Source organism: Mesorhizobium sp. B2-5-3, from assembly GCF_006441005.1.
Lineage (GTDB): Bacteria > Pseudomonadota > Alphaproteobacteria > Rhizobiales > Rhizobiaceae > Mesorhizobium.
Genome location: NZ_VFUS01000004.1, coordinates 1 through 226,680 on the forward strand (window position 1 = coordinate 1; position 226,680 = coordinate 226,680).

Consider the following 226,680-nt stretch of genomic DNA (forward strand, 5'->3'; position numbering starts at 1 on the left):
CGCACCAGCACCCAGGCGACCAGCGTGCCGAACACGACATTGACGGCGGCCGCGACAAAGGCGGTGCCGAAGCTGATGCGGAGCGCGTTGATGGTGCGCCGGTCGGTGGCGATCGCCCAGAAATCGGTCCAGCCGAGCGCCGCGGAGCGCCAGACCAGCCCCGACAGCGGAATGAGGATGATGAGGGTAAGGTAGGCAAGCGAGAAGCCGAGCGTCAATCCGAAACCCGGAATGACGCTCGGCTGTCGAAACCGCCAACCCGCCCGAGCGGGTGCTGTGATCATATCGTCCTGAATATCGACTGCTTACTGGGGCTTGTAGATCTGGTCGAATATACCACCATCGCCGAAATGGTAAGGCTGTGCTTTCTTCCAGCCGCCGAATTGTGGGTCGTCGATGGTGACCAGCTTGATCGGCGGTAGCTTGGCCAGGTCCTCTGCCGACACCAGATCGGGCTTGGCCGGACGATAGTGGTTCTTGGCGATGATCGTCTGCGCTTCCTTGGAATAGAGCCAGCCCAGATAGGCTTCGGCGACCTTGCGCGTGCCCTTGGCATCGACATTGGCGTCGACCAAAGCGACCGGCGGCTCGGCTAGGATCGAGGTCGGGGGATAGACGATATCGAAATTTTCGGCACCGAACTCGTCGAGCGCTAGATAGGCCTCGTTTTCCCAGGCAATCAGCACGTCGCCCAGGCCCTTTTGCGCGAAGGTCACCGTCGAGCCGCGCGCACCGGTATCGAGCACCGGAGCGTTGGCATAGAGCTTGCCGACGAACTCCTTCGTCTTGGCCTCGTCGCCACCGTCATTGGCGTTGGCATAAGCCCAGGCGGCGAGATAGTTCCAGCGTGCGCCGCCCGATGTCTTCGGGTTGGGCGTAATCACCTGGACGCCGTCCTTGACCAGGTCGTTCCAGTCGTGGATGCCCTTGGGGTTTCCTTTGCGGACGAGGAAGATGATGGTCGAGGTGTAGGGTGCCGAATTGTTCTCGAATTTCGTGCGCCAGTCCGGATTGATCTTTTTCGACTTGGAGACGATGGCGTTGATATCGCCTTCGAGCGCCAGCGTCACCACGTCGGCGTCGAGGCCGTCGATCACGGCCCGGGCCTGTGCGCCCGATCCACCGTGCGACTGCTGTATGGTGACCGTTTCCCCTGTCTCGGCTTTCCAGTGAGCGGCGAAGGCCTCGTCATAAGCCTTGTAGAGCTCGCGTGTCGGATCGTACGACACGTTGAGAATGGTGGTATCGGCGAACGCGAAACCGAGCGTGCCGAACTGGACAGACGTGGCGACCAGTGCGCCGAGCAGTCTCCTGAAACGAGGTTTGGTCATTTCTGCCTCCGTTGAACCCACGTCAAATCTACCGAATTGGTAGAATTTAGATGCATTAAATGTTGCCTTTTTTGTCGTTTTGGAGAAAATCTTGGACCTGATTTCGCGGTGCGGAGAAACATTTTCCCTCAAACGTCCCCTTGGCGAATCCCCATCGACCTATCTAGGAACAAGCGGTGCCGAAGCAAGGCTGTGGCATTTGGTCGGCACGCTATCCGGCTGGACTGGGAAATCGAAGCGCTGCTTGGCGGAGGGATCGTGGTTCAGCGTGAAGGTGCCGCCATTCGCGTGCATAGTTCTTGAATCCGGCCGAGTGCATCGCGCCGAGCAGCAGCTTGCGGTTTGCCGTCGCTTCGCTTGCGGTACAGGAAAATTGTCCGTTCCGGCGTAACGGATATCCTGGCGGATCGAGGGGCCGGCAACGCGGACGAAGTCGGCGGGCAGGGCGTCGGCGCGGGCTGGGAGGAGATTGCGGGTAAAGGAACTGGCGTCGCGAGTATTGTCGCGAGGCGCCGTACCTCAGGCGAAGAAGCGCAATCCCCTGAATCGCTTGCGCAATCTTATTCAACAAACACCTTCACACTTGCCGCGCGTCCCGCCGCATCGATTACGGTCAAGGTCGAGTAGCCGGTGCCGTCCGGTTGCCATGTCGCGGTGCGCCGGCGGTCGATGCCGGTCAGCGGCTTGCCGTTGGCCAGCCAGCGGAACGGCGCGCGCCCGCCTTGCAGCTTCAGTACCAGCGGCGAGGCGTCGGCCGAGTTGGTGGCGAGATCGACGCGGGCGCCGTCGGGCGGAAAGATAATGGTCGGCGCGGGCTCTGTGGGGGTCGAGGCCTGAACCAGGCCGTCGGACCCGGCGCCGAAGCGGGCAAGCGTCACAGGCAGGTCGTTACGTCGAGGAGTGAAGGCGCCGGGGGGCTTGCCCGGCAGCGGCACGGTGGCGAGACCCGAGCGGACAAAGCCCTCGAACAGAATTGGGGCTGCCGACACATAGCCGGACAGGCCAGGCACCGCGCCTGCATCGGCCCGGCCGACCCAGACGCCCAGCACGTAACGGCCGTCGAAGCCGACCGACCAGGCATCGCGGTAGCCATAGGAGGTGCCGGTCTTGTAGGCGATGCCGCGCTGCAATGCACCCTCGGGCGGCTTGACGCCCGACAGAATGTCCATGATTTGCCAGCTCGCCTGGTCATCGAGGATGGTCGCGGTGGTGCGCTCGGCATCGGCCGGCTCGGTGCCATCATGCAGCGTGTGCGTCTTGCCGCCATTGGCGAGCCCTGTATAGAGCTGGACGAGATCGCGCAGCGTAATCCCAACGCCGCCAAGGCCGATGGCCAGGCCCGGCGCCTCGTTGACCGGCAGGATCGGGTTTACCCCAGCCTGGCGGAATCGGGCCGTCAGCCGCGCGGGACCGACTGCGTCGAGCACGCGGATCGCCGGCACGTTGAGCGACAGTTGCAGCGCCTCGCGGATGCTGACGTCGCCCTGGTAGCCCATATCGAAATTCTTCGGCCGGTAGCCGCCGAAATCGGCCGGGCTGTCCTCGATCAGCATTTCCTGCGCCACCAGTCCCTGTTCGAAGGCAAGACCGTAGATGAACGGCTTCAGCGTCGAGCCGGGCGAACGCACGACCTTGGTCATGTCGATCCAGCCGGAGCGGCTGGCGTCGAAGAAATTGGCCGAGCCGACTTCGCCTAGAATATCGCCGGTGCGGGAATCGGCCAGCACCATGGCGACGGAGAGACGCGCCCCAAGCTTGGCGGCGGCGTCGCGCGCTACCTGTTCCAGCCCTTCCTGGACGCTCTTGCGGATCGTCAGCTTGAGCGGCTGGCCGGGAACCGCCTTGGGCAGCATCGCATAGGCGGCGTGCGCGGCGAGCGCCGGCAAGCTACGGCGCAGGCCAGACACATCGTCGAGCGCGGCGCGCGCGGCCTCGCGTTCGCCAAGCAGGCCAGCCGAGGCCATGCGGGACAGCACGCGGTCGCGGGCGGCGTGCGCGATCGCGAGATTGCGGTCGGGCCGGCGCTTTTCCGGCAGTTGCGGCAGGGCGACGAGAAGCGCGGCTTCCGAGACGGTGAGCCGCTTCGGCTCCTTACCGAAATAGGCGAGCGAAGCGGCGCGCACGCCTTCGAGATTGCCGCCATAGGGCGCCAGCGTCAGATAGCGTTCGAGGATCCCGCGCTTGGACAGCCGCCGCTCGATCTGGATGGCGCGCAGCATCTGCTTGAGCTTGGAGCCGAGGCTGCGGCTGTCGCGCGGCTCGATCAGGCGGGCAAGCTGCATCGACAGCGTCGAGCCGCCGGACACGATGTGGCCGCTGGTGGCGAACTGGCCGGCGGCGCGGGCAAGCGCCAGCACATCGACGCCTTCATGGTTCCAGAAGCGCTTGTCCTCATAGGTGACCAACATGTCGACGAACTGCTTGTCGACCTGGTTGAGGCGGGTTTCGAGCCGCCAATAGCCATCAGGCGTGGCGAAGGCGCGCAAAAGCTGGCCGTCGCGGTCCTGGACTTCCGTCGAGACGGTAAGCTTTTCAGGAAGCGGAGGCGGGAAGGCGCGGTCGAGCTGCCACAGGGTAGCGGCGGAAACAGCAATAACAGCCACCAAGGAGGTGCTAGCGATAGCCGCGCGGCGCAGGAATTTTCTTGAGGGCATGGCGCTGCCCCTCATCCGCCTGCCGGCACCTTCTCCCCGCATAGTGGCGGGGAGAAGGGAGCTGTCGCAATCGTCGGCGCCTTTTCTGTAATGTTGAAAATTGGCGAAAGCCTTGGTGCAGGGCCATTTCTCCCCGTCATTATACGGGGAGAAATGCCCGGCAGGGCAATGAGGGGCAGCGCAAACTTCACGTTCATGTCCGCCTCGACACCTTACGGCGCCTTGACCTCCATCATGCCGGTGGCGGTACGGGCCGAATATTGCGGCCGGTACATATCCTCCACCGTTGCGGCCGGATGGGCGTAGATGCCCGGCGTCACGGCGCGCACGACATAGGCGAGCGTCAGATTGTGGTCGTGGTCGCCGTCGCTGGGGTTGAAGGCGGCGACGAAACGGTCGTCGCGGAATTCCAGATGCGCGGCGTCGGTCTGCGCCAGCCAGGAGAAGTTCGACAATTGCGCGCTGGAGACCAGGCCGGGATTGTCGATCTCGAAGCCGGCCGGCAAAAGGTCGGTAATCAAAAGGCGCGAAGGCCAGTTGTTCTGTTCGTTGACCTTGAGCACGACGACATAGCGTTCGTTCTGGGTTGCCTCCGTCACATTGGCTTCGGTGCCGTCGAGCTTGTAGTAGGTGCGCTCGATAGTGAAGCCGTCACCTCCCGCCGGCAAGGGCTGTACCGGCGACGCCACGGTGGTGACGACGGCCTGCAGCGGGGTCTTGCCGGTGTTGGCGATGGTGAGCGGGCTGTCGGCCAGATCGCTGCCGTTGACCTGGCTGGAATAGCCGCCGGAATGCGGCGCGCCATTGACGGAAAGCGTGATCGAATCATTGCCTTCCTTCAGTGCCCGGGCCGCCAGCAGCATCCAGGATTCATCCTGGGTGCTGGTCCAGCGGACCTCGGCGCGTTGTTTGGTCACCAGCTTGATCAATTCCGGCACGATCGTCGGCGCCGGTTTTGATTCCGCCGCCAGCGCCAGCATCGCGGCGCCGTCCCGCAGCGCCGAGCCATAGTCCGACCGGTAATAGTCATAGTCCGTGCTCGACTTGGCGAGCCGCAGCGCCGTCTGGAAGGTCGCTTCCGAACGCTGGGCGTCGCCATAGAGCGCCAGGCTCGCCGCCAGCTGGGCGACAGCCATCGGGCTGGTGAAGGCCTCGAGCTGGGTGTCCGCGTAATAGCGCAGATCGCCGATCGAGGCCTTCTTGTTGCGGGCGAGCACATAGAGCGCGTAGGCGATCTCGCTGCCGCGGTCCTGGACGTCCTGATCGTACCCAAGCGAGTTCTGAAGATTGCCCAGTGCCTGGTTCATGGCGAGCGCCGGCACGTCGTATTTCTGCTCGCGCGCCCTGGTCAGGAAGTCGGTGACATAGGCGTCGAGCCACAGATCGCCGGAGCCCGGGCCCCACAGGCCGAAGCTGCCGCCCGAAGCCTGGTAGCTCAGCACCTTGTAGATCGCGTCCTGGATGCGGCCACGCAGCTCGGGATCGCTCTCCATGCCGACGCCCGAGGCCATTTCGTTGACATAGAGCAGGGGCATCGCCCGGCTGGTGGTCTGCTCGGCGCAGCCATAGGGATAGCGGTCGAGCGTCATCAGGAGCGAGGGCACATCGAAGGCCGCCGCCTGCGAAACGCCGACACTGACCGAAGCGCCGTCGAGCAGGCTTGCCGCCAAAAGCTCCTTGTCGACGCGCAGCGCGCCGCCATCGCCCTTGAGGTCGACCACCATGCGGGTGGTGACCGGCAGTTGTGCTGGACGGACCGGCACGTAGAGCGTCTGCTCGACCTTGATGCCATCGGCGTGCGCCAGCTTGATGGTGAGCGAGGCATTGCCTGCCGTCTGTGCGATCAGCGGCACGGTCAGGGTCTGGCGCTTGCCCTGCGCCAGCGTCAGTTTCTGGGGCAGGGGCTTGTCGCCCGTCGAGAGGTCCCTCGTCGTGTCGATCGACAGCGCGTAGTCGCCGGCCGGGCCGTCGGTGTCCGCAATGTCGAGCCGCATGACGGCGGCGTCGCCGGGCGCCAGGAAGCGCGGCAGGCCGGCGGTGATCACCACCGGATCGCGCACGATCACGTCCGACTGGGCGTGGCCGACCGCTTCCTTGGTCCAGGCGACGGCCATGACGCGAACCGTGCCGTTGAACTGCGGAATATCGAAGTCTACGCGTGCCTTGCCGTCGGCATCGAGCTGCACCGGGCCGGAGAAGAAGGCGACCAGCTTTTCGGTCGGCGGACTGCCCTGCGCCTGCATGTTGGCGCCGTCGCCGCCGGTCCTGAGCTTGCCCATAGTACCGAGAGAGCCGTCGATCAGGCGGCCGTAGAGATCACGGATTTCCATGCCCAGCATGCGCTGGCCGAAAAACCAGTTCTCAGGATCCGGCGCCTTGTAGTTGGTCAGGTTGAGGATGCCGACATCGACGGCGGCGACAGTGACATAGGCGTTGCTGCCGGGCTCTACGCCGGCGACCGCGACCGGGATCGACAGCTGCTGGCGCGGCATGGTCTTGTCCGGCGGGGTAAGGGTGACGGCGAGCTTCTTCGAGCCCGGATCGACCTTCAGCCATTTCACGCCGATGGCGCGGGCCGGCATGCGGCTTTCCTGCGCGTCGCCAGGCCGGAACAGGGTTGCCGTGACATAGGCGCCGGCGCCCCAGTCGTCGCCGACCGGGATGTCGACCGTGCCGCCGCCGGCCGGCACCGACGCCGTGACGGTCTTCAACAGCTTGTCGGAACCGATGTTGACCAGAAGTTCGCCGGCAAAATGCGGCGAGACCTTGAGCCTGGCCACTTCGCCGGCGGCATAATTGCCCTTGTCGAGGGCGATCTCGAGACCATCAGGCGTTTCGGTGGTGGTGGAGGAGACATACCAGCCGCCATCGAACTCATAGCTGGTCGCGGGTCCTTCCGGATCCGCCGTCTCGACCTCGAGCCGGTAGCGGCCCCAGTCGACCGGGATCGACACTGTCGCCTCGCCGTCGGCGCCAAGGTCGACCTGGCCATTGGCGATCGATTTGGTGAAGGTGACGGGTTCGTAATTCCATGAGTTGTTGGAGCGGTACCACTGGTAATTGCGCTCGACCTTGACCAGCGACCATTGCGCACCTTTCAGCGCCTCGCGCTGGCCGTCGGGGTCGACGGCGATCAGGCTGAATTTCGCCGTGCCGCCCTGCGGCACTTCATCATCGGCAAAGTTCGGCCGGATGCCGATCATGTGGCCTTGCGGGCGGATGCCGATATTAAGCGAGCGCTCGATTGCGCGGCCGCCGGTCTCACGCATACGGACCGTCACCTTGGCGTCGATGAGCTTCGTGGTCGACGGCAGTTGCTCGACGGAGACCGGGAAGGTCGCCTTGCCATCCTCGCCGACCACCGGAAGATCGGTGAACGGGGTGACGGTCGGTTCCGACGACTGCTCGTCGGCAAGGCCAAAGGAATAGCCGTTGAAGCGGTCCCAGTCACGCGCGGTCGACAGGGTCAGTTCGCCTTCGAGCGCGAGGCCAGCAGCCGGTGCGCCATAGAGAAAGCGGCCGTCGACGGTGATGTTGGCGGTTTCGCCCTGCGCGATCTCCTGCTTGTCGGCCTTCATGTCGAATTCGATGCGGTCCGGCACGAAATCCTCGACCAGGAACATCTGGCTGGCGACGGCCGGTTGCTTGGGATCGGTATAGATCGATACCGACCAGGTGCCGCGCATGGCGTTTGGCTGGAGCGGCAGATCGACGGCGTGCCCGCCGGCTGACGCGCCATCGCTGACGACGCGGCGATCCTCGACGCCGTCCGGGCGCGAGAAGATGAAGGTCAGCGGCAGGTTCTCGACCGCCTTGGCGGCGCCGTCACGGGCAAGAGCCGCAACATGCACCTCCTCGCCGGCGCGGTAGATGCCGCGCTCGGTCCAGGCGTAGACATCGAGCGCGCCCGGCGCTGCGCGTCCAGTGACGCCGCGGTCAGACAGGTCGAAACCGGCGCGGGCCATGTCGAGGAAGACAAAGTCGTTATCGCCCTGCCTGGCCATCAGCACGGCCGGCACCATGCCGCCGTCGCCGCGTGTTAGGCCGGGATTGAACACGGCATGACCATCGGCATCCGAAGTCGCGGTGCCGAGGATCTCGTTGTTGCGGGCAACCAGCGTCAGTTCGGCGCCCGCTATCGGCTTGGCGCTGCCCAGCGAACGGGCATAGACATTGAGCCCGTCCTGACCGGTATAGGTCGAGAGGCCGATGTCGGAAACGACGAACCATTGCGTGGCCATCGAGTTGTAGTCGTCGCTCTTCTCGCTGACAGCCTGGGCAGTCAGCACATAGACGCCGGGCTTGCGCCGCGGCAGCGCCTCGTCGACCGGGAAGGAGGTGGTGACCTCCTTGTTCAGGTCGTTGGCGATGTCGAGCTGGCCTTCCCAGACCGGCTCGCCCATCTGCTCGGAAATGTTTGAGATGTCGTAGCTGTCGAGCTGATGCAGGAACTGGTAGCCGGACAGAAGCTGGGCCAGCGAGCGGTCGCCGATGCGATAGAGCTTCATCTCGGCGGCGTTCATGTTGACGGTGACGACGGGGATGCCGCGGCGCGCACCGGCCGGCAGCACGAAGCTGTCGCCGGTGAAGCGGGCCGAAGGCGCACGGTCCTGCACGTAGATCGACAGCACGACGGGCGCGGCGGTCACTTCGCCGATGGCGGCCGGCAGGCCGGCGCGGAAGGTCACGTCATAATGCTGGCCGTGTTCCAGTCCTTCGACGCAAATCTGCTTGTCCTTGGCTTCAACGCCTTTGGGCGGCTGGTTGTCGACGGTGACGAATTGTGCGTAATCGACGCCGGTCTTGACCAATTCCTCGGAGAATTGGGCGCAGATGCGCGGGGCGCTGGTGTCGGCATCGACGGTGTGGTCGATGACGCGGAAACCCTTGCGAGCCTTGAGATCAGAATAGTCGGCCTGGACCGCAGGCGAAGGTACCAGGGCAAGGCTGGCTTCATAGGCCTGCAGGGCGGGGCGATAGAGGTCGCGCTTGTCGAGGCCGGAGCCGATGAGCGCCAGCGTCTCCGCCCGCGTCCTGGCTGTACGCAGGAGCTTGTAGGCATTGAAGGCGGCCGACGTACCGTTTGCCGGCAAGGTGGAGGCCTCGGATGTGTTGGCCGCCGGCTGCACGGCAAGCGTTTCGCGCGCCAGGTTGAGCCAGAGCTGGCCATCGTCGGGCATGACAGAGACCGCGGCCTCGTATTTCTGCATGGCAGTGCGATGATCGCCGGTGAGCACCGCCTGCTCGGCCGCCGTGGTCAGCGCGGCCATGCCCTCGGTCGGCCTGTCATAGGCCGGGCCGAGCAGCCTGTTGCGGTATTGCTGGGCCTGGTCGGCCATCCAGTTGGGGAAGAAGGCGAGTTCCGGCGGCGCGCCGATGTCGGGATCGCCGTCGATATTGACGACCTTGCCCGCGACCGCGCCGTTGAAGGGCTTCAACTGGTTATAATCGGATTTGAGGAAACACCATTTGGCCTTGGTGTTATAGGTGAAGGCGCGGCAGGCGGGATCGCCCAGGCAGGTGGTCTTGCATTGATCGAGCGTGACATTCTGGTCCGACCGGAGGTCGAAACCGAAATAGTCGGAATTGTCGGTCGTTGCGACTCGCCGTACTTCGGCCGCTTGCGCGACGCTACCCCAGGGCAAGACATTGGCCCAGGCGAAGAAGAGAAGGACCAGGAAAGACAGACCACGAGCCGCGCGCATTGCCATAACACCCTCCAGACAATTTGCAGACGTCCGGGCATGTTCAAGCTTCACTCAGGCTTGTCAACATGAGGACGCGGCAGGGTTCCGCCTGCCAACGGTTTCCTTTCCGGCCAACAGCCGGTAGTACCTCCATAGGACAGGGGATCACGCATTCTTGCGGCAACGCAAAAGGTGTGAATTCCAAGCCCGTCCTATTTCAGACAATTGGATTGTGGCCCCTTTACGAGCGCTTCAGAACTTCATTCCAATTTTAGGTTTGTAAAGTAGGTTGTCTTAATGCCGGCGTATGAAAGGCAGATGTCAGGGGGTACCGAGCCAAAGCGCGTGCTTTCGCGCGCGCTGCTTCTGGCCGTGATCTGCTGCTCGCTGATCGCCGGACTGGGACCGGCGGCCGCCTTCGAAATCTTCGGCATCAAGCTGTGGGGCTCATCGAGCGACGAGGATGCCGACATCGTCGATCCGATGCGCTACGCCGTGACCATCTCCGCGCCCGACGCCGACAAGGACCTGGTGAAAAAGCTCGAAAACGCCTCGTCGCTGAAGAGCGACGAAGACCATCCCGTCTCCGGCTCGCTCGGTCTGATGGCCAAGGCGCGTAGCGATCGAGAACAGCTTGTGGCGGCGCTCTACGCCGATGCCCGCTACGAAGGCGTCGTCACCATCACCATCGAGGGCAAGCCGCTGGACGAATTGCCGCCGGACGCCGAATTCAAGGGTCCGCAGCCCATTCCCGTGGCCGTCAACATCGCCGCGGGTCCCAAATTTACCCTCGGCGATATCCGGCTGGAGGGTGACGCCGCTGGATTGATGGGCGCCGACTACGGCCTGATATCAGGCGGCGACGCTGGGTCTGGCGCGGTGCTCAAGGCCGAGGCGCTGATCGTGCGCACGCTGAAGGAGCAGGGCAGGCCGCTGGCCGAGGTGACCAGCAGGCACATCGTCGCCGACCATGACACGTCGACCCTCGACGTGACGCTGACGGTTGCTGCCGGGCCAGTCGCCGGCTACGGCGCGACCACGGTGGAAGGCACCGAGAAGGTCGACCGCGACTTCACCGAATACATGACCGGGCTGAAACGTGGCCGGCAATACTCGCCTCAGGAGATCGACGATGCGCGCGACAGGCTGCTGGCGCTCGAGGTCTTCAACAGCGTGACTTTCAAGGAGGCCGACAAGCTCGATGCCGAGGGCAACATTCCGATCGGTGTCCAGGTCAGCGAGCGCAAGCCGCGTTATTTCGGGCTGGGCGGCACCTTCTCGAATACGGAAGGGCTGGGGCTGGAGGGGTATTGGGGCCATCGCAACCTGTTCGGCCGGGCCGAGAAGCTGCGCATCGACGGAGCCATCAGCGGCATCGGCAGCAATGACCTGTCCGAATTGAACTACAATGCCGGCATCATGTTCGAGAAACCCGGCGTGATCGGGCCGGCATCTAAATTCTTCGCCGGCATCAAGACCGTGCTCGAACATCCCGACGCCTACGACCATTTCTCGGTCAAGGGCAACACCGGCCTGTCCTATGAACTGACCAAGAACCAAACCGTGTCGGCCGAGGTCGCGCTCGACTATTCACGCATCCACGATTCCTTTGGCAAACATAAATACCTGATCGCCAGCATCCCGCTGCAATATGTCTATGACAACAGGGACGTCAGGCTGAACCCGACCAAGGGTTTCAGGTTGCTGGCCTATGCCGAGCCGAGCTACGACATATTGAGCGGTGCCGCCTTCCTCAAGCTGAAGGGCGAGGGATCGGCCTATCAGTCGCTGGATACCGCTTCGAAATTCGTGCTGGCGGAACGTGTCGCACTTGGCTCGATCGTCGGCACCAGCCTGCAGAACGTGCCTGCCGACCGGCGTTTCTATTCCGGCGGCGGCGGCTCGGTGCGCGGCTATGCCTATCAGGGCATCGGCCCCAAGGATTTCACCGGCCAGCCGATCGGCGGCCTGTCCTTCTTCGAGACCTCGGTTGAAATGCGTATCGCCATCACCGACACGATCGGCATCGTGCCGTTCGTCGATGCCGGCACGGTATCGACCAAGTCGTTCCCCGATTTTTCCGACGTCAAGGTGGGCGCCGGCGTCGGCTTGCGCTATGTGACGCCATTCGGGCCGCTGCGTATCGACGCCGCCGTGCCGCTCAACCGCGACCCAGGCGACCCTCATTTCGGCATCTATGCCGGCATTGGTCAAGCGTTTTGAACATGAAGACGGTCTGGCGCATCCTTCGCATTTTTCTCTACACGCTGCTGATCGTGGTAGCAGGCGCCATCGGCGCGCTTTTCGTGCTGACCAAGACCGAGCGTGGACGCGACAATCTCGCCGGCATCATTTCGCGCCTGGCCTCGAGCGACGAGCGTAAGGTCACCGTCAGCGGCATCGACGGTATCTGGTCGGGCGCGCTCAGTGTCGACCATGTCGTGCTGGAGGACCGCGAGGGCGCCTGGCTGGTGGCGCGCAAGGTGGCCATCGACTGGTCGCCGCTGGCACTGTTGTCCAAAAACTTCAGAGCCGACCGCATCGCGGCGGAGCGCATCGAACTTGCGCGTCTGCCGGTGGCCGGCACGCAGCAGCCGGCGCAAGGCGGCGCGACGACGCTGCCGGTTTCCATTGATATCAAGCAGATCGACTTGCCGGAAGTCGCGCTTGGCCAACAACTGGCCGGCAGCGGCATCGCCGAACTCGCCGCCAAGGCCTCGGTGAAGGCCGACGCCGCACCGCTGTCGGTCGAGACGGTGCTCAACATTACCCGCCATGACGGCAAACAGGGCAATGTCGACGCGCAGATCCATTTCGCGCCAGCGGACAACAAGCTCGACCTCAACCTCAAGGCGTCGGAACCGGCCGGCGGCATCATCGCCAATCTGCTCAATCTGCCGGATACGCCGCCGGTCGACATCGTCGTCTCGGGCACCGGCCCGCTGGCCAACTGGAGTGGCGTCGGTACCTTCCTTGTCGATCATCGGATCGTAACCCAGCTCACCGGCCGCCATCAGCTCACCGACAAGGGTAACTATCTCGAAGCCAAGGGCGACGGCGATTTCGCCCGCTTCCTGCCGGAGAACCTGAAACCATTGTTTGCCGGTAAGACCAGCTTCGATATGGCGGGCACCGCCACGACGGCGGGCGGGATCAGTGTCGACCGGGCCAACATCGACAGCGATGCCGTGCACGGCACCGCGACCGGTATCGTCGATCCCGCCGGAGCCAGCGATCTTTCGGTCGAACTCGCCGCCAAGGGGCCACCCGTGGTGGTTAGCGTCGGCAGCAAGGCGCAGCCGATCACGCTGGCGATCAAGAATGCCACCGCCCGGGCGTTCGGCGACGGCAAGGCGCCGGTCGTCGATATCGGCGCCTCCTTCGTTTCGATCGTCGTCGGCGGCACGCGGCTAGACGACCTGGCGGCGCAGATACACTCCGACGGTTTCGACATCCAGAACCGCACCGGGCCGGTTACCGTCAAGCTTGGGGCCGGTGGCCTGAAAACCGACGTCGCGACGCTGGCGCCGCTGGTCACTGGCAAGGTCGATGTCGGCCTGGCTGGTTCCCTCAGCAAGGACGCCATTGTCATCGATCAGGGCACGCTCCGGTCCGATGCGCTCAATGCCTCGCTGACGGCGACCGTGGCGCTCGCCGACCTGTCGATGCAGCTCAAGATGAATGCCGATGCCGTGGCGACCGCCTTCCCGCAGCAGATCGCCTCGGTGCTCGGCGGGCGGGTGAAGTTCTCGGCCACAGCGTCGCGCGATCCGCAGGGCTCGTTCGCCGCCAACTCGATCGAACTCACGTCCGGTTCGCTCAGCGCCAGCGGTACCGCCAGCATGCAAGGTACCGACATCCTGGCCGATATCAAAGGCAGGCTGGGGGATGTTTCGGTGCTGTCGCCGACGGTCGGCGTCCCGGTCGAGGGCGGTGTCGATTTCGCCCTGTCGGCAAGCGGCGCCATGACCGCGCCGGATTTCACGGTTTCCGCCAACAGCGATAGCCTGACGGCCTCGGGCCGCACGGTGAAGTCGATCAAGCTGACCGCGAGCGGCAAGGCCGACATTGCTAGCCCTTCCGCCAATGTTTCGCTGACCGGCGCCGTCAACGACCAGCCGCTCGACATCAAGGCGGCGCTGGTGACGAGCGAAGGCAAGCGCTCGATCAATGGCTTTGCGGTGTCGCTGGGTGACAACAAGGTGTCGGGCGATCTGGCACTGGATGACAAGTTCATGCCGCTGGGCACGCTCATTCTTTCTGCGCCTGCAATCGATCAGCTTGCGGCGCTGGCCGGCCAGGCGGTGACCGGCGACATCAACGGCACCATTCGCTTTGCCAAGAGTGGCGACGTGCCCTCCGTTGCCATTGACGCGAAGAGCACGTCGATCGCGCGCGGCGAGGTGACGGCCAGCACAATCGCCGTCAATGCCTTGATTGCCAACTATCTCAAGGCGCCGGCGATTTCAGGCTCGATCAAGGCCGATGCTGTGACGTCGGGGACCACCCAAGTCGGCGGCATCATCGTCGATCTGAAGCGCGACGGAGACTGGACGAATTTTTCCGGCGGCGCCACCGTATCCGGCATTCCAGCGAAGGCGGCGGGGCGCGTGAAGATCGCCGATGGCGTCACCAGCGTCGAGATCGCCTCGGGCGAGGCTACGATTCGCGGCATCAAGGCGGCAATTGCCGAGCCATCTATGCTCAGTATCGCCGATGGCACCACCAGCATCGAAAAATTAGCGCTCGATGTCGGCGGCGGCTCGGTGGCGCTGTCCGGTACCGCCGGCCAGACGCTCGATCTCGCGGCAAAGGTCTCCGCCTTGCCGGCTGCCCTTGCCAACGGCTTTTCGCCCGGCCTCGATGCCGCTGGAACGCTTGATGGCAGCGCTGAGGTAACGGGCTCGCCGTCGGCTCCGGACGTCCGGTTCAATGTGCAACTGGCCGGTGTCGAAACAAGCCAAACCCGCCAGACTGGGCTTGGGCAGCTCGCAGTCGACGCGGCCGGCCGCTACACCATGGCCGGCGGCGTCGTCCTCGATCACGCGACGCTCTCCGGTGACAAGGTTTCCGGTCAAGCCGCCGGCACGATCAATCCGAACGGCGCCAGCGATTTCGCCCTTGACCTCGTCTCATCCGGTCCAAGTCTGCCGCTCACGGTCGGAAGCGCCGAGAGTCCCATCAAGATCGAGGTCCGGTCGCTGTCGGCAAAGGTGGCGGGCGAGAGCACGCGGGCCCGATTGGATATGTCCGCGATCCTGCCCTCGATCGCGACGAGACCGGCGAAGGTGGACGGACTGAGCCTGGCATTGCACTCGGATGCGTTCGATCTGAAGAACCGCGCCGGGCCGGTTTCGGGCACAGTTTCGGTGGATAGGGTTGGGCTCGACAATCCCACCATCGCGCCGCTGATCGCCGGCAAGGTCACGGCCGCGCTCAGCGGGCGCCTGTCAGCCGACGCTGTCGCCATCGACAGCGGCTCGCTCAAAAGCGACGCGCTCAACAGCCAGGTCGCCGGCCTGGTGTCGCTGCGTGACGGCGCCATCGACCTCAAGCTGAAGGCGGATGCTCCATCGTCGGCCCTGCCGGCCGCAGCACGCGGCATGCTTGGCGAACGGGCGCAGTTGAGCGCCACGCTGAAGCGCGAGCCCAACGGTAATATCGCCATAGGCGGATTGACGCTGGCCTCCGGCGCGCTGACCGCACAGGGGCAGGCGAGCCTTGCCGACAATACGCTGGCCGCCGACATCAAGGGCGTGCTGGGCGATGTTTCGCTGCTGTCGAAGGATGCCAAAGGCGCCATCGCCTTTGCGCTGAATGCGCAGGGCCCGGCGACCGCGCCGGATCTGTCGCTGACCGTCGACAGCGACAAGCTTTCGGTGGCGTCGCGCGAGATCACCGGGCTCAGACTAACCGCCACCGGCAAAGCCGACGCGGCCAAGCCGGCGGCCAATGTGCAGCTGACAGGCAATGTCGCGGGCCAACCCTTGCAAGGCAGTGCGGTGCTGGCGACCGCGGACGGCAAGAGCGCCATCAATGGCCTGCTTTTGTCGCTGGGCCAAAACAGGATTTCCGGCGACCTGGCGCTGGACGACAAGTTCATACCCGAAGGCACGATCTCTCTCGACCTGCCCGATATAGGACCGCTTGCCGCATTGGCGCTGGAAAAAGCGGAAGGCGATGTGCGCGGCACGATTGCGTTCTCGAAGAACGGTGCCGCACCGCAGGTCGCCATCAAGGCTACGACCGCCTCGGTCACGCGCGGCGATCTTCAGGCGAAGGCCGTGTCGATCGACGCATTGATCGCCAATTACCTCGCCGCTCCGGTCATCTCCGGAAAAATCCATGCCGACACCGTCACGTCGGGCGGCACGGTGATCGGCGGCATCGATGTCGACCTGAAGCGTGACGGCGACTGGACCGGCTTTTCCGGCGGCGCGACGGTGAAAGGAATTCCGGCGAGGGCCGCGGGCCGCGTGAAGGCGGCAAACGGCACGACGACCATAGAGCTTGCTTCCGGCGAGGCGACCGTCCAAGGCATAAAGGCTGCCATCGCGCAGGCTTCGACCGTCACCATCGCCAATGGCACGACGACGCTGGACAGGCTGGTGCTCAACCTGGGCGGCGGCACGGCGACGGTGACCGGCAAGATCGGGCAGGCGCTCGACATCAACGCGGCGCTGGCGCGGGTGCCGATCTCGCTTGCCAACAGTTTTTCGCGGGGTCTCGATGCCGCCGGTTCGATTTCGGGCACGGTGAAGGTCACCGGGGCACCAGCCAGCCCCAGTGCGGCGTTCAACCTCGATGCTGCCGGCGTCCAGACCTCCCAGACCCGCGGCGCGGGGGTCGGTGCGGTGAGTGTCTCTTCCTCCGGCACCTTTGCCGGCAACAAGCTGACCTTCAACGCCAATGTCAGCGATGGGGCCGGCCTTGGTCTCAAGGGCGGCGGCACGGTGACGACATCAGGCACGCCGGCGCTCGCGCTCGACTTCAATGGCGCCGTGCCGTTCGGAATCCTCAGTCAGAAGCTCGCCGCGCAAGGCCTGTCGCTGACGGGGACCGCGAGTGTCAATGTGCAGGTACGCGGCCCCGCGACATCGCCGGTCATCGGCGGCAGCATCAGCACGTCGGGCGCCCGCCTGCTCGACGCGCGTTCCGGGCTTGCGGTCAACGACATCGCAGCCGAAATTTCCATCGGCAATGGCGTCGCCAGGATCAACCGGCTGACCGGGACGCTGTCGACGCGCGGCAGCCTGTCGGCCAGCGGCACGGTCGGTATCAATCCGGCGCAGGGGTTCCCGGCCGACCTGTCGATCAAGCTCACCGACGGCCGCTACACCGATGGGCGGGTGGTCACCGCCAACCTTGGCGGCGACCTGACGATCAAAGGACCGCTGACGTCGGCACCGGTGATTGCCGGCACCGTCAACCTTGCCAAAACCGTGATCACCGTTCCGGACAAATTGCCAGGTTCGCTTTCGGCGCTCGATGTCAAACACAAGAACGCGCCCGGCGCGGTCAGGGCGCAGGACAAGGCATTGCGCCCGGCCACGACCAGCGGCAAGACGGGTGGCAGCGGCCTTGTGCTGGATGTCACCGTCAACGCGCCGAACCAGATCTTCATCCAGGGCAGGGGCGTGGACGCCGAACTCGGCGGCTCGCTCAGGCTGACCGGTCCGGCCTCATCGCCGCAAGCGGTCGGCACTTTCACGCTGCAACGCGGGCGGCTGTCGATTCTCGGCAAGCGGCTGACCTTCACCGAGGGCACGGTCGGCTTTTCTGGCTCGCTGGTGCCCTATCTCAACCTGACCGCGACAACGACCACGAGCAGCGCAACCGTCACCATCGTGGTGTCGGGCGAGGCGACCAATCCGAAATTCACCTTCACCTCGGTGCCGGCGCTGCCCGAGGACGAGGTGCTGGCGCAACTGATCTTCGGGCGGTCCATGTCGAACCTGTCGCCGCTGCAGATCGCGCAACTGGCCGAAGCCGCCGGGCAACTCGCCGGTGTCGGCGGCTCGACGTCGCTGCTGGAAAACCTGCGCAGCGCGATCGGCGTCGACGATCTCGATGTCACCACCGACGAAAAGGGCGGCACGGCGGTTTCTGCCGGCAAGTACCTCAACGACCGCACCTATGTGACGATCCAGAAAGGCGACAAGCCGGGCTCGGGCAAGGCCACGATCGACCTCAACGTGGGACGTGGCGTCAAACTGCGCGGCGAGGCGACGGACGCCGGCGAAGCCAAGGGCGGCATCTTCTACGAGAAGGAATATTGAAGCGGAGACTTGGGCTGGCCCTCATCCTGGCGAGGGCTGGTCCTGTCGCAAACCGCGCCAATGTCTCAGTTTAATCGCCTGAAGAGATTTAGTGGAAATCCGTCGCGCACTAGCAATTTTGCGCCAAGACTGTCGCTATCACGCGAACCGCTCCCCCTCCAAAGTTGCACATTCGTCAATATGTTCCCAACCATGCCGTCTTTGACATCATGGCCTGGATGCGGAATGTTAATCGGCGGAAAGCCAACAATGGGAGTTAGTCATGACAATCTACAAGAGTAATGGCGATAGCGTTCCGGATCACATCCTGGCCATGGCCGAAGAGGCCAAGTCGGGTAAGGTCGATCGCCGCGAATTCCTCGCGCTCGCCAGCGTCTTCGGCGCTTCGACGGCCATGGCCTATGGCCTTCTGGGGCTCGCCGCCCCGACGCCGGCCAAGGCCGAGGACGTGCAGGGTAAGAAAGGCGGCGTGCTCAAGGTGGCAATGTCGGTCAAGGATCCCAAGGATCCGCGCACGGCCGACTGGTCGGAAATCTCCAATGCCGAGAGGCAGGCGCTCGAGCCGCTGGTGAAATACACCCACCAGTACACATTCGCGCCCTATCTCCTGGAAAGCTGGGACATCAATGACGACGCCACCGAGTACACGCTGCATGTGCGGCCGGGCGTCGAATGGAACAATGGTGACAAGTTCACCGCCGACGACGTGATCTACAATTTCACCCGCTGGGCCGACAAGGCCGCGGAAGGCAACTCCATGCCGGGCCGTCTCGGCAGCCTCGTCGATGACAAGACCAAGAAATTGCGCGAAGGGTCGGTCATCAAGGTCGACGACATGACCGTCAAGCTGAAGCTCACCAAACCCGATATCGCCATCATCCCCAACCTGACCGATTATCCGGCACTGGTGGTGCACAAGAGCTTCGACGAGAAGGGCGCCAACTTCAAGAACTGCCCGATCGGTACGGGTCCGTTCGAGCTCGTCTCCTACGACGTCGGCCAGAAGGTCGTCTACAAGCGCCGCGAGACCGGCAAGTGGTGGCAGGGCGAAGCCTTCCTCGATGGCGTCGAGTTCATCGATTACGGCACCGATCCGGCCGCAACGGTTTCGGCCTTCGAATCGGGCGAAGTTCAGACCAACCATGAGACGACCGCCGACTACGTCAAGATCATCGCAGACGTCGGCGCGCCGCCTTCCGAGGTCGTGACCGCCGCCACCGTGGTGTCGCGCTTCAACGTCAACGCCAAGCCTTATGGCGACCAGAAAGTGCGTCAGGCGATGTGTCTGGCCGTCGACAACTCGGTGGTGCTGCAGCTCGGCTACGGCAATGCCGGCACGCCGGCCGAGAACCACCATGTCGCGCCGATCCATCCCGAATATGTCGAGCTGCCCAAAATCAAGCGCGACATCGCCAAGGCCAAGCAGATGCTGACGGAAGCCGGCGTGATCGATTTCGAACACGAGCTGATCAGCAACGACGAGGACTACCACAAGAACACCACGGACGCGATCGCGGCCCAACTGCGCGAGGCTGGCATCAAGGTGAAGCGCACCGTGCTGCCGAGCTCGACCTTCTGGAACGACTGGACGAAATATCCGTTCTCGGAAACCAACTGGAACATGCGTCCACTTGGCATCCAGGTCATCGCCATCGCCTACCGCTCGGGTGAAGCCTGGAACGAGACGGCCTACGCCAATCCGGACTTCGACAAGAAGGTCAACGAGGCGCTCGGGATCGCCGACGCGGAGAAGCGCAAGGTGGTGATGAAGGACATCGAGCAGATGCTGCAGGATTCCGGCATCATCATCCAGCCTTACTGGCGCAAGCTCTACATCAACATCAAGCCCGAGGTGAAGAACCACTCGATGCACCCCACCTACGAGCACGACTTCGGCAAGGTCTGGCTCGATCAGGCGTGACCCACAGCCTGTCGGGAGCGGGGCGCCAGCGCCTTTCGCTCCCGCGGCATCGCCGCCGTTGCATTGGATGCAGCGGCGGCGTGACGTCACAAGGTTTTTGATACAGGGTTGAACCTATCTGACCCCAACCCGGCCGGCAGGGGGGTACAATGTTCTCATTCATCGCCAGACGCATCGGCACGATACTGCTCACGATGCTGTGCCTGACGCTGGTCGTCTTCTTCCTCGTCAATCTGGAACCCAACCTGAAGAAGCTGGCGATCAGCCAGACCGAGATGCACACCTCGGCCGAACAGCTGGAAAGCTGGCTGGTCAATCACGGCTACCGGCAGAACTTTTTCGTGCGCTACGGCCAGTGGCTCGGCGTCGTGCCCAAGCAGCCGGTAACCGATCCGGCGACCGGTAAGCCGGCGCAGCGCTTCTCTTTCTGCAATGATCCGGCCGAGCCGAAGTTCTCCGGCGTGCTCCAGGGTGATTTCGGCTGCTCGACCAAATTCAAGACCACGGTGGGGGCCAAGCTATTCCCTGCGCTCGGCGCCACGGGCATCCTGATGTTCTGTGTGCTGGCGGTGATGGTGCCGGTCTCGCTGCTGATCGGCATCCTGGCCGGCATGCGCGAGGGGTCGCGCACCGACCGGGTGCTGTCGGTCGCCTCGATCGCCTCGACGGCGACGCCCGAATATGTATCGGGCGTCATCTTTACCGTCATCTTCGCCTCCTGGCTTGGCTGGCTGAACGGATCCGCCGCATCGGCAAGCCAGGGCATCACCTTCTATAACTTCACGCTGCCGGTGATCACGCTGGCCATCTACGGCATCGGCTACATCGCGCGCATGACGCGTGCCTCGATGGTCGAGGTGATGACGCAGCAATATATCCGCACCGCCCGGCTGAAGGGTCTTTCCTTCAAAAGCGTGGTGGTCAGGCACGCGCTGCGCAACGCTCTGATCGCGCCCTTCACCGTGATCATGCTGCAGTTTCCGTGGCTGCTCACCGGCGTCGTCATCGTCGAGGTGATGTTCCGATATCAGGGCTTCGGCTACACACTGGTCGAGGCCGCCGGCAACAACGACATCGACCTTTTGCTCGGCTGCTCGCTGGTCTCGGTGTTCATCGTCCTGATCACGCAGCTCATTTCCGATGTCGGCTACGCGTTCCTCAATCCGCGCATTCGGGTCCAGTAGGGGAGACGGCGCATGCAAGCCCAATATATCGGTGCCTCCACCGTCGTCCTCGAAGTGCTCTGGCGCTTCTGGCCGGTCTGGCTCGCGCTTCTCATCGTCATGGGCGCGAGCTTCCTCTACAAGAAGAAGCTGGCTCTCTACGGCCAACTGTTCGACAGCGGCGTCGGCATAGCGGGGGTGGCCATCTGCCTGTTCTGGCTGTTCACGGCGATCTTCGCCTCGACCATCTCGCCTTTCGATCCGCTCGGCCAGATTCCCATCATGAAGGATACACTGCCCGGAGCCATCGAACCGCAATCGGGCCTCGCCTATCTGTTCGGTGGCGACAAGCTCGCCCGCGATGTCTTTTCACGCATGGTCTATGGCAGCCAGATCGTCCTGATCATCGCGCCGGCGGCGACCGGCTTCGCGCTTATGGTCGGCATCACGCTCGGCCTGCCGGCCGGCTATTACGGCGGCAAGATCGATACCGTTTTGTCGTTCCTGGCCAATCTCGTGCTGGCCTTCCCGGTTATCCTGCTGTTCTACCTCCTGGTGACGCCGGGCATCATGGACACGCCGATCCCCTACGCGCTGGCCGGCGTTTTCTTCCTGTTCCCGATTATTTTCTTCTGCGTGCTGTTCTGGACGCGCTACAAGAACCGTTCCGACCGGATCTACATCCTGCTCGGACTGACGCTGGTGGTCGGCGGCTGGATCTATGCCGGCCTGGTGTTCGATGCCGACCCGCTGAAGATCGTGCATATCGATCCCAACCAGCTCAACATCTTCGTGGCGGTGGTGTTCGCCTCCAGCCCGGGCGTGTTCCGCATCGTGCGTGGCCTGACCATGGATATCAAGACGCGGGACTATGTGGCGGCGGCCCAGACGCGCGGTGAATCGCCATGGTACATCATGCTGTGGGAGATCCTGCCCAATGCGCGCGGACCGCTGATCGTCGATGCCTGCCTGCGCATCGGCTACACCACCATCCTGCTCGGCACGCTGGGCTATTTCGGCCTCGGGTTGGCGCCGGAAAGTCCCGACTGGGGCACGGCGATCAAGGATGCCAGCCGGCTGCTGCGTTCCTTCATCCACCCGGCACTGCCGCCGACGATCGCGCTGATGTCGTTCGTGCTGGGGCTAAACCTGCTCGCCGACTCCCTGCGCGAGCAATCGATGAAGGATTGATGGCGGGGTCCTCGACCCTACTTGCCCGGAAAAACCAAGGATTGGAGCGACCCATGAACGAGGCAGTTCGAAATCCGGCCAGGCCGAACAATGGGCCGATCATCGAGATCGAGAACCTGTCGATCTCCTTCTTCACCCGCAAGGGCGAGATACCGGCCGTGATGGATTTTTCCTGCACGGTCATGCCCGGCGAGGCGATGGGCATTGTCGGCGAATCCGGCTGCGGCAAGTCGACCGTGTCGCTCGGCATCATGCGTGATCTCTCCAACATCGGGAAGATCGTCGGCGGCAAGATCAAGTTCCAGGGCAAGGACATGGGCGAGCTCTCCGAGGAGGAGCTGCGCAGCATCCGCGGCAACAAGATCGCCATGATTTATCAGGAGCCGATGGCGAGCCTGAACCCGGCGATGAAGATCGGCCAGCAGCTAATGGAAGTGCCGTTGATCCACGACAAGGTGTCGAAGGAAGAGGCCTATAAACGTGCGCTCGAAATGGTGCGCTCAGTGAAGCTTCCCGATCCGGAACGCATGATGCGCTCCTATCCGCACCAGCTTTCCGGCGGCCAGCAGCAGCGCATCGTCATCGCCATGGCGCTGCTGTCGAAGCCGGCGTTGCTTCTCCTCGACGAGCCGACGACGGCGCTCGACGTGACGGTGGAGGCGGGTATCGTCGAACTGGTCAAGGGGCTGGGCGAGAAGTTCGGCACCTCGATGATCTTCGTGTCGCACAATCTTGGCCTGATCCTGGAGACCTGCGACCGCATCACGGTGATGTATTCGGGCGAGGCCGTCGAGACCGGCAAGATCAAGGACGTGTTCGACCGGATGCGCCATCCCTATACGCAGGGCCTTTTCCGCTCGATTCCACTGCCGGGCGCCGATAAGAACTCGCGGCCGCTGATCTCGATCCCCGGCCAGCTGCCCCTGCCGCATGAAAGGCCGAAGGGCTGTAATTTCGGTCCGCGCTGCCACCATTTCGTCGAGGGCGTCTGCAACGCCGCCGAAATCCCGATGATCGAAGTCGCGGGACATGAAGGTCATTTCTCGCGCTGCGTGCGCTTCAACGAAATTGATTGGGACGCCCTGCCGCCCGGCGCCAAAAAGGTCAATGAGAAGGTCGTGCCTGGCGCACCGGTACTCAAGATCGAGGACTTGAGAAAATACTACAAGGTTGGCGGCAGCGAGGTGTTCGGCTCAAGCGAGGGACGCGTCGTCAAGGCCAACGAGACGATTTCGTTTACGGCGCGCGAATCCGAAACCGTCGCCATTGTCGGCGAATCCGGGTGCGGAAAATCGACGCTGGCCAAAGTACTGCTCGGGCTCGAGACGGCGAGCTCCGGCAAGGTCACGCTCGCCAACAAGGAAATCCAGTCGACCGGCATCGAGAGCCGCAGCGTCGACACGGTGTCGTCGATCCAGATGGTGTTCCAGAACCCGTTCGATACGCTCAACCCCAGCCATTCGGTCGGCTCGCAGATCATCCGCACACTGGAAAAATTCAACGTCGGCAAGACCGTCGCCGACCGGCGCAAGCGCATGCTGGAATTGCTTGACCTGGTGAAGCTGCCGCGCGCCTTCGAGAGCCGCAAGCCGCGCCAGCTTTCGGGTGGCCAGAAGCAGCGCATCGGCGTGGCGCGCGCCTTTGCCGGCGATGCCAAGGTGGTGGTGGCCGACGAGCCGGTCTCGGCGCTCGACGTGTCGGTGCAGGCGGCGGTGACCGAGCTGCTGATGGACATCCAGCGCAAGAACAAGACGACGATGCTGTTCATCAGCCACGATTTGTCGGTCGTGCGCTATATCGCCGACCGGGTCGTCGTCATGTATCTCGGCTATATCGTCGAGCAAGGTACGACCGACCAGATCTTCGCGCCGCCCTATCATCCCTACACCGAGGCACTGCTTTCGGCGATCCCGATCGCCGACACCAGCGTGGTCAAGAAGCACATCGTGCTGGAGGGCGACATACCCTCGGCAATGAACCCGCCGACAGGCTGTCCATTCCAGACGCGCTGCGGCTACAAGAGACTGGTGCCGGATAATCTCTGCGAAACCAAGGTGCCGCCGGTAAAGAACCTGGGCGGCGGGCACATGAGCCTGTGCTGGCTCTCGGACGACGTTCTGGCGACGATGGAGCCAGTGATCAAGTTCGACAAGCAGCATGCCGACCATGAGGGCGTGCCGGACGACGCGCCGCATGGGGCCGGCCCGGGCTTTGCCGGTCAGCCACCCAACCGACCACATGGCAAGACCGCCAGTGCGGAAGCCAGCGCGGTGGGAGAGGACGCCGAGGAGACAGAAGCCGTGTGGCGAGCCCGCCGCCACGAGGTGCGCGACGAGGTCTCCGAAACAGGTGCACCGGCGACCGATGCCAACGCGACCTCCGCGCCTTTCACGCCGAGAACGCTCGGCGAGGGCCGCCAGGCAGAGAATGCGCGTGTCGCACCAATTAGCGGCCGTGCGGCCAGACCAGGCGCGGCGCGTGATGGCGCGGCCGACAGGAACCGACCCGCCGGCATCTCCAAGCCTGCCAAGCCGGACGACTTGAAATTGATATCCGGCGTGGGTCCGAAGACGGAAGCCATCCTCAATGGCCTCGGTATCTTCACCTACGCTCAAATTGCCTCGTGGAAGAAGGCCGAACGGGAGTGGGTCGACGACCATTTGAGATTCCAGGGCCGCATCGAGCGCGAGGACTGGGTCAAGCAGGCGAAGGCGCTCGCCAAGGGCGGCGAGGCGGAATACATCAAGGTGTTCGGCAGGAAGCCGCGCTGACAGGCGCTGTCGTTGTAGCGGGAGCCCTTTAGCTGCCGCACTGCCTTAGCTGTTCGGCATAGTCGCGGGCCATCTTGTCGGTGGCCCGGGCATAGCTCTGGGCGCCGGAATCGCCACGATTGCCGCGGCCATAGGCGGTCCAGCCGAGATAGTAGGCAAGGTAGAGATTGTAGGTGTCGTTGCGGGCGACGCCGTAGGTATCCGCTGTCTTGGAATGGTACCAGCCGACGAAATCGACGGCGTCGGCGAATTTGGTCCGGCGCGCCGCCCAGTTGCCGGTTTCGCTCTGATATTGCGACCAGGTGCCGTCCAGCGCCTGCGAGAAGCCGGTGGCCGACGAGACGTGCTTCCATGGGATGAAACCGAGCAGTTTGGTGCGTGGCGGCCGGGCGTTGCTCTTGAATCCCGATTCCTTGCGCACGGTCGCCATCAGCACGGGGACGGGCACGCCGTATTTCTGCTCGGCGCGTTCGGCGGCCGACTGCCAATTGTCGAACCAGCCGTCATTCTGGTCGAAGACGGCGCAGACATTGTTGATGTGGCTGGGGGCCGTCGCACAGGCCGAAAGTGCCAGCAGCATACCAACCGCTACAATTTTACTAAAACTCGACCTACGCATCGGCAGAGCAATAGGCTCAAATCATAAAGGGAATCTTGCTGCCCTCGTTAACGGGCCGCCGATGCGGGCGCTTCAGAAAAATGCCATATTGATCACCCGACATATCTTGTCGCTTTTCATAAATCGATGTTTCGAAAATGCCGCCTCGGTTAAAATCGCGCCCGCAAACGGCGTATTTCTGACAGCTGGCGCGGTTTGCCGAGGCTTTGATGCCTGGCATGAACGAACCAAGACGCAAGCGCGGCGCCGAGCGCACCAGCAACCGGGGACCAGGGCCTATCCCGCAGCTGCCGGCGAGGCGGGTGACCAATCCTTATCCGCCGATGGCCTTGCTGTCGCCCGACCAGATCGAGGCGATCCACCAGGCGTCGATCCACATATTGGAGAATTTCGGCATCGAGGTGATGAGCCCGCGGGCGCTCTCGCTGTTCGAGCAGGCCGGTGCCAGCGTGGACCACGCGTCCGCGAACGTGCGCATTGACCGCGGCATGGTCGACGAGGCGCTGAAGACGACGCGGTCCAATTATTCCCTTACACCGCGCAATCCGGCCAACGCCGTTCATCTCGGCGGCAACACAATCAATTTCACGCTCGTTGCGGGGCCGCCCAACGTGCACGACATGGCGCGGGGCCGCCGCCCCGGCAATTTGCGCGACTATGCGGACCTGACCCGGCTGGCACAGCATTTCAACTGCGTGCACATGCTCGGCAACCAGGTCTGCGCGCCGGTCGAATTGCCGGCCAATTCGCGCCATCTCGACACCTATTTCACCAATCTGACGCTGACCGACAAAAGCTTCCATGTCTCGGCGATCGGCCGGGGCAGGGCGCTGGACGGGATCGAGATGATGGCGATCGCGCGCGGGCTGACGCTGGACCAGTTGCGCGACGATCCCGGCATCGCCACCATCATCTCGGTCAACTCGCCGCGCCGTTTCGACGAGATGATGGCCGAGGGGCTGATGACGATGGCCGAATTCGGCCAGTCTGTGGCAGTGACGCCGTTCACGCTGATGGGCGCGATGAGCCCGGTGACGCTGGCGGGTGCGCTCGCGCAGCAGAATGCGGAAGCACTGTTCGGCGTAGTCCTGACGCAACTTGTGCGTCCGGGCGCGCCGGTCATGTATGGCGCCTTTACCTCCAATGTCGACATGAAGTCGGGCGCGCCGGCCTTCGGCACGCCTGAAAACACCAAGGCCAACATCGCGTCGGGGCAATTGGCACGGCGTTACGGGCTGCCCTACCGGACAACACCGGGCTCGGCCTCCAACGCCGCCGATGCGCAAGGCGCTTACGAGACGTTGATGGCGCTGTGGGGCGCTGTGCTCGGCCACGGCAACCTCGTCTATCACGCCGCCGGCTGGCAGGAGGGCGGGCTGACGGCGTCGTTCGAGAAATTCATCATCGACGTCGAAATGATCCAGCACATGATGGAGTTTTTGCGCCCGATCGTGGTCGACGAGGCCGAGCTTGCCGTCGAGGCGCTGGGCGCGGTGCCGACCGGCGGCCATTTCTTCGGCGAGCCGCACACGCTGGAACGTTATGCGACGGCCTTCTATCAGCCGATGCTTTCGAACTGGCAGAATTTTGAAGCCTGGCAGGAAGCCGGCGGCCTCGACGCAACCGCGCGCGCCACGCGGTTGTGGAAGAAGGCGCTCGAAGACTATATCGAGCCGCCGATGGACGTCACCGTGCGCGAAGCGCTGGAGGCCTACGTGACCAAGCGCAAGGAAGAGATTGGGGCGGGCGAGCCGTGATGCGCCACGAACGTCCCGTTTTGAATCATCTAGCCCATCCAACTCACTGATATCAGAGAAGAACCCATGAAATCGCATGCAAAGGTCGTGGTCATTGGCGGCGGGGTTGTCGGGTGTTCCGTGCTGTTCCATCTCGCCCGCCATGGCTGGACCGACGTCGTGCTTCTGGAGCGAGACGAGCTGACTTCAGGCTCGACGTGGCACGCAGCCGGCGGCATGCACACGATCAATGGCGATCCCAACGTCGCCAAGCTGCAGAAATACACGATCAACCTCTACAAGGAGATCGAGGAGCTTTCCGGCCAGGCGACCGGCGTGCATCTGACCGGCGGCGTGCTGCTGGCGGCGACCGAGGCACGGCTCGACTGGCTGCGTGGCGTCGTCGCCAAGGGTCGCTATCTCGGCATCGATCTCGAAGAAATCTCGCCGAAAGAAGCGGCCGAACTGATGCCTCTGCTCGACCCCAAGCAGTTCGTCGGCGCTGTCCGCAACAAGGAGGACGGCCATCTCGATCCCTCCGGCGTCACCCATGCCTATGCCAAGGCTGCGCGTAAGCTGGGCGCCGAGGTCGAGCGCTTCACCAAGGTCGAGGACATCGTGCGGCGTCCCGACGGGCTGTGGCGCGTCATCACCAACAAGGGCGAGGTCGTGGCCGAGCATGTCGTCAACGCCGGTGGCCTTTGGGCGCGCGAGGTCGGCCGCATGGTCGGGCTCGAACTGCCGGTGCTGGCCATGGAGCACATGTATCTGATCACCGAGGACATGCCGGAGGTCGCCGCCTGGAACGCCAAGACCGGCACCGAGATCATCCACGCCGTCGATTTCGACGGCGAGCTCTATTTGCGCCAGGAGCGCGGCGGCATGCTGATGGGCACCTATGAGAAGGCCAACAAGGCATGGTCCGAGCACCAGACGCCGTGGAATTTCGGCCATGAATTGCTGGAGCCGGACATCGACCGCATCGCGCCGTCGCTGGAAGTCGGCTTCCGGCATTTCCCGGCCTTTCAGAACACCGGCATCAAGCAGATCATCAACGGACCCTTCACCTTCGCGCCTGACGGCAACCCGCTGGTCGGGCCGGTGCGCGGTTTGCCGGGCTTCTGGGTGGCCTGCGGCGTCATGGCCGGTTTCAGCCAGGGCGGCGGCGTTGGGCTCGCGCTGTCCAACTGGATGATCGAGGGCGATCCCGGCGCCGACATCTGGGCCATGGACGTGTCGCGCTATGGCGACTGGGCGACGATGGCCTACACCAACGCTAAGGTGCGCGAGAACTATTCCAGGCGCTTTTCGATACGCTTCCCCAATGAGGAATTGCCCGCCGGACGGCCGCTGAAGACCACGCCGGTCTATGACCTGCTGTCGGCCAAGGGCGCGCAATGGGGCGTGTCCTATGGGCTGGAAGTGCCGCTCTGGTACGCGCCCGAAGGCGTCAAGGACGAGTTCTCGTGGCGTCGCTCGAGCGATTTCGCGCATGTCGGCAGGGAGGTTGCAAACGTTCGCGGGGGCGTCGGCATCGCCGAGATTTCGAATTTCGCCAAATACGGCGTGACAGGCGAGGGGGCTGCTGCATGGCTCGACCGGCTGCTCGCCTGCAAGCTGCCGAGGCCAGGCCGCATGACGCTGGCGCCTATGCTGAAGGAGGACGGCAAGCTCATCGGCGATTTCACGCTGGCCAATCTCGGCGGCGAGGAGTGGTTCATCGCCGGTTCCGGCATTGCCGAGCAGTACCATATGCGCTGGTTCGAAAAGCATCTGCCCGCGGATGGTTCTGTCCGCATCGAGGCTTCGGGCGCGAAACTCACCGGCCTTGCCGTCGCCGGGCCGAAGGCGCGGGACGTGCTGGCCAAGGTTACGCGGACGGACGTCTCGAACGCCGCCTTTCCCTTCATCGCCATCGGCAAGATGGATATCGGCATGGCGCCGTGCCTGGTAGGCCGCGTCAGCTACACCGGTGATCTCGGCTATGAAATCTGGGTGGCGCCGGAATATCAGCGCGCGGCGTTCCAGGCGCTGATGGCGGCGGGCGAGGAGTTCGGCATTGGCCTGTTCGGCTCCCGTGCGCTGAACGCACTGCGGCTGGAAAAGAACTATGGCTCGTGGGCGCGCGAATACCGGCCGATCTACGGACCGCTGGAGGCAGGGCTCGATCGCTTTGTCGCCTATGGCAAGGAAGCCGATTTCATAGGCAAGACCGCGGCGTTGGCTGAGCGCAAGCAGGGCGGCAGGCTCAGGCTGCGCGCCTTCATCGTCGAGGCTGCCGACGCCGATGTCATCGGCGACGAGCCGATCTGGTTCGGCGGCACGGTGCGTGGCTGGGTGACGTCAGGCGGCTATGCGCATCATTCAAGGAAATCGGTGGCCATGGGCTACGTGCCGAAGGAGATCGCCGAGGAGAGCGAAGGCTTCGAGATCGAAATCCTCGGCAAGCGCCATGCCGCACGCATGCAGCCGGTGCCGCTGTTCGACGCCAATTTGGAGCGGATGCGGGCGTGAAAAATCCGCATCCGGCTCGCATCAGGCAGCGCGGCGATTGTCGAGCGCAAAGGCGCCAGGGCCGGCGAAGAACAGATAGAGGAAGATGAAGCAGAACGAGATCGCCAAATCGCCGCCATTGTTGACCGGGAAGAAGCCGCGCGGCATGTGCGCCATGAAATAGGCGATCGCCATCTCGCCCGCCAGAAGGAAGGCGACTGGGCGGGTAAACAGCCCCAGCGCGAGCAGGATGCCGCCGGCGAACTCGAGAATGCCGGCTGTCAGCGTCAACCCGCTGAGGGCGTGGGGTTCGGCGCTTGCCGGGAAATTGAACAGCTTCTGGCTGCCATGCTCGATGAATTGCAGCGCGGTTATGATGCGCAGAACGCCGAGCGCCTGTGGCTGGTATCGGGCCAAGCCTTCAAAAAGCGCCATCTGAAACTCCGTTTTCACCCCCCAGGTCCGGCCTAGATTATCGCCCCGAGATGGACCATTCACTTCCCGCTACCGGACATCAACAATCGGTGATGCGAGATGTTCCGCAACGCGTCGATATTTTCTCCCTAAGGTTGCATTATTATCCCTCTGGTTGTATCGATCTGTAGATAGTTGAAATCGTTTGGGGGTCTCTCGCTATGAAAAAAGTCGTCATCAGCTTTTTCGCAATCCTTGCCGGTACCAGCTTCGCGATGGCCGAGGATGCCGGCTGCGAGGCTTTCAAATGGCCGGTAACGCGCGAGCAGGCGCTGTTCGCCGCGCCTCCTTCTGCTGCGTCGGGGACGACGCTGGCGGTCGGCGCTGCCGCCGATCTGGTTCTGGTGCCGGCCGAGACAGCGGAATTCGCCCTCCCGCCGGAACGTGCCCCGGCGCCTGGCACGTTCGGCGCTGTCGCCAGCATGGTTGTGCCGCCGGAAGGGGGCATCCAGATAAGCCTGTCGGGCGAAGCCTGGATCGATGTCATTCAAGACGGCCATACCGTGAAATTGGCCGGCTACAGCGGGGTCAAGACCTGTCCGGACATTCGCAAAAGCGTTCGGTTCAAGCTTGCGCCCGGCCCGGCCACCGTCCAGTTCAGCGGTGCAAAAAAGGCAGGCCTGAAAGTCGCGGTGCTGACGCCGGAATAGCTCGGCGCCAAGCGAGGACACGGCCCTCAATCTTACGATCAAAGGCCGTCCTCCTGTGCGACGTTGAGCCCCTTACCGTCCGGGCGCCATCAAGGCGAAATGGGCGCCTTGCGGATCCTGGCACTGCACGATCCAGCTGCCGCCGGGGACCTCCATCGGGCCCATTAGGATCTTGCCGCCATTGTCGGTCACCTGTTTTGCCGCCGCGTCGATGGCGGTTACGTTGAAATAGAACTGCCAGACCGGCACCGGGATCTGTTCGGGTTTGTTCATGATGCCGCCACCGGATTCGGGGCCGGCCGCGAAGGTTTGATAGGTTCCCATCGGCCCCATGTCGAAATCGCCGGCATTGGTCCATCCGAACTGGCTGGAATAGAAGTCGAACGCGGCCTTCCAGTCGGTTGTGTAAAGCTCGTGCCAGCCGATATGGCCCGGCGTGCTGGCCGGCACGACCGGCTGGTCAGGCCCGTTCGGCTGCAGGAACATGAAGGTCGCGCCTTGCGGATCGGCGACGACGGCGAAGCGGCCGACGCCCGGAATGTCGTCGGGCTGGCGATGAACGGCGCCGCCGGCCTTCTGCAGCGACGCCGCGGCAGCATCGACATCCCTGGTGTGGATGTAGCCAAGCCAGGCGGGAGGCATGCCCATCTTGGCGGCATCCTCAGGCATCGTCATCAGCCCGCCGACGCCACGCTCGCCGACATTCATGACGATGTAGCGCGGCATGCCGGGAGCCTTGTCGAAGGCTTGCGCGGTCCAGCCGACCACCTTGGTATAGAACGCCTCGGCGGCGTCGAGGTCTGATGTCATCAATTCGTACCAGAAGAAGGGCATTGGGGATTTCGGCATCGTCGGTCTCCTCACCTTTTGCGTCGATCGTCCTTCGATCCATCATAGGACGATCTTCGAGACGGAAATCCGACAGCGGAGGAAAAATTGCGGCTCGACAGGCATGCCATGATTACGGCCTGCCGCTTAGCGGACCGTCCTTCCTCGAAGGTTCGACATTCGCGCATTACGATATTAAACGTGAACTAAATTATCATGTTTTATTCGAGCCTTTTCAGAGGCTTATGTAGAAAATTGACCAATTGATAAAAAAATAAAACGTGCTAGCCTTCCCTAAAACGAAAACAAGGGGAACTGACGATGGCAGAAGGCCAGTTCAGGGAAGGCATTGCAGGCGGCCGGCTGCCTGCCGATCAGTATGCGGACAATTTTTCCGACCTGCATCCGCCGCTCGACCACCACGAGGCGCTGGTCGAAGCCGACCGCTGCTATTTCTGCTACGACGCGCCGTGCATGAACGCATGCCCGACCTCGATCGACATTCCACTGTTCATCCGCCAGATCTCCACGGGCAATCCGATCGGCTCGGCCAAGACCATTTTCGACCAGAACATTCTGGGCGGCATGTGCGCCCGCGTGTGCCCGACCGAAACGCTGTGCGAGGAGGTCTGCGTGCGCGAAGTGGCGGAAGGCAAGCCGGTGCAGATCGGTCGGCTGCAGCGCTATGCCACCGATATCGCGATGAGCGAGAACAGGCAATTTTATCCACGTGCCGCACCGACAGGCAAGGCGGTCGCCGTGGTGGGCGCCGGGCCGGCCGGCCTTGCCGCCGCACATCGGCTCGCCCGCCATGGCCACGACGTCACAATCCTGGAAGCGCGCGCGAAGGCGGGCGGGCTCAACGAATACGGCATCGCCGCTTATAAGAGCGTCGACAATTTCGCCCAAGCCGAGGTCGAGTACGTCACCTCGATTGGCGGGATTGATATCCAGAACGGTAAGGCGCTCGGCCGCGACTATCAGCTCTCCGACCTGATCCGCAATTATGACGCGGTGTTTCTGGGCATGGGGCTCGGCGGCGTCAATGCGCTGCGCGCCGATGGCGAGGCCGCCGTGGGCGTCACCAACGCCGTCGAGTTCATCTCCGAGCTGCGCCAAGCCAGCGATCTCTCCGGCCTGCCGGTCGGCCGCCGCGTCGTCGTCATCGGCGGCGGCATGACGGCGATCGATGCCGCGGTGCAGTCGAAGCTGCTTGGCGCCGAGGAGGTGACGATCTGCTACCGGCGCGGCCAGGAACATATGAATGCTTCCGAATTCGAGCAGGACCTGGCGGCCGCCAACGGCGTCGTCATCCGACACTGGCTACAGCCGAAGCGGGTGATTGCCGAAGGCGGCAAGGTCAATGCCATCGAGCTTGAATACACCGCCATGAACGGCGACAGTCTTGCCGGCACCGGCGAGACGCTGACCCTCGTTGCCGACCAGGTGTTCAAGGCGATCGGACAGAGTTTCGTCCCCGCTGCGCTCAACGGCAGCGGTGCTGCGATCGAGCTCGAGGCCGGGCGCATCAAGGTCGATGCGGAAGGGCGCACCTCGCTGGCCAAGGTCTGGGCCGGCGGCGACTGCATATTCGGTGGCGACGACCTGACCGTCTCGGCCGTGGCGCAAGGGCGTGATGCGGCGGAATCCATTCACCGGGCACTGACCTCGAACGGGAGGGCATGAGCATGGCAGATATCAGGAATAATTTCGTCGGCATCAAATCGCCCAATCCGTTCTGGCTGGCCTCGGCGCCGCCGACCGACAAGGCCTACAATGTCGTGCGCGCCTTCAAGGCCGGTTGGGGCGGTGTCGTCTGGAAGACGCTGGGCGAAGAGGGCCCGCCGGTGGTCAACGTCAATGGCCCACGCTACGGCGCGATCTGGGGCGCCGACCGCCGTCTGCTCGGCCTCAACAACATCGAGCTGATCACCGACCGCGACTTGCAGACCAATCTGCGTGAGATGAAGCAGGTCAAGATGGAGTGGCCCGACCGGGCGCTGATCGCCTCGATCATGGTGCCTTGCGTCGAGGAAAGCTGGAAGGCGATCCTGCCGCTTGTCGAGGAAACCGGCGCCGACGGCATCGAGCTCAATTTCGGCTGCCCGCACGGCATGTCGGAGCGCGGCATGGGCGCCGCCGTCGGCCAGGTGCCGGAATATATCGAAATGGTTGTGCGCTGGTGCAAGCAGTACACGCGCATGCCCGTCATCACCAAGCTGACGCCCAACGTCACCGATATCCGCAAGCCGGCGCGAGCAGCACATGCCGGCGGCACCGACGCGGTGTCGCTGATCAACACCATCAACTCGATCACCGGCGTCGATCTCGACAGCTTCGCGCCGATGCCGACCATCGACGGCAAGGGCTCGCATGGCGGTTATTGCGGCCCTGCGGTGAAGCCGATCGCCATGAACATGGTGGCCGAGATCGCGCGCGACCCCGAAACGCAGGGGCTGCCGATCTCCGGCATTGGCGGTATCACCACCTGGCGCGACGCTGCCGAGTTCATGGCGCTCGGCGCCGGAAACGTGCAGGTGTGCACGGCCGCGATGACCTACGGTTTCAAGATCGTGCAGGAGATGATCGCCGGTCTCGAAAACTGGATGGACGAGAAGGGCCATCGCTCGCTCGACGACATCATCAGCCGTGCCACGCCCAATGTCACGGACTGGCAGTATCTCAACCTCAACTATGTCGCCAAGGCGCATATCGACCAGGATGCCTGCATCAAATGCGGCCGCTGCCACATCGCCTGCGAGGACACCTCGCATCAGGCGATCACCAGCATGGTCGACGGCGTCAGGCATTTCGAGGTGATCGAGGCCGAATGCGTCGGCTGCAATCTTTGCGTCAATGTCTGCCCGGTTGACAACTGCATCACCATGGAGCCGCTGGCCGCCGGGGTGATGGACCAGCGCACCGGCATGCCTGTGTCGCCGGTCTACGCCAACTGGACCACGCACCCGAACAACCCAATGGCCAAGGTGGCGGCGGAGTAGGGCGGAACAATCAAGGAAAAAGCGGCGTCCTCGGGCGCCGTTTTCATTTTGCTATTGCAGATACAAAATATCCAGGATATAAGTTATCCATGTATTGGAGATTGGTATCATGAAACTCGGCGATGGCGTCGAAGCGGCCATCCACTGCGCGGCGACGCTGGCTGGCGTCGATGGCGACAGCACCATGCCAGGTGCGGCCCTGGCGGAGGCGTTTGGCCTGTCGCCGAGCTATCTCCTGAAACATCTCAACATGCTCACCGCTGCGCGCATCCTGGAATCCGTTCCTGGGCCGGCGGGCGGCTACCGGTTGGCGAAACCGGCCGAACGCATCACGCTGCTGGACATCGTGCTGGCGGTCGAAGGGCGCGAGCCGGCTTTCCGATGCGGCGAAATCCGCCAGCGCGGCCCGACGAAACTCGATGCATCGGCCTATGTCAGGCCGTGCGGCATCAATGCTGCGATGCTGAAGGCGGAGCGCGCCTATCGCGCGGCGCTGGCCGAGGTCAGGCTGTCCGACATCGTGTCGGACTTCATGAAAGGCGCCGATCCGCGGTCGGTCGCGGCAAGCTGCGCTTTCACCGAGCGCCACCAGCGGCAGCAGAAATCCAGTTCAACCAAGCAAGCATGAAAGGAAAGATGATGAGACAGAGGCTCCAGTTCTTCGCCAAGGCGCCCGAGATCATGAAAGCGGTGTCGGCGCTCAATAAGGCGGTCGACGAATGCGGGCTCGAGGAAAGCCTGCTGCACCTGATCAAGCTCAGGGCCTCACAGATCAATGGCTGCTCCTTCTGTGTCGAGATGCACAGCCGTGAGGCGAGGCGCGACGGCGAGACCGAACAGCGGCTTTATCTGGTTTCGGCCTGGAAGGAATCGCCGCTGTTTTCGGAGCGCGAGCGCGCCGCTTTGGCCTGGACCGAGGCCGTGACGCTGATCGCCAACAATGGTGTTTCGGACGAACTCTATGCCCGCACGCTGGAACATTTCTCGGAAGAGGAGTTGGTCAAGCTCTCCGTGGCGCTGGGCATGATCAATACCTGGAACCGGCTTTGCATTCCGTTCCACGCCATTCATCCGATGCCTGCCGCCAAGGCCGCCTGATTGTTCGATCACGATCGGAGCGCCGCCAAGGGAGGCGGCGCTCCCATTATTTCAAAGGGAGAGCGTTTGATGCTTGCCGATTTACCCGCCGCCTTGTTGGTTCTCGGCCGGCTGTTGCTTGGCGGCGGGTTTGTCTTCGCCGGCTTGCGCAACATCCAGAACGCGGGCTTCTTGACGGGGCTGATGGTCGCGCGCGGTGTGCCGCAGGCGCGGCTGGCACTTTGGGCCGGCATCGTGTTGCAGATCGTCGCCGGCGTGCTGGTGGTGACGGGCTTCTGGACCGCCACTGCCTGTGCGGTGCTGGTGCTGTTCCTGATCGTCGCCACGCCGATGTTCCACAATTTCTGGGATCATCAGGGACAGGAGCGTGCGTCGCGTATCAATGGTTTTGTTGGCAATGTCGCGCTGAGCGGCGGCTTCCTGACACTGATCGCCCAGTCGCTTTGACAGTTGCAGCTAGGCCGCGAACCGCAAACCACCATCGCAGGTTAATACCTGGCCGGTCATGAAGCCGTTGGAGACGAGGAAGGCTATCGCCGAGGCGACGTCCTCGGCGCGGCCGATGCGGCCGACCGGTGTCTTGCCGGCATAGTCGGCAAAGATCGCCTGCCGCTGCTCGTCCGGCAGAAAGTCCCACCAGGGCGTGTCGATGACGCCGGGCGCCACGACGTTGACGCGCAGTGGCTTCAGCTCGACGGCCAGGATCGGTGCCACCGTCAGGAGCATGCCATTGACGGCGCCGATGCCGGCGACGCCCGGCGTGGCGAGCTGGGCGGATACCGCCGAGATGAAGGTGACCGATCCTGATTTGTCCAGCGTTGGCAAGGCCGCCTGCAAGCAGGATAATTGCGGCCGCACCTTTTCGTCGACGCCGCCAGCGATATCGGCAAGGTCGAGTGTTTCGAACGGGCCAAGGCCCTTGCCGCCGCTCGCCGCCAAAACGAGATGGTTGAACGGGCCGATGCGCTCGAAGAATTGGCGCACCTCGTCGGGCTTGGCGGCATCGAACGCCGCCTTGTCGACGGCGCCACCGAGACTTTTCCATGCGCTGACGAGCTTGTCCTGATTGCGCCCGGTGATGGTCACCTTCATGCCGGGGCCGAGCAGTTTGCGCGCGGTCGCCAGGCCGATCCCGGACGAGCCACCGATGACGACTGTATGTTCGATCTTGCTGGTCATGAACGCTCTTCCTTCTTCACTGTAGCCTGCCCGACTAGGTCGAGGCTCAAGTCGCGCAATTGTTGTCTTGCTCTGGCGTCGTAAGCCTGGGCGTCGGCGCGGGATTCGCGCAGGCCGTCGAAATAGAGGCCGCTGCGCGCTTCGAGCGCGGGGGAGGTGGCGAGATTGACAATGGCCTCGGCGCCGGTCTCCACCGAGCTCCATGGCGTGACGCCTGCCTGGCGGACCATCGTGGTGTTCATGTAGCTCGCCGGGTGCAGGGCGTTCACAGTAACCCCGCTGCCCTTGAGCTGCTCGGCGAGATCGATGGTGAACAGGATCTGCGCCAGCTTGCTCTGGCAGTAGGCGCGCACGCTGCTGTAGCCATGGGTAAGCATGACGTCGCTAAAGTCGATGGCCTGCTGGCCCGCCGAGGCGACGTTGACGATACGCGCCGGCGCGCTGGCCTTCAGCAGGGGCAGCAATTCCTCCGTAAGCAGGAAGCCGGCGAGATAGTTGACGGCGAAGCGCAGTTCATAGCCGTCGGCGCTGACCTGCCTTTTGGCGTTTTGGCCAGCCGTGCCGACGCCGGCATTGTTGATGAGGATGTCGAGCCGAGCAGTTTTTTCACGCACGGCCTCGGCGAGCCGGCGCACCTCGGCCAGCGAGGCGAGGTCGGCTGCGAAGAACTCGGCCTTGCCGCCGGCCGCCTCGATGTCCGCGACCGTGGCCTTGCCGCGCGCCGCGTCGCGTCCGTGCACCAGCACCCGGGCGCCACCTGCGCCCAGCCGTTGCGCGACGACCCGGCCGACACCGTCGGTCGAGCCGGTGATCAGGATTGTCTTGTCTTTCAGGTCCATGTTTGAGCCTCCATTCGTTGCTCTCGACAGAAGATGGGGCAGCGGGTGCGCGCCAAACAGTTCAAACTTTATCCTGGTATCGGTACTGCTATAATAGGGTCATGGATGCTCCTTCTCATTCCGCTGAAGACAGCCGCCGGCGCGAGCTCGGCGCCTTCCTGCGCTCGCGCCGCGAGAGGCTTTCGCCACAGGCCGCCGGCATTGCCTGCGGCGCGCGGCGGCGCACGCCGGGCCTGCGGCGCGAGGAGGTGGCGATGATCGCCGGTGTCGGCACCACCTGGTACACCTGGCTGGAACAAGGCAGGGATGTCAGGCCCTCCGTAGAGGTGCTGGCGGCGCTCTGCGAGGCGCTGCGCCTCGACGCTGTCGAGAAGCGGCATTTGTTCATCCTCGCCGGCCGCCAGCAGCCGGAGCGTCGTGGGGCAACGCCCGAAAAGGTCGACGGGCCGTTGCTGCACATGCTGCAAAGCCTTGTGCTGCAGCCTGCCTATGTGGTTGGCCGGCGCTGGGACGTGCTCGCCTGGAACCCGGCAGCCGCCGCGGTGTTCGGCGATTATGGCTTGCTGGAAGGCGACGCCCGCAACATGGTCCACATGGTATTTACCAACCCGCACCATCGCCGCCTGCTTGTCGACTGGGAAGAGCTTGCTCGCGTGGTGCTCGCTTCGTTTCGCGCCGAAAGCGCCAAATATGTCGGTGATCCCGATTTCGACCGGCTGATCGCGCTGATGATGCGCTCGAGCCCCGAGTTCCGCGATTGGTGGCCCCGACGTGACGTAGCGCGAAAGCTGACGGGTCTGAAGCACGTCCGCCATCCGACGGCCGGCGCCATGGCCTTCGAGCATATGAGCCTGTCGATTGACGATGGATCCGACATGCGGCTGGTCGTCTACACGCCGCTGGCCGAGCAGAACTCGATCGCCAAGCTGCAGAGCTTGCTTGATGCACTGCCGGCCGAGCGGCGCAGCGCCTGAGCCTTCAGCGCAGGGTCAGGCCTTCGGCTTCAACCCGTCGAGAAATAATTGCTCCAGGAATCTCGCTGCGTCCTCGAAGCGGCCGTCGCCGCCGCGGTTCGGGCCGAGCACGGCGCGGACCTGGACGTCGAAATCGGCATAGTGCTGGGTCGTCGCCCAGATCGAGAAGATCAGGTGCCAAGGATCCGTCCTGGCGATCTTGCCAGCGCGCATCCAGCCCTTGATGACGGTTGCCTTCTCGTCGACCAGCGTCTTCAGTTCGCCGGTCAGCAAGGGCATGATGCGTGGTGCGCCCTGCAGAATCTCGTTGGCGAACAGCCGGCTCTCGCGCGGAAAATCGCGCGCCATTTCAAGCTTGCGCCTGATGTAGCTCCTGAGCTCGGTCAGGGGATCGCCGATGTCGTCGAGTTCCCTGAGCGGCGCCAGCCATGTGTCGAGCAGGCGCTGCATCAGCGTCTCGTGAATGTCTTCCTTGCGGCGAAAGTAATAGAGCAGGTTGGGCTTCGACATCCCAGCGGCTTCGGCGATCTGGTCGATGGTCGAGCCGCGGAAGCCATTGGTGGAGAACACCTCGAGCGCGGCTTCGAGAATGAGTTCGCGCTTCTCCTGCTGGATGCGGGTACGGCGAGGGGCTTCCGTGCTGGTGTTCACCGTTGCGCGCCCTCGTGTTGAAAGCGGTCTGGCCCAATTCTCTGGACCAGTTTTTCCCCGGCCTGTGGAACGCACTTCAGGAGCCGCATTTCCGCTAGTAATCCCTTGACCGCCGACAGGGCGGTGCTAACGTTTGTCCAATCGGTCAAAAATTTGCGTAGCACGAAAGCGCGGCAAAGACCAAGCGTTGGACGTACCGAAACAGGTTACAAGGGGAAGTCTTGGTCATGTCCAACCGGCTGAAAGTCACGCCGAACGATCTCAGTGCATTCTGGATGCCGTTCACGGCAAACCGGCAGTTCAAGCAGGCGCCGCGCATGTTCGTGTCCGCCAAGGACATGCACTACACGACCAGCGACGGCCGCAAGGTGCTGGACGGCACCGCCGGCCTCTGGTGCGTCAATGCCGGCCATTGCCGGCCCAAGATCACCGAGGCGATCCAGCAGCAGGCCGCCGAGCTCGACTACGCTCCGGCCTTCCAGATGGGCCACCCGATCGTGTTCGAACTGGCCAACCGCCTGGTCGACGTCGCGCCGAGGGGCATGGATCACGTGTTCTTCACCAATTCCGGTTCGGAATCGGTCGAGACCGCGTTGAAGATGGCGATCGCCTATCACCGCGTGAAGGGCGAGGGCTCGCGCACCCGTCTGATCGGACGCGAGCGCGGCTATCACGGCGTCAATTTCGGCGGCATCTCGGTCGGCGGCATCGTCACCAACCGCAAGATGTTCGGCACGCTGCTCGGCGGCGTCGACCATATGCCGCACACACACCTGCCGGAGAAGAACGCCTTCTCCAAGGGCGTGCCGGAACATGGCGCGGAGCTGGCCAACGAGCTGGAGCGCATCGTTGCGCTCCATGACGCCTCGACCATCGCGGCCGTTATCGTCGAGCCGGTCGCCGGCTCCACCGGCGTCATCCTGCCGCCCAAGGGCTATTTGCAGAAGCTGCGCGAAATCTGCACCAAGCACGGCATCCTGTTGATCTTCGACGAGGTCATCACCGGTTTCGGCCGTCTTGGCGCGCCGTTCGCGGCCGATTATTTCGGCGTCACGCCTGATATCATGACCACCGCCAAGGGCGTCTCCAACGGCGTCATCCCGATGGGCGCGGTGTTCGTGAAGAAGGAAATCCACGACGCCTTCATGACCGGCCCCGAGCACATGATCGAGTTCTTCCACGGCTACACCTATTCCGGCAATCCGATCGCCTGCGCCGCGGCGCTCGGCACGCTCGACACCTACAAGGAAGAGGGCCTGCTCACACGCGGCGAGGAACTGGCGCCCTATTGGGAAGACGCGCTGCATTCGCTGAAGGGCGAGCCGCATGTCATCGATATCAGGAACATCGGCCTGATCGGTGCGATCGAGCTGGCGCCGATCGCCGGGCAGCCGACCAAGCGTGCCTTCTCGGCCTTCGTCAAGGCGTTCGAGCGCGGCGCGCTGATCCGCACTACCGGCGACATCATCGCGCTGTCGCCGCCGCTGATCATCACCAAGGGCCAGATCAACGAACTGATCGATCATGTGCGTGAGGTACTGAGGTCGATCGATTGAAGAACTGGGCGCGGATATCCCTCCCCCTCGAGGGGAGGGTGGCCGCGAAGCGGTCGGGTGGGGTCGGTGCGACGGGGTGCCGACCTGATCTGTTGCCGCGAGGCTGCCGTTGATGCCCCGCACTCGCGTGAGCTACGAAATGCGCCAAAAGGCGCGCGCGCTTCGAGTTCACGCAACCAGGGGTGAATCCTTGCTCTGGTATGAACTGCGCGAGCTGAAATCGGCCGGCATCAAGTTTCGTCGTCAGTGTCCGATCGGGCCTTATATCGTTGACTTTGCCTGCCTCGCCGTGAAGCTGATCGTTGAAGTTGATGGCGATCTGCACGAACACGAGAAGGGCAAGCGGCATGATGCCGTTCGTGATGCCTATCTGCGCTCGCTCGGCTTTGATGTCTTTCGCGTCGATGAGCCCGATGTCATAAACAACCCTTGGCATGTTGCGCAGGTGGTCAAAGGGAAGGTCGAGCGCATGTCCGGCGACCCCACCCGACCGCTTCGCGGCCACCCTCCCCTCGAGGGGGAGGGGAACGCCACGCAATTGGAGAGGTTTTGAATGGCCGCACCCGGCGAGAATCTGCGAATCAATTCAGACCGTTTGTGGGATTCCATCATGGAGATGGCGAAGATCGGCCCCGGCATTGCCGGTGGCAACAATCGCCAGACCGTGACCGACGAGGACGGCGAGGGCCGGCATCTGTTCAAGCGCTGGTGCGACGCGGCCGGGCTCGAAATGGGCGTCGACGAGATGGGCACCATGTTTGCCAGGCGCGAAGGCGCCGATCCCAGCCTGCCGCCGGTCTATGTCGGCAGCCATCTCGACACGCAGCCGACCGGCGGCAAGTATGACGGCGTGCTCGGCGTGCTCGGCGGCCTGGAGATCGTCCGCTCGCTCAATGATCTCGGCATCAAGACCAAACATCCGATCGTGGTCACGAACTGGACCAACGAGGAGGGCTCGCGTTTTGCCCCGGCGATGATGGCGTCCGGCGTGTTCGCCGGTGTGCTCGACCAGACCGACGTCTACGAGCATACGGACAAGAACGGCAAGAAATTCGGCGAGGAACTGGAGCGTATCGGCTGGAAGGGCACGGAGAAGGTCGGCGATCGCAAGATCCACGCCTTTTTCGAACTGCATATCGAGCAAGGGCCTATCCTCGAGGACGAAGGCATCGACATCGGCGTCGTCACCCATGGACAGGGGCTGAAATGGCTGCAGGTGACGCTGACCGGCAAGGAGGCGCATACCGGCTCGACGCCGATGCCCAAGCGCCGCAATGCCGGGCTCGGCATGGCGCGCGTGATCGAACTGGTGCACGAGATTGCCATGGACTACCAGCCGGACGCCGTCGGCGCGGTCGGCCACATGGAAGTCTATCCGAACTCGCGCAACATCATCGCCGGGCGCACGGTCTTCACCATCGACATCCGCTCGCCGGAGAAGGAAGTGCTCGACGCCATGGATGGGCGCATCCGCGAAGGCATCGACACGATATGCGAGGCGCTCGACATCCAGTACAAGATCGAGCAGGTCGGCCATTTCGATCCGGTCACCTTTGACAAGGGCTGCGTCAAGGCGATCCGTGATGCCGCCGACCGGCTCGGCTACACGCACCGCAACATCGTCTCGGGCGCGGGCCACGACGCCTGCTGGATCAACCGCGTCGCGCCGACCGCCATGGTGATGTGCCCCTGCGTCGACGGTCTCAGCCACAACGAGGCCGAGGAGATCTCCAAGGAATGGGCGGCGGCAGGAGCCGACGTGCTGTTCCATGCCGTGGTGGAGACAGCGGTCATCGTGGAGTAAGCTGGAAAGCTGGATTTCCAAACGCTGCTCGCAAGAAGCGCGAAGGAACAAGGGAACGAGAAAAATGACCAAAGTCATCAGAAACGGCACCATCGTTACCGCCGACCGCACATGGAAGGCCGACGTGCTGATGCAGCACGGCAAGATCGTCGCCATTGGCTCCGACCTACACGGCGACCATGAGTTCGACGCCACCGGCTGTTATGTCATGCCAGGCGGTATCGATCCGCATACCCATCTCGAAATGCCGTTCATGGGCACCTATTCGGCCGACGATTTCGAGTCCGGCACGCGCGCGGCACTAGCCGGCGGCACGACGATGGTGGTCGATTTCTGCCTGCCGTCGCCGCAGCAGTCGCTGCTCGAGGCCTTGCAGATGTGGGACAACAAGACCTCGAAGGCGTCCTGCGATTATTCCTTCCACATGGCGATCACCTGGTGGGGCAAGCAGGTGTTCGACGAGATGGCCACCGTCGTCGACAAGGGCATCACCTCGTTCAAGCATTTCATGGCCTACAAGGGCGCGCTGATGGTGGACGACGACGAGATGTATGCGTCGTTCCAGCGCTGCGCCGAGCTCGGCGCGCTGCCGCTGGTGCATGCCGAGAATGGCGACGTGGTTGCGGCGCTCTCGCAGAAGTTGCTTGCCGCCGGCAACAATGGCCCGGAGGGGCACGCCTATTCGCGCCCGCCGGAAGTGGAAGGCGAGGCGACCAACCGCGCCATCATGATTGCCGACATGGCCGGCGTGCCGCTCTACGTCGTGCATGTTTCCTGCGAGCAGGCGCACGAGGCCATCCGCCGGGCGCGTCAGAAAGGCATGCGGGTGTTCGGCGAGCCACTGATCCAGCACCTGACGCTGGACGAGAGCGAGTATTTCGACAAGGACTGGGACCATGCGGCGCGCCGCGTGATGAGCCCGCCCTTCCGCAACAAATTACACCAGGATTCGCTGTGGGCCGGCCTGCAGGCGGGATCGTTGCAGGTGGTGGCGACCGACCACTGCGCCTTCACCACGGACCAGAAGCGCTTCGGCGTCGGCAATTTCACCAAGATCCCGAACGGCACGGGCGGCCTCGAGGATCGCATGCCGGTGCTGTGGACCAGGGGCGTCAACACCGGGCGGCTGACGATGAACGAATTCGTCGCCGTAACCTCGACCAACATTGCCAAGATCCTCAACATGTACCCGAAAAAGGGCGCCATTGTCGAAGGCGCGGATGCCGACATCATCGTGTGGGACCCCAAGCGCAAGAAGACGATTTCTTCGAAGAAGCAGCAGTCGGTCATCGACTACAATGTCTTCGAAGGCGTCGAAGTGACAGGCCTGCCGCGCTATGTCTTCTCGCGTGGCGAATTGTCGATCGAGGAGACCGAGGTGAAGGCCAAGCCTGGCCATGGCCAGTTCGTTGGCCGCGAGCCGAACGCGGCGGTTAACCGGGCACTGTCGACCTGGAAGGAGATCACCGCGCCGCGCAAGGTGGAGCGGACAGGCATTCCGGCGACTGGGGTTTGAGTTTGCGCAGCTCGAAAAGCGCCAAGAAACTGATGATCGCCGACAAGGACGGCACCGTCTGCGGGGAAGTTTCCCGGTGCCGATGATTGCCGAAGTTGGTGCTGCCCCTCATCCGCCTGCCGGCGCCTTCTCCCCGTATAGGGACGGGGAGAAGGGAACTGAACGCAATCTTGGCGCCCTTTCCGGCAACGCTGGAAATTGGCGAAATCCTTCGCGAAATCGTCCTTCTCCCCGTCCCGATACGTGGAGAAGTGCCCGGCAGGGCGATGAGGGGCAGCGCAAACCTCAAGCAATTGGCCGATGGGCGCCTAGCCCCGCAAGGCCGGCTTCAGGCGACCAATGCATCCAGTTCCGGCAGCAGGACGACGCTTTCCTGCTCTTTGGGATCGGTGCGGGCAATGACGGCCGAAGACGGGGCCCCACTCAGATTGGCGGGCAGATGCGGCACGCCGGCCGGAATGTAGAAGAGGTCGCCGGCTTTGGCGACGATGTGGTTCTCAAGCCGGTCGCCGTACCAGGTATGGACCTCGCCGGAGAGCACGTAGATCGCCGTTTCATGGTTCTCATGCAGATGCGCCTTAGCGCGGGCGCCGGGCGGCATGGTGAGCACATGCATGCAGATACCAGATGAGCCGACCGACTCGGTGGCGATACCGGCGAAATAGGTCAATCCCTGCTTGCCTTCATAAGAGCTTTCAGGGCGGATAAGATGGCAAGTGGGTTGAGGCGACATCGGGGAAACTCCGGGCGTCGAATGAGTGGAACAAGACCAATGGGACTGGGCGAGTGGAAAACAACATCGCGATAAAAGCAATCGGAATCGGGCCGGCACTAAAGGGGCAGGAACAGGCAGGCCGCGGCCGATGACGGGGATTTCGCCAGCCGTCGTCGCGGCAAGCAAGCTTGGCCTGACCTTCCAGACCAATGACGGGCCGGTACAGGCGCTGTCCAATGTCGACCTGACCATCGGCAAGGGTGAGTTCGTTTCCTTCATCGGGCCGTCGGGCTGCGGCAAGACGACCTTGCTGCGGGTCATCGCCGATCTTGAGAAGCCGACCTCGGGGACCATTTCGGTCAACGGCATGACAGCAGAACAGGCGCGCGAGAAACGCGCCTACGGCTATGTCTTCCAGGCCGCCGCCCTGTTTCCCTGGCGCACCATCGAGCGCAACGTCGCGCTGCCGCTGGAGATCATGGGTCTGTCCGGGGCGGAGCAGGGAGAGCGGATCAGGCGCACGCTCGATCTCGTCAACCTTTCCGGCTTCGAGAAGAAGTATCCTTGGCAGCTTTCCGGCGGCATGCAGCAGCGCGCCTCGATCGCTCGCGCGCTCGCCTTCGATGCCGACCTTCTGTTGATGGACGAGCCGTTCGGCGCGCTGGACGAGATCGTGCGCGACCATCTCAACGAGCAATTGCTGCAATTGTGGGCGCGCACCAACAAGACCATCTGCTTCGTCACGCACTCCATTCCCGAGGCGGTGTATTTATCGACGCGCATCGTCGTCATGTCGCCGCGCCCGGGCCGCGTCAGCGACGTCATCGAATCGACGCTGCCGAAGGAGCGGCCACTCGACATCCGCGAGACGCCGGAGTTCCTGGCGATCGCCGCACGGGTGCGAGACGGCTTAAGGGCAGGGCACAGCTATGATGATTGAGCGGGGGCAGGATGGACTCGCGGCAGCGCCCCGAAAGGCGCCTCCACCTCACGAAGGAGCGGCCACCTACGCCTTCGTCATTCTAGGGCGGAGTAGCCGCGAAGCGGCATACGTAGACCCTAGGATCCATGCCGTGACGCCTGCCGAAAGGCGCAAACAGTCGAGAATATTCGGCAGGCTAAGCGGCGCGGAGGGAGCCATATTCCGAATGGTCGCGGAGCGGAGAGGTAACGGCATGGATTCTAGGGTCTGCGCCGCGTCGCTTCGCTCCTTGCTTCGCCCTAGGATGACGAAGGCAAGGGCCCCCGACCTCCGCTTCGCTCCGGCCACCCTCTCCCCGGTGGGGAGAGGAGAAGGGCGGCGCTAGATGGACACCTTCCGCTCAAAGGTCATCCCGGTAACCTCCATCCTCGCCGGCGTGGTCGTACTCTGGTACGTCTTCGCCGTCATACTCAACACGCCGTTCCAGCGCGATCTCGACCAACGTGCCAACGAAACGCCCGGCACCGTCGAGTTCATCGGCAAGACGCTCTCGCAGCCGAAGCCGACGCTGCCGGCGCCGCACCAGGTGGCGGTGAACTTTTTCGAGAACACGTTCCTGCGCAACGTCACTTCGAACCGCAGCCTGGTCTACAATGCCTGGGTGACGCTGTCCTCGACGCTGCTGGGCTTTGCCTTCGGCACGGCGCTCGGCATCATCATCGCGGTGGGCATCGTACATGTGGCGACGCTCGACCGCAGCCTGATGCCATGGATCATCGCCTCGCAGACCATCCCGATCCTGGCGGTGGCGCCGATGATCATCGTGGTGCTGGCGGCGATCGGCATCACCGGCCTGATCCCGAAGGCGATGATTTCGACCTATCTGTCGTTCTTCCCGGTGACGGTTGGCATGGTGAAAGGCCTGCGCTCGCCCGAGATTATGCATCTCGACCTGATGCACACCTACAATGCCAGCCGTGCGCAGACCTTCTGGAAGCTGCGCGTGCCGGCCTCGGTGCCGTTCCTGTTCACCTCGATGAAGGTGGCGGTGGCGGCCAGTCTGGTCGGCGCCATTGTCGGCGAACTGCCGACGGGCGCCGTCGCCGGCATCGGCGCCAAGCTGCTCGCTGGCGCCTATTACAGCCAGTCCATCGACATCTGGTCGGCGCTTGTCGCGGGCTCGATCGTGGCCGCGCTGCTGGTCATGGTGGTCGGCATTGCCGGGCGCCTCGTCGACCGCGCCATGGGCGGGAGGCCGGCATGAACCGGCTGAAGCCTTCCTGGCAGGCTGTGCTGGCCATCGTGCTGTGCCTGATGGCGGTCGCACTCGGCGCCATGTCGAAGCCGGAAGCGGCGGCGCTAGCGGACCCGACAACCAGCGCCAACTATCCCTATCTCGGAACGAAGGGCCTGATGTTTGGCCTTGCCATGCTGACGGCCCTGGTCTCGATGATCAGGATTTCGCCCTTTGTGGAAGCGGTCGTACTGTTTGTCGGCGCCCACCTCGTCGCCTGGCTGCTGATCTCAGGTATCGCTGGTTTCGAAGGCACGGCACTGGCGCCGTATTTCGTGCTGCTCACGGCCGCCTGGCTGCTTGGCTGGCGCTGCGTCGCGGCGCTATCGGGACTGCACCCCACCGCAAGCTGGATGCGCACGGCGCTGCGCCTGATCATCCCCGCCATCTTCGGCGCCTGGATCCTGATCATCTGGGAAGCGGTGACGCGTGGCGCCGGCATCCCGTTCATCCTGTTGCCGCCGCCGAGCGCCATCGGCGCGCGCATCGCCAGTTCGCTGCCGATCCTTGGCGCCGATGTCCGGCAGACCATCTTCAAGGCTGTTATCTTCGGCTATATCGTGGGCAGCGGCGCCGGCTTTGTCACGGCCATTCTCGCCGACCGGGTGCCGTTCCTGCGGCGCGGCCTGCTGCCCATCGGCAACATGGTCTCGGCGCTGCCGATCATCGGCGTGGCGCCGATCATGGTGATGTGGTTCGGCTTCGACTGGCAGTCCAAGGCGGCTGTCGTCATCATCATGACCTTCTTCCCGATGCTGGTGAACACCGTCGCCGGTCTGGCCGCGTCCGGCCATATGGAGCGCGACCTGATGCGCACCTATGCGTCGGGCTACTGGCCGACGCTTATCAAGCTCAGGCTGCCGGCCGCCGCTCCCTTCATCTTCAACGCGCTGAAGATCAACTCGACGCTGGCGCTGATCGGCGCCATCGTCGCCGAGTTCTTCGGCACGCCCGTCGTCGGCATGGGCTTCCGCATCTCGACCGAAGTCGGACGGATGAACATCGACATGGTCTGGGCCGAAATCGCAGTTGCAGCCCTTGCGGGTTCGGTCTTTTATGGGGTGGTCGCTCTTGTCGAAAGAGCCGTCACGTTTTGGCATCCCTCTGTCCGTGGTGGATAGGGGCGGTGGGTTTGGGCACTAACTCCAGAGGGAAAAAAATGAAAAGACTGATTATTCCTGTACTGGCCGGCGCGATGTCGCTGGCCGCGTTCCAGGCAATGGCTGCCGACAAGGTGACGTTGCAGCTGAAATGGGTCACGCAGGCCCAGTTTGCCGGTTATTACGTCGCCAAGGCGAAGGGCTTCTACGAGGCCGAGGGTCTCGACGTCGACATCAAGCCGGGCGGTCCCGACATTGCGCCCGAGCAGGTGATCGCCGGCGGCGGCGCCGATGTCATCGTCGACTGGATGGGCGGCGCGCTGGCAGCCCGCGAAAAGGGCGTGCCGCTGGTCAACATCGCCCAGCCGTTCAAGAAGGCCGGCATGGAACTGGTCTGCCCGAAAGACGGCCCGATCAAGACCGAAGCCGACTTCAAGGGCCACACGCTCGGCGTCTGGTTCTTCGGCAACGAATATCCGTTCTACGCCTGGATGAACAAGCTTGGCCTCAAGACCGATGGCGGCCCGGATGGTGTCACCGTTCTCAAGCAGAGCTTTGACGTGCAGCCGCTGATTCAGAAGCAGGCGGATTGCATCTCGGTCATGACCTACAATGAATTTTGGCAGCTGATCGACGCCGGCTACAAGCCGGAGCAGCTCACCGTGTTCAACTACTCGGCGATGGGCAACGACCTGCTCGAGGACGGGCTTTATGCCTCGGAGGATAAGCTCAAGGATCCGGCCTTCGAGGACAAGATGGTGCGTTTCGTGCGCGCCTCGATGAAGGGTTGGAAATACGCCGTCGACAACAATGACGAAGCGGCCGAGATCGTCATGGACGGTGGCGGCCAGGACGAGAGCCACCAGAAGCGTATGATGAGCGAAGTCGCCAAGCTCATCGACAATGCCGACGGCAAGCTCGACCCAGCGACCTATGAGCGTACCGCCAAGGCGTTGCTCGACCAGAAGATCATCACCAAGGAGCCGAAGGGCGCCTATACCACCGCGATCACCGACAAGGCGATCAAGTAGGCCTCAAAGCGGCCTCGTGACGGGGCTTGATGGACGATGTTGGAGGGGCGGGCGACCGCCCCTTTTTCATGCGGCCAAATCACAAAAGCGTGTGCCTGGATACATTGGGGCGGCCGAGCGTTGCGTCGGAGGCATGCGCGTGCGGGGAGCCACGGCGGATGCTACAGCCAATCGGAGGTTCTTCATGCGCACACAGACCGTCTTGCCGACGCTTTCGGCGCTGGCCATTTCGACCGCTTTCCTGTTCGCGTCGCCGGCCCTGGCCGACATGATGAAGTTCAAGGCGACGCTCGATGGCAGCCAGCAGAGCCCACCCGTCACTACCAAGGGCAAGGGAACCGCCACATTCACCTTTGACACCGCCAAGAAGAAACTCAGTTGGAACGTCAAATACTCCGGCCTCAGCGGGCCGGCGACGGCCGCACATATTCATGGCCCGGCCGCGAAGGGGGAAAATGCGGACCCCGTAATCCCGTTCAAAAAACTCAAGAGCCCGATCAAGGGATCGGCGACATTGACCGATACGCAGGTGACCGATCTGGAGGCCGGCAAATATTACGTCAACATACACACCGCGGCCAACAAGGACGGCGAGATCCGCGGTCAGATCGAAAAGGCGGCGGCGGCGATGTAACGCGACGTCGCTCGGGGCGCGCGCCCGTATTTGCTTGCGAAAGCTTTGCGGGACAGCGCCGCCCTTTCTCCTGCCGGAAACCGACTTTCAGGCCTTGTCTCTTATCTGCGTCATCGTTCGGGTCGGGGTGATTGCCTCCGGATCGAGCCGGATCTCGACGATTGCCGGCTTGCCGCTGGCGCGAGCACGCTCGAAGGCAGGGGCGAAGTCGGCGGTTTTCTCCACCGTTTCGCCATGGCCACCATAGGCACGCGCCAGGGCGGCGAAGTCCGGATTCTTGAGGTCCGTGGCCACCACCCGCCCGGGGTATTCACGCTCCTGGTGCATGCGGATGGTGCCGTAGATGCCATTATTGACGACGATGACGATGATCGGCAACCCGTATTGCACGGCGGTGGCGAATTCCTGCCCGTTCATCAGGAAGCAGCCGTCGCCGGCGAAAGCGACTACGGTGCGATCCGGATAAAGCGCCTTGGCCGCTACCGCCGCCGGCGTTCCGTAACCCATCGAGCCTGAGGTCGGCGCGCCCTGTGTGGCAAAGCGGCGGAAGCGATGGAAGCGGTGCACCCACGTGGCGTAGTTGCCGGCGCCGTTCGTCAGGATGGCATCGTCGGGCAGCACCGTTTCGAGATAGGTCATGATCGGCCCCATCTGGACGGCGCCCGGACCGCTTTCCGGCGGCGTCGACCAGTCGAGATAGGCGGCATGCAGCTTTGCCGTCTCCGCCGCCCAGCCCGGCGATGCCGGTCCCTTCCGTTTGGCGAAGGCGCGCACGAAGGCGGCGGGCGAGGCATTTATCGCCAGCGTTGGACGGTAGACGCGGCCTAGTTCGCCGGCATCGGGGTGGACATGGACCAGCGTCTGGTCAGGGTAGGGGCTCTTCAGCAGCGTATAGTCCGAGGACGGCATCTCGCCCATGCGGCCGCCGATCAGCAGCACCAGATCGGCCTGCTTGATTGCTGTCGCCAGCTTCGGGTTGATGCCGATGCCGACATCGCCGGCATAGTTCGGGTGCAGATGATCGAACAGCATCTGGCGGCGGAAGGAGCAGCCGACCGGTAGCGACCACGCCTCGGCGATGCGGGTGATTTCCTGAACAGCCTGGAAATCCCAACGTGTGCCGCCCAGGATCGCGATCGGTCGTTTGGCGGCATTGAGCAGCGCCTCGAGCCGGTCGAGTTCGGCTTCGGCGGGGCTGGTCTCGACCGGGGTGTAGGCGATCGCGGCCGGTGCATCGACGACACTGGTCAGCATGTCTTCCGGCAGCGAGATGACGACGGGACCTGGGCGTCCGGAGGTCGCCACGGCAAAGGCGCGGGTGACGAATTCGGGAATACGCGACGCATCGTCGATCTCTACCACCCATTTTGCGATGTCGCCAAAGAACCTGACATAGTCCACTTCCTGGAAGGCCTCGCGCTGCTTGGCGTGGCTGGCGACCTGGCCGATGAACAGGATCACGGGAACTGAATCCTGCATGGCGATATGGATGCCGGCGGAGGCATTGGTGGCGCCGGGGCCGCGGGTGACGAAGCAGATACCGGGTTTGCCGGTCAGGCGGCCTTGGCAGTCGGCCATCATGGCGGCGCCACCCTCCTGGCGGCAGACGATGGTGCGGATCGCCGAATCGTGCAGCGCGTCGAGCACCGCGAGGTAGGATTCGCCTGGCACGCAGAAGATACGGTCGGTGCCGTTGGCCTCGAGCGCGTCGACGATCAATTGTCCGCCGGTTTTCATTTTGCTCTCTCCAGTTCGGCAAGGATTTCGTCAGTATGTTCGCCCAGGCGGGGCGAGGGGCGCTCATAGACGAGCGGTGTTTCGGACATGATCATCGGTGCGCGAACCGAGGGCAGAAGATTGCCATGGCCGTCGTCGAGATCGAGCCGCATGCCGCGCGCGATCGCCTGCGGGTCGGCGAACATCTGTCCGATCGTGTTGATCGGGCTCGCCGGCACGCTGGCCGCTTCCAGCTTGGCCAGCAGCGGGTCGCGATCCTTGGTCTTCAGCGCCTCGACGATCCGCTCGCGTAGCGCCGCCCGGTTGGCGACGCGGGCCGGATTGGTGGCGAAATCGGGATTGCCGGGCAATTCGTCCAGCCCGACCACCGCGCAGAACCTGGCGAACTGGCCGTCATTGCCGACCGCCAGGATGATGTGACCGTCCCGGACCGGCAGCACCTCGTAGGGCGCGATGTTCATATGCGCGTTGCCCATCTGCACAGGCGACTTGCCGGAGACGAGATAGTTGAGGTTCTGGTTGCCGAGCGCCGAGATTTGGGTGTCGAACAATGCCATGTCGATGTGCTGGCCTTCGCCGGTTTTTTCGGCGTGGCGAAGTGCCGCCTGGATGGCGATGACGGAATAGAGGCCAGTGAAGATGTCGGAGATGGCGACGCCGGCCTTCTGCGGCTCGCGTCCCGCCTCGCCGGTGATCGACATCATGCCGGCCATGCCCTGGATGATGAAATCGTAGCCGGCGCGCGGCGCGTACGGACCGTCCTGGCCGAATCCGGTGATCGAGCAATAAACGAGGCGCGGATTGATCTTGCGCAGGCTGTCATAGTCGAGTCCGTATTTCTTCAAACCGCCAAGCTTGAAGTTTTCGATCAGCACGTCAGACGTTGCCACCAGCCGGCGCACGGTTTCGGCGCCCTCCGGTGTCGAAAAATCGATGGCGATGGAGCGCTTGCCGCGATTGCAGGAATGGTAATAGGCGGCCGACAGGTTCTCGCCATCCTTGCCCATGACGAAGGGCGGGCCCCATTTGCGGGTGTCGTCGCCGCCGTCCGGGCTTTCGACCTTGATGACGTCGGCGCCGAGATCGGCAAGCAACTGCCCGGCCCAGGGCCCGGCAAGGATGCGGGCGAGTTCGACGACGCGGACGCCTTTCAGCGGGGGCTCAGCCATAAATCACCAGAATTGGTCGGAACCGAAGCCTCTATCAACAGAGATTGCCGCTGTCACGGCTCTTGCAATGGGCCAACGCTTCATCGCGTCAGGATCGTCTCGGCCCATGCCGCGAAATCGTCCATGACGATGTCGCGATTCACCTCGTTCAGGCTTTCGTGGCGGGTCTCGCTGTAAACCTTTGAAACGAGATTCGAAAAGCCCATTTTGCGCATGCGTCCGGCAAGCTGGATGATCCCTTTGCCATAATCCGAGGCAGGGTCTTTTTCGCCCCCCACGACGCTGACGGGGAGGTCGCGCCGAACGCCGACGAAACCGGCGTCCCTGCCGCCATTGAGCGCCATCTGCACGACATCGCGCCACATCGACACCGAGGCGTCCCAGCCGCATAGCGGGTCGGCGATGTATTTGTCGACCTCGGCGGGATCGCGTGACAGCCCGTCGAACAAGGTGCGGTGGTTGGGCACCGCCTTACCCCAGGCCTGGAAGGTGAGTTTCGGCAGCAGGCGCGATGGGACGTCCGAGCCGAGCCGCATCCTTTCCCATGCAAGGATGCCGAGCGCCACCTGCCCGAGCAGGCCAGCTGAAAAATTGCCATTCCAGATGGCGGCGGCGTGAACGCGGTTCGAATGGGCCAGGAGAAAGTTCAGCGCCACGGACGCGCCCATCGAATGGCCGAACAGGATGACGGGCAGGCCCGGCTGCTCCCTGGCGATGAGATCATGGATGGCGCCGACATCGGCGATGACCTTGGCGGGGCCGTCCTCATGCGCGAACCTGCCCAGCGGTGCGTCGGGCGCCTTCGTTGCGCCATGGCCGCGATGATCGTGAACATAGACGCTAAAGCCGCGCGCGCCCAGGAAATCGGCAAAACGATCATAGCGCGCCGCATGTTCTGCCAGACCGTGATTGATCTGGATGACGGCGCGCGGATGGCCGTCGGCCTGCCGGACCAGAAGATTGAGGTCGGCGCCGGTCGGCGAACGGACCATGCGCTGCTGGCTGAATGACATTCAGTGATTTCCACCCTGGCCCGCCTCGGTGGCGCCGGCCTTGTTTGCGCCGGGGCCGGTTCAGCGTCAATCCGCCATTCCGGATTTCTCGCGATGATGTTTCTTGCGTCTGGCCGGTGGAATATCGCAATTCTGACATGGAGACAGCTTCAGTCTGTCGCCCACCTTTTTCATCCAGGGATTCCCATGCGCATTGCTGTTGTTTTCGGATTGGCCATGTTGGCGGCATCGTTAACGGGTGCGGCCCATGCCGACGTCAGGATGAGTGGCACCTTCGTTGCCGACGCCTCCTGTCCAGCGACGCAAGCCATCAAGAACGGCAAGAATCCCGGCAATGTCTCGACTGATGCCGGACAGAGCTATCAGCTGCTGGCGGGCAACAAGGATGCGCCGACGCACTATCTCATCCTGGTGCCGAGCGCAGATCCGGATCGGCGCTGGGTGAAGGTCAGTTGCGGACATCTCTCCGGCAGCAGCGCAGCAACGCTGCCGGCGACCCCCGGCGGGCAGGGCAAGCCTGCGGCGTCAGGAAAACCCGAATATGTCTTCGCGCTGAGCTGGCAGCCGGCTTTTTGCGAGACCAAGTCCAGCAAGAGCGAATGCAAGGCACAAAACCCGAATGAATTCGATGCCAGCAACTTCACCTTGCACGGCCTGTGGCCGCAGCCGAACGGGAACTTCTATTGCCAGGTACCGGCCAGCGACAAGGCCAACGACAGTCCGGCGCACTGGAAGGATCTTCCGCCTGTCAATTTGGACGCCGGCACGCGCACGGAACTCGACAAGGTGATGCCGGGCACTGCTTCGCAGTTGGAGCGGCATGAATGGATCAAGCACGGCACCTGCTACGGCAAGAACCAGCAGGAGTACTTTTCCGACGCACTCAGCCTGATGCGTGCGGTGAACGGCTCAGCGGTGCGCGATCTCTTCGCCAAGAACATCGGCGGCAAGCTGACGGCGGATCAGATCCGCGGCGCCTTCGACCAGGCCTTTGGCGCCGGCGCCGGCGATCGCGTGCGCGTCTCCTGCGTCATCGATCCGTCGAGCGGCCGGCGGCTGATCGGAGAGTTGACGCTTGGCCTTGCCGGTCCGATCGGCCCAAACAGCTCGCTCAAGGACCTGCTGCTGGCCTCGGTGCCGACCAACAAGGCCGGTTGCCCGACCGGAACCGTCGACGCAATCGGGTTCCAGTAGGTCCTGAGCTTCATTCCAGCCGGCAGGCAGGCCGGGGCGCCAACGCCCGTTGTTGTGCGGCCTGTGATCGGTTCGATGCGGCGAAAGCGATTGCCGTTCGGCTCCGCATCGCCTACATAGCGGCCAACCTCCATTCAGATCGACAAATCAGTCAGTTTTTCAGGGAAAGCGCGCGTGGCACGCCAGTTCATCTATCACATGTCAGGCCTGTCAAAGGCCTACGGCACCAAGAAGGTGCTCGATAACGTTCATCTGTCCTTCTACCCGGACGCCAAGATCGGCATTCTCGGTCCTAACGGTTCGGGTAAGTCGACCATCCTGCGCATCATGGCCGGGCTCGACAAGGAGTTCCAGGGCGAGGCGTGGCTGGCCGAAGGCGCCACGGTCGGCTACCTGGCGCAGGAGCCGCAGCTCGACAACAGCAAGACCGTGCGTGAAAACGTCATGGACGGCGTCGGCAGGAAGACCGCCATCATCGAGCGCTACAACGAATTGATGATGAACTATTCCGACGAGACGGCAGACGAGTCGGCCAAGCTCCAGGACGAGATGGATCGGCTCAACCTTTGGGACCTCGAGCAGCAGGTCGAGATGGCGATGGACGCGCTGCAGTGCCCGCCGGCCGATTCCGAGGTGACCAATCTGTCGGGCGGCGAGCGCCGCCGCGTGGCGCTGTGCCGGCTGCTCCTGGAACAGCCCGACCTGCTTTTGCTCGACGAGCCGACCAACCATCTCGACGCCGAGACCACGGCGTGGCTGGAAAAGCACCTGCGCGACTATCCGGGCTCGGTGCTGATCATCACCCACGACCGCTACTTCCTCGACAACGTCACGGGATGGATCCTCGAGCTCGATCGCGGCCGTGGCATCCCTTACGAGGGCAACTACACCAAATATCTCGACGCCAAGGCCAAACGCCTGATCCAGGAAGGCCGCGAGGACGACGCCCGCCAGAAGTCGATCTGGCGCGAGCGTGAGTGGATCCAATCCTCGCCGAAGGCGCGCCAGACCAAGTCCAAGGCCCGTATCAAGGCCTATGAGGAACTGGTCGAGCAGTCGCAGAATCGCAAGCCGACCGACACGCAGATCGTCATTCCGTCGGGCGAGCGCCTCGGCAATGTCGTCATCGAGGTTGAAGGGCTCACCAAGGGCTTCGGCGATGAGCTTTTGATCGAGGACCTGTCGTTCAGGCTGCCGCCGGGCGGCATTGTCGGCGTCATCGGCCCGAACGGCGCCGGCAAGACGACGCTGTTCAAGACCTTCACTGGCCAGGAAAAGCCTGATGCGGGGTCGATCCGCATCGGCGAGACGGTCAAGCTCGGCTATGTCGACCAGAGCCGTGACGCGCTGGACTCGAACAAGACGGTGTGGGAAGAAATCTCCGGTGGCGCCGAAGTCATCAAGCTTGGCAAGCACGAGGTCAACAGCCGCGCCTATTGCTCGTCCTTCAACTTCCGTGGCGGCGATCAGCAGCAGAAGGTCGGCAACCTTTCGGGCGGCCAACGCAACCGCGTGCATCTGGCCAAGATGCTCAAAGGCGGCGGCAATGTGCTTTTGCTCGACGAACCGACCAACGACCTCGACACCGAGACGCTGAGCGCGCTCGAAGACGCGCTGGAAGCCTATGCCGGCTGCGCTGTCATCATCAGCCACGACCGCATGTTCCTCGATCGCATGGCGACCCACATGCTCGCCTTCGAGGGCGACGCGCATGTCGAATGGTTCGAAGGCAATTTCGAGGAGTATGAGAAGGACAAGCTTCGCCGCCTGGGCGCGGAGGCGGCGGCCCCGCACCGCATGACGCATAAGAGGCTGACGCGGTAAGGGCCGTTATTGCGGTGGCGGTTCCGGGTCGGCGACGACGGGATCGTCACCCAATTGGGATAGCCGGCTTGTCGCGCCGGTCATGGAAGGTGGCAACCGCCGCGAGGTGTACCGTTGAACAGCCCAGCAAAGCCCGATTGGTCCGCCGCCCAATATTTGAAGTTCGAGGACGAGCGCACGCGTCCGGCGCGAGACCTGGTGGCTCAGGTGCCCGTCGATTTTCCACACAGGGTTGTCGACATAGGCTGCGGGCCGGGCAACTCGACCGAGCTTCTGGTCGAGCGCTGGCCGGATGCGCAGGTGAGCGGCTTCGACACGTCTCCCGACATGATCGAGAAGGCTAGGGCACGCCTGCCCAATGTCAGCTTCGACCTTGCCGATGCCTCGACATGGGCGCCGGCTCAACCGGTCCATGTGATCTTCGCCAATGCCGTGTTCCAGTGGCTGCCGGAACATCCTGATGTCTTCCAGCGGCTGATGGGGTTTCTTGCGCCCGGCGGCGCGCTCGCCGTGCAGATGCCAGACAATATGGGCGAGGATTCCCACAGGCTGATGCGCGAGACCGCCGCCGAAATGCCGTTTGCCGCGAAGATGAAGGGCGCGGCGCGCGCGCCGCTGCCGCCGGTGTCGTTCTATTATGATCTGTTGTCGCCGCTCTCGGACCGGCTCGACATCTGGCACACGGTCTATAACCATCCGCTGGCCGACGCCGGGGCGATCGTGGAATGGGTGAAGTCGACGGGCTTGAAGCCTTTTGTCGACCCGCTCGATGCGGACGAGAAGATGCTGTTCCTCGAAAGCTACACGGCCAAGATCGCCAAGGCCTATGAGAAGACCGCAAATGGCAAGGTGCTGTTGCGTTTCCCGCGCATTTTCATTGTCGCCAAGCGGGCTTGAACGACCAACGTCGATGAGGAGCCGGGGCAGTTCGTGTGCAGCCGCGACGACGGCGCATGCTGGAACAACTCACAGACTAACACCAAACTGTGCGCATGGTGGGGGGACGTGGGAACCGGTTTAAGCTGGCATAAACCGGCTCAATGCGACAAGGGTTGCGCCGGGCCTCCCTTACGCCCACATCAAAGCCCCTGAACGCCTGCGGATGGGACGGACTGGACATGCATCGCGTCATCATCAGCGGTATCGGCGTCGAAATCCCCGAGCCAGAGATCAGCAATGAGGAACTGGTCGCCAGTTTCAACAGCTGGGTCGACACGGAAAACGCGCGCCGGTCGGGCACGGACCAGCCGCTGCTGCAGAAATCGGACAGCGACTTCATCGTCCACGCCTCGGGCGTGCGCAGCCGTCATGTGATCGAGCGCGAAGGCATACTCGACCCGACCCGTATGGCGCCGCGCATTCCCGCACGGCCGGACGATGCGCTGTCGCTGGAGGCCGAGTTCGGCATCGCTTCGGCCCGCAAGGCGCTTGACCATGCCGGGTTGCTGCCCTCCGATATCGACCTAGTGATCTGCTCGGCCTCGCACCACCAGCGGCCCTATCCTGCGATCGCCATCGAGATGCAGCAGGCCCTGGGCACCAGGGGGGCGGGCTTCGACATGGGGCTCGGCTGTTCCTCTGCCGCGGCAGCATTGCACATGGCGGTCAATCTCGTGCGTGCGGGCGCCCACAAGCGCATCCTGGTGACGACGCCCGAGATCATCACCGGCCATCTCAATTTCCGCGACCGGCAGACGCATTTCATCTTCGGCGACGCCTCGGTGTCGATGGTGGTCGAAGGGCTGGCACTCGGCGAGAAACGGCCGGGACGTTTCGAAGTGCTCGACACGCGCATCTGGACGCAGATGTCGAACAACATCCGCACCAATCTCGGCTACCACACCCGCACCGCACAGGACGATCCCTACAGGATCGATCTGGAGGGCAATCTGATCAAGCAGGTCGGCAACAAGGTGTTCAAGGAAGTCACCGTCGCCGGGCACAAATTCATCGTGGAGTTCCTGGCCGAGCACGGCCTGACGCCGCAGGCGGTGCGACGCTTCTGGCTGCACCAGGCCAATGCGCGCATGAACGCCATGATCCTGAAACTCTCATTCGGCCACGAGGTCGATCATGACCGCGCGCCCATGGTGCTGGAGCGTCTCGGCAACACGGCGGGCGCCGGCGCCATCGTCGCGCTGTCGGAGAACCATGCCGACATGAAGGCGGGCGACTTCGGGCTGATCTGCGCTTTCGGCGCGGGGTATTCGATCGGCGGCGCGCTGCTGCGGATGCTGTAGGACGCGCTTGCCGCTTCAGGCCGGCGAAAAGGGAACGAGCATCGGCACGCGGCGCGCGTAATCGTCATAGGCGGGCCCAAGCTCGCCGCGCAGGAAACTTTCCTCCAGCCTCGCCTTGATGACGATCCCGACAAGCAGCAGGGCGGCGCCCGCGACGCCCCATACCGTGCCCTTGACGGCCATGGTGGCGAGGACCGAAAGCAGCAGGCCGGTATAGATCGGATGACGGACAAGCGCGTAAGGGCCGGTGTCGATGATGCGATGATCGGCCTTGGCCGTTACCGTGCTGGACCACAGCCGGCCGAGATGCAGGCGGGCCCACCATGCAAAGCCGATGCCGATGGCGATCAAGGCGATGCAAATCCAGGCTTGGGTGAGCGTCAGTGTCCAGAGCCGAAGCCGACCCACATAGCCGTGCGCCGGGACGAACAGCAGGACGGTACCGGCGAGCCAGAGAACCCGATATCGCGCCTCCGCCCTGAAATCCGCCCGCTTGCGCACGGGATCGGCCCATGATGCGGCAAGGATCCACGATACCAGCCAGAACAACCAGAGCGCGGCAACGGCGTGTCCCACCTGCATGACCCGAACCTCCTCCCGATCTGGCGCCATCGTCTATGCCCGCGGCGCGGCGGCAATGCGGTGCGCTGAGGACGGCAACGGCGTTTCCGGTAAGAAAGTCGTGATCGGCATCAAACGGCGTGATCGGATCATCAGCGCTTTCGACTGGACCGCATTGCGGAGGGCCTCTAGACGAGACTGATGCAGGAAACCAACCTCGACCTTTTTCCGGCGGACCTGACGGTCGACATCGTGCCGGGCCGCAAGCTGGCGGCAAGAGCGGCGGCGCTCTATGCCGCTCCGTTCGACCATTTCGAAACCAAGGCGGTCGAGGAATTGCAGTTGGGCTTCGACGGCATAGCGGGCGATTTTCATGCCGGGATAACGCGACGCTCCGGCGGGCGCGAACCCTGGTATCAGCGCGGCACCGAGATGCGCAACGAGAGACAATTGTCGCTGGTGTCGGCGGACGAACTCGCGCTGGTCGCCGAACGCATGGGCCTCAAGGAGATCAAGCCTGAGTGGATCGGCGCCAATTTGCTGATCGAAGGGATACCGCATCTTTCGATGCTGCCATCCGGCTCGCTGCTGTTCTTCAAGGGCGGCGTGACGGTCAAGATCGATGCCCAGAACAAGCCATGCCGCGTCGCCGGACAGTCGATCTCCGAGCATGTCCGGGCGGCGGACCGCGACGCCACCGCGCTGCTCTTCCCGAAAGTCGCCAAGCGGCTGCGGGGCCTTGTCGCCTGGGTCGAGAAGTCCGGAATCGTCAGGTCCGGCGAGGAAATCTCCGTGCGGGTGCCCGAGCAGTGGATTTATCGCGCCTGACGAGGCAGCCTCGCCGCCGCTCGAAACGGCGTGGGCTGAGTGATCTGACTAGGCCTTGCGGTTCTTGTTGGCGCCTTGCGCCATGACGGAGACATGGTCCCACTTTTCCCAGGTGGCGATGCGGTTGGCGTATTCCTGTTTGATCATCGGCAGCCCGCCGTCGCCGAAGAATACCCTGAGAGGCGGCTCGGCCGCGTCGACGATGGCCAGCATCGCCGGTCCGGTGGCCTCGGGATCGCCGGCCACCGCGCGGCTGCGGCGCTCCGCCATGGCGGCGCGGACGGGCGCATAGGCGTCAAGCGCTTTCGAGACCTTTGCAGACGGACCGGCCCAGTCGGTGGAGAAGCCGCCGGGCTCGACCAGCGTGACATGGATGCCGAACTCGGCGACCTCGAGGCTCAGCGACTGGCTGAAAGCTTCCAGCGCCCATTTCGAGGCGTGGTAGAGGCCAAGCGAGGCGAAGGCATTGACGCCGCCGATCGAAGAGATCTGGATGATGTGGCCGGAGCGCTGCGCACGCATGATCGGCAAGGCGGCCTGGGTGACCCACAGCGCGCCGAACACATTGGTTTCGATCTGGTCGCGGGCTTCCTGCTCGCTGACCTCCTCGATGGCGCCGAAATGGCCATAGCCGGCATTGTTGACGACGACGTCGAGCCGGCCAAAGCGCTTGTGCGCCCCGGTGATTGCGGCATCGACGGCTTTCTTGTCGGTGACGTCGAGCTTTATCGCCGCGATGTTGTCGCCATACTTCTCGACGAGATCGGCGAGTGTGCCGGCATCGCGGGCGGTTGCCGCGACGCGGTCGCCGCGAGCGAGCGCGGCCTCGGCCCAGACCCGGCCAAAACCTTTCGACGATCCGGTGATGAACCAAACCTTGTTTGTCATGATGAAGTCCTTGCCCGTGCAAGCTGGAATTTTTTCAGAGATAAGTGGAGGCCTCTCCGCTTTGTGCCATATACGGTGCGTCCCGCGACTTTCCAGAGGCGGTGGCGGAATTATTTGGACGGGAGCGGCGACCGGTCAGGGGTAGCGTACAGCGCTCGACCAGGCCGGATCCTTATGCTTGTCCCAATAGAGCGCCATCAGTCGGCCGGTAATCGCGCCGGGCCTGCCGTCCGCGACTGGGCTGCCGTCGATCATCGTGACCGGCATGATGCCGCCGGCGGTAGAGGTGATGAAGACCTCGTCGGCCTCGCGCAATGCCGCGACACTGACGTCCGCCGGGGTGGCGAAGAGGCCTTCCAGCGCACAGAGATCGAAGACAGTGCGGCGGGTTATGCCGGGTAGCACGCCGATCGCCGGCGTCGAGAGCTTGTTGTCCTTGATACAGAAGACGTTGAAGCCCGGACCTTCGGCGACATTGCCGTTGAAGTCGAGAATGAGCGCTGTCTCGGCGCCGCGGTCATAGGCATCGTAAAGGCCGCGCACCAGGTCGAGCCAGTGGTAGTTCTTGATCGCCGAGTCGATCGAGGCCGGCGGAATGCGCACCTTGTCGCTGATGGCGACATTGAGGCCGCGCTGTAACTGCTCGGGATTGGCGACCGAGCCGAACGGCACGGCAAACGCCATGAAGCGGTTGATCGCCTGGCGCGGATCGCGGCTGAAAGTAGGGGAAGCGCCGCGCGTGCACAGCATTTCGACATAGGCGGCGCTGTGTCCCGACAGTGCCACGCAATTGTGCAGGATCTCCGTCACGCCATCGCGGTCGAACGGGATCGTCATGCGCAATTTCTCCAGTCCGCCGAAGAAGCGGTCGAGATGCAGGTCAAGCCGGAAGAAGCAGCCGTTCCAGACATGCACCGTGTCGTAAGTGGCATCGGAATGCAGGAATCCCCAATCCAGCACCGAGATCTTGGCCTGCGACATCGGCAGGTACTGGCCGTCGAGGAAGGCGATGCCGTGGGGATAAGCATGCGGGTCGACGTGGCGGTCGCTCACCACAGGCAGCGGCCGTGTATCCTGTGCGGTCTGGCTCATCGGCACCTCCTTGCATCACAGGCTATCGGTGTCAGGCAGAGGGCATAGAGCCAGTCATCCGGCGTCGTTCGTCCTCGAAGTGAAAAGCTGCCAGCCATGCTACCGAGCGCCGTGCCGGACCGGCAACAGCTTCAATCATCCTCGTCGTCGGCGTCGAGCAGGCGGGTGGCGCGCCAGCGGGTAAGTACGACATTGGTCTGCTCGATGACGAAGAAACGCGCCGAGTCGCGGTCATAACCTTCGGCGAGCAGCTTTTCGTAGTCGGTATGGGCGTGGCGGATATGGGCAACCGTCGCCAGCCACACGGCAATGGTCGGCGGCAAGGTCTTCATGTGGACGGAGCCGGCATCCGCTCGGATCTTCTCCATATCGGCATAGGGCGCCAGCGGCAGAAGCGCGGTCAACGCCTTGGCGACGGCGCGCCGACGGCCGGTCGGCGCCTTCATCATTCGTCGCGCCCTTCGATGGTCGCCTCGGCGAAGGCATCGGTCGATGCGAAATAGGGTTTTATGTCGACCACCGGGGTGCCGTCGAGCACGTCGATGGCGTCGATCTCGATGCGCCCGGTGGCGAGGTCGAGCGCAACCAGTTTCGCCACATGCAGGCCGATCGGGTTCGGTCGGGCAGGGGAGCGCAGGCCGAATACGCCTTTTGCTTCAGCCGCATGGCGCGGTTTCTGCACGATCAGAGTCCGCGGCGCGTGGTGGAGCCACGACAGGATGACGAGATGGCTGGTGCGCTCCAGCCCTTGCAGGCCGGCGCGGTAGGGCGGGTCGATCGTCAGTGCTGCCGGCTGCCCGGTCTCGCGCGCCGCGCGCATGTTCTTGGGGCAGGTTTCGCGCGTCGTCCATGGTGAGGCGATACGGCCGATGAAGACGACGCCGCCATCCGCCGGCATCAGCGCCGGATCGATCTCGAGCCTTTTTTCACCCTCCCGCACCTCAAACATCTCACGCCGCCCGGTCATTTTATCCATCTTTTTGTTGACGCATGTCTTGCCCTGAAACCGCTACACATTTTTAGGCGCGACATGCACCGAGAAATCACGCCTGCGGCATTTTCTTGTCCGGAAGCGACATAGCGCTTGCAAGGCTGTGAAAATCGACATAAACATATGTTTATATCTTTTTCAAAGAGAATACGCTGATGCATGTCGCGCTCGACACCATGGTGGACACATTGAAGGCGGCGGCCGAATCGAGCCGCTTGCGCATACTGGCGCTGCTGTCGCGCGGTGATCTCACCGTGTCCGATCTTACCGAGATTCTCGGCCAGTCGCAGCCGCGCGTGTCGCGGCACCTGAAGCTGCTCCTGGAGGCCGGGCTGATCGGCCGTTACCAGGAGGGGTCGTGGGCTTTCTTCCGGCTGTCGGATACGGATTCCGCGCGCGACTTCGTGCTGCGGCTGGTCGCCGGCATTCGCGGCGCCGATCCGCAGGTCGAGCGCGATCTCGAGCGGCTGGCCTCGGTCAAGCGCAAGCGGCAGGACCGCGCGGCGGAGTATTTTTCGCAGAACGCGGCAAGCTGGGACCATATCCGCTCCCTGCACGTGCCTGACCGTGCGGTCGAGGCAGCCCTCATGAAGCTCGTCGGCAAGCGGCCGTTCCAGTCGATGCTCGATCTCGGCACCGGCACCGGACGCCTCTTGGAGATATTCTCGCCGCTCTACCGGCGCGGCATCGGCATCGACATGTCGCGCGAGATGCTGACCGTCGCGCGCGCCAACCTCGACAAGGCCGGCGTCTCCAATGCTCAGGTGCGGCAGGGCGACATCTTCTCGCCGCCGGTCGAGCGCGACGCCTTCGATCTCGTCACCATCCATCAGGTGCTGCATTATCTCGATGATCCTGCGCGCGCCATCCATGAGGCGGCGCGGCTGCTGCGCCCTTCCGGACGGCTGGTGATCGTCGATTTCGCGCCGCATACCCTGGAATTCCTGCGCGACGAGCACGCGCATATGCGCCTCGGCTTTTCCGACCGGCAGATCGGCGAGTGGTTCTCCGAAGCGGGCCTTGATCTCGAAGATGCCCAGGAGTTCGAGCCGCGCGGCGGCACCGAGGCCAGGCTCACGGTCAAGCTCTGGCTTGGCCGCGACCGGCGCCTGCTGATCGCCGATCCTGCCAATGACAGCCAGCAGACCAAAGTGAGTTCGATAGGGGAAATCGCCTGATGAACCAGTTCCGCTTTTCCCGCCGCCCCGACATTGGCGACAAGGTCAGGGTTTCCTTCGAATTCTTCCCGCCAAAGTCGGACGAGATGGAAGCGAGGCTGTGGGACACGGTCACCCGACTGGAACCGCTGAAGCCGAAATTCGTCTCGGTGACCTATGGCGCCGGCGGTTCGACTCGGGAGCGCACGGCACGCACCGTAGGCCGCATCCTGAAGGAGACCAGCCTGACGCCGGCAGCGCACATGACCTGCGTCGACGCCCCGCGCCCTCAGGTCGATGCGGTGATCCAGGAATTCGCCGACATGGGTGTGAAGCGGTTCGTCGCCCTGCGCGGTGATCCGGCCGCGGGCGTCGGCACCGCCTATCGTCCGCACCCGGACGGCTATGCCAATGGCGCCGAGCTGGTCGGTGCGCTGAAGAGCGCCGGCGATTTCGACATCTCGGTCTCGGCCTATCCGGAAAAGCATCCGGAAAGCCCCGACTTCGCCACCGACATCGACATGCTGAAGCGCAAGGTCGATAATGGCGCGACGCGGGCGATCACCCAGTTCTTCTTCGACAACGATCTCTACGAGCGCTATGTCGAGCGCGCGCGTCGAGCCGGCATCTACATTCCGATCGTGCCGGGCATCCTGCCGGTGCACAATTTCACCCAGGTCGCCAATTTCTCGGCACGTTGCGGCGCGCTGGTGCCGGCATGGCTGGCCGAACGTTTCGACGGCCTGCAGAATGATCCGCAGACGCATGCGTTGGTCGCGTCGGCGGTGGCGGCCGAGCAGGTGCTGGACCTGGTCGAGCGGGGCGTGGGCGATTTCCACTTCTATACGATGAACCGGGCCGACCTCGTCTTTGCCGTCTGCCACATGATCGGCATCCGCTCGCATGAGGCGGAAGTGGCTGGCTCCGCAGCCGCCTGAACCGGGCTTGAGTTGCAGAAAGGCCGGGTAAAAACCCGGCCTTTCAAACTGGTTGATTATTGGGTGCTGGTCTTCCCCGTTTTTGGCGGGTTCAGGGAAGAACGCCTATAATGAGGGCGCCGATGAATGCAAACGCAGCACAGATCATCAATGCGTTGATTGGCCTCGTAAGTCCCATGACATAGCCTCCTCTTAAAGAGCTATGGCCGGAGTCTAGGGTCATTTGTGCCACAGGCAAGCGGAAAATGTGCTGCATTGCGACGCGATTGTGGAGCTTGCGACCTCGTTTTCGCCGTTAGGCGTTGAAACTTCTAGGCAAAAACCAGATACGAACCTGTGAATAAATTATGGCGGCTTCGTGTCGTTGGCATGTCATGGCAGCGCTACCCTGCGGATGAACAGGCGCCCGTCTATGGTCACCAGGCCGAGACCGATCAGCATCATGCCGCCGATTTCGAACAATTCCAGCCGCTCGCCGAGGAACAGGAAACCGAGCAGCATGGCACTCACCGGCACGATCAGCGTCACCAGGGAGGCGTTGGTGGCGCCGGCCGAGGCGACGAGGTTGAAATAGAGGATATAGGCGAAGGCGGTGGACAGCAGCGCCAGCGCCAGCACCGCCGCCCAGACCGGCGGCGAGGCCGAGAACAGGCCCGCGGGACCGTGCGCAAGCAGCACCACCGGGATCATGATGATGGTCGAGGCGGTCAGCTGCCCGGTGGCAATGACCGGCGAGGGCACGCCCTTGAAGCGACGGGCGACCATCAGTGCGACGCCGTAGGACAACGATGCTCCGATCAGCGCGAATTTGGCCCAGACCGGGCCGCCGAGGCCGGCAACCAGGCCGGGGCCGATCATCACAGCCGTGCCGGCGACGCCAAGCGCAATGCCGGCCAGCTTGTTCCAGGAGAGCTTCTCGTCCGATGTCAGGGCGTTGGCGAGGATCAGCGTCCAGAACGGCGTGGTCGCATTGAGCACCGAGGCGACGCCGGCGCCAAGCTCGGTCTGGCCGGCGAAGATCAGCGAAAAAGGCACGACGTTGTTGGTGAAGGCCAGCAGGAAGAACAGTCCTGCATGAGGAAGGGCAAGGCGGAAGGATGGGCCGCGCAGGAAGAGATAGAGCTGTAAAGCGAGTGCCGCGATGGCGACGCGAAACAATACCAGCACCAGCGGGTGAAGCTCCGCCACGGCAATGCGGGCGAAGAGAAAGGAGCCGCCCCAGATCGCGCCGAGCAGCAGAAGCTGCGCCCAGTCCTTGAGCGCCATCGGTCCGCGCGGTGCTGATGTCGCGGCTATTGCCATGTGATGCGTCCTCCCCGGACGGCCGAATGCAGGCAGCCAGACAGAGGCCATATCGGGTTCGCAGGCAAGAACCACCCGAAACCTGCCCGATGGCATGTCTCCCCTGACAAGCCTAGCGCCCTGCCGCCAGGCGCAAGAGACACAGAATTGTTTTCATTGGCCGCTAGCTTGGATTAATTGTGCGCAGGCTAGGTCAAGGATTCGTCCATGCAGCGATTCGAGAATGCCCGCGAGGCGGCACTGGCGCTTCGCCCGGACGATCCGGTCTACTGCTTCCGCCCGCAGGTGCTGAAGGCCGATGCCTTGCAGTTCATGGGCATGTTCCCCGGCAAGACGGCCTATGCGGTCAAGACCAATGGCGAGCAGATCGTGCTGAAGACGCTGGTCGAGGCCGGCGTCTCCGCCTTCGACGTGGCCTCGCCCGGCGAGTTCGCCGCCGTGCGCGCGGTCTCGGCCGATGCCGAGATGCTCTACATGCATCCCGTCAAGGCGCAGTCGGACATCAAGCTGGCGCTGGAGAAATACGGCATCCGCGTCATTGCGCTCGACCACGAAGACGAGATCACCAAACTGACGCGGGTGGTCAGGGCACTCGACATTGACCCGGGCGCAATCAGCGTGTTCGTTCGAGTGCAGACCAAGGGCCATGCGGCTTACGAGCTGTCGAAGAAGTTCGGCGCCGGGCCGGCCTATGCGGTCGAGCTCGCCGAGCGGCTGAACCGTACCGGCTACAAGGTCGGCCTGTGCTTCCATGTCGGCAGCCAGATCGAGGACCCCGACACCTACGAAAGGGCATTGGCTTCCGCCGATTGGGTGCGCAACCGGCTGACCTTCGACCTGGCCGGTCTCGATGTCGGCGGCGGTTTTCCGGCCGAATACGGGCATGATCCCAACCGCAAGCAAGTCGCGATGCCGTCGCTCGGCCAGATCATGTCGCGGCTTTCTGGAGACCTCAAGGAATACCAGTTCGACCAGATGCCGCTGGTGGCCGAGCCCGGCCGGGTGATCGTGGCGCGCTGCCTGTCGCTGATCGTGCGGGTGCTTTTGCGCAAGGGCAAGCGGCTCTACATCAATGACGGCATCTGGGCGTCGCTGTCGGATTCATGGACCGGCAAGATCACGCTGCCGGCGCGCTTCATTCCCGATCCGGCGATCCGCACGCGCAATGGCGACGAGAAAACCATCGTGCCGTTCAAGGTCTGCGGCGCGACCTGCGATTCCGTCGACATATTGTCGCGGCCGTTCTGGCTGCCGGAAACCGTCGACACCGGCGACTGGATCGAGATCGGCCATATCGGCGCCTATTCGCTGTCGCTGAGAACCCGTTTCAACGGCTTCTATCCCGACACTTTCGTCGAGGTGGCGACGTCCTTCGACGAAGGCGACGCGCCGGTGGGATTGGCGAGTCTGGAGACGATGGCGGATTAAGTAGGGAGTAGGGAGTAGGGAAATGGCTCCGTCACTACTTACTACTCACAGCTTCGCTAAAAGCTCCGGCGTCGGCCAGCCGTCCACGGGCAATCCCAGCCGCGTCTGCTCCTTGCGGATCGCTTCGCGGGTGTTGGTGCCCAGGATCCCGTCGACCGTGCCAACATCATAGCCCTTGGCCTCCAGTTTGGTCTGCAAAGCCTTCATCTGCTCGTTGTTGAGGCCTGGTTCAGGATTGCGCGGGTCGATCGGTGGCGCGCCGGCAAGCCGCGCGGCAAGATTGGCCGCGGTCAGCGCGTAGGTGAAGGACTGGTTCCATTCGAGATAGACGTCGAAATTTTCGTAAGTGAGGAAGGCCGGCCCCTTGCGGCCCATGGGCAGCGCCAGCCCGGCCTTCAGGCCCTTGTCGACCAGCGGCGAGCCGTCGGGATTGGTAACACCCCACTGCGTCCACTGTGTCAGCGGCAATTTGTTTGTGCGCCCGGTCTGTTCCCATGGCATCTCGTCGGGCACGCGCACTTCCTGGATCCAGGGCTCGTCGCGTTTCCAGCCGCGCGACAGCACCTTGTTGGCCGTCGTCATGATCACGTCCGGCACGCTGCCCCGCAGGTCGATCTTGCCGTCGCCGTCGCCGTCGACGCCACGGGCAAGATAATCCGAAGGCAGGATCTGCGTCTGGCCGATCTCTCCAGCCCAGGCGCCGTTGACGTCGGCCGGCAGCACGCCATGGTCGATCAATTCCAGCAGTGGCACCAACTGCTGCCGGAACAGCTGCGGGCGGCGGCAGTCATGGGAAAGCGTCACCAGCGCGCTGAGCGTATGGAAATCGCCCTGCACGGCGCCGAAATCGGTCTCCAGCGCCCAGAAAGCGGTGATGACCGGCGCCTGGACGCCGAACTGCTGGTCGGCGCGGGCGAAGATATCGGCATATTTCTTCATGTTCGCCGCGCCCTGCTTCAGCCGGTAGGCCGAGATCATCCGGTTGGAGAACTCGATGAAGGTCTGGGTGAAGACGCCCTGCGCACGGTCGCGCGCCAGGGCCCTCTCGTCGAAGCTGGCATCCTCGAGCGCTTCGAGGCCGACAGGGCCGACACCCGCCGCCTTGGCTTCCGCTGCCACGCCCTGCTTCCAGGTTTCGAAGTCGCCGCCACATTCCTGCGCCATCGCCGGCAAGGCCGTGGCGCACAGGAACAGCACCGCGAGGGCTTGGGGACGCAGTCGCATAGACTTCCTTTCGACATTCAGGATTCCCGGGCGGCCTTGCTGTCCATCTGGATGCGCGTCGCCCCGGAATACCGGCGGTTGCACTCTTGGCCGCCGGCCGTGTCGAAAGCAGGCGGCAGGCCCGGTGTCAACGGGTGTTCTGCAGCAACCCTTCCTCCGGGCGGCTTGGCACCCGTTGACACGGTGTCAACGGGTGTTCTGCCTCAACCATTTGTCCCAGGCGGCTTGGCTGCCGTTGAAGACGTTTATATCGGACTTGCCGATCATGCCGGGAACGATGCCGGTTCCCGTATACTGCCAGAAGGTGAAGGGGTGGCTGCCATATTTCTGACGCGGGTGGCCGGCGACGGAGCGTAGCCAGTAGGGATAACCGCGGAAGGTCGACAGCTCGTTGTCTTCAAAGAAGTCTACCGACGTGTAGATGATCGGCTTCTTGCCGTAATGCCGCTCGACGATTTCGAGGAAGGTGGTCATCTCCGCGCGCACGGTGGCCGGGTCGGGGCGCAGCCTGCAGGTCGGCGATTTCGGGTTCCATTCCATGTCCAGCACCGGCGGCATGGCCGAACGGTCGACGGGGACGTTGCGGATGAACCAGCGCGCCTGTACCGCCGCCGGAGTGCAGAAATAGAAGAAATGATAGGCGGCACGAGGAACGCCGGCGGCTTTGGTGCGCGCCCAATGCTCGTTGAAATAATCATCGAAACGGTCGCCGCCCTCCGTCGCCTTGATGAAAGCGAAGGAAATACCGCTGGCCTTGGCGGTCGGCCAGTCGACCGAGGTCTGGTATTTTGAGACGTCGGTGCCGTGAACTGCGTAATTCCAGGGCGCGCCGCTGTCCCATTCATGCGGCTTGGAATCGGCGAAGCGGGGCGCGCGCACCGCAACCGAAGGGGTGCTGGATGGCGACAGTGGCGACAGATCCTCCACGGTCGAGCAGGCGCCCAGCAGCGTCAGCATGAAAAGGGCCGCGAGACGGCGCATTGCAACTCCCGAGCCGGTTGCAGCCGGTTGCTGATGGGTCTGTGCACTGATGGCCGGCGCTTGGTCTGGCCCCCGCCGGACGATCGCCCCACAGCATCGCCCGGTATATCGCCAAAACGCGCATTTTTTCGGCGCGCTTTGATTTTGTTTCCTGCCGTGATCCCAAAAACGCGGCGCGCTGTTGGGCGACATGCACCTGTGATCGCCGATCATGGTTGATATCTGGTTGACGACGCTCGACAAGGCCCATGATTTTGCGGAAGCAATGGCGGCAAATCGATGACATGGATCGAGCCTGGATTCGGGGGCGGGAAAGATGCGGATCATTGCCAAGATCGTCAAACGGCTGCTCGGCCTGGTGGTGCTGGCGGTCGTGGCGCTGTTTGGGTGGCTCTATTTCGCGCCGCCCGAACTGATCCGGGTCGGCTCGGGCTATTCGGCAAAGATCGTCTGCTCGAACGTTTTCGTCGCCGGGCGCGATGCCAACGAGGTGCTTGCCGTCGATGTGCAGGCGCCCGGTCATCCCTTGCTCAAACTGATGCGGGTCTCGGTCGACAAGAACCGGGGCACAGTTTCCGCCGGCCTGCTTGGCTTCCTCGGCAAGAGCATCGCGGTTTCTCGCGACGGGCTGGGCTGCGCCTCGGTTCCGGATGGCGATGTCGGCAAGGCGCGGCGCACGGCGATCCATGTCGAACCCTCGGCGGCAAGACAGGATGCGCTGTGGCCGGAAGGCGAGCGGGTCGAAGCCTCGCAGAACTCGGAGGTGGCGAAGATCGTCGACGATGCCGCCATGACCGGCGCCGGCATGCGCGCCGTGGTGGTGGTCAAGAACGGCCGCGTCGTGGCGGAACGCTATGGCGAGGGCTTTTCCGCCCGAACGCCGTTGCTCGGCTGGTCGATGACCAAGACGGTCAATGCCGCCATAGTCGGCACGCTGGTCAAGAACGGCAAGATGGCGATGACCAACCAGGGCCTTTTCGCGCCGTGGAAGGCCGATGGCCGCGCCGCGATCAGCCTTGCCGACATGATGGCGATGTCGAGCGGGCTGGAATTCAACGAAGACTATGGCGACGTCGCCGACGTGACGCGCATGCTCTATCTCGAACCCGACATGGCGGGCTTTGCCGAAGCCAAGCCGCTCACGGGCGAGGTGGGCAAGGTGTTCTCCTATTCGAGCGGAACGGCGGTGATGCTGTCGCGGCTCTGGCAGGATGCGGTCGGCGACAAGGCCAAGGCGTTGACGTGGCCGCGCACCGCGCTGTTCGAGCCGCTGGGCATGCACAGCGCCGTGCTCGAGACCGACGAACAGGGCACGTTCGTCGGCTCATCCTATTTCTACGCCACCGCCCATGACTGGGCCCGCTTCGGCCAGTTCCTGCTGCAGGGCGGGGTCTGGAACGGCAACCAGATACTGCCGGCCGGTTTCGTCGACTGGATGCGCGAACCTGCGTCGGCCTCGAAAGTCTACAGCAAGGGGCAATTGTGGATCGAGGCGCCGGGCGACGAGGAAAACCCCGGTGCCGGCGTGGCGGCGGGCCTGCCCAAGGACACCTATTGGATGGAGGGGCATGATGGGCAGACCGTCGCCATCATTCCATCCGAGCAATTAGTGGTGGTGCGGCTCGGCCTGACGCCGGCCAAGCTGGGCTACAGGCCGCAGACCATGGTCGGGGCATTGGTGAAGGCGCTGCGCTAGCCAATCAGCTGCTCGGCCGGACCACCGCCAGCCAGGCGTAGCCGCGATAAAGTGTGCGGAAACGGAAGGTTGCGCCGATTTTTCGCGATTCCGATTCCAGCACCTCGCGCAACATTTCACGGGGCGTGACGTGGAATTTTCTGAGCCAGCCGCGAAGCAGGGTCCGAAACCAGTCCGGCAGGCCTTCCTGCTGGCCGAAGTCGACGATGTGCAGGGAACCGCCCGGAGCGAGCGTTGCCAGCGCGGCGGAGACCGTCTTTTCCCAGCCTGGGATCATCGACAATGAATAGGAGACGAAGACACGGTCGAAGCTGTCGCGGCCGAACAGCGCCTTTACGTCGAACTCCGTGGCGTCGCCCCTTGCCAGCATGACCCGATCGGACAGGCCTTCGCGGGCAATCGCGGTGCCCGCGGTCTCCAGCATCTCTGCCGAAATGTCGAGGCCATAGAAGCGCGCGCCGGGAAAGCTGCGGGCGGCGAGGATGATGTTTCGCCCGGTGCCGCAGCCGAGCTCCAGCACCGTGCCGCCCGGCGGAACGTCCAGCCCTGATATCAGCCGGTCGCGGCCGAGCAGATAATATTTGCGGGTCAGGTCGTAGATGTGACGCTGCCAGCGGTAGACACCGTCCATCAGTTCGGCGTGATTGGCCGGCAGCTCGGTAGTGCTCATGAGGCGCGCTTCACGTACAGATGAAAGCCGCCATAGATTGCCGAGCGGTCGCGGGTGGAGAATTCGCGCGAGGCATCGCTCTCGTAGCTCCACTGGTCGAGCAGGGAAGCGGAGACGCGGCCCGGCAGCAGACTTGGCTCGGCCGCAGTGCGGAAGATGACACGCGCGCCGGCGGAGGCGGTGCGGGTGATTTCCGACCACAGCGCATTGAGCTGGTCGTCGGTCATCCAGTCCTGCGCGTCGAGCAGGATGAAACGGTCGACGGAACCCGCGTCCTTGCCTGCCAGGAATTCGATCAGATTGGCATGATGAATGGCGACGCGGTCTACATTGCCGCGAATGGCCTCATAGTTCTGCCTTTCAAGATAGGCGGGCAGGGCGGCTTCGCCGGGTTGGGGGTAGCGCCTGGCAAAGGCTTGCCAAGCGAAATAGTTGTTTTTCAATGGAAAGTCGCAGGCGAGCTTTTCCAGCCGGGCTTTCAGCACACTGGCCATGGTGCCGTCGCCGGACGTGATGAGAGAGTCATATTGCGCCGGCGGGATGCCGAGGCCGAACAGCGAGGCCTTGCGCGAGGTCGCCCATTTCAAAAGCGGCTTTTCGAACACCGGGGCCAGCTCCTGGTGGAAGAAGCGGCGCTGCTCGTCAATGTTCCTGGCCTGCATGATGCCGGCGGGGTCGACGCCGAAGAATTTAGCCGTGCGGTGGCCCATGGCGATGAACAGGCCAAGCAGGCCGGTCTGGTAGAAATTGCGGTCGAAGACGGCGATGCGCCTGATGCCGCGCCAGTTGCGGCGCTCCCAATAGTGGCGGCTGACCGGATCGAGATGCGGCGCGATGAAGCGGTCGTAAGCCTGAGAATTGTGGTCGTTGCCGGCGGCACCGAAGAAGCGAAACAGGTCGCCCTGCGAAGGCAGGTGGCGCACCGCCTCCAGCTTCATGCAGTTCAGGGCTATGTGAGCGGCATTGAGATCGACGGCGTCGATCCTGGCCGGCGACCGGGTGAGATAGGCCAGGATATTGCAACCGCCGGAGGCAATAGTGACGACGCGGTGGCCTTCGCCAAGCTGCATTGCGTCCATGTCGACATCGGGATCTTCCCAGATCTGCGGATAGACCAGGCCCGAAAACAGGAAGGCGAACAGCCGTTCGGAAATTCCTGCCTTCGACAGGGGGCGGTTCTGGTAGACGGCTTTTCCAACTTCCTTGCCACGGCGAAAGATCAGATCTGCGGAAACGTCCGTCATGGCAAGGTGATTCCCCATTTGCTTTGCCGCAAGCGGGTAACGCCCGGCTATGACAGGTGGATGACAGCGATCCGCACAGGGGAGCGCAAAGCTGTTTCACCCCCGGGGAGGCGCAAGGGGAGGATGCGAGCGATGTTACATGCGGAAACGCATCGTTACGAAACCCATGGCTGAGTGATGCATTTCCTTCTCGACCGTTCACTGCAACGTGAGCGTGTGTTGAAGGAGAGATATCATGAAAAAACTCATTCTTGCGTCGGTGTCCGCGCTTGCGCTGCTCGGCGTCGCTGCATGCAGCGACAGCGGCACGGGGACGGATAACACCACCACCCAGAGCACCAATCCGCCGGCCGAGCAGCCAATGAAACCTGCGGCGCCCGCGGATAATTCGACCAAGCCTGCCGAGCCGGCTCCGGCAACGCCCGCTCCTGCGCCCGCGCAGTAGTCCATTAGTACCTGTGTTCTGGCGAAGGGCCGGCGTCATGCCGGCCCTTCGCCCAGGCGGGTAGTGGTTCCGACACGAGATCGATTGTCGTCGGAGGTATGATGCCGGCCGTTATTGGCTTGATAGCGGGGACCGGTTGGCTCTAAGAAGCGGCCATGTCGATTTGGGACCGCCTCGGCGACTTCATCACGCGGATTTCGTCCTCAGCCTCGTCGGGCGTCGCCGACGTGGTCGAGGCTGTACGCACCGTTTTTTCCGGCGATGCGGATTTGCGCCGTCGCGTCGCTTTCTCGGTGGCGATGATTGCGCTCTCGGCCAAGATGGCCAAGGCCGACGGGGTCGTCACCCAGGATGAGATACGCGCCTTCCAGGAAATATTCGAGGTGCCGCCAAAGGAGACGCGCAACGTGGCGCGGCTCTATGATCTGGCCAAACGTGACGTTGCCGGCTTCGAGACCTATGCCGAGCGCATGGCGCAGCTTTGTGGCTCCGGCCATTCGAACTGCATGATGCTGGAGGATATACTCGATGGCCTGTTCCACATCGCCAAGGCCGACGGGCTGATCCATGAGCGTGAAGGCCAGTTCCTGCACCGCATCGCCGAAATCTTCCGCATAGACGAGGTGCACTACGAGGCGATCCTTGCCAGGCACGTCAATCTTGGTGCGGCCGACCCCTATGTCGTGCTCGGCATCGAGCGCGGCAAGCCGTTCGAGGAGGTCAGGAAACGCTACCGCAAGCTGGTTTCCGACAATCATCCGGACCGGCTGATCGCGCGTGGCCTGCCGCAGGAATTCATCAAGATCGCGACGACGAGGCTCGCGGCGATCAACACCGCCTATGAGATGATCGAGCGGGGCCTGCGGCACGCATGAGCGGCTTCCTGCCCGACGAGCCGAGCGCCGAGGTCAGGGTATCGCCGAATTTCGGGCCACGGCGCGAGACGCTGAAGCCCGACATGATCGTGCTGCACTATACCGGCATGCCGACAGGCGCCGGGGCCGAGGCGTGGCTGTGCGACCCGGCCAGCGAAGTCTCCTCGCACTATCTGGTGCATGAGAACGGCCATATCGTGCAGATGGTCCGGGAAAGCGACCGCGCCTGGCACGCTGGGAAGAGTTCGTGGTTCGGACGCACCGACATCAACTCCTGTTCCGTCGGCATCGAGATCGTCAACCCGGGGCATTCATTGGGTTATCCCGGTTTTCCCAAGCGACAGATCGATGCGGTGATCGGCTTGTGTGCCGGAATTGCCAGCCGGCATGCGATTGCCCCCCAGCGGGTGCTGGCGCACTCCGACGTGGCGCCGGGGCGCAAGATCGATCCGGGCGAGAAGTTTCCCTGGCGGGCCCTGTTCGAGGCCGGCGTCGGCCACTTGGTGGCGGCGGCACCGATCAGGCGCGGCGCCGTGCTGAAGACCGGCGACGCTGGCGCCGATGTCGAGGCGCTGCAATCGATGCTGGCGCTCTACGGCTATGGGGTCGAAATATCGGGTGTTTTCGACCAGCAGACGCGGGTCGTGGTCGAGGCTTTCCAGCGTCATTTCCGGCCACGCCGGATCGATGGAGTGGCGGACGGATCGACGATACGCACGCTTCAACGGCTGCTCGCTTCCCCCGGAACTTGACCTTAGGTCAGGATGCCGTCCAAGTAATGCTTTTCCGACATTAGGTTACAAACTGTCACTTAAAGTGAATTGCCCCGCCTTCATTGCGCGCAATTCGGGCCTCAAAGGGCAATCCGTACAGTTTGTCGGGCGTCTAACCCCCGGATGATCCGACATTAATCAAGCAATGCCGCGCGGAGATCTTCGCGCGTTCAGACAGAACAGGATCACATGCAGAAATTGACCGTTGTAACGGCAGCTCTTGCTGCCGGCGTAATGACTTTTGCCTTCGGAACGGCGAGCGCCGCGCCGCTGAGCCCACGGGCCGATCAGGGGCTCGTCGCAGCGACCGCCAAGGGCAAGGCCATTTCGGCCAAAAGCAGCAAGGATGTGAGGGCGGCGAAGCGGTCTTCCGCGAAGGTGGAGAAGGCGAGCTGGACCAAGGCCAAGAAGCCGAGCACAAAACAGAAGACCAGGCGAGGCCGCAAGGCCGTTGATAAAACGACGACGGCATCGATCGGGATCAAGGAAGCAGTGGCCTCGACGGCAGCGGTGGCCAGTGGCGATCAGTATTCGGCCATCGTGGCGCGCTATGCCGCGAGCTATGGCGTGCCGGCGTCGCTCGCTCACGCCGTGATCAAGATCGAGAGCAACTATCGGCCGAACCTCGTCGGCGGCGCCGGCGAAATCGGCTTGATGCAGATCAAGCCGGCGACGGCGCGGATGATGGGCTATAGCGGCTCGGCCAATGGGCTCTTCAATCCGGACACCAACATCAAATACGGCATGAAGTATCTTGCCATGGCGCGGGATCTCGGCGGCGGCACGACGTGCGGCACGATCCTGAAATACAATGCCGGCCACGGCGCCACCCGAATGAACCCGGTCTCGGCCGCCTATTGCAGCAAGGTCAAGGTGCAACTGGCGGCTGTCGGGTCGCCGGCGTGACAAGAACCGGTCGTAACCGGCTTTTTTAGTTGCGTTTTGTGGCGTGAACCCCTTTATACGCCTGGCCAGCTGGCCGGGCGGCCGCACCAGCAAAAGCCGAAAGGCTGCGGGTGAGGAAAGTCCGGGCTCCATGGAGACACGGTGCCGGCTAATGGCCGGCGGGGGCGACCCCAGGGAAAGTGCCACAGAAAGCAAACCGCCACGACTTGGCTTTGCCGGGTCGGGGCAAGGGTGAAAGGGTGGGGTAAGAGCCCACCGCGCGACTGGCAACAGGAGCGGCACGGTAAACCCCACCGGGAGCAAGACCGAATAGGGGCGGTGCGAGGGGAAACCCTCGAGGGCTGTTTCCGGCTCACCGTCCGGGTAGGTTGCGTGAGGCGCATGGCAATATGCGCCCAAGATGAATGGCCGCCACGTTCTCGCGCCGCAAGGGGCGAGGGCCATACAGAACCCGGCTTATAGGCCAGCTGGCAGTTTTTCGTCGCGATATCGAAAAGACGAGTTTGCGATCAACAGGTTGCGCCCTCGGGCGCGCCTGTTGATTCAAGCTGGCAGGCCGTTCGCCAGCCAAGTGATATCCCCCGTTGCTTGAAGCTGGTACGATTAAATCGTACCATAGGCAACCAATAGCATTTGGGAATCTTATCATGGGACAGGTCGACAAACGCAGCATCACCCTCTCGCCGGAACTGGCGGCGGCGGTCGACGATGTGGTCGCCGCTGGTGAATATGCTTCGGCTAGCGAGGTGATCCGCGATGCGCTCCGGCAATGGAAGGATCGGCGCGACCTCTTCGGCTATACGGTCGAGGAGTTGCGGAGGTTAGTTCAGGAAGGGATCGACAGCGGACCGGGACGATTTGAATCGATGGACGAAATCAAGGCCGAGGCGCGGAGACGCCTGCGATCTGACGACGCAGGATGAATTTGCTCCCCATCGTCCGGAACGCGCGCGCCGAAGACGATCTGATCATGATCTGGCTGCATATTGCGAGCGACAGCGAGGCCGCAGCCGACCGGCTGCTCGACCGCATCGAGGCGCGGTGGCAGCAACTGGCTACCTATCCTTTCTCAGGCGCGCCACGAGACGATATCGCACCGGGTGTTCGCCATCTGGTCGTCGGCAATTATCTCACCCTGTATCGAGTCAGGGGCGATGCGATCGAATCCTTCGCGTGCTGCACGGCCATCGCAACTTCGAAACCGACGACCTCGGTTCGTAACCGATTTGTCAGTCGCCGATCCTGTCCAGCGACGCCTCGATCGCCGCCCAAAGCTCTTCAACTGGTTCGCAGCCGACCGAGAGGCGGACGAAGCCGGCTGGAACCGCATCGCCGCGCTTCGAACGCCGCTCGGCGGAGGTGTGGACGCCGCCGAAGGATGTCGCGGCCTGCATCAATTCGCAGTTGTTGATGAAATCCTCGGCCTTCTGCTCCGAAGCGAGTTCGAAGGAAACAAGGAAGCCGAAGCGTTCCATCTGGGCACGGGCAAGATTGTGCGAAGGATCGCCTTCCAGGCCGGGATAGCGCAGGCCCGTGATCGCCGGGTGACCTTGCAGGCGCCGCGCGATCACTTCCGCCGAGGAGCACATGCGGTCGAAGCGCACATCGAGCGTTTCGAGGCCACGATGCACAAGCCACGCTTCGAACGGCCCTGGAATGCCGCCGGACGTTTCGCGCCAATCCGTCACCGCGGCGATGATGTCGGCGTTGCGGCTCGCGACATGGCCGAACAGCACGTCGGAGTGGCCGTTGGGCGCCTTAGTGTCCGCGGCGATGACAATATCCGCGCCATGGTCGAGCGGGCGCTGGCCGAAAGGCGTCATGGTCGTATTATCAACGACAAGCAGTGCGCCCGCTTTGTGTGCGGCTGCGGCCACCGCCGCGATATCGCATATGTCCAGCCCCGGATTAGCGGGCGTCTCTACGAAAGCGAGACGATAGCCTTCGAAACCGCCATCGAGGAAGGTCGAGGTTGGCCTCACATCGTAGGCGATGCCGAGTGGTTTCAAGAAGCGTTCGGCCAGTGCCCTTGTCGTGTGATAGCCATCCGAAGGCAGAAGAATGCGGTCGCCGGTCTTGAGGACAGCGAAAAATGCCGCCGAAATCGCCGCCATTCCGGAAGGAAAGGCGACGCAGGGCGCGTCTTCCAGATGCGCCAGCATATGTTCTACCGCATCCCAGGTCGGATTGCTGAAACGGCCATACTGGTTGAAACCGGTGGCGTCGCCAGGCGCGTGAAAGATGGCAGCCATGGTGAGTGGCAGGGGGATGGAATCGCCGACGGCAAGTGCGTTGCGACGGAGGTGGGCAAGAGCCGCGGCGCGCGACCGTGCTGTTTCAGACATCGACATTCCAACCCTCTTGGTGACCCTGGACGTGTGGTGAGACGCTATGCCCGGCAACAGCTCGCGACAAGGCGCGTCCGGTTGGGCCAAGCGGCTCTAAACGCTTCGTTAGGCTTAATGATCCATAAAGACGAGACGTGTTTTCAAAGCCGCTTCCATCGGTCGCGACTGCATGTTGTGAAGCCTGTTCCCGTTGACGCCCATAACACCCCATGATATCCCATATCGATACCAAAGCCTTCGTTCCGCGTCAGAGTGAAGCGTACGCCAATCGGGCAGCCGCGGCGGCTGCGCGTTTGCCGGTTTTCGCCCCTGTCACGGAGGCGGGTTCAGGGCAGGGAACGCGTAGCGGTGGCGCGTGCAACACGACGAAGAGGGGTGCGGCGGCGCAAGCGGCCGTGACGTGTGATGGACCGGTTTCTGTCGAACACGGTGAGCAGGATCGATGCGAAGGGGCGGGTGTCCGTTCCTGCGCATTTTCGCGCCGTCGTTCAGAAACGCGGCTATTCGGATCTCTACGCGCTGCGTTGCCTGGATCTGCCGGCCATGGATGTCGGCGGGCCCGACCTGCTCGACCGCTACGAGCAGCGCATCGCGCTCGAGGACCCGTTCCAGCAGACGGCGGACGACATGTCGTTCTTCTGCCATGGCGACGGAACATTCCTGAAGCTGGACCAGGATGGTCGCATCACGATCAGCGACTTCATCCGCGAACATGCCGGCCTTTCGGCGGAAGTAGCCTTTGTCGGGCGCGGCAATTTCTTTCAGATCTGGGAGCCGGGACGGCTTGCGGCCTACGGAGCGCAGGCGCGGGCCCGGCTTTTGCAGCTTCGGCAGGGGACGAAGCCTGGGGAGCGACCGGAATGACGGTGGGCCACGGCGATGATATCAACGCCGTTGGCGGACCGGCCCGCCACATTCCGGTCCTCCTTGCCGAAGTGTTGCAGGCGCTCTCGCCAGCGGAAGGGGACGTCATCGTCGACGGCACGTTCGGCGCCGGCGGCTACACCAAGGCCATCCTGGCGGCCGGCGCGTCCGTGGTTGCCATTGATCGCGATCCGGATGCCATAGCGGCTGGTCGCAATCTCGAAGCCCAATCAGGCGGCCGCCTGCGATTGGTGCAGGCGCCATTCTCGATGCTGGATCAGCATGTCGAAAGTGCCCACGGTGTCGTGCTCGACATCGGCGTTTCCTCGATGCAGCTCGACCAGGCGGAGCGCGGGTTTTCGTTCCGCGCCGATGGGCCTCTCGACATGCGCATGGCGCAGGCGGGCCTCAGCGCCGCAGATGTCGTCAACAACTTCAAGCCGGGCGATCTTGCCCGCATCTTCGGCTTCCTCGGGGAGGAGCGCCACGCCGGGCGCATCGCGCGCATGATCGAAGCGCGTCGCGAAAAGCGTCCGTTCGAGCGCACGCTGGAGCTTGCCGACGCCATCGAGACGCATATCGGCCGGGCGCCGAAGGACAAGATCCATCCCGCCACCCGCGTCTTTCAGGCGCTGCGCATCTTCGTCAATGACGAGCTCGGTGAGTTGGCCAAGGCGCTGTTCGCCGCCGAGCGAGCGCTGAAGCCGGGCGGACGACTTGCCGTGGTGACATTCCATTCGCTGGAGGACCGCATCGTCAAGCGCTTCATTGCCGATCGCTCCGACGCCGCGAGCGGCTCGCGCCACATGCCGGAGGCACGGGCACGCAGTGCCACCTTCAGCAAGTCCGGCGGCGGCGTGACGCCGGGTGATGCCGAGACTGCGGCCAACCCGCGCGCCCGCTCGGCAAGGCTGCGCGCCGCCATCCGCACCGATGCGCCGGCGCGTGCCGTCGATTTTTCGATTTTCGGCCTTCCAAAACTTCCCGGCCCAAAACTTCCCGGCATCGAGCGGCCGGGGGAGAGGTAAGCACGTGTTTCGTTCCAGCGACATCGTCCTCATCGCCGTCATGGTCTCGGCGGCGGCCCTGACCTACAAAACCAAGCGCGAGGCCGAGGACCAATTGGCTGCAGTGCAGAAAATCCATGCTGAAATACGCTACGAGGAGGACACGATCGACCTGCTCAAGGCTGACTGGAGCCTGCTCACCCAGCCGTCGCGGCTACAGAAGCTCGCCGAACTCTACAAGTCGCAGCTTGAACTGGAGCCGGTCAGCGCGCACCAGATCGTCGGCCTCGGCGACCTGCCAGCCAAAGCCCTCGACATCCAGGACATCCTGAACGGGCGCCAAGGCGGCATGGCAGACAATTCCGGCAACACACCCTCGGACGGCAAGGATCCCATCGTGACCGGAGGCATCGCCCAATGATCGGCAAACTGCTGAAACGTCGCCCCAGGGCCAGCGAAGACGGTTCGATCGTGGTCGATGGCGCCCGCAAGGCGACCGGAGGCAAGGGCAAGGCGCGCATCGTCATGACGATGGCGGTGTTCTTCGGCATCTTCTCGATCATTTCCGGGCGGCTGGTCTATCTCGGCTTCCAGACCCCCGACATGTCGGGCGGCCCGCAGAGCCGGGTGACGGCCTCGCGGCCCGACATTGTCGATCGCAACGGCGAGGTGCTGGCGACGGACATCAAGACGGCATCGCTGTTTGCAGAGCCGCGCCGCATCGTCGACGCCGACGAGGCGATCGAAAAGCTGTCGACGGTGCTGCCGGAGATCGATTACGAGCAGACGTATCATAAGCTGAAGAGCGGCGCCGGCTTCGTCTGGTTGCAGCGGCAGCTGACCCCCAAGCAGCAGGCCGACATCATGCAGCTCGGCATTCCCGGTTTCGGCTTCCGCACCGAGAAGCGCCGTTTCTATCCCAGTGGTGAAACCTCGTCCTACATTGTCGGCCTGACCAATATCGACAATCAAGGCATCTCCGGCATGGAGAAATATATCGACGAGCAGGGTCTGAGCGACCTGCAGGCGTCGGGCCTGGCGGTGGCGAAGGATCTCAAGCCGGTGAAGCTCTCGATCGATCTGCGCGTCCAGCACGTGGTGCGCGACGAGATTGCTGCCGGCCTGGAGCGCTATCGCGCCATGGGCGCGGGCGCCGTCGTGCTCAACGTCAAGACCGGCGAAGTGGTGGCCATGGCCTCGGTGCCGGATTTTGATCCGAACAATCCCTACAATGCACAAGACAAGGACCGGCTGAACCGGATGTCGGCGGGGCTCTATGAGATGGGCTCGACCTTCAAGAGCTTCACATCAGCCATGGCGCTCGATTCCGGCAAGGCGACGATGGCGAGCCGCTTCGACGCTTCGCATCCAATCCGGGTCGGCCATCAGGCCATTCACGATTTCCACGGCAAGAACCGCGTGCTGTCGTTGCCGGAGGTGTTCCTCTATTCATCCAACATCGGGTCGGCCAGGGAGGCCGAACTGGTCGGCATCGAGGCGCACCGCGAATTCCTGCATCGTCTTGGCATCTTGGACAAGATGCAGACCGAACTGCCGGAAGTCGCTCGTCCGACTGAGCCGAAGGTCTGGAAACAGGTCAACTCGTTCACCATCGCCTTCGGTCATGGCGTGTCGACGACACCGTTGCAGGCGGCTGTCGGCTGCGCGGCGCTGATCAATGGCGGATATCTGATGGAGCCGACATTCCTGATCCGCAGCCAGCAGGACGCGATGGCGGCGGCCAAGAAAGTGGTAGCCGACAAAACGGTCGAGGGCATGCGCTATCTCTACATGCTCAACGCCGAGAAGGGCTCGGCCAGAAATGCCAGGGTCCCCGGCTACCGCGTTGGCGGCAAGACCGGAACAGCCGAGAAGGTCATCAATGGCCGCTACTCGAAGGAGTTGAATTTCAATACGTTCGTCGCCGCATTCCCGATGGACGATCCGCAATATCTCGTGTTTACGATTGCCGATGCTCCGCACCCGGAAAAGCCGGGCATGACGGACGTCGCGGCCGCGAATGCCGGGGTCATGGCCGGCAATATCATCAGGCGTTCCGCAGCCATGCTTGGCGTGAAGCCAGATTTCAGCCATGAAAATGGTGCAACGCTGGTTTCCTATCAATGATTCTTAGGGCGCGCCGGCAACTGCGCGCTATTTTGTTGCGGTGAACGGAACTCGATGAAGCTCAAAAATCTAACCGGTATCCTGCCAGTCGAAGGAACAGCTTCCGCCGATCTGGAGGTTACCGGCATCTCTTCGGATTCCCGCCAGGTAAAACCCGGCGTCGTCTTTTTCGCGCTCGCTGGAAGCAAGGCGGATGGCGCCGCCTATGCCGCGGACGCCGCCGCACGAGGGGCTGCCGCCATCGTCGCGGGCAAGGACAGCGCCCTTGGGGGACTGCCGGTTCCAGTGTTGGCCGTCGATGACCCGCGCCTGGCGCTGGCCCTGAGCGCGGCCCGTTATTTCGGCAAACAGCCGCAGACGATGGTGGCCGTCACCGGCACCAGCGGCAAGACCTCGGTCGCCGCTTTCGTCAGGCAGATCTGGGAGCAGGCCGGCTTTGCCGCGGCCTCGATCGGCACCACCGGCGTGGTGGCGCCGGGCCGCAACGATTATGGCTCGCTGACGACGCCAGATCCCGTCGCCTTGCATCAGCTGTTGCTTGAACTGGCGGACGCCGGCGTCACCCATGCCTCCATGGAGGCCTCCAGCCATGGTCTCGACCAGCGCCGTCTCGACGGCGTCAGGCTGGCCGCCGGCGGCTTCACCAATCTCGGCCGCGACCACATGGACTACCATCCGACGGTCGAGGACTATCACCGGGCCAAGCTGCGTCTGTTTGATGCGCTGCTGCCGAAGGGCGCGCCGGCCGTGATCTTCGCCGACGATCCGTGGTCGGCGCCAACCATCCAGGCGGCGAAGGCCGCAAGGCTCGGCGTGCTGACGGTCGGCCGCCACGGCGATTTCCTGACGCTGAAGCGGGTCGAGCATGAGCGCCACCGCCAACGTGCCGAGGTCGAGGCCGACGGGATGCTCTACGAGATCGACCTGCCGCTGGCCGGCGATTTCCAGATAGCCAACGCGCTGGTTTCGGCCGGGCTTGCCATCTCCACGGGAACGCCAGTCGCCAAGGCCTTGAAGGCATTGGAGAAACTCAAGGGCGCACCCGGCCGGCTCGACCTTGTCGGGACGACTGCAAACGGCGCGCCGGTCTATGTCGATTATGCGCATAAGCCGGACGCGCTGGAAAACGTGCTTGCCTCGGTGCGCCCGTTCACTACCGGCCGGGTCATCGTCGTGTTCGGCTGCGGCGGCGACCGCGATCGCGGCAAGCGGACGATCATGGGCGAGATCGCGACGCGGCTCGCCGACGTCGTCATCGTCACCGACGACAATCCGCGCTCGGAAGTGCCGGAGACGATCCGGGCCGCGATCCTTGCCGCCGCTCCCGGCGCGATCGAGATCGGTGACCGGCGCGCGGCGATCCACGAGGCCGTTGCCATGTTGCATGCCGGGGACACGCTGATCGTGGCCGGCAAGGGTCATGAGGAAGGCCAGACGATCGGCACCGAGACCCTGCATTTCTCCGACCACGAAGAAGTCCGTGCCGCGCTGCTGGAGCGTGCCGCATGAATTTGCTGTGGACATCCGAGACGCTGGTCGCCGCCATGGACGGACGACCGATCGGACCGATGCCGGACGGCGTATCGGGCATTTCGATCGACAGCCGCAGCCTTCAGCCGGGCGACGCCTTCTTCGCCATCAAGGGCGAGGCGATGGACGGCCATGATTTCGCGACCGCCGCCATCAAGGCCGGAGCCGGGGTGCTGGTCGTGGCCGAAGGCAAGCTGCCGTCGCTTGGCCGGCTGACGGCGCCGATGATCGTCGTCGAGGACGTGCTGGTGGCGCTGGAAAAGCTCGGTGTCGCATCGCGGGACCGTTCCCAGGCCAAGATCATCGCGGTGACCGGTTCGGCGGGCAAGACGACCACCAAGGAAGCGCTGCGCCACGTGCTGTCGGCGGTCGGCAAGGTGCATGCCTCGGCGCAGTCGTTCAACAACCATTGGGGCGTGCCGCTCACCTTGGCGCGCATGCCGGCCGATTGCGACTATGCCGTGTTCGAGATCGGCATGAACCATCCCGACGAGATCAGGCCGCTGGTCAAGATGGTAAGGCCGCATGTCGCCATCGTCACCATGATCGCGGCGGCGCATCTCGGCTTCTTCCGCAATCTGGACGAGATCGCCAAGGCGAAGGCCGAAATTTTCGAAGGGCTGGAACCTGGCGGCGCGGCGATCCTCAACCGCGACGACGCGCGTTTCAAGCTTCTCGACAAGATGGCGCACGCCGCCGGCGTCGAGCATGTCTATGGGTTCGGCGAGCACGCGCGCTCAACCTTCAGACTGGTCAAATGCGAGGTCCATGCCGATCATTCCGACATTGCCGCCAGGATCGGCGGTCACGAGGTGACGGCTCGCATCGGCGCGCCCGGCCGCCACATGGTGCAGAACATTCTGGCGGTCCTCGGCGCGGCCCGTCTGGTCGGCGCCGATCTCGACAAGGTTGCCCTGGCGCTGGCCGATCTCTCGGCTGAGCGCGGCCGCGGCAAACGCCATGTGCTGCATCATCCCGGCGGCCCGACTTCAAGCCACCCCGGTGGACCGATCACGCTGATCGACGAAAGCTACAACGCCAACCCCGCCTCGATGGCGGCCGCCATGGCGCTGCTCAACGCGACGCCGGTGACGGGCGAAGGCCGCCGCATCGCCGTGCTGGGCGATATGCTGGAGCTAGGCGAGTATTCGGCCAAGCTGCATGCTGCACTTGCCGGTCTCATCGTCGGCACCGGCACGCAGACCGTCTTTCTCGGCGGGCCGGAGATGCGGGCGCTGGCGGAAGCGCTGCCGGGCGAGATCAGGACGGAATACCGCGCCGGCGCCGAAGAATTGAAGCCGGTGCTGCTTGCCGCGCTGAGGCCAGGCGACGTGGTGATGATCAAATCGTCGAAGGGCATCGGCTTTGCAAAGCTGGTCGATGCGTTGCTGGGCAAGTTCCCGGCTGAAACGACAATCGGCAAACAGACCTAGGGTCAAGTCGGGGACGAAAAGCGCATGTTCACACTGCTCGTCGATTTCGCGGACAAGATCTCGGTCTTCAATGTCTTCCGCTACATCACCTTCCGTACCGGCGGGGCGCTGATCACCTCGGCGCTGATCGTCTTCATCTTCGGGCCGACCATCATCAATTCGCTCAGGTTGCGCCAGGGCAAGGGCCAACCGATCCGCGCCGACGGGCCGCAGACCCATTTCAAGAAGGCCGGCACGCCGACCATGGGCGGACTGATGATCCTGTCCGGCATCATCGGCTCATCGTTGCTGTGGGCGAACCTGTCGAGCATCTATGTCTGGGTGGTGCTGTTGGTGACGCTGGGCTTCGGCTCGATAGGTTTCTACGACGACTATCTGAAGGTGACGAAGCAGTCGCATCTCGGCTTTTCCGGCAAGGCGCGGCTGGCGCTCGAATTCGTCATCGCCGGCATCGCCGCCTGGGCGATCATGCATAATGGCCAGGCGCCGTTCTCCTCGTCGCTGACATTCCCCTTCGCCAAGGAATTCCTGATCAATCTCGGCTGGTTCTTCGTCCCGTTCTCCTGCTTCGTCATCGTGGGGGCGGGCAATGCGGTGAACCTCACCGACGGCCTGGATGGCCTGGCCATCGTGCCGATCATGATCGCGGCGGCGTCCTTCGGCGTCATTGCCTATCTCTCCGGCAATGCCGTATTCGCCGAGTATTTGCAGATCCATTTCGTGCCCGGCACCGGCGAACTGGCTGTTGTGCTAGGCGCGGTCATCGGCGCCGGCCTCGGCTTTCTCTGGTTCAACGCGCCGCCGGCGGCGATTTTCATGGGCGACACCGGCTCGCTGGCCATGGGCGGGCTGATCGGCACCGTTGCGGTCGCCACCAAGCACGAGATCGTGCTGGTCATCGTCGGCGGGCTGTTCGTGGTCGAGATCCTGTCCGTCATCATCCAGGTCGGCTACTTCAAGATGACCGGCAAGCGTGTGTTCCTAATGGCGCCGATCCATCACCACTTCGAAAAGCTCGGCTGGACCGAAAGCCAGGTGGTGATCCGCTTCTGGATCATCGCCGTCATCCTGGCGCTGGTCGGCCTTTCCACCCTCAAGCTCAGATAGGCGCGCCCCGTGATTCCCGCCGCATCCTTCGCAGGCAAGCGTGTTTCGCTCTTCGGGCTCGGCGGCTCGGGGATCGCGACCGCGCACGCGCTGATCGAGGGCGGGGCTGAGGTTCTGGCCTGGGACGACAATCCCAACAGTGTCGCCAAGGCGGCAGCCGCCGGGATTGCAACCGGCGACCTGCACACAGCCGACTGGGCCACGTTCTCCGCTTTCGTGCTGTCGCCCGGCGTGCCGCTGACGCATCCCAAACCGCACTGGACGGTGGAACTGGCGCGCGGTTCGGGTGTCGAGATCATCGGCGACGTCGAGCTTTTCTGCCGCGAGCGGACGCTCGGCGCGCCAGCCGCCCCCTTCATCGCCATCACCGGCACCAACGGCAAGTCGACGACCACGGCGCTGACGGCGCATATATTGAAGGCTTCCGGCCGCGATACGCAGATGGGCGGCAATATCGGCCGCGCCGTGATGACACTCGATCCGCCGCAACCCGACCGGCACTATGTCGTCGAATGCTCGTCCTACCAGATCGACCTCGCACCATCGATCAATCCGACGGCCGGCATCCTGCTCAATTTGACGCCGGATCACCTCGACCGTCACGGCACCATGCAGCATTACGCTTCGATCAAGGAGCGGCTGGTTGCCGGCAGCGAGACCGCGATCGTCGGCATCGACGATTCCTGGTGTGCGCAGATTGCCGAACGGCTGGAGCGGGCGGGGCGGCACGTCATCCGCATTTCGAAGCGGCTGCCGCTGACCGACGGCTATTTCGCCGATGGCACCAATTTGATGGAAGCGGTGCATGGCCGCTACAGCCGGGTCGCCTTCCTCGAAGGCATCGGCTCGCTGCGCGGGCAGCACAATGCGCAAAACGCGCTTGCCGCGGTGGCCGCCTGCCTCAAGGTCGGGCTCGACCTCGGCGAGATCCAGTCCGGACTGGAAAGCTTTCCGGGCCTGGCGCATCGCATGGAGCAGGTCGGCCGCAAGGACCACGTGCTGTTCGTCAACGATTCCAAGGCGACCAACGCCGATGCGGCGGCACCCGCCCTGTCGAGCTTTTCACGCATCTACTGGATCGCCGGCGGCCTGCCCAAGGAAGGCGGCATCGAGCCGCTGCGCGGCTTCTTCCCGCGTATCGCCAAGGCCTATCTGATCGGCGAGGCAGCGCCGGCCTTTTCGGCGACGCTGGGCGAGGCGGTGCCGTATGAGATATCGGGCACGCTTGCAGCCGCGGTCGAGCATGCCGCGCATGATGCGGCCAAGGACGATGGCGGCGAGGCGGTGGTGCTGTTGTCGCCGGCCTGCGCCAGTTTCGACCAATTTAAGAATTTCGAGGTCCGCGGCGAAGCCTTCAGGCAAGCTGCGAATGCTATCGAGGGCGTCAAACCCATCGGAGGGGCACGATAATGCAGAGCCGTCTCGACAAAAGCCCGGTTGCGACCTGGTGGTGGACCATCGATCGCTGGTTTCTGGCGGCGTTCCTGTCGCTGATGGGGCTGGGCATAGTTTTGTCCTTCGCCGCAAGTCCCGCGGTCGCCGAACGCATCGGCCTCGACAGTTTCCATTTCGCGACCAGGCAGATCATCTTCACCGTGCCGGCGCTCGGCGTGATGCTGGCGGTGTCCTTCCTCGATTCCAGAGAAATCCGGCGCATGGCGCTGATCATGCTGTGCCTGATGCTGGTGCTGATGGTGGCGGTGCTCTACATCGGCGTCGAGGTGAAAGGCGCGCGGCGCTGGGTGTCGCTTGCCGGCCTGTCGATCCAGCCCTCGGAGTTTTTGAAACCCGCCTTTGTCATCATGTGCGCCTGGCTGTTCGCCGAACACAAGCGCCAGCCCGACATTCCGGGCAATCTCTTCGCCATGTTGCTCTTGGTACTGGTCGTATCGCTGCTGGTGGCGCAGCCGGACCTCGGCCAGACCATGCTGACGACCGGCACCTGGGGCATCATGTTCTTCATGGCGGGGCTGCCATGGCTGTGGATCGTCGTGCTCGGAGCGGCCGGCGTCGGCGGCGTCTTTGCCGCCTATACGGTATTTCCGCACGTCGCCCTGCGTATCGACAAGTTCCTCACTGGCGAAGGCGACACGTTCCAGGTCGATATGGGCCGCGACGCATTGATCAATGGCGGCTGGTTCGGCGTCGGGCCGGGCGAGGGCACCGTCAAGCGGGTCATCCCCGACAGCCATGCCGATTTCGTCTTTTCGGTCGCGGGCGAGGAATTCGGATTGATCATGTGTTTCTTCATCATGTCCATCTTCGCCTTCATCGTGCTGCGCGGCCTCAACACGGCGCTGAAGGAGCATGACGATTTCACCCGCTATGCGGTCGGCGGCCTCGTCACCGTGTTCGGCCTGCAGGCAGTCATCAACATGTGCGTCAACCTGCAGCTGGTGCCGGCCAAGGGCATGACGCTGCCGTTCATCTCCTATGGCGGCTCTTCGCAGATTGCCATCGCCATCTCGATGGGAATGGTGCTGGCGCTGACGCGCAAGCGACCGGAAAAGCGCAAGCAGGTGGGCTTTGCCTTGCCACAGCGCGCCATGCCGGCGGAGTGACATGGCCAGAGGCGTTATCCTTCTCTCGGCGGGCGGAACCGGCGGACATCTGTTTCCGGCCGAGGCACTGGCGCATGAGTTGAACGCGCGTGGCTGGACGGTGCATCTGGCGACCGACGACCGCGCTGAGCGCTTTGCCGGCCACTTCCCGGCCGCCGCCATCCACCCGATCCAGTCCGCGACGCTGGGCTCCAAAAATCCTGTTGCCCTGCTTGGCGCTTTCTGGAAAATCTGGCGCGGCGTGCGCCAGGCGTCCGCCATCATCGGCAGGATCAAGCCCGACACCGTGGTCGGCTTTGGCGGCTATCCGACCTTGCCGCCGCTCTACGCCGCGACGCGGCGCAAGGTGCCGACGCTGATCCACGAGCAGAACGCGGTGATGGGACGCGCCAACCGGGCGCTGGCCAGCCGCGTCGATGCGATTGCCGGTGGCTTCCTGCCCCAAGACGAAAGCGCCGTCGGCGCCAAGACGGTGACGACAGGCAATCCGGTTCGCCCACAGGTGCTCGAAGCCGCAAAGACCGCCTACGTCGCCTCGGCCGGAGATGATCCCTTCCGCCTGCTGGTGTTCGGCGGCAGCCAGGGCGCGCAGTTCTTCTCCGATGCGGTGCCGGCGGCCGTCGCCTTGCTCCCCGACGCACTCCGCAAGCGGCTGGTGATCACGCAGCAGGCTCGGGCCGATGATGTCGGGCGGGTGAAGGCGGCCTATGCAGCGCTTGGCGTCGGTGTCGAGGTCTCGCCCTTCTTCAGCGACATGGCGGCGCGTATAGCGGCCGCACAGTTGGTGATGTCGCGCTCCGGCGCGTCGACCGTCTCGGAAATCGCGGTCATCGGGCGGCCGGCGCTGCTGGTGCCCTATCCCTATGCGCTCGATCACGACCAGGCCGCGAACGCAGCCGCTCTTGCGGCCGCCGGCGGTGGCGAAGTGGAACCGCAATCCTCACTTTCGCCCGAGCGCATCGCGGCGCTGATCGGCGCCCTGATGGCCGAGCCCGAACGGCTCACGGCAATGGCTGCGGCGGCGAAGTCGGTCGGCAAACCGGACGCCGCACGGTTGCTCGCCGATCTCACAGAGGCTATTGCGTCCCGCAAAACCGTTTCGGATTTTAAGAAGGGAACGCACGCATGAAGATGCCGCAGACCATAGGCCTCGTGCATTTCATCGGCATTGGCGGCATCGGCATGAGTGGCATCGCCGAAGTGCTGCACAATCTCGGCTACAAGGTGCAGGGATCCGACCAGGCCGACAGCGCCAATGTGCAGCGGCTGCGCGACAAGGGGATCGAATGCTTTGTCGGCCACAGGGAAGAAAACCTCGGCGATGCCGAAGTGGTGGTTGTCTCGACGGCTATCAAGAAATCCAACCCCGAACTGAAGGCGGCACGGGAGAAATTGCTGCCGATCGTGCGCCGCGCCGAAATGCTGGCCGAACTGATGCGCTTCCGCCAGGCAGTGGCGATCGGCGGCACGCACGGCAAGACGACGACGACCTCGATGGTAGCGACGCTGCTCGAAGCCGGCGGGCTCGACCCGACCGTCATCAATGGCGGCATCATCAACGCCTATGGCACCAATGCGCGCATGGGGGACGGCGAGTGGATGGTGGTCGAAGCCGACGAGAGCGACGGGACCTTCCTCAAGCTGCCGGCCGATATCGCCGTCGTCACCAATATCGATCCCGAACATCTCGATCACTACGGCAGTTTCGAGAAGGTGCGCGAAGCCTTCCGCCAGTTCGTCGAGAACGTGCCGTTCTACGGCTTCGGCGTCATGTGCACCGACCACCCGGAGGTGCAGGCGCTGGTCGGCCGAATCGAGGATCGCCGCGTCATCACCTATGGCGAGAACGCGCAGGCCGACGTGCGCTTCACCAACCATCGCATGGCCGGCGCGACCTCGGAATTCGACGTGGTGATCCGCGACCGCAAGGGACGCGGCCAGACGACGATATCGGATCTGCGCCTGCCGATGCCCGGCCGCCACAACGTTTCCAATGCGACGGCGGCGATCGCGGTGGCGCATGAGCTCGGTCTGTCGGCCGAGGCGATCAAGAAAGGCCTGTCGTCCTTCGCCGGCGTCAAGCGTCGCTTCACCCAAACCGGCTCCTGGAATGGCGTCGAAGTGTTCGACGATTACGGCCACCATCCGGTCGAGATCGCTGCGGTGCTGAAAGCCGCGCGCAGCGCCACCAAGGGCCGCGTCATCGCCATTGCCCAGCCGCACCGTTTTACCCGGCTGCATGATCTGTTCAATGAGTTCTCCGCCTGCTTCAACGACGCCGACACGGTGATGGTGGCGCCGGTCTACGCCGCCGGCGAGGAGCCGATCGAAGGCGTGACCTCGGATGCGCTGGTGTCGCGCATCCGCGCCGGGGGCCATCGCGACGCGCGCTACATCGAGGGTCCGGAAGCAATAGCGCCTGTTGTCCGTGATCTGGCCAGGCCCGGCGACTTCGTCGTCTTCCTCGGCGCCGGCAACATCACGCAATGGGCCTATGCGCTGCCCAAGGAGCTGGCCGTCTCATGATGCAGGGCCAGGCGCTGATCGACAGACTTGGCGGCCGGCTTGCCGGCCTGCGCGGCCGCATCACGCCGAATGCCGAGATGGACAAGATCACCTGGTTCCGCGCCGGAGGACTGGCCGAGGCGCTCTTTCAGCCAGCGGACGAGGCGGATCTCGCTGCTTTCCTGAAAGCGGTTCCCGAAGAGATACCGCTGACCATAGTCGGCGTCGGCTCGAACTTGCTTGTGCGCGATGGGGGTATTCCGGGTTTCGTCATAAGGCTGTCGGCCAAGGGGTTCGGTGAAACCGAAATTGTTTCGCCGACATCGATCAAGGCTGGCGCGGCCACGCCCGACAAGCGCATCGCCGCGGTGGCGCTGGAAGCCGGCATCGGCGGCTTCCATTTCTACCACGGCATACCGGGCGCCATCGGCGGGGCGCTGAGGATGAACGCCGGCGCCAATGGCGTCGAGACGCGCGAGCGCGTCGTCGAGGTGCGTGCGCTCGACCGCAAAGGCAACGTCCAGACGCTGAGCAATGCCGATATGGGCTATGCCTACCGGCACTCGTCGGCACCGTCCGGGCTGATCTTCACCTCGGCGATTTTCGAGGGCTTTGCCGAGGACAAGGCAGTGATCAAGGCGGCGATGGACGCGGTGCAGAACCATCGCGAGACGGTGCAGCCGATCCGCGAGAAGACCGGTGGCTCGACCTTCAAGAATCCTGAAGGCACCTCAGCCTGGAAAGAGATCGACAAGGCCGGGTGCCGCGGCCTGCTGATCGGCGGCGCGCAGATGTCGCCCATGCACTGCAATTTCATGATCAACACCGGGACAGCGACCGGCTACGAACTCGAATATCTCGGCGAAACGGTGCGCACGCGGGTGCTCGAACATTCCGGCATCCGGCTGCACTGGGAGATCAAGCGCATCGGGGACTTCCGCCCCGGACACGCCGTGCAGGAGTTTCTTGGACAGCTGCTCTAGCCGCGGTTGAAGTTCATGTGACGCATGAACTTCAACCGGTCCGGAACGACCGCGCGACCGTTGCTCCAAAGACTCAACAGCGCGGTTTTCGCATCCATTTTCTCAGAAAGTGAATCTCCCGGAATCATAAGCACTTGCCAGTGAATCAACTCTCTGATTCTCTGCTCCAAAGCGTTTCCTGATTTGAGTCGTTCGACGCGTTTCCCGCGTTTTCCGTCTGGGGGGCAACCTGCCGGGAGACTCGGACTCAATGTTGCGGAAATCTTGGTTTTTGATCCGCCGTGAGAGGGGATGACGGGGAATGAAAAACAAGCATGTGGCCGTCCTGCTGGGTGGTTTCTCGTCCGAGCGGCCCGTGTCCCTGTCTTCGGGGAAGGCCTGTGCCGGTGTGCTTGAGACGGAAGGCTATCAAGTCACGCGCGTCGATGTCGGGCGCGACGTCGGCTCCGTGCTTGCCGATCTCAGGCCCGATGTCGCCTTCAATGCGCTGCATGGTCCTTTTGGCGAGGACGGCACCATTCAGGGCATTCTCGAATATCTCGGCATTCCCTACACCCATTCCGGCGTGCTCGCCTCGGCGCTTGCGATGAACAAGGAGCAGTCGAAGAAAGTCGTGAAATTGGCCGGTGTCCCCGTCGCCGAATCGAAGGTCGCCAATCGCTTCGCCATTCAGAACAACCATCCGATGAAGCCGCCTTATGTGGTGAAGCCGGTCAATGAGGGGTCGAGCTTCGGCGTCGTGATCGTGCATGAGGGGCAGTCGCATCCGCCGCAGGTCATCGGCTCGTCCGAGTGGAAATATGGCGATACCGTCATGGTCGAGCGTTACATCCATGGGCGCGAGCTGACCTGTGCCGTCATGGGCGACGTGGCGCTTGGCGTCTGCGAGATCATCCCGACGGGCCATTCGTTCTATGACTACGATTCAAAATATGTCGCGGGCGGATCAAAACACGAATGCCCCGCAAAAGTTTCACCGAATATTTACCAAAAAATACAGACACTGGCGCTCAAGGCTCACCAAGCTGTCGGCTGTCGGGGCGTTTCCCGGTCGGACTTCCGTTATGACGATCGTCACTCCGAAAATGGCGAGGTTGTATGGCTCGAGGTCAATACCCAGCCGGGCATGACGCCGACGTCTCTGGTGCCTGAAATCGCCGCCCAGGCAGGGCATTCGTTCGGCGATCTGTTGAGTTGGATGGTGGAGGACGCTTCGTGTCTGCGTTGAAATGGGGGCAGGGCAAGGGGAAGGGCGTGGCCGGGCCGGCGCTGTTCAGCCTGCCATTGTCGTTCGACCATTTCGTGCTGCCGCGCGTGCTTCGCCGCCCGGTGCGTATCCTGGCGCGCCTGGGCGAGGGCGAATTCCAGGCGCCGCGCTTCTCCGCCGCGATCATGTCGGCAGTGCTCATTGCCTCGAGCGGCGCCTATGGCGCCTATCTCGGCGGTCATGCCGACGGCATCGTCCAGAGCATCACTGCCCGGACCGGCTTTGCCGTCGACCAGGTCAAGGTGGTCGGCAATCGCCAGACGTCCGAGATCGATATTCTCGACAGGCTCGAGCTCGATGGCTGGACGTCGCTGATCGGCTTCGATGCCGAGGCGGCGCGGGAACGCATCGCCACCTTGCCCTGGATCGAGGTCGCCGCGGTGCGCAAGGTCTATCCGCACACGTTGGAGGTGCGCGTCGAGGAGCGTCAGGCGTTCGCGCTTTGGCAGCAGGGCAGCGATCTCTCCGTCATCGAAAAAGACGGTGCCGTTATCGCACCGTTCTCGGGTGGCAAGCAGGTGCTGCTGCCATTGCTGATCGGAGCCGGCGCGCCGGCCAAGGCGCCGGAATTCCTGGCGAAGATCGAAAAATACCCGGATCTCGCGACCCGCATCAGGGGCTATGTCCGTGTCGGCGATCGGCGCTGGGACCTGAAGCTCGACAACGGCATCACTGTCAAGCTTCCCGAGGATGGCGAGGATCAGGCACTCGCCGAACTCGTCGGCATGGACCATGACAAGGGGCTGTTGTCGCGCGACATCGCCGCCGTCGACATGCGGCTGTCCGACCGGCTGGTCGTGCAACTGACGCCGGAGGCGGCGACCCAGCGCGAAGCCGCGCTCAACGAGAAGCCGAAAATGCTGAAGCGCAAGCCGGAGACGAAGATATGAGCTGGCTTGGCGGTTCAAGCGATGCCTCGTCGCGCCGCTCCGGCACCTTGACGGTACTGGATGTCGGTTCGAACAAGGTCTGCTGCATGGTGGCGAAGCTGAAGCCATGCGATGACGGCAAGCTGCTGCGCGGACGCTCGCACCGCATCCAGGTGATCGGCATCGGACACCAGAAGTCGCAGGGCGTCAAATCGGGCGTCGTCATCGATCTCGACCGTGCCGAACACGCCATTCGCCTCTCCGTCGACGCCGCCGAGCGCATGGCCGGGCTGACGGTCGATTCGCTGATCGTCAACATGACCGCCGGCCGGCTGAAGAGCGAAGCCTTCTCGGCAACCATCAATCTCGGTGGCCATGAGGCCGACGAGGCCGACATCAAGCGGGTGCTCGGTGCCGGCGCCAAGCAGGCGCTGAAGACCGAGCGCGAGGTGGTCCATTCGCTCCCCGTCGGCTTCTCGCTCGACGCTGAGCGCGGCGTGCGCGATCCGCGCGGCATGGTCGGCGACACGCTTGGCGTCGACATGCATGTGCTGACCGGCGACGCCGCTCCGATGCGCAACCTGGAACTCTCCATCAACCGCTCGCATCTTTCGGTAGAGCGCATGGTGGCGACGCCCTATGCCAGCGGGCTGGCGGCATTGGTCGACGACGAGCTGGAACTGGGCGCCGCCTGCATCGATATGGGCGGCGGCACGACGACAATCTCGGTGTTTTCGGAAGGCAAGTTCGTCCATGGAGACGCCATCGCCATCGGCGGCAACCACGTCACGCTGGACATGGCCAAGGGACTGTCGACCTCGCTCGATGCCGCCGAGCGGCTGAAAGTGATGCACGGTTCGGCGTTGCCCGGCAGCGCCGATGACCGCGACCTGGTCTCGATCCAGCCGATCGGCGACGAGGGCGAAGTGCCGCTCCAGATTCCGCGCTCCGTCATGACACGCATCGTGCGCGCCCGCATCGACGAGACGCTCGAGCTTTTGCGCGACCGGCTGAACAAGTCCGGCTACGGCAATGCGGTGGGCAAGCGCGTGGTGCTGACCGGCGGCGCCAGCCAGCTTGCCGGCCTGCCGGAAGCGGCGCGCCGCATCCTGGGGCGCAATGTGCGCATCGGCCGCCCGCTCGGCGTGGCGGGCCTGCCCGAAGCGGCGAAGGGGCCGGCCTTCTCGGCGGCCGTCGGCTTGTTGATCTACCCGCAGATGGCGAGCTTCGAGAGCCATCCGGCGAAAGGAATTTCCGGTCTCAGAATGACCGGAACGGGCGGAAAACTGCATCGCATGAGTCAGTGGTTGAGAGACAGTTTCTAATTGACGGGGACAGCCCCATAAGTGGCCGCGGCGGCGAAGCGGCAGGAAAGGCAAAGGACGGAGACAATGACCATCAATCTGCAAAAGCCGGACATCACCGAGCTTAAGCCACGCATCACCGTGTTCGGCGTCGGCGGCGGCGGCGGCAACGCCGTCAACAACATGATCACCGCCGGTCTGCGCGGCGTCGAGTTCGTTGTCGCCAACACCGACGCGCAGGCGCTGACCATGTCGAAAGCCGACCGGCTGATCCAGCTCGGCGCGCATGTCACCGAGGGGCTCGGCGCCGGATCGCAGCCGGAAGTCGGCCGCGCGGCGGCGGAAGAATGCATCGACGAGATCATCGATCACCTGTCCAACACCCATATGTGCTTCGTCACCGCGGGCATGGGCGGCGGCACGGGCACGGGAGCGGCGCCGGTCGTGGCGCGCGCCGCCCGCGAGAAGGGCATCCTCACTGTCGGCGTCGTCACCAAGCCGTTCCATTTCGAAGGCCAGCGCCGCATGAAGACGGCGGATTTCGGCATCGAGGAATTGCAGAAATGCGTCGACACGCTGATCGTCATCCCTAACCAGAACCTGTTCCGGCTGGCCAATGACAAGACCACCTTCGCCGACGCGTTCGCCATGGCTGACCAGGTGCTCTATTCGGGTGTAGCCTGCATCACCGACCTGATGGTCAAGGAAGGCCTGATCAATCTCGACTTCGCCGACGTTCGTTCGGTGATGCGCGAGATGGGCAAGGCGATGATGGGCACCGGCGAGGCATCGGGCGAGGGCCGCGCGATGGCGGCCGCGGAAGCCGCGATCGCCAACCCGCTGCTCGACGAGACCTCGATGAAGGGCGCCAAGGGCCTGCTGATCTCGATCACCGGCGGCCGCGACCTGACGCTGTTCGAAGTCGACGAAGCGGCGACCCGCATCCGCGAGGAGGTCGACCAGGACGCCAACATCATCCTGGGCGCCACTTTCGACGAGGAGCTCGAAGGCGTCATCCGCGTCTCGGTTGTCGCCACCGGCATCGACAAGTCGGCGGCCGAAATCGCCGCCGCGCCGATCTCGATCCGCACCGCGCCGCAGAAGCCGGCCGCCCGCCCGGCCGTTGCCGCGGCGGAAAGCCGCCCCGCGCCGGTCCAGCAGGCTGCGTACGAGCCGCGCGCCGCCGATCCGGTCGCGGAAGCGATCCAACTGGCCGAAGCAAACGCCGCGGCGATGGCGCAAGCCCGTCCGGCGCCGGTTGCCCATGCGGATGATTTCCGTCCGCAGAGCAAGATCTTCCAGGCTCCGCCGGCGCAGCCGCAACCGATGGTGCAGCCCGTGGTCCAGCAGATCCAGCCGGCGCCTCAGCCGCGCGAGATCCTGCGCGAAGTCCAGCAGCCGGTCGCGATGGCTCCCCAGCGCATGCCGCGCGTCGAGGACTTTCCGCCTGTCGTGAAGGCCGAGGTCGACGCCAAGAGCCGCCCGGCCGACCATGAGAACAGCGGACCGATGGGGCTCTTGAAGCGTCTGACCAACGGCCTGACGCGCCGCGAGGAAGAGCCTGCACGCCTGCAGCCGGCGCAGCCGCGCGAGCCCAAGCTGCGTCAGGCCGCACCGGAAGTGCGCCGTCTGGCAAGCCAGGACGCGCAGCTCTACGCGCCTCGTCGCGGCCAGCTCGACGACCAAGGCCGCCTGACGCCGCAGGCCAGGGCGACTCAGGAGGACGACCAGCTGGAAATTCCGGCGTTCCTGCGTCGCCAGGCCAACTGAGCGGTTAACGGGCTGTAACAATTGTTAACAGGCAAGCAAGGAATTGCTTGCCTGTTAACGTTTAAAAGAATGCAAATTCAAGCACTTAAGAGGCTATCCATATGTCGGTTGCGGTTACAAAGAGTAAGAAACCGTGATTTGGACTATCCCTGACGGGACATTATCTTCGCTGCCTACCGTCGTCGGTTTGCCGGGATTTCGGGGGAAGTGACCTGGCCTGCCGATTTTTACAAGAGAGCCGCGCCCCTCGGGCTGGAGAAGCGGACCTAGGCATTTTGGGCTTATGGGGATTGTCTTGCACGACTATCAGACGACAGTGAAGACGCGCGCGTCGCTTACGGGCACCGGCGTTCACAGCGGCAAGGAAGTTTCCATCAGCTTTCTCCCGGCGGATGCCGACACCGGCATTGTTTTCCAGCTTTTTAGTGAGAACGGGCAAGGTCGCGAGTTCCGCGCCCTGTTTTCCGAGATCGGCGCAACCGACCTGTGCACCATGCTCGGTGATCCCTCTGGCGAGCACATCGCCACGGTCGAGCACATCATGGCGGCGCTGTTCGGGCTCGGCATCGACAATGTCATCATCGAGATCGACGGCCATGAGGTCCCTATCCTCGACGGCAGCGCCATGGCGTTCGTCGAGGCCATAGACCAGGCCGGCATCGAAACGCTGTCGGTCAAGCGGCGCTACATCCGGATCGTCAAGCCGGTCCGCATCGAGAACGGCGCCTCCTGGGCTGAGTTCAGGCCCTATGACGGCACTCGCTTCGAGGTCGAGATCGATTTCGAAAGCCCGGCGATCGGCCGGCAGCTGTTCGCGTCCGACATCAATGCGGACATTTTCCGCCGCGACATCGCGCGCGCCCGCACCTTCGGCTTCATGAAGGACGTCGAGCGGCTGTGGGCCGCCGGCTATGCGCTGGGATCCTCGCTTGAGAATTCGCTGGTCATCGGTGACGACAACCGCGTCATCAACATGGGCGGCTTGCGCTACCCCAACGAGTTCGTACGCCATAAGACGCTGGACGCCATGGGCGACCTGGCACTGGCTGGGGCCCGCTTCATCGGCTGCTTCCGCTCCTATCGTGGCGGCCATAGGCTGAATGCGGCCGCCTTGCGGCGCGTGCTGTCGGACCGTACCGCGTTCGAGATCGTCGAAACGACCCGCCGCGAGCGCGGCCGTGCGGCCGAGATGAGCGCCGTCAACGCGCCTCTCTATGCGCCCTGGATGATCTGAGTCGCCGCCACTTTCCGGATGCCATCGCAGCTCGCTGGTGTTGCATGAATGCATCATTTGCCGGCGAAATCGCAGGGATGCTCCGGCGCGGCCCGGCCGCCACAAAAATGTTCGATTGCCTAGACATAGCGTTGCCGGGCAAGGCGGTTATGGTTTATGGCTGCTGCCGTCGATAGTGCATGTCGCCTGGAAGTGGGGACCAGTTTTGGGGAAACGATATGCAACAGGCACTGAAATAACGCCGAAAGGGCGCAATCCAATCATGTTCTTCAAGCGAGTCGGTCAATTGAAAGCGCCGCAGCGGTCCGTTTTCCTGGCGCTTTCGGTGGTTGTTCCATCGCTCTTGCTGTCTGCTTGCATGTCGTCGGAAAAAGATATCGACCTGTCGACCTATGTCGACCAGACCGAACCGGCCGACGTTCTCTACAACCAAGGGCTCGCCAATCTGAATGCCGGACGCCTCGACGAGGCGAGCAAGAAGTTCGACGCGGTCGACCGCCAGCATCCTTATTCGGAGTGGGCCCGCAAATCGATGGTGATGGGCGCGTTCGCCGACTATCGCAAGGGCAGCTACGACGAAGCGATCTCGTCGGCCAAGCGTTATCTGACGCTGTATCCGTCAACGGATGACGCGGCTTATGCGCAGTACATCATCGGCCTTAGCTACTACCGCCAGATCAAGGACGTGACGCAGGATCAGAAGGAAGCGCGCCAGACCGTGCAGACCATGCAGGATCTCGTGACGCGCTGGCCTAATTCAGAATATGTCGATGACGCCAAGGAAAAGATCCGCTTCGCCAACGACCAACTCGCCGGCAAGGAGATGCAGATCGGCCGCTATTATCTCGAACGCCGCGAATACATCGCCGCGGTCAAGCGCTTTCGCAATGTGGTCGAGAATTATTCCAACACCCGGCATGTCGAGGAGGCGCTGGCGCGCCTGACCGAGAGCTATTATGCGATGGGCCTGACTTCGGAGGCGCAGACCGCTGCCGCCGTTCTCGGCACCAATTATCCCGACAGCCCATGGTACAAGGATTCCTACAAGCTCCTGCAGAGCAACGGGCTTGCGCCGCGCGAGAATGCCGGCTCGTGGATATCCAAGGCCGGGAAACTGATCACCGGCGCCTGATGCAGGCGTAACGATGCTTTCCAGGCTGTCGATCCGCGATATCGTCCTGATCGAGAAGCTGGATATCGACTTCCAGCCCGGTCTCTCGGTGCTGACGGGCGAGACCGGCGCCGGAAAATCCATCCTGCTCGACGCTCTGTCCTTGGCGCTTGGGGCTCGCGGTGACGCTTCCCTGGTGCGCCACGGCGCGGCACAGGGCCAGGTGATTGCCGTGTTCGACGTGCCGCGCAACCATCCGGTGCGCGCGTTGCTTGCCGAGAATGCCATCGAGGACGACGGCGACATCATCCTGCGCCGCTTGCAGACTGTGGACGGCCGCACCCGCGTCTTCGTCAACGATCAGCCGTCCAGCGTGACGCTGATGCGCGACGTCGGCCGCGCGCTGGTCGAGATCCACGGCCAGCATGACGAACGCGCCCTTGTCGATCCCGGCGCGCATCGCGACGTGCTCGACGCCTTCGGCGGCCATCTCGGCGCCGTCCGGTCGGCGGCCGAGGCCTGGCGGCACTGGCGCGCCTGCGAGCAGGAGCTCTCGCGCCATCGTGCCAAGGTGGCGGCGGCGGCGCGCGAAGCGGACTACCTGCGCGCAGCGGTCACGGAGCTGACCAAGCTCGATCCGCAGCCGGGTGAGGAGACTGAGCTTGCCGACTTGCGCGCCCACATGATGCGGGCCGAGAAGATCGCCTCCGAAATCCACGACGCGCAGGACGTGCTTTCGGGTCCATCCTCGCCCTTGCCGCAACTGGCCAGCCTGCTCAGGCGGTTGCAGCGCAAGGCCGGCGAGGCCCCCGGGCTGCTCGACGAAGTGGTCAAGTCGCTGGATGAGGCGATGCTGTCGCTCGACGCGGCGCAGTCGGGTGTCGAGGCGGCTTTGCGCGCCACCGAATATGATCCACAGCGGCTGGAAAAGGCGGAAGAGCGATTGTTTTCGCTGCGCGCGGCATCGCGCAAGCACAGCGTTGCCGTCGATGATTTGGCGCAATTGCGCGACACGATGGTTGCCGATCTTGCCGATCTCGATGCCGGCGAGGAGCGCCTTCATGGGCTGGAAAAGCAGGCGGCCGCAGCGCGCGAAGCCTATGATATCGCCGCCGCGCAGTTGTCCTCGCTTCGCCATGCCGCGGCGGTCGGGCTGACCAAGGCGGTGATGGCCGAACTGCCGGCGCTTAAGCTCGAACGCGCCGCCTTCATCGTCGAGATGAAGAGCGAGGCCGAGAGCCGCATGGAAGAGGGCATCGACCAGATCGAGTTCTGGGTGCGCACCAATCCCGGCACGCGACCCGGGCCGATGATGAAGGTTGCTTCCGGCGGCGAGCTTTCGCGCTTCCTACTGGCGCTGAAGGTGGCGCTGGCCGACCGGGGCTCGGCGCCAACGCTGGTCTTCGATGAAATCGACACAGGGGTGGGCGGCGCCGTCGCGGATGCCATCGGCCAGCGGCTGGCAAGATTGTCCAGGCGCGTGCAGGTGCTCTCGGTCACCCATGCGCCGCAGGTGGCGGCCCGCGCGGCGACGCACTTCCTGATCTCCAAGTCCGGCAGCACCGACAAGGTCGCGACCGGCATCGCCGAAATGGACCGGGCGGCGCGCCAGGAAGAGATCGCGCGCATGCTGGCCGGCGCCACCATCACCGACGAAGCGCGCGCGGCCGCCGAGAGATTGCTGCGGGAGAATACGGCGGCTGCCTGAAAGCTCGTTTCCCGTGAAGGCGAGTCAGGATATGGCTGCATCCTGCTGTTCAGGAATGATTTTTTCGCAGGCCGGCTCCCTCCTGCCAAATCCTGATTTATAGTGGCGCCCAACCAAAGTGCGCTGCGCCTTGGTTATTGTTTTGTGCATGTCGTTGCCCCAAAATCGCACCATATTTTGGGCGGCGTGCATTGGTCAGGGAAGCCGTGCGATGTCTGAAAGACCAGTCGATTCACTCAGTGAGAGCGAAGCCGAAGCGGAGCTGAAGCGCCTGGCGCAGGAGATCGCGGAGCACGACCGCCGCTACCATACCGAGGACGCGCCTGTTATCACCGACGCCGCCTATGATGCGCTGACCCGGCGCAACTTCGCCATCGAGCAGCGCTTTCCCGCCCTGGTGCGCGAGGATTCGCCATCGCGCAGGGTCGGTGCCGCGCCGGCGGAAGGCTTTGCCAAGGTGCGCCATGCCGTGCCCATGCTCAGCCTCGCCAAGGCCTATACCGACGAGGACGTCGCAGATTTCATCGAACGCGGCCGGCGCTTCTTCGACCGCGACAAGGATCTCGACATCGCCTTCACGGCCGAACCGAAGATCGACGGCCTGTCGGCCTCGCTGCGTTACGAGAACGGCGTGTTCGTGCAGGGCGCAACGCGCGGCGATGGCGCTGTCGGCGAAGACATCACCGCCAATCTGAGGACCATCGCCGATATTCCCGGCAGGCTGAAAGGCTCGGGCTGGCCCGAAATCATCGAGATACGCGGCGAGGTCTACATGACCTATGCGGAATTCGAGGCGCTGAAGCAACGCTCGGCGGCCGCCGGCGGCCAGGACTATGTCAATCCGCGCAATACGGCGGCTGGGTCGCTGCGCCAGAAGGATCCATCGGTCACCGCCAGCCGGAACCTCAAATTCTTTGCCTATGCCTGGGGCTACACGACAGCCGACCCCGCTCCGACACAATACGATTCGGTGCAGAAATTCGCGGAATGGGGCTTCAAAGTCAGCCCGCTGATGGTGCGGGCGAGGTCGGTCGGCGAGCTGATCGCGCATTATCACCGCATCGAGGAACAGCGTTCTTCCTTGGGCTACGACATCGACGGCGTCGTCTACAAGGTCGACCAACTGGAGTTGCAGCGCCGGTGGGGCTTCGTCACCGGCGAACCGCGCTGGGCCATCGCGCACAAATTTCCGGCCGAACAGGCGATGACGACCGTGCAGAAGATCGATATCCAGGTCGGGCGCACCGGCACGCTGGCGCCGGTGGCGAGGCTTGCGCCCGTGACAGTCGGGGGCGTCGTGGTCGAGAACGTCACGCTGCACAACGAAGACTATATCAAGGGTTTCGACAGCAACGGCCAGCCGATCCGCGACGGCATCGACGTGCGCATCGGCGACACCGTGGTGATCCAGCGGGCAGGGGACGTCATCCCGCAGATCGTCAGTGTCGTCGTCGACAAGCGTCCGCCGGATGCCGTGTCTTACGAATTCCCACATACTTGCCCGATCTGCGGCTCGCCGGCGACGCGCGAAATCAACGAGAAGACCGGCAAGGAGGATTCCCGCAGGCGTTGCACGGGCGAACTGATCTGCCCCGCGCAAGCCGTGGAAGGGCTGCGCCACTTCGTGTCGCGCGGGGCCATGGATATCGAGGGACTAGGCGCGGAAAACATCGACCTGTTCTTCAATGCGGGCCTGGTCAAGACGGCCGCCGACATCTTCACGCTCAGGGATCGGCGTCCCGCCGTCACCAAGGCGCTGGCCGAGCGGCGCGAGGAGCAGGCGAGGCAGCGCGAGGCGGCGTCGGGCAAGACGCGCAAGAACGTGCGCAGCGTCGAGGACCGCAACTATGAAGGGTTGGACAAGCTCTTTGCGGCGATCGATTCGCGCCGCGAACCCGAGCTCGACCGCTTCATCTTTGCGCTTGGGATCCGCCATATCGGCGAAACGACGGCGGCCGTGCTTGCCCGGACGTTTTCGACAATCGAGGAACTGATCCGCGTCGGCAAGGAGACCGCGGCGGCTGACGATCCGCATAGTGTCTTCCCGTCGATCAACGGCATCGGCGACACGGTGATCAACGCGCTGGCCGATTTCTTCGGCAATGAGCGCAATGACGACGTGCTTGAGGCGCTGCTTAAGCAGGTCAGGCCGAAGCCGTATGTCGTCACCGTCTCGGCCGACAGCGTGGTCGCCGGCAAGACCATCGTGTTCACGGGCTCGCTGGAAAAGATGACGCGCTCCGAAGCCAAGGCGATGGCCGAACGGCTGGGCGCGAAGGTGGCGGGCTCGGTTTCGGCCAAGACCGATCTGGTGGTGGCGGGGCCCGGCGCCGGCTCGAAACTCAAGCTTGCCAGTGAACTCGGCATCGAGGTCATAGACGAGGACGCGTGGCTGCAGCGGATCGGCAAGGCATGATGTCAGGCGAATTCAAGGGGTTCGGCCAGAAGGCTATTCCGTTCCTGAAGGCACTTGATTTCCACCAGAGCCGCGAGTGGTTCGTAGAGAATCGCGACCTGTTCGAACAGGAATTGCGCGATCCGCTGGGCGATCTGGTGGAGACGCTCACACGCCGTTTCGGCGAGGCTGGGCTCGGCCTCAAGGGCGACCGCAAGAAATCACTGTTCCGGATCAACCGGGACGTGCGCTTCGCCAAGGACAAGCGGCCTTACAACCGGCATCTGTCGGCGATCCTGTCGCCCGACGGCACCAAGATGGAGCAGGGCGTGTTCTATGTCCATGTCGGGCTGGAACGCTGCTTCGCCGACATTGCCTGGTGGCAGCCCGCCCCGGAACTGTTGCTCGCCATGCGCAAGGCCATCGCGGCAAAGCCGGACAGGTTCCGCGCCCTGGTGGGCGCCTCGAAGAAGAACGGTCTGGAATTCGAGACGGAAGGCCGCATGAAGCGCACGCCGCGAGGCTTCGAGCATGTCGGCGATTCCGATTTGGCCGAGGCCATCCGCAACCGTCATTTCTACGTCCAGCATGTCATCGATCCGACGGGGATCCACACGGCGGCGCTGGTCGACGAGCTGGTCGATTTCACCATGCGCGCCAAGCCGCTGCTCGATTGGGGGAGGGCGATCGAGGGCAAGGTGGCGCAGGGCTAGGATTGGTCCTGGCAATCATTTCCGCTGATTGTTGGGCTCAACCGAATTCGTGTGACAAGGCGGGCCACGCTATCTAGATCAGGCCATTCTCCTGGGAGTTATCCATGGTGTCGGATGCAATTTCCGAGAACGGCGCAAAGAGCGATTTCTGGCAAGGCGTGCGGCTTTCCATGCCGGTCGTTGTGGCGTCGGCGCCGTTCGGGGTGCTGTTCGGGGCGCTGGCCGTCGACAATGGCTTCTCGGTGTTCGAAGCCTTCCTGATGAGTGCGATGATCTTCGGCGGCGCCAGCCAGATGGTCGGCATCGAGCTGTTCGGCCAGCATGTCGCGCCGTGGCTGATCGTGCTGTCGATCTTCGCCGTCAATTTTCGCCATGTGCTCTATTCCGCCGGTATCGGCCGGCGCATAGCGCACTGGCCCGTGGTCAGCCAAGCGCTCGGCTTCTTCATCCTCACCGATCCGCAATTCGCCGTCGCCGAGGCGAGGGCGCAGTCCGGCGAGACGGTCGGCTTCGCCTGGTATCTCGGGTCGGCCTGCCGGTCTATGTATTCTGGGTGATCGAAAGCGCGCTCGGCGCGGTGTTCGGCAAGCTTGTCCCCGACACGCATGCGCTGGGCATCGATTTCCTGCTGCCGATCTATTTCCTTGGCCTGGTGATGGGCTTCCGCAAGCGGCCGTTGTGGCTGCCGGTGGTCGTCGCCAGTGCTTGCGCCTCGATCGTCGCCTACAAGACGGTAGGTTCACCCTGGCACGTCTCGATCGGCGCCATCGCCGGCGTGCTGCTGGCCGTCATCCTGCCGCCCCACCACTCAGGCGTGAAGGCACGGCCATGAGCACGACGTTCTGGATCATCATCGCCGGCGCAATCGCCACATATCTTACGCGGATCGGCGGGCATCTGGTCATCTCGCGCTTCGACAACATCCATCCGCGCGTCGAGGCCGGCCTGAACGCGGTGCCGGCGGCGGTGCTGACGACATTGGTGGCGCCGGAACTGTTGAATGCCGGACCGGCGGAATGGGCGGCATTGGTTGTCACCGCTGTGGTTTCGCTGCGCGGCGGGCTGATGGCGATGTTTTTGGCTGGTGCGGCGATGCTGATCCTCGCGCGGCAGTTCGTGGGATAGAGTTCCGGGCGCGATCGTTCGAACGCTGGCGCCACCTTAGACGCACTCAAATCTTAGCGTCATGCGGTAAGGGCGCCGTTGCCTTTTCCAGCCAGGCCAGCGTCTCGCCGTCGAGCATCGGGCCGATCTCGGCCAGCACGCGGGCGTGGTAGGTGTCGAGCCAATGCAGCTCGTCGCGGGTCAACAAATCCGAGCGCACCAGCCTGATATCGATCGGCGCCAGGGTCAGCGTCTCGAAACCGTGCATGGCGATGTCGCCGCCGTCGATCTGCTCGGCCGGCGTCACCAGGATGAGGTTCTCGATGCGGATGCCGTAAGAACCTTCCTTGTAGTAGCCCGGCTCGTTGGACAGCATCATGCCTTCGAGCAGCTTTTCGGTGCCCGTGCGGGCGATGCGTTGCGGGCCTTCGTGCACCGCCAGATAAGAGCCGACGCCATGGCCGGTGCCGTGGGCGAAGTCGCAGCCGTGCTTCCACAGCGCCATGCGGGCGACGGCGTCGATTTCCGAGCCGCGCGTGCCGGCGGGGAAACGCAGCGTGGAAATGCCGATCATGCCTTTCAGCACGAGCGTGAAGCGTTCGCGCATTTCCTCGGTCGGCTGGCCGATCGGCACGGTGCGGGTGATGTCGGTGGTGCCGTCCTGATATTGGGCGCCGGAATCGAGCAGGAACAGCTCGCCGGCCTGGAGCTTGCGGCTGGTGGCGCGTGAGACGCGGTAGTGCATGATGGCGCCATTCGGGCCGGCGCCCGAAATGGTGTCGAAGGAGACGTCGCGCAGCGGCATTTGCGTTTCCTCGCCGGTCTGCCGGCGCGTCTCTTCCAGCCGGGTGACGACCGCGATCTCGTCGAGCGAGCCGGGCTTCTGGCGGTCGAGCCAGCACAAAAGCTTCGCCACCGCCGCGCCATCGCGCCGATGCGCGGCGCGCGAGCCGTTGATCTCGGCCTGGTTCTTGGTGGCGCGCGGGATGCGGGCCGGGTCGGGAGCGGCAATCACCTCGCCGCCATTGTCCTCGACCAGCATGCGCAGCCTGTAGGCGGCCAAAACGGGGTCTAGCGCGATTTTCGCGCCGCTCTTGGCCAGCGCCACGACCGCGGCCTCGAATTCACCGGGCTCATGGGGCTCGGCAAGCTGGGTGAGATACGCCGCAACCTGGCGCGAGAATTTTCGGCTGTCCATGAATAGCCGGTGCCGTCCGTCGGCAGCGAGGACAGCGAAGCCGAGCGCCAGCGGCGTGTGCGGTACGTCGCCGCCACGGATGTTGAAGGCCCAGGCAATCGAGGAGGGATCCGTCAGCACCGCATGGGTGGCGCCCTCCTTGCCGATCGCCGCCGCCAGCCGCGCCAGCTTGTCCTTGGCGAGCTCGCCGGCAAAACCGATGGGATGGAGTTCGACAGGAGCGACCGGTGCATCCGGCTGATCCTTCCAGATTATGTCGATCGGGTTCGCCTCGAGCGGCACCAGCACGGCGCCGGTCTTTTCGGCCGAGGCCCGCAGCGCCTTGACCTCGCCGATCGTGTGCAGCCAGGGGTCGAAGCCGAGCCGCGCGCCCTTGCCGAGGTTATCCTTGAGCCAATTTGCAGGCGGATTGTCGACCAGGCTCTCGATCGAGAAGATACCGAGATCAACCTCGCCGCGCACCTGCAGCGTGTAGCGTCCGTCGACGAAGATGAAGGCGCGGTCGCGCAGGATGATGGCAACGCCGGCGGAGCCGCTGAAGCCGGTCAGCCATTTTAGCCGCGCCGAGCGGTCGGCGACATATTCGCCCTGATGCTCGTCGGCGCGGGGAACGACAAATCCATCCAGGCCGTTTTCCGCCAGCCATTGGCGCAGCAGCGCCACGCGCGGTCTGCCGACGGCCGGATTGCCAGCGGAATCAAAGGTCTGGAACATGGTGGCGTCTCCCTCGGATAGTGCCCGACCGTAGCGCATGGAGCTGGAAACCGGAATCGATTTCAGCAGGGCCAGACGGGGCTGCGTCACCGTTTGAGATGGATCGTCACCCAGCCTTCGCGGTGCAGCGTTCTGACATGGCGAAAGCTCTGGCCGACATAGGCGGAGATCACCGCGTCGCGCTGCCGGTCGAGGATGCCTGACAGCACCAGCGAGCCGCCGAGGCTGATGTGTCGCGCCATTTCCGGCGCAAGCCGCATCAGCGGCCGCGCCAATATGTTGGCGACGATCAGGTCGAAAGGCGCACGCCTGGCAAAGATCGGATGGTGGAATCCGGGCGCGGTCACCGTCTCCACCAGCGCCTTTACGTGGTTGAGCCGCGCATTGGCGGCGGCAACGCTTACCGCCACCGGATCGATGTCGGTCGCCAGCACGGGAATATGGAAGAGCTTGGCCACAGCGATGGCCAGCACCGCGCTGCCGGTGCCGAGGTCGAGCGCGTTGCGCGGCCGCTCGCGCCGCGTCACCTTTTCCAGCATTTCCAGGCAACCGGCGGTGGTGCCGTGATGGCCGGTGCCGAAGGCCAGCCCCGCTTCGATCTCGATGGCAAGCTCGCCACTGTGGCGTTTGCGGCGGTCGTGCGCGCCATGCACGAAGAAACGGCCGGCACGCACCGGTTTCAGCCCTTCCAGCGAGCGCGCCACCCAGTCGATATCGGGCAAGGTCTCGCGCTCGACCGGCCTGGACAGGGCTAGCCCTGCCAGAATGTCCTTCACCCGCGCCTCGACCGCATCGACATCGCCGTCGGCATAGAGAGAGACTTCATGAATGTCCGCGTCCTCATCGACCTCCAGCACGGCGATCGGCAAGCCTTCGTCCTCGAAGGCGGCATCGAGGGCGGCGAAAATTCTGGTGGATTCGATCTTGCCGGCGGTGAAATGGAGCCGCGTCTGGGTCATGGATTTCGCATCAGCCCTTGGCCGCGAGGCGTTTGAGCTTTTCCACGGCGGTGTCGGCGCTTTCGCCATAGGCGATCGTGCCGGCGAAATCGCCCTTGCCGTTGAGCAGCAGCACCGAGGCGGTATGGTCCATCGTGTAGTCGCCGTCGCCGGTGTCGACTTTCTTCCAGTAGATGCCGAAGGACTTCGCCATGGCGTGGACCTTGTCCGGGTCGCCCGATATGCCGGTGATGCGGTCAGAGAAATTGCTGACATAGGCGTTCATGACCGCGGGGGTGTCGCGCTCCGGATCGACCGAGACGAAATAGGCATGCAGGTTCTTGCCGTCGTCGCCAAGCGTCTTCAGCCAGCCGGACAGTTCGAACAGCGTGGTCGGGCAGACCTCTGGGCAATGGGTGAAGCCGAAGAAGACGACGCTGGGGTGGCCCCGGAAGGCGGCCTCGGTGATCGGCGCGCCTTTCTGGTCGACCAGCGTAAAGGCGGCACCGAAAGGCTCGCCGCCATAGTGGCCGCGATACCAGTCGAAGGTCAGCCAGCCTATGCCGGCCGCCATCAGGACGAGAATGCCGACCAGTATTGAGCGCATCATCAGTAGGATTCCGTCTTGTAATTTCATCGGCATGCCGGCCATGGCCAGGCAGCCCTTGGTTCGGCGAACAGTCTTAGCGGTTCGACCGGGTACACGCAAAGGTGCCGCGTTGACGCAACCGGCCGTGACCTATGCCGGCGTTTTGATCGGGCCCGGCGGCTTGCAATGCAATGTCCTTCGCCCCACCTGAGACCGGCAAACTTGAACCTCGGAGGCTATCTTGCAACGACTGATTGGGCGAAATCTGATCGGCGGCGCCCTGGCCGCGTGCGTTGTCCTTGGCGCCGGTGCCGCAGTCGCCGATGAAGTCGGCAAGGTCGGCGTCGACTGGCTCGGCAACGACATCATCGTCGAAGCGATCAAGGACCCGAAGGTGGACGGCGTCACCTGCCACGTGTCCTATTTCGACCGCGGCATCATCGACCGCCTGCACAAGGGCAACTGGTTCGAAGATCCTTCCGATTCCTCGATTTCGTGCCGCCAGACCGGTCCGATCACCATCGGCGACATCGACATGAGCGAAGGCGGCGAGGAGGTGTTCAAGCAAGGCATCAGCCTGATCTGGAAGAAGCAGGTGGTGAACCGCATCTACGACAAGGCCAACGAGACGCTGATCTACCTCTCGCATTCGCGCCAGGTGCAGAACGGCTCGGCCAAGATGTCGGTCACCACCGTGCCGCTCTACGGCCAGAACGTGGTGTGGACGAAGGGCAAGCCGAAATAGATGTTCTTTCGTGCAATTGACCTGACCGACAATTGCTCCCGGCTTGCGGGAGCTATTGCCCTGACGTAAAGCCGCCCGCATGGACCGTTCCGAAAATCTCGTGCTGAAAGATCCTGAGCCGCGTATCCATCCGACGGCGGAGCTGAAAGCATGCAAGCTCGGTCGCTACGCCTCGATCGGCGAGCGGGTGGTGCTGCGCGAAGTGAGCGTCGGCGATTTTTCCTATTTCGAGCGGCACGCCGAGGCGATCTACACGAACATCGGCAAATTCTGCTCGATTGCCGCCAACAGCCGCATCAATGCGCTGGATCATCCGATCGAGCGACTGACCCAGCACAAGGTCAGCTACCGGCCCAACGAATATTTCCGCTGGCTGGGCGTCGATGCCGCCTTCCGCGAACGGCGCCAGGCGAAGGCGGTGAGTATCGGCCATGACGTGTGGATCGGCCACGGGGCCGTGATCATGCCCGGCCTCACCATCGGCAATGGCGCCGTCGTCGGCGCCAATGCCGTCGTCACGCATGACGTGCCGCCCTATACGATCGTCGCCGGGGTGCCGGCCAAGCCGCTTCGGCCGCGTTTCGCAGCCGATATCGCGGCGCGGATCGAGGCTCTCGCCTGGTGGGACTGGCCGGTCGAAAAGCTCGCCAGCGCCGTTCCCGACATGCAGGCCATGCCCATCGAGACCTTCCTGGATCGCTGGGAAAATCACGCCGCGTGAGTTCGCGCCGGCGCGGCTGAAGAGCACGCGCATTTGCGCCAAAGGCGCGCTTCAGGGAACCATTGTGCGAGCGCTCCGGACTGAACCCCTTCCGTCATGCGGGGGTGGCGCAACGGAAGGGGCTGGAGGTAAACCGCTGTGAAGCGGAAGGAACAGGCCTGTTTTGCCTGCACCGTTACTGTGACACCAAACCGATAAAGTGTGTTGTCCTTCCGATTCCCTTGATGCGTGCATTCGATTGCGGCGGTTGTATTTCTTTCCGATGGGAACCCGATATGGCCGCCGGTTGTTCCTTCCGGCGTACCGCACGGCGCGGCGCTGTTTGAGGGACCCCATGATCGAGAAGCTCTTCACCAAAATCGCCAACCGGGTAGCCCACCTTGCGGGGCTGTCGCCGACATTCGCACTCTGCTGCCTGATCGTCATCATCTGGGCAGTAAGCGGCCCACTCTTCGCCTTCTCGGACACTTGGCAACTGGTGATCAACACCGGGACGACGATCATCACCTTCCTGATGGTGTTTCTCATCCAAAACACCCAGAATCGAGACGGCGCGGCAATCCAGGCCAAACTGGACGAGTTGATCCGGGTCAGCGAAGCCAAGAACACCTTCATCGGTATCGAGCATCTGACCGAAGCCGAGGTCCAGGAGATCCGTGCCAAATGCGAGCGGGCAGCGAAGCGGCATGACGAGAAAATCGCGGCCGTAGCTGCCAAGAAAGCCGTGGCGTCAAAGAGCAAACCGAAAAAGCAGGTGGCTCGAAGCACCGGCTGAAACCGGTTAACCCCCAAGGGTTCCGTCGTTGCTCGAATGCGACCCGATCCGAACACCGGCTCTCATTTTTCGGACATGCTCATTGCTTCATGAATGCCGCGAAGGCATCCTTGTGGTCGGGGTGCCAGCGCGACAGAGCAGGGCGGTTTTCGATGATGTCGCCGATCGCCCAGGCCATGCGTTTCTCATCCAGCGGACGCGTCACCTCGTTGTCAGGGCACAGGATGTAGAAGTCGCGCTTTGTCAGGGATTCCAGCATGAAATCAATGACCTGTTCGCCGGTCCAGGCGCCGGCCGGCTTCTCGGTCGCACCCTCGGTCAGGCCGGTATAGGTGAAGCCCGGGATCAGCAGATGCGCCGACAGATGGGCACCCGGTTCGTTGCGCAGGGCATGCGCCAGTCCCTCGGTAAAGGTCTTCACGCCGGCCTTGGAGACGTTGTAGGCAAGGTTTCCAGGCGGCGTGGTGATGCCTTGCTTGGAGCCGGTGTTGACGATCAGACCCGGCTGGCGGGCTCCCAGCATGCGGGGCACGAAGGCTTCGACGCCATGCACGACACCCCAGAAATTGATGTCCAGCAGCTGCTTCCAAGCGTCGCGGTTCTCCCACGGCTTGCCCGGGTTGTTGCCGATACCAGCATTGTTCATCAGCAGCGACACATTACCGAAGGCGCCAAAGGCTCTTTCGGCGAGACGATCCACGTCATGCGCCGTCGAAACGTCGGCGGCGACGGCCAGCACGGCATCGTCGCCGGCGATCGCGGAAACAACACGGGCCGCGTCGTCAAGACGCGGGCCGGCGATATCGGCGAGCACGATCTTCATGCCCATGAGAGCCAGCCGCTTCGCGGCCGCAAGACCAATGCCGCTGGCAGCACCGGTAACGACGGCGGCATTGCCCGAACCAAGCGCGGGCAAAGCGGTCTGGAGTTCTGCGTCGGTCAGCATGGGCGGCGGATTCCTTCTTGCGATGGCGCCGAACTTAGCGCCGGAGCGGGCTGGCGCAAGCCTCCACGCGCCTGGCTGCGCTTCAGCAGCCTGCTGGGCCGGGTTGACCGGCCCAGCCGAGACTGCGCATGGTGCCTCGCAAAAGGAGATTTCCCGATTGACGGACTGGATCGAAATCCTGAAGCAGCAGACCACCATTGGCGATCAGATGAGCCGCGAAGTGCCGCAGATGCTGGCAAACCCCGAGATCAACGAAGCACAGGTGAAGACGTTGTTTTCCGCCTTGGAAAAACAGGCGGATTTCGTCGAGAAGCTGCGCATGGCGCTGGAAAAGTTCGGCCATGACTTTGCGGTCATCAAGGCGGCGGAACGGCTGGAAGAGCGCTACGCCGATCTTGCCGCGTCGGTGGCCGAGAAGCTGAAAGCGATGCGCGAATAGATCCCTATTTTTCGATCACGCGTGCGAAACGCCGGTCCGGCACAAGCCAGACCAGGGCAACCAGTACATAGATCGCGACGCCGATCCACTGGCTGATGAAGGTCAGCGGGATGGCGCAGAGATAGGCGACAAGCGAGATCTTGCCCTTGCGGTCGTTGCCGATCGCCCTGGCAAAGGCCGTATCGTTGCCGTGCAATCGGTGAAGCGTCACGACGAGAATGAAGTAGGCGATGGCGCACAGCGCAAGATCGGCGCCGTAGACGGCGACCGGCACCGGCGCGAAATGGTTTTCGCCCATGAAGGCCGTCGTCACCGGCATCAGCGACAGCCAGAACAGGAGATTGAGGTTCGCCCACAACACGCGGCCGTCGACCCGCTGCACGGTGTGGAACATATTGTGCAAATTGTTCCAGTAAAGGCCGACGTTGATGAAGGACAGCACGTAGCTGAAAAAGATCGGCCATAGCGGCAGCAAGGCCGAGAGATCCTCGCCGTGCGGCACCTTCAGTTCAAGCACCATGATGGTGATGATGATGGCCACGACGCCGTCGGTGAATGCCTCGACCCTGCCTTTGCCCATGATTTGCGCCCTATGTCCGGTGTCGATCGTTGAAGATGCTAAATCGTTAGCTGATGTTGTCAGGCCGATAAACGCCATCCGGGGAATTTCTCAACTATATCAGGGGAAACTCTCCCGCCAGGCCGGCTCGCGGCAATGGTTTGCTGTGGCAAATTGTTGACTTTTCTTGCCACAGTCCTCCATCGAAGACAGCCTCGGCTGAATCACATAAGGCCGAGCGATCGAATGGAGTGACTGATGAGATTTCGATTTCTGCTCTGCCTCGCGACCATTCTGGCCGCCATCCTCGGCACGTCGGCCGCCGCGTTCGCCTACAACGCCCACACCACCACCAACCTCAACGTGCGCTCCGGGCCCGGGGCGGGATATGCCAAGGTGGGGACGCTGCCAGTCGGCTACAGGGTGAACGTCACCGGCTGCCAGCCCGGGTTGGTGCAGAATCCATGGCGGCGGCCTCAGCGGCTGGGCCAGTTCCGGCTATCTCTCGCGGGCCCATGTCGTTCGCCCGCCAGTGATCATCGTGCGCCCGCCGCATCGTCCGCCGCACTGGCAGCATCGGCCGCACCGTCCTCCGCACCATCGCCCGCCGCACAAACCGCGTCCCGGGAAGTGCAAGATCGCACCGAGTTTCTCCTGCAAATAGCGGATTTTAGCGGGGTCACACGACAGGATGTCGTGACGGATCGGAACCATCGGCTCCGATTCGGGCCTGTTCAGGCGGCGGGTTTCTGGGCAACGTCCGTCATGCTGTCAGGAGCCCGCCGGCCGGCCGGAACGTCGGGAGTAAGGGCGCGTTAAGGTCGCGATCCCTGAACCGATGAAGAGGTTTGGCCATGGCCATTCGTGACTTGGCGCATACGCGCAACGAAGCAGGCGGCGAGGCTCTCGCAATTCCGGTGGTTGCCACAATGATCGCCGTTCTGTTTGCCGGCAGCACGGTGCTGACGCCGCTGTACATCATCTACAAGCAGCAATTCGGCTTTTCACAGATCACGCTGACGCTGGTCTACGCGGTCTATGTCGTCGGCAATCTCGGCGCCCTGCTGATGTTGGGCGGCGCGTCGGATGTCGTTGGGCGCCGGCCTGCCGCTCTCGTGGCCATGATCGTCGCCGTCGCCAGCGCGCTTGTCTTTCTGTTCGCCAACAATGTCGTTCTGCTCGATGTGGCGCGCGTCCTGAGCGGGCTTGGCATCGGTGTCGGCGCGGGGACCGGAACGGCATGGATCGCCGAGCTTCTCCCCGGCGCTGACAAGGCGCGCGCCAGCGTCATTGCCACCAGCACCAATTTCCTGGGCCTCGGTTTCGGCGCACTCGTCTCGGGACTGTTGGCGCAGTATGAACCGTGGCCCTTGCGCCTGGTCTTCATCGTTTATCTGGCGGCGCTTGTGATCGTCTCCATCCTGGTCTGGCGTACACGCGAAACGGTGGCGGAGCCTGGCGGCCTCGGGCAGATTTCCATGCGGCCGCACTTTGCCGTGCCGGATGAAATCCGCGCGCGCTTCGTCGCGCCGGCGGTGACCGGTTTCGGCGCCATGGCGCTGGTCGGCTTCTATGCCGCGGTGGCGCCAAGCATCCTGGCGCAGCAACTGCATGAGACGAACCATGCTGTCGCCGGTGCGCTGTTCTTCGAATTGGCGATCGTCACCGCGCTCAGCATCGTAGCGCTGAAGCAAATGCGGAGCGGCAAGGCCATGCTGACCGCGCTGGCGTTGATGATTCCCAGCATCCTCATGGTGGTGGCGGCGCAGATGCTGGCGTCGATGGCGCTGATGATCGCCGCCACCGCCTGCTGCGGCGTGACGGCCGCACTCGGCTATCGTGGTAGCCTGCAGGTGGTGAACGAGATCGCACCGGAGGATCGCCGCGCCGAAGTGGTATCCAGCTTCTTCATCTGCTGCTTTATCGGCAATGCCTTGCCCGTCATCGGTATTGGCATCATCTCGACCTATGCCAGCCCCATCGCGGCCAGCCTGGCGTTCGCCGGCATGATCATCGTGTTTGCGCTGGTCGCGCTGGGCTTTGGGTTGAAAAACAGGCCTTGAGAGCGGCCAGCTTCAGCCGTTCGGCGTCTCTGGGGAAAAATGCGCGCGCTGGCGCGGCACGCCGAGCCCGGTGTCGGGCGGCTCGCCGGCGGCCGGCCGGTTCTCGATCATGTGCAGGGTGCGCCAGCCGCCGAGACGGTAGTAGGCCGCGGCCAGCAGCAGGGAGGTGATCGAGCCGGCCGGGAAACTCCACCACAGCGCTTCCTCGCCGATCACATCCCGCATGAAATAGGCAAAGCCGGTGCGCACGACCAGCACCGAGATCACCAGGATGACCAGCGGCGGCATCACGGCGCCCGTGGCGCGCACGGTGGCGAACAGCACGATGGTGACGCCGAACAGGATGAACGACCAGGACGCGACGTTGTTGATGTGAGCGGCGATGTCTATCGCCGCGCTGTCGCGGCTCAGGAACAGGCTGAGGATCGAGCGATCGAAGACCCATAGAAGTGCCACGAGAGCACCGGTCAGCACCAGGTTGAAGCCGACGCCTGACGCTGCGATGCGGCTGATGCGGTCCCAGCGTCCGGCGCCGACGTTCTGCGCCGCCATCGAGGACACGGCCGCGCCGATGGCGAGCGCGGGCATCTGGATGTAGGTCCATAACTGCGCGGCGATGCCGTAGGCGGCGGCCACCTGCGAACCGTAGGAATTGACGATGCCCATCACCGTCAGGGCCGCGGCCGAAATCACGATCATCTGCAAACCCATCGGAACGCCCTTGAAGACGACGAAGCGCAGCAAGGCGGGGTCCGGCCGCAGCAGCGCCAGATTGGCGCCGGCCAGACGCAGCGGATGCTTACGGACATAGAGCACGATCAGGATGGCAATGACGCTCACCGTCTGGCCCACAAGCGTCGAGGTCGCCGAGCCGGCGATGCCGAGCTCTGGAAACGGCCCGATGCCGCGGATGAGCAGTGGGTTCAAGATGATGTCGAGCACGACGGCGAGCGCCATAAAACAGAACGGCGTGCGCGAATCGCCGGCGCCGCGCAGCACCGTCATGACAAAGGACAGAAGGTTCATCATCGGCACGGCGACGAAGATGATGCGCAAATAGGAGCGCGCCAGCGGCAAGGCGTCGGGCGGTGTGCCGAGCGCGCCCAGAATGGCGTCCACCCAAATCCAGCCGCAGACGGCGAACAGCACCGAGACGAAGAAGAAGAAGGTGGCGCTGGTGCCGACGATGCGGCGCGCCTCGGGCAGGTCGCGGGCGCCGACCGATTGCGCCACCAGTATGGTGGCCGCCATGCCAATGCCGAACACGGTGCCGAGGATGAGGAACAGCACCAGATTGGCATTGGAGGTGGCGGTGAGCGCGGATTCGCCGAGGAAGCGGCCGACCCAGACGGCGTTTACAGAGCCGTTGAGCGATTGCAGCACGTTGGAGCCGAGCACCGGCAGGGCGAACAGCAGGAGCGTGCGCGGAATGGGGCCGCTGGTCAGGTCACCGGTGCGCCGGCGCGCGGGCATCTTTTCATCCATGGCGGGCAATCCGGCAAAGCTGGTTCTTTTGAGTCCGGCACGCAGGATACCGCAGGCCCGACCGGGATGCACCCTTGCGAAAGGAGCGACGGCGGGCAAGGCACGCCGTCGTGCATCCGATCAAGCTTGTCGGGCAGGAGGCGCCAGGCGGCGCCTCCTGCAAGATGCTTACTTCCTGGCGAGGCCGGGAAGCGTGACCTGAAAGACAAGGAACATGGTGTCGACATCGGCGCCGTCCTCGGCCTTGTAGGGCGCGCCGACCTGGAAACCGTCCTGGGCGAGGAAATCGTTGTCGTTGGCGACGAACAGGAAATAGTCGTCGGGCAGCTTCGGATCGAGCACGCTCGCCAGCGACATCGCTTCCCACTTTTCCGAGAGGTTGTCCTTGTCATTGGGCGCGCCATTGTGCAGGCCGAAGCGGGCAAGCTCGGCCTTGTCGTTGATGTCGATGAACGGCGTCAGCCTTGCCGGCGTCACCGACGGATCGAGCACGCCCTTGGGCGCCACCGGCTTGTCGGCGGCATCGAAGGGACCGCCGGCGATGTCGGTCGCGCCGGAAAGGTCGACAATGTCGATCTTGCGATACAGCGACTCTTCGCCCTTCAGGCCCTGGCCATTGCCGCTGTCGCGCGCCAGCATCAGGAAAGCCGTGTCCGACAGCGCCACGATCTCGCTTTGCGCAGCCACCTTGGTCTTGCCCTTGGCGTCCTTGAACACCGGCAGCGGCACGACATATTCATGTGCCAGCTTGAGATGGGCAAGATCGGAGGCGTCATAGATCAGCGCCCTGGTGTTCTGGCGCGTCGAGGCCGAATCGCCGCCGTCCTGCCGGGTCGCCGACTGCAAGACCGCGATCACGAACTTGCCGTCCGGCGTCATTGCCATGCCTTCGAGGCCCTGATTGTTCTGGCGGCCGGTTTCGGGATCCTTTGGGTCGGGTTCGGCAGCACCTGGGCCCGGATTGTCGGAAGCAAAATTGGCCGTGCCGTGGCGCATCGGCACGAGCGCGGCCGGAGGCTGGGTCGCCGACATCAGACGGCCGTCGGCGGAGAAGCGGTAGATGTCGGGACCGTATTCGTCGGAAACGAGCATGGTGCCGTCGGGCAGCCGCACGATCGCCTCGTTGTCGAGCGCGAGCTTGCCATTGTCGGCCTGCGGCAGGACAGGCATGTCGCCGGCGGCGGGACGCACGCCGTTCAGCGGGTCGAGACCGCTGGCGTCGGCGCCCTTGTCGTCGGTCAGGAGCATGGTGTCGGCGAGCGTCGCCTTGACGCCGGTCTGCTCCTGGCCGGCCGCGGGCGCGGCACCTGGCGCCACCGGGGCGAACTCGATGTTGATCGTGTTGAGGCGCGGCCGGTAGTCGGTGGTACCGACGACGTTATAACCGCGGTCGGGCAGCAGCCACAGCGAGCCTCTGTAGGTGCCGGCATCATGCGTCCAGCCCGCGGTGTCGATCGACATGCCGGAGCCGGAGCCGAAGGTCTCGCCGAACCTGTCGCGCTGGCCGGCCGGGATGCGGCCAACCCCCACCAGCCCCTTGTTGACGAAACTGGCGCCGCCGACGCTGGCCGAGCTGTCGGCGAAGGCGGGCAGCGAAACGGCCGAGGCCGCCAGCGCGGCGACCAGCAGCCGCAACGAGAATGAGCGTAGATGCGTCATGGATATCCCCTTGATGACAAAGCGCCGGGACGGCGGAATTCTGAGGTTGCCTGGCGGCGGCGAGGCTGCCGCCCTGGAGGGCCGCTTGTGCCCTCGGCAAGCGGTCTAAGGCGCGAACATGATGCTTGCATGACAGTTGGTGACGCATTCGCGTCGGCCCGCCGCGACGCTGCTGGGGAAGTGCGGCCGCGCCGGAAAATCGATCGTTCCAACACAGGTTCGACAGCGTCCAGGAGCTGTTCGCAGTACTAGACACTTATGTACAGTACGTATATGGTGCCGGTTTCGGACAGTCCGGGGAGGGAAGCCTTGAAGTCTCACTACCGCGCAGTCGTCATCGGGGGAGGAGTGGTGGGCGCTTCGGTGCTCTATCACCTGGCGCGGTTCGGCTGGTCGGATGTGGCGCTGATCGAGCGCGCCGAACTGACGGCGGGGTCGACTTGGCATGCGGCGGCGGGGTTCCACGCGCTCAATGCCGACCCCAATGTCGCCGCGCTGCAGGATTACACCATCAACCTTTACCGAGAGATCGAGGCCGAATCCGGCCAGGACGTCGGCCTGCACATGACCGGCGGCGTCAACATCGCCAGCGATCCGGCGCGCTGGGAGTGGCTGAAATCGGCCTGGGCGGTATTCCAGTCGGTCGGCATCGAGACCGCCCGGCTGGTGACGCCTGACGAGATCAAGGCGATCTGCCCGATCGTCGACGTCACCGGCGTGCTTGGCGGCCTCTACGATTCCAACGAGGGCCATCTCGACCCTTACGGCACGACGCATGCGTATGTCGGTGCCGCCAAGAAGCGCGGCGCCGACGTGATCCTGCGCAACCGCGTGGTCGAGCTGAAGGCGCGCGCCGACGGCCATTGGGATGTCGTCACAGAGCAACGCACCATCACCGCCGAGCATGTCGTGAATGCCGGCGGGTTGTGGGCCAAGCAACTCGGCCGCATGGCCGGGGTTGAACTGCCGGTGACGCCGATGGAGCACCATTATTTCGTCACCGAGGACATTCCGGAAGTCGCTGCCCTCGACAAGGAGATCGGCCTGGCCGTCGATCTCGACGGCTTTTCCTATCTGCGGCAGGAGCGCAAGGGCGTGCTGCTCGGCGTCTACGAGCAGAACCCGAAGCACTGGAACATGGACGGCGCGCCGTGGGATTACGGCATCGAGCTCATCCCCGAAGACATCGACCGCATCGGCCCGGAACTTGCCAAGGCGCATGAGCGCTTCCCTTGCCTGGCGACGGCAGGCATCCGCAAATGGGTCAACGGCGCCTTCACCTTCACCCCGGACGGCAATCCGATCGTCGGGCCGGTCCGCGGCCTGAAGAATTACTGGGTCGCCTGCGGCGTCATGGCCGGCTTCAGCCAGGGCGGCGGCGTCGGCAAGTCGCTGGCCGAGTGGATGATTTACGGCGAGCCGCAGGCCGACATTTTCGGCATGGACATCGCCCGCTACGGCGCCTTCGCCGCAAACCGGGAATATCTCAGGCAGACGACGCGACAGTTTTATTCTCGTCGTTTCGTCATGACCTTTCCCAACGAACGGCTGCCTGCGGGCCGGCCGCTGAAACGCCCCGGCGCCTATGACGGCATGAGTGCGGCGGGCTGCGAATGGACGGCTTCCTGGGGGCTGGAAATCCCCGCCTATTTCGCGCCGATGGGATTCCGCGAGGAGACGACGCTCAGGCGCTCCAACGCCTTCGACATCGTCGGTGACGAGGCGCTGCAAGTCCGGCGCGCCGCCGGCCTCATCGATATCTCGGCCTATGCGCGCTACGCGATCACGGGACCGGGCGCGGAGGCCTGGCTCGACAGGCTGCTGGCCTGCAGGCTGCCGAAGGCGGGACAGGCCAGGCTGGCGCCGATGCTCGGGCCGGACGGGCGGCTGAAGGGCGATCTCACCGTCTTCAACTGGGGCAATGGCGACTACTGGCTGATGGGCTCCTACTATCTGCGCGAATTCCACATGCGCTGGTTCGAAGCGCATATGGCTGAAGGCGTTTGCGTCACCGATATTTCAGATGCGATGTCGGGCTTTCTGGTCACCGGCCCCAATGCCAGAAAGATCGTCGAGCGCACGACGCACCAGGACATCTCCCCCAAAGCATTGCCATTCATGGCATGCGGCGAATTCGACATTGGCATGGTGCGGGCAAGGATGGCTCGCCTCTCCATCGCCGGCGAACTCGGCTTCGAGATCAACTGCCCGGCCACCATGCATGCCACATTGCGCGAAACGCTGCTTGCCGCCGGCGAGGATCTCGGCCTCGCCGAGATTGGCTATTACGCACTCAACGCGCTTCGGCTGGAAAAGAGCTTCGGCATCTGGTCGCGTGAATCCACGCAAGGCTACACGCCCGGCCAGACAGGGCTCGACCGCTTCATTGCTTTCGACAAGGGCGATTTCATTGGCCGCGAGGCGGCGCTGGAGGAACGCAAGGCCGGTGTTGCACGACGGATCGTGACGCTGGAAGTCGATGCCATCGACGCGGACGCCAGCGGCTTCGAGCCGGTCTGGCACGGCGCTCGGCGCGTCGGCTTCGTCACCTCCGGCGGCTTTGGCTACACGATCGGCAAGAGCGTCGCGCTAGCGTTGGTGGATGGCGATTTTGCCGAGGAAGGAACGGCGCTTTGCGTGCACATTGTCGGCACCGAGCGGCCGGCGCGTGTCATTCCGGCTTCGCCCTACGATCCCTTGGGCAAGGCGATGCGGCAATGAGGAGGTTTCCGGATGATCGATGACGCGGCACGCGAAGGCAGGCGCGAGCGCCGGCGAGGACGCATCGGCGAGGCCGGCAGCGAGAGCAGCCGCCGGCCCAATTACCGCTCGCTGAAGAACCCGTTCCTGCCGCAGCCAATCTTTTCGGACGACCACGTCGCCTCGATCCACGACACGGCGCTGCGCGTGCTGGAAGAGCTGGGCATCAAGGTTCTGCTGCCGCAGGCGCGCGACCTGCTCGCTCGCGCCGGCGCCCTGATCGACCCCGAAACCGACATGGTGCGGATCGGCCGCGACATGGTGGCGGCTGCACTGGCCTCGGCGCCAAAATCGATCCAGACCCATGCCGGTGACCGCTCCCGCGATCTGACGCTGGAACTCGGGTCGATGACCTTCCTGGCCGGGTGCGGCGCGCCGAACGTCACTGACCTCGAACGCGGCCGCCGACCAGGCACACTGGCGGCCTTCGAGGAGTTCATCAAGCTGGTGCAGCATTTCGACGTGCTGCACATGCTGGGACCTTGCGTCGAGCCGCAGGACATCGACAACCGTTTTCGCCACTACGCCGTCAACCGGGCGCAACTGACCCTGTCGGACAAGCTTCCCTTCATCTTCGCGCGCGGCACCCCGCAGGTCGACGATAGTTTCGACATGATCAGGTTGGCGCGCGGGCTGTCCGAGGACGAGTTCCGCTCGGGCGCCCATTGCTACACCGTCATCAACACCAATTCGCCGCGCCAGCTCGACATCCCGATGGCGCAAGGCATCATCGACTTCGCCAGGGCGGGCCAGGTCCTGATCATCACACCCTTCTGCCTGGCGGGTGCGATGGCCCCGATCACGGTGGCCGGCGCGCTGACGCTGCAGCATGCCGAGGCGCTGGCCGGGTTGACGCTGGCGCAGATCGTGCGGCCGGGCGCTCCTGTCGTCTACGGCTCCTTCTCCTCCAATGTCGACATGAAATCGGGCGCGCCGGCCTTCGGCACGCCGGAGCATGTCAAGGCGACGCTCGGAGCCGGCCAACTGGCGCGCTTCACCGGCCTGCCGTGGCGTTCGGGCGGCGGCAGCGCGGCCAACATCTCCGATGCGCAGGCGGCGCATGAGACGCAGTTTGCGCTGTGGGGCTCGGTGCTGGCAGGCGCCACCGTGTGCATCCATGCCGCCGGCTGGCTGGAGGGCGGCCTGAGCGTTTCCTTCGAAAAGCTGGTCACCGACATCGAGGCGTTGCAGACGGTGGCTGAACTGTGCGCCGCCACGCCCGGCGACGACGATGCCATCGGCTTCGAGGCGATCGCCGAAGTGCAGCCCGGCGGCCATTTCTTCTCGGCAGGTCACACCATGGCGCGCTACCGCACCGCCTTCTACGAGCCGCTGGTGGCCGACTGGTCGAATTTCGGCAACTGGACGCAGGCCGGTTCCAAGACCGCAACCGAACGCGCCACCGGTATCTGGAAGCGCATCCTCGCCGATTTCGAGCCGCCGGCGACGGCCATTGCCACGTCGGCTGTGCTCGATGATTTCATCGCGCGTCGCACCGAACAGGGCGGGGCAGCGCCGGTGTCGTGAGATAGCCTGTTCCTTTCATCGTCCTGAATTGTGGGTGCGATCCGGAACCTGCTGCACCTCTCATGCATTCATGGCACGGCCAGCGCCTGCTCGCATTGCGAGCCATTGAGGGAGGACGACCACATGGGTTTCGACCAGTACCACGAACCGCCCGAAGAATTGTCGCAGGAGGTGCGAACCTTCGCCCGCATGATCACCTCGCTGATCGAGGAAGCGGAAGCGATCTCCTGGTATGAACAGCGCATGTCGGTGGAGAAGGACCCGCAGGCCCGCGCCATCATGAAGAACGCGCAAGGCGAGGAGTTCAAGCATTTCGGCATGGACCTCGAATTCCTGCTGCGTCAGAAGCAGGACTGGCGCGCGGAACTGAAGGAAATCCTGTTCACTACGGGAGATATCGTCAAGGCCGGCGAGGCGGGCGAGAAGAAGGTGGATTGAGCGGTCCGGCCCGGGTGACTACCGAAAGTTCCGTTCACTTCGGACGTCCACGCTATTGGAATTGATTCCAATCAATTTTAGCTGTGAAATCGCAAATATAATTAGCATCAAAATCTACTTCGATTTTCACAAGAAAACCTCAGGATTTTTGACCAGCTCCTTACGCGAGTGAGTGTCCATTTTTTCTCACACAGCCGCGACAAACCCATCCAGCACGCGTTTCTGGCCGGCCTTGTCGAAGTCGATGGTCAGCTTGTTGCCTTCGATGGCCGCGATGTTGCCGTTGCCGAATTTCTGGTGGAAGACGCGGTCGCCGACGTTGAAGGGGGACGGCGTGTCGGCGACGGATTTGGCGACCAACTCGCCATCGATGGTGCGGCCCTTGATGCTCGTGCGGCCGGCGCCGTAGCCGCTGTCGGTCTCGCCATAGCCGATGCGCTCGACCTGGTGGCCGGAGCGCGAGCCCCAGTTGCGATCGGTCGCTTCGGTGCGGTTCTGCTGCGCCCGCTGCCAGCCCGGCGTGGCGTAGCTGTTGGAGAAGGCGCCGGATTTTTCGGCGCCGACATTGTCGAAGCGCGAGGCGCCATAGGGGTTCTGTCTTCCTGCCCCCTGGCCGCCCCGGCCGGAAGCGAACGAGCCGCCGCCATAGGAATTGCCGTAGCCGCCATAGGAGTTGCCGCTTTCGGCGACTTCGACATGGGTTTCAGGCAGTTCATCGAGGAAGCGGGAGGGAATCGTCGATTGCCACAGGCCGTGGATGCGGCGGTTGGAGACGAACCAGATGTGCAGGTTCTTCTTGGCACGGGTGACGCCGACATAGGCCAGCCGGCGCTCCTCCTCCAGGCCGGAACGGCCGCCTTCGTCCAGCGCGCGCTGGTGCGGGAACAGGCCTTCCTCCCAGCCCGGGAGAAAAACGGTCTCGAATTCGAGGCCTTTGGCCGAATGCAGCGTCATGATGTTGACGGCGTCGAGTTCGGCGTTCTGCTCGGCGTCCATGACCAGAGCGACATGTTCGAGGAAGGAGCGCAGCGATTCATACTCCTCCATGGAGCGGATCAGCTCCTTGAGGTTCTCCAGCCGGCCGGGCGCTTCGACCGAACGGTCGTTCTTCCACATGTCGGTGTAGCCGCTCTCTTCCAGGATGGTCTCGGCCAGTTCGGTGTGCGGCGTGGTTTCCAGCGCCTTCTGCCAGCGTTCGAAATTGGCCGCGACCTCGCGCAATGCGGCGCGCGGTTTGGGCTTCAATTCATCGCTCTCGGCGAGCTTGGGGGCGGCTTCCAACATCGGTACGCGCAGCGCGCGGGCCGTGTCGTGGATCTGGCGGATGGTGGTTTCGCCGAGGCCGCGCTTGGGCACATTGACGATGCGCTCGAAGGCGAGATCGTCGGCGCCTTGCGCGACGACGCGGAAGAAGGCAAGCGCGTCGCGGATCTCCATGCGCTCATAGAAGCGCGGGCCGCCAATGACGCGGTAGTTGAGACCGAGCGTGACGAAGCGGTCCTCGAACTCGCGCATCTGGAAGGACGCCCGCACCAGGATCGCCATGTCGTTGAGATTGTGCTTCTGGCGCTGATAAGCCTCGATGGTCTCGCCGACAGCGCGCGCTTCCTCCTCGGAATCCCAGGCGGCGTGGACGTTGACCTTGCCGTCCTCGGGATCGTCGCGATCGGTGAACAGCGTCTTGCCGAAGCGGCCTTCATTGTGGGCGATGAGGTGCGAAGCGGCGCCGAGGATATGCGCGGTGGAACGATAATTGCGCTCCAGCCGGATGATGGTGGCGCCGGGAAAATCCTTGTCGAAGCGCAGGATGTTGTCGACCTCCGCGCCGCGCCAGCCATAGATCGACTGGTCGTCGTCGCCGACGCAGCAGATGTTTACTTTGTTTTCGCTCACGGGCTGTTCCGCGCCTGCCGGCGCGGGCCCGACCCCTCTTTTCTGCGCGCCTTCGGCGTCGCGGGAGGGGCCTCGCGAAGGCTCGGACGCCCGGTCGGGCTTGCGGCCTTCGGCCGAATGCAAATCCGTAGACGTCGCGCTACGCCCGCTATTTGGCCGCTGCGCCAGGAGCCGCAGCCACATGTATTGCGCGGTGTTGGTGTCCTGGTACTCGTCGACCAGGATATATCTGAACCGCTTGTGATACTCCTTCAGCACGTCCGGATTGGCGCGGAAGATGCGGATAGGGTGGCAGAGCAGATCGCCGAAATCGCAGGCGTTCAGCGTCTGCAGGCGCTCCTGATAGGCCTTGTAGAGCTCGCGGCCCTTGCCGTTGGCGAAACTGCGCGCATCGCCCTCGGCGATATCGGCCGGGCCTTGCCCCTTGTTCTTCCAGCCGTCGATCATCTGCGCGAACTGCTTGGCCGGCCAGCGCTTGTCGTCAAGGCCCTCGGCCTGGATCAATTGCTTGATCAGCCGCACGACGTCGTCGGTGTCGAGGATGGTGAAGTCGGATTTCAGCCCGGCAAGCTCGGCGTGCCTGCGCAAGAGCTTGACGCCGATCGAGTGGAAGGTGCCGAGCCAGGGCATGCCCTCGACATTGCCTTCGCCGATCAGGATGCCTATGCGCTGCTTCATCTCGCGCGCGGCCTTGTTGGTGAAGGTCACGGCCAGGATCTGCGAGGGAAAGGCTTTTCCGGTCGCCAGGATGTGGGCGATGCGGGTGGTCAAGACGCGCGTCTTGCCGGTGCCGGCGCCGGCCAGCACCAGAACGGGACCTTCGGTGGTTTCCACCGCCAGCCGCTGCTCGGGGTTCAACCCTTTGAGATAGTCGGGCGCGTTGTTGTGGCCGCTGCGGGCAGCCATGGCGCGCGCGGCGATGCCCGACGGGGCGGTGGGCCGCGCATCGGGTTCATCGAAAAAGGGCATGTCTTCGGAAAAGCCGGACATCGCCCCCGAATGTAGTGATTCGGTGGAGAAAGACCAGAACTGTCTACGTTTTGTTCCACTCCTGATTGTTTCCGGCCTGCTTGACAGGCAGGGCGGGTGAGGGAAAGCTGCGCAAAGGGCAGGGAGGGGATCCTGTTGCCCACGGCCGCCTCGAGGCGCGCAACAGTCGAAGGAGTATCATCTTGGCTGTCACCATCACCTCCCTCATCCTCTTCCTCATCGGCCTCGCGCTTGGCGCCGGCGGCATCTGGTTGGCTTCACTGGGAGGCAGCTGGTACTACATCATATCAGGCATCGCCTTCCTCATCGCAGCATGGCTGCTCTACCGGCGCAGATCCACCGCGCTCTGGCTCTACGCCGCGATCGTGCTGGGCACGCTTGCCTGGGCGGTCTGGGAAATCGGCTTCGACTGGTGGGAACTCGGGCCGCGCGGCGGCATCATCGTGCTCGTCGCGTTGTGGCTGCTGACGCCGTGGGCGAGGCGGGGCCTTGTTGGTCCCGATGGCCGCGCGCCGCTCATTCTCGCCGTGTTGGCGTCGCTGGCGGTCGCCGGCTATTCAATGACGACCGATCCCAAGGATATTGCCGGCAATCTCGACACCGACAAGGTGACCCCGGCGGCCGATCTCGGCGGCGACATACCTGCCGGCGAATGGCACTTCTACGGCCGTACGCCCTATGGCCAGCGCTATTCGCCGCTCGACCAGATCACGCCGGAGAACGTCGCCAACCTGCAGCCGGCCTGGACTTATCGCACCGGCGACGTGAAAGGTCCCGACGATGTCGGCGAGACCACCTATCAGGTGACGCCGCTGAAGATCGCCGATACGCTTTACATCTGCACGCCGCACAATTTCGCCATCGCCATCGACGCCGCCACGGGCAAGGAGAAGTGGCGCTACGATCCCCAGGTCAAGCTCGACAAGGACCGCCAGCACCAGACCTGCCGCGGCGTCTCCTACTACGCCGACGCCAAGATCGGTGCCGGGCAGCCTTGCGCCGCGCGTGTCTACCTGCCGACTTCGGACGCGCGGCTGATCGCGCTCGACGCCGCCAACGGTCAGGTCTGTCCGTCCTTTGCCGAAGGCGGCACGCTGAACCTTCTGACCGGCATGCCTTATCCCAAGTCCGGCTATTACTATTCGACCTCGGCGCCGCTGATATCGGGCGGCAAGATCATCGTCGGCGGCGCGGTCAACGACAATTATTCCACGCAGGAGCCGTCCGGCGTCATCCGCGCCTTCGATGCCTCCACGGGCGCGCTGATCTGGAACTGGGATTCCGGCAATCCCGACCAGACCACGCCGCTGGCGGCAGGCCAGACCTACACCGCCAATTCGCCCAACATGTGGTCGACGCCGAGTGCCGACGAAAAGCTCGGCCTGCTCTACATACCGCTCGGCAACCAGACGCCGGACCAGCTCGGCGCCGGCCGCAGCGCCAATGTCGAGAAATTCTCCTCTTCGATCACCGCGCTCGACCTCAATACGGGGCAATTGAAATGGGTGCGCCAGACCTTGCATCATGACCTTTGGGACATGGATGTGCCGGCGCAGCCGAGCCTTGTCGACATCACCAAGACCGACGGAACGGTCGTGCCGGCGCTGGTGGGGCCGACCAAGCAGGGCGACCTCTACGTGCTCGACCGGCGCACCGGCGAGCCGGTCATCCCGGTCAAGGAAGTGCCGGCGCCCGGCGGCGCCATCGAAGGCGACCACACATCGCCCACGCAGCCGGTGTCGGACCTTTCCTTCAATCCGCCGCCGCTGACCGATGCCGACATGTGGGGCATCACCATGTTCGACCAGCTGGCGTGCCGGATTGCGTTGCACAGGCTGCGCTATGAGGGCCGCTACACGCCGCCATCGCTGCAGGGCACGCTGGTCTATCCCGGCAATTTCGGCGTCTTCAACTGGGGCGGCGTGGCGGTCGATCCGGTCCGGCAGGTGCTGTTCGGCATGCCGACCTATCTCGCCTTCACCTCCAGGCTTGTGCCCCGCGCGGACGTGCCGCCGCCAGGCGACGCCAATGGCAGCGAGCAGGGGCTGAACCGAAATGACGGCGCTCCCTATGCGGTGGTGATGGGACCGTTCCTGTCGCCGCTCGGCATTCCGTGCCAGGCGCCGCCATGGGGCTATGTCGCCGGAGCCGACCTCAGGACCGGACAGATCGTCTACAAGCACAGGAACGGCACGGTCTATGACATGACGCCGCTGCCTTTGCCGCTGAAGGTCGGCGTGCCCGGCATTGGCGGGCCGATGATCACCGCCGGCGGGGTGGCTTTCCTCGGCGCCGCGGTCGACGACTACCTGCGCGCCTACGACCTGACCTCAGGCAGGCAGCTCTGGCAGGCGCGCCTGCCAGCCGGCGGGCAATCGACGCCGATGACCTACACGGTGGCTGACGGGCGCCAGTTCGTGGTCATCGTCGCCGGCGGCCATGGCTCGGTCGGCACCAAGCCCGGCGATTATGTAATGGCATACGCACTGCCGAAGTAAGGAACGGGTTCGGTCCCGCAGGATCGCGCCCTAGCTGATTCCGAGATGGCTCTTCAGGCTTGGCACCGAGCCGAGCACTTCATTGGTGAGGTCAGGCCCGGCGGCGGCTTCGGCCTGTTGGATCAGCGCGGCGCCGGCCTGCCTGATCTGCGCCATATCGAGGCCGGAGGCCTTGAGCGCGGCGACGCCGTTGATCAGTGCGCCGGCCTTTTCGCCGAGAACACCGCCCAGCGCGCCTTGCAACGAGGACAGCAGGCCACCACCGCCGGCCGCGCCGGCGGCCATGACGTCGTATTGGCGGGCGAGATCGTCGGCGCCGGGAATCTTGGCGAAGAAACCCGAGACGTTGGTGCCTTCCGCCTCGTGCTCCAGCACCGAGAAGATGGTGCCGACGACTTTCTCGGTCGTTGCCTGGTCGAGGCCCGCCTTTTGCGAGACGGTGTTGACAATATCCTGGACGTTCATGGTCTCACCTCAAATTTGGGAATTTCGGGTCCGGGCGGTGGTCCCGGCCGATGCGAAGCTCGATCATCGACCGCCTGCCTGCGTCCGCAAGCCTGAAGCGTAATGCCTGAGCGGCGGCCAGGGCAAGGACGAACGCGCTGGTGAGGATCGGCATGGTCATCGGCGGCGCTCCTTCTGGTCGGGACGGGATGGGACGGGCATCGGTAGCACGCAGCTTCCCCTACCATTGTGGCAGTGCCGGCAGGATTTATCGGCGATGACCAAAAAGTGATGGGGCGGGCGCCGGCGTTGCCGGCTTCACTGGCTGCGGCCGATGCTTGCCGCTGCGCTCATCCAGGCTGGACCGGCCCAGCCGCGCCCCTATCTAGCTCCGGTGTTGAAGCCTGAAGCCGAGGAATGCGCCATGACCAAAGCAGCCGCCAGACCAGCAAAGCTTGGGATCACCCAGGCGATGATCGACGCCTATGACGAATACACGCATCTGACACTCGATCGCCGCCGCTTCATGGAGCAACTGACCCGGCTTGCGGGATCCGGGGCGGCGGCCGCGGCGATCGCGCCGATGCTGGCTGCCAACTCCGCCCAGGCGGCCATCGTCGCCGAGAACGATCCCCGCGTGAAAGGCCAGGAAATCGCCTATCCTGGCGCCGGCGGCGAGATGAAGGGCTATCTTGTCAAGCCGGCGGACCAGGCGGGCAAGCTCGGCACCGTCATCGTCATCCACGAAAACAGGGGGCTCAACCCGCATATACGCGACGTCGCCCGGCGCGTGGCGCTGGAGGGGTTCGTGGCGCTCGCTCCGGATTTCCTATCGCCACTCGGCGGCACGCCCGCCGACGAGGACAAGGCGCGCGACATGTTCACCAAGCTGGATCCGGCGCAGACCGTCGCCAATGGCGTCGCGACGGTGGCTTTCCTCAAGGCCGACAAGGACGGCAACGGCAAGGTCGGTGTCGTCGGTTTCTGCTGGGGCGGCGGCACGGCCAACATGCTCGCCGTGAACGCGCCTGATCTGGCGGCAAGTGTCGCCTATTACGGCATGCAGCCGAAGGCCGCGGACGTTTCCAAGATAAAGGCGGCGCTGCTGCTGCACTATGCCGGATTGGACGAACGGACCAATGCCGGCATCGACGCCTTCAAGAAGGAACTCGATGCCGCGCATGTCGAATACACGGTCTATGTCTATGAAGGCGCCAATCACGCCTTCAACAATGACACTTCGGCAGCGCGCTATGACAAGAAGGCGGCTGATCTCGCCTGGGGCCGGACCGTCGCCTTCCTGAAGGAGAAACTGGCTTAGCGGAGGATCTACTGCGTGCTCGCAGGCCTATGCAAGGCGACGCCGGCCACCACCAGCGCAATACCGATGCAGTCGCTGATGCCGGGGATCTGGCGCAGCACGAGAATGCCGATCAGCGTCGCGGTGACTGGCAGCAGCGACAGCATCAGCGCGAAGCTCGACCGCGGCAGCCGCGTCATGGCGAGCTGGTCGCAGATATAGGGGATGACCGAGGAGCAGATGCCGACGCCGATGGCCGCCAGCAGCAGCGGCGCGGAGAAAAAGGCGGGCAACGCGTCGGTGAGGCCGATCGGCAGCACGACCAGGAAGGCCACGGCCATCGCGGCGCCGAGCCCGGCAATGCCGCCGCCGGCGCCTGAAGCGGCGACGCGGTGGCCAAGCACGATATAGCCCACAAACAGCGCGCCGTTGAGGAAGGCCCAGAACAGGCCGATAGGATCGCTGGACCATTTGACGTCGATCAGCAGCAAGGTGCCGGCCACGGCGACGGCAAGGGCAGCGAGATTGCGCGCGCTTCGGAGACCGACCAGCGCGACGCCGATGGTGCCGACGAATTCGATCGCGGCCACCAGCGAAATCGGCAGGCGGTCGAGCGCCAGATAGAAGGAGCAGTTCATCACTGCCAGACAGACGCCGAAGGCGAGCAGCAGCAGCCGTGTCGACCGATCGGCCTGGGCGAAGGTTCGCCACGGACGCGTCAGCGGCGCGAAGATCAACGCGGCGGTGGCGATGCGCAGCCAGGCCATGCCAAGCACGCTGATCTGCGCAAACAAAAGCACGGCGAAGGCAGGGCCGAGATAGTGGAACACGGCGCTGACGCAGAACCAGACATGCGGCGGCAGCGATGTCGGCAGGCTGGTAAAGGCCGCACCTGTGGGCGAGGTTTGGACTTGCGTCCGATCGTTCATCGGATCAGTATCGCAGGTATTTTTTCCGTCTGATATGGGCAGTGGTCGTTCAGGGACCTCGGTCGCTTTCCGGATGCAAGGAGTTTTTGATGAAGCGCCTTCGAAACGAAAATCTCGACCTCGACGCGGTCGATCTGAAGATACTGCGCCTGCTGGAAAAAGATGCGCGCGCCAGCACGGCCGAGCTGGCGCGCGCCGTCGGCCTGTCGGCGCCGAGCGTGTCCGAGCGCATCAAGCAGCTTCAGGAGAGCGGCGTCATCGAAGCCTATTGCGTGCGGATCAATCCGGCGGCGCTTGGCCTGAACCTGTCGGCATGGCTGCGCATCCGGCCGGTGCCGGGGCAGCTCGCCGTCGTGGCCGAGATCATCCGCGACCTGCCCGAGATCGCGCAATGCGACCGGGTAACCGGCGAGGACTGTTTCATCGCGCTGGCGCATGTCGGCTCAATGGCCGAACTCGAACGGGTGATCGACCGCATCATTCCCTACGCGATGACCAACACGGCCATCATCCAGTCATCGCCGGTGGTGGCGCGCTCGCCGCTGGCGGCGATCAGGCGACAGGGTTGAGGTCAAACCCCTGGAATGTCGTCAACGGAAGTGGCCGCTCTACCCGCAGCGTCAGGCGTGGCCGCGCTTCATGCGGGCCTGCTTAAGGATGACGCGCCAGCGGATCATGTCGAAGGGGATCGGCTCATTGTTGTTGGCGATGTGGAAGATCTCGTTGTTGACGTTCTTCAGCGAGCGCCAGAAATCATAGTCGGTAATGCGCGGATCGGCGGCGAGCCTGTCCACCTCGACTTTGATATCGGTTTTCATGCACGTCCCCCGAATCGGCTATGCCCCGCCGCCCGTGTCGCTACTTCGATGCGGATCGTTTTCGAACGGCCCGCTGAGTCGCGCAACGGTCCAATCGGCTTGTTCCCGTTAAAACCTCGGTAAGGTTAACGCGGGCCCCGGGCGGGTTCAAGCCGTCTTGCGTTTGATGCCGATCGAGCGGCCTGCGCGTTCGGGCATCGGCAAGGCTGCGTGAGCGGCGCGCATCGCTTCGATCTTGGCCAGCACGTCGGCGGAAAAGGGGGCTACCTTGGGCCCGGACATGTCGACATGCAGTGCAAGCTGCTCGGACGTCGCGGCGAGCCAGCCGTCGGCATGGCGGATTTCCTGGTAGAACCGCAGCCGCTTCTCGTCATGGTCGATGAGCTGGAAGGAGACCGTGACCTTGTGGTCGAGATGCAGTTCCTGCACGTAGCAGACATGGACTTCGGCGGTGTAGATGGTGAGGCGACGGTTCTTGACATAGTCCAGCCCCATGCCCATCGCCTCGAAGGCTTCATCCGAACAGCGGTCGAACAGGACGTTGTAGTAGGCCATGTTGAGATGGCCGTTATAATCGATCCAGTCCTTCTCGATAGCCATTGGCTGAGAAACAAAAGGGGCGGGGATCGGCATGGCAACTTCCTTGTTCTGGTGCTGGACAGAGCGTGGTTGTAAGAGCGGTTCATCGTTCCACGGAAACGTCGGACCGCCTCTTTGATACAATTCCCCAGGGAAAGCGCTAGGCGCTTTTCCCGGGAAAACCGCTTCACACTTTTCCTGGAATTGCGTTAGGCATCATCCATAAATGCATGACAAGCATGGACACTGGTCCATTCGCGGAGGAATTCATGGCCCTGAGCGACCTCAATCCGGTCGAGCGCAACGAAGAAGGCATCGCCGCCGTGCTCGGCATCCTCAAGCAGCGGTTTGGCGAGCGCTTTCAGACCGGCCAGGCGGTTCGCTCCCAGCATGCGCATACGACAACCTACATCCCGACGCAGGCACCGGACGGCGTCGTCTTCCCGGAAACGACCGCCGAGGTACAGGAGATCGTGCGCGCCTGCGCCGCGCACCGCGTGCCGGTGATCGCCTTCGGCGTCGGCTCGTCGCTCGAAGGCCACACCAACGCGCCGGGCGGCGGCATCTCGGTCGACACTTCGCGGATGAACCGGATCCTATCGGTCAATCCGCAGGATCTCGACTGCACGGTCGAGCCCGGGGTGACTCGCGAGGATCTCAACCGGCATCTGCGCGACACCGGCCTGTTTTTTCCAATCGATCCCGGCGCCAATGCCTCGCTGGGCGGCATGGCTGCGACACGGGCCTCAGGCACCAACGCGGTGCGCTACGGCACGATGCGCGAGAACGTGCTGTCGCTGACGGCCGTCATGGCCGATGGCGAGGCGGTGACCACTGGCAAGCGGGCAAAAAAAAGCTCGGCCGGCTACGACCTGACACGGCTGCTGGTCGGCTCGGAAGGCACGCTCGGCATCATCACCTCGCTGACCTTGAGGCTGCAAGGGATTCCGCAGGCGATTTCCGGTGGTGTCTGCCCGTTTCCGAGCGTCGAAGCGGCTTGCAACGCCGTCATCGCGACGATCCAGATGGGCATTCCGGTGGCGCGCATCGAACTGGTCAACGCGCTGCAGATGCGGGCGATGAAGACATATTCCAAGCTCGACTATCCCGAAAGCCCGTGCCTGTTCGTCGAATTCCATGGCAGTGATGCCGGCGTTGCCGAGCAGGCCGAGACCTTCGGCATGATCGCCGAGGAGAATGGCGGCGGACCGTTCCTGTGGACCAGTGTCGCCGAGGAGCGCACCAAACTTTGGAAGGCCAGACATGACGCCTATTGGTCGTCGCTGACGCTGCGGCCAGGCGCCAAGGGCCTGTCGACCGACGTCTGCGTTCCGATCTCGCGTTTTGCCGAATGCGTCACCGAAACCGAGGCCGATATCGCCGAAATGGGGCTTGTCGCGCCGATCGTCGGCCATGCCGGCGACGGCAATTTCCACGTCCTGGTGCTGATGGACGTGAACGACCCGAAGGAAATCGCGCTGTCGGAAAAGTTCGTGGCGCGGCTCAACATGCGGGCCATCGCCATGGAGGGCACCTGCACCGGCGAGCACGGCATCGGCCAAGGCAAGATTGGCTTCCTGCGCCATGAGCTCGGCCACGGCGTCGACATCATGCGCACGATCAAGCAGGCGCTCGATCCGCTCGATATCATGAACCCGGGCAAGATCCTGCCGGCTGCCGAGTAGACGCCGTCATCGGCTCGTCTTGACCCCACCTCCAATCGGGCCGAGACTCCGTGTGCTGAAGGCCCAGAAGACGGGCAACCCAAGCGGAGGAGTGGTGTCATGGCGATTTCACGCAAGGAAGAAGCGCGCGCGCTGAGTGCCGACGAACACGAGCTGGTGGAAAAATCGCACCATCCGGCGGTCCAGGACCTTTCTGACGCCGATCTGTCCGGCCTCGTCAAACGCCTTCGGGAGCGGCGCGACAAGGCGCAGACCGAGGCGCATCGACGCCGGCGCGAAATCCGGGGCAAGGGCACACCGAAAGGGGCTGTCGCTTCAAAGGCCGATGGCGGCTCTCAGTTGAAGCTTGCGATGCTGGCGACGGCCATGCGGCGGTTGAATGGCGAGGCCGAACGGCGCCGCCAGTTGACGGCGCGCGTCTCATTGGTCGACAGCGCGCGCAAGGCGCTGGCCCTGAAGCAGAAAGCGCCGACGGATGGTCCAGCGTTCAACGCGCGCACTGCGCACAAGGGCATGCGAGCGGTGGCAAACCAGAGGACGCCGAATCTGGTTCGGCCGGCTGAGCTCGGCCGACAACGCAAAGCGGCCAAGGTGGCGCAGGCAAAGCGCAACGCGCGTTGAATTCGCACTGATGACGCCGATGATCGCGTGCTGATCTCCGCAGCACGCCGAAGCACGACAAACGCTTCTCCGCCGGCACGTGGTCGGTAGGCCGCTTTGCTGTGTGCGTCGTTTACCGAGTGGCCAACTTCTCTGGCGCTGCCTCGGCAAGCACCTGCAGCATCGGCCGTGTCGGTGCGAAGAATGTCGTGCCGGTGTGAGGGGTGGAGAAATCAAGCAGCCGGTCGTAGGCGCCGGGCGGGTCGCCGACATACATGCGCTGCAGCATCTTCTCGATCACCCAGAGATATCTCGAATAGCCGATGAAGTAGGTGCCGAATTCCCGTTGCCCCGGCCGGCCGAACGGCATGTTGTCGCGCAATATGTCATGTTCGGTGCCGTCGGCATCCTCGATGGTGGCGAGCGACTTGTGCGATTTGCGCGGCGCTTCGTCATCATCGATTTCGATGTTGTCGATCTTGGTTCGGCCGATGATCGCCTCCTGCACGGGCGTGGGGATTCGCGCCCACGCTTGGAGATCGTGCAGGTATTTTTGAACGACGACATAGCTGCCGCCGGCAAAATCGGGATCTTCGTCGCCAACGAGCGCCGAGGCGGGCAGATCGAGGCCGGTGGGGTTGGCTGTGCCGTCGACGAAACCGAGCAGGTCGCGGGCATCGAAATAACGAAACCCCGAGACTTCGTCGACGACGGTCACGCCGGCACCAAGCCTGTCCAGCAGGATACGCTCGAACTCGAAGCACATGTCTGGCCGCTCGGAGCGGATATGGAAGAGAAGGTCGCCCGGCGTCGTGGGCGCGGCGTGAACCGCACCCTTGATCGGCGTGAACCGCTTCAACTCCGCCGGCCGCCGGCCGGGGTTGAGCCGGTTCCATAGATCGTGGCCGATGCCGGCGATGCAGGACAGGCGGCCGCCGAGGTCGCGGAACCCGACAGTCTTGACCAGGTCGTCAAGGTCGCCGAGTACGGAACAAACCTTTCCGAGAACCGCCTGTTCATCGGCTATGGTGACGACAAGGAAAATCGCTGATTGCGAAAGCGGCGCGTCGACGCTCTGCGCATCGATCGGCACACGGTCCCAGTTCTTCCCCGACATCCCCAATTCTCCGCTTTTCCAGGATTGTTTCAGACGATCCCGGATCGGAAAACGCCGCGACCGGAACAGGGCGAGGACGCCCAAAGCAAGGTATCGCGATCAAGAGCGACCGCGCAACATCGAACGCCGTCCATGGTTGTCGCCGACGACGATCGAATTGCCTCTTTATCGACACGCGGATGCAGGTAGAGTGCGGCTGATTTCAACCAAACCGTTCGGAACTGATGCTCGCACGCCTGTTCGTGATCTTTGGTGGCCTGTTCGTGCTGGTGCTGTGCGCGGCGCTGGTGGGGCCGTATTTTGTCGACTGGTCCGGCTATCGGGCGCAGTTCGAGCGCGAAGCGAGCGCCATTCTCGGCCGCAAGGTGACCGTGCAGGGCGACGCCACGGCGCGCTTGTTGCCGTTTCCGTCGGTAACCTTCTCCAATGTCGCCGTTGCCGGCGGCCCCGCCGGCCAGCCGGCGATGACCGTCGAGACGTTTTCGATGGATGCGGAACTGGCGCCGTTCCTGCGTGGCGAGGTGCTGATTTTCGACATGCGGCTGGTGCGGCCGAAAGCGACGATCGACATCGCCGCCAATGGCACCGTCGACTGGGCGATGCGGCCGTCCTCGCCCTTCAACCTCAACCAGATCTCGATCGAGAAGCTGACGGTGACGGAAGGGCAGATCGAGCTGCGTCATGCCGCCGGCGGACGCAGCCACACCATGTCCGAGATCAATTCGACCATTTCGGCCAAATCGCTGGCGGGCCCGTGGCGCATGGATGGCACGTTGAGGTTCGACGGCCTGCGCACGACGGTTGCCGCCACTACCGGCAAGGCCGAAGCCAACGGCCAGATGCGGTTTCGGCTCAAGGCCGATCCCGACGCGTATCCGCTGGTCATCGAAACCGACGGCAATGCCGGCATCGTCAACGGCGCCGCCATCTACTCCGGACAGTTCAAGATTTCCGGCGCCGATAAGAACTCAGCCCAGTTGCGGGGCACCGATGGCGAGACGGTGAAGGTCGGCACCGGCAAGTCCAATCCCGGCTTTCGGGTTAACGGCAAGTTCGCGCTCGATCACCAGAAGCTCGGCATCGATGAATTCCGCTTCGAGACCGGACCCCTCGACAATCCCTATACCGCCGACGGCAAGGCCTCGATCGATCTCGGCCAGAAGCCGAGCTTCGCCATCGAGGCCAATGGCGCGCAGGTGCAGTTCGACGAGGCCGTGGGTGCGGCAGGCGCCGGCCTGACACTGGATCAGCGCATTGCCGGACTGGAACAGGCTTTGCTCGACCTGCCCAAGCCGACCATTCCCGGAACGGTCGAGGTCAGGTTGCCGGCCGTGGTGGCCGGTGACACCACGGTTCGCGACGTTCATCTTTCCGCCGAGCCGGTCGATGGCGGCTGGTCGGTGAAATCGCTCGCCGCGACACTGCCCGGCCGCGCCACGCTGGAGGCCGACGGCCTGCTCAGCGTCGAGAACCATTTCGGCTTCACCGGTTCGCTGCTGCTGGCGGTGGCGCAGCCTTCCGGCTTCGCTGCCTGGTTGTCCAAGGACGTCGACGAGGCGATCCGGCGTCTGCCCGCCGCCGGCTTCCGGGCTAAAGTCGATCTCTCCGAAAAGCGCCAGGCCTTCAGCGATCTCGAACTGGTCCTGGGCAAAGCGATGTTTTCCGGCCGCATCGATTCCAGCCAGCCCGACGACGCCAGGCCCTCGGTGCTGATGCGGCTGGAAGGCGGCGATCTCGATGTCGACGGGCTAGCGGCCTTCGCTTCGATCTTCATCAGTGACAAGGGCGCCAACCGATTTGCCGACCGCGACCTCGATTTCCAGATCAAGGCGGGACCGGTCAGTGCCGGAGGCTTGACCGCCGACACGGTCGACACCGCGCTCAGGCTGCGCGACGGGCTGCTTGAGATCGACCGGCTGTCGGTGGGCGGGCTGGCTGGCGCGTCGATCAGCGCCACAGGCCGGATCAAGGATTTCCCAGCGAGCCCGACCGGCAAGCTTGACGCCTCCGTGGTCGCCGTCGACCTGAAGCCGCTGATAGACGTGGCGGCGCAGCACTATGCCGACAATGCCGTGCTCAAGGGACTGGCAAGCCGCGCCGCTGCTTATCCCGACCTGTTCCAGGACTCGCGCGTCGATCTTGTGGTGAGTGCTGCCGACAATGGCGACGGCACAACAGGGCTTGCTGTGAGCGGGCAAGGCAAGGCCGGCGGATCGTCCTTTTCCGCCTCGCTGTCGGGGAAGGGAGCGGTCGACAAGCTTCTTGAAGCGCCTGTGGCGCTGACCTTCAATGCCAGGAACCCCGACGCCACAGCGCTGCTGGCACTTTACGGCTTGCCGGCACTGCCGCTCGGCATGCTCGGCGAGGCAAGCACCGACATCCAGGCCAAGGGCACGCTGGGCGGCGGCCTGGCGACGAGCTTCAGCCTTGCCGGCAACGACTTCAACGCCGGTTTCGACGGCACCGTAGCCGACACGCCGCAAGGTCCGGTCGCGAAGGGCAAGGTCAGCCTCGATACGGCCGACATCGAGCCCTGGCTGATGACATCGGGCATAGGCCTGCCGGGCATGGGGACAGGCACGTCGACGTCGCTCACCGCGCAGGCCGATTACGGCAACGGCCTACTGGTGCTCTCCGGCCTCAACGCCGCCATCAACGAATCTGCGGTGTCGGGTGACGTGAACATCGACGTCAAGGAGGGGATTGACGGCAAAGATGGCGTGCCGCATCTGGCCGGCTCGCTGGCGCTCGACGAACTTGATCTCGACCCGATGGCGGTGGCGCTGTTCGGCGATTCCGCGTTCACGGACAAGAGCGGAGACAACAACGGCGGTGTGTGGCCGTCGGCCCCGTTCAGCCAGAAATCCAGCCTTCCATTCACGGCCGATCTCGACTTGACCACGGCTTCCCTTGCCGCAGGGCCATTCGCGACCGCCTATGACGCGGCCTTGTCGCTGAAGCTCGACCAGGAAGGCATCCGCGTGTCCGATCTCAAGGCGAAATTCCTTGGCGGTGCGCTGACCGGCCTGTTCGAATTGAAAAACAATGACGGCACTGGGCTTTTCACCGGCCAGATGAAGCTCGCGGACGCCGATCTGCCAGCCTTGCTGCCGGATGCCGGCATCGGCGGCAAGGGGGATGTCTCCGCGGCGTTTTCGACAAGTGGCAAATCGGTCGACGCGATGGTTGCCGCTCTGTCGGGTTCGGGCACGGCGGCGCTGAAGGGCGTCACGGTCGCCGGCGTCAATCCCAATGCGTTCAGCACCTTCCTCGCCAAGGCGGACGCGATCGGCCGCGATATCGATGCAGCCAAGACCGCCGGCTTCGCGCCCGCTATCGCGGCAGATGGCAGTTTCGCGGCAAAGGATACCGACATCGCCTTCACCATTGCAGGTGGCACGCTGCGAGCGCCGCCGATCAGCCTCGAAAATCCTTCGGCGACCTTGTCCGCCGACATCACGGCGGACCTCAATGCCGATACGGTCTCCGCCAAGGGCGCGGTCACCTACCGGCCCGGCGACGAAGCGCTCGTCGGTTCCGAACCGGCGATGAATTTCAGCGTCGAGGGGCCGTTCGGCGCCGTCAAACGGCAGTTCGACAGCGAACCGCTGGCGCAGTTCCTGACCCAGCGCGCGCTCGAGAAGGAGCAGCAGCGGGTCGAGGCGATGCAGGCCGCGTTGCTGGAGAAGCAGCGGCTGCGGCGCGAGGTGCGCTATTACGCTGCGTTGCAGGACCAGCGCGACAAGGCGGCCGAGGAGCTGCGACAGCAGGAGGAGGCGGCGCGGCTGAAGGCCGAGGCCGACGCCAAGGCGAAAGCCGAGGCGGAAGCTCAGGCGCGGGCCGAAGCAGAGGCCAGGGCCAAAGCGGATGCCGAGGCAAAGGCCAAAGCCGAGGCGGATGCCAAGGCAAAGGCCGAGGAGGCGATGCGGACCGCCTCGCAGGAGAAGGCAAGGCTGGAAGCAGAGCGCAAGGGCGCCGAGCAGGCGCCGAACCCGGAACGGGCGCCGCCGCCGGTGGCCAACGACAATCCGCCTCCGGCCAAACCGCAGTTCAATCCGTCTACGATCGACAATTTGCTGAAGTCTTTGCAGTAGGGCAGTAGGGCAGTAGGGTAGTAGGGTAGTAGGGTAGTAGGGTAGTAGGGTAGTAGGGTAGTAGGGTAGTAGGCAGGGATTTCCCTCGATCGTTCAAAGAACGAGCAGTTCGGCGCTGTCGGCGACGTAGCGGGCGTGACGAAAATCGCGGATGGCGGCAAGCTTGCCCTCCTGCCAGACCAGCAGGATGAAATAGGCTGGTCGCGCAGCCGGGTCGTTGCCGTCGTGAACGAGGACCACCGGCCTGTCCTCGACGAATCCCGGCACGAAACGCCAATCGCGGAGGCGGGAATAGTTGTGGAAATAGGTAGCCACTTCCTTGGGTCCGGTAAACCGCGTCCTGGCCACCAGCTCCAGGCGAACTTCATCGGCGAGCATGTCGCGCACGGCGTCGAAATCACGGGCGTTGAAGCGATCGATATAGGCTTCGAGCAACAGGCGTTCGGAGACGCCTAGCCTGGGAACCGGCCGATCCTCGGGCTCGGCGGCGAGCTGGCGCAAGCGGCCGCGGCCACGATGCAGCGCCGCCTTGACGGCCGGGACGCTGGTGTCCAGCGCGGCGCTGATCTCTTGCAGCGAATAACCCAGAACGTCCATCATGATGACGCTGCTGCGCTGCGCGACGGGCAGGCGCATGAAGGTGTGCAGGCCGGCGGCAGCGGCCTGACGGTCGAAGGTGGCGTTGGCCGGGTCGACGATCATGTCCGGATCCTCATCGGAAAAGGCCTTTTCGCGGGCTCGCCGGCGCAGAAAATCGAGTGCCGTGTTGTGCGCGATGCGGAACAGCCAGCCCTCCGGATTTGCGATCTGGCCGGCGTTCGGCAAAGCCTCGAACGCCTTGGCCAGCGCTTCCTGCAACACGTCCTCGCCGTCAAAGACGGAACCCGTCATGCGCGCGCAATAGCGGTGCAGCTTTGGGCGCAACTCCCCAAACAGGCGTTCGATGAGCGCGCGGTGCTCGCCAGGAATGAGGATGTTCATACGCCCGTCGTTCTCTACATCGCTTGATCGCGCCTACTGGTCCAGCATCCGGTAACTGCCTACTACCGTCATCGCCTCGCGATGCGGAGGCTCGATGCAGCGATCCCTGATGCCGTTCTGAAAAGTCGCGAATGCCGCTAGCCCCGGAAGGGTGCCGGCCTGCTCCTCGGTTGCCGCCTCGACCAGATGGAAGAAGGTACCGTCGCCGGACCGCCATGTCATGTAGCGAAACCCTTCGGGCGATTTATCCCGCAATTCCTGGAACACGGCCTTGACCAGCCGCTCGTTCTCGTCGACCAGCTCCGGTTTGGTCCTGTAACGTATCAAATGGTGTTTCATCTTGTCTGTTCCTTTGCCGGCCCTGCACCTTGCAGGTCGCTCATGTCCGAGACGAAGCGGCGGAGCCAAAGGATTCAGGGTTTCCGGAATTTTTTTATGCGGCCCCTTATGTCCCATCTTCCCGATGGTAGCCGGGCTTCGCAAAGTTGAATGGACGACGGCGCGTTGCTGACGGCTGTCGCGATCTTATCATGCGCTCGCCGTTGATCGACGACGCTATGTCGGGCCTGTGGTTGGGCCAACAACGCCCAGGCCATGCGCGGCAGTTATTCGACCAGAATGCGCGCTTCCCTCGCGGCTTCGACAAAAGCATCCCTGGCGGTATCGGCCGATACGCCGCCGTTCATGGCCTGCCGGCACGCCCGCAGCGCAGCCTTATGCTTGATGCTTCCCGCATCGCGCCAGTGATTGGTAAGAAGGTCGAGAGCTTGTTCGGCATTGGACAGATTTCGAACGTCGCCAGTAACGCCTGTGGAAACCGGGACTGCCTTGGAAAACCAGGTGTTGTACATGGCATAGCCTCCATTCAGCTAGGTTGCGAAACTTGTCTCTAGAGCGTGTCGCGGTCCTTTCGGGCGAGCACGCTCCTCAGCATGGGTTCGATGCGCGAAAGCTCGTCGAGATGCACGGCCGACAAGTCGGCGAGGCAGGCATCGGCCCGCTCGGTCAGTTGCAGCAGCACCTTGCGCTGGTCCTCCTTGTCCTGATCTCTGACGATCAGCCCGGCCTCGCACAGGCGGTTGACCAGTTCGACGGCGCTATGATGGCGGATGCGCAAGCGTTCGGCGAGGTCGCCGATAGCTACCGGGCCTCCGCCGGGAAAACCCTTTATGGCGAGCAGTGCCTGATGTTGGCGCGGCGTCAGACCGGCGTCTTCGGCCTGTAGCTGGCTGAATTCCAGGAAGCGGCGGATCAGATAGCGGAACTCCGACAGCCGCTGGTAGTCGGCCTGGCTGATGGCGGGGCGGGGTTCTTTCGGATGCGACATATCAGACATGTGTTGTCATTCCGGCCAAAGCTCAAACGATTTCGGGCCAGGCCCGCTTGAATATTTATATCGTATTACGATACATAGCCGCCGGCAAAGCCGTTTTGACGGTTTGCCGATCCTCCAACAGCGACACGCCACGGAAAGCAGGCAGGCAATGAAGACTGAACAGGGCAGTCCCGGACATCTGCGCGATTTCACCACCGACGCCAGGGTGTTGCTGATCGCGGGCATCGCGGTGGTGGTGGCGACGGCCGGGCTGTTTGCCGGCATCATCCTGCTGAAATTGATCCGGCTCGCCACCAACGTCGCCTATTTCGGTCAATTCACGCTCGCCGATCTGAAACTGGAGGACACGCCGCTTGGCTATGCCGCCGTCGCCGTGCCGGTGATCGGCGCACTCATCATCGGCCTGATGGCGCGCTACGGCAGCGAGAAGATCCGTGGCCACGGCATTCCAGAAGCGATCGAAGCGATCCTGCTCGGGCGCTCGCGGCTGGACGCCAAGGTCGCGGTGCTGAAGCCGCTGTCGTCGGCGATCTCGATCGGCTCCGGTGGCCCGTTCGGCGCCGAGGGCCCGATCATCATGACCGGCGGCGCCATCGGCTCGCTGATCGCGCAGATGCTGCCGGTCAGCGACAATGAGCGCAAGACGCTGCTGGTGGCGGGCGCTGCCGCGGGCATGACCACCGTGTTCGGAACGCCGATCGCCGCCATCATGCTGGCGGTGGAGCTGCTTCTGTTCGAATGGACGCCGCGCAGCTTCATTCCGGTGGCGGTGGCTGCCATCGTGGCGGAGGTCGAGCGCACCATGCTACACATGCCGGGACCGATCTTTCCGTTTCAGGGCGGCATGGCGATTTCCTTTGCCGGCCTTGGCGGCTGGGTCCTGATCGGCGTTGCCGCCGGCCTCCTGTCTGCCTTGCTGACGCAGATGGTCTATGCCTGCGAGGACGGTTTCCAGAAGCTGCCGATCCACTGGATGTGGTGGCCGATGCTCGGCGGTCTCGTCGTCGGCATTGGCGGCCTGATCGAGCCGCAGGCGCTCGGCGTAGGCTACGACAACATATCCAGCATGCTGGACGGCCGTACGATCGCGACGGCAGCACTCCTGTTGTTGGTGGTGAAAGCCGTCATCTGGTCCGTGGCGTTGGGCTCGGGAACGTCGGGCGGCGTGCTGGCGCCACTGCTGATCATGGGCGGCGCGATGGGCGCGGTGCTCGCCGGCTTCCTGCCGGCGGCCGATCCCGGCTTCTGGGCGCTGCTGGCGATGGCGGCGACCATGGGTGGCACGATGCGCGCGCCGCTGACGGCGACCTTCTTCGCGGTCGAATTGACCGGCAACACGCATGTGCTGGTGCCGCTGATCGCGGCCTGCGCCGCCGCCCATGCGGTGACGGTGCTTTTGATGAAACGTTCCATCCTGACCGAGAAGATCGCCAGGCGAGGGCATCATCTGGTGCGCGAATACCGGGTCGATCCGTTCGCGCTGACCAGGGTGCATGAAGTGATGACCACGCAGGTCCAGAGCGTGCCGGCGACGATGACGCTGCATGGCGCAGCGGCATTCCTGACTGCGCCGGAGACGCGTCATCCGAGCTTCCCGGTCATTGACGGCAACAGGCAGGTGCTCGGCCTCATCGATCCACCGGCGATTCTGCGCTGGCGGCGTGCCGGCAAGCACCGGACGACGACGCTCGGCGACTTGCTGGCCGGCAGCAAGGTGACGCTTGCCTATCCCGATGAATATCTGGAAGGCCTGTCGGACAAGCTCCTGACGGCCAACGTGTCGCATCTGCCGGTCGTGGCACGCGACGACGGAACGCTGGTCGGTTACGTCGGCTGGAAGGACCTGATGCGCGTCAGATCCAGGAAGCAGGCGGAAGAGCGCGATCGCACGGCCCTGCTGGGGTTCGGCACCCGCCGCGGGAAACAGGAAGGCACTGCCTGACGGAGCCAGGCGTCAGGCGCGGCCGCGCTTCGCCCAGGCCAGTACATGGATCCGGAGCGCCGAGGACAGATTGGTGTCACGCGGCCGGTTTTCGTCGACTTCCGCGACCAGCGCGGCAAGGGTCAGATTGCGCGCGACGGCGATGGCGACAAGGTCGTCAAAAAACGGCTTTTCGAGCGAATAGCTGGTGCGGTGGCCACGGATCGTCACCGAGCGTTTTTCGACCGGGCTCACCTGGAGCTCATTTGGGGTCCGGATCGGGCGACGGTTGACGCCGATGGCCCGCGACGAAGAACTCGGCCTTTTCGGCAACCAGGCGGTCGCGTTCCTTCTCTGCCCCGGAGCGGCCGTACAGGGCGCGGTTCTGGCTGGCAGTGCGTTCCTTCTCCAGCCTTGCCTTCTGCTTGCGAGCCTGGCGCAGATTGACGATGTCGGCCATAACGCGCGACCCGAAGGCTTATTTCTTGCGGAAGGCGTCGAGCGAGACGACTTCGGCGCCCTTGGCGGCATCGGCATCGGCCGCCTTCTTCTCGGGTTCGGCGGCCTTCTTCTCCGCCTTCGGCTTTTTCTCGGAGACGATGGCGAGCGGTTCGGACGCCGGCTGGGAAGCTGGTTCGTCATCTGACTGGCCTTCGGTCTTGACGTCGAATTCGAGTTCGAAGTTAACCGACGGATCGTAGAAGCCGCGCACCGCCGAGAACGGGATTTCGAGTTTTTCCGGCACGTCCGAGAAGGAGAGCCCGACCTCGAAACCGGTCTCGGTGACCTTCAGGTCCCAATACTGGAACTGGATGACGATGGTCATCTGCTCCGGATAGCGCTCGCGCAGCCGCGAAGACACGCGCACGCCCGGCGCGCCGGTCAGGAAGGTGATGAAGAAATGATGGTTGCCGGGGAGGCCGGTGCGCGCGACCTCGGCCAGGACCTTGCGCATGACGCCGCGCAACGCCTCCTGGGCCAGAATGTCATAGCGGATGTGGTCGTCGGCCATGTGGCGGTCGGGTTCCGTTGAATCGTCCGCATAGCTGTAATCAAGCTTGAGCGCGGCGTAAACCGCATATAGACCGCCGCCGCGAGGAAGCGAGGACGATTGCCGAGATTTGATCGCGGAAGCCGGCTTGCGTCACCCGCAAATGTCACGCGTTGGCAAGCGCGGCGTGTTTCTTGACGCTGGTCGGGGAGGGGCGCTTGCCGAAAGCGCGCAGGAAGGTGCGCACGCCATTTGTCGCCGATTGCACGACCTCGTCCTCGGCCGGGGTGCCGCCGAGCATGAAGGTCGTCTGCAATTCAGCATTGACGAGGCCGAGGAACTGCCGCGCCGCGACGTCGGGGTCGTCGATCGCGAGGTAACCGCCATAGGCAAGGCGGGCGAAGCGGGCGGCGATTGCCGGCCAGGTCCGCCCCGGGCCCTGTTCGCGCCATTCGGCGAACAATTCAGGGTAGCGTTCGCCTTCGGTCTGGATCAGCTTGCGCAGGAATTTTCCGTCGCGGTTGCAGATGCAGTTCTGGTTCAGGCGCACGGCAAAGCCGATCAGATCCGCTTCCAGATCCCTCGGCTGGTCCGGGAACGTGGCGATGGTGGCGAAGATGCCGGCATTGCAGCGCTCGGTGAGATCGCGGACTACGGCGATGAAGAGCTTTTCCTTGTCGCCATGGTGGTTGTAGACGGTCTGGCGCGAGACACCCGCCTCGGCGGCGATCAGGTCGATATTGGCGCCGGCAAAGCCCTCGCGGCAGAACACGGAAGCGGCGGCGTCGACCACCGAGATGCGCTTGGCCTCGTGGCTGCGTGGCGGGAAACTGTCAGGAGAAACACCCGGTCTCATGAAAATCTATATAGAGGTGATTGACGATTTAGACAAGACTGTCTAAATTTGTGGACACGCTATAAGGGGTTCACCTCTGGACAGGCGAACAATTCGCTCTCGGAGAGTCGGAATCCCACGGGATCGAACGTCCTGGGGTCAGACGTCGCCTTGCGGCGGCAACCAGATTCGAAAGAAGCCAACATCATGAGTCCCAAATTCCTCCGCATCGCGGTCGTGCTCGGCCTGTTGTCCGCCATCGGGCCCTTCGCCATCGATATGTATCTGCCCGCATTGCCCTCGATCGGCGCGGATCTCAACGCCGGCACCGCAGCCGTGCAGATGAGCCTTTTGATCTTCTTCCTGTCGATGGGCTTCGGCCAGATCGTCGTCGGGCCGATCTCCGATATGGTCGGACGCAAGCTGCCGCTCTATGGCGGTCTTGCGCTGTTCATGGTCGGCGGCGTCGGTTCGGCATTGGCGCCGACGATCGAATGGCTGATCGCCTTCCGTTTCCTGCAGGGCCTTGGCGCCAGCGCCGGCATGGCCATTCCGCGCGCGATCGTGCGCGACCTGCACACTGGCAACGAAGCCGCCAAGCTGATGTCGTTGCTGATGCTGGTGTTCTCGGTATCGCCGATCCTGGCGCCGCTGACCGGCAGCCAGATCATCGAGAGTTTCGGCTGGCGCGCCGTGTTCTGGACCGTCACGGCCGCAGCGGTGCTAGCAACCATCCTGCTCGCGACCTCGCTCAAGGAGACGCGGCCGGCTGAAGAACGCGCCGGTTCTTCCTTTGGCACCGCCCTTTCAGGCTACCGTTTCCTGATGGGGGACCGCAATTTCCTCGGCCTGGTGGCGATCGCGGGCTTCGGCATTGCGAGCTTCTTCGTCTATCTGTCGAGCTCGTCCTTCATCCTGATCGACCATTACGGCCTGTCGCCTTCGGTCTATAGCGTGTTCTTCTCGATCAATGCCGTCGCCTTCATCGGCATGTCGCAGCTCACCGGCCTGCTTTCCGAGCGTTTCGGGCTCAAGCGGGTGGTGTGGGTAGCGGTGACCGGCTACGCCACGACGATGGTGGCACTGTTCGCTATCATGGCTTCCGGCGTGGACCGGCTGGATGTGATGGCGGCGCTGCTGTTCGTCGGCTATGGCTTCCTCGGCCTGGTCATTCCGACCACCTCGGTATTGGCCATGGAGGAGCATGGCGAGATCGCCGGCACGGCTTCGGCGCTGATGGGCACGCTGCACTTCGCCATCGGTGCGCTCGCCATGGGTGTCGCGGGCATCTTTTTCGACGGCACGCCGTTGCCGATGGTCGCCGGCATCACGCTCTGCGCGGTGATCTCCTTCACCCTGGCCAAGATCACGCTCGGCCGTTCGCGCGAGGCCGTCGAAGCGCCGGCGGAGTAGGCAATCGCCAATAAATTGAAAGAGGCCGGGAAATTGAAAGAGGCCGGGGCGATCCCGGCCTTTTTCATGCCAATCCCGTTTCGTCCAGCATGAAGCGCAGCCGTGTCTCGACAGGCGCCAGGGGCAGCCGTACCAGTTCATAACCGAGTTCGGCATAGACGCCGACCAGCGCGTGACAGGTACGCTCGGCTTCGTCGAGCGTTTGCTTGCGTTCTTCATCCTGCGTGAAGATTTCGGGCCAAGGCGGGGCAACGAAGACACGAGGGTTGTAGCGGCAACGCTTCGCTGCGATGCCGACGTGATCGGGCACCGGCAGACCGCTGAGGCGGAGATAGCCCAGCGTGTCGGGCACGCCACGATCGAGGAAGACCGGTCCTTCCTGTTCGATCGCGGCTTGGTACGAGCGCATCTCCCAGGACAGCATCAATTCGGCAAACAATGCGCGATCGCTCCAAGGCAAAGCGGAGCCGCCAATGGCGGACTGGTCGCGAATGATGCCGCGTCCGGCCTCGACCGAGGTGGCGAACCCTGCACGGCGCAAGGCTTCGATCAGTGTGGTCTTGCCGGAGCCCGGACCGCCGGTCAGCACGAAGAATCGGTCGGAATTGTTTTGCATTTTTTACCCATGTCGAAGGAGGCACGCGGCTCCACTGCGTCGCCTCCCATGGGCCGAACGAAGTCTAGCCGGCGCGAGCGTGCCGTTGCGCGTGATGCCGATGAAAAAGGGGAGAAGTGGAGGTTTCTGTTGCCAGGTACCTCCGAACCCCGCCTAGAAGTGCGAACCCCTAGGGCTTGATTTGAAGCTATCGCACTGCATTAAGCAGCGAGACGTGCTTCCGCATAGTTGTCGTTGGCAACTATAAGTTTAGCCCGATGACGGTGGTACAATGCCGGGCAAAAGTACGATCTTTACACCTTCGTCGATCCTATTTCGCCCCCAGCAAAAGCCGCTCCGTCTTCCAGAGCGGTTTTTGGTGGAGGCGCCGGGTACCGCCCCCGGGTCCGAACGGCTTATTTCATCGCCAGTTTATCGCCATAGTCGGTCAAGCCGACGAAGCGAATATAGGGGCCCATCGCCAGAAATGAAAGACCGCAATGTGCTTTGTCCCTGTGTCAAAATGCGACGCGGCAGGGTTGACTTGGGAACGGTCTCAACCGAAGCTTTGCCGCGGTGAGGAGTTACCGACCGAGCGCACGAGTTGCGGAGCGCGCCACAGCCCTCATCGACCGGATCCGTGGCGCCGACGAGGGGAATTTTGATGGCCGACTATCTTGCAGACGTGAAGAAATACGACGCCGCCGCGAGTGCGGAAATTGTCGAGAAGATCGTCAAGCATCTGGGCATCGCGCTCAGGAACCGCGACTCCTCGCTGGTGTCCTGCACCGATCCCAAAGAACTCGAGCGCGTCCGGGAAAATTGGGTCGGCAAGAAGCTCGGCGTCGCCGATGCGGCGAAGGCAGATGCTGCGATCGAGAAGACCTGCAAGGCGATGGCCGCAGACAACACCAAGAATCGAGTGACTTTTTACTACCTCGTTGCCAAGGACCTGGGAAAGCTCGGTTCGCTCTGAGAATTCCGTGCTCGCGCGGCTGCTGAAGCGCGCCGCTGGTTTGTAACGGGCACGGCTTGTGCTGCCCCTCATCTGGCTGCCGCCATCTTCTCCCCGTATAGAGACGGGGAGAGGAATGCTGTCACCGATGGTTTCGCCAATTGCCGGCGTTGCAAGACGGACACCGAGGCTGCGGCCAGTTTGCTTGGATGTCGGCGCAGACGCCGAAACAGTGATGAGGCAAGCGTCGCCTGCGCCGTTTTGATGTGTTCGGCCGCCTGTCTAGCAGCTATAATGCTCGCACAATCGAATCGAGCCGAACCGATGCGCCAGTATCTCGACCTTCTGCAGCACGTGCTGGATCATGGCGCCGACCGCGGCGACCGCACGGGCACGGGCACGCGCTCCGTGTTCGGCTACCAGATGCGCTTCGATCTGGCGCGCGGCTTTCCCGTCACCACCACCAAGAAGCTGCACCTGAAATCGATCATTCATGAGCTTTTGTGGTTCCTGGCCGGCGAAACCAATATCAAATATCTGACCGACCATGGCGTTTCCATCTGGGACGAATGGGCTGACGAGAATGGCGACCTTGGCCCCGTCTATGGCAAGCAGTGGCGTTCCTGGCCGGACGGCCATGGCGGGTCGATCGATCAGATAAACAATCTTGTGAAAGAGATACGCCGCAATCCTCAATCGCGGCGGCTGATCGTTTCGGCCTGGAATCCGGCCGAGGTGGAGGCGATGGCGTTGCCGCCATGCCATTGCCTGTTCCAGTTCTACGTCTCGGAAGGCCGGCTTTCCTGCCAACTTTACCAGCGTTCCGGCGACATCTTCCTCGGCGTGCCGTTCAACATCGCCTCCTACGCCCTGCTGACGCTGATGGTGGCGCAGGTGACCGGCCTGAAGCCCGGTGATTTCGTCCATACGCTCGGCGACGCGCATCTTTATTCGAACCATTTCGAGCAGGCGCGCGAGCAACTTCGGCGCACGCCAAGAACGCTGCCGACCATGTGGATCAACCCTGAAGTGAAGGATCTCTTCGCCTTCCGCTTCGAGGATTTCCGGCTGGAAAATTATGTCGCCGACGCGACGATCAAGGCGCCGATCGCGGTCTGAACCGCCGGCGCAACCTTGCCGACCTGATGTCTCGAGGCCGTGGCGATGGTGGTGCCTCGCCGGTACGTCGTTTTGATATCTTTTCGACAAGATCGGTCGACCTTACCCTCAGGCCAGGAGATTTCCGGGGAGGCGTCCATGCGACTGCCAGCAGCGGTATTTGCGCTCGTCTTTGTCTTCGCTTTCAATGGCCGCGCATTTGCCGAGTGCGGGTGTGAATGCATCAACAACAGCATGAAGCCGTTCTGCGACGATCCAGCTGCGAAGCTGCCAAACTGTCCCCGCGCGACTTGCAAGCCCGCTGACGCAGAGGGGAATGACCTTCCCGCAAGCGCCATATCAAGCGAGACGCGGTATGTCTGCAAAGTGCGGATGGTGAAGACGCCGGAAGGCTCGTTTCGACACACACTTATCTGCATTTAGACATTGTCTCGCCTCTCCCAACAGATCACGGCGGCGACAGCTATGTCGCCCAAAAGTGACCGCAGTTTTGGGGGAACGACGCGCTTTAGAGGATTTCAGCGTTGGTTCCGTCGAGGGCAACGGGCGCCGATTTTCTTGTGACGTCTTCGTCTGCCTTTCGCTGTATCCGTGCTGGTCTATCGCAGGTCGCGAGGACGCCGCGCATTCAATGGCGACGCTGTGCGAAAAACCTTTCCTTGTTATATTCATCCGGATATATCGGATGGCAGGCTTCGAGCAGGCCGGATGTCAACTGGGAGAGTTCATGACGCGCAACGGTTTTGCAGTGGCGGCGGTCGCCATTGGCGGCTTCGCGGCGGCGTGGACGGCAGCAGTGCCGGCGGCGCGCGCGCAAGACGAGGTCGTGGTGTTTGCGGCCGCCAGCCTCAAGGACGCGCTCGACGCGGTCAACAAGGCCTGCGCGGCTGATGTCGGCGAAGCGGCGACCATCTCCTACGCGGCGAGTTCGGCGCTCGCCAAGCAGATCGAAAGCGGCGCGCCGGCGGACGTCTTCATCTCGGCCGATCTCGACTGGATGAAGTATCTTTCCGACAGGAAGCTGACCAAGCCCGCTACCGAAGTGAAGCTGCTCGGCAACCAGATCGTGCTGGTGGCGCCGAAGGATTCGGGCGTTGAAGCCAAGATCGAAAAGGGTTTTGATCTGGCCAAGCTGGTCGGCGACGGCAAGCTCGCCATGGGCGACCTCAAGGCTGTGCCGGCCGGCAAATACGGCAAGGCCGCGCTTGAATCGCTCGGCGTCTGGTCCTCGGTCGAGGGCAAGGTGGCGCAGGCCGAGAATGTGCGTGCGGCACTCAAGCTGGTCTCGATGGGCGAAGCGGCTCTCGGCATCGTCTATGCCACGGACGCGCATGCCGAAAAGGGCGTCAAGGTGGTTGGTGTTTTCCCCGAGGATTCACATCCGCCGATCATCTATCCGGTTGCCCAAACGGCTGATTCGAAGGACAAGGACACGCCTGCCTTCCTGAAGTGCCTGCGGACGGCAAAGGCCTCGGATCTATTCAAGGAGCAGGGTTTCACGGTCCTTGCGCCCGTCAACTAGGATAGCCACCTGCGCATGAACTGGCTGCTGGACCTCACTCCCGACGAATGGAATGCGGTCCGGCTGTCCATCAAGGTGGCGACAGTGGCGATGATCGCCAGCCTGCCGCCGGGCATAGCGATAGCGCTGCTCCTGGCGCGCGGCCGCTTCTGGGGCAAGACGCTGCTCAACGGGCTGGTGCACCTGCCGCTGATCCTGCCGCCCGTGGTGACCGGCTATCTCCTGCTTCTGACCTTCGGCAAGCGCGGGCCGGCCGGCGCATTCCTGGCCGAGCATTTCGGCATCGTTTTTTCCTTTCGCTGGACGGGTGCGGCTCTTGCCTGCGGCGTCATGGGTTTTCCGCTGATGGTGCGGGCGATCCGATTGTCGATCGAGGCCGTCGACCGCAAGATGGAGGCGGCGGCCGGAACGCTCGGCGCCAGCCCGCCATGGGTGTTCGGCACCATCACCTTGCCGCTGATCCTGCCCGGGCTGATCGCCGGCGCCATCCTCTCCTTCGCCAAGGCGATGGGCGAGTTCGGAGCGACGATCACCTTCGTCTCCAACATCCCGAACGAGACGCAGACGCTGCCGTCGGCAATCTACACGTTCACCCAGGTGCCGGGCGGCGATGCCGGCGCGCTTCGGCTGACGCTGATCTCGATCGTCATCTCGATGGCCGCCCTGGTGGCCTCGGAAGTGCTGGCGCGGCGCGTCGGCCGGCGGATGGACATCGAATGACGGTCCTTGTCGACATCCGCCATCGGCTCGGCGATTTCCCGCTCGACATCCGCTTCGAGAGCGCCGGGCGGCTGACGGCGCTGTTCGGGCCCTCTGGCTCGGGCAAGACGACGCTGATCAATATGATTGCCGGGTTGATCCGGCCCGATCAGGGACGCATCGAGATCGATGGGCGTGTGCTGGTCGACACGGCCAAGGGCATTTTCGTGCCGAAGCACAGGCGCCGGATCGGCATGGTGTTCCAGGACGCGCGTCTGTTTCCGCATCTGAGCGTGGCGAGCAATTTGCGCTACGGCCGCTGGTTCACGCCGGCGGCGGAGCGTTATGCCGAGATCGACGCCGTCGTCGAATTGCTCGGCATCGAGCCGCTGCTGGCGCGGCCGCCGGCAAAGCTCTCGGGCGGCGAGAGGCAGCGCGTCGCGATCGGCCGGGCGCTGCTCGCCAGCCCCCGGCTGTTGCTGATGGACGAGCCGCTGGCCTCGCTCGACGAGGCGCGCAAGGCCGAAATCCTGCCCTATGTCGAGCGCCTGCGCGACGAGACCAAGATCCCGATCGTCTATGTCAGCCATTCGATCGCCGAGGTGGCGCGGCTGGCGAGCGACGTGGTGATGCTGGCGCGAGGCAAGCTTGCCGCCAGCGGCCCGACCACGGCTGTCATGCAAAGGCCGGACCTTCTGCCGGCGGAGGAGCGCGGCGAGGGCGGCGCGGTGCTGGACACCAGCGTACTGCAGCATGACGAGGTTTTCGGCATGACGGTGCTTGGCTCGAACGCCGGCGAGATACGTGTGCCCAAGCTGGCGGCGACGGTGGGCGCGCCGGTGCGCATACGCATCCGCGCGCGCGACGTCATGATCGCCACCGAACGGCCGTCTCGTCTCAGCGCGCTCAACATCCTGGCCGGCACGATCGTCGCGATCAGACCGGGCGAGGGGCCGACGGTCGAGATCGGTATCGACTGCAACGGCGCGACCGTGCTGGCACGGGTCACCGAACAGTCGCGGCAGGTTCTGAAGCTGCGGCTCGGCGGACAGGTCTTCGCCGTGATCAAGACGGTGAGTTTCGACCAGGCAAACACCGGGGGCGGGCTCGCCGCGGAGGCGGACGGCTGAGACGGCGAGCGGGTCTCTGCGCTATATCGATTTGGAATAGCGAGGCGGCCAGGGACGCTCTAACATGGCGGGCGTGATCGCGGAGGAAGACAATGCCGTCGCTGAGCTTGCGGATAAATCTCGACCCCGACGGGCGCATCGGGCCGGGCAAGATCGAATTGCTGGAGCAGATCGCCGCCTTCGGTTCGATCTCGGCCGCCGCGCGCGGCATGGAGATGTCCTACAAGCATGCGTGGGACTTGGTCGAGGACATGAACCGGGTGTTCGGCAAGCCGCTGGTGGCCGCGCAGACCGGCGGCCGCAAGGGCGGCGGCGCGCAACTGACGGCGGTGGGCCTGGCCGTAGTCAGCCGTTTCCGCGCCATCGAACGCGCGGCGGCTTCGGCGGCCGCGACGCATATGGAGGCGTTGCAGGCGGAGATTGAGGAGGGGTAGGGCAGTAGGGCAGTAGGGCAGTAGGGCAGACCAACTCGGGCGCGTCGAATTTTTCGTGTGCTTTCTTGTGTTCCGGCTCCTGATGTCTCGTTCACTTACTGCCCTACTCCCCTACCTTCCTCAGCACGTACGTATCCATGATCCAGCCCTTTTCCCCGCGAGCCTGCTCGCGGATTTTCTCGATTTCGGCGCCGACGTCGCGGAGGCGGCCGGAGACGATGATTTCGTCCGGCGTGCCGAGATAGGCGCCCCATTGGATGAAAAGATCCTGGTCGGCGAGCGTGTTGAAGGCGCATTTGCCGTCAAGCATGACGACGGCGCTGCCGGCATTTTGCGGCATACCTTCTTCCGTCAACCGGCGGCCGGTGGTGATCAGGATGGAATCGCCGATGCGGTTCAGCGCTGTCGCGTGGCTGGCGGCGAGCGCCTGGATGGCGGTGATGCCGGGAATAACCTCCAGTTCGAAGGCGACGTTGCCCCTGAGGCGTACGCGCTCCAGGATGCGCAGCGCGCTGTCGTAGAGCGAGGGGTCGCCCCAGATCAGGAAGGCGCCGCAACCATCCTCGGCGATCTCTTCGCGGATCAGGTCTTCATAGATGGCGGCGATTGCCTCGTGCCAGTCATCGACAGTCGAGCGATAGGAAGGCGCCGGTTCGGCCCGCACGGGCACGTCGAATTCCACGCGGCGTGAATTCGGGTTGGTGACGAAGCGGTCGCAGATGTGACGGCGCAGTTCGGCAAGATCGTTCTTCTTCGCACCCTTGTCGGGGATGAACAGCACGTCGGCCCGATTGAGGCCGTCTATGGCCTGCACGGTCATATGGTCGGGATTGCCGGCGCCGATGCCGATGACGAGAAGCTTGCGCATGAAGCGAACTCCTGCCCGATCGCAACCCTTTAGTCCAGACTGGCGTGGCGCGGATGCGGAAGGGCTTTGAAACGCCACGTTGAAACCGCTAGGGTCATCGCGACATTCTCGCCGAGGGGCTTTCATGTTGCGATATGTTCTGACGGCGGTGCTGGCCTTGTCGGCCGCACCCGCGTTCGCCAATGATTCCGTTGCCGAACTCGGCACCGGCGGCCTGGTGCTGTCGCGCAGCGATGCCGTGGCGATGCAGAGCGAGGACCTCTTCATCTCGCCGGAAAAGGTGACCGTGGATTACGTCTTCCACAACAACACCGATAAGGACGTCGACGCGATCGTCGCCTTCCCAATGCCCGACATCTCCGGCGATCCCGAGGAGATGCCGGCGATCCCCGAAAACCAGAGCGACAATTTCCTTGGCTTCGAGGTGACGATCGACGGCGTGGCGGCAAAGCCTGAGCTCGAGCAGAAGGCGTTCGCGCTCGGCATCGACATCGGTGCCGACCTGAAGGCGCAGAACGTGCCTTTCAACCCATTCGGCGAAGCGGCAAAGGCGGCGCTCGGGAAGCTGCCGCAAACGGTGGCGGACGACTGGGTCACCCGCGGCATCATCATCGAGGACACTGTCGATGACAGCCCTGGCGCGAAACCCAATTATGCACCGTTCTGGCAATTGCGCTCGACCTATTGGTGGCGCTCGACCTTTCCGGCCAACAAGGACGTCCACGTTTCCCACCGCTACAAACCGAGCGTCGGCGGCACCTCGTCGGTCAGCTTCTTCTACGACGGCAAGTTCCAGGGACAGTACGCCGCCTACAAGTCCCGCTACTGCATGGACGACACCTTCGAGAACGCAGTGCGCAAGGCTGCCAAGAACGATCCCGACGGCTATCCAAAATATTACGAGAGCCGCATCGCCTACATCCTGACCACCGGCGGCAACTGGGCGGCCGGCAGCATCGGCAAGTTCAAGCTGACCGTCGACAAGGGCAATCCCAAAGCCCTGGTCTCGTTCTGCGGCGACAATGTCAGGAAGGTCGGGCCGACGAGTTTCGAGATGACGGCTGAGGACTTCTATCCAGAGCGCGACATCGACATCCTTATCCTCGATCCATCCGACAATGGGAACGGCAACTGATGCACGTGGCAATCTATGTCGCCATCGCCGAGAACGGCGTCATCGGGCGGGACGGGGGGCTGCCCTGGCGGCTTTCCACCGATCTCAAGCGCTTCAAGGCAGACACGATGGGCAAGCCTATCATCATGGGCCGCAGGACCTATGAAGGCATCGGCCGGCCGCTGCCGGGCAGGCTGAACATCGTTGTTACCCGTGACAAGACCTGGCGCGCCGACGGCGTCGAGGTGGCGCATACGCTTGAGAACGCGATCCAGCTGGCTGATGTGCGGGGGCGCTGCATGAGCGGGGTGGACGAGGTCTGCGTGATCGGCGGCGGCGAAATCTATGCGCAGGCGCTACCGCTCGCTGACCGGCTGCATGTCACCCATGTGCTGGCCGCTGTCGACGGCGACGCGCATTTCCCGCCGATCGATCCGAAACGCTGGCGCGAAGTCAGTTCGCAGGAGATCCCGGTCGGCGAAAAGGACAGCCACGCGACGCGCTATACGGTTTACGAGCGACGCCGCGAGAGCCATTGAAAGAAAAAAGGCGTTTAAAGACGACAAAGGGTCGCGACCGGCCCAAAACCGATGATGCCGGCAGAGCATCGCGTTGAAAGCATGCCGTGGCGTCCCTATAGAAGAACAAGACTGGATTTGCGCCGAAATTCCGGCGCTTGAGGGAATTCCAAGCGAAAGGACATTCATGCCCTGGAACGACAAAGGTGGCGGTGGCGGCGGCCCATGGGGCGGCGGCGGCAACAATCAGGGACCCTGGGGGCAGGGACCGAAGGGGCCAAGCGGACCGCAAGGCTCGCCTCCCGACCTCGAGGACATCATCCGCCGTGGCCAGGACAGGCTGCGGCGTGCGTTGCCCGGCGGTGGCGGCGCCAGTCCGGCCATATTCGGGCTGATCGGCGCGGCGCTGGTCGTGCTATGGGCGTTCCAGGCAGTCTACACCGTGCAGCCCGATGAGGTCGCGGTCGAGCTGCGCTTCGGCAAGCCGAAGGCCGAGCTGTCGCAGCCCGGCCTGCATTTCCACTGGTGGCCGCTCGAAACCGTCGAAACGGCCAAGATTTCCGAGCAGCTCGTCGACATTGGCGGTGGCGCGTCCAGCGGCAACACGTCGGGGCTGATGCTTTCGGGCGACCAGAACATCGTCAACGTGCAGTTCTCGGTCGCCTATCAGGTCTCCGATCCCCGCGCCTATCTGTTCGACGTCTCCGACCCGGATGGCATGCTGCGGCAGGTCGCCGAGAGCGCGATGCGCGAGGCCGTCGGCCGCAGGCCGGCGCAGGACATCTTCCGTGACGACCGCCAGGGCATAGCGGCTTCGGTGCGTGAGATCATCCAGACCACGCTCGACGGCTACAAGGCCGGGCTTCAGGTCAACGCCATCTCGATCGAGGACGCGGCGCCGCCCCGTGAGGTCGCCGACGCCTTCGACGAGGTGCAGCGCGCCGAGCAGGACGAGGATAAGTTCGTCGAGCAGGCCAACCAGTACTCCAACCAGAAGCTCGGCCAGGCACGCGGCGAGGCCGCACAGGTCCGCGAAGACGCGGCCGCCTACAAGAACCGGGTGGTGCAGGAGGCCGAAGGTGAGGCCCAGCGCTTCATCTCCGTCTATGACGAATATGCGAAGGCGCCCGACGTGACGCGCAAGCGGCTTTACCTGGAAACGATGGAGAAGGTGCTGAAGGACTCCGGCAAGGTGATCGTCGAGCAAGGCAACGGGCAGGGGGTCGTCCCCTATCTGCCGCTGCCGGCATTGCAGCAGAAAGCGCCGGCTCCGGCCCCGCTTGGCGCGACGACGGGAGGTAACCAGTGATGGCCAACCGTCTCCCCGTCATCGTCGTCATCGCGGCGGTCATCCTGTTCCTGCTCTATTCGTCAGTCTTCGTGGTCAATGCGCGCCAGCAGGCGCTGGTGCTGAGGTTCGGCGAGATCGTCGACGTCAAGACCGAGCCCGGCATCTACTTCAAGGCGCCGTTCTCGTTCTTCGACGCCGACACGGTGCAGTTGATCGAGAATCGGGTGCTGCGCTTCGACCTCGACAACATCCGCGTCCAGGTCTCGGGCGGCAAGTTCTATGAGGTCGATGCCTTCATCGCCTACCGCATCTCGGATCCGCGTGTCTTCCGTGCCGCCGTATCCGGCCAGATCGAGCTCGCCGAAGCGCGGCTGAGGACGCGTCTCGACGCTGCCTTGCGCCGCGTCTACGGTCTGCGCGACTTCGAGGCCGCCCTTTCGGAGGAGCGCGCTGTGATGATGCGCGAAGTGCGCGATCAGCTACGGCCCGACGCCACCTCGCTCGGCCTGCAGATCGAGGATGTCCGCATCCGCCGCACCGACCTCACCGCCGAAGTCTCGCAGCAGACCTTCGATCGCATGAAGGCGGAACGTCTGGCTGAGGCCGAAAGGCTGAGGGCGCGCGGCAATGAGGCGGCGCAGCGCATCAAGGCCCGCGCCGACCGTGAGGTGGTCGAGATCATCGCGGAAGCGCAGAAGGAGTCCGAAATCCTGCGCGGCGAGGGCGAGGCGCAGCGCAGCGCCACCTTTGCCGAGGCTTATCAGCGCGATCCGGCGTTCTTCGATTTCTACCGGTCGATGAAAGCCTATGGCACGGCGCTGGACAACACCGGCACGACAATGGTGCTGTCGCCGAATTCGGAGTTCTTCCGTTTCTTCCGCGACCCTGACGGCAAGGAGGCGCCGGCAAGGCCGGCGGCTCCGCAGCCGGCACCACCTGCCGCCCCGGCGACGGCACCCGCGGCTTCGCCCAGCACCGGCCAATAGCGGCCGGTGCAGGATTTCTTCGCGGCAATAGGCCTGGTCCTCGTCATTGAGGGCCTGGTCTATGGCGGCTTTCCCGGTTTCGCCAGGAAACTGGCGGGCGAGGTGCTGTCATTGCCGGACAATGCATTGCGGATTGCCGGGCTGGTGCGATTGGCGCCGGCGTCGGTATCGTCTGGCTGATCCGCGGCGGCTAGGGGGTGTGCAAAAACGCGGGATTTACACTCTGCCAATAGCCATAGCCGCAAACGTGCCCTATTTCTTGCCATCATGGCGCGACACGGCGTTTCCGTCGAAGCGCTTTTCTCTTTCAGAAGTGCCGGGAGGCTTCTCGATGACATCCAACACCCTTTTGCGCGCGGCTCGACGCACGTTCGTCGCTGGCGCGGCAGCGCTTCTTCTGGGCACCGTGGCCGTTCCGGCCTTCGTGACGCCGACAATGGCCGCCGACGGGCCTGCTTCGGTGGCCGACCTGGCGCAAGGCCTGCTCGGCGCGGTGGTCAACATCTCGACGTCGCAGACGGTGAAGGGCACGGAAGGTCCGGGCGCGGTGCCGATGCCGCAGCTTCCCGAAGGCTCGCCGTTCCAGGATTTCTTCGACGATTTCTTCAAGAACCGCGGCGGCGACAAGGACAATGGCTCGCAGAAAGTGCAGTCGCTCGGCTCCGGTTTCGTCATCGACGCCGAGCAGGGCATCGTCGTCACCAACAACCATGTCATCGCCGATGCCGACGATATCGAGGTCAATTTCTCCGATGGAGTCACGCTGAAGGCGACGCTGGTCGGCACCGACACCAAGACCGATGTCGCGGTGCTCAAGGTCGATCCGAAGGGCCACAAGCTGACGGCGGTGAAGTTCGGCGATTCCACCAAGATGCGCGTCGGCGACTGGGTGATGGCGATCGGCAATCCGTTCGGCCTCGGCGGCACGGTCACGGTCGGCATCGTCTCGGCGCGTAACCGCGACATCAATTCAGGCCCCTATGACGATTTCATCCAGACCGATGCCGCGATCAACCGCGGCAATTCGGGCGGGCCGCTGTTCAACAGCGCCGGCGAGGTCATCGGCATCAACACGGCGATCATTTCGCCGTCCGGCGGCTCGATCGGCATCGGCTTCTCCATCCCCTCGCAGCTCGCATCGGGCGTTGTCGAGCAACTGCGCCAATATGGCGAAACGCGGCGCGGCTGGCTTGGCGTGCGCATCCAGCCGGTGACCGACGACATTGCCGAGAGCCTCGGCATGGCGACCGCCAAGGGTGCGCTGGTCGCCGGCGTCATCAAGGGTGGACCGGTCGACAACGGCACCATCCAGGCCGGCGACGTGATCATCAAGTTCGACGGTAAGGACATCCACGAAATGCGCGACCTGCCGCGTGTGGTCGCGGAGAGCCCGGTCGGCAAGGCGGTCGACGTGCTGATCGTGCGCAAGGGTGTCGAGCAAACGGTGAAGGTAACACTTGGCCGGCTCGAGGACAGCGAGAAGCTCGCCAGCGGCGAAAACGGCAACACCGACCAGGACAAAGGCGACAAGGCGCCGGCGGTTTCGACGGCCTCGGTGCTCGGCATGACCGTCGGCGAATTGAACGACGATACGCGCAAGAAGTTCAGCATCGCCGCCGATGTTTCGGGCGTCGTCATCACCGATGTCGCCAAGGACTCGGCCGCGGCTGAACGCGGCATCCAGCCGGGCGAGGTGATCACCGAAATTGCACAGGAATCGGTTGCCACGCCCAAGGATGTGATGGACCGGATCGGCGCGCTGAAGGAGCAGGGACGCAAGAACGCACTGTTGATGCTGGCGTCCAAGACCGGTGAGCTGAGGTTTGTGACGATCCGGATGGACTGAGGATCGCTAACGATGGTCATATTGTAACATCCCATGGGATGTACTATTTTGACTTGTGAGGCGGATCGTACTGGACACAAACGTTTTGACGGCAGGCTTGCGAAGCAGGAATGGCGCGTCTTTCGCCATCCTGCAGCTGATTGCGGATCAGCAAATTCGCCCATTAGTGACGACAGCGCTGTTTCTTGAATATGAAACCGTGCTGGCCAGACCCGAGCAGGTGGCGGCTCACGGGTTGTCCGCGCCGGATCTGGGCCGTTTGCTGGCCGGCTTTGCATTGCTGGCTGAGCCGGTCGAGCTGCACTTTCTCTGGCGGCCGCAATTGAACGATCCGAAGGATGAGATGGTGCTTGAAGCAGCGATCAACGGCCGGGCCGATGCGTTGGTGACTCACAATCGCCGGGACTTCCTAGCTGCGGCAGGCCGTTTTGATGTACTGCTTGTGAGCCCGGCCGAGTTCTTGGAAGGACTTCGTACATGAGCAAAGCGACTTATCCGCTGAAACTGCCACAGTCGGTTAAGGAAGCAGCCGCGCGCCTCGCGAAGGCCGATGGCGTGTCGCTCAATCAATGGATTGCGTCGGCTGTGGCGCAAAAGGTCGGGGCAATGGAAGCGGCAGCTGACTTCCTGCGTCGTCGTGCCGGCGACGCGTCACCGGGCGATTTCGCGAAAATGCTGGGGCGGGTCGCAGACAGATCGCCACAGTCCGGCGACGAATTTCCACCTGACAGGCATTGATCAGCGACGATTCTTCCGCCAATCCGCGCTCGTCAGCCTGTAGAACACATGCCTCTTCAGCTCCGGGTGGCTGTCGGGAATGCCGGGGTGGTCGAAGTTGGCCGAGGGATCGGCGGTCATGCCGAGGCGCTTCATGACGGCAGTGGAGCGGCGGTTGTTCTCGACCGCGAAGGAGACGATCTCGCCAAGGCCGAGTTTTTCGAAGCCGTAGGCCAGCCATGCCTCGGCAGCTTCCGTGACATAACCCTTGCTCCAGAATTCGGGCGCCAGCCGCCAGCCGACCTCAACGGTGCCGGCGGGAAGGAACGGCAGATGGTCGGTCCCGGTGATACCGACAAAGCCGATGCATTGACCTGATGCGGCGACCTCGGCGGCGGCAAAGCCATAGCCGTCCCGATCGATGATGGCCCGCAGTTCGTCCATCTTGGCGTCTGCTGCGGCGCGGCCGCGACGGAAGGGGAAGAACTCCATCACGCGTTCATCGGAATTGATGCGATGGAACAGCTCCCGGTCGCGATCCTCCCAGTTGCGCAGGATCAGGCGCTCGGTGCGCATTGGTTTCATTGGACGAACTCTTCCTGCCCGTAGCCTTGCAGATAGAGCAATGCGGTCAGGTCGCCATGGTCGATGCGAACCTTTGCCTGTGCAGCCACCATCGGTTTGGCATGCAGCGCAACACCGGTGCCGGCAAGGCGGATCATGTCGAGATCGTTGGCCCCGTCGCCGACAGCAATGGCATCGGCCGGGGTGAGGCCGAGACGCGCCGTGATCTCGATCAGCGCCTCGGCCTTGGCGGCGCGGCCGAGGATCGGCTCGCCGACCAACCCGGCAAAGAGGCCATCCTGTTCGAGCAGGCGGTTGGCGCGGTTTTCATGGAAGCCGAGCATGGCGGCGATGCGTGAGGTGAAGACCTCGAAGCCGCCCGAGACTAGCGCGGTCCAGGCGCCGTTGGCCCGCATCGTCTGCACCAGCGCGCGACCGCCGGAGGCCAATGTCAACCGGTTGGCAACGATCAGATCGACCACGGCCGCATCGAGCCCCTTGAGCAACGCCACGCGCTCGCGCAGGGCGGGCTCGAAGGCGACCTCGCCATTCATCGATCGTGCGGTGATCGCCGCGATGTGCTCCTTGACGCCGATCTCGTCGGCTAGCTCGTCGATGCATTCCTGGTCGATCATGGTCGAATCCATGTCGGCGATGAGGATCTTCTTGCGGCGCGTTGCCGACTGCTGGACGATCACGTCGATCGGCTCGGCGGCCAGCGCCGCGCGCAGATTGGCGGCCGCCTCGTCGGCTTGTGCATTCGCTGGCAGTGCGAGATCGCAGGCAATGTCTTCGGCCATCCAGCGAACAGTGCTTGCGCCCACCGACCGTGAGGCCATATTCGCAAGCGATGGCGACAAGGCACGATCGGCGGGATGGGAAACAAGCGTGGCGATAAGCGGCATCGATAATTCCGGTGCGGATGCGGGCGAAGGCCGCGTGAAGAATGCGATCCTGATAGCCGGGCCGACCGCCAGCGGCAAGTCGGCGCTGGCGCTCGACCTGGCCGAACGTATAGGCGGCGTGATCGTCAACACCGATTCCATGCAAGCCTATTCGGTTCTCGACGTGTTGACTGCCCGGCCGGAGGCGGCGGACCTCGCTCGGGCACCGCATTATCTCTATGGGCATGTCCATCCCGGCACCGCCTACTCGACCGGGGCGTGGCTGCGCGACGTGACGAGGCTGATCGAAGACGGCGCGCTCTCGCGGCGACCGATCTTCGTCGGCGGCACCGGCCTTTACTTTCGCGCCTTGGCCGAGGGCATTTCGGAAATGCCCGACATTCCGCGGCAGGTACGCGACCGTTGGCGCTACGAGTTGAAGGAGCAAGGCGCCGTCAAACTGCATGGCATCCTGATGCGCGAGGATTCCAGAGCAGCCATGCAGTTGAAGCCCACGGACAGCCAGCGCATCGTGCGGGCGCTCGAAGTGCTCGACGCATCCGGCCGCTCGATCCTGGACTGGCAGGCCGCGCGGGGCCGGCCGCTCATCGACAGACAGACGGCCCGCTTCTTCGTCATCGAGCCGGACCGGGCCGCGCTGGTCGGACGCATCGAAAGGCGTTTCGACCAGATGCTGGCCAAGGGCGCACTGGACGAAGTCAGGCAACTCGCATCGCTTCGTCTCGATCCGCAATTGCCGGCGATGAAGGCGATCGGCGTTCGCGAACTGCAAGCGGCGATGGCCGGACAATCGGGTTTTCCCGAGGCGATTGAGCGCGCCAAGATCGCAACCAGGCAATATGCCAAGCGGCAGACGACCTGGTTTCGGCACCAGCTAGGACCGGAATGGCAAAGATTGCATCCTGGTGACGATATCGAAACCACGATCCAAACGCTTGTTGCTAATGCAACCTAGAAAGCCTTTCCTTCACGGAAAGGTTCTCGTTGTGGTTGTCCAAATTAACCCTCCGTAAGGCCCGCCATGCCATAAGGTCGATGGGCATTTTTCCATCGGGGAGCAGATGCGTTTCCACAAGGCGGAATCGGCGTTTTTCGTCTTTATCTTCGTGATCCTGGCCGCCGGCCTGGTGACGCTGCATGCCTATGGACTGCTGCAATCCTTTGCCACCGAACTGCACACGGCCTCCGGCCTGGACAAGGTCATCTACCTCAACAAGCTGCTTTTCGCGACGGGCGTGCTGCTCGCGACCGCGCTGTTCTTCGGCATCTTCTTCATCTACCCGCTGATCCGCAGGCAGGCGACGGAGGAAGGCAAGCTGCGGGCCATGACCGTGTCACTGAGCGCCCGCTCCGAGACGTTCGAACATGCGGCGCTGACAGATAGCCTGACCGGCATGCAGAACCGGCGCTATTTCGACGACGCGCTGAAGGAATATCTCGAGGAGTTCAAGCGCATCGAGAAACCCGTCGGGCTGATGATCCTCGACCTTGATCATTTCAAGCAGGTCAACGATACACATGGCCACGACGTTGGCGACGAGGTACTCAAGGCCGTCGCCAGCTGTCTCAAGGACATGACGCGCTACCATGACGTGGTGGCGCGATTGGGTGGCGAGGAATTCGCCGTGGTCACGCCCAACATGGAGGCGGAATTGTTGTCGAAATTCGCCGAGCGTATCCGCAAGGCGATCGCCAACATGTCGGTTCTTTCGGGCAATGTCCGGCTCAAGATCACCACCAGCGTCGGCCTTGCCGTCTGGGACCGCAAGGAGACGGCGGAAGAATTCTATCGCCGCGCCGACCGCCAGCTCTACGAGGCCAAGAGGCAAGGCCGCAACCGCGTCTGCGCCTGAAATCCCGAAGAAGAATTCACGAGGCCGGTTGCCTGACGCGGCTTTTTCGACTTCCGGTGCTCACGGACTGAATGTCCGCTCCGCTCCGGCTTCTCGAAACCACGCCATTCAATCCGGCCTGATGAATTCCCTTTCGGGATTTGACCAAGCTGGTTCGATGATGTGAAGCCCTTGGAAGCTTGTGTGCGGCTTCCCGGCCGGTCGTCAGAGAGCTTGCAGGCTCAATCGTTCTGGGGGCGCATGCCGAAGGTGGCGGGCTTTAGGCCGTAGCGCATGTCGAAATCATCGTCCGATTGCACGCGTGCGGCCGGCGGCTTGCGGTAGTCGGGATCGCCGGCCTGGCGGCCAGAATCGACCACTTCGGCAAAGGCCATCGCCTGCTGCTGCGGCTTTGGAACGTTGCGAAGCCGTTCCACGATCGTCACCAGATCGACATCGTCGCCGGTTTTCGACGACATGGCTTGTTCGCGCTTGGCCGTGCCGGGGATCAGTTCAGCCGGCAGTCTCTCGAACTTCAGCCGCATCGTCGTGGCCACGCCTTCGCCGAAGGCGATCGCTTCGCGCTGGCCCATGGACGACAGGAAAGCAAGCGTGGAGGCGGACGAGTCGGCGATGGCCGAGCGGATGATCGCCTGGTCGTGCTCATTGGCGAGCCGCATGGCGAAGAAGGTCGAGCACTGCGACAGGATGGTCGGGTCGAGTTCGCCCGGGCGCTGTGTGACGACGCCGAGATAGCAGCCATACTTGCGGCCTTCCTTGGCAATGCGCGACAGCGCGTGCCTTGTCGGCGCGAAGCCGAGGCGCGCATCGGCCGGCATGTAGCGATGCGCTTCTTCGCACAGCAATAGGAGCTGCAGCTTGCCCTCGCTCCACAGTGCAAGGTCGAACGCCAGGCGCGCCAGCACCGAACAGACGGAATTGACCACTTCGGACGGCATGCCGGCCATTTCGAAACAGGTCACAGGGCGGCCGTTATGCGGCACGCGGAAGATGTTGCCGATCGTCTCGTGGATGGTGTCCTCGATCAGGCGCGAGTTGAACATGAAACGGTAGCGCGGATCGGCTGCCGCCGATTCGATGCGCGTCTTCAGCGATTTGAGCGTCGGGCGCTCGTTCTTGCTTTCGAGCATGCCCATGCGCTCGTCAATCTGCTTGAGCAGATCGGCAATGCGGTAGGGCACTGGCGTATCGGCGGTCAGCGCATCGCTGCCGCGCCTGAGATAGGCACCGGAATTGGGGTTGCGATAGAGGTTTTTGGCGAGCGGAATGAGGTCGCGCAGCGCATCGATCTCGTCGGGCACGGTCTCGCGGCCGCGAAATAGAACCTCGGCGAATTCCTCGAGCCGGAACATCCAGAACGGAAGGTCGAGCGTCTTGGAATCGACCTTGACGCAATATTCGGGCAGCGACGCGGCGAATTCATTGTGCGGATCGAGGATCAGGATGCGCAGATCCGGCCGCGCCGCGATCGATTTGCGCAGCAGCAGCGAGACGGCGGTGGACTTGCCGACGCCGGTGGTGCCGACAATGGCAAAGTGGCGCGCCAGCGTGTCGTCGATGGCGATGTTGGCGGCGATCGCCTCGTCCTGCGACAGCGAGCCGATGGTGATCGAATGACGCCCGGCCAGATCGTAGACGGCCTGCAGGTCACGGCTGCGGATGCGGTGCGCGATGGCGCCTATATGGGGATAGGTGGTGATGCCGCGGTCGAAGATCGGCTTGGAGCCGGGTTCGGCGCCGTCGCGCACTTCGCCGATCAGCTCGATGCTGACCTCGATGGCGTTCTGGCCTTCGCTGTTCCAGGCGCGATCCGACTTGCCGATCGCATAGACCAGGCCGACGGTGCGTGTCGTGCCGAGATTGACCGAGATCATCTTGCCGACCGTCCACAGGCCGGTCACCGCGCCGTCGACGTCGTCCGCAAAGGCGCTGATGGTGGCGCGGGCGCCGTCGCATTGCACGACATTGCCCAGGATGCGCCTGTCGTTCTGTTCGGCGTTGCGGCGCTCCTGCGATGTCGGTTCTCCGACCGAGGCTTCGCGTTCGACATACATGGACAGGCCAATCCCCATTTTCCCTCACGTCGAAGCCTACAGGAACGGGGTTAAGGTCGAGTGTGGCCGGATGGTGTAGGGAGGATTAAGAAGCCGGCGAAAATTGTCGCGACAAGGCTCTTTTCCAGTTATCAGTTTTCGCTATAATAGACGAATGGATGATATAGCGAACGACATCTCCTCGACAATCGGCAGGCGGATACACGCCGAGAGGACGATACGGGACTGGTCCCTGGCCGAACTCGCCGAGCGCTCCGGCGTCTCCAAAGCCATGCTGAGCACGATCGAGCGTGGCATGACCAGCCCGACGGCAGCGCTCCTGGTGCGGATCGCCGCCGCCTTCGGCATGACGCTGTCGACCCTTATCGCACGCGCGGAATTGCAGGGTGGCGGCTTGCTGCGGGCGAGCGACCAGCCCGTCTGGCGCGATCCCGATACCGGCTATGTCAGGCGGCATCTTTCGCCGGCCGGCGACATGCCGCTCGAACTGATCAGGGTTCATCTGCCGGCGGGCGCCAAGGTCAGTTTGCCCGCGGCGTCCTACGCCTTCATCAAACAGCAGATATGGCTGATCTCCGGACGGCTGGAATTCATCGAGGGCGATCTGGTGCACAGGCTCGAGCCCGGCGACTGTCTGGCGCTCGGCGCGCCGTCGGACTGCACCTTCCATGCGCTCGAGGCGGGCGCCGACTATCTCGTCGCGCTGGTCAGGGCCTGACATCATGCCGAGACGTCCAAAGCGCTCCCACAATGGGGGACCGCCGCTCGACGACTACAAGGGGCCGCCATGGGGCAAGGGCGATCCTTATATTTTCCTGGCCTGGCAGGCCGCGCATGCCAAGGCGTTGAAAGCACCGAGCCGCGACGTCATGCTGATGCGCGTGGACAAGGCGGAACGGCTGGGACTTACCTATGAGGAATACACGCTCGAACTCCTCGAACGCGGACGCCACCTTCAGGAAGAGGACACCGAACGCATCGCCGCGATCAAGGCGGCGCGCAAGGGAAAGCGATTCAGCGCTTTCGATTGACGCCAGTTCGACCGTATCGATCCTTCCATCTCAGCCAAGCAGAACGAGCATGCATTCCATCGAGATCAGAATGTTGACGCAGGACGCGCGGACACAGGCGTTGCTTGGCGATCTTCTGGTCGAAACGGTTGCCGCGGGCGGGTCGGTGAGCTTCATGCATCCGCTGGCGCCGGAAACCGCCCGCAGGTTCTGGGACACGTCGCTGACGGCGGCCGCAAGAGGTGAGCGGGTGGTGCTTGGCGCGTGGGAGGCAGACACGCTGGTCGGCACGGTCACGCTGCTGCTCGACTGTCCGCCCAACCAGCCGCACCGGGCCGAGATCGCCAAGCTGATGACGCGCCTCGATCGTCGAGGCAAAGGCGTGGCGACCCGCCTGATGCAAGCGGCCGAGGCCCTTGCGGTGGAGAGGGGCCGCACGCTTCTGGTTCTGGATACGGCGACCGAAGAGGGGGCGTCCGGGCTCTATGAGAGGCTGGGCTTCACGCTGACCGGGGAAATACCGGACTATGCATTGAAGCCCCATGGCGGGCTGACCGGCACGCTCATCTACTGGAAGCGCATCGGCCGGTGAACGTCATGTCGGAGATGGCTCGCCGAGGCGCGACAGCAGCCATTGGCGGAAATCCTGCTCGGCACCGGTCAGTCGCGCGATCGGTGCCTTGGTCAGAAAATGCCCCGATGTGCTCGGGAGCTCGAAATCGGAAAGCCTGGCCAGGGCCTTGCTTTCGAGTGCCGCGTCAATCAGCGGCCGCGAGCCCAGAAGCACGCCCGCGCCGGCTCGCGCAGCCTCCATCGCAGCCACGAAGCTGTCGAAGCGATGCGAGCGCCTGGGGTGACCGGCCAATCCCGCCGCGGCGAACCATTCCGCCCACATCTCGCGCGCACCAGCGACCAGGAGCAGCGGCAGGGATATCCAGTCGGCGGCACCGGCCAAGGCCGGGGCGGCCACCGGCACAAGCCGCTCGGCGGTCAGCCTGTCGGCTATGCGTCCGGGAAAGGATCCGTTGCCGAAACGGATGTCCAGCGCTGAACCCGGCAGGTCATAGTCGGTCGGGCGATGGATCGTCACCAGGTGGAGGTGGATGCGCGGCAGCGCCTTGGCAAGGTCGGGCAGCTTCGGAACGAGCACCAGCAAAGAGAAGGAGATCGGCGCCCGCAAGGTAACGGTCTCGACGGCGCGGGGCTCGAACAGTTCCGCCGTGCTGCTGCCGATGGTGGCGAAGGCTGATTGGATGTGGGGCAAGTAGGCGGCACCCTCCGGCAACAGTGCGACGCCCCGCGCCAGCCGTGAGAACAGACGCGTCTTCAGCCGCTCCTCAAGCAACCGGATATGCTGACTGACGGCCGCCTGGGTCAGGCCGAGCTCGGCGGCCGCCGCCGTAAAATTCGAAAGCCGCGCCGCTGCCTCGAAGCTGCGCAGCCAGTCGAGTGGGGGCAAGGTGGGGATGGTTCTCGCAGGCATTATGGTTTTGCAGCCATTGACCGAAAAATGATAATTTCAATTATACCTTTCGCTCGGTCAACATGCAATCGAGGCCCCGCTGAGCGGACTGCGGGGCGCAACGGACAGGAACATCTCCATGTTGACCGATGCGCTGATAGGCGACGCAGGAAGAATGATCGAGCTGGGCTGGAAGGACGGGACACGCTGCCGATTCCACGCCCTGTGGCTTCGCGACAACGCACTCGACGACAAGACACGCAGCGCCGGCAACGGCCAGCGACTGATCACCATCCTCGATGTTCCAGCCGAGACGCGGATCGGTGCCGCTTCGATCAAGGGCAATGCCGTGGAGATCAGATTCGTGCCCGAGAAGAAGACGGTCAGCTTTCCCGAGGCGTGGCTTCGAGCCAATGCCTATGATCGCGCCGAGGCCCGTCAGTCCGGATGGACCGCCGACGCGGTGCAGCGCTGGACAAGGGCCACGATGCAGAATTCGGTGCCGCGCGCCGGTTATCCGAAGGCAAGCCGCAGCCGCAGTGTGCTGCGGGAATGGCTCTTGGCGGTGAGGGCCTACGGTTTTGCAGTGATGGACGGACTGCCGGCCGAATCCGGCGCTCTGTGCAAGGTCTCCGACCTGTTCGGCTACATTAGGGAGACCAATTACGGGCGCTGGTTCGAAGTGCGCGCCGAGGTCAATCCGAACAATCTGGCCTACACCAATCTCGGCCTCCAGGCGCACACCGACAATCCTTATCGCGACCCGGTGCCGACGCTGCAGATCCTGTCCTGTATCGAGAACACGGTGGAGGGTGGTGAGTCCAGCGTGGTCGACGGGTTCGCCGTGGCGGCCGCCTTGCAGGCCGAGAATCCCGAAGGCTTCCGACTCCTGAGTTCGCATCCTGCCCGTTTCGAATATGCCGGATCGTCCGGCGTGCGGCTGCAGGCGAAGCGGCCTATGATCGAACTCGGGCCGGACGGCGAACTGATCTGCATCCGCTTCAACAACCGCTCGCTGGCGCCGACCATCGACGTGCCTTTCGCCGAGATGGATGCCTACTACGCCGCCTATCGCCGCTTTGCGGAGTTGATCGAGGATCCGGCTTTCGAAGTAACGTTCAAGCTTGAGCCGGGGCAGGCCTTCATCGTCGACAACACCCGCGTCATGCATGCGCGCAAGGCGTTTTCGGGAACCGGCAAACGCTGGCTGCAGGGCTGTTATGCCGACAAGGACGGCCTGCTGTCGACGTTGGCGGCGATCGAGCACGGTTTCAAGGAGGCGGCGGAATGAACGCACATGATCTGAACGCCGGCAACATCGTCGAATTCATCGCCGATATCTTCGAGCGCCGGGGAGCCGAATCCTATCTCGGCGAGCCGGTGACGATGTCCGAGCATATGCTGCAGGGCGCCTGGCTCGCAGAGCAGGATGGTGCGCCGGAAGAACTGGTGGCAGCAGCCCTGCTGCACGATATCGGCCACTACACCAGCGAGTTCGGTACCTATTCGCCCGATGACGTCGAGGACAAGCACCATGACGAGGCCGGCGGCGAGGTGCTGGCGCCGTTCTTCCCGCCGGTCATCGTCGAATGCGTCAGGCTGCATGTCTCGGCCAAGCGCTATCTCTGCGCCACCGACCCGACCTATTTCGACAAGCTGTCGCCGGCTTCGGTTCATACGCTGTCGTTGCAGGGCGGGCCGATGAGCCCGGACGAGGTGGCCGGGTTCCGCAAGAACCCGTTTCACGAAGAGGCGGTGCGCGTCCGCATCTGGGACGAGGGCGGCAAGGTCGCCGACATGAGGACGCGCACGTTTCGCGACTATGTGCCGTTGCTAGAACGCGTGGTGGCGCGGTTCGCGGCCGACCAGGCGGCGTAGCCGATCGCACCGATCAGGAAAGGGAGGCGCGGTCCAAAACCGCGCCTCCCTCGGTTTTTCGCCACGATCTGGCTTATCCCTTGTGGTGAACCTGCTGCAGCCCATAGACGGGCGTCGCAATGCCTTCCTGCCTGGCCTTCAACTGCAGCGACAGGAACTGCGAATAATGGCGCGACTGGTGCAGGTTACCGCCATGGAACCAGAGCGCCTCCTGCTGCGTCGGCTTCCACATGTTGCGCTGCTCACCTTCCCATGGGCCGGGATCCTTGGTGGTGTTCGAGCCGAGTCCCCAGCATTTGCCGACCTTGTCGGCAACCTCCTTTGAGATCAGCTCCGCCGCCCAGCCATTCATCGAGCCGTATCCGGTGGCGTAGACGATGACGTCCGCCGGCAGTTCGGTGCCATCGCTGAGCAGGATGGAATGTTCTTTGATCTCGGCCACATCGACGCCGCTCTTGAGCTTGATGGCGCCATCGATGATCAGCTGCGAAGCGCCGATATCGATGTAGTAGCCGGAGCCACGCCTGAGATATTTCATGAACAGGCCGGAGCCGTCGTCGCCCCAGTCGAGCATGAACCCCGCCTTTTCCAGGCCCTTGTAGAACGCCGCGTCGCGCTCCTTCATCTTCTCATAAAGCGGAATCTGGAACTCGTGCAGGATCTTGTAGGGCAGGGAGGCGAAGATGAGGTCGGCCTTGGCGGTGGTCATACCGTTCTGCACCGCCTGCTCCGAGTAGAGCGCGCCAAGCCCGATATCCATCAGCGTGTCGGATCTGACGATGTGGGTGGTCGATCGCTGCACCATGGTGACGTCGACGCCGGCTTCCCACAGTGCTGCGCAAATGTCGTGCGCGGAATTGTTCGAGCCGATGACGACAACCTTCTTGCCGGCATATTGGTCGGGGCCGGGGTGCTTGGAGGAGTGGTGCTGATCGCCCTTGAAATTCTCCATGCCCTTGAACTTCGGCAGATTGGGACGGCCGGACATGCCGGTGGCCAACACCAGCTGCTTCGGCTTCAGCGTGATGTCCTTGCCGTCGCGGTGGACGACAACTGTCCATTCCTTCTTCTCCTCGTCGTAGGAAGCGCTCTTGGCCTCGGTTGAGGACCAGTAATTCAGCTCCATCACCTTGGTGTACATTTCCAGCCAGTCGCCGATCTTGTCCTTGGGCGAGAAAACCAGCCAGTTCCGGGGAAAATCGATGTAGGGCAAATGGTCATACCAGACCGGATCGTGCAGGCAGAGCGACTTGTAGCGCTTGCGCCAGCTGTCGCCGGCACGTTCATTCTTCTCGATGATGATCGTCGGCACGCCGAGCTGCCGGAGCCGTGCGCCAAGCGCGATGCCGCCCTGGCCGCCGCCGATGATGACCGTATAGGGCTGCGTCTTGAAGCCAAGCTCGGCCGCTTCCTTCTCGCGCTCTTCCTTCCAGGTCGGGCGGTTCCTGCCGGAGCCGTGCTTGGCGCCCATGGGCCGGGCGAAGCCGGCCGGCTCTTCATAGCCTTTCAGCTCGACCATTGTGGTCAGCAGCGTCCAGATCTTGCCGTCCTTCAACCTGATATGGCCGAAGCCGCGCGCCACATTCGTCTCGAAGCTGATCCAGCCGTCGATCACCCCGTTCGCCTCGGTCGCGTCCTCGCCCCTGGCGATGGCGAAATGTGATGGCTTCGTCTTCGATAGCTGGCTTTCCAGCATGTCACGCACCTGATCGCGGCCTTCCATGGTCTTGATATTCCAGGTGAAGGTGACGAGGTCGCGCCAATAACAATCTTCCTGGAAGCATTCGACCGCCTTGTCGACGTCGCCGGCGGCAAGGGCCGCGCCAAATCGTTCGAGAAGGTCGGAAAGCTTCCTGTTCGGGGCCTTGTCGAGCATCAGTTTCCTCCGCGTTTTTGTTGATCGGCCTCGTTGCGAGCTGCCTTTGCCGAGCTTGGGGTCCGGCCTCGGGCAGTATCGCGGCAAACCATGGGCCGCGTCACGTCGCCAAATAGTTCGCTTTGTTTTCAAGGGTTTGACCAGCGACCCGACGTCGAGCCGGGTCTAAATGACGGCGTGCGCGTGCTTCGTGCCATGCATCGGGCAAGCCGGCATGAAAGCGGAATCGACCCCATTGACGAACGGCTGCTTTCACCCTTATGGTTCGCCACCATGAAAAAGGCACTCATTCTCGTAGGAAGGCGCGTGGGCAAGGCGGTGTAACCGCCGGGCGAAAACCTCCCATGCGCAACACACAGGCTCCCTCGGGGGCCTTTTTTATTGCCTTAAACACGACTAAACGACCAGCAAATCGCCAGATGGCGGACAGTACGGGACCAAACCGATGAGCAACGGACAGAGCGAGCGGCGCGAAATGACTGGCGCCGAAATGGTGGTGCAGGCGCTGAAGGACAATGGCGTCAAGCATGTCTTCGGTTATCCGGGCGGCGCGGTTCTCCCGATCTATGACGAGATATTCCAGCAGGACGACGTCGAGCACATCCTGGTGAGGCACGAGCAGGGCGCCGGCCACGCGGCCGAGGGCTATGCGCGCTCGACCGGCAGGGCAGGCGTCATGCTGGTGACATCGGGTCCGGGCGCGACCAACGCGGTGACGCCTTTGCAGGACGCGCTGATGGATTCGATCCCGCTGGTGTGCCTGACCGGGCAGGTGCCGACCTCGCTGATCGGTTCGGACGCTTTCCAGGAGTGCGACACGGTCGGCATCACGCGCCCCTGCACCAAGCACAATTGGCTGGTGAAGGACGTCAACGAACTTGCCGCAACCATCCATGAGGCCTTCCATGTCGCCACCACCGGCCGTCCCGGTCCTGTCGTGGTCGACATCCCGAAGGACGTGCAGTTCGCCAAGGGTTTTTACGTTTCTCCGCAAACCGCGCCACGCACCAGCTATCAGCCGAAGGTGCAGGGTGATCTGGAGAAGATCAAGGCGGCGGTCGAGCTTTTGGCCGGTGCCAGGAAACCGATCATCTACAGCGGCGGCGGCGTCATCAACTCCGGTCCGGAAGCGAGCCATCTGCTGCGCGAACTGGTCGACCTCACCGGTTTCCCGATCACCTCGACGCTGATGGGGCTCGGCGCCTATCCGGCATCTGGCAAGAACTGGCTCGGCATGCTCGGTATGCACGGCACCTACGAAGCCAACATGGCCATGCATGACTGCGACGTGATGGTCTGCATCGGTGCGCGCTTCGACGACCGCATCACCGGCCGGCTCAACGCGTTCTCGCCGAACTCGAAGAAGATCCATATCGACATCGATCCGTCCTCGATCAACAAGAACGTCCACACCGACGTGCCCATTATCGGCGATGTCGGCCGGGTTCTGGAGGATCTCGTGCGGCTGTGGCGGGCAACCGCCAAGGCCGACAAGAAGGCGCTCTATCCCTGGTGGGAGCAGATCGCCAAATGGCGCGCGCGCGATTCGCTCGCGTACAAGATGAACAACGACGTGATCATGCCGCAATATGCCATCCAGCGGCTCTATGCCCTGACCAAGGACATGGACACCTACATCACGACGGAGGTCGGCCAGCACCAGATGTGGGCGGCCCAGCACTACCATTTCGAGAAGCCGAACCGCTGGATGACGTCCGGGGGGCTCGGCACGATGGGTTACGGCCTGCCGGCGGCACTGGGCGTGCAGATCGCGCATCCGAACGCGCTGGTCGTCGATATCGCCGGCGACGCTTCGGTGCAGATGACGATGCAAGAGATGAGTGCCGCGGTGCAGTTCGACGCGCCGATCAAAATCTTCATTCTCAACAACCAGTATATGGGCATGGTGCGGCAATGGCAGCAGCTGCTGCACGGCAACCGGCTGTCGCATTCCTACACCGAAGCCATGCCTGATTTCGTCAAGCTGGCCGAAGCCTATGGCGGCCACGGTATTCGCTGCGACAAGCCGGACGAGCTGGACGATGCCATCAAGGAGATGATCTCGGTCAGGAAGCCGGTGCTGTTCGACTGCCGCGTGGCGACGCTCGCCAATTGCTTCCCGATGATCCCGTCGGGCAAGGCGCACAATGAGATGCTCTTGCCGGACGAGGCGACGGACGAGGCGGTGGCCAACGCCATCGACGCCAAGGGCAGGGAACTGGTTTAGCAGCGGACAGAGGCAGGGCTGTCGCGAGAAGCCGTGCGTAAACAGAGATTAGATCCAAGAGTTTGAAGTCGAGATTCACATCATGAACGCACAGCTACAACCGACCGGCTCCGCCTATTTCATCGCCAAGGAAACGGAAAAGCCCGAGAACCACACGCTTTCAGTGCTGGTCGACAACGAGCCGGGCGTGCTTGCCCGGGTCATCGGCCTGTTTTCCGGGCGCGGCTACAACATCGAGAGCCTGACGGTCTCGGAAACCGAGCATGAGAAACATCTGTCGCGCATCACCATCGTGACGCGCGGCACGCCGCATGTGCTGGAGCAGATCAAGCATCAGCTCGAGCGCATCGTGCCGGTCCACCGCGTCGTCGACCTCACCGTGCGCTCGCAGGAGTTCGGCCAGGAGCGGCCGCTGGAGCGGGAACTGGCGCTCGTCAAGGTCGCCGGCACCGGCGAGGCCCGCGTCGAGGCGCTGCGCCTGGCGGATGCCTTCCGCGCCAGCGTCATCGACGCCAACACCGAGCATTTCATCTTCGAGATCACCGGCAAGGGCTCCAAGCTCGACCAGTTCATCGCCATCATGAAGCCGCTCGGCCTGGTAGAGATCTGCCGCACCGGCGTGGCGGCGATGAACCGTGGCCCGCAGGGGATGTAGCACCGGTAAGTTTCTCCACAGCGTGACGACGGGATCGGCCACCGGCCGAGGGTGGCCTTTGTGCGGTCGTTGGAAGTGACAATAATACTGGCTTATCTGGGAGGATATCATGTCGCTCGACGCATTCCTCGCCTTGCTTGTCTACGCCTTCGTGACCTCGATCACGCCCGGGCCTAACAATCTGATGCTGCTCGCCTCAGGTGTGAATTTCGGCCTGGTGAGGAGCGTGCCGCATATGTTCGGCATCAGCATCGGGTTTCTTGTCTTGCTGCTGGCGGTCGGCCTTGGTCTTGGCGCCGTGCTGACGGCGTTCCCGGCGCTGCACACCGCGCTCAAGATCGCCGGCGCCGCCTATCTGCTCTACCTTGCCTGGAAAATCGCCATGTCACGCTCGCTCAGCGGCAAAGGCGAGACGAAGGCGCGGCCGATGCGTTTCATCGAGGCGGCGGCGTTCCAGTGGGTCAATGCCAAGGCCTGGGTGATGGCGATCACCGCCATGGCCGTCTACTCCAATCCGGAGCATCCGTTCCTGTCGGTGGCGCTGATCTCGGTGGCCTTCACCATCGTCAACCTGCCGAGCGTTTCAGTGTGGGCGGGATTCGGCACGGCGCTGCGCGGTTTCCTGTCCGATCCCGTGCGGCTGAAATGGTTCAACATCGCCATGGGCGTGTTGCTGGCCGCGACGCTTTGGCCGATGCTGCGGTAAGCTGTCCAGGCTCGCGATCCGGCTTTTGCACGCGATCATAGTGGGCTGCCCATCCATTGTGCAGTGCACATTAAATCTTCGTAATGCCGTGTTTTGGCCCTTTTCCGCCAAAGCCCTGTCCTATCTATTCAGCGAAATCGCGGCAGGCAGTCGTGATTTGAGCTAGAATACGACCACCTGGCTATGGCGTGTCGGACGGAGAGGGTCTTTTGTCGATGCGTGGAAAAGTCATTCTTTCATTGCTTGCGGTCGCCTGCGCAGGCGCGGCCTGGCTCTATCTGTCTCCCGACACGCTGAGCAGGGCCCGGCAGATCATCGGTGCAAAGCAGGTCGCGTCGGACAAGCCGACGCCGGATAGGCAGGATCCGCAGGCAGGGGCCAAGCAGGCGGCCGGCGGCACTGGCGCCCGTTCGGCCTCGATCATCTCGGCCACGGCAACGACGGCCGATTTCCCGGTCCGGCGCTACGCCATCGGCTTCGTCTCCTCTCCCGCCGTGGTCAGCATCAACGCGCGCGTGTCCAGCCAGATCGTGTCGATCGACGTCAAGGACGGGCAGATGGTGAAAACCGGCGATCTCCTGTTTTCGCTGGATGACCGTGCCTTGAAGGCGCAGCTCGCCAAGGATCAGGCGACGCTCGCCAAGGATCAGGCGCTGCTTGCCAGTTCGAATTCCGATCTTCAGCGCGCCAAGGATCTTGTCGCCAAGCAGGCCGGTACGCAGCAGACCTACGACCAGGCCGTTGCCGCGCAGAAGGCGGCGGCAGCGACTGTCGATGCCGACAAGGCGACAATCGATGCAGACAATGTCCAGCTTGGCTTTGCCAGGATCACCGCGCCGATTTCCGGCAGGCTTGGCGCGGTCAACGTTGCCGTGGGCGATCTCGTGACCACGAGCAATGGCAGCAGCAGCACCTCGACCCCGCTCGTCACCATCACCCAGATGGATCCGCTGCAGGTGAACTTCAACCTGCCCGAAAGCAACCTTGCGCTGCTGCACAAGGCACTGGCAAAGCCACAGCAAGGGGCAGTGACCCTGACCCAGGACGGCGACCCGACACCCATTGGCAAGGGCACGCTCGATTTCGTCGATTCCAGCGTCGATACCGCTTCCGGCACCATCGCAACGCGAGCCAGCATACCCAACGCCGATCTGTCGCTGTGGCCGGGCCAATATGTGAATGTCGTGCTCGACGCCGGCATCATGCCGCAGATGACGTCCGTCCCCACGGTCGCGGTGCAGCCCAGCCAGAAGGGACCGTTCGTCTATGTGGTCAAGCCTGACAACACAGTCGAAATGCGGCCGGTGCAAGTGGCGCTGACCGAAGGTCAGAACAGCGCCATCAGCGATGGCCTGAAAAGCGGCGAGAAGGTTGTTATCGAAGGCCAGACGCGACTGAAGAACGGGGCTGCCGTGCACGAAGGCAAGGCATCCGCCGGATCCGGCGACCAGGCAGCACCCAAGATCGCGCAAGCGGACAAGGCCGGCGAGGCGGCCCAATGATCTCCGAGTTCTGCATTCGCAGGCCTGTCGCCACCCTCCTGATGTCGTTCGCCCTCGTTCTGGGCGGGCTGTTCGCCTACAAGTTCCTCCCGGTGGCCGCGCTGCCCAGTGCCGAATTCCCTGTCGTCAACGTCTCGGCTCAGCTACCCGGAGCCTCGCCGGAAACGATGGCAACGTCGGTGGCGACGCCGCTGATCAAGCAATTCGCCACCATTGCCGGAATCGATTCGATCTCGACCACCAACTCGCTCGGCCAGACCTCGATCGCCATCCAGTTCGTGCTCAACCGCGACATCGATGCCGCGGCCGCGGACGTGCAGGCAGCGATCGCGCGCACGCAAAGATCGCTGCCGCCGCAGATGACCTCGCCGCCGAGCTACCGCAAGGTCAATCCGGCCGACGCGCCGATCCTTTTGATGTCGCTGGTCAGCGATACGGTTCCGCTGACCGATCTCGATGCTTTCGCCGAAAACGTCATTTCGCCGTCCCTGTCGACCATCGACGGTGTGGCGCAGGTCTCAATCTTCGGCCAGCAGAAATATGCAGTCCGCATTCAGATCGACCCGACCGCGCTTGCCGCGCGCGGCATTTCGATCGACCAGCTGCAGGCGGCGATCGCATCCGCCAACTCCAACACCCCGCTGGGCGTTCTGAAGAACAACAAACAGCAGTTGACGATCACGGCCAATACGCAGCTGACCGACGCCGCCGGATTCTCCAACCTCATCATCGCCACCAAGAACGGTCATCCGGTACGGCTGGGCGAGGTGACGCGCGTCGTCGATTCGGTGCAGACCACGACGACTGCCAGCTGGTATGACGGCACGCGCGCGATCATCATGGCGGTGCAGCGCCAGCCCGACGCCAACACTGTCGACGTCGTCGACAAGGTCAAGGCGATGCTGCCGTCCTTCCAGGACCAGATGCCGGCCGCCGCCCAGATCAAGCTGCTCAACGACCGTTCGACCTCGATCCGCCAGGCCGTGGACGACGTGCAGTTCACGCTGCTGTTGACCATCGCGCTGGTGGTCATGGTGATCTTCGTGTTCCTGCGCCGCGTTACGGCGACCATCATCCCGGCCGTGGCGGTGCCGATCTCGTTGATCGCCACGCTCGGCGCGATGTTCCTGTTCGGCTTTTCCATCGACAACATTTCGCTGATGGGCCTGACGCTTGCGGTCGGCCTCGTCGTCGACGACGCCATCGTGATGCTGGAAAACATCTTCCGTCACATGGAGGAGGACGGATTGTCGGCTTTCGATGCGTCGCTGAAGGGCGCGCGCGAAATCGGCTTCACCATCATTTCGATTTCGATCTCGCTGGTGGCCGTGTTCATCCCGGTGCTTCTGATGGGCGGCGTCATCGGGCGCATCTTCAACGAGTTCGCCGTCGTGGTGACGGTCGCCATCCTGGCGTCGATGTTCGTGTCGCTGACGCTGACGCCGATGCTGTGCTCGCGGCTGCTGTCGGTGACCAAGGCCGACCGGGAGGCGCATGGCGATGGCCACAGGCGCGATTTCATCACCCGCGGCTACGACCGGATCTTGAGCTTCTGCCTGCGGCACACCTTCCTGGTGTTCCTGGTTTTCATAGGCACCGCGGCGGCGTCGGTGTGGCTGATCGAGGTCTCGCCGAAGGGCTTTTTCCCGCAGGAGGATATCGGCCAGATATCGGTGACGACCATTGCGCGCCAGGACATCTCGTTCGACGCCATGGCAAAGCTGCAGGGGCAGGTGGCCAGCGTCTTCTCGCATTCGCCCTATGTCGACCATGTTGCGTGGTCGGCGGGCAGCGGCAACAATGCGCTCAACCAGGGGCAGCTTTTCGTCCAGCTCAAGGGCAAGGACCAGCGGCCCAATATCGAGAAGGTGCTTGCCGATCTGCGCAAGCAATTGGCCGGCGTCGCAGGCATCGAGACCTACATGCAGCCTGTGCAGAATCTGAGGCTGGGTTCGCGCTCGTCTGCCAGCGCCTACCAGCTCGTGGTTCAGGGCCTCGACACCGGCCAGACAGACACCTGGGCGCAGAAACTGAATGACGCGATGGCGGCCGATCATGCGACCTTCACCGACGTCACCAGCGATTTGCAGAACAATGCGCTGCAGGCGACGCTGGTGGTGGATCGCGACAAGGCGGCCCAGCTCGGCATCGACACCGACACGCTGCGCTCGGCGCTTTATGGCGGGTTCGGCACCGACCAGGTTTCGACGATCTTCGGCTCCGCCGACAGCTACGAAGTCATCACCGAGCTCGATCCCAAGATCGAGTGGTCCCCGGAGCGGATGCTGGCCATCCAGATGCGGACGGCGAGCGGCTCGCTGGTTCCGCTTGGCGCCTTCGCCCGGGTCGATCGCACGGCCGGCGCCTTGACGGTCAACCAGCTCGGCCAGCTTCCGGCCGTGACGATCTCCTACAATCTGCCGCAAGGCGTGGCGCTCGGCGACAGCGTGAGCCGCATCAACGCGCTCAAAGAGCAGATCGGCATGCCGGAGACGATCTCGACCAGCTTCGCCGGCACGGCCAAGACCTTCCAGGACTCGCTCGCCAACCAGGGCCTGCTGATCGGCGGCGCGATCCTCACCATCTATATCGTGCTTGGCATTCTCTATGAGAGCTTCATCCATCCGCTCACGATCCTCACAGGCTTGCCATCGGCTGTGCTGGGAGCGGTTGTCGCCTTGCGCTTCGCCGGCATGGACCTGTCCGTCATCGCGGTGATCGGCATCCTGATGCTGATCGGCATCGTCAAGAAGAACGGCATCATGATGGTCGACGTCGCGCTCGAATTGCGACGAGAAGGAATGTCGGCCACCGAGTCCATCCACAAGGCCTGCCTGATGCGGTTCCGGCCGATCATGATGACGACGCTGGCCGCCTTGATGGGCACGTTCCCGATCGCGCTCGGCACGGGCGCCAGCGCGGAGCTGCGCCAGCCGCTGGGCGTCGCCGTTGTCGGCGGTCTGCTCGCCTCGCAGGCGCTGACGCTGTTCGTCACACCGGTAATCTATGTCTACATGGAAAATTTCTCGGGCTGGCTGGTCGGGCTGATGCCGAAGCGCAAGCCCGAATTGCATCTGGTCGAAGCGGGGGATCAGCCTTCGCTGTTCGACGATGATGACGAAATCCGAGGCGAGCCGCAAAAGACGGCCGCGGAGTAGTGTATCCGCGTCGCGCCCACTGGCCCAAGTCGTCATGCTTGCGGCCGGCGGATCGCAGCCGTAGTTTGTGGCCATGTCCCACGATCATGACCACGACAACGAACTCGATCCGTTTGCCGCTCGCGTGCGCGCGCTGGAAACCATTCTCACCCGCAAGGGATTGATCGATCCGGCCGCGATCGATGTCATCGTCGATACCTACGAGACCAAGATCGGTCCGCGCAACGGCGCGAGGGTGGTGGCCAAGGCCTGGAGCGATCCCGCTTTTGCCGACTGGCTGAAGCGCGATGCGACGGCGGCGATCGGGTCGCTGGGCTACACCGGCCGGCAAGGCGAGCACATGCAGACGGTGTTCAACACCGAAGAGACGCACAATCTCGTCGTCTGCACGCTGTGCTCCTGTTATCCATGGTCGGTGCTCGGCCTGCCGCCGGTCTGGTACAAGGCGCCGCCATACCGCTCGCGCGCGGTCATCGATCCGCGCGGCGTGCTTGAGGAATTCGGGCTGACGCTGCCGGCCTCAACAAAGATACGCGTCTGGGATTCGACGGCGGAGTTGCGCTATCTCGTCGTCCCGATGCGGCCTCAAGGAACCGATGGCTGGAGCGAGGAGCGCTTGTCCGAATTGGTAAGCCGCGATGCCATGATCGGCACCGCGCTGGCCCAAAAAACGGAACAAACGGGGGAGCCGGCATGAACGGCCCGCAGGATCTCGGTGGACAGATGGGATTCGGACCGGTGGCGCCGGAACGGGACGAGCCGTATTTTCATGCCGACTGGGAGCGGCGGGCGCTCGGCGTGACGCTCACCGCCGGCGGAATGGGCGCCTGGAATATCGATGAGAGTCGGCATGCGCGGGAATCGCTGCATCCGGCCGACTATTATGCCTCCAGCTACTACCAGATCTGGATCAAGGCGCTGGAAACCCTGCTCAAGCGCCATGGTTTCGTCAGCGAGCGTGATCTCAAGGCAGGCGAGGCGATCGATGCGGCGGCGACGCCCAAAAGAGTGCTGAAGGCCGATGACGTTCCGGCCGTGCTGGCCAAGGGCGCTCCGTGCAACCGGCCGGTCGAAACGGCGCCGCGGTTCAGGGCCGGCGACCGCGTGCGGACCAGGAATTTCAATCCGACCGGCCACACCAGGCTGCCGCGCTACGCGCGTGGCAAGCATGGGAGGATCGAAGCGGTGCGCGACGGCTTTGTATTCCCGGACACCAACGCGCATGGGCAGGGCGAGAACCCGCAATGGGTCTATACGGTGGTTTTCGACGGAGCCGAGATCTGGGGCGACGGGGCCGATCCGACGCTGACCGTGTCCATCGATGCCTGGGAGAACTATCTTGAACCGGCCTGAGGCGAACGGGCCTGCCGGTCTGCCCGCCGGCCTCGATGCGCCCGTCTTCGCCGAGCCCTGGCAGGCCGAAGCCTTCGCGATGACGGTGGCGCTGCACGACAAGGGCCTGTTTTCGTGGAGCGAGTGGGCGCAGGCACTGTCGGCCGAAGTGAAGAAACCCGGCGCCGGGGCTGACGGCCATGACTATTACGAACATTGGTTGGCAGCGCTGGAAACGCTGCTGGCGTCGAAAGGATTGGCCGCCAAGCCCGATGTCGATGCGATGGCACGGGCCTGGGAGCGCGCCGCGCATGCCACGCCGCACGGCAAGCCGATCCTGCTGGAGAACGATCCGCACGCCGTCAGGTGATCGTGCGGACACGCCGCCCGTTCCCTTTACGTTCCCGTCCTCGCCTGATAACCTTGTTTGCCGCCGGCTGCCTCGATGGCGGTGGCCGCCATCTTGTCTTTCCCTTGCGAATCCGGTCACACGATCAGATGGAATTTTCACCCCAACAGGACGAGGCGCTGCAGGCGGTCGCGCGCTGGCTCAAGGCCGGCAAGCCGCAATTGTTCCGGCTGTTCGGCTATGCCGGCACCGGCAAGACGACGCTGGCGCGCTATTTCGCCGAACATGTCGACGGCCAGGTGCAGTTCGCCGCCTTCACCGGCAAGGCGGCGCAGGTGCTGCGCTCCAAGGGCGCGGTCAATGCCCGCACCATCCATTCGCTGATCTACAGGCCCAAGGGGGAGGAATCGGTCGAAGACGAGGTGACTGGCAAGACGTCGATGTCGCCGACTTTTTCGCTCAACCGGCAGAGCCCGATCTCGCGTGCGAAACTGGTCATCATCGACGAATGCTCGATGGTCGACGAGCAGCTTGGCCGTGACCTCTTGAGCTTTGGCACGCCGATCCTGGTGCTGGGCGATCCCGGCCAGTTGCCGCCGATCTCGGGCGGTGGCTTCTTCACCGACCACGAGCCGGATTTCCTGCTCACCGAAATCCACCGGCAGGCGCGCGACAATCCGATCCTGCGGCTGGCGCTCGACGTGCGCGAGGGGCGCGAATTCATGCGCGGCGACTACGGCACGGCGCAGGTGATCGGCAAGGAAGACGTCAACCAGGACCTAGTGCTGAGGGCGGACCAGGTGCTGGTCGGCACTAACCGCACGCGCCGCCGCTACAACCAGCGCCTGCGCGAGCTCAAGGGGTTCAATGCCGACTATCCGCAGGCCGGCGACAAGCTGGTGTGCCTGCGCAACGACCCGGCCAAGGGCCTGCTCAACGGTTCGCTGTGGACGGTGATGACCTCGTCGCGCGAGACGGTGAAACCTGGCATCAACCTCCTGGTGTCGCCCGAAGAGGATGATCCGGACCGCGGTGTCGCCAAGATCAAGCTGCTCAAGGCGGCGTTCGAGGATCCCGACGCCGATATCCCGTGGCAGCAGAAGAAGCGGTTCGATGATTTCGACTATGGCTATGCGCTGACCGTGCACAAGGCGCAGGGGTCTCAGTGGAACGAGATCGTGCTGTTCGACGAAAGCTGGGCGTTCAAGGAAACGCGCCAGCGCTGGCTTTACACCGCGATCACCCGGGCGGCCGAACGGTTGACGATCGTCAGGTAGCGGAGCCCAGTTGCCTGGCGCCGAGCCATTGCCAGGCATCGGCCTCGTCTTTGAAATGCCTGAGTTCGACCGGCGGCGGGGTAGGGAGGAAGTCTCGCGCCTGCGCCGTCCAGTCCGGCTCGCCGATCGCGGCACAACGGCCGATATGCTCTGCGGCCTGGACCGCGCCCTGTCGCAGCGTCTCGTCCGATATGTCGCTCCAGTCGACGCCGTCATGATCGATCACGCGCACCAGCACATCGATTCGCGGGTGAAGCGCGTAAGCCGCTTCGAGCAGGCCGAACAGGTTTTCCGCGTCGGCCGCCGAGACATGGCCGACGATATCGATGGCGAAGAGATCCTCACGGTCCGTATCGATGCGCCGGATTGCCGGCACGGCTTCGAGGAAATTCAAGGGATCGTATCCTTTCACAAACGTCATCCGATCTTCTGGAACACCGGAAACCCCCTATCTGTTCCAGTCAAAGGCGGTATAGATGCGCCGAAATCGAGCAGGATCCGAAGCCATGCCCGCAAAGCTTTCCGTCAATCTCAACGCCATCGCCATGCTGCGCAACCGGCGCGACCTGCCGTGGCCCGATGTGATCACGCTTGGCCGCATCGCGCTTGCGGCGGGAGCGCATGGGCTGACGGTGCATCCTCGCCCGGACGAGCGCCATACCCGCCGTTCAGACCTGCCTGAGATCAGGGCCTTGATCGACGATGAGTTCCCGCGGGCCGAATTCAACATCGAGGGCCATCCGACCGAGGATTTCCTGGCTCTCGTGGAAAAGCATCAACCGGAACAGGTGACCCTGGTGCCTGACGATCCCTCCCAGGCAACCTCGGACCATGGCTGGAACTTCATCGCCGATGCAGCGTTCCTGACACCGATCGTGAGACGCCTGAAGAAGGGCGGTTTCCGGGTCTCGTTGTTCTCCGATGCGGATCCTGCCGGCATAAACGCCGCGCGCGATACCGGCGCCGACCGTATCGAGCTTTACACGGGACCTTATGGCAGTTGCCATGCCGATTCCGCCAAGGCGGCCAAGGAGCTGGAAAGACTGGGAAAAACCGCCGATGCGGCCTTTGTCGCGGGCCTTGAGGTCAATGCCGGGCACGATCTGACGGTGAGCAACCTGCCGGCCCTGGCGCGACGCGTTCCGGCATTGGCCGAAGTGTCGATCGGACATGGGTTGACAGCCGACGCGTTGGAGTATGGCATGGCCGGCACGGTGGGCCGATTTCTCAGGGCTTGCGGGTGGTAATGGTGGCAGCCTCGCGTGCAAAGCATGGCAGCCATAACGCGACGGTACTTGATATTGCATCGCAGCAAGCGTAGAGCACCGCCCGCTTATCGGAGTGTCGTTCATGGCCCTTGCCAACACTGGTAGTGAGGCAGAAACCGTCGAACAATCGAGCCATCCTGAGATCGAGCAGCACAGCACCAAGGTGTTGATGCTCGGCGCGCTCGGCGTTGTTTACGGCGATATCGGCACCAGCCCGATCTACGCGTTCCGCGAGGCGCTGGTGGCGTCGTCGGGCGGCGAAGTGGCCGACCGTGGCGACATTCTTGGCGTTCTCTCGCTGATCATCTGGTCACTGACGATCATCGTCACCATCAAATACATCATGTTCGTGCTGCGCGCCAACAACCGCGGCGAAGGCGGCGTGCTGTCGTTGATGGCATTGGCGCGCGGCAGTTTCCCGAAGCGCTCGGCGATCATCCTGGGCATCGGTATCGTCGGCGCCTCGCTGTTCTTCGGCGACGCCGTCATAACCCCGGCAATTTCGGTGCTCTCGGCGGTCGAGGGCATGAATGTCGTCACGCCGACCTTCCAGCCTTATGTCGTGCCGCTGACACTGGTCATCCTGGCGGTTCTGTTTTCGGTGCAGCGCTTCGGCACCGGCGGCGTGGCGCTGATCTTCGGCCCGATCACCGCGGTCTGGTTCCTGGCTATCGGCCTGTCCGGCCTCAACCATATCATCGCCGATCCGGAAATCCTGTGGGCGATCAGCCCGCACTATATCGTCGCCTTCCTGATCAATTCGCCCGATGTCGCCTTCGTCACCATCGGCGCCATCTTCCTTGCGGTCACCGGCGCCGAAGCGCTTTATGCCGATCTCGGCCATTTCGGCCGCAAGCCGATCGTGCTCGCCTGGCTGGCGATCGTGTTCCCTTGCCTGCTGCTCAACTATGCCGGCCAGGGCGCCTTCGTGCTGGCCAAGAACGGCGTGGTCGGACATCCCTTCTTCGAAATGAACGAAGGCTGGACGCTGATCCCGATGGTGGTGCTGGCGACCGCCGCGACGGTCATCGCCAGCCAGGCGGTGATTTCAGGCGCATTCTCGCTGACCAGGCAGGCGGTGCAGCTCAACATGCTGCCACGGCTGGAAATCCTGCACACGTCGGAAAAACAGTCCGGCCAGATCTACATGCCGCGCGTCAACCTGTTGCTGGCGCTGGTGGTGATGATGCTGGTGGTGGGCTTCGGCGAATCCAGCAGGCTGGCTTCGGCATACGGCATCTCGGTGACCGGCAACATGCTGGTGACCACCGTGCTGCTGTTTGTCGTCATGACCCGCATCTGGAAATGGCGGCTGTGGGTGGCTGTCGCGATGACAGCCTTGTTCGGTTTCATCGATGTCGGGTTCTTTGCTTCCAACATCGTCAAGGTGTTCGAAGGCGGCTGGGCCTCGCTGGCGGTGGCCTTCACCATCGTTCTGGCGATGTGGACCTGGGTGCGCGGCAGCCGTTATCTCTTCGACAAGACCCGCCGCAACGAGATCCCGCTCGATTTCCTGGCCGGCAATCTGTTGAAGAAAAAGCCGCAACTGGTATCCGGCACCGCGGTGTTCCTGACCAGCGATCCGCTCAGCGCGCCGACCGCGCTGATGCACAGCCTGAAGCACTACAAGGTGCTGCACGAGCAGAATGTGATCCTCTCGGTGGTGACCGCGCCGCAGCCGGTGGTGCCCGACAGCGACCGGGTCAAGATGGAGACGGTCAACGAGCTGTTCATGCGGGTGACGCTGACCTTCGGCTATATGGAGCAGCCCAACATCCCGCGCGCGCTGGCGATCTGCCGCAAGCAAGGCTGGAAGTTCGACATCATGACGACCTCCTTCTTCCTGTCCCGGCGCTCGCTGAAAGCCTCGCCCAATTCCGGCATGCCGGTGTGGCAAGACCGGCTGTTCATCGGGCTGGCGCGCACGGCGGCCGACGCCACTGAATATTTCCAGATACCGACCGGCCGTGTGGTAGAGATCGGCACGCAGGTGGCGATCTGACGGTCTCGATCGCCTTGGGCTGACGCTTCGGGGGACGGGCATGAGCGGCGAATTGGTGCTTGTCACCGGCGGATCTGGCTTTCTCGGCGCTCACTGTATCCTTGAATTGCTGAAGGCTGGCTACCGCGTGCGCACGACTGTGCGCTCGGCCAGGCGGCAAGCCGATGTCCTGGCCATGCTCAAGGCAGGTGGCGTCGAGCCGGATGACAGGCTCTCCTTTACAATCGCCGATCTCATGAGCGATGCCGGCTGGCCGCTAGCCGCTGCGGGCTGCGACTATGTCCTGCATGTCGCCTCGCCGTTCCCGCCCGGCGTGCCCAAGCATGATGACGAGCTGATCATTCCGGCCCGTGAAGGCGCGTTGCGGGTGCTGCGGGCGGCACGAGATGCCGGTGTCAGACGCGTCGTGCTGACGTCCTCCTTCGCGGCTGTCGGCTACGGCAAGATGCCGCCCGACGGCCGTCCGTTCACCGAGGAGAGCTGGACCGATCCGATGGGAAGGGTCAGCGCCTATGTGAAGTCGAAGACGCTCGCCGAGCGCGCGGCCTGGGATTTTATCGCCGCCGAGGCGGGCGGGTTGGAGCTTGCTGCCGTCAACCCCGTCGGCATCTTCGGGCCTGTGCTTGGCCCGGACCATTCGACCTCCACCGAATTTGTCCAACGCATGATGAATGGCGCCATGCCGGGGCTGCCGCGCCTGTCCTTCGGCGTCGTCGATGCACGCGACGTGGCGGACCTGCATATCCGCGCCATGACCGATCCAGCTGCCAACGGCGAGCGCTTCTTGGCGGTGGCCGGCGATTTCATGACCGTGCGGGAAATCGCGCAAACCTTGAGAAAGCGGCTCGGTAACGCGGCGAAGCGCGTTTCGACCAGAGAGCTTCCCGATTGGCTGGTGCGCATGGTGGGACTGTTCAATCCGGAAGTCGCGCAGCTCGTGCCTGAGCTGGGCAAGGTCAAGAATGCCACCAATGCCAAGGCGGTTCGCATGCTCGGCTGGAAGTCGCGTTCGCGCGAAGACGCGCTGGCTGCGACCGGAGAGAGCCTTATTCGGCACGGCCTGATCAAAACATCGAAGTAGGGGCGGAAAGTCGAGAACAGACTTCCCGCCGCGTGGATTTCAACCTGCCAGGGCAGCCTTGTTCGCCTCGAGGAATTGTCTCAACGTCCTTGGCGTCCTGCCGGAAAGCATCTCGATCGCGTCCGTCACCATGGCGATGCGGCCGGCACGCGTGTTGACGTCGAAGGAAACGATGACGCCGGCAAAATCCTCGGGAACGCCTGATGCCTTTACCCCTTCGGTCAGGACATCATCCGAAACCTGCACGACATCGAGCGGCTTGCCGGTGACTTCGCTGACAAGGGCGGCGATCTCTGCCGTCGTGTACGCTTGCGGGCCAGTCAGCGTGTAGGTTTTGTTGTCGGTCGAGCCGGAAGCGAGACCGGCGGCGATCGCCGCTGCCATGTCGTCGCGCGCGCCATGGGCGATGCGGCCTTCGCCGGCGGACGTGTACCAGTGCCCCGAGGCGATCGCGTGCGGCAGCGCCATGAACAGGTTCTCCTGGTACCAGCCGTTGCGGAAGATCGTGTAGGGGATGCCGCTCGCCTTGATTGCCTGCTCGGTGCTGTAGTGGTCACCGGCAAACAGGACCGGCGACACCGGTTCCGGGTTGGGCATCGAGGTATAGAGCAGGTGCGAGACGCCGGCGTTTTTGGCCGCCGCGACGGCATTCTCGTGCTGCTTCAGGCGCTTGCCGCTTTTGAGATCGAGATCGCCGGTCGAAATGATCAGCGCCTTGTCGGCGCCCTTGAATGCGGTTTCCAGCGAAATGGCGTCGTTGAAGTCTGCGGCCCTGACAACGACGCCGCGCACCGCCAAATCTGCCAGGCTTTCGGGATTGCGCGTGATAGCGATGATCTTTGCAGGCGGAGTTTTATGCGCGTCCAGGAGATAGCGGATGACGCCGCGGCCAAGCTGGCCGGAGGCGCCGGTGACGAGAAGGGTTTCGGTCATCGGAGATCCTGATTTGTGCCGAAGCGGCGGGTGCTCTAGTGGTCTCAGAAAGAGACCAGCACTAAAATAGGAATTGACCTGTCGCCGTAAAGAAGGCAGTTTTTCGGGAGGTAGGCACACCCAGGGAACCAGCGATGGACGGCAAGGTCACCAATCTGAAATCGAAGCTGGAGACCTACAAAGCGATGAGCGGGGGCGGTAATTTTGCCGATTGTCCGGTTCGCAATGTCATCCAGGGCGTCAGCGGCAAATGGAGATCGCTGCTGGTGATGGCGCTGGCTGAAAGGCCGTATCGTTTCGGCGAGTTGCGGCGGCTGGTGCCTGACATTTCGCAGCGCATGCTGACCCAGACACTGCACGATTTGCAACGCGACGGTTATGTGCATCGTGAAGTGTTCCCGACCAAACCACCGAGCGTTGAATACAGCCTGACCGATCTCGGGCGCTCGATGTTCGGCGCCTTTCATCAACTGATCCTATGGGCCGAACTCAACCATGATGCGGTGCGCGAAGCGCGTGCGGATTTTGATGCCGCCCAGGCATAAGCCGCGTGGTGGCGCCGCGACGCCGCGCATTCGCCGCAGTTCCTGGCCTCGATGGTGGCCGGCACGGTGGTCGATCCGTTCAGCCGAACTGGGCTGGCGGAAGCGCGCTGGCCCGATCGTTCTTGCGAATGACCGTCGAAAGATACGATCCCTTCGCCCGCAGGAAGGCATGCAGGCGCAGTGGATAGTCCTGCGCCACGGCATGCTTGACGGACGGGCGTCCACTCAATGCCTGGCGCCAGGCCTGGACGAGCGGTTTGCCGTCCAGAATGCCGAAATCGCCGATCCGGTCGAAGGTATCGATGTAGCGGAAGACAGGGCCGTAGACTGCGTCGACGAGCGAAAAGCGCCCGCCTTCGAACCATGGTCCAGTCCGGCCGGCTTCGCCCGCCAATTCGGTCTCCACACGATCGAACATTTCCGACAGCGTCCGAGACTCGGCAAGGAATCCTGCCTCGGTCGACGCCGAATAGAACCGGCCGACGGCGTTGAGGATGGCTGAGCCATACTCGATCCAGGCACGATGCCGGGCACGGGCATAGGGGTCGGCCGGGTGGAGGGGATTGGCCTCAGTTTCTTCGAGGAATTCGAGGATGACGGCGGATTCGAAGATCACCGTCTCATCGTTCCCCCGCTGCACGCGCAGCAGCGGCACCTTGCCGAGCGGCGAGACCGCCTTGAACCAGTCAGGCTTGTTGGCGAGGTCGATGTCGACGCGCTCGAACGGCACGCCTTTCTCGGTCAGCGAGATCGCCGCACGCTGGACATAGGGGCAAAGGGGATGGCTGACGAGAATGAGGGTGCTGGCATGCTTCATCGGATTTGCCTCTCAATATCGATGCATTCGCATCTATCTAGATGCAAATGCATTGGTCGTCAAGCTTGATGCAATTGCATCTATCTCTTATGATGCCGTCATGATCGAGACAGCCATGCCATCGCCGGAGGCCATCAAGACCTGGGCACGCCTGATGCGGGTATCACGCCAGCTGGTGGAACGTGCCGAAGACGCGCTGAAGGAAGGCGGCCTGCCGCCGCTTGCCTGGTATGACGTGCTGCACGAACTCGCTGAGGCGGGCGAGGGCGGCTTGCGGCCGTTCCAGCTGATCGAACGAACCCTGTTCGCGCAGTATAATATTTCGCGGCTGCTGGCCCGACTTGAAGCCGATGGGTTTGTCGAGAAGCTGCCGGTGGCTGATGACGGCCGCGGCCAAACCGTCCGCATCACGGCCAAGGGACGAGAGACGCGCCGCCGTATGTGGGCCGTCTATGGCAGGTCGATCGCGGAGCTGGTTGGCGACAAGCTCTCGCCGCAAGAACTGAACACGGTATCGGCCTTGCTCGGGCGGTTGCGCGATCCACCAGCCGGCGACTGAACATACGCGTTGCGCGGCTGCGGGGACACGGGGAAGACATTTCGTCATTTTGGCCTTGCGCCGATCTTCGGATTGCGCAATATGCCGAACCGTAACGTACGGTACTGAGCTCGGGCGATCTACGGCTCTACCATCAAACGGGAACAGAGCGTGTTGCAGGCAAATGCCGATATCGACAACGGCGAAGCGCTGACGGAGCGTCAGAAGGCGGTCCTGGATGCAGCGCTCCGCCTGCTGGTCGAAGAGGGCGACAATCTGACCATGACCGCAGTGGCGCGGCGGGCGAGCTGCTCCAAGGAAACGCTCTACAAATGGTTCGGCGACCGCGACGGACTGCTGACGGCGACGGTGCAATGGCAGGCCTCGAAGGTGCGGGTGACGGCGGTCGACGGCAGGGGGCTCGACCTTGCGTCGTTGGCCGCGAGCCTGGAGCGATTTGCTTCCGACTGGCTGAAGGTCATTTCCAGCGACACTTCGATCGCACTCAACCGGGTGGCGGTCGGCCATGCCGGTTCGGGCAAGGATGATCTTGGCGCGGTGGTGCTGGAGAACGGGCGCTTTGCCCTCGCCAAGCGCCTGAAGCCGGTGCTGGAGGCCGGCCGCCAGGCCGGGCTGCTCGATTTCTCGGACGCCGAGACGGCGTTCCGTACGTTTTTCGGGCTGGTCGCCCGCGACGTGCAGATCCGTCTCTTGCTTGGCGACCGGCTGGAATTGACTGAGGCGGCGATCGGCGGTGATGCCGTCCGCGCGACGCAGCAGTTTCTCGCTCTTTTCGGAGCAAAAACCGGGCCGCAAGGCCTCTGATCTTCAAACGGGAAGGAAGACAAAAATGCGCGTCTATTACGATCGTGATGCCGATCTCAACCTGATCAAGGGCAAGAAGGTCGCCATCATCGGCTATGGCAGCCAGGGCCGGGCGCATGCGCTCAACCTCAAGGATTCCGGCGCCAAGGAGATCGCCATCGGCCTCAAGGCCGGATCGGCGACCGCCAAGAAGGTCGAGGCCGACGGGCTCAAGGTGATGAGCGTGGCCGACGCCGCCAAATGGGCCGACCTGATGATGATGGCGACGCCCGACGAATTGCAGGCCGACATCTACAAAAACGAGATCGCGCCGAACATCCGCGACGGCGCGGCAATCGCCTTCGCGCATGGCCTCAACGTGCATTTCGGCCTGATCGAGCCGAAGTCGACGGTCGACGTCGTCATGATCGCGCCGAAGGGGCCCGGCCATACGGTGCGCGGCGAATACCAGAAGGGCGGCGGCGTGCCGTGCCTGGTCGCCGTCAACCAGGATGCTTCGGGCAATGCGCTCGACCTCGCGCTCTCCTACGCCTGCGGCGTCGGCGGCGGCCGTTCGGGTATCATCGAGACCAATTTCCGCGAGGAATGCGAGACCGATCTGTTCGGCGAGCAGGTCGTGCTGTGCGGCGGCCTGGTGGAGCTGATCCGCGCCGGGTTCGAGACGCTGGTGGAAGCCGGCTATGCGCCCGAAATGGCCTATTTCGAGTGCCTGCACGAGGTCAAGCTGATTGTCGACCTGATCTATGAAGGCGGCATCGCCAACATGAATTACTCGATCTCGAACACCGCCGAATGGGGCGAATATGTCTCGGGGCCGCGCATCATCACCGCCGAGACAAAGGCCGAGATGAAGCGGGTGCTGAAGGATATCCAGACCGGCAAGTTCACCTCGGAGTGGATGCAGGAATACCGTGCCGGCCTGTCGCGTTTCAAGGGCATCCGCCGCAACAACGACAGCCATCAGATCGAGGAAGTCGGCGCCAAGCTGCGCGCGATGATGCCGTGGATCTCCAAGAACAAGCTGGTCGACAAGGCGAAGAACTGAGCGATCCACGCTCCAAAAGAAACGGCGCCGCGCGGCGCCGTTTTTTATTGCAGGATTGTGCGGCCTGGCTCAGCGATAGGGCGAGTAGCACTGCTGGCGTGGGCCGTTATAGGGCTGGAAGGTGTTGTCGTAAGCGCGATACGAGCGGTATCTGTTGTAGCACCACCGGACATGGGCGCTCGACAGCCGGCCGGCGCGATAGTAGCGGCGCGGCGGTGCATCGTAGTAATTGTAGTTGTTGTACATGCTGCCGAGGCCGAGCCCCAAGCCAAGCCCCAGGATCGCGGCGCCGGCGCTGTCATCATAGTAGCGGCCGCGATAATGGTGGCGGCGCCAACGCCAATCATCGCCGCCGTTCCAGTGACGACCGCTCCAGTGACGGCCGCCCCAATCGCCGCGGTTCCAATTGCCGTGGTTCCACCCGCCCGACCGGCGCCATCTCCAGTCGTTGTTGAAGCTCCGGTTGTTGCCGCCGGCCCAGCTGTCACGCACAGGCGTGACCGTCGGCGCCGCGGTGCTGGCTGGGATCGACAGCTCCGGCTGAAGGATTGGTCCGGCAGCGGATGGTGCCGTGATGCCGGAGAAGATACCGAGCGCTATCAGCCCGGATTTGACTGTGGAAGAAAAGAGCGCGTTCATTGCACTTCTCCAAGAGAACAGGCCCCACGCCGACCCTGGGATGGGCCCACTGTGGGTCTTTGCGTCTGAACGGCGGATGAACGGAAAGGTTCCCTCAACCATGGCGCGAGGCGCGCCAGGATCAATCGATTCCAGCTGGTGGTTGCCCGGCCTTGTTTTCTGCCGCGCTTGCGGGCAAAGGTCATGATATGTCGCTGCGTCTTGCAACCTTCAATGTCGAGAACCTGATGAACAGGTTCGATTTCTCCGGATACCGCAACCAGCTCAACGAGGACCGGACGCTGGCTCTCTTCGATATCCAGAGCGAGGCCGAGTACAAGATGCTGGAGCAGGCCCGCGCCATCGCGCAGTCGGACGACATGCGGCAGCTGACGGCGCTGGCCATAGCGGCCACGCGCGCGGATATCATCTGCATGCAGGAGGTCGACAATATCGAAGCCCTCAAGGCGTTCGAATATGGCTATCTTTTCAAGATGGTGGGGCAGGGCTACCGCCAGAAGTACACCGCTGCCGGCAATGATTCGCGCGGCATCGACGTCGCCGTGATGATGCGCAGCGAGACCGCGCAGGGCCAGCCCATCGAATTCGTGCGCATGACCAGCCACGCCTATGTGACCTATGAACAGTTCGGGCTGCACACGCCGGAGCTGGCGGCGCTCGGCAACCAGCCCAATGAACGCATCTTCCGGCGCGACTGCCTGGAAGTGGACATTACCGTGGGCGGCTCGCCGCTGACGCTCTATCTCGTGCACTTCAAGTCGATGGGCTCGCCCCGCAACGGGCTCGACGGGCGTGAAGCGACGATGCCGATCCGCATCGCGGAGGCGCAGGCGGTGCGCCGGATCATCGAGGAGCGCTTCGGGGCAGATCATGCAGCCGACAAGCGCTGGGCGATCTGCGGCGACATGAACGATTACCGCCAGCGCGTGAAGATCGCCGGCGACGAATTCGACGGCTATCGTTTCGAGGTGGTCGACGAGAACCTGTCCTGCATCAACGTGCTGACGGCCGGCGGTTTTTGCGAAAACGTGGTCGAGAGGCGGCCGGAAATGAACCGCTGGACCTTCTACCACACGCGTGGGCCGCAAGAGCGGCATTTGTGCCAGCTCGATTATATCCTGCTGTCCAAGGGATTGGCGGCTAAGAACGCCACCGCCGTCCCGGACATCATCCGCAACGGCCAGCCCTGGCGCACGATCTTTCCTGCCGGCCAGGAAGTGGAGCGCTTTCCGCGCGCCGGCTGGGACCGGCCGAAGGCATCGGACCATTGTCCGGTGGCGATCACGCTGGACATGGCCTGAACCGTGAGCTTCGACCTGCCGCGCAATGTCATTTTGCCGGTCGACGCCGTCGATGTCAGGCTCGACCCCGGCCCGCATCCTTTCGCGCTGGACAATGCCGAGGCGATCGCCGCGAACTGGCAGCACGAGATCGCGGCCAACCCCGCGCTGTTCGACGGTCCCGTGGTGCTGCTCTCGCGACTTGCCTGGCGCGACAATCGCCTCGTCGGCCGGTGCCACGCGGTCAACTACTCCACCTTCATGCTCTGGCGGAAGCGGCGCGAGAATTCGGGCGCCGAGCACGCCTATGCCCATGCCATGCTCGTGGCCGGCGACAATGCGCTGGTGGCGATTCGCATGGCCGCCCACACCGTTACTGCCGGCCGCGTCTATTTCGCCGCCGGTTCCTTCGAACCGGCCGATTTTCGCGATGGCCTCGTCGATGTCGATTTCAATATGATCCGCGAGGTGCGGGAAGAAACCGGCCTCGACATTTCAGGCGCCGCACGCGGCCTGCATTACCATGCCCTGTCGACGGAAAGCGGCACGGTGATCTTCCGCCGATACCGGGTTCCCGAGCCCGCCGAGGAGATCGCGCGGCGCATCTCGGCCTTCGTCGCAACCGAGGCCGAACCGGAGATCGTCGGTCCGGTCATCATCCGCCACGCCGCCGACCTGCCGCACGGGCTGATGCCGCACATGAAGCCGCTGATCGAGTGGCATTTTGCGAACGCGGACTAAACCTTACCTTCCGTGCTGATCGCCAATGCCGGCATACGAAGGTCTGAGTGGCTGCCTGCAACCCCAAACATCGGGTGCGTGCGCGGACAATCGTCTCGATCAGGATGTGTTGCCACTGTTTGCAGGCCGCATTCTGCCTTTCGACCTCGACGCGTCGCGCGCCTATGCCGACCTCATGGTAAAGGCGAGAGCCTCAGGCAAGGCGATCGGCAATGCGGATGCCTACATCGCGGCCACGGCCGCAGCAAACGGTCTTACGGTCGCCACCCGCGACACCGGCCCATTCGCGGCCGCCGGATTGAATACGATCAATCCCTGGGAAACAGCGTCGTAGCCGCGCCTTTGCTTCCAATCGCCTTATTCATGCCGCAGCGCGTCGATCGGGTCGAGCCTGGCGCCGCGCAGCGCCGGGAAGAAGCCGAAGACCATGCCGATCAGCGCGGAAAAGCCGACGGCGAGCAGGATGACTGCCGGGCTCGGCGCAAAGGGAATGGCCAGCGTCGCCGAGGCGAGACCGGCCAGCGAGAGCCCGATCAGGATGCCGATGATGCCGCCGAGCAGCGACAGCACCGTCGCCTCGACCAGGAACTGGATGAGGATGTGCTTTTCATGCGCGCCGATGGCGAGCCTGATGCCGATCTCGCGGGTGCGCTCGGTGACCGACACCAGCATGATGTTCATGATGCCGATGCCGCCGACCAGCAGGCTGACGCCGGCGACCGCGCCCAGCATGCCGGTCATGGTGGTGGTGGCGCTGGCCATGGCATCGGCGATCTGGGTCATGTCGCGGATCGCGAAATCGCTTTCGCGGTCGGGCGTGAGGCGTCTGGCGTCGCGCAGAATATCCTCGACGCGCGGCTGCAGCTCGCTGGTCGGGGTGCGGTCGTCGGCGGCGACGTAGATGTTGTCGATGTTGCGGTTGCCTGCAATGCGCCGCTGATAGGCATGCAGCGGCATCAAGACGACATTGTCCTGGTCCTGGCCGAAGCCGGTATAGCCCTTCGGCTCGAGCAGGCCGATGATCTTGCAGGAGGTGCGGTTGACGCGGATGATTTCGCCCTCAGGGTCGCCAGCGCCGAAGAACTGCTGGCGCACCGTCTCGCCGATCAGGCATACGCCGGTGCCCGAGCGGGTCTCGGACTCGCTGAACGAACGGCCTGAGACCAGTTTCCAGTCGCGAGCATCGAGATAGGCACTGTCGGTGCCGGTGACGCCGGAGGTCAGGCTCTCGGTACCGAAGATGACGCGGACCTGCTTCTGCGAGGCCGGCGAAATGGCGCGTGCGCCTGTCAGATGGGCAATGAGCGCGGCAAGATCCTTTTCGGTGAGCGGACGGACGACCTGGTCGAGCCCGCCCGGGCCGCCGGGACCGGCCGGGCGGCCGGAGCGCACAACCAGAAGATTGCTGCCGAGCTTGGCGATGTCGTCCTTGACCTTGGCGGTGGTGCCGGCGCCAATGGTGAGCATGGCGATGACCGCGGCGACGCCGATGACGATGCCGAGCAAGGTCAGGAACGAGCGCAGCATGTTGCGGCGGATCGAGCGTAAGGAGAGGCGGACGGTTTCCCAGAGCATTGTCAGGCCACCTCGACGGTCATGGTGTCGGAGGCGACATGGCCGTCGAGGAAGCGCACCGTGCGCTCGGCATATTCGGCGACGTCGGCCTCGTGGGTGACCATGGTGATGGTCAGGCCAAGCTCCTTGTTCAGTTGCGTCAGCAACTCCATGATCTCGTGCGTGCGGGCAGTGTCGAGATTGCCGGTCGGTTCGTCGGCGACGAGCAGCGTCGGCCTCGTGACGATGGCGCGCGCGATCGCCACGCGCTGTTGCTGGCCGCCGGAAAGCTCGGCCGGCGTGTGATGCTCGCGACCGACAAGGCCGACTTGCGCCAGCGCCTGCATGGCAAGATCGCGGCGCTCGCGGCCGGCCACGCCGCGATAGATCAGCGGCAGTTCGACATTTTCCGCCGCCGTGGTGCGCGCCAGCAGATTATAGCCCTGGAAGACGAAGCCGACATAGAGGTTGCGCAGCATGGCGCGGCGGTTGCGGTCGAGCCGGCCAGCATCGACGCCCATGAAGGAATAGGTGCCGGCGGTCGGCGTGTCGAGGCAGCCGATGATGTTCATCGCCGTCGATTTGCCGGAGCCGGACGGGCCCATGATGGCGACGAATTCGCCGCGCCGGATCGCCAGGTCGACGCCGGCCAGCGCGTGCACCTTGGCTTCGCCATGGCCGTAGCTCTTCCAGACCTTGTCAAAGGTGATGAGGGGGGCGCCCATCGCCACGAAGTCAGCTCCGCTGCTGCGAGGCCGTGATGACCTGCGCCCCCTCCGACAGGCCCGAGGTGATCTCGGTCAGCTCGCCGTCGGTCGAGCCGATCCTGACGTTGACCGGATGCGGACGGCCTTTCTCCAGCACGTAGAGCATGCGTGAGCCGTCGGTCGGCGGCGCTGCCGCCTGGCGCTGGCGATTGCCGCCGGGACGTCCCATGCGGCCGGTGAACAGGTCGCTCAGGCTCCAGCCGCGGGCGGCCTGCTGCGCAGGACGATAGCGGAAGGCGGAGGAGGGGACGGTCAGCACGTCCTTAGCCTGCCGGGTGACGATCGAAACAGTGGCGGTCATGCCGGGGCGCAGCAACAGCTCGTTGTTGTCGACCTCGAGCCGCGCATTGTAGGTGACGACGCCGTCGGTGGTGACCGAGGCGTAGGAGATGTCGCGGATCTCGGCGTCGAACGGCCGCTCCGGGAAGGCGTCCACGGTGAAGCGGGCATGCTGGCCCGGCTTCACCGCGCCGATATCGGCTTCGTCGACCGCCGCCACCAGTTCCATGTTCCTGAGATCGGCGGCGATGATGAACAGCACCGGCGCCTGCAAGGAGGAGGCGACCGTCTGGCCGGGGTCGACAGAGCGCGTCAGCACGATGCCGTCGATCGGCGCATAGATGGTGCTGTTGGCAAGGTCGGTCTGCTGCGATTTCAGGTCGGCGTTGGCGATGGCGAGATTGGCCTCGGCGCTGTCGAGCGCTGCCTTCGAACGGTCGCGGGTCGCGGTCGCCGCTTCGAGCGACTGGTCGGTGGCCATGCCGCGCTTGGTGAGGGCGGCGGCGCGCACGAGCGCGCTTTCATTCTCGGCCAGCGTCACGGTGGCGTCCGCGACATTGGCGGCGGCCGCCTTGGCGGATGCCTCGGCGCGTTCGATCTGCACCTGCAGCTTGGCGGTGTCGAGCGCGGCCAGCACATCGCCCTTCTTGACCTGCTGGTTCTCGTTGACCGAGACTGAACGGATGATGCCCGAGAGCTGGCTGGAAATGTCGACCTGGGTGAGGGGCTGCAAGGTGCCGGTCGCCGAAACCTCGACAGTGAGGTCGGCCTTGGCGGCGGGCGCCGTCGTATAGTCGATCTTGACCGGCGAGCCGGCATACCACTGGTAGCCGGCAAAAGCCGCGACAAGGACGATCAGCGCCAGCAGCGCATAGAGCCAGCCGCGGCGGCGATTCTTGCGCCGCCCCGTCTGGTCGAGCCCGAGCGCGGTCTCGATGGCGGAATCCGATTCCGTCTTTGGCAGATTGACAATCTGGTCCACGCCGGACCCCCTGAAGCGCAATAAGTCCCTATGAGTGCACAGATCAGTGCTAATGGTTCGAATATCAAATTAAATTTCGCTCATGTTGGGATTGAGGCAGAAATTCGGATCAAAGCGGAAGGTTTCCTCCATGAGACGCGATTACTTGCTTTACGATGTGTTTACGACCGATCGGCTGGCCGGCAACCCGCTGGCGGTGGTGTTGGACAGCGGCGGACTGGACACGGCTGCGATGCAGGCCATCGCGCGAGAGTTCAACCTGTCGGAATCGGTGTTCGTGCTGCCGCCGGACAATCCCAAGCACCGCGCCCGCATCCGCATCTTCACGCCCGACTATGAAATGCCTTTCGCCGGCCACCCGACCGTGGGTTCGGCGATCGCGCTGGCCGAACTGGCCGATATCGCGCTCGCTGAAATGGCCGACAATGACGGCGCTGCGAGCATTTTCGTGCTGGAGGAAAACATCGGCCCGGTGCGCTGCGCCGTCAGCAAGCATGATGGCGCGACATTCGCCGAATTCGACCTGGCGAAGTTGCCGGAGCCGCTGAAGCTCGAAGCCGACCCGGTGGCGATCGGCGCCGCCCTTGGCCTGGCGCCGCACGAGATCGGTTTCGAGAATCACCGCGTCGCGTTCTGGTCGGCGGGCGTGCCCTATGTGACCATACCGGTGGCCAATCTGGAGGCGGCCGGCCGGATCCGGCTCGACAATCAGGCCTGGTCGGAACTGGCGCCGCGCAAGAGCGAATGGGCCTTTGCCAGTCCCTATGTCTATTGCCGAGAGACGGTGAACCACGAGAGCGCCTTCCATGTGCGCATGGTCGTGCCCGGCACGCCTTCCTACGAGGACCCGGCGACCGGCTCGGCGGCGGCGGCTTTCGCCGGCGCCGTCATGCATTTCGACGCTCCGACGGATGGCGTTTCGCAGCTGTGGATCGAACAGGGGCTGGAGATGGGGCGGCCCTCGCGTATCCGCCTGGAACTAAGTGTACAGGGCGGAAAACTGGTCTCGGCGCGCATCGGTGGCAACGCGGTCAAGGTGGCGGAAGGCAAGCTGTTCGTCTGACCATCTGCGTCACTTCAGCGATTTGTCGGGAAATGATTCCGGCAGGGCTGGACAGGACCGGCATCGGCGGCTATATGCCCGCCAACGCCGGTTTTTGCCGGCCGAGTGGGTGCGTAGCTCAGTTGGTAGAGCAGCTGACTCTTAATCAGCGGGTCCACAGTTCAATCCTGTGCGCACCCACCAAATTCTTCAAAGACTTGGTGGAAAGACCTGAATGGGCCGGTTCAATTGCCGCGCTCGTTCATCGGCTGCTTTCGCCGCCGGGCCGGCTTTGGCCAGGAGAGATGTAGGATTTGCAGCTTGGTCAAAGACTACGATTGGCCGCGCCGAAAAACGCGGCTCAGAAACCTGCCGAACCGAAAAGCCATGCCGTTGTCCGCGCTCCGACCGTCGTCGGCATCAATGGCGGCCTTTCCGCCTGAGAAATCGCTGATGAGCCACCAGAAGAAAACCAGAAAAACAACGAGAATTGCGGTGTCGATCGGGCCGTAAGTTGAATATCCACTGTGCCGAAGCACACCAGCAAGCAGCACGGCGATAGTCATAGCAGCGGCAGCCGGGTGAAGCTTTTTCATCCACCAGATCTATTCGAGAATCGCTACAACCGGAAGATGTTACTTCTCCGACACGCCGGCCTCGGCAAAGCTCGCCATCCTCGCATGGCACTCCAGCGCCGAGCGGACGATGTTGACGGCGAGGCAAGCGCCGGAGCCTTCGCCGAGCCGCATGCCGAGGTCGAGCAGCGGCGGCAGGTCGAGCGCTTCGAGCAGGCCGCGGTGACCCGATTCAGCCGAGACGTGGGCGGCGATCGTATGAGCAAGGCCTGTGGAGTGCAGCTTTGCCAAAGGTGCTGCGGCTGCGGTGCAGACGAAGCCGTCAAGCAGCACCGGTATGCCCATGTGACGGGCGGCAAGCGTGGCGCCGAAGATGGCGGCGAGTTCGCGGCCGCCGAGCGCCGCGGCAACCCCCAGGGGGTCGGCAAGAATGGCGGCGTGGCGCTTCAAGCCCGATTCGATGGCAACCACCTTGCGCTCGAGGCCGGCATCGTCGACGCCGGTGCCGCGTCCGGTCCATTTTTCCGCACCGCCGCCGAACAGCGCCGCCGAGATCGCGGCGGCCGGCGTGGTGTTGCCGATGCCCATCTCGCCGAAGCAGACGAGATCGAGATCATCAGTCACCGCATCGTAGCCGGCCGAGACCGCGGCAAGAAACGTCTTGTCGTCCATCGCCGGCGTTTGCGTGAAATCGCCGGTCGGATGGTCGAGATCGAGCGGAATGACATCGAGTTCGGCGCCCGCGATGCGGGCGAGCTGGTTGATGGCCGCACCGCCGCCGGCGAAATTCGCCACCATCTGCACCGTGACTTCCGAAGGATAAGCCGACACGCCTTGCGCGGTGACGCCGTGGTTGCCGGCGAAGACGAAAACTTTCACCCGCTCGAGCCTAGGCATGTCGCGGCCCTGCCAGCGCGCCAGCCACGCGGCGATGGACTCAAGCCGGCCGAGGCTGCCCTGCGGCTTGGTCAACGTGTCCTGGCGGCGAGCGACCGCGCTCGCGGCGGCGTCATCGCCATCAGGCAGGTCGAGGCAAGCAGCGCGCAATTCATCTAGGGATTTGAAAGGCATGGAAGGAAATTCTCCGAAACAGAGTCAGGAAAGGGCTACGGAAGCGACGAGCAGCACCGCGATTTCGCTCACCTGTTGCATAGCGCCGATCGTGTCGCCGGTCTGGCCACCGATCTGGTTGAGGCAAAGCGCGTGGAAGGCGGCAAAGAGCAGGCCGAGCAGGATGAGCGCGGCGATGGCGCCGCCGAGCCCGAGCAGGAGGAGCGGGATGGCGCCGAGCACGGCGCCGGCGAGGGCAATTTCCCGCGAGACGGTGCCGGCGCCGGCCGAGAGGCCATCGTCGCGCGCCGGGGGCAAGAGATGCATGAAGGCGCCGAATACGCCGCGCGAGGCCGCATGGGCGGCCAGGAGCGCGAAGAGAGCTTGTGTGGGATCGACGAATTCCGACAGCGCGCTCCAGCGGATGAGCAGCGACAGCGCCAGCGCCATGGCGCCGTAGGCGCCGATTCGGCTGTCGCGCATGATCTCCAGCTTTCGACCGCGCGTGTTGCCGCCGCCAAAACCGTCGGCGACATCGGACAGCCCGTCCTCGTGCAGGCAGCCGGTGGTGACCGCGGTTGCAACCAGGGCAAGGGCTGCCGCCGACCCGATGGCAAGGCCAAACCGTTCCGCCGTGGCAAAGACGATGGCGCCGATCAGGCCGACGACGAGGCCGGCGACCGGGGCGGCCCAGATCGCAGCGGCAAGGCTGCGGCCGCGAAAGTCGATGACGGGCAAGGGCAGCCTGGTGAAGAAGACCAGGCAGAGGGCAACATCGCTGGGGATTTGCCGGGGCGAAAGGGTGACCTTCGGGAACTTCATGCCTCAGCCCCTTGCGATGGCATGGAAGAAGGTGCCGCTGACCTGGCCGCGCCGGTAGCCCGAGGCGCCGATCGGATTGCCTTGCCCGTCAGCGAGGTCGGCCAGGGGCTCGTCATCGCCGGTAGCCGTCATCTGCGCATAATGGAATTCGTGCCCGCGGATCAACGCGCCCCGCGGGCCGAGCGGACAGTCGGCGCGCAGCCGCGCTTCGCGATAGCCGAGGTTCATCTTGCGCTTGGCGAAGCTGGTTGAATGGCCGAGCAGGCCGAGCATTTTGTGCGTTTCGCCAGATGCATCTTCCAGAGCTTCGCCAAGCACCATGAAGCCACCGCACTCACCATGGATGGGCTTCGTCCCGGCGAACCTTGCCGTTCCTTTCCGAAAATTCGCAGCAGCGGCGAGACGGCCGGCGTGAAGCTCGGGATAGCCGCCGGGCAGCCAGCAGACGTCGCAGCTGTCGTCAGGCGCCTCGTCCGCGAGCGGCGAGAACGGAACGATCTCCGCGCCGGCCTTGCGCCAGTAGGCCGCGACGTGCGGATAGAGAAAGGTGAAGGCGGTATCCTCGGCAAGTGCGATGCGCTGGCCGGGCGGCTGCAGCGCATCGTCGAAGCTGCCGGGCTCCGGGGCGAGAGGTGTTGCCAGCGCCATGACGGCGTCGAGGTCGAGCGACTTTTCCGCCATGTCGGCCAACCGGTCGAGATGCGCCATCAGGTCATCATATTCACCGGCCTGGACGAGGCCGAGATGGCGCTCGGGCAGGTTCAAGGTGGGGTCGCGCAGGATGGCGCCGACGACCGGCAGGCCGATCGCCTCGATGGCGTCGCCGGACAGCCGGCGGTGGCGCTCGCTGCCCAGCCGGTTGAGCACGACGCCCGCCATGCGAACCTCCGGATCATAGGTAGCGAACCCCTTGGCGACGGCCGCCGCCGTGGTCGACTGACCAGAAACGTCCAGCACCAGCAGCACCGGCAGGCCGTAGAGCCGCGCCAGATCGGCTGCCGAACCGCTGCGCCCCGGCACGGCCGGAATGCCGTCGAACAGGCCCATGGCGCTTTCGAGGATGACGAAATCGGCGTCGTCGGCGGCATTCACGGCCAGTGCGTTGAGCAGCGACGGCGACATCGCCCAGCTGTCGAGATTGACGCCGGACAGGCCGGTGGCGGCGGTGTGGAAGCCGGGATCGATGTAATCGGGGCCGGACTTGGCGCCGCGCACCTTCAGGCCGCGCCGGGTGAGTGCGCGTAAAATACCGATGGTGACGCTGGTCTTGCCCGAGCCGGAGCGCGGCGCGCCGACGATGATCGCGCGGGCGCTCACGATGCACCCGCCAGCGCCGCGCGCATGGCGACGATGCCGCCGACGACGATCAGCGCCGGTGCGGACAGGCCGGCGGCGGCGGCTTCCTCGGCGATGGTGGCCAGCGTGGCGACGACGATGCGCTCCTGCGGCGTCGTCGCGGCGACGATCACCGCCGCCGGCGTCGATGGCGCCAGCCCGCCGTCGAGCAATGCGGCCGATATCACAGGCAGATTGGCCATGCCCATGTAGACCACGACAGGCTGGCCGGTGCGCGCGATCGCGGCCCAGTCGAGATCGTCATCGGTGCCGGCGGCATGGCCGGTCGCCAGGATTACCGCCTTGTTGATGCCGCGCATGGTCGCGGGGATGCCGGTGGCGGCCAGCGCGCTGAGGCCCGAGGTGAGGCCGGGCAGGACGCGGAACGGGATGTTTTCCCGCGCCAGCGCCAGCGCCTCTTCGCCGCCACGGCCGAAAATATAGGGGTCGCCGCCCTTCAGCCTGACGACGCGGCGGCCCTGGCGCGCCAGCCGGACCAGCAGGGCGGTTATGTCGTCCTGTTTCATCGAGGGTTTTCCGCCGCGCTTGCCGGCAAAGAAAAGCTCGGCGTTTTCGGCAACCGCGACGACGTCCGGGGAGACCAGCGCATCGTAGACCAGCGCATCCGCCTCACTCAGCGCCGCCAGCACTTCCAGCGTCAGGCAGCCGGGATCGCCGGGGCCGGCGCCGGCGAGCCAGACATGGCCGGGCTCAAGCGTCCGCGGCTTGAAGTTCAGCCGGGCAAGCGCCTGTTGGAGCGCGGCGTTCTCGCCCTTATTTTTGGTGCTGTCGCTCACAATCCGTCCCGTCCGCGAAAACGCCGTTGGTAATGCGCGTCGTACAATGAACTCTCGCCAAAGCCTTCCGCCGCCAGCGAGCGGCCGACGAAGATGATGGCCGTACGCTCCATCGGGTCGGCGGCCAGTTGTGCCTCGATGGTTTCCAGCGTGCCGGTCAGCACGCGCTCGTCCGGCCAGGAGGCACGGAAGACGACCGCCACCGGGCAATCGCGGCCATAGAGCGGCGTCAGCTCGGCGACGATGCGATCGATGGCGTGGATGGCAAGATGAATGGCAAGCGTGGCGCCGGTGCGGCCGAAACCGGCCAGCGTTTCGCCAGGCGGCATTTTTGAAGCGCGGCCGGAGACGCGGGTCAGCACCAGGCTCTGGGCGACTTCGGGAATGGTCAGCTCGCGCCGCAGAGCAGCCGCCGCGGCAGCGAAAGAGGGAACGCCCGGCGTCAGCGTGTAGGGAATGCCGTGCCTTTCCAGCCGGCGGATCTGTTCGGCAACCGCGCTCCATACCGACAGGTCACCGGAATGCAGCCGCGCGACATCATGGCCGGCCTTGTGGGCGGCCAGATATTCGGCCTCGATCTCGTCGAGCGACATCGGCGCGGTGTCGATCAGCTTCGTTCCCGGGGCGCAATGCTGCAGCAATTCGGGCGCCACGATCGAGCCGGCATGGAGGCAGACCGGGCAGCTTGCCAGCAGCCGCGCGCCGCGCAGGGTAATGAGGTCGGCGGCGCCCGGACCGGCGCCGATGAAATGCACGGTCATGCCGCGTCTCCGCTGATGGCGATGGCGCAGGTGACCGGGCCGAGCACGATGCGTGGTCCCAGCAGCCTGGCGCCTTCGCCGGCGACGGCCAGCGCCGATGCTTCGGAAACCGACGGTGTGCCGGCCAGACCCTGCGAGAGGCTGGAGTTGCTGAGCGCCTTCGTCGACGCTGCTTTAAGCGCTGCCTCATCGACGACGATGACGGGAAGGTTGAGTGTGCGACCTGCGGCAGCGATCGCCTGTTCATCTTTCTTGAGCATGGCGGTGGCGAGCGACGAGAGCGCCGTCATCGCCAGCCCGTGCGCTTCGAGCGCGGTTTCTATCGCGGCAAGCACGTCCTCGACGCTTACACCCTTTCGGCTGCCGATGCCCGCGACCATCATGGCTTGATCCAACTCCATTGGGTAACCGGCATCGCCGGCCGCCAGGCCTGCATCGAACCGACAGGCGCGGCGCGGGATATGGCGATGCGGGTCAGATCGCCCCCGAGCTCGGTATGACGGGCAAGAAGCAGCGTCTCCATTTCCAGCGTCACCGCATTGGCAACGAGGCGGCCGCCGGTGCGCAGCGCCTTGATGGCGGCGGCCAGCACGCCGGCGTCGCTGCCGCCGCCGCCAATGAAAATCGCGTCTGGCGTATCGAGCCTTGCAAGCGCCTTGGGAGCGCTGCCTTCGACCACGATGAGTCCGGGAACGCCACACGCGGCAGCATTGTGGGCGATGCGGGCGGCGCGGATCGGGTCGGCTTCGATGGCAACAGCGCGCATCGAGGAATGGGCGAGCATCCATTCGATGCCGATGGAACCGGAGCCGGCGCCAACATCCCACAGCAGTTCGCCGCGCCTCGGCGCCAGCGCTGACAGCGTGATGGCGCGGATGTCATGTTTGGTGATCTGGCCGTCATGGTCGAACAGATGATCGGCGAGGCCTGATGTCAAAGGCAGGATACGCGCATCCGGACCAGATTGAATTTCGAGCGCCAGTACATTGAGCGGATTGATGTTTTCGAGGTTGAACGCATCGGCGCGGGCCGAGCGCAGGTTCTCCTTTGGCCCGCCAAGCGCCTCCAGAACCGTCAGCCGCGAGGCGCCGAAATCAAGCTCGGTGAGCAGGCGGGCGATCGCCGCCGGTGCATCGGCATCGGATGTCAGGGCCAGGATGCGTGCGTTGGGTTGCAGCAATGGCCGGATCAGGTCGATGGGGCGGCCATGCAGCGAGACGGTTTCGATGTCCTGCAGCGCCCAGCCAAGGCGAGCGGCCGCCAGCGAAATGGCCGACGGCGCGGGAATGACATGCATCTCCCGCGGCATGACCTTGCGGGCGAGGGTGACGCCGACGCCGTGGAAAAAGGGATCGCCGGAGGCAAGAACGCAAACGCGCTTGCCGGCGAGCGACAGCACGTCGTGCATCTTGGCATCGAAGGGAACCGGCCATGGGCGCGGATCGCCCTTGGCGAATGATGAGACGAGCGCCAGATGCCGCTTGCCGCCAAAGATGATTTCAGCGTCGGCGATCCGCTGCTTGGCCTCGTCGCCGAGACCGGCTACACCGTCCTCGCCTATGCCGACGATGGTGAGCCATTTTTGGTTGGCGCCGCGTAGACTCTTAGCAGGCATGATGACCCACCGCATTCTGATCCTCGGCGGAACCACCGAAGCCCGGCAACTGGCTGGAAAACTGGCAGCCGGTTACTCGGTGATGCTGTCGCTGGCGGGCCGCACCGAAAGCCCGGTGACGCAGGGCGTGCCGGTACGCAGTGGAGGGTTTGGCGGCGCCGATGGTCTGGCCGCCTATCTCAAGGAGACAAGCATCGAGCTGCTGATCGACGCCACGCATCCCTACGCGGCGCGAATTTCCGCCAATGCGGCGCAGGCCGCGCGCATGGCCGGGGTGCCGATCGTCGCTCTGCGCCGTCCCGGCTGGGAGCCTGTCGAGGGCGATCGCTGGACGCAGGTCTATACGACAGGCGATGCCGTGCAGGCGCTTGGACCGGCGCCGCGCCGTGTATTCCTGGCTCTCGGCCGGCAGGAGGTCGCGGCTTTCGAAGCCGCGCCCCAGCACCATTATCTCATCCGCAGCGTCGATCCGGTCGAGCCGAAGCTGGCAGTGCCCGATGCCACCTATCTCCTGGCGCGCGGGCCGTTTCGCGAGGCGGAGGAACGCACGCTGCTCCAGCGGCACGGCATCGACATCGTCGTATCCAAGAACAGCGGCGGCGCGGCGACTTATGGCAAGATCGCCGCGGCGCGGGCGCTTGGCCTCGACGTCGTCATGGTGCGCAGGCCTGTGCTGCCGGAGGTTCCTTCGGCTGCGACCGTCGATCAGCTTGCCGACATGGTCGATCATCTTGTCGAGCCTGCCGCGGAGCGCGGCGTGTAAACCAGCGAAGACTTCTCGCCGCGCCTGATGATCCGGGTTTCCGGCGAGCCGATGATGATGCAGGTTGCCATGTCCGCCTTATCGGCATCGGCATCCGCCAGCAGGAACACCTCGATGCGCTCGTCGGGCCGGCCTGCGGCACGGCCGAAGATGACGGGTGTGGTGCCCGGCAGAATGGCCTTCAGACATTCGAAGGCGCGGCCAAGCTGCCAGGGGCGCGCCTTGCTGATGGGATTGTAAAGCGCGATGACGAAGCCGGCGCCGGCGGCCGCCAGCAGGCGCAGTTCGATCAGGTCCCATGGCTTCAGATTGTCGGACAGCGAGATGACGCAGAAATCATGGCCGAGCGGTGCCCCGATGCGGGCAGCGACAGCGAGCATGGCGGTGACGCCAGGCACGATTGCGAGGTCGATGGCGCGCCATTCGGAGGGGCCGGCTTCGATCGCCTCGCAGACGGCCGCCGCCATGGCGAAGACGCCTGGATCGCCCCCGGAGACGACGGCGACATTGTGACCTTCGGCCGCCTTCGCCAGCGCCTCGTTGGAGCGGGCAAGCTCTTCGCGATTGTCGGAGGCGATGCGGGTCTGGTCCGGGCGCAATTCCAGCCGGTCGAGATAGGGCTTGTAGCCGTAGAAGAAGCTTGCCTCGGCGACGGCGTGGCTCGCCTGCGGCGTCACCTGATCGGCGTTGCCGGGTCCGAGCCCGATGACCGTGAGGCGGCCGCTCATGCGCCACCCGCCGACGCGACAGGGCGTCCGGACCAGCCGGCGACGAGCACGATAGCGAAATAGGGCGCCTTGTCGTCCGGCTTGTCGGTGAGCCGCATCGAGACGCTGCCCGGCATGGTGCCGCGCTCGACATAGACGGCGCGTGTCAGCTTGCCGGTGGCCTCCAGCGCCCGCCGGATTTTGGGCAGGTTGCGGCCGACCTTCATGATGACGGCGGCATCGGTGTCGGCGAGGCGCCGGGTCAGTTCGAACTCGCTCATCGTGCCCGGCAGCACGGTCAGCACGTCGTCACCCTGGACGATCGGCAGGCCGGTCGCCGACCAGCAGCCCGACATGGCGGTAACGCCGGGAATGACCTCGGTCGGAAACCGATGGGCGAGGCGCACATGCAGATGCATGTAGGAGCCATAGAAGAGCGGATCGCCTTCCGACAGCACGGCGACCATCCTACCGGCATCCAGATGACCGGCAACGGTCTCGGCGGACTCCTCGTAGAAGGCCGATATCTGCGCGCGGTAATCGTCGTGATCCTTGTCGATCTCCGTGGTCACGGGATAGAGCAACGGCAGCTCCAGCATGTCGGGCCGGAAGCGCGTCTCGACGATGGCGCGCGCATTGCTGTTGTTGCCGCGCTTGGCGAAATACGCCACCACATCGGCCTCGGCCAGCGCACGCGCGGCCTTCAGCGTCAACAGTTCCGGGTCGCCGGGACCGGTACCGACGCCGACCAGGCGGCCCCTCGAGCCGGTTTTGGGGAGCGCGTTCACAGGCCGGGCCTCGCGAGAGAATTGAGGGCTGCCGCGGTCATGGCGCTGCCGCCAAGCCTGCCGCGCACGATTGCATAGGGTACGCCGTAGGAATTCTGCGCCAGCGCGTCCTTCGATTCGGCGGCACCGACGAAGCCCACCGGCATGCCGATGATGGCGGCCGGTTTCGGCGCACCGTCGCGCAGCTTCTCCAGAAGATAAAAGAGTGCGGTCGGCGCATTGCCGATGGCCACCACCGAACCGGCAATGCGCTCGCCCCACAGGTCGATCGCGGCGGCAGAACGTGTGTTGCCGATCGTCCTGGCGATTTCATGCGTGCGCGGGTCGCGCAAGGTGCAGATCACCTCGTTGCCGGCAGGCAGGCGGGCGCGGGTGACGCCGTGCGAGACCATTTCGGCGTCGCAGAAGATCGGCGCGCCGGCGGCAAGCGCGGCCCGTGCGGCGGCAACGAAATCGCTGGAGAAGACAAAATCCTTGGCGGCTTCCACTTGGCCGCAGGCGTGGATCATGCGGACCGCGACATCGGCCTCTGCTTCGGAAAAGCGCGCGAGATCAGCCTCGGCGCGGATGATGGCAAAGGAGCGTTCGTAGATCGCCGTGCCGTCGTGGATGTAGTCGTAGGCGACCATTGTCATTCCTGTCGATAAGCCTCTGCGATGCCGGCCGGCCCCAGCCTTGTCAGGCAGGCGGCGGCGGTCTCGCCCTGATAGCGTGCGCTGCGGATTGCCGCCGCGACGCGGCCGATGCCGCGCGCGGCGTCATAGCCCGGCCTGTAACCGGCAGGAAGGGCCTTTGCCGTCGCGTTCACGACAAGTCCGGCTCCATTTTCGCCGCCGACCACAGTCAGCGCCGCTGGGCCGGGATGCGCGCAGCCCTTGGCGCAGCCCGAAACATGCAAGGTGAAGTCGAGGCTATCGGCGTTTTCGGTGGCAATCGCCTCGGCGATGTCGCGCGTGGCGATGCGACCCGAGGCGCAAGGCGGCGCGCCGGGACAAGCAGCGATGCGCGTGCGCGGGTCGGTGGGGGAGGTGACGAAGCCGAGGGTGGCGGCTGTTTGCTGGAGGGAAGGATTGGCGGCTGGTGGCTGGCCGAGGAAGAGCAGGGCGCGGCCCGGGGCGAGGCGGATTTCTGACGTGCCGAGAGTGACGGCGCTTTGAGCGAGGGCGATGAGCCTTTCGGTGGGCATGCTGCCGTAGGGGAGACCGATGCCGAGGGCGTGGCCAGTGTTCAAGTCGAAAACGCCAATCGGCGAGCGAGGGTGTTCTACGGCGCCCCCCTCTGTCCTGCCGGACATCTCCCCCACAAGGGGGGAGATTGGCGGTTCGGGCGCCGGCTCTCCTTCTGCATCCGAGGAAATTGGCAAAGGCGAGCGTGAATGAGCAATCTCCCCTCTTGAGGGGGAGATGTCCGGCAGGACAGAGGGGGGCGCCTCGCGCAAACTTGTCAGGCATAGCCAACCCGCCAGAGACACCAACTGCCGCTCCGACAAATCCCTTGCGTGAGCATCGCGGCCTTTCTCGGCGATCATCCTTAGAGCCGCGACGGCTATATCACGAGCCACACCTTCATCAGCAACCGCGAGCAGCCTTGCATTCCGCCCGTCACCGGCAACCGACACCCGCCAGCGGATTCCCGCCTCGGTGCTCGCCGCCTTCAGCCGCACGTCGGCCGTCACAGCATCCATCGTGAGTTGCCCGCCACCGTCGACAACGACCGAAACCTTCGGCCCGAGCCGCTGCGTCAGCCCGGCGTCCTCGACCGCTTCCCTGATCCGATCAGCCAGCGGCCTGGGGTCGGCGATCTCCTGCGGATCGATGCCGGCCAGTGGTCCGGTCTCCACTGGTACGCCAGTGCGGACCACAATGCCCAGCGCATCGACTTCCTTCGCCAGCAGGGTTGCACTTTGCGTGGTCAATCCGCGTATTTGCAAGCTGCCGCGCGCTGTCACTTCCATGATGCCGTTGCCGTGCCGCAGGGCGGATTCTGCCAGCCCGATCAGAAGCTTCGGCGACAATCCGCCAGAAGATGGGCCTCCGGCGACCGGGTTGAGCCGCACCAGCAGGCCGTCGCCGGTCTGCATCGGCGCCGAAAGGGCCGGGCAGGCGCCGCGTCGGGAGTAGGCGTTCATGCCGCCAACTCCCGTGCCTCGGCAATCAGTGCCGCGAGGTCGTCGTCGATCGAATTGCGCAAGGGATGCCAGAGGCCCCGCCGTCGCGCCGACAGGAGGCGTTCGGCAATGGCTTTTGCGGCGGCCGGGTTTTCGCGCAGGATGAAGGCGCGGACGTCCGCATCGCCGAGATAGGCATCGTGCACGGCGTCTATCAGCGCGCCCGGTATGGCCTGCGTGGTTTCGGCGAAGCCAACCAGCCGGTCGACGGTTTCGGCGAATTCCGAGGCGCCGCGCGGGCCGTGGCGCATCTGGCCCGCTATGAAGCGGGCGTTGACAGCGCGGGCGCGCACGACGCGCGTCACAGCCTCACTAAGTGAACGCGGCTTCGGCCTCTGCGGGTCCGTCGTGTCCAGCACGATAACGTCGGCATTCCTGCCAAGCGCTGCAAGGGCGGCCGAAAAGCCGCCGATAAAGGCGACATCGGCGGAGCCTTCGAGGATGTCGCGGCCGGGATCGTCGCCGGTGTGGACGAGAAGATCGGCCTCGGCGATGCGGTTCTCGAAAGCGCCGGGCGCGGCGATCCCTTCACCGCCGGCGCCGCCATAGGCATGCGATGTGGCATCGAGATAGGCGCGGCCGATTTCCTCGCGCGCCGCCCAGTCGCCGCTCGACAGGATTTCCTCGACGCCAGCGCCGTAAGTGCCAGGCGAGGTGCCAAAGATGCGCGGGCTGATCTTGCCCTCGGCGCGGGTCCTTGCGGCGAGCGGATTTTCCGAATCGTCCTCGTCGCGCGCGGCAACGGCGTTGGCAGCGGCATCGATCAGCGCGATCTGGGTCGGGAACATGTCGCGGAACAGGCCCGATATGCGCCAGGTGACGTCGACGCGCGGGTGGCCAAGCGCTGCCGGCGCCAACACCTCGATGCCGGTGACGCGGCCTGTGGCGGCATCCCATTGCGGGCGGCAGCCCATCAGCGAAAGCCCCTGCGCGATCTCCTCGCCGCCGGTGCGCAAAGACGCCGAACCCCAGAGGTCGATGATCAGCGAGCGCGGCCAGTCGCCATGCGATTGCATATAGGCGCGCACCACTTCCTCGGCGGCAGCCTTGCCGATGTCGTAAGCCGTCGGCGTCGGCATGGCGCGCGGGTCCGACGTGAACAGGTTGCGGCCGGTGGGCAGAACGTCGGAACGCCCGCGCGCGGGCGCGCCGGCCGGGCCCGCGGTGACATGACGACCGTCGAGCGCGGCAAGAAGGGCGGCCTTTTCGGCCTCGGCGCTTTGCCGGCGCATAAGGTCGGGCTCTTCGTCGGGCGCGCGGCCGTAGACATGCAGCCCATCCTTGATAGCGAAATCCTTCAGGTCGCAGAGCCAGGCATCGATGCGGCGCAGGGCCTCGTCCGGCGCGTCGGTGCGGGCAACGCCGGCCTCCGCGGCGAGGCCCGTCGTCTGCGCGGTTTCGACGATCAGACTGGCCAGACGGTCGCGGCGGCGGCGGTCGAGACCGTCAGCCTGGGCGTATTCGTCGACCAGCCGTTCGAGCCTGTGCTGGTTCTTGTCCAATCCGGCGCCGGTGAGCGGCGGCGGCAGATGGCCGAGCGTGACGGCGGCGATCCGCCGCTTCGCCTGCGCCGCCTCGCCGGGATTGGAGACGATAAAGGGATAGATGACGGGCAGGGGACCGGTGACGATCTCGGGGAAGCAGTTTTGCGAAAGCGCAACCGTCTTGCCCGGCAGCCATTCCAGCGTGCCATGCGCGCCAACATGGATGAGCGCATGGACGCCGAGCAATTTGCGCAGCCACAGGCCGAAGGCGAGCAACGCATGGCGCGGCGGCAGCGTCGGGTCGTGATAGTCGGCGCGGCGGTCGGCCGAGCGGCCGCGGTCTGGAGCCAGCGCCACGGTGATGTTGCCGAAGGTCGCGGCGCGGAAGGGGAATTTGGCGGCGGGCAGCGCTCCCTCTGTCCTGCCGGACATCTCCCCCGCAAGGGGGGAGATTGGCAGTTTCGACGCTGGAGCTACTCTTGCAACGTTGGAGATTGGCGAAGACAGAGATGACGGCGTAATCTCCCCCCTTGCGGGGGAGATGTCCGGCAGGACAGAGGGGGGTGCCTCGCGCAAACCTGTCTCGCCTTCGGCTTTGCCCCAAGCTGCTTCTACGGCAGCAATTGCTGCGCCCGGCAATTCCGTTGAGAAGGCAAGGTACTCATCCAACTCCAACCCAGCCTTGCTGCGCTCCAGCGCATCCAGCAACGCACGCGACGTTTGGGGAATTCCCTCAACTACATAGCCCTGTTCCTGGAGGTCGTGCAGCATCGCCAGCACGCTGGATGGCACATCCAACCCGACCGCATAGCCGGTGCGGCCGGGAGCGCTCGGGTAATCGGGGATCAGAATGGCGACCTTGCGCTCGGCGCGCGGCGTTTCCCGAAGCCTGATGAAGGCCGCGACCCGGTCCGCCACCTGTTCGACGCGATCGGGCTCCGGCCGGTTGGCAAAGGCGCGGTGGCCGAGCGCCGGGTCGGTCTCGCTTTCGCCCTTGAACGAAACGGCGCCGGCGAGGATGCGGCCGTCCAGTTCGGGCAGAACGACATGCATGGCGAGGTCGGCGGGGGCCAGCCCGCGCTGGTTCTTCTCCCATACGTCGCGGCGGGTGGTGGCGACGATGACCTGGAAGACGGGAACGCCGGCGCGGTCGAACAGGGTTTCGACGCCGGGTTCGGCGCCGGACGCGAAAGCGGTCGCGGTGATGATGGCGGCGGGCTTGGGCTGGGCAATCGCGGTTTCAACAAAAGCCAGAGATTCCGGGTCTTTCAGGCTGGAGACAAAGATCGGCACCGGCAGCATGCCGCGCTGCCGTAGCGCCTCGAAAAGCGCGTCGATGGGCGCGACATCGGCGGCGAGCAGCATCGAGCGGTAGAAGAGGATGGGAATCACGGGTGGGTTGACGTTGCCGGCGTCGAGTTCCGTCACACCCCCCTCTGTCCTACCGGACATCTCCCCCGCAAGGGGGGAGATTGCTCTTTCATCGACGATTTCGCCTATCGCGGATGGTCGAGATAAATCCCTGTCCAAGGGGACAGAAGAGGAGCCGGCCTTGATGACAGCCGATCTCCCCCCTTGCGGAGGAGATGTCCTGCCGGACAGAGGGGGGTGTGAAGGATCGTCAACATTCGATAAGTCCGGCTTCTCCACGACTCCGCGCCCCGGCTCATAAAACCCGGCTTTCGGCACGCTTACCGGCTCGGCAATCTCGCCATCAGACCCCGCCAACCGCGCCAGCCTGCGCACCAGCGCGCTCATATTGGCCGGGCCGCCCTGGCGGAAATAATTGAGCAGCCCGTCCAGTTCCTCGCGCGGCAGCGTCGAGGCTTCGATCAGCCTGATATCCTCGTCGTGGCTTTCACCGGGAAGTAGTGCCAGCTTTATGCCGCGCTCACGGGCAACCACGGCCAACTGGTCGCAGCCGTAGCGCCACCACTCGTAACCGCCGAGAATACGCACCAGAATGACTTTGGCGTGACGGGCGACGCTGTCGATCCAGAGGTCGACGGACATGGGGTGGCGCAGGTCGCGCAGCGCGGCCAGCCGCATCGTGGGCAGCCGATCGGCGTCGCCTTTCCAGGCCGCTGCCAGTCCGGCCAGGTCGCTGTCCGTGAAGGACAGCGCCACCATTTCCGCCGGCGTCTGCCGCAGATCGACCGGCTCGGCGAGATCGTCGAGCGAGGCGGATGTGGTGGTGAGGATGTGCATCGCGGTCGGTGTTGCCTCAGCCGGCGAGGATATGCTCGATCGCCGGGCGGTTCAGCCCCTTGAGGCCGATGACGACCAGGCGCGAGCGGCGGTCGTCGTCAGCCGTCCAGGCGCGGTCATAATAATGATTGACGCGCGGACCGACCGCCTGCAGCAACAGCCGCATCGGCTTGCCGCCGACCTCGACGAAGCCTTTCACCCGCAGCACGTTCTCCTGTTCGGCGGCGGTCGCGACGCGCTTTGCCAGGTCGTCCGGGTTGGCGATCGAGGGGATGTCGACGATGAACGTATCGAAGTCGTCGTGCTCGTGGTCGAAGGCGCCGTCATGATGGGACTTGCGGTTCTCGATGTCGTCCTCGACGGCGAGGCCTAGCCCGAGCAGCACGGACGGGTCGACCTTGCCATGAGCCGTCGGCACGACCTTCACGGCGCGGGCGGAGTGTTCGCCAATGATGGCGTTGGCGCGAGCCGAACCTGCGGCATCCATCAGGTCGCTCTTCGACAGGATGATGAGGTCGGCGCAGGCGATCTGGTCCTCGAACACCTCCTCGACGGGGTCGTCGTGGTCCAGTGTCTGGTCCTGCGCGCGTTGCGCCTGCAGGGCGTCCATGTCGTTGGCGACGCGCCCCTCGGCCAATGCCGGACCGTCGACCACGGCGATTACGCCGTCGACTGTCACCCGGCTCTTCACTGTCGGCCACTGGAAGGCCTGGACCAGCGGCTTGGGCAGAGCCAAGCCTGAGGTCTCGATCAGGATGTGGTCGACCTTCGGCGTCAGCGACAGGATCTGGTCGAGCGCCGGGACGAAATCGTCGGCGACGGTGCAGCAGATGCAGCCATTGGCCAGTTCGACGATGTTTTCCTCCGGGCAGGTGTCGATGCCGCAGCCCTTGAGGATCTCGCCGTCGATTCCGATGTCGCCGAATTCGTTGACGATGATGGCGATCCGCTTGCCGCCCGCGTTCTCCAGGAGATGGCGGACCAGCGTGGTCTTGCCGGCACCCAGGAAGCCGGTGACCACGGTACAGGGGACGCGGGAGAGAGTGGCGGCGGAAACTGCGGCGGTCATGATCAGTCCTTCAGCATGTCGAGGGGAGGAATGCGGGCGACGAGGCCGCGCTTGAGGGAATCCGGGCGACCACGCCACGGAATGAGGCCGTTGGTCGAAGCGGCGAAGAGTTTCGCGCCGGTGACGAGATCGGCGCCGCTGGCGATGTTCAGGTCGCCGAAGACATAACTCCAGCAGCCGTCGCGAAGAATCGCCGCACTGAGACGGCGCTTGCAGTTGCCGAGGCATTCGACGGTGCGGACACGGACATTGTCGGCCGTTGCGGCTTGGCGCGTATCTTGAGCCAAAACTTCGCCGGCGCGGGGATGGGCATCGGAACCGGTCTCGTCGCGGCAGGAAGCGCAGATGATAACAGTGACGCCGGCCAAGGCGTCGCTATCGCCAGACAAGTCGCTATCGCCAGACAAAATGTCCGCTGTTTCAGCCGGGAAACTGCTGTCGCGTTCCAAATCGGGCTCCTTGCCCGGAAAACCCGCCGGGCGATCGGATTCTTATGTCTCAGACGGCAGGTCTCCTGGCTCGCGGGTCATCGCCTTCGTGCCGCCTTCCCGGGACCGTCCCAGTGGTTTTCGGCCTTGGCTCGTCGCTTACAGTTGCGGGGACAGCCGCGGATTTGAAATCGAGATTTCGCACCGCATTCCCTCTTGGCTCCTCCCTTTGCCGAGAGGAGACCGTCTGGAATGGATTTAGGCTCTTGCAGGCGGCGGTGTCAACGCGCGTCTACGACACGGCAATGTCGGCGAGCGGCTGCCCAAGGTCGCCGGCGGGCGTAACCTCGATCCGTTCGAGGCCGAGCCAGCCCTGCATCTGCGTCAATTCCTGGAAGAGTTGCGCGGCGGTTTCAGGCGGCGCGCCGGGCTCGGCATAGGCCGCGTGGACGCGTAGCACGCTGGCCGGCCGGTCGGCCTTGAGGTCGACGCGCGCCACGATCCTGTCGCCGAGCAGGAACGGCAGGACGTAATAGCCGTATTGCCGTTTTTCGGCAGGGGTGTAGATTTCTATGCGGTAGTGGAAATCGAACAGCCGCTCCGTGCGCGAGCGCTCGAAAACGACCGGATCGAACGGCGCCAGCAAGGCGCGGGCCTCGATTTTTCGTGGAATACGAGCCTCCTTATGGAGGTAAGCCGGTTTGTTCCAGCCCTCGACACGCACCGGCACCAGCTCGCCTGTTTCAACCAGCTCCTCCAGCCGGCCCTTCATGTCGGCCGGCGACAGGCGGAAATAGTCGCGCAGGTCGCTTGCTGTCGCGACGCCATGAGCGCGGGCGGATATCCGCAGCAATTCCCGATGCGCGTCCTCGGCTGACGGCACCGGCAGATCGAGGATCGCCTGCGGCAGCACGCGCTCGGGCAGATCGTAGAAGCGTTCGAAGCCACGGCGGTGCGCGGTGGTGATGCGTCCTGCCCAGAACAGCCATTCGAAGGCATGCTTGGCGTGGCTCCAGCCCCACCAGCCGCCGGATCCTTTCTGGCCTTCGAGCGCGGAGGCGGCGATCGGGCCGCGCTCCGCGACCTCGCGGTAGATCTCTTCTATATAGGCGGCGTGCTCGCGGCCCCATTTGGCGAGACCCAAATACATTTCATCGCCACGCTCGGCGCGCTGCATGCGCCAACGCATCAGAGGATAGGTCTCGACCGGCAGGAAGGAAGCCTCGTGCGCCCAGTATTCGAAAACTGTGCGCTTGCGCGTGACGGCGGCGTTGTCGAGCAAGGCGAACGGGTAGGGACCAAGGCGCGAATAGAGCGGCATGTAGTGAGCGCGCACCACCGCGCTGACGGAATCGATCTGCAGCAGGCCGGTACGCGAGAGCACGCGGGCGAAGTGGCGTCGGTCGGGCGTGCCGGCGGGGCGGGGATCAGTGAACCCTTGGGCGGCGAGCGCGATACGCCGGGCCGTGGCAAGCGAGATCTTTTCCTTCATTCGGATGCGACTCTGATGGCTTGTTGAGCGTCGTTCGGACAGTTGATTCCGGCCATGCTAGCAGGGTTTTGGCGGCAACTCTGCCAGGAGAGAAAAGTGGAGTAAAAAGCGAAGGAAATCAGACAGGAGCGGATCGGACCAGTTTCTTCCCTTATGCCGTCCAGGCCAGTGTTTTGAACAAGGTTTGACTTGCTTCGCCGGAAGCGCTGCGCTAACCCTCGCCGCGTTGCAGCAAAGGCCCCTTAAAACGGTTCAGCGGTTAAACTGTCACGCTTCCGCAATGGGGTCTGGTGCTGTAATCAAAATGGATTGGCGCCAACGGAAAGCCGCAGCATGAACGCACTTCTCAGTTCGTACCTGCCCATCGTCCTGTTTATCGCAGTGGCGGCGGCTGTCGGCGTCGCGCTTATCGTGGCGCCGTTCCTGGTGGCCTACCGCAATCCCGACCCGGAAAAGCTTTCCGCCTACGAATGCGGGTTCAACTCGTTCGATGACGCCCGTATGAAGTTCGACATCCGCTTCTACCTGGTGTCGATCCTGTTCATCATCTTCGACCTGGAAGTGGCCTTCCTGTTTCCGTGGGCGGTGTCGTTCTCGAAAATCGGCATGCTCGGTTTCTGGTCGATGATGGTGTTTTTGGCGGTGCTGACCATCGGCTTTGCCTATGAATGGAAAAAAGGAGCGCTCGAATGGGATTGAGCGACAGTTCCGGCACGCTCGTCGCGCCGAAGCCCAAGGGTCTGATCGATCCCAATACCGGCAGGCCGGTTGGGTCCGATGATCCGTTCTTCCTCGAAATCAACAACGAACTCGCCGACAAGGGCTTTCTCGTCACCTCGACCGAGGCGCTGATCACCTGGGCGCGCAGCGGCTCGCTGATGTTCATGACCTTCGGCCTCGCCTGCTGCGCCGTCGAGATGATCCACACCTCGATGCCGCGCTACGATTCGGAGCGGTTCGGTGTTGCTCCTCGCGCGTCTCCGCGCCAGTCCGACATCATGATCGTTGCCGGCACGCTGACCAACAAGATGGCCCCGGCGCTGCGCAAGGTCTACGACCAGATGCCGGAGCCGCGCTACGTCATCTCGATGGGCTCCTGCGCCAATGGCGGCGGCTATTACCACTATTCCTATTCGGTGGTGCGCGGCTGCGACCGCATCGTGCCGGTCGACATCTATGTGCCCGGCTGTCCGCCGAGCGCCGAAGCGCTGCTCTATGGCATTCTTCTGCTCCAGAAGAAGATCCGCCGCACCGGCACGATCGAACGGTAAATCCATGGCCGCATCCCTGAGCGAACTGTCGACCTATCTCGGCGAAAAATTGATTGGCCGCGTCAATGAAGCAGTGTTCGCCTATGGCGAACTCACCATCCATGTCGAACCGCGCGATCTGATCGAAGTGGTGACTTTCCTGCGCGACGATCCGCGCTGCCAATTCATCTCGGTCATCGATGTCTGCGGCGCCGATTATCCGTCACGGGCCAAGCGCTTCGACGTCGTCTATCACCTGTTGTCGCCGAAGCAGAACGTGCGTATCCGCATCAAGGTGCAGGCAGACGAGGAGACGATGGTGCCGTCGATCACCGGCGTCTATCCCGGCGCCGACTGGTTCGAGCGCGAGACCTACGATCTCTATGGCGTGCTGTTTTCGGGTCACCCCGATCTGCGGCGCATCCTCACCGATTACGGTTTCGACGGTCACCCGCTGCGCAAGGATTTCCCGCTGACCGGCTTCGTCGAGGTGCGTTACGACGACGAAGCCAAGCGCGTCATCTACGAGCCGGTGGAACTGAAGCAGGAATTCCGCAATTTCGATTTTCTGTCCCCATGGGAAGGCACCGATTACGTGCTGCCAGGGGATGAGAAGGCAAAGCAGTAATGGCCGAAACTTCCGTCCGCAATTTTAACATCAACTTCGGACCGCAACACCCTGCCGCGCATGGTGTTTTGAGATTGGTTCTGGAGTTGGACGGCGAAGTGGTCGATCGTGTCGATCCGCATATCGGGCTCTTGCATCGCGGCACCGAAAAGCTGATCGAGCACAAAACCTACCTGCAGGCAGTGCCTTATCTCGACCGGCTCGACTATTGCGCGCCGATGAACCAGGAGCATGCCTTCGCACTGGCCGCCGAGCGCCTGCTCGGCATCGAGGTGCCGAAGCGCGGTCAGCTGATCCGCGTGCTTTACTGCGAGATCGGCCGCATCATGTCGCACATCCTCAATGTGACGACGCAGGCGCTGGACGTCGGCGCGCTGACGCCGCCTCTGTGGGGCTTCGTCGAGCGCGAAAAGCTGATGGTGTTCTATGAGCGCGCCTCGGGTTCGCGCATGCATGCCGCCTATTTCCGTCCGGGCGGCGTTCACCAGGACCTGCCGCAGAAGCTGCTCGAGGACATCGGCAAGTGGATCGATCCGTTCCTGAAGTCGATCGACGACCTCGATCAGTTGCTGACCGGCAATCGCATCTTCAAGCAGCGCAATGTCGATATCGGCACGGTTTCGCTGGCCGACGCCTGGGCCTGGGGTTTTTCCGGCGTCATGGTGCGTGGCTCGGGCGCTGCCTGGGACCTGCGCAGATCGCAGCCCTATGAATGCTATTCGGAGCTCGATTTCGATATTCCGATCGGCAAGAACGGCGACTGTTTCGACCGCTACCTCGTGCGCATGGAAGAGATGCGCCAGTCGGCGAAGATCATGCGCCAGTGCATCGATCTCCTGCTCGGCAAGGAAAGCGCCGGGCCGGTGTCGAACCTCGACGGCAAGGTCGTGCCGCCAAAGCGCCAGGCGATGAAGCGCTCGATGGAAGCGCTGATCCACCACTTCAAGCTCTACACCGAGGGCTACCGCGTGCCGGCCGGCGAGGTCTATGCGGCGGTCGAGGCGCCCAAGGGCGAGTTCGGCGTCTATCTGGTCTCCGACGGCACCAACAAGCCTTATCGCTGCAAGCTGCGCGCCCCCGGTTTCGCGCATCTCCAGGCCATGGATTTCCTGTGCCGCGGTCACATGCTGGCCGACGTCACCGCCGTCCTCGGCTCCCTCGACATCGTGTTTGGTGAGGTCGATCGCTAAATGTCAGTCCGTCGTCTCGCAGAAGCCAGCGTCCAGCCAGCATCCTTCGCCTTCAACCGGGCGAACGCGGCCGCGGCCAAGCAATGGATCAAGAAGTACCCGAAGGGCCGGGAACAGTCTGCGATCATTCCACTGCTGATGCTGGCGCAGGAGCAGGAAGGCTGGGTCACCAAGGCGGCGATCGAGACGATTTCGGACATGCTCGGCATGCCGCGCATCCGCGGGCTCGAGGTCGCGACCTTCTACACGCAGTACCAGCTGAATCCTGTCGGCACGCGGGCGCACATCCAGGTTTGCGGCACCACGCCCTGCATGCTGCGCGGCTCGGAAGCGCTGATGGACGTGTGCCGCTCCAAGATCCACCATGACCAGTTCCACACCAACGACAAGGGAACGCTGTCGTGGGAAGAGGTCGAATGCCTCGGCGCCTGCGTCAACGCGCCGATGGTCATGATCTTCAAGGACACGTTCGAAGACCTGACGCCGGAACGGCTGGCCGAAATCATTGATCTCTACGATGCGGGCAAGGGGGCCTCGGTGACGCCGGGGCCGCAGAACGGCCGCACCGGCTCGGAGCCGGCCGCCGGCCTCACGACGCTGAAAAGCGAGAAGGCGATCCTCAAGTCGACCCGTGACAGGGAGGCCAGGGAAGCCGCCAAGGCCGCCAAGGCGGCACCCGACGCGATCATCGCGGCGCCGGTGCCAACGCCGGCCGCCACCCCTGTCGCGCCGTCCAATGCCAGCAAGCCGAAAACCGATGCGGCTGAAACCAGCCCGGCGCTGAAAACGCCGTCGCCGGCCAAGGTCGCGTCGGCAACGGAAAAAGCGGCGAGCGTCGCGGCTCCCCGCCACTCGGCGACAAACGCCAACAAGGCGGCGCCCGAGGTCGAGAAAGTTTTGAAGCCGCGCAGCGGCCCCCTGAACAAGGCTGAGCCGGCTTCCGCGTTCAAGTCGCCGGAAACCAAGCTTCCCGCCAAAGCGGCCAAGCCTTCGTTGGAAGACAAGAACCGGCCGGCCGGCATCGCCAGGCCGGCGCTGGTCGACGATCTCAAGCTGATCTCCGGCGTCGGCCCGAGGGCCGAGAGCATCCTGCATTCGCTCGGCATCTTCACCTTCGCCCAGGTTGCGTCTTGGAAGAAGGCCGAACGGGAGTGGGTGGACAGCTATCTCTCCTTCCGCGGCCGCATCGAGCGAGACGACTGGGTCAAGCAGGCCAAGGCGCTCGCCAAGGGCGGCGTCGCCGAATATATCCGCGTCTTCGGCAAGAAGCCGGTCTGAGGGACGAACAATGCTTCAGGACAAAGACCGCATCTTCACCAACATCTACGGCCTCTTCGACAAGTCGCTGGCCGGCGCAATGGCGCGCGGCGCCTGGGACAACACGCCCGGCATCGTCGCCAAGGGGCGCGAGTGGATCGTCAACGAGATGAAGGCGTCGGGCCTGCGCGGCCGCGGCGGCGCCGGTTTCCCGACCGGCTTGAAATGGTCGTTCATGCCCAAGCAGAGTGACGGCCGGCCGAGCTATCTCGTCATCAATGCCGACGAATCCGAGCCCGGTACCTGCAAGGACCGCGACATTCTGCGCAACGATCCGCACACGCTGGTCGAAGGCGCCTTGCTCGCCGGCTTCGCCATGGGCGCGGTCGCGGCCTACATCTATGTGCGCGGCGAGTTCATCCGCGAGCGCGAGGCGCTGCAGCGTGCCATCGACGAGGCCTATGAGGCCAAGCTGATCGGCAAGGGCAACACTTCAGGCTACGATTTCGACGTCTATATGCACCATGGCGCCGGGGCTTATATCTGCGGCGAGGAGACGGCGCTGCTCGAAAGCCTCGAGGGAAAGAAGGGCCAGCCCAGGCTGAAGCCACCATTTCCGGCCAATGTCGGCCTTTATGGCTGCCCGACCACCGTCAACAACGTCGAATCGATCGCGGTGGCGCCGACGATCCTGCGCCGGGGCGCGGCCTGGTTCTCATCCTTCGGCCGGCCCAACAACGTCGGCACCAAGCTGTTCTGCGTCTCCGGCCACGTCAACAATCCGTGCACCGTCGAAGAGGCGATGTCGATCCCGTTCCGCGAGCTGATCGAGACGCATTGCGGCGGCATCCGTGGCGGCTGGGACAATCTTCTGGCGGTCATTCCTGGCGGCGCCTCGGTGCCGCTGGTGCCGGCCGAGCAGATCATCGATACGCCGATGGATTTCGACGCGCTGCGCGACCTCAAATCCGGCCTCGGCACGGCGGCCGTCATCGTCATGGACAAGTCGACCGATGTCGTCAAAGCCATCGCGCGGCTGTCCTACTTCTACAAGCATGAGAGCTGCGGCCAATGCACGCCGTGCCGTGAAGGCACCGGCTGGATGTGGCGGGTGATGGAACGGCTGGTGCGCGGCGAGGCGCAGAAGCGCGAGATCGACATGCTGCTCGACGTGACCAAGCAGGTCGAAGGCCACACGATCTGCGCGCTGGGCGACGCGGCCGCTTGGCCGATCCAGGGCCTGATGCGGCACTTCCGCGGCGAGGTGGAGCGGCGCATCGACGAATTTTCGCGCAACGCGCACCGGGCCGAGCCGGTGTTGGTGGCGGCGGAATAGAGAAGCATTGAATGGGCGATAGCCCGGAGCGAGAAGAACGGGGCGGGGCGAACGAAGAAACGACCAGGAGAATTCGATGGCGCCGTATTCGACACCCCACCCGTTGATGCCCAATTTGGACCAGATCGAGAAGATGAACCAGGACCTGACCAGGATGATGCCGAAGGAGATGGCCGGCGCCGTCAACCTTCTGGCGCACCCTGTCGCGGGCGCGGCGGCGATGTCGGCTCTGGGACTTGGGCTCGCCAACCACGCTTTCGGCGTCTGGTTGGGCGCGCTGTCGGGCGCAGCCGAGGCGTCGCAACGCCTCATGCAGCCGCTCATCGAGGATTTCGAGGCGCGCGTCGAACAATTCGAGGATGCGAGCCTTTCATCCACCAGAGCGCGGGCGACGGCCAAGACCCTGATTGCGGAGGCGCAGTCCTTCGCGCAGGAAGTCACCGACATTGCCGCCAGGGAGGCCGCCACCACGGTGCCGGCGGCACAGGCGGGGCGGTCAGCGGACGAGCTTCCGGATGTGCTGCTGCCCGAGGATTTCAGGCAGCCCAAGGCTGTGGACAGGCCGGCGAAGCCTTCGGATCTCAAGAAGATATCGGGCATCGGCCCGAAGCTGGAGACGGTGCTCAACGGGCTCGGCATCTGGACGTTCCGCCAGATCGCCGACTGGTCGCCCGAAGAGATCGCCTGGGTCGACGACTACCTGTCGTTCAACGGCCGTATCGTGCGCGACGACTGGCTTGCCCAGGCGGCTTTGCTGGCCGCGAAGAAGTGAGTGAAATGCCGGGCGCCGCGTCCGTCGCGCCCGGGAAA

Annotated in this window: 199 protein-coding genes, 1 tRNA gene, 2 other RNA genes, 7 pseudogenes and 1 riboswitch; of the genes and pseudogenes, 130 read left to right on the forward strand and 79 right to left on the reverse strand. The window is 63.8% G+C overall.

Annotated features, from left to right (window positions below; all coding sequences use genetic code 11):
- The 4 genes and pseudogenes from FJ867_RS10355 to FJ867_RS10380 all read right to left on the reverse strand — a co-directional run.
- Nucleotides 1-284, reverse strand: a pseudogene (locus FJ867_RS10355) (molybdate ABC transporter permease subunit); the annotation flags it as partial.
- 21 nt (nt 285-305) lie between these two features.
- Nucleotides 306-1,331: a sulfate ABC transporter substrate-binding protein gene (locus FJ867_RS10360; protein WP_140521250.1), complete on the reverse strand. Its 1,026-nt coding sequence runs from the start codon at nt 1,329-1,331 to the stop codon at nt 306-308.
- Nucleotides 1,332-1,891: 560 nt separating this feature from the next.
- Nucleotides 1,892-3,985, reverse strand: a complete 2,094-nt coding sequence (gene pbpC / locus FJ867_RS10370) for a penicillin-binding protein 1C (protein WP_140817323.1) — start codon at nt 3,983-3,985, stop codon at nt 1,892-1,894.
- Between the two features lie 212 nt (nt 3,986-4,197).
- A complete protein-coding gene (locus tag FJ867_RS10380) occupies nt 4,198-9,696 on the reverse strand; it encodes an alpha-2-macroglobulin family protein (protein ID WP_140817325.1) in 5,499 nt (1,832 codons plus the stop codon).
- Between the two features lie 273 nt (nt 9,697-9,969).
- Here FJ867_RS10380 and FJ867_RS10385 point away from each other — a divergent pair, with 273 nt between their 5' ends.
- The 6 genes and pseudogenes from FJ867_RS10385 to FJ867_RS10410 form a co-directional block, all read left to right on the forward strand.
- Nucleotides 9,970-11,895, forward strand: coding sequence for an autotransporter assembly complex family protein (locus FJ867_RS10385; protein ID WP_140817327.1), 1,926 nt, complete (start codon nt 9,970-9,972; stop codon nt 11,893-11,895).
- A 2-nt stretch (nt 11,896-11,897) separates the two neighbouring features.
- Complete coding sequence (locus tag FJ867_RS10390) at nt 11,898-17,951, forward strand: translocation/assembly module TamB domain-containing protein (protein ID WP_140817329.1); 6,054 nt, start codon at nt 11,898-11,900, stop codon at nt 17,949-17,951.
- Nucleotides 17,952-18,213: 262 nt separating this feature from the next.
- Nucleotides 18,214-19,872 (forward strand): ABC transporter substrate-binding protein, encoded by a 1,659-nt coding sequence (locus FJ867_RS10395; protein WP_140495085.1) that lies wholly within the window; start codon nt 18,214-18,216, stop codon nt 19,870-19,872.
- Between the two features lie 149 nt (nt 19,873-20,021).
- Complete coding sequence (locus FJ867_RS10400) at nt 20,022-21,056, forward strand: ABC transporter permease (RefSeq protein ID WP_140685475.1); 1,035 nt, start codon at nt 20,022-20,024, stop codon at nt 21,054-21,056.
- A gap of 12 nt (nt 21,057-21,068) precedes the next feature.
- Nucleotides 21,069-22,226: an ABC transporter permease gene (locus FJ867_RS10405; RefSeq protein ID WP_140495091.1), complete on the forward strand. Its 1,158-nt coding sequence runs from the start codon at nt 21,069-21,071 to the stop codon at nt 22,224-22,226.
- Between the two features lie 53 nt (nt 22,227-22,279).
- Nucleotides 22,280-24,481: pseudogene (locus FJ867_RS10410) on the forward strand (ABC transporter ATP-binding protein); the annotation flags it as partial.
- Nucleotides 24,482-25,025: 544 nt separating this feature from the next.
- Here the strand turns inward: FJ867_RS10410 and FJ867_RS10415 are convergent.
- Nucleotides 25,026-25,616, reverse strand: coding sequence for a transglycosylase SLT domain-containing protein (locus FJ867_RS10415; RefSeq protein ID WP_140817331.1), 591 nt, complete (start codon nt 25,614-25,616; stop codon nt 25,026-25,028).
- Nucleotides 25,617-25,632: 16 nt separating this feature from the next.
- Entirely contained in the window at nt 25,633-25,836 is a 204-nt protein-coding gene (locus FJ867_RS10420) for a hypothetical protein (RefSeq protein ID WP_140516680.1), read from the reverse strand.
- On the opposite strand from FJ867_RS10420, the gene FJ867_RS10425 reads away from it, so the two are divergent.
- Both FJ867_RS10425 and FJ867_RS10430 read left to right on the forward strand, forming a co-directional pair.
- On the forward strand, nt 25,835-27,373 hold the full coding sequence (locus FJ867_RS10425; RefSeq protein ID WP_140817333.1) for a trimethylamine methyltransferase family protein: 1,539 nt from the start codon (nt 25,835-25,837) through the stop codon (nt 27,371-27,373). The genes FJ867_RS10420 and FJ867_RS10425 overlap by 2 nt on opposite strands.
- A 66-nt stretch (nt 27,374-27,439) precedes the next feature.
- Nucleotides 27,440-29,866, forward strand: a complete 2,427-nt coding sequence (locus tag FJ867_RS10430; RefSeq protein ID WP_140495099.1) for an FAD-dependent oxidoreductase — start codon at nt 27,440-27,442, stop codon at nt 29,864-29,866.
- 21 nt (nt 29,867-29,887) lie between these two features.
- Here the strand turns inward: FJ867_RS10430 and FJ867_RS10435 are convergent, their stop codons facing one another.
- Entirely contained in the window at nt 29,888-30,280 is a 393-nt protein-coding gene (locus FJ867_RS10435) for a DoxX family protein (RefSeq protein WP_140495101.1), read from the reverse strand.
- Between the two features lie 200 nt (nt 30,281-30,480).
- On the opposite strand from FJ867_RS10435, the gene FJ867_RS10440 reads away from it, so the two are divergent.
- The gene (locus tag FJ867_RS10440; protein WP_140495103.1) at nt 30,481-30,969 is read left to right on the forward strand and encodes a hypothetical protein; all 489 of its coding nucleotides are present in this window, start codon (nt 30,481-30,483) and stop codon (nt 30,967-30,969) included.
- 72 nt (nt 30,970-31,041) lie between these two features.
- On the opposite strand, the gene FJ867_RS10445 is transcribed toward FJ867_RS10440, so the two are convergent.
- Nucleotides 31,042-31,818 (reverse strand): VOC family protein, encoded by a 777-nt coding sequence (locus tag FJ867_RS10445; RefSeq protein WP_140495105.1) that lies wholly within the window; start codon nt 31,816-31,818, stop codon nt 31,042-31,044.
- Nucleotides 31,819-32,118: 300 nt separating this feature from the next.
- Between FJ867_RS10445 and FJ867_RS10450 the strand changes: the two genes are divergently transcribed.
- The 5 genes from FJ867_RS10450 to FJ867_RS10470 all read left to right on the forward strand — a co-directional run bounded on the left by FJ867_RS10450 (nt 32,119) and on the right by FJ867_RS10470 (nt 36,344).
- Complete coding sequence (locus FJ867_RS10450) at nt 32,119-33,483, forward strand: NAD(P)-dependent oxidoreductase (RefSeq protein WP_140495107.1); 1,365 nt, start codon at nt 32,119-32,121, stop codon at nt 33,481-33,483.
- Nucleotides 33,484-33,485: 2 nt separating this feature from the next.
- Entirely contained in the window at nt 33,486-34,799 is a 1,314-nt protein-coding gene (preA, locus tag FJ867_RS10455; protein WP_140521241.1) for an NAD-dependent dihydropyrimidine dehydrogenase subunit PreA, read from the forward strand.
- Nucleotides 34,800-34,908: 109 nt separating this feature from the next.
- Nucleotides 34,909-35,427, forward strand: a complete 519-nt coding sequence (locus tag FJ867_RS10460) for an Rrf2 family transcriptional regulator (protein ID WP_140495111.1) — start codon at nt 34,909-34,911, stop codon at nt 35,425-35,427.
- A gap of 11 nt (nt 35,428-35,438) precedes the next feature.
- Nucleotides 35,439-35,897 (forward strand): carboxymuconolactone decarboxylase family protein, encoded by a 459-nt coding sequence (locus FJ867_RS10465; RefSeq protein ID WP_140495113.1) that lies wholly within the window; start codon nt 35,439-35,441, stop codon nt 35,895-35,897.
- Nucleotides 35,898-35,966: 69 nt separating this feature from the next.
- Nucleotides 35,967-36,344: a DoxX family protein gene (locus FJ867_RS10470; protein ID WP_140516666.1), complete on the forward strand. Its 378-nt coding sequence runs from the start codon at nt 35,967-35,969 to the stop codon at nt 36,342-36,344.
- Nucleotides 36,345-36,353: 9 nt separating this feature from the next.
- On the opposite strand, the gene FJ867_RS10475 is transcribed toward FJ867_RS10470, so the two are convergent.
- Together FJ867_RS10475 and FJ867_RS10480 are read right to left on the reverse strand one after the other, a co-directional pair.
- Entirely contained in the window at nt 36,354-37,076 is a 723-nt protein-coding gene (locus FJ867_RS10475) for an SDR family oxidoreductase (RefSeq protein ID WP_140817335.1), read from the reverse strand.
- Complete coding sequence (locus FJ867_RS10480) at nt 37,073-37,915, reverse strand: SDR family NAD(P)-dependent oxidoreductase (RefSeq protein ID WP_140817337.1); 843 nt, start codon at nt 37,913-37,915, stop codon at nt 37,073-37,075. Before FJ867_RS10480 ends, FJ867_RS10475 begins: the two co-directional genes overlap by 4 nt.
- Nucleotides 37,916-38,016: 101 nt before the next feature.
- Here FJ867_RS10480 and FJ867_RS10485 point away from each other — a divergent pair, with 101 nt between their 5' ends.
- Nucleotides 38,017-38,889 (forward strand): helix-turn-helix transcriptional regulator, encoded by an 873-nt coding sequence (locus FJ867_RS10485; protein WP_140817339.1) that lies wholly within the window; start codon nt 38,017-38,019, stop codon nt 38,887-38,889.
- Nucleotides 38,890-38,904: 15 nt separating this feature from the next.
- Here FJ867_RS10485 and FJ867_RS10490 read toward each other — a convergent pair whose 3' ends face one another.
- Nucleotides 38,905-39,540, reverse strand: coding sequence for a TetR family transcriptional regulator C-terminal domain-containing protein (locus tag FJ867_RS10490; RefSeq protein WP_140495120.1), 636 nt, complete (start codon nt 39,538-39,540; stop codon nt 38,905-38,907).
- Nucleotides 39,541-39,767: 227 nt separating this feature from the next.
- Between FJ867_RS10490 and FJ867_RS10495 the strand changes: the two genes are divergently transcribed.
- From FJ867_RS10495 to hydA, 4 genes are all read left to right on the forward strand, one after another.
- Nucleotides 39,768-41,096, forward strand: coding sequence for an aspartate aminotransferase family protein (locus FJ867_RS10495; RefSeq protein ID WP_140817341.1), 1,329 nt, complete (start codon nt 39,768-39,770; stop codon nt 41,094-41,096).
- A gap of 139 nt (nt 41,097-41,235) precedes the next feature.
- On the forward strand, nt 41,236-41,649 hold the full coding sequence (locus FJ867_RS10500) for an endonuclease domain-containing protein (RefSeq protein WP_224680270.1): 414 nt from the start codon (nt 41,236-41,238) through the stop codon (nt 41,647-41,649).
- Complete coding sequence (locus FJ867_RS10505) at nt 41,650-42,900, forward strand: Zn-dependent hydrolase (RefSeq protein ID WP_140623102.1); 1,251 nt, start codon at nt 41,650-41,652, stop codon at nt 42,898-42,900. It begins immediately after the preceding gene.
- Between the two features lie 64 nt (nt 42,901-42,964).
- Nucleotides 42,965-44,416 (forward strand): dihydropyrimidinase, encoded by a 1,452-nt coding sequence (gene hydA / locus FJ867_RS10510; RefSeq protein WP_140817343.1) that lies wholly within the window; start codon nt 42,965-42,967, stop codon nt 44,414-44,416.
- A 328-nt stretch (nt 44,417-44,744) separates the two neighbouring features.
- On the opposite strand, the gene FJ867_RS10520 is transcribed toward hydA, so the two are convergent.
- Nucleotides 44,745-45,149, reverse strand: a complete 405-nt coding sequence (locus FJ867_RS10520) for a cupin domain-containing protein (protein ID WP_140495129.1) — start codon at nt 45,147-45,149, stop codon at nt 44,745-44,747.
- Nucleotides 45,150-45,279: 130 nt separating this feature from the next.
- Between FJ867_RS10520 and FJ867_RS10525 the strand changes: the two genes are divergently transcribed.
- From FJ867_RS10525 to FJ867_RS10550, 5 genes are all read left to right on the forward strand, one after another.
- Nucleotides 45,280-46,071, forward strand: coding sequence for an ABC transporter ATP-binding protein (locus tag FJ867_RS10525; protein ID WP_140516662.1), 792 nt, complete (start codon nt 45,280-45,282; stop codon nt 46,069-46,071).
- 367 nt (nt 46,072-46,438) lie between these two features.
- Nucleotides 46,439-47,317: an ABC transporter permease gene (locus FJ867_RS10535; protein ID WP_140495135.1), complete on the forward strand. Its 879-nt coding sequence runs from the start codon at nt 46,439-46,441 to the stop codon at nt 47,315-47,317.
- Entirely contained in the window at nt 47,314-48,468 is a 1,155-nt protein-coding gene (locus tag FJ867_RS10540; protein ID WP_140656789.1) for an ABC transporter permease, read from the forward strand. The genes FJ867_RS10535 and FJ867_RS10540 overlap by 4 nt, the downstream gene beginning before the upstream one ends.
- Nucleotides 48,469-48,506: 38 nt before the next feature.
- Nucleotides 48,507-49,478, forward strand: coding sequence for an ABC transporter substrate-binding protein (locus FJ867_RS10545; protein WP_140817345.1), 972 nt, complete (start codon nt 48,507-48,509; stop codon nt 49,476-49,478).
- Between the two features lie 184 nt (nt 49,479-49,662).
- On the forward strand, nt 49,663-50,112 hold the full coding sequence (locus tag FJ867_RS10550; RefSeq protein ID WP_140521232.1) for a CHRD domain-containing protein: 450 nt from the start codon (nt 49,663-49,665) through the stop codon (nt 50,110-50,112).
- 87 nt (nt 50,113-50,199) lie between these two features.
- On the opposite strand, the gene FJ867_RS10555 is transcribed toward FJ867_RS10550, so the two are convergent.
- The 3 genes from FJ867_RS10555 to FJ867_RS10565 all read right to left on the reverse strand — a co-directional run bounded on the left by FJ867_RS10555 (nt 50,200) and on the right by FJ867_RS10565 (nt 54,031).
- Complete coding sequence (locus FJ867_RS10555; RefSeq protein WP_140521231.1) at nt 50,200-51,849, reverse strand: thiamine pyrophosphate-binding protein; 1,650 nt, start codon at nt 51,847-51,849, stop codon at nt 50,200-50,202.
- Nucleotides 51,846-53,018, reverse strand: a complete 1,173-nt coding sequence (locus FJ867_RS10560; RefSeq protein ID WP_140516648.1) for a CaiB/BaiF CoA-transferase family protein — start codon at nt 53,016-53,018, stop codon at nt 51,846-51,848. The genes FJ867_RS10555 and FJ867_RS10560 overlap by 4 nt, the downstream gene beginning before the upstream one ends.
- Before the next feature lie 80 nt (nt 53,019-53,098).
- Nucleotides 53,099-54,031, reverse strand: a complete 933-nt coding sequence (locus FJ867_RS10565) for an alpha/beta hydrolase (protein WP_140817347.1) — start codon at nt 54,029-54,031, stop codon at nt 53,099-53,101.
- 186 nt (nt 54,032-54,217) lie between these two features.
- Here FJ867_RS10565 and FJ867_RS10570 point away from each other — a divergent pair, with 186 nt between their 5' ends.
- The 4 genes from FJ867_RS10570 (at nt 54,218) to FJ867_RS10585 (ending at nt 59,289) form a co-directional block, all read left to right on the forward strand.
- On the forward strand, nt 54,218-55,225 hold the full coding sequence (locus FJ867_RS10570; protein ID WP_140521229.1) for a ribonuclease: 1,008 nt from the start codon (nt 54,218-54,220) through the stop codon (nt 55,223-55,225).
- A gap of 174 nt (nt 55,226-55,399) precedes the next feature.
- Nucleotides 55,400-57,049: an energy-dependent translational throttle protein EttA gene (gene ettA / locus FJ867_RS10575; protein WP_140516642.1), complete on the forward strand. Its 1,650-nt coding sequence runs from the start codon at nt 55,400-55,402 to the stop codon at nt 57,047-57,049.
- 114 nt (nt 57,050-57,163) lie between these two features.
- A complete protein-coding gene (gene tam / locus FJ867_RS10580) occupies nt 57,164-57,946 on the forward strand; it encodes a trans-aconitate 2-methyltransferase (protein WP_140516640.1) in 783 nt (260 codons plus the stop codon).
- Between the two features lie 221 nt (nt 57,947-58,167).
- Nucleotides 58,168-59,289: a beta-ketoacyl-ACP synthase III gene (locus FJ867_RS10585; RefSeq protein ID WP_140516638.1), complete on the forward strand. Its 1,122-nt coding sequence runs from the start codon at nt 58,168-58,170 to the stop codon at nt 59,287-59,289.
- A 15-nt stretch (nt 59,290-59,304) separates the two neighbouring features.
- On the opposite strand, the gene FJ867_RS10590 is transcribed toward FJ867_RS10585, so the two are convergent.
- On the reverse strand, nt 59,305-59,871 hold the full coding sequence (locus FJ867_RS10590; protein WP_140516636.1) for an isoprenylcysteine carboxylmethyltransferase family protein: 567 nt from the start codon (nt 59,869-59,871) through the stop codon (nt 59,305-59,307).
- 180 nt (nt 59,872-60,051) lie between these two features.
- On the opposite strand from FJ867_RS10590, the gene FJ867_RS10595 reads away from it, so the two are divergent.
- Nucleotides 60,052-60,678: an MOSC domain-containing protein gene (locus tag FJ867_RS10595; RefSeq protein ID WP_140516634.1), complete on the forward strand. Its 627-nt coding sequence runs from the start codon at nt 60,052-60,054 to the stop codon at nt 60,676-60,678.
- A gap of 48 nt (nt 60,679-60,726) precedes the next feature.
- Here FJ867_RS10595 and FJ867_RS10600 read toward each other — a convergent pair whose 3' ends face one another.
- From FJ867_RS10600 to tsaA, 4 genes are all read right to left on the reverse strand, one after another.
- Nucleotides 60,727-61,566, reverse strand: coding sequence for an SDR family oxidoreductase (locus FJ867_RS10600; protein ID WP_140495160.1), 840 nt, complete (start codon nt 61,564-61,566; stop codon nt 60,727-60,729).
- Between the two features lie 135 nt (nt 61,567-61,701).
- A complete protein-coding gene (locus tag FJ867_RS10605; RefSeq protein ID WP_140817349.1) occupies nt 61,702-62,658 on the reverse strand; it encodes an aminotransferase class IV in 957 nt (318 codons plus the stop codon).
- Between the two features lie 131 nt (nt 62,659-62,789).
- Complete coding sequence (locus FJ867_RS10610; RefSeq protein WP_140495859.1) at nt 62,790-63,104, reverse strand: DUF2293 domain-containing protein; 315 nt, start codon at nt 63,102-63,104, stop codon at nt 62,790-62,792.
- On the reverse strand, nt 63,104-63,625 hold the full coding sequence (gene tsaA / locus FJ867_RS10615) for a tRNA (N6-threonylcarbamoyladenosine(37)-N6)-methyltransferase TrmO (protein ID WP_140516630.1): 522 nt from the start codon (nt 63,623-63,625) through the stop codon (nt 63,104-63,106). The genes FJ867_RS10610 and tsaA overlap by 1 nt, the downstream gene beginning before the upstream one ends.
- A gap of 179 nt (nt 63,626-63,804) precedes the next feature.
- Here tsaA and FJ867_RS10620 point away from each other — a divergent pair, with 179 nt between their 5' ends.
- Together FJ867_RS10620 and metF are read left to right on the forward strand one after the other, a co-directional pair.
- Nucleotides 63,805-64,827, forward strand: coding sequence for a metalloregulator ArsR/SmtB family transcription factor (locus FJ867_RS10620; RefSeq protein ID WP_140495166.1), 1,023 nt, complete (start codon nt 63,805-63,807; stop codon nt 64,825-64,827).
- Entirely contained in the window at nt 64,827-65,744 is a 918-nt protein-coding gene (gene metF, locus FJ867_RS10625) for a methylenetetrahydrofolate reductase [NAD(P)H] (RefSeq protein WP_140495168.1), read from the forward strand. The genes FJ867_RS10620 and metF overlap by 1 nt, the downstream gene beginning before the upstream one ends.
- 372 nt (nt 65,745-66,116) lie before the next feature.
- On the opposite strand, the gene FJ867_RS10630 is transcribed toward metF, so the two are convergent.
- Entirely contained in the window at nt 66,117-67,046 is a 930-nt protein-coding gene (locus tag FJ867_RS10630; protein WP_140516628.1) for a DMT family transporter, read from the reverse strand.
- A 207-nt stretch (nt 67,047-67,253) separates the two neighbouring features.
- Here FJ867_RS10630 and FJ867_RS10635 point away from each other — a divergent pair, with 207 nt between their 5' ends.
- Nucleotides 67,254-68,474 carry an alanine racemase gene (locus tag FJ867_RS10635; protein ID WP_140516626.1) on the forward strand — a complete coding sequence of 407 codons (1,221 nt, stop codon included), beginning with the start codon at nt 67,254-67,256 and terminating at the stop codon, nt 68,472-68,474.
- A gap of 45 nt (nt 68,475-68,519) precedes the next feature.
- Here FJ867_RS10635 and FJ867_RS10640 read toward each other — a convergent pair whose 3' ends face one another.
- Together FJ867_RS10640 and FJ867_RS10645 are read right to left on the reverse strand one after the other, a co-directional pair.
- Nucleotides 68,520-69,698, reverse strand: a complete 1,179-nt coding sequence (locus FJ867_RS10640; RefSeq protein ID WP_140516624.1) for a lytic murein transglycosylase — start codon at nt 69,696-69,698, stop codon at nt 68,520-68,522.
- 186 nt (nt 69,699-69,884) lie between these two features.
- Complete coding sequence (locus FJ867_RS10645; RefSeq protein WP_140516622.1) at nt 69,885-70,679, reverse strand: GH25 family lysozyme; 795 nt, start codon at nt 70,677-70,679, stop codon at nt 69,885-69,887.
- Nucleotides 70,680-70,995: 316 nt separating this feature from the next.
- Between FJ867_RS10645 and FJ867_RS10650 the strand changes: the two genes are divergently transcribed.
- On the forward strand, nt 70,996-72,375 hold the full coding sequence (locus FJ867_RS10650) for a serine hydrolase (protein WP_140817351.1): 1,380 nt from the start codon (nt 70,996-70,998) through the stop codon (nt 72,373-72,375).
- 4 nt (nt 72,376-72,379) lie between these two features.
- On the opposite strand, the gene FJ867_RS10655 is transcribed toward FJ867_RS10650, so the two are convergent.
- Together FJ867_RS10655 and FJ867_RS10660 are read right to left on the reverse strand one after the other, a co-directional pair.
- The gene (locus tag FJ867_RS10655) at nt 72,380-73,045 is read right to left on the reverse strand and encodes a class I SAM-dependent methyltransferase (RefSeq protein WP_140557525.1); all 666 of its coding nucleotides are present in this window, start codon (nt 73,043-73,045) and stop codon (nt 72,380-72,382) included.
- A complete protein-coding gene (locus FJ867_RS10660) occupies nt 73,042-74,289 on the reverse strand; it encodes a DUF3419 family protein (RefSeq protein WP_246675034.1) in 1,248 nt (415 codons plus the stop codon). The genes FJ867_RS10655 and FJ867_RS10660 overlap by 4 nt, the downstream gene beginning before the upstream one ends.
- 235 nt (nt 74,290-74,524) lie before the next feature.
- Here FJ867_RS10660 and FJ867_RS10665 point away from each other — a divergent pair, with 235 nt between their 5' ends.
- From FJ867_RS10665 to FJ867_RS29355, 7 genes and pseudogenes are all read left to right on the forward strand, one after another.
- Complete coding sequence (locus FJ867_RS10665) at nt 74,525-74,734, forward strand: hypothetical protein (RefSeq protein ID WP_140495184.1); 210 nt, start codon at nt 74,525-74,527, stop codon at nt 74,732-74,734.
- Between the two features lie 155 nt (nt 74,735-74,889).
- Nucleotides 74,890-75,609, forward strand: coding sequence for a DnaJ family molecular chaperone (locus tag FJ867_RS10670; RefSeq protein ID WP_140495186.1), 720 nt, complete (start codon nt 74,890-74,892; stop codon nt 75,607-75,609).
- Nucleotides 75,606-76,361: an N-acetylmuramoyl-L-alanine amidase gene (locus FJ867_RS10675; protein ID WP_140516616.1), complete on the forward strand. Its 756-nt coding sequence runs from the start codon at nt 75,606-75,608 to the stop codon at nt 76,359-76,361. Before FJ867_RS10670 ends, FJ867_RS10675 begins: the two co-directional genes overlap by 4 nt.
- A gap of 210 nt (nt 76,362-76,571) precedes the next feature.
- Nucleotides 76,572-77,288, forward strand: coding sequence for a transglycosylase SLT domain-containing protein (locus FJ867_RS10680; protein WP_140495190.1), 717 nt, complete (start codon nt 76,572-76,574; stop codon nt 77,286-77,288).
- 65 nt (nt 77,289-77,353) lie between these two features.
- Nucleotides 77,354-77,763: RNase P RNA component class A (rnpB, locus tag FJ867_RS10685), an RNA gene on the forward strand.
- A 172-nt stretch (nt 77,764-77,935) separates the two neighbouring features.
- Nucleotides 77,936-78,211, forward strand: a complete 276-nt coding sequence (locus FJ867_RS10690; protein WP_140495192.1) for a type II toxin-antitoxin system ParD family antitoxin — start codon at nt 77,936-77,938, stop codon at nt 78,209-78,211.
- 47 nt (nt 78,212-78,258) lie between these two features.
- Nucleotides 78,259-78,390, forward strand: a pseudogene (locus tag FJ867_RS29355) (type II toxin-antitoxin system RelE/ParE family toxin); the annotation flags it as partial.
- Nucleotides 78,391-78,517: 127 nt separating this feature from the next.
- Here FJ867_RS29355 and FJ867_RS10700 read toward each other — a convergent pair.
- Nucleotides 78,518-79,633: a cystathionine gamma-lyase gene (locus FJ867_RS10700; RefSeq protein WP_140516714.1), complete on the reverse strand. Its 1,116-nt coding sequence runs from the start codon at nt 79,631-79,633 to the stop codon at nt 78,518-78,520.
- A 408-nt stretch (nt 79,634-80,041) separates the two neighbouring features.
- On the opposite strand from FJ867_RS10700, the gene mraZ reads away from it, so the two are divergent.
- From mraZ to FJ867_RS10815, 23 genes and pseudogenes are all read left to right on the forward strand, one after another.
- The gene (gene mraZ / locus FJ867_RS10705; protein WP_140495198.1) at nt 80,042-80,500 is read left to right on the forward strand and encodes a division/cell wall cluster transcriptional repressor MraZ; all 459 of its coding nucleotides are present in this window, start codon (nt 80,042-80,044) and stop codon (nt 80,498-80,500) included.
- Nucleotides 80,497-81,528, forward strand: coding sequence for a 16S rRNA (cytosine(1402)-N(4))-methyltransferase RsmH (rsmH, locus tag FJ867_RS10710; protein WP_140580014.1), 1,032 nt, complete (start codon nt 80,497-80,499; stop codon nt 81,526-81,528). The genes mraZ and rsmH overlap by 4 nt, the downstream gene beginning before the upstream one ends.
- 4 nt (nt 81,529-81,532) lie before the next feature.
- Nucleotides 81,533-81,928, forward strand: coding sequence for a hypothetical protein (locus FJ867_RS10715; protein WP_140580013.1), 396 nt, complete (start codon nt 81,533-81,535; stop codon nt 81,926-81,928).
- A complete protein-coding gene (locus tag FJ867_RS10720; protein WP_140580012.1) occupies nt 81,925-83,634 on the forward strand; it encodes a penicillin-binding protein 2 in 1,710 nt (569 codons plus the stop codon). Before FJ867_RS10715 ends, FJ867_RS10720 begins: the two co-directional genes overlap by 4 nt.
- 54 nt (nt 83,635-83,688) lie before the next feature.
- A complete protein-coding gene (locus FJ867_RS10725) occupies nt 83,689-85,143 on the forward strand; it encodes a UDP-N-acetylmuramoyl-L-alanyl-D-glutamate--2,6-diaminopimelate ligase (RefSeq protein ID WP_140521215.1) in 1,455 nt (484 codons plus the stop codon).
- Nucleotides 85,140-86,597 carry a UDP-N-acetylmuramoylalanyl-D-glutamyl-2,6-diaminopimelate--D-alanyl-D-alanine ligase gene (locus FJ867_RS10730; RefSeq protein WP_140685484.1) on the forward strand — a complete coding sequence of 486 codons (1,458 nt, stop codon included), beginning with the start codon at nt 85,140-85,142 and terminating at the stop codon, nt 86,595-86,597. Before FJ867_RS10725 ends, FJ867_RS10730 begins: the two co-directional genes overlap by 4 nt.
- A gap of 24 nt (nt 86,598-86,621) precedes the next feature.
- Entirely contained in the window at nt 86,622-87,704 is a 1,083-nt protein-coding gene (gene mraY / locus FJ867_RS10735) for a phospho-N-acetylmuramoyl-pentapeptide-transferase (protein WP_140495211.1), read from the forward strand.
- A 9-nt stretch (nt 87,705-87,713) separates the two neighbouring features.
- Nucleotides 87,714-89,114, forward strand: coding sequence for a UDP-N-acetylmuramoyl-L-alanine--D-glutamate ligase (gene murD, locus FJ867_RS10740; protein WP_140817355.1), 1,401 nt, complete (start codon nt 87,714-87,716; stop codon nt 89,112-89,114).
- The gene (gene ftsW, locus FJ867_RS10745) at nt 89,114-90,265 is read left to right on the forward strand and encodes a putative lipid II flippase FtsW (protein WP_140516599.1); all 1,152 of its coding nucleotides are present in this window, start codon (nt 89,114-89,116) and stop codon (nt 90,263-90,265) included. The genes murD and ftsW overlap by 1 nt, the downstream gene beginning before the upstream one ends.
- A gap of 1 nt (nt 90,266) precedes the next feature.
- Nucleotides 90,267-91,394: an undecaprenyldiphospho-muramoylpentapeptide beta-N-acetylglucosaminyltransferase gene (gene murG, locus FJ867_RS10750; RefSeq protein ID WP_140559522.1), complete on the forward strand. Its 1,128-nt coding sequence runs from the start codon at nt 90,267-90,269 to the stop codon at nt 91,392-91,394.
- On the forward strand, nt 91,391-92,791 hold the full coding sequence (gene murC, locus FJ867_RS10755; protein ID WP_140495219.1) for a UDP-N-acetylmuramate--L-alanine ligase: 1,401 nt from the start codon (nt 91,391-91,393) through the stop codon (nt 92,789-92,791). The genes murG and murC overlap by 4 nt, the downstream gene beginning before the upstream one ends.
- Nucleotides 92,788-93,753 carry a UDP-N-acetylmuramate dehydrogenase gene (gene murB / locus FJ867_RS10760; RefSeq protein ID WP_140495221.1) on the forward strand — a complete coding sequence of 322 codons (966 nt, stop codon included), beginning with the start codon at nt 92,788-92,790 and terminating at the stop codon, nt 93,751-93,753. The genes murC and murB overlap by 4 nt, the downstream gene beginning before the upstream one ends.
- A gap of 301 nt (nt 93,754-94,054) precedes the next feature.
- Entirely contained in the window at nt 94,055-94,981 is a 927-nt protein-coding gene (locus FJ867_RS10765) for a D-alanine--D-alanine ligase (RefSeq protein ID WP_140567367.1), read from the forward strand.
- The gene (locus tag FJ867_RS10770) at nt 94,969-95,910 is read left to right on the forward strand and encodes a cell division protein FtsQ/DivIB (protein WP_140495225.1); all 942 of its coding nucleotides are present in this window, start codon (nt 94,969-94,971) and stop codon (nt 95,908-95,910) included. Before FJ867_RS10765 ends, FJ867_RS10770 begins: the two co-directional genes overlap by 13 nt.
- A complete protein-coding gene (gene ftsA / locus FJ867_RS10775) occupies nt 95,907-97,214 on the forward strand; it encodes a cell division protein FtsA (protein WP_140495227.1) in 1,308 nt (435 codons plus the stop codon). Before FJ867_RS10770 ends, ftsA begins: the two co-directional genes overlap by 4 nt.
- Before the next feature lie 66 nt (nt 97,215-97,280).
- Entirely contained in the window at nt 97,281-98,963 is a 1,683-nt protein-coding gene (ftsZ, locus tag FJ867_RS10780) for a cell division protein FtsZ (RefSeq protein WP_140580006.1), read from the forward strand.
- A gap of 283 nt (nt 98,964-99,246) precedes the next feature.
- A complete protein-coding gene (gene lpxC, locus FJ867_RS10785) occupies nt 99,247-100,197 on the forward strand; it encodes a UDP-3-O-acyl-N-acetylglucosamine deacetylase (RefSeq protein ID WP_140495231.1) in 951 nt (316 codons plus the stop codon).
- Nucleotides 100,198-100,459: 262 nt separating this feature from the next.
- Nucleotides 100,460-101,329 (forward strand): outer membrane protein assembly factor BamD, encoded by an 870-nt coding sequence (locus FJ867_RS10790; protein ID WP_140623132.1) that lies wholly within the window; start codon nt 100,460-100,462, stop codon nt 101,327-101,329.
- A gap of 13 nt (nt 101,330-101,342) precedes the next feature.
- Complete coding sequence (gene recN, locus FJ867_RS10795; protein ID WP_140495235.1) at nt 101,343-103,016, forward strand: DNA repair protein RecN; 1,674 nt, start codon at nt 101,343-101,345, stop codon at nt 103,014-103,016.
- Between the two features lie 211 nt (nt 103,017-103,227).
- Nucleotides 103,228-105,432 (forward strand): NAD-dependent DNA ligase LigA, encoded by a 2,205-nt coding sequence (ligA, locus tag FJ867_RS10800; RefSeq protein ID WP_140817357.1) that lies wholly within the window; start codon nt 103,228-103,230, stop codon nt 105,430-105,432.
- Nucleotides 105,432-106,124: a TIGR02453 family protein gene (locus FJ867_RS10805; RefSeq protein WP_140817560.1), complete on the forward strand. Its 693-nt coding sequence runs from the start codon at nt 105,432-105,434 to the stop codon at nt 106,122-106,124. The genes ligA and FJ867_RS10805 overlap by 1 nt, the downstream gene beginning before the upstream one ends.
- A 104-nt stretch (nt 106,125-106,228) precedes the next feature.
- Nucleotides 106,229-106,956 (forward strand): annotated as a pseudogene (locus FJ867_RS10810) (AzlC family ABC transporter permease).
- Nucleotides 106,953-107,249 (forward strand): AzlD family protein, encoded by a 297-nt coding sequence (locus FJ867_RS10815; protein WP_140495242.1) that lies wholly within the window; start codon nt 106,953-106,955, stop codon nt 107,247-107,249. Before FJ867_RS10810 ends, FJ867_RS10815 begins: the two are co-directional and overlap by 4 nt.
- A 46-nt stretch (nt 107,250-107,295) precedes the next feature.
- On the opposite strand, the gene FJ867_RS10820 is transcribed toward FJ867_RS10815, so the two are convergent.
- The 3 genes from FJ867_RS10820 to FJ867_RS10830 all read right to left on the reverse strand — a co-directional run bounded on the left by FJ867_RS10820 (nt 107,296) and on the right by FJ867_RS10830 (nt 110,688).
- Nucleotides 107,296-109,140 carry an aminopeptidase P family protein gene (locus FJ867_RS10820; protein ID WP_140817359.1) on the reverse strand — a complete coding sequence of 615 codons (1,845 nt, stop codon included), beginning with the start codon at nt 109,138-109,140 and terminating at the stop codon, nt 107,296-107,298.
- An 86-nt stretch (nt 109,141-109,226) separates the two neighbouring features.
- The gene (locus FJ867_RS10825; protein ID WP_140521202.1) at nt 109,227-110,099 is read right to left on the reverse strand and encodes a 50S ribosomal protein L11 methyltransferase; all 873 of its coding nucleotides are present in this window, start codon (nt 110,097-110,099) and stop codon (nt 109,227-109,229) included.
- A 10-nt stretch (nt 110,100-110,109) separates the two neighbouring features.
- Nucleotides 110,110-110,688: an SCO family protein gene (locus FJ867_RS10830; protein ID WP_140495247.1), complete on the reverse strand. Its 579-nt coding sequence runs from the start codon at nt 110,686-110,688 to the stop codon at nt 110,110-110,112.
- A gap of 220 nt (nt 110,689-110,908) precedes the next feature.
- Between FJ867_RS10830 and FJ867_RS10835 the strand changes: the two genes are divergently transcribed.
- The 3 genes from FJ867_RS10835 (at nt 110,909) to FJ867_RS10845 (ending at nt 112,908) form a co-directional block, all read left to right on the forward strand.
- A complete protein-coding gene (locus FJ867_RS10835) occupies nt 110,909-111,412 on the forward strand; it encodes a CreA family protein (protein WP_181168350.1) in 504 nt (167 codons plus the stop codon).
- A gap of 79 nt (nt 111,413-111,491) precedes the next feature.
- Complete coding sequence (locus tag FJ867_RS10840) at nt 111,492-112,133, forward strand: DapH/DapD/GlmU-related protein (RefSeq protein ID WP_140685487.1); 642 nt, start codon at nt 111,492-111,494, stop codon at nt 112,131-112,133.
- A gap of 334 nt (nt 112,134-112,467) precedes the next feature.
- Complete coding sequence (locus tag FJ867_RS10845; RefSeq protein WP_181165307.1) at nt 112,468-112,908, forward strand: low affinity iron permease family protein; 441 nt, start codon at nt 112,468-112,470, stop codon at nt 112,906-112,908.
- A 79-nt stretch (nt 112,909-112,987) separates the two neighbouring features.
- Here the strand turns inward: FJ867_RS10845 and FJ867_RS10850 are convergent, their stop codons facing one another.
- Nucleotides 112,988-113,854 carry an SDR family NAD(P)-dependent oxidoreductase gene (locus FJ867_RS10850; RefSeq protein ID WP_140817361.1) on the reverse strand — a complete coding sequence of 289 codons (867 nt, stop codon included), beginning with the start codon at nt 113,852-113,854 and terminating at the stop codon, nt 112,988-112,990.
- A 157-nt stretch (nt 113,855-114,011) separates the two neighbouring features.
- Here FJ867_RS10850 and FJ867_RS10855 point away from each other — a divergent pair, with 157 nt between their 5' ends.
- Entirely contained in the window at nt 114,012-114,293 is a 282-nt protein-coding gene (locus FJ867_RS10855) for a hypothetical protein (RefSeq protein ID WP_140495255.1), read from the forward strand.
- Between the two features lie 4 nt (nt 114,294-114,297).
- On the opposite strand, the gene FJ867_RS10860 is transcribed toward FJ867_RS10855, so the two are convergent.
- The gene (locus tag FJ867_RS10860) at nt 114,298-114,873 is read right to left on the reverse strand and encodes a TMEM175 family protein (protein WP_140495258.1); all 576 of its coding nucleotides are present in this window, start codon (nt 114,871-114,873) and stop codon (nt 114,298-114,300) included.
- 237 nt (nt 114,874-115,110) lie between these two features.
- On the opposite strand from FJ867_RS10860, the gene FJ867_RS10865 reads away from it, so the two are divergent.
- Nucleotides 115,111-115,671 carry an SH3 domain-containing protein gene (locus tag FJ867_RS10865; protein ID WP_246675035.1) on the forward strand — a complete coding sequence of 187 codons (561 nt, stop codon included), beginning with the start codon at nt 115,111-115,113 and terminating at the stop codon, nt 115,669-115,671.
- Nucleotides 115,672-115,706: 35 nt separating this feature from the next.
- Entirely contained in the window at nt 115,707-116,915 is a 1,209-nt protein-coding gene (locus FJ867_RS10870) for an MFS transporter (RefSeq protein ID WP_140817363.1), read from the forward strand.
- Nucleotides 116,916-116,927: 12 nt separating this feature from the next.
- On the opposite strand, the gene FJ867_RS10875 is transcribed toward FJ867_RS10870, so the two are convergent.
- Together FJ867_RS10875 and FJ867_RS10880 are read right to left on the reverse strand one after the other, a co-directional pair.
- Nucleotides 116,928-118,400, reverse strand: coding sequence for an MATE family efflux transporter (locus tag FJ867_RS10875; RefSeq protein ID WP_140817365.1), 1,473 nt, complete (start codon nt 118,398-118,400; stop codon nt 116,928-116,930).
- Between the two features lie 168 nt (nt 118,401-118,568).
- Nucleotides 118,569-120,059, reverse strand: coding sequence for an esterase-like activity of phytase family protein (locus FJ867_RS10880; RefSeq protein ID WP_140516565.1), 1,491 nt, complete (start codon nt 120,057-120,059; stop codon nt 118,569-118,571).
- 309 nt (nt 120,060-120,368) lie between these two features.
- On the opposite strand from FJ867_RS10880, the gene FJ867_RS10885 reads away from it, so the two are divergent.
- The 3 genes from FJ867_RS10885 to FJ867_RS10895 all read left to right on the forward strand — a co-directional run bounded on the left by FJ867_RS10885 (nt 120,369) and on the right by FJ867_RS10895 (nt 124,784).
- Nucleotides 120,369-122,780: an FAD-dependent oxidoreductase gene (locus tag FJ867_RS10885; protein ID WP_140623143.1), complete on the forward strand. Its 2,412-nt coding sequence runs from the start codon at nt 120,369-120,371 to the stop codon at nt 122,778-122,780.
- A 12-nt stretch (nt 122,781-122,792) separates the two neighbouring features.
- The gene (locus FJ867_RS10890) at nt 122,793-124,346 is read left to right on the forward strand and encodes a trimethylamine methyltransferase family protein (protein ID WP_140648716.1); all 1,554 of its coding nucleotides are present in this window, start codon (nt 122,793-122,795) and stop codon (nt 124,344-124,346) included.
- Between the two features lie 123 nt (nt 124,347-124,469).
- Nucleotides 124,470-124,784 (forward strand): hypothetical protein, encoded by a 315-nt coding sequence (locus FJ867_RS10895; RefSeq protein ID WP_140495272.1) that lies wholly within the window; start codon nt 124,470-124,472, stop codon nt 124,782-124,784.
- Nucleotides 124,785-124,970: 186 nt separating this feature from the next.
- Here FJ867_RS10895 and FJ867_RS10900 read toward each other — a convergent pair whose 3' ends face one another.
- On the reverse strand, nt 124,971-127,667 hold the full coding sequence (locus tag FJ867_RS10900) for a UvrD-helicase domain-containing protein (protein ID WP_140817366.1): 2,697 nt from the start codon (nt 127,665-127,667) through the stop codon (nt 124,971-124,973).
- A 182-nt stretch (nt 127,668-127,849) separates the two neighbouring features.
- On the opposite strand from FJ867_RS10900, the gene FJ867_RS10905 reads away from it, so the two are divergent.
- Entirely contained in the window at nt 127,850-130,165 is a 2,316-nt protein-coding gene (locus tag FJ867_RS10905) for a glucose/quinate/shikimate family membrane-bound PQQ-dependent dehydrogenase (protein ID WP_140817368.1), read from the forward strand.
- 30 nt (nt 130,166-130,195) lie between these two features.
- On the opposite strand, the gene FJ867_RS10910 is transcribed toward FJ867_RS10905, so the two are convergent.
- Together FJ867_RS10910 and FJ867_RS28725 are read right to left on the reverse strand one after the other, a co-directional pair.
- The gene (locus tag FJ867_RS10910) at nt 130,196-130,630 is read right to left on the reverse strand and encodes a hypothetical protein (RefSeq protein ID WP_140664700.1); all 435 of its coding nucleotides are present in this window, start codon (nt 130,628-130,630) and stop codon (nt 130,196-130,198) included.
- A gap of 4 nt (nt 130,631-130,634) precedes the next feature.
- Entirely contained in the window at nt 130,635-130,790 is a 156-nt protein-coding gene (locus FJ867_RS28725) for a hypothetical protein (protein WP_181168351.1), read from the reverse strand.
- Between the two features lie 243 nt (nt 130,791-131,033).
- Here FJ867_RS28725 and FJ867_RS10915 point away from each other — a divergent pair, with 243 nt between their 5' ends.
- A complete protein-coding gene (locus FJ867_RS10915; RefSeq protein WP_140559539.1) occupies nt 131,034-131,930 on the forward strand; it encodes a dienelactone hydrolase family protein in 897 nt (298 codons plus the stop codon).
- An 8-nt stretch (nt 131,931-131,938) separates the two neighbouring features.
- On the opposite strand, the gene FJ867_RS10920 is transcribed toward FJ867_RS10915, so the two are convergent.
- Nucleotides 131,939-132,838 carry a DMT family transporter gene (locus tag FJ867_RS10920; RefSeq protein ID WP_140685495.1) on the reverse strand — a complete coding sequence of 300 codons (900 nt, stop codon included), beginning with the start codon at nt 132,836-132,838 and terminating at the stop codon, nt 131,939-131,941.
- An 89-nt stretch (nt 132,839-132,927) separates the two neighbouring features.
- Between FJ867_RS10920 and FJ867_RS10925 the strand changes: the two genes are divergently transcribed.
- Entirely contained in the window at nt 132,928-133,407 is a 480-nt protein-coding gene (locus tag FJ867_RS10925) for an Lrp/AsnC family transcriptional regulator (RefSeq protein WP_140495284.1), read from the forward strand.
- Nucleotides 133,408-133,458: 51 nt separating this feature from the next.
- Here the strand turns inward: FJ867_RS10925 and FJ867_RS10930 are convergent, their stop codons facing one another.
- Together FJ867_RS10930 and FJ867_RS10935 are read right to left on the reverse strand one after the other, a co-directional pair.
- Nucleotides 133,459-133,656 (reverse strand): hypothetical protein, encoded by a 198-nt coding sequence (locus tag FJ867_RS10930; protein WP_140495286.1) that lies wholly within the window; start codon nt 133,654-133,656, stop codon nt 133,459-133,461.
- A gap of 147 nt (nt 133,657-133,803) precedes the next feature.
- A complete protein-coding gene (locus FJ867_RS10935) occupies nt 133,804-134,289 on the reverse strand; it encodes a thioesterase family protein (RefSeq protein ID WP_140817370.1) in 486 nt (161 codons plus the stop codon).
- A gap of 215 nt (nt 134,290-134,504) precedes the next feature.
- On the opposite strand from FJ867_RS10935, the gene FJ867_RS10940 reads away from it, so the two are divergent.
- Nucleotides 134,505-135,920, forward strand: a complete 1,416-nt coding sequence (locus FJ867_RS10940) for an FAD-linked oxidase C-terminal domain-containing protein (protein WP_140521185.1) — start codon at nt 134,505-134,507, stop codon at nt 135,918-135,920.
- Between the two features lie 99 nt (nt 135,921-136,019).
- Nucleotides 136,020-136,541, forward strand: a complete 522-nt coding sequence (locus FJ867_RS10945; RefSeq protein WP_140739480.1) for a hypothetical protein — start codon at nt 136,020-136,022, stop codon at nt 136,539-136,541.
- Between the two features lie 112 nt (nt 136,542-136,653).
- Here FJ867_RS10945 and FJ867_RS10950 read toward each other — a convergent pair whose 3' ends face one another.
- Nucleotides 136,654-137,637 carry a Dyp-type peroxidase gene (locus tag FJ867_RS10950; protein ID WP_140495294.1) on the reverse strand — a complete coding sequence of 328 codons (984 nt, stop codon included), beginning with the start codon at nt 137,635-137,637 and terminating at the stop codon, nt 136,654-136,656.
- A gap of 224 nt (nt 137,638-137,861) precedes the next feature.
- Between FJ867_RS10950 and FJ867_RS10955 the strand changes: the two genes are divergently transcribed.
- Nucleotides 137,862-141,731 (forward strand): AsmA family protein, encoded by a 3,870-nt coding sequence (locus FJ867_RS10955; RefSeq protein WP_140648725.1) that lies wholly within the window; start codon nt 137,862-137,864, stop codon nt 141,729-141,731.
- 93 nt (nt 141,732-141,824) lie between these two features.
- Here the strand turns inward: FJ867_RS10955 and FJ867_RS10960 are convergent, their stop codons facing one another.
- The 4 genes from FJ867_RS10960 to FJ867_RS10975 form a co-directional block, all read right to left on the reverse strand.
- Nucleotides 141,825-142,712, reverse strand: a complete 888-nt coding sequence (locus FJ867_RS10960; RefSeq protein WP_140656816.1) for a sigma-70 family RNA polymerase sigma factor — start codon at nt 142,710-142,712, stop codon at nt 141,825-141,827.
- A gap of 33 nt (nt 142,713-142,745) precedes the next feature.
- Complete coding sequence (locus tag FJ867_RS10965) at nt 142,746-143,051, reverse strand: hypothetical protein (protein WP_140817372.1); 306 nt, start codon at nt 143,049-143,051, stop codon at nt 142,746-142,748.
- 266 nt (nt 143,052-143,317) lie between these two features.
- Nucleotides 143,318-143,563, reverse strand: a complete 246-nt coding sequence (locus FJ867_RS10970) for a DUF982 domain-containing protein (protein WP_140817374.1) — start codon at nt 143,561-143,563, stop codon at nt 143,318-143,320.
- A 38-nt stretch (nt 143,564-143,601) separates the two neighbouring features.
- Nucleotides 143,602-144,048, reverse strand: coding sequence for a MarR family winged helix-turn-helix transcriptional regulator (locus FJ867_RS10975; RefSeq protein WP_140495304.1), 447 nt, complete (start codon nt 144,046-144,048; stop codon nt 143,602-143,604).
- A gap of 148 nt (nt 144,049-144,196) precedes the next feature.
- Here FJ867_RS10975 and FJ867_RS10980 point away from each other — a divergent pair, with 148 nt between their 5' ends.
- On the forward strand, nt 144,197-145,990 hold the full coding sequence (locus tag FJ867_RS10980; RefSeq protein ID WP_140817376.1) for a chloride channel protein: 1,794 nt from the start codon (nt 144,197-144,199) through the stop codon (nt 145,988-145,990).
- Between the two features lie 12 nt (nt 145,991-146,002).
- Here FJ867_RS10980 and FJ867_RS10985 read toward each other — a convergent pair whose 3' ends face one another.
- The 4 genes from FJ867_RS10985 to FJ867_RS11000 form a co-directional block, all read right to left on the reverse strand.
- Nucleotides 146,003-146,224: a ribbon-helix-helix domain-containing protein gene (locus tag FJ867_RS10985; protein WP_140648729.1), complete on the reverse strand. Its 222-nt coding sequence runs from the start codon at nt 146,222-146,224 to the stop codon at nt 146,003-146,005.
- 7 nt (nt 146,225-146,231) lie between these two features.
- A complete protein-coding gene (locus FJ867_RS10990) occupies nt 146,232-146,429 on the reverse strand; it encodes a DUF4169 family protein (RefSeq protein WP_140495310.1) in 198 nt (65 codons plus the stop codon).
- Nucleotides 146,430-146,447: 18 nt separating this feature from the next.
- Nucleotides 146,448-146,981, reverse strand: coding sequence for an SspB family protein (locus FJ867_RS10995; protein WP_140495312.1), 534 nt, complete (start codon nt 146,979-146,981; stop codon nt 146,448-146,450).
- Nucleotides 146,982-147,126: 145 nt separating this feature from the next.
- Nucleotides 147,127-147,816: a TetR/AcrR family transcriptional regulator gene (locus tag FJ867_RS11000; protein WP_140495314.1), complete on the reverse strand. Its 690-nt coding sequence runs from the start codon at nt 147,814-147,816 to the stop codon at nt 147,127-147,129.
- A gap of 186 nt (nt 147,817-148,002) precedes the next feature.
- Between FJ867_RS11000 and FJ867_RS11005 the strand changes: the two genes are divergently transcribed.
- Nucleotides 148,003-149,208 carry a multidrug effflux MFS transporter gene (locus tag FJ867_RS11005; protein ID WP_140664691.1) on the forward strand — a complete coding sequence of 402 codons (1,206 nt, stop codon included), beginning with the start codon at nt 148,003-148,005 and terminating at the stop codon, nt 149,206-149,208.
- 64 nt (nt 149,209-149,272) lie between these two features.
- On the opposite strand, the gene FJ867_RS11010 is transcribed toward FJ867_RS11005, so the two are convergent.
- Nucleotides 149,273-149,824 carry an AAA family ATPase gene (locus FJ867_RS11010; protein ID WP_140516525.1) on the reverse strand — a complete coding sequence of 184 codons (552 nt, stop codon included), beginning with the start codon at nt 149,822-149,824 and terminating at the stop codon, nt 149,273-149,275.
- 115 nt (nt 149,825-149,939) lie between these two features.
- Nucleotides 149,940-150,300, reverse strand: a transfer-messenger RNA (tmRNA) gene (ssrA, locus tag FJ867_RS11015).
- Nucleotides 150,301-150,467: 167 nt separating this feature from the next.
- On the opposite strand from ssrA, the gene FJ867_RS11020 reads away from it, so the two are divergent.
- The 6 genes from FJ867_RS11020 (at nt 150,468) to FJ867_RS11045 (ending at nt 155,662) form a co-directional block, all read left to right on the forward strand.
- Nucleotides 150,468-150,779 (forward strand): DUF2853 family protein, encoded by a 312-nt coding sequence (locus FJ867_RS11020; protein ID WP_140495320.1) that lies wholly within the window; start codon nt 150,468-150,470, stop codon nt 150,777-150,779.
- 303 nt (nt 150,780-151,082) lie between these two features.
- The gene (locus tag FJ867_RS11025; RefSeq protein WP_140521267.1) at nt 151,083-151,877 is read left to right on the forward strand and encodes a thymidylate synthase; all 795 of its coding nucleotides are present in this window, start codon (nt 151,083-151,085) and stop codon (nt 151,875-151,877) included.
- A 727-nt stretch (nt 151,878-152,604) separates the two neighbouring features.
- Nucleotides 152,605-153,399 (forward strand): molybdate ABC transporter substrate-binding protein, encoded by a 795-nt coding sequence (gene modA / locus FJ867_RS11030; protein WP_140670191.1) that lies wholly within the window; start codon nt 152,605-152,607, stop codon nt 153,397-153,399.
- 15 nt (nt 153,400-153,414) lie between these two features.
- The gene (modB, locus tag FJ867_RS11035) at nt 153,415-154,119 is read left to right on the forward strand and encodes a molybdate ABC transporter permease subunit (RefSeq protein WP_140495324.1); all 705 of its coding nucleotides are present in this window, start codon (nt 153,415-153,417) and stop codon (nt 154,117-154,119) included.
- Nucleotides 154,116-155,228 (forward strand): molybdenum ABC transporter ATP-binding protein, encoded by a 1,113-nt coding sequence (gene modC, locus FJ867_RS11040; protein WP_140670193.1) that lies wholly within the window; start codon nt 154,116-154,118, stop codon nt 155,226-155,228. The genes modB and modC overlap by 4 nt, the downstream gene beginning before the upstream one ends.
- Before the next feature lie 92 nt (nt 155,229-155,320).
- Nucleotides 155,321-155,662: a winged helix-turn-helix domain-containing protein gene (locus FJ867_RS11045; RefSeq protein ID WP_140495328.1), complete on the forward strand. Its 342-nt coding sequence runs from the start codon at nt 155,321-155,323 to the stop codon at nt 155,660-155,662.
- Nucleotides 155,663-155,765: 103 nt separating this feature from the next.
- Here the strand turns inward: FJ867_RS11045 and cobF are convergent, their stop codons facing one another.
- The gene (gene cobF, locus FJ867_RS11050) at nt 155,766-156,530 is read right to left on the reverse strand and encodes a precorrin-6A synthase (deacetylating) (protein ID WP_140495330.1); all 765 of its coding nucleotides are present in this window, start codon (nt 156,528-156,530) and stop codon (nt 155,766-155,768) included.
- A 124-nt stretch (nt 156,531-156,654) separates the two neighbouring features.
- Here cobF and FJ867_RS11055 point away from each other — a divergent pair, with 124 nt between their 5' ends.
- The 8 genes and pseudogenes from FJ867_RS11055 to FJ867_RS11090 all read left to right on the forward strand — a co-directional run bounded on the left by FJ867_RS11055 (nt 156,655) and on the right by FJ867_RS11090 (nt 163,023).
- Nucleotides 156,655-157,665, forward strand: a complete 1,011-nt coding sequence (locus FJ867_RS11055) for a DUF4424 domain-containing protein (RefSeq protein ID WP_140495332.1) — start codon at nt 156,655-156,657, stop codon at nt 157,663-157,665.
- On the forward strand, nt 157,665-158,183 hold the full coding sequence (locus tag FJ867_RS11060) for a dihydrofolate reductase (protein ID WP_140495334.1): 519 nt from the start codon (nt 157,665-157,667) through the stop codon (nt 158,181-158,183). The genes FJ867_RS11055 and FJ867_RS11060 overlap by 1 nt, the downstream gene beginning before the upstream one ends.
- A 166-nt stretch (nt 158,184-158,349) precedes the next feature.
- Nucleotides 158,350-159,471 carry an FtsH protease activity modulator HflK gene (gene hflK, locus FJ867_RS11065; protein ID WP_140495337.1) on the forward strand — a complete coding sequence of 374 codons (1,122 nt, stop codon included), beginning with the start codon at nt 158,350-158,352 and terminating at the stop codon, nt 159,469-159,471.
- Nucleotides 159,471-160,439: a protease modulator HflC gene (locus tag FJ867_RS11070; RefSeq protein ID WP_140817378.1), complete on the forward strand. Its 969-nt coding sequence runs from the start codon at nt 159,471-159,473 to the stop codon at nt 160,437-160,439. Before hflK ends, FJ867_RS11070 begins: the two co-directional genes overlap by 1 nt.
- Nucleotides 160,440-160,445: 6 nt before the next feature.
- Nucleotides 160,446-160,633: pseudogene (locus tag FJ867_RS11075) on the forward strand (DUF2065 domain-containing protein).
- 137 nt (nt 160,634-160,770) lie between these two features.
- Nucleotides 160,771-162,285 carry a DegQ family serine endoprotease gene (locus FJ867_RS11080; protein WP_140495341.1) on the forward strand — a complete coding sequence of 505 codons (1,515 nt, stop codon included), beginning with the start codon at nt 160,771-160,773 and terminating at the stop codon, nt 162,283-162,285.
- A 55-nt stretch (nt 162,286-162,340) separates the two neighbouring features.
- Nucleotides 162,341-162,766 (forward strand): putative toxin-antitoxin system toxin component, PIN family, encoded by a 426-nt coding sequence (locus FJ867_RS11085; RefSeq protein ID WP_140817380.1) that lies wholly within the window; start codon nt 162,341-162,343, stop codon nt 162,764-162,766.
- Complete coding sequence (locus FJ867_RS11090; protein ID WP_140495345.1) at nt 162,763-163,023, forward strand: toxin-antitoxin system HicB family antitoxin; 261 nt, start codon at nt 162,763-162,765, stop codon at nt 163,021-163,023. The genes FJ867_RS11085 and FJ867_RS11090 overlap by 4 nt, the downstream gene beginning before the upstream one ends.
- Here the strand turns inward: FJ867_RS11090 and FJ867_RS11095 are convergent, their stop codons facing one another.
- Together FJ867_RS11095 and serB are read right to left on the reverse strand one after the other, a co-directional pair.
- Entirely contained in the window at nt 163,024-163,587 is a 564-nt protein-coding gene (locus tag FJ867_RS11095) for a GNAT family N-acetyltransferase (RefSeq protein WP_140495347.1), read from the reverse strand. It abuts the gene before it with no gap.
- Nucleotides 163,584-164,471: a phosphoserine phosphatase SerB gene (serB, locus tag FJ867_RS11100; RefSeq protein WP_140495349.1), complete on the reverse strand. Its 888-nt coding sequence runs from the start codon at nt 164,469-164,471 to the stop codon at nt 163,584-163,586. The genes FJ867_RS11095 and serB overlap by 4 nt, the downstream gene beginning before the upstream one ends.
- On the opposite strand from serB, the gene miaA reads away from it, so the two are divergent.
- Complete coding sequence (gene miaA, locus FJ867_RS11105; protein WP_140495863.1) at nt 164,461-165,426, forward strand: tRNA (adenosine(37)-N6)-dimethylallyltransferase MiaA; 966 nt, start codon at nt 164,461-164,463, stop codon at nt 165,424-165,426. The two genes, serB and miaA, sit on opposite strands and share 11 nt — an antisense overlap.
- Before the next feature lie 106 nt (nt 165,427-165,532).
- Entirely contained in the window at nt 165,533-166,324 is a 792-nt protein-coding gene (locus tag FJ867_RS11110) for a GGDEF domain-containing protein (protein WP_140495351.1), read from the forward strand.
- Between the two features lie 221 nt (nt 166,325-166,545).
- Here the strand turns inward: FJ867_RS11110 and FJ867_RS11115 are convergent, their stop codons facing one another.
- Complete coding sequence (locus FJ867_RS11115; protein WP_140495864.1) at nt 166,546-168,378, reverse strand: ATP-binding protein; 1,833 nt, start codon at nt 168,376-168,378, stop codon at nt 166,546-166,548.
- Nucleotides 168,379-168,532: 154 nt separating this feature from the next.
- Here FJ867_RS11115 and FJ867_RS11120 point away from each other — a divergent pair, with 154 nt between their 5' ends.
- The 3 genes from FJ867_RS11120 to FJ867_RS11130 are packed head-to-tail and all read left to right on the forward strand — an operon-like array spanning nt 168,533 to nt 169,980.
- Nucleotides 168,533-169,096, forward strand: coding sequence for an XRE family transcriptional regulator (locus tag FJ867_RS11120; RefSeq protein ID WP_140495353.1), 564 nt, complete (start codon nt 168,533-168,535; stop codon nt 169,094-169,096).
- Between the two features lie 4 nt (nt 169,097-169,100).
- The gene (locus FJ867_RS11125; RefSeq protein WP_140495355.1) at nt 169,101-169,409 is read left to right on the forward strand and encodes a hypothetical protein; all 309 of its coding nucleotides are present in this window, start codon (nt 169,101-169,103) and stop codon (nt 169,407-169,409) included.
- Nucleotides 169,410-169,458: 49 nt separating this feature from the next.
- Entirely contained in the window at nt 169,459-169,980 is a 522-nt protein-coding gene (locus FJ867_RS11130) for a GNAT family N-acetyltransferase (RefSeq protein ID WP_140495357.1), read from the forward strand.
- Nucleotides 169,981-169,983: 3 nt separating this feature from the next.
- Here FJ867_RS11130 and FJ867_RS11135 read toward each other — a convergent pair whose 3' ends face one another.
- Nucleotides 169,984-170,871: a LysR family transcriptional regulator gene (locus FJ867_RS11135; protein ID WP_140495358.1), complete on the reverse strand. Its 888-nt coding sequence runs from the start codon at nt 170,869-170,871 to the stop codon at nt 169,984-169,986.
- 118 nt (nt 170,872-170,989) lie between these two features.
- Between FJ867_RS11135 and FJ867_RS11140 the strand changes: the two genes are divergently transcribed.
- Together FJ867_RS11140 and FJ867_RS11145 are read left to right on the forward strand one after the other, a co-directional pair.
- Nucleotides 170,990-172,141 (forward strand): gamma-butyrobetaine dioxygenase, encoded by a 1,152-nt coding sequence (locus FJ867_RS11140; protein ID WP_140817381.1) that lies wholly within the window; start codon nt 170,990-170,992, stop codon nt 172,139-172,141.
- Nucleotides 172,138-172,728, forward strand: coding sequence for an HD domain-containing protein (locus tag FJ867_RS11145; RefSeq protein ID WP_140495362.1), 591 nt, complete (start codon nt 172,138-172,140; stop codon nt 172,726-172,728). The genes FJ867_RS11140 and FJ867_RS11145 overlap by 4 nt, the downstream gene beginning before the upstream one ends.
- 73 nt (nt 172,729-172,801) lie before the next feature.
- On the opposite strand, the gene FJ867_RS11150 is transcribed toward FJ867_RS11145, so the two are convergent.
- Nucleotides 172,802-174,604 (reverse strand): NAD(P)/FAD-dependent oxidoreductase, encoded by a 1,803-nt coding sequence (locus FJ867_RS11150; protein WP_140817383.1) that lies wholly within the window; start codon nt 174,602-174,604, stop codon nt 172,802-172,804.
- 445 nt (nt 174,605-175,049) lie between these two features.
- Here FJ867_RS11150 and FJ867_RS11155 point away from each other — a divergent pair, with 445 nt between their 5' ends.
- The 9 genes from FJ867_RS11155 to FJ867_RS11195 all read left to right on the forward strand — a co-directional run bounded on the left by FJ867_RS11155 (nt 175,050) and on the right by FJ867_RS11195 (nt 185,810).
- A complete protein-coding gene (locus FJ867_RS11155; protein ID WP_140516486.1) occupies nt 175,050-176,831 on the forward strand; it encodes an acetolactate synthase 3 large subunit in 1,782 nt (593 codons plus the stop codon).
- 82 nt (nt 176,832-176,913) lie between these two features.
- The gene (gene ilvN / locus FJ867_RS11160; RefSeq protein ID WP_023676680.1) at nt 176,914-177,486 is read left to right on the forward strand and encodes an acetolactate synthase small subunit; all 573 of its coding nucleotides are present in this window, start codon (nt 176,914-176,916) and stop codon (nt 177,484-177,486) included.
- A gap of 109 nt (nt 177,487-177,595) precedes the next feature.
- Nucleotides 177,596-178,192, forward strand: coding sequence for a LysE family translocator (locus tag FJ867_RS11165; RefSeq protein ID WP_140516483.1), 597 nt, complete (start codon nt 177,596-177,598; stop codon nt 178,190-178,192).
- Between the two features lie 215 nt (nt 178,193-178,407).
- Entirely contained in the window at nt 178,408-179,694 is a 1,287-nt protein-coding gene (locus FJ867_RS11170; protein WP_140817385.1) for an efflux RND transporter periplasmic adaptor subunit, read from the forward strand.
- A complete protein-coding gene (locus FJ867_RS11175; RefSeq protein WP_140817386.1) occupies nt 179,691-182,852 on the forward strand; it encodes an efflux RND transporter permease subunit in 3,162 nt (1,053 codons plus the stop codon). Before FJ867_RS11170 ends, FJ867_RS11175 begins: the two co-directional genes overlap by 4 nt.
- A 73-nt stretch (nt 182,853-182,925) precedes the next feature.
- Nucleotides 182,926-183,549, forward strand: a complete 624-nt coding sequence (nthA, locus tag FJ867_RS11180; protein ID WP_140521167.1) for a nitrile hydratase subunit alpha — start codon at nt 182,926-182,928, stop codon at nt 183,547-183,549.
- A complete protein-coding gene (gene nthB, locus FJ867_RS11185) occupies nt 183,546-184,205 on the forward strand; it encodes a nitrile hydratase subunit beta (protein ID WP_140521166.1) in 660 nt (219 codons plus the stop codon). Before nthA ends, nthB begins: the two co-directional genes overlap by 4 nt.
- Nucleotides 184,192-184,554, forward strand: coding sequence for a nitrile hydratase accessory protein (locus FJ867_RS11190; protein ID WP_181168352.1), 363 nt, complete (start codon nt 184,192-184,194; stop codon nt 184,552-184,554). Before nthB ends, FJ867_RS11190 begins: the two co-directional genes overlap by 14 nt.
- 128 nt (nt 184,555-184,682) lie before the next feature.
- On the forward strand, nt 184,683-185,810 hold the full coding sequence (locus FJ867_RS11195) for an ATP-dependent RecD-like DNA helicase (RefSeq protein ID WP_140656828.1): 1,128 nt from the start codon (nt 184,683-184,685) through the stop codon (nt 185,808-185,810).
- Here the strand turns inward: FJ867_RS11195 and FJ867_RS11200 are convergent.
- Nucleotides 185,803-186,204: an STAS/SEC14 domain-containing protein gene (locus FJ867_RS11200; protein WP_140521265.1), complete on the reverse strand. Its 402-nt coding sequence runs from the start codon at nt 186,202-186,204 to the stop codon at nt 185,803-185,805. The genes FJ867_RS11195 and FJ867_RS11200 overlap by 8 nt on opposite strands.
- A 112-nt stretch (nt 186,205-186,316) precedes the next feature.
- Here FJ867_RS11200 and FJ867_RS11205 point away from each other — a divergent pair, with 112 nt between their 5' ends.
- The 3 genes from FJ867_RS11205 (at nt 186,317) to FJ867_RS11215 (ending at nt 190,161) form a co-directional block, all read left to right on the forward strand.
- Nucleotides 186,317-187,057 (forward strand): pyridoxine 5'-phosphate synthase, encoded by a 741-nt coding sequence (locus FJ867_RS11205; RefSeq protein ID WP_140521165.1) that lies wholly within the window; start codon nt 186,317-186,319, stop codon nt 187,055-187,057.
- A 103-nt stretch (nt 187,058-187,160) separates the two neighbouring features.
- Nucleotides 187,161-189,080 carry a potassium transporter Kup gene (locus FJ867_RS11210; protein ID WP_140495382.1) on the forward strand — a complete coding sequence of 640 codons (1,920 nt, stop codon included), beginning with the start codon at nt 187,161-187,163 and terminating at the stop codon, nt 189,078-189,080.
- 40 nt (nt 189,081-189,120) lie between these two features.
- Complete coding sequence (locus FJ867_RS11215) at nt 189,121-190,161, forward strand: aldehyde reductase (RefSeq protein WP_140521164.1); 1,041 nt, start codon at nt 189,121-189,123, stop codon at nt 190,159-190,161.
- A gap of 39 nt (nt 190,162-190,200) precedes the next feature.
- On the opposite strand, the gene FJ867_RS11220 is transcribed toward FJ867_RS11215, so the two are convergent.
- Nucleotides 190,201-191,094, reverse strand: a complete 894-nt coding sequence (locus tag FJ867_RS11220; protein ID WP_140495386.1) for an SDR family oxidoreductase — start codon at nt 191,092-191,094, stop codon at nt 190,201-190,203.
- A gap of 134 nt (nt 191,095-191,228) precedes the next feature.
- Between FJ867_RS11220 and FJ867_RS11225 the strand changes: the two genes are divergently transcribed.
- Nucleotides 191,229-191,639 carry a helix-turn-helix domain-containing protein gene (locus FJ867_RS11225; protein ID WP_140495388.1) on the forward strand — a complete coding sequence of 137 codons (411 nt, stop codon included), beginning with the start codon at nt 191,229-191,231 and terminating at the stop codon, nt 191,637-191,639.
- Between the two features lie 79 nt (nt 191,640-191,718).
- On the opposite strand, the gene FJ867_RS11230 is transcribed toward FJ867_RS11225, so the two are convergent.
- Nucleotides 191,719-192,456: a glutathione S-transferase family protein gene (locus tag FJ867_RS11230; RefSeq protein WP_140521163.1), complete on the reverse strand. Its 738-nt coding sequence runs from the start codon at nt 192,454-192,456 to the stop codon at nt 191,719-191,721.
- Nucleotides 192,457-192,556: 100 nt separating this feature from the next.
- Here FJ867_RS11230 and FJ867_RS11235 point away from each other — a divergent pair, with 100 nt between their 5' ends.
- From FJ867_RS11235 to ilvC, 3 genes are all read left to right on the forward strand, one after another.
- Nucleotides 192,557-193,015 (forward strand): MarR family winged helix-turn-helix transcriptional regulator, encoded by a 459-nt coding sequence (locus tag FJ867_RS11235; RefSeq protein WP_140516702.1) that lies wholly within the window; start codon nt 192,557-192,559, stop codon nt 193,013-193,015.
- A gap of 150 nt (nt 193,016-193,165) precedes the next feature.
- Entirely contained in the window at nt 193,166-193,819 is a 654-nt protein-coding gene (locus FJ867_RS11240; RefSeq protein WP_140516455.1) for a TetR/AcrR family transcriptional regulator, read from the forward strand.
- Between the two features lie 25 nt (nt 193,820-193,844).
- Nucleotides 193,845-194,864, forward strand: a complete 1,020-nt coding sequence (gene ilvC, locus FJ867_RS11245) for a ketol-acid reductoisomerase (protein ID WP_140495398.1) — start codon at nt 193,845-193,847, stop codon at nt 194,862-194,864.
- 69 nt (nt 194,865-194,933) lie between these two features.
- Here ilvC and FJ867_RS11250 read toward each other — a convergent pair whose 3' ends face one another.
- A complete protein-coding gene (locus tag FJ867_RS11250; RefSeq protein ID WP_140495400.1) occupies nt 194,934-195,503 on the reverse strand; it encodes a BA14K family protein in 570 nt (189 codons plus the stop codon).
- Between the two features lie 188 nt (nt 195,504-195,691).
- On the opposite strand from FJ867_RS11250, the gene FJ867_RS11255 reads away from it, so the two are divergent.
- The 3 genes and pseudogenes from FJ867_RS11255 to FJ867_RS11265 form a co-directional block, all read left to right on the forward strand.
- On the forward strand, nt 195,692-196,804 hold the full coding sequence (locus tag FJ867_RS11255; protein WP_140564195.1) for an endonuclease/exonuclease/phosphatase family protein: 1,113 nt from the start codon (nt 195,692-195,694) through the stop codon (nt 196,802-196,804).
- Nucleotides 196,805-196,807: 3 nt separating this feature from the next.
- Nucleotides 196,808-197,524, forward strand: coding sequence for a hypothetical protein (locus tag FJ867_RS11260; RefSeq protein WP_140495404.1), 717 nt, complete (start codon nt 196,808-196,810; stop codon nt 197,522-197,524).
- Between the two features lie 85 nt (nt 197,525-197,609).
- Nucleotides 197,610-197,858 (forward strand): annotated as a pseudogene (locus tag FJ867_RS11265) (PIN domain-containing protein); the annotation flags it as partial.
- A gap of 23 nt (nt 197,859-197,881) precedes the next feature.
- On the opposite strand, the gene FJ867_RS11270 reads toward FJ867_RS11265, so the two are convergent.
- Genes FJ867_RS11270 through FJ867_RS11280 form a run of 3 tightly spaced genes read right to left on the reverse strand, consistent with a single transcriptional unit; the run spans nt 197,882 to nt 201,106 of the window.
- Complete coding sequence (locus tag FJ867_RS11270; RefSeq protein ID WP_140521160.1) at nt 197,882-199,099, reverse strand: ABC transporter permease; 1,218 nt, start codon at nt 199,097-199,099, stop codon at nt 197,882-197,884.
- Nucleotides 199,100-199,101: 2 nt separating this feature from the next.
- Nucleotides 199,102-199,809 (reverse strand): ABC transporter ATP-binding protein, encoded by a 708-nt coding sequence (locus tag FJ867_RS11275; RefSeq protein ID WP_140564194.1) that lies wholly within the window; start codon nt 199,807-199,809, stop codon nt 199,102-199,104.
- Between the two features lie 4 nt (nt 199,810-199,813).
- Nucleotides 199,814-201,106: an efflux RND transporter periplasmic adaptor subunit gene (locus FJ867_RS11280; protein ID WP_140817388.1), complete on the reverse strand. Its 1,293-nt coding sequence runs from the start codon at nt 201,104-201,106 to the stop codon at nt 199,814-199,816.
- 130 nt (nt 201,107-201,236) lie between these two features.
- Between FJ867_RS11280 and FJ867_RS11285 the strand changes: the two genes are divergently transcribed.
- Complete coding sequence (locus FJ867_RS11285; RefSeq protein WP_140728984.1) at nt 201,237-202,169, forward strand: PhzF family phenazine biosynthesis protein; 933 nt, start codon at nt 201,237-201,239, stop codon at nt 202,167-202,169.
- 107 nt (nt 202,170-202,276) lie between these two features.
- Nucleotides 202,277-202,352, forward strand: a tRNA-Lys gene (locus FJ867_RS11290).
- Nucleotides 202,353-202,480: 128 nt separating this feature from the next.
- Here FJ867_RS11290 and FJ867_RS11295 read toward each other — a convergent pair.
- Genes FJ867_RS11295 through cbiE form a run of 8 tightly spaced genes read right to left on the reverse strand, consistent with a single transcriptional unit; the run spans nt 202,481 to nt 209,103 of the window.
- Nucleotides 202,481-202,744, reverse strand: coding sequence for a hypothetical protein (locus FJ867_RS11295; RefSeq protein ID WP_140516441.1), 264 nt, complete (start codon nt 202,742-202,744; stop codon nt 202,481-202,483).
- 39 nt (nt 202,745-202,783) lie between these two features.
- A complete protein-coding gene (gene cobT, locus FJ867_RS11300) occupies nt 202,784-203,794 on the reverse strand; it encodes a nicotinate-nucleotide--dimethylbenzimidazole phosphoribosyltransferase (RefSeq protein ID WP_140817390.1) in 1,011 nt (336 codons plus the stop codon).
- 24 nt (nt 203,795-203,818) lie between these two features.
- Nucleotides 203,819-204,595, reverse strand: coding sequence for an adenosylcobinamide-GDP ribazoletransferase (gene cobS, locus FJ867_RS11305; protein WP_140554992.1), 777 nt, complete (start codon nt 204,593-204,595; stop codon nt 203,819-203,821).
- 3 nt (nt 204,596-204,598) lie between these two features.
- Nucleotides 204,599-205,912 carry a cobyrinate a,c-diamide synthase gene (locus FJ867_RS11310; RefSeq protein WP_140817392.1) on the reverse strand — a complete coding sequence of 438 codons (1,314 nt, stop codon included), beginning with the start codon at nt 205,910-205,912 and terminating at the stop codon, nt 204,599-204,601.
- Nucleotides 205,909-206,727 carry a uroporphyrinogen-III C-methyltransferase gene (gene cobA / locus FJ867_RS11315; RefSeq protein ID WP_140495562.1) on the reverse strand — a complete coding sequence of 273 codons (819 nt, stop codon included), beginning with the start codon at nt 206,725-206,727 and terminating at the stop codon, nt 205,909-205,911. Before cobA ends, FJ867_RS11310 begins: the two co-directional genes overlap by 4 nt.
- Entirely contained in the window at nt 206,724-207,488 is a 765-nt protein-coding gene (gene cobM / locus FJ867_RS11320; protein WP_140495563.1) for a precorrin-4 C(11)-methyltransferase, read from the reverse strand. Before cobM ends, cobA begins: the two co-directional genes overlap by 4 nt.
- Complete coding sequence (locus FJ867_RS11325) at nt 207,485-207,871, reverse strand: cobalamin biosynthesis protein (RefSeq protein ID WP_140495564.1); 387 nt, start codon at nt 207,869-207,871, stop codon at nt 207,485-207,487. Before FJ867_RS11325 ends, cobM begins: the two co-directional genes overlap by 4 nt.
- Nucleotides 207,868-209,103 (reverse strand): precorrin-6y C5,15-methyltransferase (decarboxylating) subunit CbiE, encoded by a 1,236-nt coding sequence (gene cbiE, locus FJ867_RS11330; RefSeq protein ID WP_140564191.1) that lies wholly within the window; start codon nt 209,101-209,103, stop codon nt 207,868-207,870. The genes FJ867_RS11325 and cbiE overlap by 4 nt, the downstream gene beginning before the upstream one ends.
- Nucleotide 209,104: 1 nt before the next feature.
- Between cbiE and FJ867_RS11335 the strand changes: the two genes are divergently transcribed.
- The gene (locus FJ867_RS11335; RefSeq protein ID WP_140564190.1) at nt 209,105-209,866 is read left to right on the forward strand and encodes a cobalt-precorrin-6A reductase; all 762 of its coding nucleotides are present in this window, start codon (nt 209,105-209,107) and stop codon (nt 209,864-209,866) included.
- Here the strand turns inward: FJ867_RS11335 and FJ867_RS11340 are convergent.
- The 8 genes and pseudogenes from FJ867_RS11340 to FJ867_RS11375 all read right to left on the reverse strand — a co-directional run bounded on the left by FJ867_RS11340 (nt 209,830) and on the right by FJ867_RS11375 (nt 220,209).
- Nucleotides 209,830-210,594, reverse strand: coding sequence for a precorrin-3B C(17)-methyltransferase (locus FJ867_RS11340; RefSeq protein WP_140564189.1), 765 nt, complete (start codon nt 210,592-210,594; stop codon nt 209,830-209,832). The genes FJ867_RS11335 and FJ867_RS11340 overlap by 37 nt on opposite strands.
- Nucleotides 210,591-211,361, reverse strand: coding sequence for a precorrin-2 C(20)-methyltransferase (locus tag FJ867_RS11345; RefSeq protein ID WP_140521148.1), 771 nt, complete (start codon nt 211,359-211,361; stop codon nt 210,591-210,593). The genes FJ867_RS11340 and FJ867_RS11345 overlap by 4 nt, the downstream gene beginning before the upstream one ends.
- Nucleotides 211,358-211,990 (reverse strand): precorrin-8X methylmutase, encoded by a 633-nt coding sequence (locus FJ867_RS11350; protein WP_140516421.1) that lies wholly within the window; start codon nt 211,988-211,990, stop codon nt 211,358-211,360. The genes FJ867_RS11345 and FJ867_RS11350 overlap by 4 nt, the downstream gene beginning before the upstream one ends.
- Nucleotides 211,914-213,489 (reverse strand): annotated as a pseudogene (cobG, locus tag FJ867_RS11355) (precorrin-3B synthase). The gene FJ867_RS11350 and the pseudogene cobG overlap by 77 nt, the downstream one beginning before the upstream one ends.
- Nucleotides 213,486-217,220, reverse strand: coding sequence for a cobaltochelatase subunit CobN (locus FJ867_RS11360; RefSeq protein WP_140817395.1), 3,735 nt, complete (start codon nt 217,218-217,220; stop codon nt 213,486-213,488). Before FJ867_RS11360 ends, cobG begins: the two are co-directional and overlap by 4 nt.
- 16 nt (nt 217,221-217,236) lie before the next feature.
- Nucleotides 217,237-218,289 (reverse strand): cobalamin biosynthesis protein CobW, encoded by a 1,053-nt coding sequence (gene cobW, locus FJ867_RS11365; RefSeq protein WP_140495572.1) that lies wholly within the window; start codon nt 218,287-218,289, stop codon nt 217,237-217,239.
- A 2-nt stretch (nt 218,290-218,291) separates the two neighbouring features.
- Entirely contained in the window at nt 218,292-218,738 is a 447-nt protein-coding gene (locus FJ867_RS11370; RefSeq protein ID WP_140495573.1) for a DUF1636 family protein, read from the reverse strand.
- Nucleotides 218,739-218,775: 37 nt separating this feature from the next.
- A riboswitch (cobalamin riboswitch) is annotated at nt 218,776-218,980 on the reverse strand.
- Between the two features lie 29 nt (nt 218,981-219,009).
- Entirely contained in the window at nt 219,010-220,209 is a 1,200-nt protein-coding gene (locus FJ867_RS11375) for a winged helix-turn-helix domain-containing protein (protein WP_140495574.1), read from the reverse strand.
- Nucleotides 220,210-220,542: 333 nt separating this feature from the next.
- Between FJ867_RS11375 and FJ867_RS11380 the strand changes: the two genes are divergently transcribed.
- The 7 genes from FJ867_RS11380 to FJ867_RS11410 all read left to right on the forward strand — a co-directional run bounded on the left by FJ867_RS11380 (nt 220,543) and on the right by FJ867_RS11410 (nt 226,642).
- Entirely contained in the window at nt 220,543-220,908 is a 366-nt protein-coding gene (locus tag FJ867_RS11380; protein WP_140495575.1) for an NADH-quinone oxidoreductase subunit A, read from the forward strand.
- On the forward strand, nt 220,899-221,480 hold the full coding sequence (locus FJ867_RS11385) for an NADH-quinone oxidoreductase subunit B (protein ID WP_140495576.1): 582 nt from the start codon (nt 220,899-220,901) through the stop codon (nt 221,478-221,480). Before FJ867_RS11380 ends, FJ867_RS11385 begins: the two co-directional genes overlap by 10 nt.
- Nucleotides 221,481-221,484: 4 nt before the next feature.
- Nucleotides 221,485-222,087 carry an NADH-quinone oxidoreductase subunit C gene (locus FJ867_RS11390; RefSeq protein WP_140495577.1) on the forward strand — a complete coding sequence of 201 codons (603 nt, stop codon included), beginning with the start codon at nt 221,485-221,487 and terminating at the stop codon, nt 222,085-222,087.
- Complete coding sequence (locus FJ867_RS11395; RefSeq protein WP_140495578.1) at nt 222,087-223,277, forward strand: NADH-quinone oxidoreductase subunit D; 1,191 nt, start codon at nt 222,087-222,089, stop codon at nt 223,275-223,277. Before FJ867_RS11390 ends, FJ867_RS11395 begins: the two co-directional genes overlap by 1 nt.
- Nucleotides 223,278-224,555, forward strand: a complete 1,278-nt coding sequence (locus FJ867_RS11400) for an NADH-quinone oxidoreductase subunit E (RefSeq protein ID WP_140817397.1) — start codon at nt 223,278-223,280, stop codon at nt 224,553-224,555.
- A 10-nt stretch (nt 224,556-224,565) separates the two neighbouring features.
- Nucleotides 224,566-225,870 (forward strand): NADH-quinone oxidoreductase subunit NuoF, encoded by a 1,305-nt coding sequence (nuoF, locus tag FJ867_RS11405; RefSeq protein WP_140521143.1) that lies wholly within the window; start codon nt 224,566-224,568, stop codon nt 225,868-225,870.
- Between the two features lie 76 nt (nt 225,871-225,946).
- Nucleotides 225,947-226,642 carry an NADH-ubiquinone dehydrogenase gene (locus FJ867_RS11410; RefSeq protein ID WP_140817398.1) on the forward strand — a complete coding sequence of 232 codons (696 nt, stop codon included), beginning with the start codon at nt 225,947-225,949 and terminating at the stop codon, nt 226,640-226,642.
- Nucleotides 226,643-226,680 lie beyond the last annotated feature (38 nt).

Excerpts from the sequence above, each read along its gene's own strand:
- FJ867_RS10360 (WP_140521250.1), bottom strand. The coding sequence starts at position 1,331 with ATGACCAAACCTCGTTTCAGGAGACTGCTCGGCGCACTGGTCGCCACG.
- pbpC (WP_140817323.1), bottom strand. The coding sequence starts at position 3,985 with ATGCCCTCAAGAAAATTCCTGCGCCGCGCGGCTATCGCTAGCACCTCC.
- FJ867_RS10380 (WP_140817325.1), bottom strand. The coding sequence starts at position 9,696 with ATGGCAATGCGCGCGGCTCGTGGTCTGTCTTTCCTGGTCCTTCTCTTC.
- FJ867_RS10385 (WP_140817327.1), top strand. The coding sequence starts at position 9,970 with ATGCCGGCGTATGAAAGGCAGATGTCAGGGGGTACCGAGCCAAAGCGC.
- FJ867_RS10390 (WP_140817329.1), top strand. The coding sequence starts at position 11,898 with ATGAAGACGGTCTGGCGCATCCTTCGCATTTTTCTCTACACGCTGCTG.
- FJ867_RS10395 (WP_140495085.1), top strand. The coding sequence starts at position 18,214 with ATGACAATCTACAAGAGTAATGGCGATAGCGTTCCGGATCACATCCTG.
- FJ867_RS10400 (WP_140685475.1), top strand. The coding sequence starts at position 20,022 with ATGTTCTCATTCATCGCCAGACGCATCGGCACGATACTGCTCACGATG.
- FJ867_RS10405 (WP_140495091.1), top strand. The coding sequence starts at position 21,069 with ATGCAAGCCCAATATATCGGTGCCTCCACCGTCGTCCTCGAAGTGCTC.
- FJ867_RS10415 (WP_140817331.1), bottom strand. The coding sequence starts at position 25,616 with ATGCGTAGGTCGAGTTTTAGTAAAATTGTAGCGGTTGGTATGCTGCTG.
- FJ867_RS10425 (WP_140817333.1), top strand. The coding sequence starts at position 25,835 with ATGAACGAACCAAGACGCAAGCGCGGCGCCGAGCGCACCAGCAACCGG.
- FJ867_RS10420 (WP_140516680.1), bottom strand. The coding sequence starts at position 25,836 with ATGCCAGGCATCAAAGCCTCGGCAAACCGCGCCAGCTGTCAGAAATAC.
- FJ867_RS10430 (WP_140495099.1), top strand. The coding sequence starts at position 27,440 with ATGAAATCGCATGCAAAGGTCGTGGTCATTGGCGGCGGGGTTGTCGGG.
- FJ867_RS10435 (WP_140495101.1), bottom strand. The coding sequence starts at position 30,280 with ATGGCGCTTTTTGAAGGCTTGGCCCGATACCAGCCACAGGCGCTCGGC.
- FJ867_RS10440 (WP_140495103.1), top strand. The coding sequence starts at position 30,481 with ATGAAAAAAGTCGTCATCAGCTTTTTCGCAATCCTTGCCGGTACCAGC.
- FJ867_RS10445 (WP_140495105.1), bottom strand. The coding sequence starts at position 31,818 with ATGCCGAAATCCCCAATGCCCTTCTTCTGGTACGAATTGATGACATCA.
- FJ867_RS10450 (WP_140495107.1), top strand. The coding sequence starts at position 32,119 with ATGGCAGAAGGCCAGTTCAGGGAAGGCATTGCAGGCGGCCGGCTGCCT.
- preA (WP_140521241.1), top strand. The coding sequence starts at position 33,486 with ATGGCAGATATCAGGAATAATTTCGTCGGCATCAAATCGCCCAATCCG.
- FJ867_RS10460 (WP_140495111.1), top strand. The coding sequence starts at position 34,909 with ATGAAACTCGGCGATGGCGTCGAAGCGGCCATCCACTGCGCGGCGACG.
- FJ867_RS10465 (WP_140495113.1), top strand. The coding sequence starts at position 35,439 with ATGAGACAGAGGCTCCAGTTCTTCGCCAAGGCGCCCGAGATCATGAAA.
- FJ867_RS10470 (WP_140516666.1), top strand. The coding sequence starts at position 35,967 with ATGCTTGCCGATTTACCCGCCGCCTTGTTGGTTCTCGGCCGGCTGTTG.
- FJ867_RS10475 (WP_140817335.1), bottom strand. The coding sequence starts at position 37,076 with ATGACCAGCAAGATCGAACATACAGTCGTCATCGGTGGCTCGTCCGGG.
- FJ867_RS10480 (WP_140817337.1), bottom strand. The coding sequence starts at position 37,915 with ATGGACCTGAAAGACAAGACAATCCTGATCACCGGCTCGACCGACGGT.
- FJ867_RS10485 (WP_140817339.1), top strand. The coding sequence starts at position 38,017 with ATGGATGCTCCTTCTCATTCCGCTGAAGACAGCCGCCGGCGCGAGCTC.
- FJ867_RS10495 (WP_140817341.1), top strand. The coding sequence starts at position 39,768 with ATGTCCAACCGGCTGAAAGTCACGCCGAACGATCTCAGTGCATTCTGG.
- FJ867_RS10500 (WP_224680270.1), top strand. The coding sequence starts at position 41,236 with ATGCGCCAAAAGGCGCGCGCGCTTCGAGTTCACGCAACCAGGGGTGAA.
- FJ867_RS10505 (WP_140623102.1), top strand. The coding sequence starts at position 41,650 with ATGGCCGCACCCGGCGAGAATCTGCGAATCAATTCAGACCGTTTGTGG.
- hydA (WP_140817343.1), top strand. The coding sequence starts at position 42,965 with ATGACCAAAGTCATCAGAAACGGCACCATCGTTACCGCCGACCGCACA.
- FJ867_RS10520 (WP_140495129.1), bottom strand. The coding sequence starts at position 45,149 with ATGTCGCCTCAACCCACTTGCCATCTTATCCGCCCTGAAAGCTCTTAT.
- FJ867_RS10525 (WP_140516662.1), top strand. The coding sequence starts at position 45,280 with ATGACGGGGATTTCGCCAGCCGTCGTCGCGGCAAGCAAGCTTGGCCTG.
- FJ867_RS10535 (WP_140495135.1), top strand. The coding sequence starts at position 46,439 with ATGGACACCTTCCGCTCAAAGGTCATCCCGGTAACCTCCATCCTCGCC.
- FJ867_RS10540 (WP_140656789.1), top strand. The coding sequence starts at position 47,314 with ATGAACCGGCTGAAGCCTTCCTGGCAGGCTGTGCTGGCCATCGTGCTG.
- FJ867_RS10545 (WP_140817345.1), top strand. The coding sequence starts at position 48,507 with ATGAAAAGACTGATTATTCCTGTACTGGCCGGCGCGATGTCGCTGGCC.
- FJ867_RS10550 (WP_140521232.1), top strand. The coding sequence starts at position 49,663 with ATGCGCACACAGACCGTCTTGCCGACGCTTTCGGCGCTGGCCATTTCG.
- FJ867_RS10555 (WP_140521231.1), bottom strand. The coding sequence starts at position 51,849 with ATGAAAACCGGCGGACAATTGATCGTCGACGCGCTCGAGGCCAACGGC.
- FJ867_RS10560 (WP_140516648.1), bottom strand. The coding sequence starts at position 53,018 with ATGGCTGAGCCCCCGCTGAAAGGCGTCCGCGTCGTCGAACTCGCCCGC.
- FJ867_RS10565 (WP_140817347.1), bottom strand. The coding sequence starts at position 54,031 with ATGTCATTCAGCCAGCAGCGCATGGTCCGTTCGCCGACCGGCGCCGAC.
- FJ867_RS10570 (WP_140521229.1), top strand. The coding sequence starts at position 54,218 with ATGCGCATTGCTGTTGTTTTCGGATTGGCCATGTTGGCGGCATCGTTA.
- FJ867_RS10585 (WP_140516638.1), top strand. The coding sequence starts at position 58,168 with ATGCATCGCGTCATCATCAGCGGTATCGGCGTCGAAATCCCCGAGCCA.
- FJ867_RS10590 (WP_140516636.1), bottom strand. The coding sequence starts at position 59,871 with ATGCAGGTGGGACACGCCGTTGCCGCGCTCTGGTTGTTCTGGCTGGTA.
- FJ867_RS10595 (WP_140516634.1), top strand. The coding sequence starts at position 60,052 with ATGCAGGAAACCAACCTCGACCTTTTTCCGGCGGACCTGACGGTCGAC.
- FJ867_RS10600 (WP_140495160.1), bottom strand. The coding sequence starts at position 61,566 with ATGACAAACAAGGTTTGGTTCATCACCGGATCGTCGAAAGGTTTTGGC.
- FJ867_RS10605 (WP_140817349.1), bottom strand. The coding sequence starts at position 62,658 with ATGAGCCAGACCGCACAGGATACACGGCCGCTGCCTGTGGTGAGCGAC.
- FJ867_RS10610 (WP_140495859.1), bottom strand. The coding sequence starts at position 63,104 with ATGAAGGCGCCGACCGGCCGTCGGCGCGCCGTCGCCAAGGCGTTGACC.
- tsaA (WP_140516630.1), bottom strand. The coding sequence starts at position 63,625 with ATGACCGGGCGGCGTGAGATGTTTGAGGTGCGGGAGGGTGAAAAAAGG.
- FJ867_RS10620 (WP_140495166.1), top strand. The coding sequence starts at position 63,805 with ATGCATGTCGCGCTCGACACCATGGTGGACACATTGAAGGCGGCGGCC.
- metF (WP_140495168.1), top strand. The coding sequence starts at position 64,827 with ATGAACCAGTTCCGCTTTTCCCGCCGCCCCGACATTGGCGACAAGGTC.
- FJ867_RS10630 (WP_140516628.1), bottom strand. The coding sequence starts at position 67,046 with ATGGCAATAGCCGCGACATCAGCACCGCGCGGACCGATGGCGCTCAAG.
- FJ867_RS10635 (WP_140516626.1), top strand. The coding sequence starts at position 67,254 with ATGCAGCGATTCGAGAATGCCCGCGAGGCGGCACTGGCGCTTCGCCCG.
- FJ867_RS10640 (WP_140516624.1), bottom strand. The coding sequence starts at position 69,698 with ATGCGACTGCGTCCCCAAGCCCTCGCGGTGCTGTTCCTGTGCGCCACG.
- FJ867_RS10645 (WP_140516622.1), bottom strand. The coding sequence starts at position 70,679 with ATGCGCCGTCTCGCGGCCCTTTTCATGCTGACGCTGCTGGGCGCCTGC.
- FJ867_RS10650 (WP_140817351.1), top strand. The coding sequence starts at position 70,996 with ATGCGGATCATTGCCAAGATCGTCAAACGGCTGCTCGGCCTGGTGGTG.
- FJ867_RS10655 (WP_140557525.1), bottom strand. The coding sequence starts at position 73,045 with ATGAGCACTACCGAGCTGCCGGCCAATCACGCCGAACTGATGGACGGT.
- FJ867_RS10660 (WP_246675034.1), bottom strand. The coding sequence starts at position 74,289 with ATGACGGACGTTTCCGCAGATCTGATCTTTCGCCGTGGCAAGGAAGTT.
- FJ867_RS10665 (WP_140495184.1), top strand. The coding sequence starts at position 74,525 with ATGAAAAAACTCATTCTTGCGTCGGTGTCCGCGCTTGCGCTGCTCGGC.
- FJ867_RS10670 (WP_140495186.1), top strand. The coding sequence starts at position 74,890 with ATGTCGATTTGGGACCGCCTCGGCGACTTCATCACGCGGATTTCGTCC.
- FJ867_RS10675 (WP_140516616.1), top strand. The coding sequence starts at position 75,606 with ATGAGCGGCTTCCTGCCCGACGAGCCGAGCGCCGAGGTCAGGGTATCG.
- FJ867_RS10680 (WP_140495190.1), top strand. The coding sequence starts at position 76,572 with ATGCAGAAATTGACCGTTGTAACGGCAGCTCTTGCTGCCGGCGTAATG.
- FJ867_RS10690 (WP_140495192.1), top strand. The coding sequence starts at position 77,936 with ATGGGACAGGTCGACAAACGCAGCATCACCCTCTCGCCGGAACTGGCG.
- FJ867_RS10700 (WP_140516714.1), bottom strand. The coding sequence starts at position 79,633 with ATGTCTGAAACAGCACGGTCGCGCGCCGCGGCTCTTGCCCACCTCCGT.
- mraZ (WP_140495198.1), top strand. The coding sequence starts at position 80,042 with ATGGACCGGTTTCTGTCGAACACGGTGAGCAGGATCGATGCGAAGGGG.
- rsmH (WP_140580014.1), top strand. The coding sequence starts at position 80,497 with ATGACGGTGGGCCACGGCGATGATATCAACGCCGTTGGCGGACCGGCC.
- FJ867_RS10720 (WP_140580012.1), top strand. The coding sequence starts at position 81,925 with ATGATCGGCAAACTGCTGAAACGTCGCCCCAGGGCCAGCGAAGACGGT.
- FJ867_RS10725 (WP_140521215.1), top strand. The coding sequence starts at position 83,689 with ATGAAGCTCAAAAATCTAACCGGTATCCTGCCAGTCGAAGGAACAGCT.
- FJ867_RS10730 (WP_140685484.1), top strand. The coding sequence starts at position 85,140 with ATGAATTTGCTGTGGACATCCGAGACGCTGGTCGCCGCCATGGACGGA.
- mraY (WP_140495211.1), top strand. The coding sequence starts at position 86,622 with ATGTTCACACTGCTCGTCGATTTCGCGGACAAGATCTCGGTCTTCAAT.
- ftsW (WP_140516599.1), top strand. The coding sequence starts at position 89,114 with ATGCAGAGCCGTCTCGACAAAAGCCCGGTTGCGACCTGGTGGTGGACC.
- murG (WP_140559522.1), top strand. The coding sequence starts at position 90,267 with ATGGCCAGAGGCGTTATCCTTCTCTCGGCGGGCGGAACCGGCGGACAT.
- murC (WP_140495219.1), top strand. The coding sequence starts at position 91,391 with ATGAAGATGCCGCAGACCATAGGCCTCGTGCATTTCATCGGCATTGGC.
- murB (WP_140495221.1), top strand. The coding sequence starts at position 92,788 with ATGATGCAGGGCCAGGCGCTGATCGACAGACTTGGCGGCCGGCTTGCC.
- FJ867_RS10765 (WP_140567367.1), top strand. The coding sequence starts at position 94,055 with ATGAAAAACAAGCATGTGGCCGTCCTGCTGGGTGGTTTCTCGTCCGAG.
- ftsA (WP_140495227.1), top strand. The coding sequence starts at position 95,907 with ATGAGCTGGCTTGGCGGTTCAAGCGATGCCTCGTCGCGCCGCTCCGGC.
- ftsZ (WP_140580006.1), top strand. The coding sequence starts at position 97,281 with ATGACCATCAATCTGCAAAAGCCGGACATCACCGAGCTTAAGCCACGC.
- lpxC (WP_140495231.1), top strand. The coding sequence starts at position 99,247 with ATGGGGATTGTCTTGCACGACTATCAGACGACAGTGAAGACGCGCGCG.
- FJ867_RS10790 (WP_140623132.1), top strand. The coding sequence starts at position 100,460 with ATGTTCTTCAAGCGAGTCGGTCAATTGAAAGCGCCGCAGCGGTCCGTT.
- recN (WP_140495235.1), top strand. The coding sequence starts at position 101,343 with ATGCTTTCCAGGCTGTCGATCCGCGATATCGTCCTGATCGAGAAGCTG.
- ligA (WP_140817357.1), top strand. The coding sequence starts at position 103,228 with ATGTCTGAAAGACCAGTCGATTCACTCAGTGAGAGCGAAGCCGAAGCG.
- FJ867_RS10805 (WP_140817560.1), top strand. The coding sequence starts at position 105,432 with ATGTCAGGCGAATTCAAGGGGTTCGGCCAGAAGGCTATTCCGTTCCTG.
- FJ867_RS10815 (WP_140495242.1), top strand. The coding sequence starts at position 106,953 with ATGAGCACGACGTTCTGGATCATCATCGCCGGCGCAATCGCCACATAT.
- FJ867_RS10820 (WP_140817359.1), bottom strand. The coding sequence starts at position 109,140 with ATGTTCCAGACCTTTGATTCCGCTGGCAATCCGGCCGTCGGCAGACCG.
- FJ867_RS10825 (WP_140521202.1), bottom strand. The coding sequence starts at position 110,099 with ATGACCCAGACGCGGCTCCATTTCACCGCCGGCAAGATCGAATCCACC.
- FJ867_RS10830 (WP_140495247.1), bottom strand. The coding sequence starts at position 110,688 with ATGATGCGCTCAATACTGGTCGGCATTCTCGTCCTGATGGCGGCCGGC.
- FJ867_RS10840 (WP_140685487.1), top strand. The coding sequence starts at position 111,492 with ATGGACCGTTCCGAAAATCTCGTGCTGAAAGATCCTGAGCCGCGTATC.
- FJ867_RS10845 (WP_181165307.1), top strand. The coding sequence starts at position 112,468 with ATGATCGAGAAGCTCTTCACCAAAATCGCCAACCGGGTAGCCCACCTT.
- FJ867_RS10850 (WP_140817361.1), bottom strand. The coding sequence starts at position 113,854 with ATGCTGACCGACGCAGAACTCCAGACCGCTTTGCCCGCGCTTGGTTCG.
- FJ867_RS10860 (WP_140495258.1), bottom strand. The coding sequence starts at position 114,873 with ATGGGCAAAGGCAGGGTCGAGGCATTCACCGACGGCGTCGTGGCCATC.
- FJ867_RS10865 (WP_246675035.1), top strand. The coding sequence starts at position 115,111 with ATGAGATTTCGATTTCTGCTCTGCCTCGCGACCATTCTGGCCGCCATC.
- FJ867_RS10870 (WP_140817363.1), top strand. The coding sequence starts at position 115,707 with ATGGCCATTCGTGACTTGGCGCATACGCGCAACGAAGCAGGCGGCGAG.
- FJ867_RS10875 (WP_140817365.1), bottom strand. The coding sequence starts at position 118,400 with ATGGATGAAAAGATGCCCGCGCGCCGGCGCACCGGTGACCTGACCAGC.
- FJ867_RS10880 (WP_140516565.1), bottom strand. The coding sequence starts at position 120,059 with ATGACGCATCTACGCTCATTCTCGTTGCGGCTGCTGGTCGCCGCGCTG.
- FJ867_RS10890 (WP_140648716.1), top strand. The coding sequence starts at position 122,793 with ATGATCGATGACGCGGCACGCGAAGGCAGGCGCGAGCGCCGGCGAGGA.
- FJ867_RS10895 (WP_140495272.1), top strand. The coding sequence starts at position 124,470 with ATGGGTTTCGACCAGTACCACGAACCGCCCGAAGAATTGTCGCAGGAG.
- FJ867_RS10900 (WP_140817366.1), bottom strand. The coding sequence starts at position 127,667 with ATGTCCGGCTTTTCCGAAGACATGCCCTTTTTCGATGAACCCGATGCG.
- FJ867_RS10910 (WP_140664700.1), bottom strand. The coding sequence starts at position 130,630 with ATGAACGTCCAGGATATTGTCAACACCGTCTCGCAAAAGGCGGGCCTC.
- FJ867_RS28725 (WP_181168351.1), bottom strand. The coding sequence starts at position 130,790 with ATGACCATGCCGATCCTCACCAGCGCGTTCGTCCTTGCCCTGGCCGCC.
- FJ867_RS10915 (WP_140559539.1), top strand. The coding sequence starts at position 131,034 with ATGACCAAAGCAGCCGCCAGACCAGCAAAGCTTGGGATCACCCAGGCG.
- FJ867_RS10920 (WP_140685495.1), bottom strand. The coding sequence starts at position 132,838 with ATGAACGATCGGACGCAAGTCCAAACCTCGCCCACAGGTGCGGCCTTT.
- FJ867_RS10925 (WP_140495284.1), top strand. The coding sequence starts at position 132,928 with ATGAAGCGCCTTCGAAACGAAAATCTCGACCTCGACGCGGTCGATCTG.
- FJ867_RS10930 (WP_140495286.1), bottom strand. The coding sequence starts at position 133,656 with ATGAAAACCGATATCAAAGTCGAGGTGGACAGGCTCGCCGCCGATCCG.
- FJ867_RS10935 (WP_140817370.1), bottom strand. The coding sequence starts at position 134,289 with ATGCCGATCCCCGCCCCTTTTGTTTCTCAGCCAATGGCTATCGAGAAG.
- FJ867_RS10940 (WP_140521185.1), top strand. The coding sequence starts at position 134,505 with ATGGCCCTGAGCGACCTCAATCCGGTCGAGCGCAACGAAGAAGGCATC.
- FJ867_RS10945 (WP_140739480.1), top strand. The coding sequence starts at position 136,020 with ATGGCGATTTCACGCAAGGAAGAAGCGCGCGCGCTGAGTGCCGACGAA.
- FJ867_RS10950 (WP_140495294.1), bottom strand. The coding sequence starts at position 137,637 with ATGTCGGGGAAGAACTGGGACCGTGTGCCGATCGATGCGCAGAGCGTC.
- FJ867_RS10955 (WP_140648725.1), top strand. The coding sequence starts at position 137,862 with ATGCTCGCACGCCTGTTCGTGATCTTTGGTGGCCTGTTCGTGCTGGTG.
- FJ867_RS10960 (WP_140656816.1), bottom strand. The coding sequence starts at position 142,712 with ATGAACATCCTCATTCCTGGCGAGCACCGCGCGCTCATCGAACGCCTG.
- FJ867_RS10965 (WP_140817372.1), bottom strand. The coding sequence starts at position 143,051 with ATGAAACACCATTTGATACGTTACAGGACCAAACCGGAGCTGGTCGAC.
- FJ867_RS10970 (WP_140817374.1), bottom strand. The coding sequence starts at position 143,563 with ATGTACAACACCTGGTTTTCCAAGGCAGTCCCGGTTTCCACAGGCGTT.
- FJ867_RS10975 (WP_140495304.1), bottom strand. The coding sequence starts at position 144,048 with ATGTCTGATATGTCGCATCCGAAAGAACCCCGCCCCGCCATCAGCCAG.
- FJ867_RS10980 (WP_140817376.1), top strand. The coding sequence starts at position 144,197 with ATGAAGACTGAACAGGGCAGTCCCGGACATCTGCGCGATTTCACCACC.
- FJ867_RS10990 (WP_140495310.1), bottom strand. The coding sequence starts at position 146,429 with ATGGCCGACATCGTCAATCTGCGCCAGGCTCGCAAGCAGAAGGCAAGG.
- FJ867_RS10995 (WP_140495312.1), bottom strand. The coding sequence starts at position 146,981 with ATGGCCGACGACCACATCCGCTATGACATTCTGGCCCAGGAGGCGTTG.
- FJ867_RS11000 (WP_140495314.1), bottom strand. The coding sequence starts at position 147,816 with ATGAGACCGGGTGTTTCTCCTGACAGTTTCCCGCCACGCAGCCACGAG.
- FJ867_RS11005 (WP_140664691.1), top strand. The coding sequence starts at position 148,003 with ATGAGTCCCAAATTCCTCCGCATCGCGGTCGTGCTCGGCCTGTTGTCC.
- FJ867_RS11010 (WP_140516525.1), bottom strand. The coding sequence starts at position 149,824 with ATGCAAAACAATTCCGACCGATTCTTCGTGCTGACCGGCGGTCCGGGC.
- FJ867_RS11020 (WP_140495320.1), top strand. The coding sequence starts at position 150,468 with ATGGCCGACTATCTTGCAGACGTGAAGAAATACGACGCCGCCGCGAGT.
- FJ867_RS11025 (WP_140521267.1), top strand. The coding sequence starts at position 151,083 with ATGCGCCAGTATCTCGACCTTCTGCAGCACGTGCTGGATCATGGCGCC.
- modA (WP_140670191.1), top strand. The coding sequence starts at position 152,605 with ATGACGCGCAACGGTTTTGCAGTGGCGGCGGTCGCCATTGGCGGCTTC.
- modB (WP_140495324.1), top strand. The coding sequence starts at position 153,415 with ATGAACTGGCTGCTGGACCTCACTCCCGACGAATGGAATGCGGTCCGG.
- modC (WP_140670193.1), top strand. The coding sequence starts at position 154,116 with ATGACGGTCCTTGTCGACATCCGCCATCGGCTCGGCGATTTCCCGCTC.
- FJ867_RS11045 (WP_140495328.1), top strand. The coding sequence starts at position 155,321 with ATGCCGTCGCTGAGCTTGCGGATAAATCTCGACCCCGACGGGCGCATC.
- cobF (WP_140495330.1), bottom strand. The coding sequence starts at position 156,530 with ATGCGCAAGCTTCTCGTCATCGGCATCGGCGCCGGCAATCCCGACCAT.
- FJ867_RS11055 (WP_140495332.1), top strand. The coding sequence starts at position 156,655 with ATGTTGCGATATGTTCTGACGGCGGTGCTGGCCTTGTCGGCCGCACCC.
- FJ867_RS11060 (WP_140495334.1), top strand. The coding sequence starts at position 157,665 with ATGCACGTGGCAATCTATGTCGCCATCGCCGAGAACGGCGTCATCGGG.
- hflK (WP_140495337.1), top strand. The coding sequence starts at position 158,350 with ATGCCCTGGAACGACAAAGGTGGCGGTGGCGGCGGCCCATGGGGCGGC.
- FJ867_RS11070 (WP_140817378.1), top strand. The coding sequence starts at position 159,471 with ATGGCCAACCGTCTCCCCGTCATCGTCGTCATCGCGGCGGTCATCCTG.
- FJ867_RS11080 (WP_140495341.1), top strand. The coding sequence starts at position 160,771 with ATGACATCCAACACCCTTTTGCGCGCGGCTCGACGCACGTTCGTCGCT.
- FJ867_RS11090 (WP_140495345.1), top strand. The coding sequence starts at position 162,763 with ATGAGCAAAGCGACTTATCCGCTGAAACTGCCACAGTCGGTTAAGGAA.
- FJ867_RS11095 (WP_140495347.1), bottom strand. The coding sequence starts at position 163,587 with ATGAAACCAATGCGCACCGAGCGCCTGATCCTGCGCAACTGGGAGGAT.
- serB (WP_140495349.1), bottom strand. The coding sequence starts at position 164,471 with ATGCCGCTTATCGCCACGCTTGTTTCCCATCCCGCCGATCGTGCCTTG.
- FJ867_RS11110 (WP_140495351.1), top strand. The coding sequence starts at position 165,533 with ATGCGTTTCCACAAGGCGGAATCGGCGTTTTTCGTCTTTATCTTCGTG.
- FJ867_RS11115 (WP_140495864.1), bottom strand. The coding sequence starts at position 168,378 with ATGTATGTCGAACGCGAAGCCTCGGTCGGAGAACCGACATCGCAGGAG.
- FJ867_RS11120 (WP_140495353.1), top strand. The coding sequence starts at position 168,533 with ATGGATGATATAGCGAACGACATCTCCTCGACAATCGGCAGGCGGATA.
- FJ867_RS11125 (WP_140495355.1), top strand. The coding sequence starts at position 169,101 with ATGCCGAGACGTCCAAAGCGCTCCCACAATGGGGGACCGCCGCTCGAC.
- FJ867_RS11130 (WP_140495357.1), top strand. The coding sequence starts at position 169,459 with ATGCATTCCATCGAGATCAGAATGTTGACGCAGGACGCGCGGACACAG.
- FJ867_RS11135 (WP_140495358.1), bottom strand. The coding sequence starts at position 170,871 with ATGCCTGCGAGAACCATCCCCACCTTGCCCCCACTCGACTGGCTGCGC.
- FJ867_RS11140 (WP_140817381.1), top strand. The coding sequence starts at position 170,990 with ATGTTGACCGATGCGCTGATAGGCGACGCAGGAAGAATGATCGAGCTG.
- FJ867_RS11145 (WP_140495362.1), top strand. The coding sequence starts at position 172,138 with ATGAACGCACATGATCTGAACGCCGGCAACATCGTCGAATTCATCGCC.
- FJ867_RS11150 (WP_140817383.1), bottom strand. The coding sequence starts at position 174,604 with ATGCTCGACAAGGCCCCGAACAGGAAGCTTTCCGACCTTCTCGAACGA.
- FJ867_RS11155 (WP_140516486.1), top strand. The coding sequence starts at position 175,050 with ATGAGCAACGGACAGAGCGAGCGGCGCGAAATGACTGGCGCCGAAATG.
- ilvN (WP_023676680.1), top strand. The coding sequence starts at position 176,914 with ATGAACGCACAGCTACAACCGACCGGCTCCGCCTATTTCATCGCCAAG.
- FJ867_RS11165 (WP_140516483.1), top strand. The coding sequence starts at position 177,596 with ATGTCGCTCGACGCATTCCTCGCCTTGCTTGTCTACGCCTTCGTGACC.
- FJ867_RS11170 (WP_140817385.1), top strand. The coding sequence starts at position 178,408 with ATGCGTGGAAAAGTCATTCTTTCATTGCTTGCGGTCGCCTGCGCAGGC.
- FJ867_RS11175 (WP_140817386.1), top strand. The coding sequence starts at position 179,691 with ATGATCTCCGAGTTCTGCATTCGCAGGCCTGTCGCCACCCTCCTGATG.
- nthA (WP_140521167.1), top strand. The coding sequence starts at position 182,926 with ATGTCCCACGATCATGACCACGACAACGAACTCGATCCGTTTGCCGCT.
- nthB (WP_140521166.1), top strand. The coding sequence starts at position 183,546 with ATGAACGGCCCGCAGGATCTCGGTGGACAGATGGGATTCGGACCGGTG.
- FJ867_RS11195 (WP_140656828.1), top strand. The coding sequence starts at position 184,683 with ATGGAATTTTCACCCCAACAGGACGAGGCGCTGCAGGCGGTCGCGCGC.
- FJ867_RS11205 (WP_140521165.1), top strand. The coding sequence starts at position 186,317 with ATGCCCGCAAAGCTTTCCGTCAATCTCAACGCCATCGCCATGCTGCGC.
- FJ867_RS11210 (WP_140495382.1), top strand. The coding sequence starts at position 187,161 with ATGGCCCTTGCCAACACTGGTAGTGAGGCAGAAACCGTCGAACAATCG.
- FJ867_RS11215 (WP_140521164.1), top strand. The coding sequence starts at position 189,121 with ATGAGCGGCGAATTGGTGCTTGTCACCGGCGGATCTGGCTTTCTCGGC.
- FJ867_RS11220 (WP_140495386.1), bottom strand. The coding sequence starts at position 191,094 with ATGACCGAAACCCTTCTCGTCACCGGCGCCTCCGGCCAGCTTGGCCGC.
- FJ867_RS11225 (WP_140495388.1), top strand. The coding sequence starts at position 191,229 with ATGGACGGCAAGGTCACCAATCTGAAATCGAAGCTGGAGACCTACAAA.
- FJ867_RS11230 (WP_140521163.1), bottom strand. The coding sequence starts at position 192,456 with ATGAAGCATGCCAGCACCCTCATTCTCGTCAGCCATCCCCTTTGCCCC.
- FJ867_RS11235 (WP_140516702.1), top strand. The coding sequence starts at position 192,557 with ATGATCGAGACAGCCATGCCATCGCCGGAGGCCATCAAGACCTGGGCA.
- ilvC (WP_140495398.1), top strand. The coding sequence starts at position 193,845 with ATGCGCGTCTATTACGATCGTGATGCCGATCTCAACCTGATCAAGGGC.
- FJ867_RS11250 (WP_140495400.1), bottom strand. The coding sequence starts at position 195,503 with ATGAACGCGCTCTTTTCTTCCACAGTCAAATCCGGGCTGATAGCGCTC.
- FJ867_RS11255 (WP_140564195.1), top strand. The coding sequence starts at position 195,692 with ATGTCGCTGCGTCTTGCAACCTTCAATGTCGAGAACCTGATGAACAGG.
- FJ867_RS11270 (WP_140521160.1), bottom strand. The coding sequence starts at position 199,099 with ATGCTCTGGGAAACCGTCCGCCTCTCCTTACGCTCGATCCGCCGCAAC.
- FJ867_RS11285 (WP_140728984.1), top strand. The coding sequence starts at position 201,237 with ATGAGACGCGATTACTTGCTTTACGATGTGTTTACGACCGATCGGCTG.
- FJ867_RS11295 (WP_140516441.1), bottom strand. The coding sequence starts at position 202,744 with ATGAAAAAGCTTCACCCGGCTGCCGCTGCTATGACTATCGCCGTGCTG.
- cobT (WP_140817390.1), bottom strand. The coding sequence starts at position 203,794 with ATGCCTTTCAAATCCCTAGATGAATTGCGCGCTGCTTGCCTCGACCTG.
- cobS (WP_140554992.1), bottom strand. The coding sequence starts at position 204,595 with ATGAAGTTCCCGAAGGTCACCCTTTCGCCCCGGCAAATCCCCAGCGAT.
- cobM (WP_140495563.1), bottom strand. The coding sequence starts at position 207,488 with ATGACCGTGCATTTCATCGGCGCCGGTCCGGGCGCCGCCGACCTCATT.
- FJ867_RS11325 (WP_140495564.1), bottom strand. The coding sequence starts at position 207,871 with ATGATGGTCGCGGGCATCGGCAGCCGAAAGGGTGTAAGCGTCGAGGAC.
- cbiE (WP_140564191.1), bottom strand. The coding sequence starts at position 209,103 with ATGCCTGCTAAGAGTCTACGCGGCGCCAACCAAAAATGGCTCACCATC.
- FJ867_RS11335 (WP_140564190.1), top strand. The coding sequence starts at position 209,105 with ATGACCCACCGCATTCTGATCCTCGGCGGAACCACCGAAGCCCGGCAA.
- FJ867_RS11340 (WP_140564189.1), bottom strand. The coding sequence starts at position 210,594 with ATGAGCGGCCGCCTCACGGTCATCGGGCTCGGACCCGGCAACGCCGAT.
- FJ867_RS11350 (WP_140516421.1), bottom strand. The coding sequence starts at position 211,990 with ATGGTCGCCTACGACTACATCCACGACGGCACGGCGATCTACGAACGC.
- FJ867_RS11360 (WP_140817395.1), bottom strand. The coding sequence starts at position 217,220 with ATGCACATCCTCACCACCACATCCGCCTCGCTCGACGATCTCGCCGAG.
- cobW (WP_140495572.1), bottom strand. The coding sequence starts at position 218,289 with ATGACCGCCGCAGTTTCCGCCGCCACTCTCTCCCGCGTCCCCTGTACC.
- FJ867_RS11375 (WP_140495574.1), bottom strand. The coding sequence starts at position 220,209 with ATGAAGGAAAAGATCTCGCTTGCCACGGCCCGGCGTATCGCGCTCGCC.
- FJ867_RS11380 (WP_140495575.1), top strand. The coding sequence starts at position 220,543 with ATGAACGCACTTCTCAGTTCGTACCTGCCCATCGTCCTGTTTATCGCA.
- FJ867_RS11385 (WP_140495576.1), top strand. The coding sequence starts at position 220,899 with ATGGGATTGAGCGACAGTTCCGGCACGCTCGTCGCGCCGAAGCCCAAG.
- FJ867_RS11390 (WP_140495577.1), top strand. The coding sequence starts at position 221,485 with ATGGCCGCATCCCTGAGCGAACTGTCGACCTATCTCGGCGAAAAATTG.
- FJ867_RS11395 (WP_140495578.1), top strand. The coding sequence starts at position 222,087 with ATGGCCGAAACTTCCGTCCGCAATTTTAACATCAACTTCGGACCGCAA.
- FJ867_RS11400 (WP_140817397.1), top strand. The coding sequence starts at position 223,278 with ATGTCAGTCCGTCGTCTCGCAGAAGCCAGCGTCCAGCCAGCATCCTTC.
- nuoF (WP_140521143.1), top strand. The coding sequence starts at position 224,566 with ATGCTTCAGGACAAAGACCGCATCTTCACCAACATCTACGGCCTCTTC.
- FJ867_RS11410 (WP_140817398.1), top strand. The coding sequence starts at position 225,947 with ATGGCGCCGTATTCGACACCCCACCCGTTGATGCCCAATTTGGACCAG.